At 53.6% G+C, this 230,686-nt stretch carries 197 protein-coding genes, 6 tRNA genes and 10 pseudogenes (2 of these 213 only partly in view); 81 read left to right on the forward strand and 132 right to left on the reverse strand.

Going from position 1 to position 230,686, the window contains the following annotated elements:
- The 6 genes from folC to pdxB all read right to left on the reverse strand — a co-directional run.
- Window positions 1-378: the 5' end (the start) of a bifunctional tetrahydrofolate synthase/dihydrofolate synthase gene (gene folC, locus ACLJQJ_RS16850; RefSeq protein ID WP_000792289.1), read on the reverse strand. The gene continues 891 nt to the left of window position 1, outside the view; the window shows 378 of its 1,269 coding nt (coding positions 1-378); it begins with the start codon at window positions 376-378; its stop codon lies off the left edge, out of view.
- 67 nt (window positions 379-445) lie between these two features.
- Window positions 446-1,360 carry an acetyl-CoA carboxylase, carboxyltransferase subunit beta gene (gene accD / locus ACLJQJ_RS16855; protein ID WP_000118383.1) on the reverse strand — a complete coding sequence of 305 codons (915 nt, stop codon included), beginning with the start codon at window positions 1,358-1,360 and terminating at the stop codon, window positions 446-448.
- Window positions 1,361-1,509: 149 nt separating this feature from the next.
- Window positions 1,510-2,169 (reverse strand): DedA family protein, encoded by a 660-nt coding sequence (locus ACLJQJ_RS16860; RefSeq protein WP_000364318.1) that lies wholly within the window; start codon window positions 2,167-2,169, stop codon window positions 1,510-1,512.
- 48 nt (window positions 2,170-2,217) lie between these two features.
- Complete coding sequence (truA, locus tag ACLJQJ_RS16865) at window positions 2,218-3,030, reverse strand: tRNA pseudouridine(38-40) synthase TruA (RefSeq protein ID WP_000016631.1); 813 nt, start codon at window positions 3,028-3,030, stop codon at window positions 2,218-2,220.
- Complete coding sequence (locus tag ACLJQJ_RS16870) at window positions 3,030-4,043, reverse strand: aspartate-semialdehyde dehydrogenase (protein ID WP_001289141.1); 1,014 nt, start codon at window positions 4,041-4,043, stop codon at window positions 3,030-3,032. The genes truA and ACLJQJ_RS16870 overlap by 1 nt, the downstream gene beginning before the upstream one ends.
- Before the next feature lie 67 nt (window positions 4,044-4,110).
- The gene (gene pdxB / locus ACLJQJ_RS16875) at window positions 4,111-5,247 is read right to left on the reverse strand and encodes a 4-phosphoerythronate dehydrogenase PdxB (protein WP_000699176.1); all 1,137 of its coding nucleotides are present in this window, start codon (window positions 5,245-5,247) and stop codon (window positions 4,111-4,113) included.
- 103 nt (window positions 5,248-5,350) lie between these two features.
- Here pdxB and flk point away from each other — a divergent pair, with 103 nt between their 5' ends.
- The gene (gene flk, locus ACLJQJ_RS16880; RefSeq protein ID WP_000553397.1) at window positions 5,351-6,352 is read left to right on the forward strand and encodes a flagella biosynthesis regulator Flk; all 1,002 of its coding nucleotides are present in this window, start codon (window positions 5,351-5,353) and stop codon (window positions 6,350-6,352) included.
- On the opposite strand, the gene ACLJQJ_RS16885 is transcribed toward flk, so the two are convergent.
- The gene (locus ACLJQJ_RS16885) at window positions 6,349-7,527 is read right to left on the reverse strand and encodes an MFS transporter (protein ID WP_000127731.1); all 1,179 of its coding nucleotides are present in this window, start codon (window positions 7,525-7,527) and stop codon (window positions 6,349-6,351) included. The two genes, flk and ACLJQJ_RS16885, sit on opposite strands and share 4 nt — an antisense overlap.
- A 179-nt stretch (window positions 7,528-7,706) precedes the next feature.
- Window positions 7,707-8,081, reverse strand: a complete 375-nt coding sequence (locus tag ACLJQJ_RS16890; protein WP_001051261.1) for a hypothetical protein — start codon at window positions 8,079-8,081, stop codon at window positions 7,707-7,709.
- 172 nt (window positions 8,082-8,253) lie between these two features.
- Here ACLJQJ_RS16890 and ACLJQJ_RS16895 point away from each other — a divergent pair.
- The 3 genes and pseudogenes from ACLJQJ_RS16895 to ACLJQJ_RS16905 all read left to right on the forward strand — a co-directional run.
- Window positions 8,254-8,385: pseudogene (locus tag ACLJQJ_RS16895) on the forward strand (helix-turn-helix domain-containing protein); the annotation flags it as partial.
- Window positions 8,331-8,648: pseudogene (locus tag ACLJQJ_RS16900) on the forward strand (hypothetical protein); the annotation flags it as partial. The pseudogenes ACLJQJ_RS16895 and ACLJQJ_RS16900, both read left to right, overlap by 55 nt.
- Complete coding sequence (locus tag ACLJQJ_RS16905) at window positions 8,648-9,166, forward strand: YbjP/YqhG family protein (RefSeq protein WP_023181631.1); 519 nt, start codon at window positions 8,648-8,650, stop codon at window positions 9,164-9,166. The pseudogene ACLJQJ_RS16900 and the gene ACLJQJ_RS16905, both read left to right, overlap by 1 nt.
- A gap of 66 nt (window positions 9,167-9,232) precedes the next feature.
- On the opposite strand, the gene ACLJQJ_RS16910 is transcribed toward ACLJQJ_RS16905, so the two are convergent.
- Window positions 9,233-9,889, reverse strand: a complete 657-nt coding sequence (locus tag ACLJQJ_RS16910) for a CPBP family intramembrane glutamic endopeptidase (protein ID WP_023233534.1) — start codon at window positions 9,887-9,889, stop codon at window positions 9,233-9,235.
- Between the two features lie 97 nt (window positions 9,890-9,986).
- Window positions 9,987-11,201, reverse strand: coding sequence for a beta-ketoacyl-ACP synthase I (gene fabB / locus ACLJQJ_RS16915; protein WP_000817159.1), 1,215 nt, complete (start codon window positions 11,199-11,201; stop codon window positions 9,987-9,989).
- Between the two features lie 159 nt (window positions 11,202-11,360).
- On the opposite strand from fabB, the gene mnmC reads away from it, so the two are divergent.
- Window positions 11,361-13,361 (forward strand): bifunctional tRNA (5-methylaminomethyl-2-thiouridine)(34)-methyltransferase MnmD/FAD-dependent 5-carboxymethylaminomethyl-2-thiouridine(34) oxidoreductase MnmC, encoded by a 2,001-nt coding sequence (gene mnmC / locus ACLJQJ_RS16920; RefSeq protein WP_023261648.1) that lies wholly within the window; start codon window positions 11,361-11,363, stop codon window positions 13,359-13,361.
- Between the two features lie 51 nt (window positions 13,362-13,412).
- Here mnmC and ACLJQJ_RS16925 read toward each other — a convergent pair whose 3' ends face one another.
- From ACLJQJ_RS16925 to prmB, 6 genes are read right to left on the reverse strand one after another with little or no spacing between them, the layout of a single operon-like run.
- Window positions 13,413-13,688: a YfcL family protein gene (locus ACLJQJ_RS16925; RefSeq protein WP_000559749.1), complete on the reverse strand. Its 276-nt coding sequence runs from the start codon at window positions 13,686-13,688 to the stop codon at window positions 13,413-13,415.
- Window positions 13,689-13,720: 32 nt separating this feature from the next.
- Complete coding sequence (locus tag ACLJQJ_RS16930) at window positions 13,721-14,269, reverse strand: elongation factor P hydroxylase (protein ID WP_001066345.1); 549 nt, start codon at window positions 14,267-14,269, stop codon at window positions 13,721-13,723.
- A complete protein-coding gene (locus ACLJQJ_RS16935; RefSeq protein ID WP_000368599.1) occupies window positions 14,269-15,078 on the reverse strand; it encodes a sulfite exporter TauE/SafE family protein in 810 nt (269 codons plus the stop codon). The genes ACLJQJ_RS16930 and ACLJQJ_RS16935 overlap by 1 nt, the downstream gene beginning before the upstream one ends.
- Window positions 15,078-15,902 (reverse strand): penicillin-insensitive murein endopeptidase, encoded by an 825-nt coding sequence (mepA, locus tag ACLJQJ_RS16940; protein WP_000750429.1) that lies wholly within the window; start codon window positions 15,900-15,902, stop codon window positions 15,078-15,080. The genes ACLJQJ_RS16935 and mepA overlap by 1 nt, the downstream gene beginning before the upstream one ends.
- Window positions 15,903-15,905: 3 nt before the next feature.
- A complete protein-coding gene (gene aroC / locus ACLJQJ_RS16945) occupies window positions 15,906-16,991 on the reverse strand; it encodes a chorismate synthase (protein WP_000918457.1) in 1,086 nt (361 codons plus the stop codon).
- Window positions 16,992-17,026: 35 nt separating this feature from the next.
- Window positions 17,027-17,959, reverse strand: coding sequence for a 50S ribosomal protein L3 N(5)-glutamine methyltransferase (gene prmB / locus ACLJQJ_RS16950; protein ID WP_001542329.1), 933 nt, complete (start codon window positions 17,957-17,959; stop codon window positions 17,027-17,029).
- Between the two features lie 165 nt (window positions 17,960-18,124).
- Here prmB and smrB point away from each other — a divergent pair, with 165 nt between their 5' ends.
- Window positions 18,125-18,676 (forward strand): endonuclease SmrB, encoded by a 552-nt coding sequence (gene smrB, locus ACLJQJ_RS16955; protein ID WP_000730794.1) that lies wholly within the window; start codon window positions 18,125-18,127, stop codon window positions 18,674-18,676.
- A gap of 99 nt (window positions 18,677-18,775) precedes the next feature.
- Here smrB and sixA read toward each other — a convergent pair whose 3' ends face one another.
- The 4 genes and pseudogenes from sixA to ACLJQJ_RS16975 all read right to left on the reverse strand — a co-directional run bounded on the left by sixA (window position 18,776) and on the right by ACLJQJ_RS16975 (window position 23,387).
- A complete protein-coding gene (gene sixA, locus ACLJQJ_RS16960; protein ID WP_001195801.1) occupies window positions 18,776-19,261 on the reverse strand; it encodes a phosphohistidine phosphatase SixA in 486 nt (161 codons plus the stop codon).
- Between the two features lie 208 nt (window positions 19,262-19,469).
- Window positions 19,470-21,616, reverse strand: a pseudogene (gene fadJ, locus ACLJQJ_RS16965) (fatty acid oxidation complex subunit alpha FadJ).
- Complete coding sequence (fadI, locus tag ACLJQJ_RS16970) at window positions 21,616-22,926, reverse strand: acetyl-CoA C-acyltransferase FadI (protein ID WP_001248128.1); 1,311 nt, start codon at window positions 22,924-22,926, stop codon at window positions 21,616-21,618. The pseudogene fadJ and the gene fadI overlap by 1 nt, the downstream one beginning before the upstream one ends.
- 176 nt (window positions 22,927-23,102) lie before the next feature.
- A complete protein-coding gene (locus ACLJQJ_RS16975) occupies window positions 23,103-23,387 on the reverse strand; it encodes a YfcZ/YiiS family protein (protein ID WP_000030904.1) in 285 nt (94 codons plus the stop codon).
- A 370-nt stretch (window positions 23,388-23,757) separates the two neighbouring features.
- Here ACLJQJ_RS16975 and fadL point away from each other — a divergent pair, with 370 nt between their 5' ends.
- On the forward strand, window positions 23,758-25,065 hold the full coding sequence (fadL, locus tag ACLJQJ_RS16980) for a long-chain fatty acid transporter FadL (RefSeq protein WP_001537977.1): 1,308 nt from the start codon (window positions 23,758-23,760) through the stop codon (window positions 25,063-25,065).
- A gap of 60 nt (window positions 25,066-25,125) precedes the next feature.
- Here the strand turns inward: fadL and mlaA are convergent, their stop codons facing one another.
- Window positions 25,126-25,881 (reverse strand): phospholipid-binding lipoprotein MlaA, encoded by a 756-nt coding sequence (gene mlaA, locus ACLJQJ_RS16985; protein ID WP_000776787.1) that lies wholly within the window; start codon window positions 25,879-25,881, stop codon window positions 25,126-25,128.
- Between the two features lie 288 nt (window positions 25,882-26,169).
- Here mlaA and ACLJQJ_RS16990 point away from each other — a divergent pair, with 288 nt between their 5' ends.
- The 5 genes from ACLJQJ_RS16990 to ACLJQJ_RS17010 all read left to right on the forward strand — a co-directional run bounded on the left by ACLJQJ_RS16990 (window position 26,170) and on the right by ACLJQJ_RS17010 (window position 30,001).
- Window positions 26,170-27,111 carry a formate/nitrite transporter family protein gene (locus ACLJQJ_RS16990; protein WP_063808716.1) on the forward strand — a complete coding sequence of 314 codons (942 nt, stop codon included), beginning with the start codon at window positions 26,170-26,172 and terminating at the stop codon, window positions 27,109-27,111.
- Window positions 27,112-27,186: 75 nt separating this feature from the next.
- A tRNA-Arg gene (locus tag ACLJQJ_RS16995) sits at window positions 27,187-27,258 on the forward strand.
- Between the two features lie 186 nt (window positions 27,259-27,444).
- The gene (locus ACLJQJ_RS17000; RefSeq protein ID WP_063808715.1) at window positions 27,445-28,737 is read left to right on the forward strand and encodes a tyrosine-type recombinase/integrase; all 1,293 of its coding nucleotides are present in this window, start codon (window positions 27,445-27,447) and stop codon (window positions 28,735-28,737) included.
- Window positions 28,734-29,606, forward strand: coding sequence for a hypothetical protein (locus ACLJQJ_RS17005; RefSeq protein WP_063808714.1), 873 nt, complete (start codon window positions 28,734-28,736; stop codon window positions 29,604-29,606). Before ACLJQJ_RS17000 ends, ACLJQJ_RS17005 begins: the two co-directional genes overlap by 4 nt.
- Before the next feature lie 104 nt (window positions 29,607-29,710).
- The gene (locus ACLJQJ_RS17010; protein ID WP_077950939.1) at window positions 29,711-30,001 is read left to right on the forward strand and encodes a helix-turn-helix transcriptional regulator; all 291 of its coding nucleotides are present in this window, start codon (window positions 29,711-29,713) and stop codon (window positions 29,999-30,001) included.
- Between the two features lie 109 nt (window positions 30,002-30,110).
- Here the strand turns inward: ACLJQJ_RS17010 and ACLJQJ_RS17015 are convergent, their stop codons facing one another.
- Window positions 30,111-30,296, reverse strand: coding sequence for a YlcI/YnfO family protein (locus ACLJQJ_RS17015; protein WP_063808713.1), 186 nt, complete (start codon window positions 30,294-30,296; stop codon window positions 30,111-30,113).
- Between the two features lie 187 nt (window positions 30,297-30,483).
- Here ACLJQJ_RS17015 and ACLJQJ_RS17020 point away from each other — a divergent pair, with 187 nt between their 5' ends.
- The 9 genes and pseudogenes from ACLJQJ_RS17020 to ACLJQJ_RS17060 all read left to right on the forward strand — a co-directional run bounded on the left by ACLJQJ_RS17020 (window position 30,484) and on the right by ACLJQJ_RS17060 (window position 38,870).
- Window positions 30,484-30,660, forward strand: a complete 177-nt coding sequence (locus tag ACLJQJ_RS17020; protein ID WP_001118612.1) for a host cell division inhibitor Icd-like protein — start codon at window positions 30,484-30,486, stop codon at window positions 30,658-30,660.
- Entirely contained in the window at window positions 30,653-31,012 is a 360-nt protein-coding gene (locus ACLJQJ_RS17025) for a hypothetical protein (RefSeq protein ID WP_063808712.1), read from the forward strand. The genes ACLJQJ_RS17020 and ACLJQJ_RS17025 overlap by 8 nt, the downstream gene beginning before the upstream one ends.
- A gap of 31 nt (window positions 31,013-31,043) precedes the next feature.
- Entirely contained in the window at window positions 31,044-31,328 is a 285-nt protein-coding gene (locus ACLJQJ_RS17030; RefSeq protein WP_063808711.1) for a hypothetical protein, read from the forward strand.
- Window positions 31,325-31,677: pseudogene (locus tag ACLJQJ_RS17035) on the forward strand (hypothetical protein). The gene ACLJQJ_RS17030 and the pseudogene ACLJQJ_RS17035 overlap by 4 nt, the downstream one beginning before the upstream one ends.
- A pseudogene (locus tag ACLJQJ_RS17040) lies at window positions 31,674-34,347 on the forward strand (DUF927 domain-containing protein). The pseudogenes ACLJQJ_RS17035 and ACLJQJ_RS17040 overlap by 4 nt, the downstream one beginning before the upstream one ends.
- A gap of 401 nt (window positions 34,348-34,748) precedes the next feature.
- Window positions 34,749-35,510, forward strand: coding sequence for a hypothetical protein (locus ACLJQJ_RS17045; protein ID WP_063808710.1), 762 nt, complete (start codon window positions 34,749-34,751; stop codon window positions 35,508-35,510).
- A complete protein-coding gene (locus tag ACLJQJ_RS17050; RefSeq protein WP_063808709.1) occupies window positions 35,510-35,782 on the forward strand; it encodes an ogr/Delta-like zinc finger family protein in 273 nt (90 codons plus the stop codon). The genes ACLJQJ_RS17045 and ACLJQJ_RS17050 overlap by 1 nt, the downstream gene beginning before the upstream one ends.
- A gap of 440 nt (window positions 35,783-36,222) precedes the next feature.
- The gene (locus ACLJQJ_RS17055; protein ID WP_063808708.1) at window positions 36,223-38,244 is read left to right on the forward strand and encodes a DEAD/DEAH box helicase; all 2,022 of its coding nucleotides are present in this window, start codon (window positions 36,223-36,225) and stop codon (window positions 38,242-38,244) included.
- On the forward strand, window positions 38,241-38,870 hold the full coding sequence (locus ACLJQJ_RS17060) for a hypothetical protein (protein ID WP_063808707.1): 630 nt from the start codon (window positions 38,241-38,243) through the stop codon (window positions 38,868-38,870). The genes ACLJQJ_RS17055 and ACLJQJ_RS17060 overlap by 4 nt, the downstream gene beginning before the upstream one ends.
- A gap of 738 nt (window positions 38,871-39,608) precedes the next feature.
- Here ACLJQJ_RS17060 and pgtE read toward each other — a convergent pair.
- The 4 genes from pgtE to pgtC form a co-directional block, all read right to left on the reverse strand.
- The gene (pgtE, locus tag ACLJQJ_RS17065) at window positions 39,609-40,547 is read right to left on the reverse strand and encodes an omptin family outer membrane protease PgtE (protein WP_063808706.1); all 939 of its coding nucleotides are present in this window, start codon (window positions 40,545-40,547) and stop codon (window positions 39,609-39,611) included.
- A 267-nt stretch (window positions 40,548-40,814) separates the two neighbouring features.
- Window positions 40,815-42,062 carry a two-component system response regulator PgtA gene (pgtA, locus tag ACLJQJ_RS17070; protein ID WP_000930836.1) on the reverse strand — a complete coding sequence of 416 codons (1,248 nt, stop codon included), beginning with the start codon at window positions 42,060-42,062 and terminating at the stop codon, window positions 40,815-40,817.
- A complete protein-coding gene (gene pgtB / locus ACLJQJ_RS17075) occupies window positions 42,052-44,058 on the reverse strand; it encodes a two-component system sensor histidine kinase PgtB (protein ID WP_000678493.1) in 2,007 nt (668 codons plus the stop codon). The genes pgtA and pgtB overlap by 11 nt, the downstream gene beginning before the upstream one ends.
- Window positions 44,055-45,248 (reverse strand): phosphoglycerate transport regulator PgtC, encoded by a 1,194-nt coding sequence (gene pgtC, locus ACLJQJ_RS17080; protein WP_000467985.1) that lies wholly within the window; start codon window positions 45,246-45,248, stop codon window positions 44,055-44,057. The genes pgtB and pgtC overlap by 4 nt, the downstream gene beginning before the upstream one ends.
- 436 nt (window positions 45,249-45,684) lie before the next feature.
- On the opposite strand from pgtC, the gene pgtP reads away from it, so the two are divergent.
- Window positions 45,685-47,076, forward strand: a complete 1,392-nt coding sequence (pgtP, locus tag ACLJQJ_RS17085; RefSeq protein ID WP_000955747.1) for a phosphoglycerate transporter PgtP — start codon at window positions 45,685-45,687, stop codon at window positions 47,074-47,076.
- A 238-nt stretch (window positions 47,077-47,314) separates the two neighbouring features.
- Here the strand turns inward: pgtP and ACLJQJ_RS17090 are convergent, their stop codons facing one another.
- Complete coding sequence (locus ACLJQJ_RS17090; protein ID WP_000639889.1) at window positions 47,315-47,557, reverse strand: YfdY family protein; 243 nt, start codon at window positions 47,555-47,557, stop codon at window positions 47,315-47,317.
- Between the two features lie 521 nt (window positions 47,558-48,078).
- Between ACLJQJ_RS17090 and lpxP the strand changes: the two genes are divergently transcribed.
- Both lpxP and ypdK read left to right on the forward strand, forming a co-directional pair.
- Window positions 48,079-48,999, forward strand: a complete 921-nt coding sequence (gene lpxP, locus ACLJQJ_RS17095; RefSeq protein WP_000484431.1) for a kdo(2)-lipid IV(A) palmitoleoyltransferase — start codon at window positions 48,079-48,081, stop codon at window positions 48,997-48,999.
- 402 nt (window positions 49,000-49,401) lie between these two features.
- Window positions 49,402-49,473, forward strand: a complete 72-nt coding sequence (ypdK, locus tag ACLJQJ_RS17100) for a membrane protein YpdK (protein WP_010723117.1) — start codon at window positions 49,402-49,404, stop codon at window positions 49,471-49,473.
- A 49-nt stretch (window positions 49,474-49,522) separates the two neighbouring features.
- Here the strand turns inward: ypdK and alaC are convergent, their stop codons facing one another.
- On the reverse strand, window positions 49,523-50,761 hold the full coding sequence (gene alaC / locus ACLJQJ_RS17105; protein WP_000763118.1) for an alanine transaminase: 1,239 nt from the start codon (window positions 50,759-50,761) through the stop codon (window positions 49,523-49,525).
- Between the two features lie 721 nt (window positions 50,762-51,482).
- Entirely contained in the window at window positions 51,483-52,448 is a 966-nt protein-coding gene (glk, locus tag ACLJQJ_RS17110; protein ID WP_000170380.1) for a glucokinase, read from the reverse strand.
- A 203-nt stretch (window positions 52,449-52,651) separates the two neighbouring features.
- On the opposite strand from glk, the gene ACLJQJ_RS17115 reads away from it, so the two are divergent.
- The gene (locus ACLJQJ_RS17115; RefSeq protein WP_000468932.1) at window positions 52,652-53,887 is read left to right on the forward strand and encodes an ion channel protein; all 1,236 of its coding nucleotides are present in this window, start codon (window positions 52,652-52,654) and stop codon (window positions 53,885-53,887) included.
- Between the two features lie 19 nt (window positions 53,888-53,906).
- On the opposite strand, the gene ACLJQJ_RS17120 is transcribed toward ACLJQJ_RS17115, so the two are convergent.
- Complete coding sequence (locus ACLJQJ_RS17120; RefSeq protein WP_063808705.1) at window positions 53,907-55,559, reverse strand: alpha-keto acid decarboxylase family protein; 1,653 nt, start codon at window positions 55,557-55,559, stop codon at window positions 53,907-53,909.
- A gap of 179 nt (window positions 55,560-55,738) precedes the next feature.
- Here ACLJQJ_RS17120 and mgrA point away from each other — a divergent pair, with 179 nt between their 5' ends.
- Both mgrA and ypeC read left to right on the forward strand, forming a co-directional pair.
- Window positions 55,739-56,737 (forward strand): L-glyceraldehyde 3-phosphate reductase, encoded by a 999-nt coding sequence (gene mgrA / locus ACLJQJ_RS17125; protein ID WP_020899059.1) that lies wholly within the window; start codon window positions 55,739-55,741, stop codon window positions 56,735-56,737.
- A 113-nt stretch (window positions 56,738-56,850) separates the two neighbouring features.
- Window positions 56,851-57,177: a DUF2502 domain-containing protein YpeC gene (ypeC, locus tag ACLJQJ_RS17130; protein ID WP_000490091.1), complete on the forward strand. Its 327-nt coding sequence runs from the start codon at window positions 56,851-56,853 to the stop codon at window positions 57,175-57,177.
- 60 nt (window positions 57,178-57,237) lie between these two features.
- On the opposite strand, the gene ACLJQJ_RS17135 is transcribed toward ypeC, so the two are convergent.
- On the reverse strand, window positions 57,238-58,479 hold the full coding sequence (locus tag ACLJQJ_RS17135) for an Nramp family divalent metal transporter (RefSeq protein WP_000131734.1): 1,242 nt from the start codon (window positions 58,477-58,479) through the stop codon (window positions 57,238-57,240).
- Window positions 58,480-58,821: 342 nt separating this feature from the next.
- Here ACLJQJ_RS17135 and nupC point away from each other — a divergent pair, with 342 nt between their 5' ends.
- Window positions 58,822-60,024, forward strand: a complete 1,203-nt coding sequence (gene nupC / locus ACLJQJ_RS17140; protein WP_000376347.1) for a nucleoside permease NupC — start codon at window positions 58,822-58,824, stop codon at window positions 60,022-60,024.
- Window positions 60,025-60,076: 52 nt separating this feature from the next.
- On the opposite strand, the gene ACLJQJ_RS17145 is transcribed toward nupC, so the two are convergent.
- The 3 genes from ACLJQJ_RS17145 to ACLJQJ_RS17155 form a co-directional block, all read right to left on the reverse strand.
- Window positions 60,077-62,266, reverse strand: a complete 2,190-nt coding sequence (locus tag ACLJQJ_RS17145; protein ID WP_063808704.1) for a sensor domain-containing phosphodiesterase — start codon at window positions 62,264-62,266, stop codon at window positions 60,077-60,079.
- A gap of 190 nt (window positions 62,267-62,456) precedes the next feature.
- Window positions 62,457-62,532 (reverse strand) — tRNA-Ala (locus ACLJQJ_RS17150).
- A gap of 42 nt (window positions 62,533-62,574) precedes the next feature.
- Window positions 62,575-62,650 (reverse strand) — tRNA-Ala (locus ACLJQJ_RS17155).
- Between the two features lie 221 nt (window positions 62,651-62,871).
- Between ACLJQJ_RS17155 and ACLJQJ_RS17160 the strand changes: the two genes are divergently transcribed.
- Window positions 62,872-63,234: a MerR family transcriptional regulator gene (locus tag ACLJQJ_RS17160; RefSeq protein ID WP_000472034.1), complete on the forward strand. Its 363-nt coding sequence runs from the start codon at window positions 62,872-62,874 to the stop codon at window positions 63,232-63,234.
- 1 nt (window position 63,235) lies between these two features.
- Window positions 63,236-63,628: a MerR family transcriptional regulator gene (locus tag ACLJQJ_RS17165; RefSeq protein WP_000826514.1), complete on the forward strand. Its 393-nt coding sequence runs from the start codon at window positions 63,236-63,238 to the stop codon at window positions 63,626-63,628.
- 53 nt (window positions 63,629-63,681) lie between these two features.
- Here ACLJQJ_RS17165 and gltX read toward each other — a convergent pair whose 3' ends face one another.
- Window positions 63,682-65,097, reverse strand: coding sequence for a glutamate--tRNA ligase (gene gltX, locus ACLJQJ_RS17170; protein ID WP_063808703.1), 1,416 nt, complete (start codon window positions 65,095-65,097; stop codon window positions 63,682-63,684).
- Between the two features lie 258 nt (window positions 65,098-65,355).
- Between gltX and ACLJQJ_RS17175 the strand changes: the two genes are divergently transcribed.
- The 3 genes from ACLJQJ_RS17175 (at window position 65,356) to ACLJQJ_RS17185 (ending at window position 65,632) form a co-directional block, all read left to right on the forward strand.
- Window positions 65,356-65,431, forward strand: a tRNA-Val gene (locus ACLJQJ_RS17175).
- A gap of 45 nt (window positions 65,432-65,476) precedes the next feature.
- Window positions 65,477-65,552: transfer RNA gene (locus ACLJQJ_RS17180), tRNA-Val, on the forward strand.
- A gap of 4 nt (window positions 65,553-65,556) precedes the next feature.
- Window positions 65,557-65,632: transfer RNA gene (locus ACLJQJ_RS17185), tRNA-Lys, on the forward strand.
- Between the two features lie 163 nt (window positions 65,633-65,795).
- On the opposite strand, the gene ACLJQJ_RS17190 is transcribed toward ACLJQJ_RS17185, so the two are convergent.
- The 4 genes from ACLJQJ_RS17190 to xapA are packed head-to-tail and all read right to left on the reverse strand — an operon-like array spanning window position 65,796 to window position 69,093.
- Entirely contained in the window at window positions 65,796-66,680 is an 885-nt protein-coding gene (locus tag ACLJQJ_RS17190; protein WP_000438886.1) for a LysR family transcriptional regulator, read from the reverse strand.
- A gap of 51 nt (window positions 66,681-66,731) precedes the next feature.
- On the reverse strand, window positions 66,732-66,890 hold the full coding sequence (locus ACLJQJ_RS17195; RefSeq protein WP_000658727.1) for a XapX domain-containing protein: 159 nt from the start codon (window positions 66,888-66,890) through the stop codon (window positions 66,732-66,734).
- 58 nt (window positions 66,891-66,948) lie between these two features.
- Window positions 66,949-68,205 carry a nucleoside permease gene (locus tag ACLJQJ_RS17200; RefSeq protein WP_000513243.1) on the reverse strand — a complete coding sequence of 419 codons (1,257 nt, stop codon included), beginning with the start codon at window positions 68,203-68,205 and terminating at the stop codon, window positions 66,949-66,951.
- 54 nt (window positions 68,206-68,259) lie between these two features.
- Window positions 68,260-69,093, reverse strand: coding sequence for a xanthosine phosphorylase (xapA, locus tag ACLJQJ_RS17205; RefSeq protein WP_001119748.1), 834 nt, complete (start codon window positions 69,091-69,093; stop codon window positions 68,260-68,262).
- 255 nt (window positions 69,094-69,348) lie between these two features.
- Between xapA and ACLJQJ_RS17210 the strand changes: the two genes are divergently transcribed.
- Window positions 69,349-70,110, forward strand: coding sequence for an outer membrane protein (locus ACLJQJ_RS17210; protein ID WP_000722926.1), 762 nt, complete (start codon window positions 69,349-69,351; stop codon window positions 70,108-70,110).
- 61 nt (window positions 70,111-70,171) lie between these two features.
- Here the strand turns inward: ACLJQJ_RS17210 and ACLJQJ_RS17215 are convergent, their stop codons facing one another.
- Complete coding sequence (locus ACLJQJ_RS17215) at window positions 70,172-71,098, reverse strand: LysR family transcriptional regulator (RefSeq protein WP_001109831.1); 927 nt, start codon at window positions 71,096-71,098, stop codon at window positions 70,172-70,174.
- Between the two features lie 89 nt (window positions 71,099-71,187).
- Here ACLJQJ_RS17215 and ACLJQJ_RS17220 point away from each other — a divergent pair, with 89 nt between their 5' ends.
- Window positions 71,188-72,186, forward strand: coding sequence for a bile acid:sodium symporter family protein (locus ACLJQJ_RS17220; RefSeq protein WP_000765569.1), 999 nt, complete (start codon window positions 71,188-71,190; stop codon window positions 72,184-72,186).
- Here ACLJQJ_RS17220 and ACLJQJ_RS17225 read toward each other — a convergent pair.
- The 3 genes from ACLJQJ_RS17225 to zipA form a co-directional block, all read right to left on the reverse strand.
- Complete coding sequence (locus ACLJQJ_RS17225; RefSeq protein ID WP_001519708.1) at window positions 72,183-72,401, reverse strand: DUF3820 family protein; 219 nt, start codon at window positions 72,399-72,401, stop codon at window positions 72,183-72,185. The two genes, ACLJQJ_RS17220 and ACLJQJ_RS17225, sit on opposite strands and share 4 nt — an antisense overlap.
- Window position 72,402: 1 nt before the next feature.
- The gene (gene ligA / locus ACLJQJ_RS17230) at window positions 72,403-74,418 is read right to left on the reverse strand and encodes an NAD-dependent DNA ligase LigA (protein WP_063808902.1); all 2,016 of its coding nucleotides are present in this window, start codon (window positions 74,416-74,418) and stop codon (window positions 72,403-72,405) included.
- A 71-nt stretch (window positions 74,419-74,489) separates the two neighbouring features.
- Window positions 74,490-75,476 (reverse strand): cell division protein ZipA, encoded by a 987-nt coding sequence (gene zipA, locus ACLJQJ_RS17235; RefSeq protein WP_063808901.1) that lies wholly within the window; start codon window positions 75,474-75,476, stop codon window positions 74,490-74,492.
- 231 nt (window positions 75,477-75,707) lie between these two features.
- Here zipA and cysZ point away from each other — a divergent pair, with 231 nt between their 5' ends.
- The 5 genes from cysZ to crr all read left to right on the forward strand — a co-directional run bounded on the left by cysZ (window position 75,708) and on the right by crr (window position 80,719).
- Window positions 75,708-76,469 (forward strand): sulfate transporter CysZ, encoded by a 762-nt coding sequence (gene cysZ, locus ACLJQJ_RS17240; protein ID WP_000255008.1) that lies wholly within the window; start codon window positions 75,708-75,710, stop codon window positions 76,467-76,469.
- 311 nt (window positions 76,470-76,780) lie between these two features.
- Complete coding sequence (cysK, locus tag ACLJQJ_RS17245; protein ID WP_000036904.1) at window positions 76,781-77,752, forward strand: cysteine synthase A; 972 nt, start codon at window positions 76,781-76,783, stop codon at window positions 77,750-77,752.
- A gap of 383 nt (window positions 77,753-78,135) precedes the next feature.
- On the forward strand, window positions 78,136-78,393 hold the full coding sequence (gene ptsH / locus ACLJQJ_RS17250) for a phosphocarrier protein Hpr (protein WP_000487600.1): 258 nt from the start codon (window positions 78,136-78,138) through the stop codon (window positions 78,391-78,393).
- Window positions 78,394-78,441: 48 nt separating this feature from the next.
- Window positions 78,442-80,169 (forward strand): phosphoenolpyruvate-protein phosphotransferase PtsI, encoded by a 1,728-nt coding sequence (ptsI, locus tag ACLJQJ_RS17255; protein WP_000623118.1) that lies wholly within the window; start codon window positions 78,442-78,444, stop codon window positions 80,167-80,169.
- 40 nt (window positions 80,170-80,209) lie between these two features.
- Complete coding sequence (gene crr / locus ACLJQJ_RS17260) at window positions 80,210-80,719, forward strand: PTS glucose transporter subunit IIA (protein ID WP_000522253.1); 510 nt, start codon at window positions 80,210-80,212, stop codon at window positions 80,717-80,719.
- Between the two features lie 149 nt (window positions 80,720-80,868).
- Here the strand turns inward: crr and ACLJQJ_RS17265 are convergent, their stop codons facing one another.
- Together ACLJQJ_RS17265 and pdxK are read right to left on the reverse strand one after the other, a co-directional pair.
- Window positions 80,869-81,108 carry a hypothetical protein gene (locus tag ACLJQJ_RS17265; RefSeq protein ID WP_000844541.1) on the reverse strand — a complete coding sequence of 80 codons (240 nt, stop codon included), beginning with the start codon at window positions 81,106-81,108 and terminating at the stop codon, window positions 80,869-80,871.
- Window positions 81,105-81,971 carry a pyridoxine/pyridoxal/pyridoxamine kinase gene (gene pdxK, locus ACLJQJ_RS17270; RefSeq protein ID WP_000529613.1) on the reverse strand — a complete coding sequence of 289 codons (867 nt, stop codon included), beginning with the start codon at window positions 81,969-81,971 and terminating at the stop codon, window positions 81,105-81,107. Before pdxK ends, ACLJQJ_RS17265 begins: the two co-directional genes overlap by 4 nt.
- 82 nt (window positions 81,972-82,053) lie before the next feature.
- Here pdxK and ptsJ point away from each other — a divergent pair, with 82 nt between their 5' ends.
- From ptsJ to ACLJQJ_RS17290, 4 genes are read left to right on the forward strand one after another with little or no spacing between them, the layout of a single operon-like run.
- Complete coding sequence (ptsJ, locus tag ACLJQJ_RS17275; protein ID WP_063808900.1) at window positions 82,054-83,346, forward strand: transcriptional regulator PtsJ; 1,293 nt, start codon at window positions 82,054-82,056, stop codon at window positions 83,344-83,346.
- Between the two features lie 14 nt (window positions 83,347-83,360).
- Window positions 83,361-84,080, forward strand: a complete 720-nt coding sequence (locus ACLJQJ_RS17280) for a GMP synthase (protein ID WP_001263750.1) — start codon at window positions 83,361-83,363, stop codon at window positions 84,078-84,080.
- A 58-nt stretch (window positions 84,081-84,138) separates the two neighbouring features.
- Entirely contained in the window at window positions 84,139-84,519 is a 381-nt protein-coding gene (locus ACLJQJ_RS17285; RefSeq protein WP_000710729.1) for a YfeK family protein, read from the forward strand.
- 12 nt (window positions 84,520-84,531) lie between these two features.
- On the forward strand, window positions 84,532-85,071 hold the full coding sequence (locus tag ACLJQJ_RS17290; protein ID WP_063808899.1) for a transglycosylase domain-containing protein: 540 nt from the start codon (window positions 84,532-84,534) through the stop codon (window positions 85,069-85,071).
- A gap of 130 nt (window positions 85,072-85,201) precedes the next feature.
- Here ACLJQJ_RS17290 and cysM read toward each other — a convergent pair whose 3' ends face one another.
- The 10 genes from cysM to ACLJQJ_RS17340 all read right to left on the reverse strand — a co-directional run bounded on the left by cysM (window position 85,202) and on the right by ACLJQJ_RS17340 (window position 93,681).
- Window positions 85,202-86,113, reverse strand: coding sequence for a cysteine synthase CysM (cysM, locus tag ACLJQJ_RS17295; RefSeq protein ID WP_023231426.1), 912 nt, complete (start codon window positions 86,111-86,113; stop codon window positions 85,202-85,204).
- 67 nt (window positions 86,114-86,180) lie between these two features.
- Complete coding sequence (gene cysA / locus ACLJQJ_RS17300; RefSeq protein WP_000021076.1) at window positions 86,181-87,278, reverse strand: sulfate/thiosulfate ABC transporter ATP-binding protein CysA; 1,098 nt, start codon at window positions 87,276-87,278, stop codon at window positions 86,181-86,183.
- A complete protein-coding gene (cysW, locus tag ACLJQJ_RS17305; protein WP_063808898.1) occupies window positions 87,268-88,143 on the reverse strand; it encodes a sulfate/thiosulfate ABC transporter permease CysW in 876 nt (291 codons plus the stop codon). Before cysW ends, cysA begins: the two co-directional genes overlap by 11 nt.
- Window positions 88,143-88,976 carry a sulfate/thiosulfate ABC transporter permease CysT gene (cysT, locus tag ACLJQJ_RS17310; RefSeq protein ID WP_000881745.1) on the reverse strand — a complete coding sequence of 278 codons (834 nt, stop codon included), beginning with the start codon at window positions 88,974-88,976 and terminating at the stop codon, window positions 88,143-88,145. Before cysT ends, cysW begins: the two co-directional genes overlap by 1 nt.
- Entirely contained in the window at window positions 88,976-89,992 is a 1,017-nt protein-coding gene (cysP, locus tag ACLJQJ_RS17315) for a thiosulfate/sulfate ABC transporter substrate-binding protein CysP (RefSeq protein ID WP_000290273.1), read from the reverse strand. The genes cysT and cysP overlap by 1 nt, the downstream gene beginning before the upstream one ends.
- Before the next feature lie 157 nt (window positions 89,993-90,149).
- A complete protein-coding gene (gene ucpA / locus ACLJQJ_RS17320; RefSeq protein ID WP_000517460.1) occupies window positions 90,150-90,941 on the reverse strand; it encodes an SDR family oxidoreductase UcpA in 792 nt (263 codons plus the stop codon).
- Between the two features lie 247 nt (window positions 90,942-91,188).
- Entirely contained in the window at window positions 91,189-92,088 is a 900-nt protein-coding gene (gene yfeX, locus ACLJQJ_RS17325) for a porphyrinogen peroxidase (RefSeq protein WP_000084583.1), read from the reverse strand.
- Window positions 92,089-92,182: 94 nt separating this feature from the next.
- Complete coding sequence (locus ACLJQJ_RS17330; RefSeq protein WP_000838968.1) at window positions 92,183-92,758, reverse strand: RpoE-regulated lipoprotein; 576 nt, start codon at window positions 92,756-92,758, stop codon at window positions 92,183-92,185.
- Between the two features lie 61 nt (window positions 92,759-92,819).
- Window positions 92,820-93,269: a DUF2919 domain-containing protein gene (locus ACLJQJ_RS17335; RefSeq protein WP_017441396.1), complete on the reverse strand. Its 450-nt coding sequence runs from the start codon at window positions 93,267-93,269 to the stop codon at window positions 92,820-92,822.
- Window positions 93,256-93,681, reverse strand: coding sequence for a GNAT family acetyltransferase (locus tag ACLJQJ_RS17340; RefSeq protein ID WP_000406008.1), 426 nt, complete (start codon window positions 93,679-93,681; stop codon window positions 93,256-93,258). Before ACLJQJ_RS17340 ends, ACLJQJ_RS17335 begins: the two co-directional genes overlap by 14 nt.
- 212 nt (window positions 93,682-93,893) lie before the next feature.
- Between ACLJQJ_RS17340 and amiA the strand changes: the two genes are divergently transcribed.
- From amiA to ACLJQJ_RS17360, 4 genes are all read left to right on the forward strand, one after another.
- On the forward strand, window positions 93,894-94,763 hold the full coding sequence (gene amiA, locus ACLJQJ_RS17345) for an N-acetylmuramoyl-L-alanine amidase AmiA (RefSeq protein ID WP_000102880.1): 870 nt from the start codon (window positions 93,894-93,896) through the stop codon (window positions 94,761-94,763).
- Between the two features lie 2 nt (window positions 94,764-94,765).
- On the forward strand, window positions 94,766-95,665 hold the full coding sequence (gene hemF / locus ACLJQJ_RS17350) for an oxygen-dependent coproporphyrinogen oxidase (RefSeq protein ID WP_063808897.1): 900 nt from the start codon (window positions 94,766-94,768) through the stop codon (window positions 95,663-95,665).
- A gap of 20 nt (window positions 95,666-95,685) precedes the next feature.
- Window positions 95,686-96,015: a hypothetical protein gene (locus tag ACLJQJ_RS17355; RefSeq protein ID WP_001194342.1), complete on the forward strand. Its 330-nt coding sequence runs from the start codon at window positions 95,686-95,688 to the stop codon at window positions 96,013-96,015.
- A 128-nt stretch (window positions 96,016-96,143) separates the two neighbouring features.
- Entirely contained in the window at window positions 96,144-97,421 is a 1,278-nt protein-coding gene (locus ACLJQJ_RS17360; protein ID WP_063808896.1) for a DUF1963 domain-containing protein, read from the forward strand.
- A gap of 199 nt (window positions 97,422-97,620) precedes the next feature.
- On the opposite strand, the gene eutR is transcribed toward ACLJQJ_RS17360, so the two are convergent.
- The 18 genes from eutR to maeB all read right to left on the reverse strand — a co-directional run bounded on the left by eutR (window position 97,621) and on the right by maeB (window position 115,107).
- On the reverse strand, window positions 97,621-98,673 hold the full coding sequence (gene eutR / locus ACLJQJ_RS17365) for an HTH-type transcriptional regulator EutR (protein WP_000753666.1): 1,053 nt from the start codon (window positions 98,671-98,673) through the stop codon (window positions 97,621-97,623).
- Between the two features lie 47 nt (window positions 98,674-98,720).
- Window positions 98,721-99,215 (reverse strand): ethanolamine utilization microcompartment protein EutK, encoded by a 495-nt coding sequence (gene eutK / locus ACLJQJ_RS17370; protein WP_000606266.1) that lies wholly within the window; start codon window positions 99,213-99,215, stop codon window positions 98,721-98,723.
- A gap of 12 nt (window positions 99,216-99,227) precedes the next feature.
- Window positions 99,228-99,887 carry an ethanolamine utilization microcompartment protein EutL gene (eutL, locus tag ACLJQJ_RS17375; RefSeq protein WP_001111056.1) on the reverse strand — a complete coding sequence of 220 codons (660 nt, stop codon included), beginning with the start codon at window positions 99,885-99,887 and terminating at the stop codon, window positions 99,228-99,230.
- 9 nt (window positions 99,888-99,896) lie between these two features.
- Window positions 99,897-100,793 (reverse strand): ethanolamine ammonia-lyase subunit EutC, encoded by an 897-nt coding sequence (eutC, locus tag ACLJQJ_RS17380; RefSeq protein ID WP_000372344.1) that lies wholly within the window; start codon window positions 100,791-100,793, stop codon window positions 99,897-99,899.
- 18 nt (window positions 100,794-100,811) lie between these two features.
- Window positions 100,812-102,173 (reverse strand): ethanolamine ammonia-lyase subunit alpha, encoded by a 1,362-nt coding sequence (gene eutB / locus ACLJQJ_RS17385; RefSeq protein ID WP_000769990.1) that lies wholly within the window; start codon window positions 102,171-102,173, stop codon window positions 100,812-100,814.
- Between the two features lie 11 nt (window positions 102,174-102,184).
- Window positions 102,185-103,588 carry an ethanolamine ammonia-lyase reactivating factor EutA gene (eutA, locus tag ACLJQJ_RS17390; protein ID WP_063808895.1) on the reverse strand — a complete coding sequence of 468 codons (1,404 nt, stop codon included), beginning with the start codon at window positions 103,586-103,588 and terminating at the stop codon, window positions 102,185-102,187.
- Entirely contained in the window at window positions 103,585-104,811 is a 1,227-nt protein-coding gene (gene eutH, locus ACLJQJ_RS17395) for an ethanolamine utilization protein EutH (protein WP_000512359.1), read from the reverse strand. Before eutH ends, eutA begins: the two co-directional genes overlap by 4 nt.
- 119 nt (window positions 104,812-104,930) lie before the next feature.
- Window positions 104,931-106,118 (reverse strand): ethanolamine utilization ethanol dehydrogenase EutG, encoded by a 1,188-nt coding sequence (gene eutG, locus ACLJQJ_RS17400; RefSeq protein WP_001147500.1) that lies wholly within the window; start codon window positions 106,116-106,118, stop codon window positions 104,931-104,933.
- On the reverse strand, window positions 106,108-106,947 hold the full coding sequence (gene eutJ / locus ACLJQJ_RS17405) for an ethanolamine utilization protein EutJ (RefSeq protein ID WP_000929680.1): 840 nt from the start codon (window positions 106,945-106,947) through the stop codon (window positions 106,108-106,110). Before eutJ ends, eutG begins: the two co-directional genes overlap by 11 nt.
- Before the next feature lie 10 nt (window positions 106,948-106,957).
- A complete protein-coding gene (locus tag ACLJQJ_RS17410) occupies window positions 106,958-108,361 on the reverse strand; it encodes an aldehyde dehydrogenase family protein (RefSeq protein ID WP_024797860.1) in 1,404 nt (467 codons plus the stop codon).
- Between the two features lie 11 nt (window positions 108,362-108,372).
- Window positions 108,373-108,660, reverse strand: a complete 288-nt coding sequence (gene eutN, locus ACLJQJ_RS17415; RefSeq protein ID WP_001522340.1) for an ethanolamine utilization microcompartment protein EutN — start codon at window positions 108,658-108,660, stop codon at window positions 108,373-108,375.
- Between the two features lie 112 nt (window positions 108,661-108,772).
- The gene (eutM, locus tag ACLJQJ_RS17420; RefSeq protein ID WP_000387716.1) at window positions 108,773-109,063 is read right to left on the reverse strand and encodes an ethanolamine utilization microcompartment protein EutM; all 291 of its coding nucleotides are present in this window, start codon (window positions 109,061-109,063) and stop codon (window positions 108,773-108,775) included.
- Window positions 109,064-109,103: 40 nt separating this feature from the next.
- Window positions 109,104-110,120, reverse strand: coding sequence for a phosphate acetyltransferase (gene pta, locus ACLJQJ_RS17425; protein WP_063809653.1), 1,017 nt, complete (start codon window positions 110,118-110,120; stop codon window positions 109,104-109,106).
- Entirely contained in the window at window positions 110,117-110,920 is an 804-nt protein-coding gene (eutT, locus tag ACLJQJ_RS17430; RefSeq protein ID WP_000997656.1) for an ethanolamine utilization cob(I)yrinic acid a,c-diamide adenosyltransferase EutT, read from the reverse strand. The genes pta and eutT overlap by 4 nt, the downstream gene beginning before the upstream one ends.
- A complete protein-coding gene (eutQ, locus tag ACLJQJ_RS17435; RefSeq protein WP_000733867.1) occupies window positions 110,917-111,606 on the reverse strand; it encodes an ethanolamine utilization acetate kinase EutQ in 690 nt (229 codons plus the stop codon). Before eutQ ends, eutT begins: the two co-directional genes overlap by 4 nt.
- Complete coding sequence (gene eutP / locus ACLJQJ_RS17440; RefSeq protein WP_000820751.1) at window positions 111,584-112,063, reverse strand: ethanolamine utilization acetate kinase EutP; 480 nt, start codon at window positions 112,061-112,063, stop codon at window positions 111,584-111,586. The genes eutQ and eutP overlap by 23 nt, the downstream gene beginning before the upstream one ends.
- 12 nt (window positions 112,064-112,075) lie before the next feature.
- Window positions 112,076-112,411, reverse strand: a complete 336-nt coding sequence (gene eutS, locus ACLJQJ_RS17445; RefSeq protein ID WP_001031445.1) for an ethanolamine utilization microcompartment protein EutS — start codon at window positions 112,409-112,411, stop codon at window positions 112,076-112,078.
- A gap of 416 nt (window positions 112,412-112,827) precedes the next feature.
- Window positions 112,828-115,107 (reverse strand): NADP-dependent oxaloacetate-decarboxylating malate dehydrogenase, encoded by a 2,280-nt coding sequence (gene maeB / locus ACLJQJ_RS17450; protein ID WP_000344299.1) that lies wholly within the window; start codon window positions 115,105-115,107, stop codon window positions 112,828-112,830.
- A 271-nt stretch (window positions 115,108-115,378) separates the two neighbouring features.
- Between maeB and tal the strand changes: the two genes are divergently transcribed.
- On the forward strand, window positions 115,379-116,329 hold the full coding sequence (gene tal, locus ACLJQJ_RS17455) for a transaldolase (protein ID WP_023195315.1): 951 nt from the start codon (window positions 115,379-115,381) through the stop codon (window positions 116,327-116,329).
- A gap of 19 nt (window positions 116,330-116,348) precedes the next feature.
- On the forward strand, window positions 116,349-118,349 hold the full coding sequence (gene tkt, locus ACLJQJ_RS17460) for a transketolase (RefSeq protein WP_063809654.1): 2,001 nt from the start codon (window positions 116,349-116,351) through the stop codon (window positions 118,347-118,349).
- Between the two features lie 62 nt (window positions 118,350-118,411).
- Here tkt and ACLJQJ_RS17465 read toward each other — a convergent pair whose 3' ends face one another.
- The 3 genes from ACLJQJ_RS17465 to nudK all read right to left on the reverse strand — a co-directional run bounded on the left by ACLJQJ_RS17465 (window position 118,412) and on the right by nudK (window position 120,513).
- Window positions 118,412-118,642, reverse strand: coding sequence for a hypothetical protein (locus ACLJQJ_RS17465; protein WP_000700635.1), 231 nt, complete (start codon window positions 118,640-118,642; stop codon window positions 118,412-118,414).
- Between the two features lie 127 nt (window positions 118,643-118,769).
- A complete protein-coding gene (locus tag ACLJQJ_RS17470; RefSeq protein ID WP_001270670.1) occupies window positions 118,770-119,813 on the reverse strand; it encodes a DUF1176 domain-containing protein in 1,044 nt (347 codons plus the stop codon).
- Between the two features lie 124 nt (window positions 119,814-119,937).
- On the reverse strand, window positions 119,938-120,513 hold the full coding sequence (gene nudK, locus ACLJQJ_RS17475) for a GDP-mannose pyrophosphatase NudK (RefSeq protein WP_000084037.1): 576 nt from the start codon (window positions 120,511-120,513) through the stop codon (window positions 119,938-119,940).
- 203 nt (window positions 120,514-120,716) lie between these two features.
- On the opposite strand from nudK, the gene pbp4b reads away from it, so the two are divergent.
- Window positions 120,717-122,015 (forward strand): penicillin binding protein PBP4B, encoded by a 1,299-nt coding sequence (gene pbp4b, locus ACLJQJ_RS17480; protein ID WP_000673293.1) that lies wholly within the window; start codon window positions 120,717-120,719, stop codon window positions 122,013-122,015.
- A 448-nt stretch (window positions 122,016-122,463) separates the two neighbouring features.
- Here pbp4b and aegA read toward each other — a convergent pair whose 3' ends face one another.
- The gene (gene aegA / locus ACLJQJ_RS17485; RefSeq protein WP_063809300.1) at window positions 122,464-124,425 is read right to left on the reverse strand and encodes a formate-dependent uric acid utilization protein AegA; all 1,962 of its coding nucleotides are present in this window, start codon (window positions 124,423-124,425) and stop codon (window positions 122,464-122,466) included.
- Between the two features lie 185 nt (window positions 124,426-124,610).
- On the opposite strand from aegA, the gene narQ reads away from it, so the two are divergent.
- Together narQ and acrD are read left to right on the forward strand one after the other, a co-directional pair.
- Entirely contained in the window at window positions 124,611-126,311 is a 1,701-nt protein-coding gene (gene narQ / locus ACLJQJ_RS17490; protein WP_000216814.1) for a nitrate/nitrite two-component system sensor histidine kinase NarQ, read from the forward strand.
- A gap of 184 nt (window positions 126,312-126,495) precedes the next feature.
- On the forward strand, window positions 126,496-129,609 hold the full coding sequence (gene acrD, locus ACLJQJ_RS17495) for a multidrug efflux RND transporter permease AcrD (protein ID WP_063809301.1): 3,114 nt from the start codon (window positions 126,496-126,498) through the stop codon (window positions 129,607-129,609).
- 101 nt (window positions 129,610-129,710) lie between these two features.
- On the opposite strand, the gene ypfM is transcribed toward acrD, so the two are convergent.
- Complete coding sequence (gene ypfM, locus ACLJQJ_RS17500; RefSeq protein WP_001386977.1) at window positions 129,711-129,770, reverse strand: protein YpfM; 60 nt, start codon at window positions 129,768-129,770, stop codon at window positions 129,711-129,713.
- 412 nt (window positions 129,771-130,182) lie between these two features.
- On the opposite strand from ypfM, the gene ACLJQJ_RS17505 reads away from it, so the two are divergent.
- From ACLJQJ_RS17505 to ACLJQJ_RS17515, 3 genes are read left to right on the forward strand one after another with little or no spacing between them, the layout of a single operon-like run.
- Complete coding sequence (locus ACLJQJ_RS17505) at window positions 130,183-130,539, forward strand: ArsC family reductase (RefSeq protein WP_000631923.1); 357 nt, start codon at window positions 130,183-130,185, stop codon at window positions 130,537-130,539.
- Between the two features lie 3 nt (window positions 130,540-130,542).
- Window positions 130,543-131,670, forward strand: a complete 1,128-nt coding sequence (gene dapE, locus ACLJQJ_RS17510; protein ID WP_001277825.1) for a succinyl-diaminopimelate desuccinylase — start codon at window positions 130,543-130,545, stop codon at window positions 131,668-131,670.
- Between the two features lie 27 nt (window positions 131,671-131,697).
- Window positions 131,698-131,898, forward strand: a complete 201-nt coding sequence (locus tag ACLJQJ_RS17515; RefSeq protein WP_000383842.1) for a YpfN family protein — start codon at window positions 131,698-131,700, stop codon at window positions 131,896-131,898.
- Between the two features lie 26 nt (window positions 131,899-131,924).
- On the opposite strand, the gene tmcA is transcribed toward ACLJQJ_RS17515, so the two are convergent.
- The 5 genes from tmcA to dapA form a co-directional block, all read right to left on the reverse strand.
- Entirely contained in the window at window positions 131,925-133,943 is a 2,019-nt protein-coding gene (tmcA, locus tag ACLJQJ_RS17520) for a tRNA cytosine(34) acetyltransferase TmcA (protein WP_063809302.1), read from the reverse strand.
- A 15-nt stretch (window positions 133,944-133,958) separates the two neighbouring features.
- Entirely contained in the window at window positions 133,959-134,822 is an 864-nt protein-coding gene (locus ACLJQJ_RS17525) for a neutral zinc metallopeptidase (RefSeq protein WP_001267523.1), read from the reverse strand.
- A 130-nt stretch (window positions 134,823-134,952) separates the two neighbouring features.
- Window positions 134,953-135,666, reverse strand: coding sequence for a phosphoribosylaminoimidazolesuccinocarboxamide synthase (purC, locus tag ACLJQJ_RS17530; protein ID WP_001171630.1), 714 nt, complete (start codon window positions 135,664-135,666; stop codon window positions 134,953-134,955).
- 174 nt (window positions 135,667-135,840) lie between these two features.
- Window positions 135,841-136,875: an outer membrane protein assembly factor BamC gene (gene bamC / locus ACLJQJ_RS17535; protein ID WP_000331877.1), complete on the reverse strand. Its 1,035-nt coding sequence runs from the start codon at window positions 136,873-136,875 to the stop codon at window positions 135,841-135,843.
- A 16-nt stretch (window positions 136,876-136,891) separates the two neighbouring features.
- A complete protein-coding gene (gene dapA, locus ACLJQJ_RS17540) occupies window positions 136,892-137,770 on the reverse strand; it encodes a 4-hydroxy-tetrahydrodipicolinate synthase (RefSeq protein ID WP_000494020.1) in 879 nt (292 codons plus the stop codon).
- Between the two features lie 145 nt (window positions 137,771-137,915).
- On the opposite strand from dapA, the gene ACLJQJ_RS17545 reads away from it, so the two are divergent.
- Window positions 137,916-138,488 carry a glycine cleavage system transcriptional repressor gene (locus tag ACLJQJ_RS17545; protein WP_000189061.1) on the forward strand — a complete coding sequence of 191 codons (573 nt, stop codon included), beginning with the start codon at window positions 137,916-137,918 and terminating at the stop codon, window positions 138,486-138,488.
- Complete coding sequence (gene bcp / locus ACLJQJ_RS17550) at window positions 138,488-138,958, forward strand: thioredoxin-dependent thiol peroxidase (protein ID WP_001068686.1); 471 nt, start codon at window positions 138,488-138,490, stop codon at window positions 138,956-138,958. Before ACLJQJ_RS17545 ends, bcp begins: the two co-directional genes overlap by 1 nt.
- A gap of 46 nt (window positions 138,959-139,004) precedes the next feature.
- Here the strand turns inward: bcp and ACLJQJ_RS17555 are convergent, their stop codons facing one another.
- From ACLJQJ_RS17555 to ACLJQJ_RS17570, 4 genes are all read right to left on the reverse strand, one after another.
- Entirely contained in the window at window positions 139,005-140,144 is a 1,140-nt protein-coding gene (locus ACLJQJ_RS17555; RefSeq protein ID WP_063809303.1) for a glycerate kinase, read from the reverse strand.
- Between the two features lie 5 nt (window positions 140,145-140,149).
- On the reverse strand, window positions 140,150-141,418 hold the full coding sequence (locus tag ACLJQJ_RS17560) for a GntP family permease (RefSeq protein WP_061424876.1): 1,269 nt from the start codon (window positions 141,416-141,418) through the stop codon (window positions 140,150-140,152).
- Window positions 141,419-141,485: 67 nt separating this feature from the next.
- Window positions 141,486-142,673: a sugar diacid recognition domain-containing protein gene (locus tag ACLJQJ_RS17565; RefSeq protein WP_001533732.1), complete on the reverse strand. Its 1,188-nt coding sequence runs from the start codon at window positions 142,671-142,673 to the stop codon at window positions 141,486-141,488.
- A 276-nt stretch (window positions 142,674-142,949) separates the two neighbouring features.
- On the reverse strand, window positions 142,950-144,017 hold the full coding sequence (locus ACLJQJ_RS17570; RefSeq protein WP_000892057.1) for an AI-2E family transporter: 1,068 nt from the start codon (window positions 144,015-144,017) through the stop codon (window positions 142,950-142,952).
- A 207-nt stretch (window positions 144,018-144,224) separates the two neighbouring features.
- Between ACLJQJ_RS17570 and bepA the strand changes: the two genes are divergently transcribed.
- Window positions 144,225-145,688 carry a beta-barrel assembly-enhancing protease gene (bepA, locus tag ACLJQJ_RS17575; protein WP_000489630.1) on the forward strand — a complete coding sequence of 488 codons (1,464 nt, stop codon included), beginning with the start codon at window positions 144,225-144,227 and terminating at the stop codon, window positions 145,686-145,688.
- Between the two features lie 39 nt (window positions 145,689-145,727).
- Entirely contained in the window at window positions 145,728-146,087 is a 360-nt protein-coding gene (gene arsC, locus ACLJQJ_RS17580; protein WP_000132650.1) for an arsenate reductase (glutaredoxin), read from the forward strand.
- 26 nt (window positions 146,088-146,113) lie between these two features.
- Here the strand turns inward: arsC and ACLJQJ_RS17585 are convergent, their stop codons facing one another.
- From ACLJQJ_RS17585 to upp, 3 genes are all read right to left on the reverse strand, one after another.
- On the reverse strand, window positions 146,114-146,815 hold the full coding sequence (locus tag ACLJQJ_RS17585; protein WP_061835882.1) for a DnaA inactivator Hda: 702 nt from the start codon (window positions 146,813-146,815) through the stop codon (window positions 146,114-146,116).
- Between the two features lie 94 nt (window positions 146,816-146,909).
- Complete coding sequence (uraA, locus tag ACLJQJ_RS17590) at window positions 146,910-148,199, reverse strand: uracil permease (RefSeq protein ID WP_000198345.1); 1,290 nt, start codon at window positions 148,197-148,199, stop codon at window positions 146,910-146,912.
- Window positions 148,200-148,286: 87 nt separating this feature from the next.
- Window positions 148,287-148,913, reverse strand: a complete 627-nt coding sequence (upp, locus tag ACLJQJ_RS17595) for a uracil phosphoribosyltransferase (RefSeq protein ID WP_000706208.1) — start codon at window positions 148,911-148,913, stop codon at window positions 148,287-148,289.
- Between the two features lie 412 nt (window positions 148,914-149,325).
- On the opposite strand from upp, the gene purM reads away from it, so the two are divergent.
- The 4 genes from purM to ppx all read left to right on the forward strand — a co-directional run bounded on the left by purM (window position 149,326) and on the right by ppx (window position 154,802).
- Entirely contained in the window at window positions 149,326-150,363 is a 1,038-nt protein-coding gene (purM, locus tag ACLJQJ_RS17600) for a phosphoribosylformylglycinamidine cyclo-ligase (protein ID WP_000130477.1), read from the forward strand.
- On the forward strand, window positions 150,363-151,001 hold the full coding sequence (purN, locus tag ACLJQJ_RS17605) for a phosphoribosylglycinamide formyltransferase (RefSeq protein ID WP_001028589.1): 639 nt from the start codon (window positions 150,363-150,365) through the stop codon (window positions 150,999-151,001). Before purM ends, purN begins: the two co-directional genes overlap by 1 nt.
- A 188-nt stretch (window positions 151,002-151,189) precedes the next feature.
- On the forward strand, window positions 151,190-153,256 hold the full coding sequence (gene ppk1, locus ACLJQJ_RS17610) for a polyphosphate kinase 1 (RefSeq protein ID WP_000529555.1): 2,067 nt from the start codon (window positions 151,190-151,192) through the stop codon (window positions 153,254-153,256).
- Between the two features lie 4 nt (window positions 153,257-153,260).
- The gene (ppx, locus tag ACLJQJ_RS17615) at window positions 153,261-154,802 is read left to right on the forward strand and encodes an exopolyphosphatase (RefSeq protein ID WP_001123330.1); all 1,542 of its coding nucleotides are present in this window, start codon (window positions 153,261-153,263) and stop codon (window positions 154,800-154,802) included.
- Between the two features lie 35 nt (window positions 154,803-154,837).
- Here the strand turns inward: ppx and ACLJQJ_RS17620 are convergent.
- A pseudogene (locus tag ACLJQJ_RS17620) lies at window positions 154,838-157,051 on the reverse strand (MASE1 domain-containing protein).
- A 96-nt stretch (window positions 157,052-157,147) separates the two neighbouring features.
- The gene (locus tag ACLJQJ_RS17625; RefSeq protein ID WP_001540598.1) at window positions 157,148-157,285 is read right to left on the reverse strand and encodes a hypothetical protein; all 138 of its coding nucleotides are present in this window, start codon (window positions 157,283-157,285) and stop codon (window positions 157,148-157,150) included.
- Window positions 157,286-157,463: 178 nt separating this feature from the next.
- On the opposite strand from ACLJQJ_RS17625, the gene ACLJQJ_RS17630 reads away from it, so the two are divergent.
- The gene (locus ACLJQJ_RS17630) at window positions 157,464-157,655 is read left to right on the forward strand and encodes a YfgG family protein (protein ID WP_000075924.1); all 192 of its coding nucleotides are present in this window, start codon (window positions 157,464-157,466) and stop codon (window positions 157,653-157,655) included.
- Window positions 157,656-157,733: 78 nt separating this feature from the next.
- Here the strand turns inward: ACLJQJ_RS17630 and ACLJQJ_RS17635 are convergent.
- Window positions 157,734-157,877, reverse strand: a pseudogene (locus tag ACLJQJ_RS17635) (hypothetical protein); the annotation flags it as partial.
- A gap of 258 nt (window positions 157,878-158,135) precedes the next feature.
- Here ACLJQJ_RS17635 and ACLJQJ_RS17640 point away from each other — a divergent pair.
- Window positions 158,136-158,342, forward strand: a pseudogene (locus ACLJQJ_RS17640) (hypothetical protein); the annotation flags it as partial.
- On the forward strand, window positions 158,342-158,671 hold the full coding sequence (locus tag ACLJQJ_RS17645) for a DUF1493 family protein (RefSeq protein ID WP_001738968.1): 330 nt from the start codon (window positions 158,342-158,344) through the stop codon (window positions 158,669-158,671). The pseudogene ACLJQJ_RS17640 and the gene ACLJQJ_RS17645, both read left to right, overlap by 1 nt.
- An 80-nt stretch (window positions 158,672-158,751) precedes the next feature.
- On the opposite strand, the pseudogene ACLJQJ_RS17650 reads toward ACLJQJ_RS17645, so the two are convergent.
- The 3 genes and pseudogenes from ACLJQJ_RS17650 to guaB all read right to left on the reverse strand — a co-directional run.
- A pseudogene (locus ACLJQJ_RS17650) lies at window positions 158,752-159,066 on the reverse strand (DDE-type integrase/transposase/recombinase); the annotation flags it as partial.
- Window positions 159,067-159,200: 134 nt separating this feature from the next.
- Window positions 159,201-160,778: a glutamine-hydrolyzing GMP synthase gene (gene guaA / locus ACLJQJ_RS17655; RefSeq protein ID WP_063809304.1), complete on the reverse strand. Its 1,578-nt coding sequence runs from the start codon at window positions 160,776-160,778 to the stop codon at window positions 159,201-159,203.
- Between the two features lie 69 nt (window positions 160,779-160,847).
- A complete protein-coding gene (guaB, locus tag ACLJQJ_RS17660; protein ID WP_000944174.1) occupies window positions 160,848-162,314 on the reverse strand; it encodes an IMP dehydrogenase in 1,467 nt (488 codons plus the stop codon).
- 160 nt (window positions 162,315-162,474) lie between these two features.
- Between guaB and xseA the strand changes: the two genes are divergently transcribed.
- Entirely contained in the window at window positions 162,475-163,824 is a 1,350-nt protein-coding gene (gene xseA, locus ACLJQJ_RS17665) for an exodeoxyribonuclease VII large subunit (protein ID WP_063809305.1), read from the forward strand.
- Between the two features lie 161 nt (window positions 163,825-163,985).
- Here xseA and shdA read toward each other — a convergent pair whose 3' ends face one another.
- From shdA to ACLJQJ_RS17765, 20 genes and pseudogenes are all read right to left on the reverse strand, one after another.
- Complete coding sequence (gene shdA, locus ACLJQJ_RS17670; RefSeq protein ID WP_240872408.1) at window positions 163,986-169,754, reverse strand: fibronectin-binding autotransporter adhesin ShdA; 5,769 nt, start codon at window positions 169,752-169,754, stop codon at window positions 163,986-163,988.
- A 658-nt stretch (window positions 169,755-170,412) separates the two neighbouring features.
- A pseudogene (locus ACLJQJ_RS17675) lies at window positions 170,413-170,631 on the reverse strand (hypothetical protein); the annotation flags it as partial.
- Between the two features lie 172 nt (window positions 170,632-170,803).
- Window positions 170,804-176,410, reverse strand: a complete 5,607-nt coding sequence (gene ratA, locus ACLJQJ_RS17680) for a DUF823/DUF824 repeat adhesin RatA (protein WP_074182137.1) — start codon at window positions 176,408-176,410, stop codon at window positions 170,804-170,806.
- A gap of 119 nt (window positions 176,411-176,529) precedes the next feature.
- Complete coding sequence (locus tag ACLJQJ_RS17685) at window positions 176,530-177,501, reverse strand: SinI family autotransporter-associated protein (RefSeq protein WP_063809309.1); 972 nt, start codon at window positions 177,499-177,501, stop codon at window positions 176,530-176,532.
- A gap of 57 nt (window positions 177,502-177,558) precedes the next feature.
- Entirely contained in the window at window positions 177,559-179,751 is a 2,193-nt protein-coding gene (gene sinH, locus ACLJQJ_RS17690; RefSeq protein WP_063809310.1) for an intimin-like inverse autotransporter SinH, read from the reverse strand.
- Window positions 179,752-180,096: 345 nt separating this feature from the next.
- Complete coding sequence (locus tag ACLJQJ_RS17695) at window positions 180,097-180,318, reverse strand: zinc ribbon domain-containing protein (RefSeq protein WP_000406466.1); 222 nt, start codon at window positions 180,316-180,318, stop codon at window positions 180,097-180,099.
- 88 nt (window positions 180,319-180,406) lie between these two features.
- Window positions 180,407-181,879 carry a ribosome biogenesis GTPase Der gene (der, locus tag ACLJQJ_RS17700; protein ID WP_000249411.1) on the reverse strand — a complete coding sequence of 491 codons (1,473 nt, stop codon included), beginning with the start codon at window positions 181,877-181,879 and terminating at the stop codon, window positions 180,407-180,409.
- Window positions 181,880-181,995: 116 nt separating this feature from the next.
- Window positions 181,996-183,174 (reverse strand): outer membrane protein assembly factor BamB, encoded by a 1,179-nt coding sequence (bamB, locus tag ACLJQJ_RS17705; RefSeq protein WP_001177072.1) that lies wholly within the window; start codon window positions 183,172-183,174, stop codon window positions 181,996-181,998.
- A gap of 10 nt (window positions 183,175-183,184) precedes the next feature.
- Window positions 183,185-183,805, reverse strand: a complete 621-nt coding sequence (locus ACLJQJ_RS17710; RefSeq protein WP_000409190.1) for a YfgM family protein — start codon at window positions 183,803-183,805, stop codon at window positions 183,185-183,187.
- A 13-nt stretch (window positions 183,806-183,818) separates the two neighbouring features.
- Window positions 183,819-185,093 carry a histidine--tRNA ligase gene (gene hisS / locus ACLJQJ_RS17715; RefSeq protein WP_001107139.1) on the reverse strand — a complete coding sequence of 425 codons (1,275 nt, stop codon included), beginning with the start codon at window positions 185,091-185,093 and terminating at the stop codon, window positions 183,819-183,821.
- A gap of 110 nt (window positions 185,094-185,203) precedes the next feature.
- On the reverse strand, window positions 185,204-186,322 hold the full coding sequence (gene ispG / locus ACLJQJ_RS17720; protein WP_000551815.1) for a flavodoxin-dependent (E)-4-hydroxy-3-methylbut-2-enyl-diphosphate synthase: 1,119 nt from the start codon (window positions 186,320-186,322) through the stop codon (window positions 185,204-185,206).
- A gap of 26 nt (window positions 186,323-186,348) precedes the next feature.
- On the reverse strand, window positions 186,349-187,353 hold the full coding sequence (rodZ, locus tag ACLJQJ_RS17725) for a cytoskeleton protein RodZ (protein ID WP_001090890.1): 1,005 nt from the start codon (window positions 187,351-187,353) through the stop codon (window positions 186,349-186,351).
- Between the two features lie 291 nt (window positions 187,354-187,644).
- Window positions 187,645-188,811, reverse strand: a complete 1,167-nt coding sequence (locus ACLJQJ_RS17730; protein WP_000003206.1) for a bifunctional tRNA (adenosine(37)-C2)-methyltransferase TrmG/ribosomal RNA large subunit methyltransferase RlmN — start codon at window positions 188,809-188,811, stop codon at window positions 187,645-187,647.
- Window positions 188,812-189,017: 206 nt separating this feature from the next.
- Window positions 189,018-189,449 (reverse strand): nucleoside-diphosphate kinase, encoded by a 432-nt coding sequence (ndk, locus tag ACLJQJ_RS17735; RefSeq protein ID WP_000963846.1) that lies wholly within the window; start codon window positions 189,447-189,449, stop codon window positions 189,018-189,020.
- 120 nt (window positions 189,450-189,569) lie between these two features.
- Window positions 189,570-190,433, reverse strand: coding sequence for a 4Fe-4S binding protein (locus ACLJQJ_RS17740; RefSeq protein ID WP_063809312.1), 864 nt, complete (start codon window positions 190,431-190,433; stop codon window positions 189,570-189,572).
- Entirely contained in the window at window positions 190,433-191,242 is an 810-nt protein-coding gene (locus tag ACLJQJ_RS17745) for a dimethyl sulfoxide reductase anchor subunit family protein (RefSeq protein WP_063809313.1), read from the reverse strand. Before ACLJQJ_RS17745 ends, ACLJQJ_RS17740 begins: the two co-directional genes overlap by 1 nt.
- Window positions 191,235-191,864 (reverse strand): DMSO/selenate family reductase complex B subunit, encoded by a 630-nt coding sequence (locus tag ACLJQJ_RS17750; protein WP_000077436.1) that lies wholly within the window; start codon window positions 191,862-191,864, stop codon window positions 191,235-191,237. The genes ACLJQJ_RS17745 and ACLJQJ_RS17750 overlap by 8 nt, the downstream gene beginning before the upstream one ends.
- Window positions 191,861-194,239, reverse strand: a complete 2,379-nt coding sequence (locus tag ACLJQJ_RS17755; protein ID WP_001536452.1) for a DMSO/selenate family reductase complex A subunit — start codon at window positions 194,237-194,239, stop codon at window positions 191,861-191,863. Before ACLJQJ_RS17755 ends, ACLJQJ_RS17750 begins: the two co-directional genes overlap by 4 nt.
- 155 nt (window positions 194,240-194,394) lie before the next feature.
- Window positions 194,395-196,710: a peptidoglycan glycosyltransferase PbpC gene (gene pbpC, locus ACLJQJ_RS17760; protein ID WP_001014772.1), complete on the reverse strand. Its 2,316-nt coding sequence runs from the start codon at window positions 196,708-196,710 to the stop codon at window positions 194,395-194,397.
- Entirely contained in the window at window positions 196,711-201,645 is a 4,935-nt protein-coding gene (locus ACLJQJ_RS17765) for an alpha-2-macroglobulin family protein (protein WP_063809314.1), read from the reverse strand.
- A gap of 208 nt (window positions 201,646-201,853) precedes the next feature.
- Between ACLJQJ_RS17765 and sseA the strand changes: the two genes are divergently transcribed.
- On the forward strand, window positions 201,854-202,696 hold the full coding sequence (gene sseA / locus ACLJQJ_RS17770) for a 3-mercaptopyruvate sulfurtransferase (RefSeq protein WP_023241637.1): 843 nt from the start codon (window positions 201,854-201,856) through the stop codon (window positions 202,694-202,696).
- Here sseA and ACLJQJ_RS17775 read toward each other — a convergent pair.
- Window positions 202,676-202,900 carry a hypothetical protein gene (locus ACLJQJ_RS17775; protein WP_001535525.1) on the reverse strand — a complete coding sequence of 75 codons (225 nt, stop codon included), beginning with the start codon at window positions 202,898-202,900 and terminating at the stop codon, window positions 202,676-202,678. The two genes, sseA and ACLJQJ_RS17775, sit on opposite strands and share 21 nt — an antisense overlap.
- Before the next feature lie 41 nt (window positions 202,901-202,941).
- On the opposite strand from ACLJQJ_RS17775, the gene ACLJQJ_RS17780 reads away from it, so the two are divergent.
- A complete protein-coding gene (locus tag ACLJQJ_RS17780; RefSeq protein WP_039590998.1) occupies window positions 202,942-203,610 on the forward strand; it encodes a DUF5066 family protein in 669 nt (222 codons plus the stop codon).
- A 415-nt stretch (window positions 203,611-204,025) separates the two neighbouring features.
- Window positions 204,026-204,142 carry a small toxic inner membrane protein TimP gene (timP, locus tag ACLJQJ_RS17785; RefSeq protein WP_242618368.1) on the forward strand — a complete coding sequence of 39 codons (117 nt, stop codon included), beginning with the start codon at window positions 204,026-204,028 and terminating at the stop codon, window positions 204,140-204,142.
- A gap of 36 nt (window positions 204,143-204,178) precedes the next feature.
- On the opposite strand, the gene sseB is transcribed toward timP, so the two are convergent.
- The 11 genes from sseB to trmJ form a co-directional block, all read right to left on the reverse strand.
- A complete protein-coding gene (gene sseB / locus ACLJQJ_RS17790; RefSeq protein ID WP_063809315.1) occupies window positions 204,179-204,955 on the reverse strand; it encodes an enhanced serine sensitivity protein SseB in 777 nt (258 codons plus the stop codon).
- Between the two features lie 109 nt (window positions 204,956-205,064).
- Complete coding sequence (gene pepB / locus ACLJQJ_RS17795; protein ID WP_000133541.1) at window positions 205,065-206,348, reverse strand: aminopeptidase PepB; 1,284 nt, start codon at window positions 206,346-206,348, stop codon at window positions 205,065-205,067.
- Window positions 206,349-206,401: 53 nt separating this feature from the next.
- Window positions 206,402-206,602, reverse strand: a complete 201-nt coding sequence (gene iscX / locus ACLJQJ_RS17800) for a Fe-S cluster assembly protein IscX (RefSeq protein WP_000523621.1) — start codon at window positions 206,600-206,602, stop codon at window positions 206,402-206,404.
- Between the two features lie 11 nt (window positions 206,603-206,613).
- The gene (fdx, locus tag ACLJQJ_RS17805) at window positions 206,614-206,949 is read right to left on the reverse strand and encodes an ISC system 2Fe-2S type ferredoxin (RefSeq protein WP_001124466.1); all 336 of its coding nucleotides are present in this window, start codon (window positions 206,947-206,949) and stop codon (window positions 206,614-206,616) included.
- A gap of 1 nt (window position 206,950) precedes the next feature.
- Complete coding sequence (gene hscA / locus ACLJQJ_RS17810) at window positions 206,951-208,801, reverse strand: Fe-S protein assembly chaperone HscA (protein WP_001196651.1); 1,851 nt, start codon at window positions 208,799-208,801, stop codon at window positions 206,951-206,953.
- Between the two features lie 12 nt (window positions 208,802-208,813).
- Window positions 208,814-209,329, reverse strand: a complete 516-nt coding sequence (hscB, locus tag ACLJQJ_RS17815; protein ID WP_000384396.1) for a co-chaperone HscB — start codon at window positions 209,327-209,329, stop codon at window positions 208,814-208,816.
- 195 nt (window positions 209,330-209,524) lie between these two features.
- Entirely contained in the window at window positions 209,525-209,848 is a 324-nt protein-coding gene (gene iscA, locus ACLJQJ_RS17820; protein WP_000028952.1) for an iron-sulfur cluster assembly protein IscA, read from the reverse strand.
- Between the two features lie 28 nt (window positions 209,849-209,876).
- On the reverse strand, window positions 209,877-210,263 hold the full coding sequence (gene iscU / locus ACLJQJ_RS17825) for a Fe-S cluster assembly scaffold IscU (RefSeq protein WP_000331704.1): 387 nt from the start codon (window positions 210,261-210,263) through the stop codon (window positions 209,877-209,879).
- 27 nt (window positions 210,264-210,290) lie between these two features.
- Window positions 210,291-211,505 carry a cysteine desulfurase gene (gene iscS / locus ACLJQJ_RS17830; RefSeq protein ID WP_000775263.1) on the reverse strand — a complete coding sequence of 405 codons (1,215 nt, stop codon included), beginning with the start codon at window positions 211,503-211,505 and terminating at the stop codon, window positions 210,291-210,293.
- A 180-nt stretch (window positions 211,506-211,685) separates the two neighbouring features.
- Window positions 211,686-212,180: a Fe-S cluster assembly transcriptional regulator IscR gene (gene iscR, locus ACLJQJ_RS17835; RefSeq protein ID WP_001241346.1), complete on the reverse strand. Its 495-nt coding sequence runs from the start codon at window positions 212,178-212,180 to the stop codon at window positions 211,686-211,688.
- Window positions 212,181-212,339: 159 nt separating this feature from the next.
- On the reverse strand, window positions 212,340-213,071 hold the full coding sequence (trmJ, locus tag ACLJQJ_RS17840; RefSeq protein ID WP_000940032.1) for a tRNA (cytosine(32)/uridine(32)-2'-O)-methyltransferase TrmJ: 732 nt from the start codon (window positions 213,069-213,071) through the stop codon (window positions 212,340-212,342).
- Between the two features lie 118 nt (window positions 213,072-213,189).
- Here trmJ and suhB point away from each other — a divergent pair, with 118 nt between their 5' ends.
- The 5 genes from suhB to asrC all read left to right on the forward strand — a co-directional run bounded on the left by suhB (window position 213,190) and on the right by asrC (window position 218,087).
- Entirely contained in the window at window positions 213,190-213,993 is an 804-nt protein-coding gene (gene suhB / locus ACLJQJ_RS17845; RefSeq protein ID WP_000553467.1) for an inositol-1-monophosphatase, read from the forward strand.
- Between the two features lie 144 nt (window positions 213,994-214,137).
- Entirely contained in the window at window positions 214,138-215,016 is an 879-nt protein-coding gene (locus ACLJQJ_RS17850) for an alpha/beta hydrolase (RefSeq protein ID WP_000174944.1), read from the forward strand.
- A gap of 181 nt (window positions 215,017-215,197) precedes the next feature.
- Window positions 215,198-216,241: an anaerobic sulfite reductase subunit AsrA gene (gene asrA / locus ACLJQJ_RS17855; protein ID WP_000985209.1), complete on the forward strand. Its 1,044-nt coding sequence runs from the start codon at window positions 215,198-215,200 to the stop codon at window positions 216,239-216,241.
- 3 nt (window positions 216,242-216,244) lie between these two features.
- Window positions 216,245-217,063 carry an anaerobic sulfite reductase subunit AsrB gene (asrB, locus tag ACLJQJ_RS17860; RefSeq protein ID WP_000017587.1) on the forward strand — a complete coding sequence of 273 codons (819 nt, stop codon included), beginning with the start codon at window positions 216,245-216,247 and terminating at the stop codon, window positions 217,061-217,063.
- Between the two features lie 10 nt (window positions 217,064-217,073).
- On the forward strand, window positions 217,074-218,087 hold the full coding sequence (gene asrC / locus ACLJQJ_RS17865) for a sulfite reductase subunit C (RefSeq protein ID WP_000020685.1): 1,014 nt from the start codon (window positions 217,074-217,076) through the stop codon (window positions 218,085-218,087).
- Here the strand turns inward: asrC and ACLJQJ_RS17870 are convergent, their stop codons facing one another.
- The gene (locus ACLJQJ_RS17870; protein ID WP_000111004.1) at window positions 218,088-219,074 is read right to left on the reverse strand and encodes a nickel/cobalt transporter; all 987 of its coding nucleotides are present in this window, start codon (window positions 219,072-219,074) and stop codon (window positions 218,088-218,090) included. It lies immediately after the preceding gene.
- Window positions 219,065-219,703: a DUF1007 family protein gene (locus ACLJQJ_RS17875; RefSeq protein WP_063809316.1), complete on the reverse strand. Its 639-nt coding sequence runs from the start codon at window positions 219,701-219,703 to the stop codon at window positions 219,065-219,067. The genes ACLJQJ_RS17870 and ACLJQJ_RS17875 overlap by 10 nt, the downstream gene beginning before the upstream one ends.
- Window positions 219,704-219,828: 125 nt before the next feature.
- On the opposite strand from ACLJQJ_RS17875, the gene csiE reads away from it, so the two are divergent.
- Window positions 219,829-221,106: a stationary phase inducible protein CsiE gene (csiE, locus tag ACLJQJ_RS17880; protein ID WP_063809317.1), complete on the forward strand. Its 1,278-nt coding sequence runs from the start codon at window positions 219,829-219,831 to the stop codon at window positions 221,104-221,106.
- On the opposite strand, the gene ACLJQJ_RS17885 is transcribed toward csiE, so the two are convergent.
- Window positions 221,101-222,240 (reverse strand): 3-phenylpropionate MFS transporter, encoded by a 1,140-nt coding sequence (locus tag ACLJQJ_RS17885; protein ID WP_001173729.1) that lies wholly within the window; start codon window positions 222,238-222,240, stop codon window positions 221,101-221,103. The genes csiE and ACLJQJ_RS17885 overlap by 6 nt on opposite strands.
- 195 nt (window positions 222,241-222,435) lie before the next feature.
- On the reverse strand, window positions 222,436-223,689 hold the full coding sequence (glyA, locus tag ACLJQJ_RS17890; RefSeq protein WP_000919178.1) for a serine hydroxymethyltransferase: 1,254 nt from the start codon (window positions 223,687-223,689) through the stop codon (window positions 222,436-222,438).
- Between the two features lie 324 nt (window positions 223,690-224,013).
- On the opposite strand from glyA, the gene hmpA reads away from it, so the two are divergent.
- From hmpA to cadA, 4 genes are all read left to right on the forward strand, one after another.
- Window positions 224,014-225,204 carry an NO-inducible flavohemoprotein gene (hmpA, locus tag ACLJQJ_RS17895; protein ID WP_000883151.1) on the forward strand — a complete coding sequence of 397 codons (1,191 nt, stop codon included), beginning with the start codon at window positions 224,014-224,016 and terminating at the stop codon, window positions 225,202-225,204.
- Between the two features lie 181 nt (window positions 225,205-225,385).
- Window positions 225,386-226,927 (forward strand): lysine decarboxylation/transport transcriptional activator CadC, encoded by a 1,542-nt coding sequence (cadC, locus tag ACLJQJ_RS17900; protein WP_063809318.1) that lies wholly within the window; start codon window positions 225,386-225,388, stop codon window positions 226,925-226,927.
- Between the two features lie 360 nt (window positions 226,928-227,287).
- On the forward strand, window positions 227,288-228,619 hold the full coding sequence (cadB, locus tag ACLJQJ_RS17905) for a cadaverine/lysine antiporter (RefSeq protein ID WP_000100008.1): 1,332 nt from the start codon (window positions 227,288-227,290) through the stop codon (window positions 228,617-228,619).
- Between the two features lie 82 nt (window positions 228,620-228,701).
- Window positions 228,702-230,686: the 5' portion of a lysine decarboxylase CadA gene (gene cadA, locus ACLJQJ_RS17910; protein WP_001100652.1), read on the forward strand. The gene runs 160 nt beyond the window's last position; the window shows 1,985 of its 2,145 coding nt (coding positions 1-1,985); it begins with the start codon at window positions 228,702-228,704; its stop codon lies off the right edge, out of view.

Here is a 230,686-nt window from a genome sequence, read left to right on the forward strand (position 1 = left end):
ATATTCAAAATAGGTCAATGAAATATCGCCGCGCGCCGTTTCTATTTCCGCAAAGGACGCGGTATGCGCGGATTCCGCTAATTCTTTCCCCTGCACGCGCACGCGCTCGGTGTAACGTACCAGATGAGGCGAACTATAGACGCCCACACGGTATCCCGCCGCGATTAACACCGACTCCAGCGTGCGACAGGTCGTACCTTTGCCGTTGGTTCCCGCAACGGTAAAAACGAACGGCGCAGGCTTGAGGATGTCCAGACGCGCTGCCACCTGGCTTACGCGCTCAAGGCCTAAATCGATACTCTTGCTGTGCAGGTTTTCCAGATAAGAAAGCCACGAGGCCAGGGGCGACGCAGCTTGAGGTATAGATTTGTTTTTCATTGATTCCGCTGCTTCTTTACGGTGAAAAGCAAAAGGGCAGAGCCTGCGGCCCTGCCCTTTTCAGTTATCAGGCCTCAGACTCCTGATCCGGCGCCGGAGGCACCACCACGCCTTCACGCGGGGCGTCCGGGTTCGGCGCGGGCAGATTCATCAGCTTCGCCAGAATGCTCGCCAGCTTCAGGCGCATTTCCGGGCGGCGGACTATCATATCAATAGCGCCTTTTTCGATCAGGAACTCACTGCGCTGGAATCCTGGCGGCAGTTTTTCGCGAACGGTCTGTTCGATAACGCGCGGGCCGGCGAAGCCAATCAGGGCTTTTGGCTCGGCGATGTTGAGATCGCCCAGCATCGCAAAACTGGCGGAAACGCCGCCCATTGTCGGATCGGTCAATACCGAGATGTAGGGCAGACCACGTTCCTGCATTTTAGCCAGCGCCGCCGAGGTTTTCGCCATCTGCATCAGCGACATCAGCGCTTCTTGCATACGCGCGCCGCCGGAAGCAGAGAAACACACTAACGGACAGTTGTCTTCCAGCGCCTGTTCAACGGCGCGAACGAAGCGTGCGCCAACGACAGACCCCATTGAGCCGCCCATGAACGCGAATTCAAACGCGGCGGCGACAACCGGCATACCGTGAAGCGTCCCTTTCATGACCACCAGCGCGTCTTTCTCGCCGGTTTCTTTCTGCGCGGACGCCAGTCTGTCTTTATATTTTTTGGAGTCGCGGAACTTGAGCACGTCTTTTGGCTCCAGCTCGCTACCCAACTCCACAAGGGAACCTTCATCTAACAGGCTATGCAGGCGATTGCGCGCCGACATGCGCATATGATGGTCACACTTAGGACAGACCTCAAGATTACGTTCCAGCTCAGCGCGGTATAAAACCTGACCGCAGCTATCACACTTGGTCCACACCCCTTCAGGAATGCTTGCCTTGCGGGTGGGAGTAATGTTGCTTTTAATTCGTTCAATCCAGCTCATTGGTGACCTTTCTGCCTGAACCTTAGTCAGCTTTATTATAAGGGGCGCATAATGCCATTTTTGCCCCCAACAGACCATGAATGTTGCACATTAAAACATAACAGCCCGAAACTTTGGATAAAAAAGTGGTCGAACCGCTGAGTTACTTTCTATTTTGCGGCACGCGACGCAGCGCGCTTATGCCGGACAATCTCAATGACGCCAGGTAATATCGAAACCACGATAATCCCCACAATCAGCAGCTTAAGGTTATCCTGAATCAACGGTATCGTACCGAAGAAATAACCGGCGTAGGTAAAGAGCAGTACCCACAGCAGCGCGCCGATGACGTTATAGGCTGCAAAATGCCGATAGGACATGTGCCCCATCCCTGCCACAAACGGCGCAAAGGTTCTGACGATCGGCACGAAGCGAGCGAGAATGATAGTTTTACCGCCGTGTTTTTCATAAAACTGGTGGGTTTTATCCAGGTAACTGCGGCGGAAAATTTTCGAATTCGGATTACTGAACAGTTTTTCGCCGAACAGTCGACCAATCGTGTAATTTACCGCATCGCCGACAATTGCGGCGATCAGCATTAACGCCACCATGACATGCACATTGAGATCGTTAGTTTCCAGCGAAGCCAGCGCCCCGGCGACAAACAGCAGCGAGTCGCCCGGCAGGAACGGCGTGACGACCAGGCCGGTTTCACAAAACAGAATCAAAAACAAAATAGCGTACACCCAGACGCCGTACTCCGCGACCAGCTCCGCCAGATGCACATCGATGTGCAGAATAAAATCAATAATAAAGTAGATCAGGTCCATATTTGTCTTTGCCTTTCTACCCGACACGTTTCGGGTGTGCGATTCGGATTAGTCCGCCAGAAATAGCGGGCCCATTGGTGGTTTTGGAAGGTCAAACCGGTCAGGGTAATCCACCGCAACCAAATATAGCCCCTCCGCCTTCGCCGTTGCCGCCGCCAGCGTTCTGTCCCTGGCCGCTAACAGCTCTGCGATCCAGCTCTCCGGCTGGTTGTGAGCGCCTACTTCCAGCAGGCTGCCGACAATATTCCTGACCATATGATGAACAAAGGCATTCGCTTTGATATCGACCACCACATAAGGGCCGTGGCGGGTAACGTTGATGTGCATCACATTACGCCACGGCGTGCGCGACTGGCACTGCACCGCGCGAAACGAGGTAAAATCATTTTCGCCAAGCAGACACTGCGCCGCGCGATGCATCCGCTCTGCATCCAGCGGCTCATAGTAATGCGTCACGCCTTTTGCTAATACCGCAGGACGCAGTCGATGATTGTAGATGATATAGCGATAACGGCGAGCCGTAGCGCTAAATCGCGCGTGAAAATCATCCGGTACAGTTTTCACCCAGCGCACGGCAATGTCACCAGGCAAATTCGCATTTACCCCCAGCGTCCATGCCGCATCTTTGCGCAATGCGGTCGTTTCGAAATGGACAACCTGCCCGGTGCCGTGAACGCCGGCATCGGTGCGCCCGGCGCAGAACACGTTAATAGGTTCATTTGCCACCTGCGAGAGCGCTTTTTCCAGCTTTTCCTGCACGCTGCGCACTTCATTCTGACGCTGCCAGCCATAATACTTGCTGCCGTCGTACTCAATACCCAGCGCAATTTTATAGACCGGCGATGATTGCTGTCCGGACATCAGTACAGATACTCCTGCACCAGCTTCTCCGCAATTTTAACGGCCATCAGCGCGCCGCCGAAACGCACGTTGTCCGCCACTGACCAGAACTGAATTTGTTCCGGCATACCGTAATCATTATGCACACAGCCAATAGAAAGCTGTGGATTGCCGGAAGCGTCGCCCACCTGCGTCGGGTAATCCGTCTCTTCTGATAGTACGATATCTTCACCGCGGGAAAACGCCTCGCGCGCCTCTTCCGCCGCCAGCGGACGGAGCGCTTCAAAGCTCACCATCTGCGCATGGCCATAGAACACCGGCGACTGCACGACACTGGCGGAGATCATCACGCCATCGTCCTGCAAAATTTTACGCACTTCATCGACGATACGACGTTCCTGGCGCACGCTGCCTTCACGATCCGGCAGCAGCGGCAGCATATTGAACGCCAACTGGCGGCCAAAGAAATCATCTTCATCAATCGGTATGCCGTTAAGCAGCTTCGCACTCTGTCCGGCCAGCGCATCGACCGCTTTTTTCCCCTGTGCGGACGCTGATAACATACTGGTGACGGCGATGCGCGACAGTCCCCCCTGATCGATTAACGGCTTGAGCGCCGCCAGCAGTTGACTGGTCAGACTATCGGCGACCGCAATCACGTTACGGTTGCGGTAATCCGCCAGTACATACGGGTTAACTTCCGGCACGACCAGCGGCACATCAGGCTCCAGCGCGAACAGACCGCTGGAATCTATCACCAGGCAACCTGCATTGGTCGCGTCGTCTATCCAGGCAGCCGATGCCTCTGCGCCGGCAACGAAAAACGCCAACTGCGCCTGCGTCCAGTCAAAGTCCGCCGCATCCTGGACAATGACCGACTTGCCACCAAAACGGAGGTGCTCGCCCGCGCTTTCATGACGCGCCAACGCATAAATTTCACCGACCGGGAACTGGCGTTCAGCCAGTGTTTCAAGCAGGGCTTCGCCTACGGCGCCCGTTGCGCCCAGAATGGCAATGTTCCAGCCTTCAGACATGGTGATTTACTCCAGAAATACATAAGCGTCCCTGTCGCATTATTCGACAGGGAGCATTAAGAAGACATTAATGTGCCGGGTGATGAACAGCGTTAAAACCTAGCTTACACAGCAAGGCGGCTGCCGTTTCGTCGTCACACATCACGTATAAAGACGACCATTCACGGCGCTCAAGATAATTTTTACGCAATTTATCAAATTCACCCGGAATTCCAGCGACTTTACGCAGCGGCGCATCGTCGCGGCGCACATCATACACCAAATGCGCCAGTCTTTTCAGCGTCGGTTGATCCAGCGGGCCATGAAGCGTAATACGACCAAACTCAGGCGCAGGCAGTAATGTCTCCAGCGCGACATGCTGCTCGCGGCCGATAAACGCGCTATACGCCTCAAAGACCTGGGTGGTGCCGCGCGCTTTGCCTTCCAGCGTATAGCCGGCAATATGCGACGTGCCGATATCCACGGCTTCCAGTAGCGCGACGTTAAGATCCGGTTCGCCCTCCCACACATCAAGCACCACGCTCAGCGGCTGCCCGGCATTAAGTCGCGCCAGCAACGCGGCGTTATCCACCACCGGACCGCGGCAGGCGTTAATGAGAATGGCGCCGGGTTTCAGTCGACGGATCAGCGTCTCATCGGCCAGATGCAGCGTTTTGTACGGTCCGTCTTTATAGAGCGGCGTATGGAAAGTCAGGACATCCGCTTCCTGCACCAGCTCATCCAGCGTACGAAAATCACCCTCGTCCCCGCGTGCGGCGCGTGGCGGATCGCACAGCAACGTGCGGATACCCAACGCTTCAAGCCTGGTCTGTAGCCGGCTTCCGACGTTACCCACGCCGACAATCCCTATAGTGCGATCGCGTAACGAAAAGCCGTCACGTTCGGCCAGCATCAACAGCGCGGAAAACACATACTCCACCACGGCGATAGCATTACAGCCGGGCGCGGCTGAAAAACCGATGCCCGCCTGCTTCAGCCATGCCTCATCCACATGATCGGTGCCTGCCGTAGCAGTACCAACGAAGTTAATCGGCGTGCCGCTCAGCAGCGATTCATTCACTTTCGTGACCGAACGCACCATTAACGCATCGGCATGGTTCAATTCTTCAACGGGGATCGGGCGACCCGGCACTGCCTTTACCTCACCCAGGCGGCTAAATAATTCGCGGGCGTAAGGCATATTTTCATCAACGAGAATTTTCACGACTGTCGTACCTGTTTGAGAACGAGAGTTAACCGGACAAGTGTGCCATAATCTGGCCGCCAGGCATATATTGCTCAGATTTATGGTTAAAGGATAATTAATTATGCATCCCATCTCCGGCGCCCCTGCACAGCCTCCAGGCGAAGGGCGTAATCCTCTTTCCGCTGCGAGCGAGCAGCCGCTTTCCATGCAACAGCGTACGGTACTGGAAAGGCTGATCACGCGCCTGATTTCACTGACCCAGCAGCAAAGCGCGGAAGTATGGGCCGGAATGAAACACGATCTGGGGATAAAAAATGACGCGCCGCTACTGTCGCGCCACTTCCCCGCCGCTGAACAGAATCTTACCCAGCGTCTGGGCGTAGCGCAGCAAAATCACGCCAATCGTCAGGTGCTTTCACAGCTAACAGAGCTGCTTGGCGTCGGGAATAATCGTCAGGCCGTCAGCGATTTTATCCGTCAGCAATACGGTCAAACCGCGCTTAGCCAGCTTACGCCCGATCAACTCAAAAACGTGCTGACGCTCCTGCAACAGGGGCAGCTTTCCATTCCGCAGCCGCAGCAACGTCCGGCAACGGATCGGCCATTATTGCCTGCTGAACATAATACGTTGAATCAGTTGGTGACGAAGCTGGCAGCCGCGACCGGCGAGTCAAACAAACTTATCTGGCAATCAATGCTGGAACTCTCCGGCGTGAAAAGCGGCGAGCTCATTCCGGCAAAACAGTTTACTCATCTGGCGACATGGCTACAGGCGCGGCAGACGCTGTCACTACAACACGCGCCTACGCTACATACGCTGCAGGCTGCGTTAAAACAACCGCTTGAGCCAGACGAGCTCACAGCGATCAAAGAGTATGCCCAACACACTTATCAAATTCAGCCGCAAACGGTGCTGACCACCGCACAGGTACAGGATTTACTTAACCATATTTTCCTGCGTCGCGTAGAGCGAGAGACTGATGAGCTGGAACCGCTCTCTATTCAACCCATCTACCGCCCGTTTGCGCCGATGATTGAAACCGTGAAAAATCTGTCTGCGCGACCAGGCCTGTTGTTTATCGCGCTAATAATTGTACTGGCGCTTTTCTGGCTGGTTTCTTAACCACGCCGGAACGATAATATCGTCACCAGGATGCCAACCACCGCGGAGATCGCTCCCGCAAGGAATACGGAAGGATAGCCGCATGACGTGGCCAGCATGCCCGCCAGCGGGCCGGTAACGCCGTAGGAGATATCCTGAAACGCGGCGTAGCCGCCGAGCGCCGTACCGCGTACCTGTGCAGGTACGCGTTTCACAACCTCCACGCCCAGCGCCGGGAAAATCAGTGAACACCCTGCCCCGGTGAGCGCCGCGCCTACCAGCGCTATCCAGGCCGTCGGCGCCAGCCACAAGAGCAGCAGCCCTGCCGTCTCAACCAGCAATGAGACAACGGCGACCTTCACGCCGCCAAAGCGGTCCGGCATCCAACCGAACAACATGCGCATCAGTACAAACGCACCGCCAAACGCGGTCAGGGTGAATCCCGCCATCGTCCAGCCATTGCTGACAAAATAAAGTGAAATAAACGTACCGATGACGGCAAAGCCCACGCCCTGCAATGCCAGGCCCAGGCCCGGTTTCCAGATAAGCCCGACCACGCTCCACAGTGAAGGTCGCTCCCCCGTATACGCAGGCACTTTACGCACGGTGCCGTTGAATGCCCAGGCCAGCAGCGGTAAAACCATCGTCGTCCCCGCCAGCGCCGCGAAGCCAAAGTGGCTATGGATCAGCAAGCCCAACGGCGCACCGGCCGCCAGCGCGCCGTAAATCGCCATTCCGTTCCACGACATCACCTTACCGGAACGCGTTGGGCCAACCAGCCCCAGTCCCCAGGTCAGGGTTCCGGTCAGCAGTTGGCTTTCGCCAAATCCGAGGATCAAACGCCCGACAATAAGCAGCGCGAATTTTACCGGCGCGGAAACCGGCAACAGCGCGGCCAGGAGCCAGGCGGCGCCCGCCAGCCCGCAGGCAAACATCCCCTGTAACGCCGATCGTTTAGCGCCATATTGATCCGCCAGCCGTCCGGCATAGCCGCGCGTCAGTACCGTCGCAAAAAACTGAATGCCCACGGCGATCCCAACCATCGTATTGCTATAGCCCAGTTCGTGATGGACAAAAAGCGGGATGACGGGTAACGGCAGGCCGACCGTCATATAGGTCAGGAAAACCGCAAAGGCGATGCGGAACAGCGAAAAATTCGCAGACGGGGTCGTTGTTTTTTGGCTAACTGCTGTCATGCATTACTCCAGAATGCAGAGTAAGGCGGGGGAATGCCACGCCCCCCTCTACCTGAACGTCAGGATTAAGGTGCGTTGGATAACGTTAAACGCTTACGCATTATCGGAAGGATAATGTAGAAAGTGAAGTCTGCCTGTGAGACGCGAAACTTGTCAACCTTGAAATTGCAGCCAGGGTATCAACGTGGCGGCGTGTCATCAAACAGAAAGGGAAAGACCGCTTTCATCCCTCTCACCTTAAACCGTCCGGTCACCTGCTTGCGCTGTTCTGGCGTCAGTAACCTGAACATCATCTCCCAGATATCTTCAGGCTCCGCTTCCTGTAAGGAAATGGGTTCTGGCGTCGGTTCCTCTCCGCTGTCGTCCAGATAACGATGAACATAGAGAGGGAAAACAGATATATGAAACTCCTCGGCCTTTGATTTAACACGCTTACGCCTGACCCCCGCTTTCCCTTCACTGTACTTATATAAACGTTCGCGAACCGCAGGCTCGCTTCCCGGAAACCCCGGTAAGCCAAGACATTCCTTAACCGTGAACCATTCCTTTGCCATCGGTTTCTTTCCTTTCCCCTGATGAAATAAAAATATTTCTTCTTTTTCGCGAAATTTTGCTTTCTTTCTGGCACTATTCTCAGAGTGAAAAAGAAAGTAACTTTCTTTTTCTCGCGCTAATTTTTACCTTAAAAATATCGGTGCCGATAACACATCTTCTTAGGATTACAGAATGGAACCAAAAAGCCAGGACTGGCATCGTGCAGATATTAAAAGTGCACTTGAAAAAAGAGGTATTACGCACAGAGATCTTTCTCGTCAGGCCGGTGTGCGGAATTTACCCGAAAGGCAATTCAGGCGGGCGGTATCACGCTGGGGCATACATATCATGCGAAAGATTATGGCCCAATGTTAAGAAGCGCCGGATTCACCGCTATTGGTACCTATGAAATGCCGCGCGAGGGTGACGTCATTATTATTCAACCTTACGCTGGCGGAAACCCGAGCGGTCACATGGCGATATACGATGGTGCAGAGTGGTATTCAGATTTTAAACAACGCGATATGTGGGCCGGCCCGGGCTACCGGGCAGCCAGGCCCTCATATACCATCTACAGGAAGAATTAATGAAAACGTTCTCCCTTGTCGCGCTTATCCTGTTGCTTTGTAGTTGCTCTGCGCCTCATCACGACAGTACGCAGGCCGTGAAGCAGTTCTATACCTCATGGATGACGACGTTCACGAACGATGTGAATACCCCTGACGACACCACCGCCTTAATGCAACGTTACGTTGCTAAAGAGGTTATTCATCGCCTGGCGCTAATACAGTCCCTTTATGAACAGGAGATTGTGGGGGCAGATTATTTTATGTATGCGCAGGACTATGCGCCAGAGTGGATTCCACAGTTACGGGTTGGGAAGGCACACCCTTTCCTCGGCGGAGAAAAAGTGGATGTTCTGTTGGCTACAGAGTCAACGCCCATCCACCTGGAGGTTTATACCCGTTGGGAAGAGGGACGCTGGAAAATTTACCGCGTTCGGGATGCTGATAAGGATTATGAACAGCCGATTTATGACGCAGGCGCCATCACCCAGGCTGAGGCCTGGTCAGCAAAAGTCGCGCCGGAATATAAGAAGCATTAAAAAAGGGAATCGCCATCGGTCTCTTGTTCGTACCGGAGAGGTTAAAGCGCCTATTTCATCAGGCTCTTATTCCGTCGCTGAAAACAGTAAGCCGAAAACAACCCAGGCATTATTTAAAATATGAAGTGTTATCGGTATCATTAGCCCACGGCTTCTCATTCGAACAACGCATAATATCGATGAAAAAACAAACAGATAAACAAAAGTCACCGCAAAGAGATATTGTGTATGCATAAATGCAAAAGCGAGTGAAGTAATAATAATACCGGAAGCTCTTGAGTACCGCCCCCAACCGATACTGCTGTTTAATAAAAACCCTCTGAATATAATTTCCTCCGCCACAGGAGCCAGAAAGCACATCGCCAGCGTGTTAAGAAATTTATGAAGAAAAAATTGCCTTGATAACTCGGCCATCCAGGGTTCCGGGCCACTAAAAGCATTGTAGAGAACGGTAAGGCACACCAGGGCCAGCGCCGGAAAAAAACATTCCACAAATGATAAGCGGCCCAATGATAAAAACGGATAATACTTTGAATAAATACTCCAGGCGGCAATCGCATAGACAAAAACAATACTATATATAAAAGGCGCAGCCAGACCTCCCAAATAAAGCCAGGCATAGGAAGGCGAAAATGAGGCAAAAACAAAAATGCCAAGCAAACCAAATAAAACAGCCACACAACTCAAACTATGCCTAATTTTATCTAATGTATTAGTTGGCATTTATAGAATATCCATATATTTTGTTGTTCCCTGAATGAAAAAACAGGTCGCATTAGCGACCTGTTTCATTATTGATACTACAACGTAATAGTCAGGCTTACAACTTACGCATCACCAGCGTGGCGTTGGTGCCGCCAAAACCGAAGCTGTTAGACATTACGGTAGTCAGTTCACGCTCGGTCGTTTCGGTCACGATGTCCAGACCCGCAGCCTGCTCATCCAGCTCTTCGATGTTGATACTCGGCGCGATAAAACCGTGCTCCAGCATCAGCAGAGAGTAGATAGCTTCCTGCACGCCTGCGGCACCCAGCGAGTGGCCGGTCATCGCTTTGGTTGCAGAAATTGCCGGGCTGTTATCGCCAAACACTTCACGGATTGCACCGAGTTCTTTCACGTCGCCTACCGGAGTAGAGGTACCGTGAGAGTTCAGGTAGTCGATCGGCGTGTCTACGCCGTGCATCGCCATCTGCATGCAACGTACTGCGCCTTCACCAGACGGAGCAACCATGTCTGCGCCATCGGATGTTGCGCCGTAACCGACGATTTCCGCATAGATATGCGCGCCGCGCGCCAGAGCGTGTTCCAGCTCTTCGACAACAACCATACCGCCACCGCCCGCGATGACAAACCCATCACGGTGCGCATCATAGGTACGGGACGCTTTTTCAGGCGTATCGTTATATTTGGTGGACAGTGCGCCCATCGCATCGAACTCACAGGCCATTTCCCAGCACAGCTCTTCGCCGCCGCCAGCAAAAACGATGTCCTGTTTGCCCAGTTGGATCTGTTCAACCGCATTGCCGATACAGTGTGCGGAGGTCGCGCAAGCGGAGCTAATGGAGTAGTTCACGCCATAAATTTTAAACGGCGTAGCGAGGCAGGCGGAAACGCCGGATGCCATTGCTTTCGTCACCACATACGGGCCCACGGCTTTCAGACCACGCGGGCTACGCATGGCGTCTGCGCCAAAGACCTGGAATTTCGGGGAGCCGCCGCCGGAACCTGCAATCAGGCCGACACGCGGGTTATTCTGATAGACTTCCGGCGCCAGACCGGCGTCGGCCACTGCCTGCTCCATAGACAGATAAGCATAGATGGAGGCGTCGCTCATAAAGCGCACGACTTTGCGGTCAATGAGGCCAGTGGTATCCAGTTTTACGTTGCCCCATACCTGGCTACGCATGCCGGCGTCCTTCAGCTCCTGAGAGAAAGTGATCCCTGAACGTCCTTCACGCAGAGATGCCAGGACTTCCTGCTGGTTATTACCGATGCTGGAAACGATGCCCAGGCCAGTAATCACTGCACGTTTCATTCAATACCTCTGTAATTCGCACTATTTTTAAGTTTCGATTGGCACAATAGCGTACACTTGTACGCCGAACAAGTCCGATCAGCCATTTAGTACGGAAATTTGCGCCGTCAGGCACACATCGTTAAGATCGCGATACCGCCCGTCAGACGAGTAACTTACGTGAAACAATACGCCATACAACCCGCCACACTCGAATTTAACGCTGAGGGTACACCTGTTTCCCGAGATTTTGATGATGTCTATTTTTCTAATGACAATGGACTCGAAGAGACACGCTACGTTTTTCTTGGCGGCAATCGTCTTGCGGAGCGATTTCCCGTACATTCACATCCATTATTTATAGTCGCGGAAAGCGGTTTTGGCACCGGACTTAACTTCCTGACGCTGTGGCAGGCGTTTGACAGCTTTCGTTCTGCGCACCCACAGGCGACGCTGCAAAGGTTACATTTCATCAGTTTTGAGAAATTCCCGTTAACGCGCGACGATCTGGCGCTGGCGCACCAACACTGGCCGGAGCTCGCGCCCTGGGCAGAGCAGCTGCAGGCGCAATGGCCGCTGCCGCTCCCGGGGTGCCACCGCCTATTGCTGGATCGGGGTCGGGTGACGCTGGATTTGTGGTTTGGCGATATTAATGAGCTGACCGACCAACTGGACGCCACGCTGAATCAAACAGTCGACGCCTGGTTCCTCGACGGTTTTGCCCCGGCGAAAAATCCGGATATGTGGACGCCAAACCTGTTTAACGCGATGGCGCGGCTGGCGCGGCCCGGCGCAACGCTGGCGACGTTTACCTCGGCGGGCTTCGTTCGTCGGGGATTACAGGAAGCCGGTTTTACCATGCAAAAACGCAAAGGCTTCGGACGTAAACGCGAGATGCTTTGCGGAGTGATGGAACAACACCTCATGCCGACCCTTTCCGCGCCCTGGTTTTACCGCAGCGGAAGCGAAAAACGTGAAACGGCGATCATTGGCGGCGGCATCGCCAGCGCGCTGTTATCACTGGCGTTACTGCGTCGCGGCTGGCAGGTGACCCTCTATTGCGCGGACGACCAGCCCGCCCAGGGCGCCTCCGGTAATCGACAGGGCGCGCTTTATCCGCTCCTTAGCAAACATGACGCCGCCATTAATCGCTTTTTCCCGACCGCATTCACCTTTGCCCGTCGCCTGTATGATGCCCTGCCCGTCTCTTTTGATCATGACTGGTGCGGCGTGACGCAGCTCGGATGGGATGAGAAAAGCCAGCAGAAAATTGCCCAGATGCTGTCCCTGGCGCTGCCCGCCGGACTGGCCTCGGCGCTCAATGCTGAAGAGGCGGAACAGGCGGTTGGCGTGACGACACGCTGCGGAGGAATTACCTATCCGGCAGGCGGCTGGCTGTGCCCGGAACAATTAACTCGCGCAGTCATCGCACTGGCGACCGAACAGGGTTTACAAACGCGCTTTCGCCATACGCTCACGTCGCTCGTTGCGCAGGAGTCGCGCTGGCAACTGCGCTTTACGTCAGGTGAAACCGCCAGCCATGAGACCGTCGTTCTGGCGAACGGCCATCAGATTAACCGTTTTGATCAGACCCGGCCGCTGCCGGTGTATGCCGTCGGGGGGCAGGTCAGTCATATTCCCACCACCTCCGCCCTCTCGGCGTTGCGTCAGGTGTTATGCTACGACGGCTATCTGACGCCGCAAAATCCGCATAATCAGCAGCACTGTATTGGCGCCAGCTATCACCGGGGCGATGAAAGCACCGTCTGGCGCGAAGAAGATCAGCGTCAGAACCGACAGCGTCTGCTTGACTGTTTTCCGGATGCGAAATGGGCCACAGAGGTTGACGTTAGCGGCAACAGCGCCCGTTGCGGCGTGCGTTGCGCCACCCGCGACCATCTGCCGATGGTGGGCAATGTCCCGGATTACCACGCCACGCTGACGCATTACGCCGATTTAGCCGATAACAAAACGTCGGCGGCGCCTGCGCCTGTGTATCCGGGTTTATTTATGCTCGGCGCGCTGGGATCGCGCGGTTTGTGCTCAGCGCCATTATGCGCAGAAATTCTGGCGGCGCAGATGAGTAACGAGCCGATTCCACTGGATGCCGGTACGCTGGCGGCGTTAAATCCAAATCGGTTATGGGTGAGAAAGTTATTGAAGGGAAAAGCGGTGAAGTAATGGGTCAGTCAATAGCGGAAGGCGGCAAGCGTCGCCTTCCGGCCCACGGCGTTATTGTTTTGCCTTGTCGAACAAATTGTCCCACATCGCTTTGACTAACGCCTGATCGCGCGGCGACAGTTCGCCGGCGCCGATCGCTTTTTCCAGACTTTGGCTAACGTTGGCATAGACCGCCTCGACGGAGTGGTCATCACCGCTCTCCAGCTCGGCAATGGCTAACGTCAGGTGGCCACGCAGGTATCCACTGGCAAAAAGCTCATCGTCGCTGGCGTGCTCTACCATATCGTCAATTAATGCCAGAATGCGTGATTCAAACTCCGCGATCATCTTCTTTCCTCATTGTAAACGTGGCGCTGGCTTTAATTAAGCGCTTCCGGCCACGGGAACTGTTCCGCCTTAAGTTCGGGCGTGTGATAGTAATTCTGTAGCGCTTTGATGAAGCGGGCCGGACGTTCAGGAATGCCCTGCTCCAGATACGCCATTACCTGCGCATGAACCCGGCGCTGAAACGCCACGCGATCCGGCTCAATATCGCCTTCCAGATTGTCGCAACTGACGTTAAAGGGATACCCCGCCGCCACGCAAAACAACCAGTCGAAAGCCTGTGGCTTCACCTCCACGTCTTCGAATTGACTTTGGGTCTGCGCGTCGCGTCCGTCCGGGCAGTACCAGTAACCAAAGTCAACCAGTTCGCGGCGCGCCTTACCGGCGATACACCAGTGAGAAATCTCATGCAGCGCGCTGGCGTAAAACCCATGCGCAAAGACGATGCGGTGGTACGGTACCTGCGCGTCAGCAGGAAGATAGATCGGTTCGTCGTCGCCTTTAATCAGACGGGTATTAAATTCTTCGGCAAAGCAGCCGTTAAAAATCTCAATTAACTGTTCGTAATGGTGCGTATTGTTCATTAATTCATCCCCAACCAGTGGAGGATCTCCTGTCCGTGGCTATCATAAAGTAACCTGGCGCTCATTACCGCCGAGACAATAACGATCATCGGTCTGATAAGTTTTTGGCCTTTGCTCAACACCAGACGCGACCCCATTCGCGCCCCTAAAAACTGACCAACCAGCATCACGAAGCCCGTCGCCCAGATCACTTTGCCGCCGATGATAAATAACAGCAGGCCGCCAACGTTGGAGGTAGCGTTAAGCACTTTGGCATGTGCCGTGGATTTCGCCAGGTTATAGCCACATAAGGTGACAAACGCCAGAGCGTAAAACGACCCGGCGGCAGGCCCGAAAAAGCCGTCGTAAAACCCGACGCATCCCCCGGCTATCAGCGCGAACGGTAATCCATACAGGCGGCGCTGGCGATCTTCCTCGCCCAGCTTCGGCATCAATAAAAAATAGAGGCCGATGAAAATCACCAGGATAGGCAAGATCTGGCGCAAAATATCCGCCTGCACGTGCTGCACCAGCAGCGCGCCGCTCATCGAGCCAATGAACGTCATCAGAATATTGAGCTTTTGCTCGGCCAGGTTTACCACTTTACGGCGAATAAAATAGAGCGAAGACGAGAGGGAGCCGCCGCACGCCTGTAATTTATTGGTCGCCAGCGCGTTTGCCGGCGACATCCCGGCGGCCATCAGCGCAGGGATAGTGAGCAGCCCTCCGCCCCCGGCGATAGAATCGATAAATCCTGCCAGTACGGCGACAAAAAACAGCACCACCAGCAGCAGCGGGGAGACCATAAACAGATCATAAAAATTGTCCATCAGAGTACATGCTCATCCAGTAGCGCCTGGCAGGAAGGCGGCAGCGGCGGCGGTGTCTTCTTCTCAGGCTTTGTGGTGCCAGGTTTTGGCGGTTCGAACCAGCTTTGCAGTTCAGCGCCGCATCCATCGCCCGGCGGGGGTAAAGGTTGATCTTCGCACTCCAGGCTGTCGGCAGGGCAGCGTAAACGCACGTGCATATGCGCGCGATGCTGGAACCAGGGGCGTACTTTACGTAGCCAGTCACGATCGCTTCCGGCATCGAGGCAAAGCTGTTGTTTAATAGCCGGATTGACGAAAATACGGGTGACGTCATTGTCTTGTGCCGCCAGTTTGATCAGACTGGCGATATCCGACGACCAGCGCGACGGCACGACATGTTTACCGTCGCGGGACACCAGATCTAACGCCTGCGGGCGCAATAGCTGCGCCTGGCTCCAGCGCGTTTTCGGCAACTGCAAGAAAATATCCACATCAAGCCCGGTCTGATGACTGGCGTGTCCGCCATTAAAGCGGCCTCCGGCAGGCATCCCCATGTCGCCTATCAGGACGGTTCCGAGCCCCCGTTGCTGCGCCTGATGACTCAACCGCTGGATAAACATAACCAGATCCGGGTGGCCGAAATAACGACGCTGATCGGTGCGCATCACCTGATAATTATCGGACTGTACCGGCAACGTGTCGGCGCCAATGATGCATCCGTTGGCAAAGCTACCGATAGACTGGGCGGCGCCGGGGACAGGATGGGTTATTTTCTGCCACGGCGTCGCCGCCAGGCTGGCGCTACTGACAAACCATGCCAGCAGCGCAATCGCGGTTTTTTTCATTTCTTACCAGCGTGGAATCTCTGTCTTTACATCCGCATTCTGTGCCCGATGGCGCAGCAGGTGATCCATCAGCACGATCGCCAGCATGGCTTCTGCGATCGGCACTGCGCGAATCCCCACACACGGATCGTGGCGCCCTTTGGTGATCATTTCGACTTCTTCACCCATCCGGTTGATCGTACGTCCCGGCACGGTAATGCTGGAGGTAGGTTTCAGCGCCATATGCGCCACAATGTGTTGCCCGCTACTGATACCACCGAGGATGCCGCCAGCGTGGTTGCTCTGAAAACCCTGCGCCGTGATTTCATCGCGATTCTGGCTGCCACGCAGCGCCACCACGTTAAATCCTTCGCCGATCTCCACGCCTTTCACCGCATTGATGCTCATCAGCGCATGGGCGATGTCCGCATCCAGTCGGTCAAATACCGGTTCGCCAAGCCCTGCCGGCACGCCGCTCGCCATCACCGTCACTTTCGCGCCGATGGAGTCACCCTCTTTTTTCAGCGCGCGCATCAGTTCGTCCAGCGCGTCAAGTTTGTCCGCATCGGGACAAAAAAACGGATTAAGCTCAACCTGACGCCAGTCTTTAATCTCCAGCGGAATATCGCCCATCTGGGTCAGGCAGCCGCGGATTTCGATGCCGAACTTTTCCGCCAGGTATTTCTTGGCAATCGCCCCTGCCGCTACGCGCATCGCGGTTTCACGCGCGGAAGAACGTCCACCGCCACGGTAATCGCGCAGGCCGTATTTCTGCTCATAGGTGTAATCCGCGTGTCCCGGACGAAAAACATCTTTAATCGCGCTGTAGTCCTGCGAGCGCTGATCGGTGTTTTCAATCAGCAGGCCAATGCTGGTGCCGGTCGTCACGCCATCAAACACGCCGGAGAGAATTTTTACCTGATCCGGTTCGCGGCGCTGAGTAGTATAGCGCGAGGTGCCTGGGCGGCGTCTGTCGAGATCGTGCTGCAGATCGGCCTCCGTCAACGGGATGCCGGGCGGCACGCCATCGACGATACACCCAAGCGCCAGCCCGTGTGATTCGCCGAAAGTGGTTACGCGAAAGAGTTGTCCAATTGTGTTTCCTGCCATCACGGCTCCGTTATCGTTGTTGTCGTTTGCGTGTTTTAATCTTTATAAATATTGAAATGTTCACGGGCCGCGAGCAACTGCGCTTTGGTCAACATAAAGACGCCATCGCCGCCGTTGTCAAACTCCAGCCAGGTGAACGGCACATCCGGATACTGCTCCATCAGATGTACCATGCTGTTTCCGACTTCACAAATCAGAACGCCGTCATCGGACAGATAATCCGGCGCATTTCCCAGGATACGACGGGTCAATTTGAGGCCGTCAGTGCCGGACGCCAGCCCCAGCTCAGGTTCGTGGCGATATTCGTTCGGCAGATCGGACATATCTTCCGCATCGACATAAGGCGGGTTAGTGACAATCAGATCGTACTGAACTTTCGGCAGATCGCGGAACAGATCGGAACGGATTGGCGTCACGTGATGGATAAGACCGTGTTCTTCAATGTTATGCTCGGCGACAGCCAGCGCATCCGGCGAAATATCGACCGCATCAACCTCTGCGTCCGGGAAAGCATAAGCACAGGCGATGGCGATGCAGCCACTACCGGTACACATATCCAGAATATATTTCGGCTGTTGGCTAATAAGGCCGGCGAAGTGGTTATTAATCAGCTCGCCAATGGGCGAACGTGGCACCAGCACGCGCTCATCGACATAAAATTCGTGGCCGCAGAACCAGGCTTTATTGGTCAGGTAGGCGACCGGGATACGTTCGTTAATGCGACGAATCACTCGCTCGACAATGCGGTGTTTTTCGCTGGACGTCAGCCGCGCGGTTCGCATATCTTCCGGAATATCCAGCGGCAGATAAAGAGACGGCAACACCAGTTGCACCGCTTCATCCCACGGGTTATCGGTACCGTGTCCATACCAGATATTCGCCGCGCTAAAGCGGCTTACCGCCCAGCGCAACATGTCCTGAATGGTATGCAGTTCACTTACTGCTTCATCGACGAAAATTTTATCCACGTATTCCTCCAGGGCATGCTCGCATTAAATTCGGCGGCTAGTTTGCCACGAAGACAGGGATAAATCAGCATTGACGCGGCGGGAGAATACGAAAAATCCGTTTTGACCGTTCGGATATCCTCCGGGTCGGGTAAACTAAGGCAAAAGATCAGACGAGACCCACGAATGAAAAAGAAAACATCGCTCAGCGAGGAGGACCAGGCGCTGTTCCGTCAGCTGATGGTCGGCACCCGAAAGATTAAACAGGATACTATCGTCCATCGGCCACTGCGCAAGAAAATCACGGAAGTCCCTACCCGAAGGTTAATTCAGGAACAGGCGGACGCCAGCCACTATTTTTCCGATGAGTTCCAGCCGCTGCTCAATACGGAAGGGCCGGTAAAGTATGTCCGTGAAGATGTCAGCCATTTCGAGCTAAAAAAAATGCGCCGCGGCGACTATTCGCCGGAACTGTTTCTGGATTTACACGGCTTAACGCAGCTTCAGGCCAAGCAGGAACTGGGGGCGCTGATTGCCGCCTGCCGTCGGGAACATATTTTTTGCGCCTGCGTCATGCATGGACACGGTAAACATATTCTGAAACAGCAAACGCCGTTATGGCTGGCGCAGCATCCGCATGTGATGGCCTTTCATCAGGCGCCGAAAGAGTACGGCGGCGACGCCGCGCTGCTGGTGTTGATTGAAGTGGAAGAGTGGCAACCGCCCGAATTACCCTGATGCGGAATTGCCGGATGGCGGCGCAAGCGCCTTATCCAGCCTACGAACAGCCAGCGCTGTCGTAGGCCTGATAAGCGAAGCGCCATCAGGCAGCAAAGATTAAATCGCTTTCGCCATTTTCAGATTGCAGGGACTCATTTGCCAGTTGAATGTCCCCTTGCCGCTTACATCAAGCGTAACGTTGGCAATTGCGGACGTCGTGAACATCGGCGGCGTTTCGCCCGGACAAAGCTCAGATACCAGGTATCCGACCAGAGGTAAGTGAGAAATCACCAGCACCGATCCGATCTCTTCATTGGCCAGCGCCTGGAGGTAGGCGCTGACCAGACCGACATCGCCACAGGGCGTTAGCTCCGGCAGGACATCCACCTGAGCCGGCAGATTCATACAATCGCCGACCACATCTAACGTCTGTTCGGCCCGAAGAAACGGACTCACCAGAACACGTTCGATATCCACTTTTTGACCTTTCAGCCAGTTCGCCATCAGGCGAGACTCGTCACACCCACAAGGGGTCAAGGGACGAACCGAATCACTGGCGGCATCGAGGGCTGCGTCGCCGTGACGCATGATAAAAACTTGCATATTGCACCGCTTTTGTTAACCAGTTTCACCAACACGCTTACCACATGCCCCTATTGGCTGCGGCAAAAATGCGGTGGCCGGCATTGTGCCTTATCCATTCACTGAATGAAACGCTGTTTTTTACCTCAATGGCGTAAGTATAGTCAATCCTTGATTATTATTTCGCCACCAAGGAGGCATTCAGTGCGGATTCATATTCTCTTTGACCTCAATTTCCCTGGTCAGTTTCCCATTCGTCCAGAAATGCTCCCTGCGCTCCGCCATGCGCACTAATTGTTCACAAGGCGCGTAACGAGGACCGTAAAGTGCGGCCAGGCGCTGTAATGTCGCCACCATTTCACCCGGTCCGAGAGCATCCATATAGCGGAACGGGCCACCGAGAAACGGCGGAAAACCGATACCAAACACGGCGCCGATATCGCCATCGCGCGCGCTGCGAATCACTTTTTCGTCGAAACAGCGCGCCGCTTCGTTAAGCATTAACATGACACAGCGCTCTGCCACCTGCTGCGCAGATAGTCGACTCTGCCCTTGCACGCCAATAAGCTTATAAATAGCAGGGTCAACCTGTTTTTTGCTTTTACGCCCTTTTTCGCCATAAAGATAGAAACCGCGACCATTTTTTCTACCTTTGCGATCGTCATTCAAAATTGAAGCGACAACATTTGCAGGCGCGCTAAAACGTTCTCCATACGCCGCCTCAAGCACAGGAATAATTTTAGTGCCCGTGTCGATTCCTACCTCATCCAAAAGTTGGATTGGCCCCACCGGAAAACCAAATTTTACCAGGGCGGCGTCAATATGTTCGACGCGTTCGCCTTCAGTCAGCATCCGAATCGCCTCATTGATATACGGCGCAAGAATTCGGTTAACATAAAACCCGGCTTTATCACTGACGACTATCGGGGTTTTACCCTGTTTTTTCGCCAGCTTAACGGTCGTGGCGATGGTCTGCGCGGAAGTAGACGCATGAGGAATAACCTCAACCAGCGGCATTTTTTCGACCGGGCTAAAAAAGTGCAATCCAATCACCTGTTCCGGTCTGGCCGCATTCGCCGCAATATCGCCAATCGGCAGGGAAGAAGTATTGGAGGCAAAAATAGTGTGAGCAGCGCAATTTTGCTCCACTTCCGCCACCATCTGTTGTTTTAACGGCAGATCTTCAAACACCGCTTCAATGACCAGATCACGATGACTGAAACCACGGTAATCGGTAGAACCTGATATCAACGCCAATTGTTTATCGCGTTCGCTGGCTTTGATATGGCGGCGGCGTACTTTTGTTTCAAGCAGATCCCAGCTGTACTTCAGAGCATGATTGATCCCCTGAGTATTTATATCCTTAATTCGTACTGGCAATCCGCCTTTACAGGCCGTAACCCAGGCGATACCGCCACCCATTAACCCGCCGCCTAAGATGCCCACGCTGTTCAGCGGGCCGGGCGGCGCATCGCTACCGGGATCTTTTTTCACCTCGGTACTGGCAAAGAAAATAGCGCGCAGCGCCTGCGATTGCGGCGTCATCGCCAGCTCGCCGAAAGCGCGCGCTTCCGCGTCATAGCCGCTACTGCTGCCCTGCGCCAGTCCCGTTTCAATCACATCAATGATCCGCTCCGTCGCCGGATAATTACCCTGCGTTTTTTGCGCCGTCTTTTTACGCACCAGGCGAAATAACAGCGCACGCCCCAGCGGCCCCGCCAGGATACGTTCCCGGACCGGTAATGTCCGTTGCGCCAGGCGTTCTTTTTTAGCCAGCTCGACAGCCGCTTCCAGTAAAATAGTTTGCGGCACCACATCATCAACCAGCCCGGCTTTAAGCGCCTGTCTGGCGCGAAGCTGTTTACCTGTCAGGATCATATCCAGCGCGGTACTGACCCCCACCAGCCGTGGAAGTCGCTGCGTTCCGCCCGATCCCGGTAAAAGCCCTAACTGTACCTCCGGCAGTCCGAGAACGGTTTTAACGTCGTCGGTACAGATACGTCGATGGCAGGCCAGCGCCATTTCAAGGCCGCCCCCCAGACAGGCGCCATGAATGGCGGCGATAACCGGAACAGGCAACGCCTGGATCTCCGCCATCAGTTGTTGCCCCTGACGCGCCAGCGTTTCCGCTTCCTGCGCGTTTTGGCAGTGGCCTATCATGTTGATATCAGCGCCAGCAATAAAGTTATCTGCTTTGGCTGAGATAAAAACAACGCCCTGCAACGCTTTATTTTCCCGGATCTGCTTCAGGATGGCGCGTACCTGCGCGGCAAACTCCGCTTTCAGGGTGTTCACCTTTTCTCCAGGGACATCAATAGCGACAACCGCGACATTATCCAGACGCACGTTAAGCATAAAAGCTGATGTGGTAGTCATTATTCCGCCTCCAGAACCATCGCCGCGCCAAGACCGCCAGCTGCGCAGGCCGTGACCAGGCCAAAACCTCCGCCCCGACGCCGTAACTCATGCAACGTTTGGGTTATCATCCGTGCGCCCGTTGCGGCAAAAGGATGCCCGTAGGCGATTGAGCCGCCGAGCACGTTGAATTTAGCGTCATCCACCTCCCCTGTCGCCTGCGCACGACCAAGCACCTCACGGGCAAATCGTTCGCTGCCCAGCAGTTGTAAATTCGCCAGAGTCTGAGCGGCAAACGCTTCATGCATGTCAAAAAGCGTCAGATCGGCCATCGTCAACCCGGCCCGCTCCAGCGCCAGCGGCGTTGACCAGGCCGGCCCCAATAGCATGTCCTGCCAGACATCAATAGCGGTAAAGGCGTAGCTGCGCAGATAACCAAGCGGGCGCAGCCCCAGCTCTTTAGCGCGGGATTCGGTCATCATAATAACGGCGGCAGCGCCGTCGGTCAGCGGTGTACTATTGGCGGCGGTCACAGAGCCATGTTTTCTGTCAAAAGCGGGACGCAGTTTGGCGTAGTCCGCCAGCGTGGAGGCGCCGCGAATGTTGTTGTCTTCTGCAAAGGGGTTTTTATACGGCGGCACATAGGTCGTCATCACTTCTTCCGCCAGTTTACCCTCCGCCCATGCCTGCGCGGCGCGCTGATGTGAACGATGCGCCAGCGCGTCCTGCTGTTCACGCGTAATACCATACGTTTTCGCCATCTGTTCGGCGGTATCGCCCATGCGCAGACCGGTGGAATACTCAGCAACGGCGGGAGGAACGGGCAGCAGGTCGCGTAAGCGCAGACGAGAAAAAAGCGTCAGCCGTTGGCGGGTCGTCCGGGCTTTATTGACATCAACCAGTACCCGCGCCAGGGCTTTACTCACGCCTATTGGCAGTACCGACGACGAATCTGCGCCGCCAGCGATACCCGCGCGTATCGTGCCGGCCATCAGGCTTTCCGCCACATTCGCTACCGCCTGAAAACTGGTGGCGCAGGCGCGGCTTACGCTATAGGCATCGGTATGAACATTCATTCCCGTACCCAGCACAATTTCGCGCGCAATATTGGGGGCTTCCGGCATTTGTACTACCTGACCAAAAACCAGTTGCTCAATGGCATCGGCTGGAATTTCACTGCGCGCCAGCAGCTCGCCTACCACCATCTTGCCGAGATCAACAGCGGGAATACCATGAAATGCAGTGGCCTGACGAGCGAAGGGGGTTCGTAACCCACTGACAATAGCAATGCGATCGCCCTGGCGGGTGACCAACGGTAAAGCCTGACGCATAGTACTCCCCTGTAAAAAATAAATTAGTGGTCTGACCTGATCACAGTCTTAACCAATTTTTTACATTTAGCCAAGCAGAGAGAAAAGAAAGTGGGAGCTAAGGCACAGTGAAGGGAAGCGACAAAAAAAGAAAACGCCTCCGCCAGATGATGACGGAGGCGTCGTGAATGAACGGATTAACGCAGGCCGAGCTGGAAGATCAGCGTTTCTGCTTCGCAGGCGAAAACAAAATCAATATCCAGACGAACGCCTTCGGATTCCTCGGTAAAGGTTGGCGTAATTTGGCAAGGTTCAGACTCCACGCTACGCGCTTTTTCGGTTAACGCCGCCAGCGTCTCTTCAGCCTCTGCGCGGGTAGCGAATACGCGGCTGTATGACGCGGTGCAATCGGAGTTGTCCATGATGGTTCCAACGTCCATACAGCAGCAAACCGGGGTTTCATCAGCACTGCATTTACTCATTGTAGATTTCCTCTGTATTTGCACCCAGGGTGCCAGATAAACGATGGGGATATTTTACGCTCCCGGCATTCGCCTCTCCAGTCGTTAATGGTGGGAAACGCGTTAAGTGACCGAAATCACACTTAAAAATGATCTAAAACAAAAATCGCGCGATCGGGTGACCGTTAAGCCCGCCGATTTTGCCAGCCAGATCTCGTTTCTAAGATCACAATTGAAAAAACTTATAAACATACTTGCAACATTCTAGCTGGTCAGACCTATACTCTCGCCACTGGTCTGATTTCTAAGTCGTACCGCAGACCCTACACTTCGCGCTCCTGTTACAGCATGTAACATAGTTTGTATAAAAATAATCAATGAGGTTATGGTCATGAGCCAGAAAACCCTGTTTACAAAGTCTGCTCTCGCAGTCGCAGTGGCAATCATCTCCACCCAGGCCTGGTCTGCAGGCTTTCAGTTAAACGAATTTTCTTCCTCTGGCCTTGGCCGGGCCTATTCGGGTGAAGGCGCAATCGCAGATGATGCGGGTAACGTTAGCCGCAACCCGGCGTTAATTACCATGTTTGACCGCCCGACGTTTTCAGCGGGCGCGGTTTATATTGATCCTGATGTTAATATTAGCGGGACATCGCCATCTCGTCGGACGTTAGATGCGGATAACATCGCGCCGACGGCCTGGGTGCCGAACGTCCATTTTGTCGCCCCGATTAACGATCAGTTTGGCTGGGGGGCTTCTATTACCTCTAACTATGGTCTGGCGACAGAGTTTAACGACACATACGCCGGCGGCTCGGTAGGCGGTACGACCGATCTTGAAACCATGAACCTGAATTTAAGCGGCGCTTATCGCTTAAATGAGGCCTGGAGCTTCGGCCTCGGCTTTGATGCGGTATACGCGCGCGCGAAAATCGAACGTTTTGCGGGCGATTTAGGCCAGTTGGTCGCGGCACAGAATCCGGCGCTGGCGCCGATCGCGGGTCAGATTCCCAGCGACACCAAGATTGCCCACCTGAACGGTAATCAGTGGGGCTTTGGCTGGAATGCCGGTATCCTTTATGAACTGGATAAGAATAACCGCTACGCGCTGACCTACCGCTCGGAAGTCAAAATTGACTTTAAAGGCAACTACAGTAGCGATCTTCCCATCGCTATAAACCGATTTAACCTGCCTATCCCAACGGCAACCGGCGGCGCGACGCAGTCAGGCTACCTGACGCTGAATCTGCCGGAAATGTGGGAAGTGTCCGGTTATAACCGTGTGGCGCCACAGTGGGCCATCCACTATAGCCTGGCCTATACCAGCTGGAGCCAGTTCCAGGAATTGAAGGCAAAATCGACCGCCGGCGATACGCTCTTTGAGAAGCATGAAGGCTTTAAAGACGCTTATCGCATTGCGTTGGGCACCACCTATTACTACGATGACAACTGGACGTTCCGTACCGGTATCGCCTTCGATGACAGCCCGGTACCAGCGCAAAACCGTTCTATCTCTATTCCGGACCAGGACCGTTTCTGGCTGAGCGCCGGTACGACTTACGCCTTTAACAAAGATGCGTCTGTCGACGTTGGCGTCTCTTATATGCATGGTCAGAGCGTGAAAATTAATGAAGGCCCTTATCAGTTTGAATCTGAAGGGAAAGCCTGGCTGTTCGGTACTAACTTTAACTACGCGTTCTAATCTCTTTCTGAAACGGATCAAAAAGGTGAGCATTGCGCTCACCTTTTTATTTACTGCCGTTTATTCCGAGTCGATCTCTTTGAGTTCGTCCTGAATCGCCTGCGCGTTCGGGTTTTCCTGCGGCTTGAGTTTTCCGCCATTGGCGATAAAGTCATGACGCTGGAAGTACGCCTCGCGCACCATAATATAAGGATCGGAAGACTGGCGCAGCAAACCATCGGAGTCCAGCAACTGCGCGCGGGTTTCTATCCCTTCGATAGTCCATTTTCCTATGGACATTGGCCAGGTCAACCACGAGAGCACCGGATACAAGGTATCCGCCATATCCCCGCCATCTTCACGCAGCGTGAAGCTGCCGTAGAACGGAAGTTGCATATAAGGCCCATACCCCACGCCATAATGGCCCAGCGTACTGCCAAAGCGATGCGGTTCAACGCGCTGCAGCTTAGGATTCGCCATTCCCGCGACGTCAATAAAGCCGCCCATCCCTAATAAGGTGTTCAGGAAGAAACGGGTGAAATGCACCATACCCTGATAAGGATCGCCCTGCAGGAAATAGTTCACCATGATCGCCGGTTCTTCGAGGTTGCCGGTGAAATTACTTAAACCGTTACGCGCAGGCTGTGGAACATAATCACGCCAGGCGACCGCGACCGGCCGAACAACATACGGGTCCAGCACATTAAAGTTGAAGTTGTACATGGTGCGGTTAAACCCTTCAAATGGGTCTGAACGCCCCTGCTGTTCTGTACCGGAACTCGCACACCCGACCAGCAGTGTGGTTCCCAGCGCCAGCGCCGACAGGCGAAGCTTCATAGATGTCTCCCTGTGAATTATGGCTATCGCTGATTGCCATCCATGACGGAACGCTACCGTATCCGCCTGTTTAGGTGTGAGCGATTTTAACAGCACGTCAAACGATGTCTATATGCGCGATCTCATTGCTCTGAGCATAGCCTGGTAACGCAACAACGTGACGGCCCTATTCTAACGAAACAGATAAAAACGAGCGTGATCATTTTTATTTTTTCGGAGAATGCCCCGGCCTGGGTAAATGAAAAACCGCTACGCTTTATTAATATGTGTTAATCAGCAGAGATCATCATGGATAGCCTTAACGACGATAAAATTAACCGGCACAGCAGTGACCTGGAAGTTGAAAGCGAAGAAAAACAAAGCGGTAAAGAGATTGAAGTGGATGAAGATCGTCTTCCTTCCCGCGCCATGGCGATTCATGAACATATTCGCCAGGATGGTGAAAAAGAGATGGAACGCGATGCGATGGCTTTGCTCTGGTCAGCTATTGCCGCAGGACTTTCTATGGGGGCATCACTCCTGGCGAAAGGGATTTTTCACGTGCAGCTTGAAGGCGTTCCCGGCGGCTTTTTACTGGAAAATCTCGGCTATACCTTTGGTTTTATCATTGTCATCATGGCCCGCCAGCAATTATTTACTGAAAATACCGTTACCGCCGTATTGCCGGTAATGCAAAATCCCACTCTGAGTAACGTTGGCCTGCTGATGCGCTTATGGGGCGTAGTCTTATTGGGCAACCTTATTGGCACCGGGGTTGCTGCGTGGGCATTTGAATATATGCCTATATTTGATGAAGAGACCCGCGACGCCTTTGTCAAAATTGGTATGGAGGTCATGAAAAATAGCCCAACGGAGATGTTTGCCAACGCGATTATCTCTGGCTGGATCATCGCCACAATGGTATGGATGTTTCCTGCAGCAGGCGGGGCAAAGATTGTGGTCATTATTTTGATGACCTGGCTTATCGCGCTGGGCGATACCACCCATATTGTCGTCGGTTCCGTTGAAATTTTGTATTTGGTTTTCAACGGCACGCTGTCCTGGAGCGACTTTCTCTGGCCCTTCGCCCTTCCCACACTTGCCGGAAATATCTGCGGCGGCACCTTTATTTTCGCATTGATGAGCCACGCGCAGATCCGCAACGATATGAGCAATAAGCGTAAGGAAGAAGCGAGGCTACGCGGCGAGCGCCTGGAACGGGAGCGGAAAAAAGCGGAAAAACAGCGCTGAGTGGCGACGGTTTAACCAGTCAGGCGGCGCTACACTTACTCCGGCGAATAAAAAACGCTATACTGGCGCCGCGTTGTCCCCTTAGTTAAATGGATATAACGAGCCCCTCCTAAGGGCTAGTTGCAGGTTCGATTCCTGCAGGGGACACTTTAAAGACCTTTCACTACATTTCATTTCATCACTCAATCCTCATAAAAACAGCAAGTTAATACCAAATCAGCCTAATTTTCATTTCAGTTAATTTCATGACATTACATCCTCGTGATGGTATAAGTGATGGTATTGTGCAGTTCGATATAGAGATACCATCAATTTACTTAAATGAGTGCAGGTATGGCCATAAATGTGCTTTCCCCCAAACAGATCGAAAATGCCAAGCCGAAGACCAATGATTACAAACTTACCGATGGAGGGAGTTTGTATTTACTGGTACGAAAGTCTGGTGGGAAATACTGGCGTATGAATTATCGTTTTGATGGAAAACAAGCCACCTTGGCATTAGGGGTTTACCCGGACGTCCCACTTGCAACAGCGCGAAAGCGACGTGATGAAGCCAGACAACTGCTAGCCGATGGACGTGATCCTCGCAAAGCAAAGAAACTAAAAAAGGAAGATCCAACTTCCCCCACGTTCGAGAGTGTAGCCAGAGAGTGGCATAGTGGAACGATGGGGCATCCTGAGTGGAAAGAGATCACCCGTACCAAAATTCTCCGAGAAATGGAAAACCACCTCTTTCCTGCCATCGGTTCAAAGCCTATCGATACGCTCAAAACCCGTGACTTGCTGCCGATGCTGGTCAAGATGACTGAGAAAGGAATTGGTGCCACAACGAGCCGGGTAAAAACCACGATGGCGAGCGTCTTCCGTTATGCCGTGCAACATGGAATTGTCGATTACAACCCTGCCCACGATCTGAAAGGCGCAATTACGAATCCCAAAGTACGACATCGCCCTGCTCTACCTCTTGAACGTTTACCTGAACTGTTAGCGAAGACGAGAAATTACACGGGAAGACCATTGACTCGCTTGGCTGTTCTCTTTTCCCTGCACACTTTTGTGCGATCCAGTGAACTACGACATGCCAGATGGGAAGAGATTGACATTGAAAATGGGCTATGGACGATACCGGGACAACGTGAAGAAATTGTGGGGGTTAAATTCTCAGACCGGGGCGCAAAAATGGGAGCTGCCCATTATGTCCCGCTATCTAGTCAAGCTATCGGGGTGCTGGAGGATATAAGGAAAATCAGTGGTAAATATCTGCTGGTTTTCCCCGGTGACAGCAACCCATATAAACCGATGAGCGAAAACACAGTTAATAAAGCACTGCGAACGATGGGTTACAACACTCAAACTGATGTCTGCTTGCATGGGTTCAGGGCAATGGCCTGCTCTGCATTGACCGAATCAGGACTCTGGTCACGTGATGCGGTGGAACGGCAGATGAGTCATCAAGAGAGAAACGAAGTGCGGGCAGCATATGTACATCTTGCACAGCACATGCAGGAACGCCGCAGAATGATGCAATGGTGGTCTAATTACCTGTCAATTAATTCAGAAAATTATGTTGCTCCATATGATATGGGGTCTGAAAATTTCACATTGGTGGGAAAGGAATTTTTATGAATAATAAAAGTCAAAAAAATATTTGGGCATTAAATAAAATGCCCCCTTTAGAATACTGCTCGTTATCAAGAGCAGCAAAATTACTCAATTGTGAAATTGAGGACTTCCTTCATTGGCATGATGTGGGGTCTATAACCTTATGTATAAACTTACAAGAAATCAAAGGTACTTTAAAAATAAAGATCGATAATAAAAATGCAGATGAAAGCCCACTCAAATTTTATTTCGATGGGACATTGACGTTTAATGAGCTGACTCGGATATATAAAACATGGTCTCGACACTCAAAAGTTTATAAGCTGCTAACTACCAAAGATGGCCTTGTCCCCCCCTCAATCCAGACAGGACCATTGACAACTACGTATGAACTCAAATGCTTTATCAGTGATCTATGGTCGATAGAATCCAGAAATATCTCTATTCTATTAAAAGATGAAAAAAATGCATATGAAGAGAGAATATTGAGTGCTGTATCTCCCTCTGATTCCATATTGTCAAATACGTTTCAACCAGAGTTAGACGAAAGACCAATCATAAATCTAGATAATATATACATAACAAAAGAAACAATTGATAAAATTTATACACACGCTATAAGTGGAAAGTCACTACCATATATGGAAGATTCATTAAATTCTGATGAAAATGATGATACTAAATCCATCTCACCTCAAAAAGAGAAATTATCTAATTTTATTAGATTTTTAATACAATCTAATCCGACGTTAAATAAAAATATACTATCAACCACAGCAAATAATCGGCATAAAATCTTGAGAGACTACCTCGATGAGTTGAAATCAAAGGGTACTGATATTGATTATGAAATTCCATCTTCACCGACACTTGAACGCTATCTGAATCTTTAAAATTTTCAATAGATCGTTCAAAATTTAGAATACTTTGATTCAGAAAAATATTTTAATCTGCTGTGTTAATCACATAGGTAACTTAACACAGCAGGTAAATATATATGACTATACATTCATATCCTCAAGATGGTCATGCGAGACCAAAAGCTACAGCAGATTTCCTTAAAGTCACTACTGTCACACTATGGCGCTGGGAAAAAACCAAACCCGACTTCCCGAAATCTACCCGTCTATCAGAACGAGTATCAGTTTATGATGCAGCAGAGATCCGTGCTTGGCTGGCAGCTAAAAAAATAGTTAATCAACGAATAAAGTTTACAGTACTTAGCTTAATTTCCGCAATTGGAACTGAATCTATTTATTTAATAAAGAATATATACATCGTGTGGTGAGTAGAATGAGCAACATGATAAAAGCCCAACAATTATTATTGAAGAGCTCGCAAAAATATATATTTAGTAAAATATGTCCGCAAGCTCTGGTTATACCTCATGACGTAGTTCAGGTTCCCGGCTCGAGCTTAGCTTTCTTACGCTGGCGGCGTTTAATCTCGCCTTTAACAGCGGTGACAATAAAATGCGCTTTCGTCTCGCCATCGTCGAGGCTACTTTCTAATTCTGCAACCACATCATGCGGGAAGCGAGCATTAAGCTGCTGCGACTTGTTGTTAGTTGAACCCGTTGCCATTACTGGATCTCCTTGTGTTAGGTGCGATTCAGTATACGCAAAAAAAATTATAATAAAAGACTTGAAGTGCGATTCACTAGAGGGTAGGTTTAAAAGCAAAGGTGCGATTCACCTTGTGTATGCAAAGCCCGATAGTGCTGGAACACTAAACGGGCTTCTAACCAATCCGCTGTATGAGGAAACGAAGATGGCTAAACAGAAGTGTACCTGGTTATTTGCTGCGATCAACCGCAGTCAACGCAATGCCCGTCCTGTGATGTTAAGGATCACCGCAGATAACGAGCGGTCAGCACGGCGCAGACTGGCCCCGGACTACGTGCTGAGCTTTGCCGGTCGCATTCCTTGCGGAGGTGAACATGCGTAATTATCCGCAACCCGGCGAACGCTGGCAGCATGAACGTGGCTGGACCGTAACAATCATCCGATTAACTGAAGCCCCGCCCTCCGTGGCGCTGGTTAATCCTGAATTCAGCCGTGAAGTGCTGATACGTCATGACAGCGACAACCAGCTTTCTTCCTGCCCTCTGGCATGGTTTAAACAACGGTATACGCGCCTGTTTGATGCGCCACTCTTTAAATCTTCACCAGCTCCGGCAGGCGGTAGTGGCTCCGGCCCGCTGACACTGCATCCGTCTGTGGTGTTTACCCGCTGGCGGGAGCGCAGCATACGGCGTTCTGCTGAACCTGACGACAAACACTATTCAAAGTTTCTCTGACAAAACACCGCTGAAAACGGAGTAATCCACGATGAATATTTCAAACGGGCACAACGGTGCTCAGGGCCGCGCTTTGCCTGAAAAACACAATGCCGGTGCTTTTGCCTATGGGTTGTCAGAGGAAAGTTTCGGGAAGCTGACCCGCGCCCGAAATGCCTGCGACATGCTCCAGCTTCTCTTTTCTGAATGCCCGTCGCAGGGCGGAATGATGAATGCGGACTGTACGCCGGGCGTCGCCGCGCTGATGGAGTACCTGCGGGCAGATTTAACGGATATTGCGCACAGCTGCGCACTGATTGAAGGAGGTGCTGAATGAACCAGCCGCAGGTTTCCATTTTCCCGGCAGAAATGACCACCGCACTGTACCGGCGGGCGATTGCATCGGCATGGCGGCAGAAAATGCTGACCGAAACCGGCAGCAATCGGTGTGGTCCGCACAGCCTGACGGTTGAGCGTATTGAAATGGCCATTGCCCTGCATATTGAGTGCGCACTGATGTCGCGCTGGCACTGCTGACTGACATGCTGGAGCCGTCACTTCTGACCGCGCCGCCGGTGCTGACCGTGCGCGGCTGTGAAGTGATGGCGGAGCTGTACCGCACGCTTCCGGCGGCCTTTGATGACTTCTGCAGCACGGATGCGGCGCTGTATCAGGGGGAAGTATGACAACACAGAAAGTTTCACAGGTTGCGGAGGCTGCACAGGGGAAATGGCCCGTTATTCTGCAGATGCTGCGTATTGATGTACCTGAAAACGGCAGGCACGGTCCCTGCCCGAAATGTGGGGGCAAGGACCGCTTCCGCCTCGATGACCTTGACGGGCGCGGGACGTGGTATTGCAGCCGGTGCGGCAATGGTGACGGTCTGGATCTGGTTAAGCTCATGACCGGTTACGGCGTCAGAAAGGCCGCGCAGGAGGTGGCACAGGTGCTTAATGTGCCGGATATGCAGAAACTGCCCGTTAAACCTGCCAGGCAAAAAGCCCCTAAACGCGATATGAGCCTTACCGTGGCGGCGCTGATGAAAGAGAGCCACACGGGAGAAAGCCCTTATCTGGCCGGGAAAGGGTTTGCCGGATACCCGGCCTCCCTGACCGGGAGCGTGCAGCATATCAGCGGTAAGGATTTCCCTGCCGGTTCCCTGCTGTTACCGCTCACGACCAACGCCGGAGCCGTGACCGGTGCGCAGCTTATCGCCCCGACGGGTGAAAAAAGCATACTGCCCGGCAGCACGATGAAAGGCGCGTTTGTGGCGCTCAGCCCGTTACCGTCTGAACCGCCGGTACAGGTGGTGATTACCGAAGGTTACGCCACGGCACTGACGGTGAGCCAGCTCACCGCCGGATGCGTAGTGGCTGCCATATCTGCAGGCAACCTGCCCAACGTGGCGCAGTCACTGCGGGCACGCTGGCCTGAGGTAAAAATTATCATCGCCGGTGATAACGATTTTCAGGACGGGGGCGAAAATCCCGGCAGATCCTTTGCTGAACGGGCGGCAAAAGCCGTCGGCGGCTGGATGACGCTGCCACCGGGAGAGATTAAGGCTGACTGGAATGATTTCAATCGGGAGCACGGTATTACCCGCGCCCGTGAAGCCTTTCGTAACGGTCTGGTGCTGTGCGGGGAGGGCCGCACGCAGCTGCCGCACGGATTCCGTCTTACCCAGGAATATCTCTGGTATGAAAAACAGGTACAGCGCAACGGTGAAACGGAGATCCAGAACGTCAAAATATGCAACCCGCTGCGCGTGACGGCAATCACCTGCGATGCCGATGGCGGTAACTTCGGGCGACTGCTGGAGTGGGAAGATACGTGGGGAGAGCGTCGCCGCTGGGCGATGCCGATGGAAATGCTGAGCGGCAGCGGTGAGGAGCTGCGACGGGTTCTGCTGGTTAACGGGCTGTCTTATATCAGCACCACCGGCGAGGCCCGCGCCCGCCTGATGGAATATATCTCGTTGTGTAAACCGGAACGCCGCGTGACCTGCGTCAGCCGCACTGGCTGGCATGGTCAGGTTTACGTCCTGCAGGATGAGGTCAGCGGTGAAGGTGCAGAGGGTGTCATTCTCCAGACCACTTCCGTGCAGGGGCGCGATTTCCGCGTGTCGGGCACAACTGAGGAGTGGCGGGAGCACGTATCCCGCTACTGCACCGGCAACTCCCGCGTGGCGTTTGCCGTCAGTCTGGCGTTTGCTGCCCCCCCTGTTACGGCTGGTTGGTATGGACGGCGGCGGCTATCACCTCAAGGGGGAATCGACGGACGGTAAGACCACCACAATGAAAGCGGCAACCTCCGTCTGCGGCGGGCCTGACTACTGGCAGACGTGGCGGGCAACCGGCAACGCGCTGGAGGGATGCGCCAGCCGCCGCAACGATGCCGCCATGATGCTCGATGAGATCCGGGAGGTGGACGGACGCGAGGCAGGCAATATCGCCTACATGCTGGCAAACGGTCAGGGCAAGGGCCGTGCCGGTACGGACGGTGAGCTGCGCACCCGTAAGCAATGGCGGCTGCTGTTCTTTTCAACCGGCGAGCTGTCACTGACCGAACATGCGGCAAAAGCTGGTGAGCGTACCTTTGCCGGGATGGAAGTCAGGATGATCCAGATCCCCAGCGATTCCGGGAAATTTGGCGTATTTGAGGAGCTGCACGGCTTCGACAGCGGCAAGGCACTGGCGGAACATTTGGAGTGGGCCACGTCCAGCTACTACGGTTCGCCGTTCCGGGAGTGGCTGAAAGCCCTGACTGCTGACCTTAACGGGCTGACGGCACAGGCAAAGTCACTGATGAAGGAATATACCGCCGCCCTGACCCCGAAAGATGCGGGTAATCAGGTGGGCCGGGCCGTCAACCGCTTTGCACTGGTGACGATGGCGGGCGAGCTGGCAACCCGGCTGGGTATCACCGGCTGGCCTGAGGGTGAAGCTCTGCGGGCAACCCGCGTCTGCCTGAACGCATGGCTGAAAGATCGCGGGTACACCGCCAACCAGGAAGATATTGCTGCACTGGAGCAGGTACGCAGCTTCTTTACCGCGAATCAGTACAGTCGCTTTGCAGACTGGCACGACGAGCGCAACCGCCCCGGCAATATGGTGGGCTGGCGCAGGGTGGAGAAAGGCAGTACCGCGCAGGGGACGGAAGCCATCACCACGTTCTATGTCATGCCATCTGGCTGGAAAGAAATCTGCCGGGGATTTGACCCGCGCAAGGTGGCGCGTCTGTGCGCGGATCGTGGATATCTGCTGCCTTCTGCCGACGGAAAGCTCCAGACAACCATTCGCCCGCCAGAGATGAATCCCCGCAGGCTCTATGTCTTCAACAGCGAGGTGCCGGGTTAAGGCTTTGCGTGAGTCTTATTTATTAAGGGTAACAGGTGAAACAGGTGGAACATCCGTGTTTTACAAGGGCTGAAACTGTTCCACCTTCTGAAATAGTGAGGTGGAACAGGTGGAACGCCAGCCGATCCGCTGTTCCACCTTGTTACTCGCGATGTTTCACCTGTGCTGTGCATATAAATGCTTTGCAAAACAATGCTGTAACACCTGTTCCACCTGTTCCACCGTATCAGGGACATTAAGCCGGCTGAAACAGAGGGCATTTTTATCTGGCTGGCTTTCATAGCCACGTCTGAATAACCGCAGACGCCCGTTGTGCCAGCCACCACACACCGAGCGCCGGTAGTGCGCTTGTGTCAGCCACGACACAATTGTCGTAACGAACCAACCCGACAGGAGAAGTCATGAACAACACCGCAGAGAATAACAACCTTTCCACTTTTCCGGCTGTAACGCAGCGGGCACTGGAAACCATGAACACAACCAGAAACGCATGGCTTGAAGCACGTCATCAGCAGAAAGCGGCAGCGGATAATATTGCGACAATCCGCCAGCGCCGCGCTGAAATGGAAGCCTCGACGAACGCGCTGAATGAGGAGTGGCGCACGCTGTTTCGTGAAAGTCAGGGCGTAGTCTCAAAGGAAATGAAAAAACTGCGCACGGAAATTGCGCTGGGACGAGAAACGCTTGAGGATTTTGATGAACTGCTGGCAGCTCAGGAAAGCGAAAATGCCTTATTACCGCAGGAGGCCGGGAAATTAGCCGGGCAGTATATCAGCGCACATAACACCTTTGTGGAAATTCGCGCAAAGCAAATCTGGGAAGACTTCATGCAGTCGCATGGTAAGGCGTTAATCCAGACACTGAGCCTGCTCAAAACCACAATGGGGCGGGAAGCCAGTGCCGTTGTGGGTGTGGTGAATTCAGTTAATGACCCGGACACAGTACTCAAAGACTTTATTCACAAACATATCACCAGACCGGCTCTTACTAACGCTGCGATGCCGGAACAGGACCCGGTATTTAAACTGGCTGGTGTTGCGCCGGATTATGCTGCCCTTGCTGATTTCCGCAAACTTCCCTCTCCGGCGGTCCTTCATAAAATGAAGATCCGGCAGGAACGTGAAGAACTGCAAAAACGTAACCGAGCCGCGGAGGGTATCTGATGGCACTTAAATGTCCCGAATGCGGCACTACGGCACACGCCAGAACCTCCGCCTATGAAGCACCATCGGTTAAACGCTCATGGTATCAGTGCCAGAATCTTGAATGTTCCTGCACATTTACCGCACTGGAAAGTGTGGATACGATAATTATGAAATCCCGTCGTAATGAACAGGAATCAGACAAAGCACAAGTGCCGGAAAAACAACAGCAAACGCTCAATCGCTATGGCTCTGCATCAAAGTTATCAAGCCGCCAGCAAATCCCTGTCTGATTAGCAAAAAACGGCTACCTAATCCCGGCCAGCACCGGGATTTTTTTACGCTTTTTCCTGGCTGGCCTGAGAGCGCATGAGTGCATGTCTATGGCGCATGAAATCGCATGAGACTTATGCATCATTTTTGACGCGAAAGCCCTTGTGTGGCGGCTCCTGAGACGATTCACGTGGTGCATGAAAACCATTCTGTTAAGCAAAGCGGGCAGGCGTGGGGGGCTGCGCGCGCTGAGGGTCCACGTGATAACCATCTAAGAGCATGAGTGGCACAATCCCTTCTTTACATTCCACTGTCACACGAAGCGGGGAGTACGCACTATCAGTAAATCTACCGGGATGAAGAATTGGATGCTGCATCGCAGGAACTGAAATTATTATTTGAAATATGAAATGTTTGGAGCGATGATTGTCAAAATTTTCTTAACATAGCGAAGGCTACTATGAGCAGTTTTTACTATATCCAGCCTGATTTAAAAAACGATACTAATGCTAGTTTTCTAAATGCGTTAGAAATCTTTTCTAATAAAAAACAAATGCAAGTCTATGCCATAAAAAATCCGTTAGGTGAAAACAAGTATAATTATGATAGAGATGATATTCTTGTTTTATTAAGCCCTGGATATAAAATCACCTTTGTAAGCTTTGACGTTGACGAAGAAGAGTTTAACGACTTCCAAGAGGATTTTGTTGAAGACCTTGGTTCTCTTTCTGATAAATATAATTATAAGGATACAATAGGAAGGCCACGTGAGTGGAAGCGAAAACTTGTTTCCAGTTATGCCCATACAGATATTGAAAATGATCTTGAAGTTTTTTTTAATGAGATCAAAATTAATGATGGCGCTTTTGCAAAAAAAAGTGAACTTGTGATATCTCTGTTGACTGGCAGTATCAATAACATTGATAAAGTCAAAGGCAATATCCCTGATAACATCCTCGACAAAGTTAAGCAAAAAATAATTCTTTTTGATGGTGATCAAACACGATTTGTATATCAAAAATTTGATAAGAAGAAAGTAATCATTCAGGGACTGTCAGGCACGGGAAAAACAGAGCTTTTGCTTCACAAGCTCAAAGAGATATATCTCGATAAAGATAATGCCGAAAGTAAAATCATGTTTACTTGCCATAATAAAATTTTAGCCGATAGCATGCGAAAACGAATACCAGAATTCTTTAACTTCATGAAGGTTGAGCAACAAATCAGTTGGAATGAAAGATTATGGTGTGTAAATGCCTGGGGATCGCAATACGATAGTAACTCTGGTGCATATAGATTTATCTGTAACTTCTACGGGTTATCCTTTTATCGTTTCAGTTATGTCATGACTTTCGATAAAGTGTGCAGATTAGCACTGGAAGAAATTAAAAAGCTACCACAAAAAGATTTCAAACATTGTTTTGATTTTATGCTTGTAGATGAGAGTCAAGACTTCCCTGCTAGCTTTGTAGAGCTATGCGAGTTAGTTACTCGCGACACTATTTATGTTGCTGGTGATATATTCCAAAGTATTTTTGATACCAATATTTCTAATGAAATTCAGCCGGATTTCCTTTTAAGTAAATGTTATCGTACTGACCCTCGTACTTTGATGTTCGCCCACGGTATCGGAATGGGGCTGTTCGAGAAGGAACCACTGACTTGGTTAATGAATGACGAGTGGGAAGCTTGTGGGTACATTGTTGACCATCCAGAAAGAAATAAATTACGACTTAAACGGGAACCATTGCGTCGGTTTGAGGACGTGACGGATGCTAAAATCCACAGTGTTGAGTTAGTTAATTCTACATATGAAACTGAAGAGGAAAACATTCTATCCCTTTTAAATAGAATTAAAGAAGAAAACCCAACAGTTTTAGCAGATGATATAGGGATTATCTTCATAGACCAAGCAAAAAGCATTTTTAAAATTGCTGATAAACTTGAAGTAAGTGTACCAAGACTTTTTAAATGGAAAGTTAATAAAGCATACGAAACAAAAGAGAAAGTAAAAGATACTTTATTCATAAGTAACAAAAATCATGTTAAAGGTCTGGAATTCCCTTTCGTGATCTGCGTTACACGAGATATAAGTAGAAGTCATTCTTATAGAAACTCTTTGTATATGATGTTAACTCGCTCATTCATTAGGTCTTATTTGCTATTTGGGGATGATGATAAAACTTTACAAGCAGAGATTGAGAATGGACTAAAAATAATTAATGAATGTGGTTACATGGATATATCAGTACCATCTAAAGAGGTAATTTCACGTATAAGAACCACGATTAAATACGATGAGAAAAATATTTCACATTATGATTTAGTCACCAAAGTTTTTGAAGAATTAAATATTGAAGCCATATTTAGACCTCAATTATATGAAATGGTTAAGGCTATTATCCCAGATAGCTTTGACACAGAAAGAATTACAAAAGTCATTTTGTTTAACTATGAAGAAATGCTTCAGGAGACAAAATGAACAAAGAATTTTACTTTAATCTTGATCAGGCCCAGTGTGACTGGGCTTTTAAGCCAATTAGAACTAAAACTGATGTTATAGAAATATTAATGCGTGCATTGAAGACCATTTCAGTATATTCGGAGCCTACTAGGGATAAAATCCGTGGGCAGCTGAAATTACATATATCTAAAATGAGTCGAATCTTTTTCTTTAGTGAGGAAAAATATTACTCCCTTGCATTTCCTTTTATTTTGGATGTAGTTAGTGATGAGTTCGTATTTCGCAGTACAGAAGTAGAAAATGTTGATAGTTTTATTACATCAAAGGTTTTATCTGTCATTAATGACCCCTCTTACATTAACTCATCTTTGTGGGCTTTCTTTGAACCACTTTTGGATCTGGAAGAGCAACAAACCATACCTGGTTTTTGGCCTTTTTTTAAAATGTTATTAACATATGAAGATGGTTATATCAGATATGACATCGATAATGTAAGAGAAAATGGTAAACTTCATCCTTTATATCATTTTGATGTTTTCTACTCTAATCATCCGACTTTTAAAATTGGGCTGAATCAACATTATACTAATGATGAAATGATAGATTTCTTGAACAGAGAAACTGATTGTTGGTATTTAAAGTAAATTAAAGCCAACGAATTAGCTGGCATTGTGCCAGCTAATGATAATCTTAAATCATATGAAGAAAATCGAATAATAGTTTAATCAAGTAAGTTGTTCAGTTCCTCTATGCTTGATGGTCTAATTATTGCCAGCGGAGATTGTATCAAACTCAATACAATAAGTTGTGTTAGGGAGCGTTTACATCATGTCACATAGGGTATTGGTATACACGATTCCCCCCTATTATAACGCTCACTGAAAAGTGATTTAAAGCCACTTTGGTATACAGAAAATATGCTTTGGAGGGTATACCCCAGACCTCAAGAGCTGCAGCTGCTTTATGGGCAGCATTGTATAATGCGTGAGGTGTGATAACTTTTTGGGCGTTTTTGATCTAATAACAGATTTGCCAGCTCCGTTGTAAGCATCCCCTTTCGCCCTTCATTCCTTTATTTATTTTGTAGGTGACGAAATGGGTCGATCTCTATGGTCTTAATGAGACGTTTTATCGGATGATGGTATCTGTGATGGTATCTAAAAAACAAATAAAAAATAATCATTTAAAACATAAATATAGATAGATTTTCGATTCCTGCAGGGCCATTGATACCCAGGAAATTCTCTTCTTGCTGCATAGTCTTTCGAGCGGTTCCCCTTTCATGTTGCTTTTATTGCCCCTATGCAATATCACCGGACATGCCATACGTTCAGCAAAAAGTCGTCATCGGCCGGTTATGACCGATGACATCCCGATGTGGTCTAGAAGCGGTACTGCAACCCCGCGGTAATCGTATAGTTATTATTAGCTATACCTGCGGCATCGCCACCAAAATACGCCGTATCACCGCTGGTTTTATCTATGATTTGCGTACCGCCCTTACCTTCTTCATATTTACTGTAAGCGAACTCAGCAAAGATTTTTGCATTACTGGTAATATAATATCCGGCGTCAATAGAAGCGCCATAATATCGTGAATTTTCCGTTTTTTCGCGGAAGGTAAGTTTGCGCATGTAGTGTTCGTCATTATCATGCGCATTTACCCAGTCGCTGTATTTAAACAGTACATTACACTCAAAGTCATTAATACGATAATCACCCGCCAGCCCGATATAGGGCATTTCGAAACGCTGGCTATAACCTATGCCGCGCACGCCATGAGGAAAGTTACCAATATACCGACCATTATCATAAATATAAGACCCGCCTCTTGCCGTCCAGCTAAAACGGGTTTCCTGATAGCCCGCTGTTACGCCCGCCTTGTAGTTATCGCCCTGCAATAACCAACCTTTCACGTTCAAATCGTATTCATTAGCATAGTTGGCGCTGGTGTCCGGATGAATTGAACGATCGGTCCAGCCAGGCTGCTCACTGCTCATCCAGTCATGGTCAACCATATGACCCGATCCCGACGCCAAAGACGTCCAGCCGCGGGCGTCCAGCGTCATGAACGAATAGGGTTCCCATGATAAATCCCCCTGCAACGTGGCGACATTTTTTATTTTCCAGTCCAGTTGACTCAGCTTCCGCCCGGTGTCGGTATCATAAACCAGCTCCCTGGATTTACCATTTAACACACCCACGGAAAGGGATGTCGTGACGCTATCAGGAGAGACGTCCGGAATAAATAAGGTAGACTCCGCATAAACCGACTCAGAAAATACGGCGATCATCATTACTGCAATAGCATGTTTTTTCATTTCTCTTGTCCTCATATTCAGATGTAATCTGGAGAGGTGATGAAGTTTTCATCTTGTCAAATCGACGGACAAGAGTACATTTATTACGCCAGAGAACTTGACGCATTTTTACCTTATATTGAAGTTAAGAAATAGAATTTGATGCTCAGGTGAATAATAAGCAATCTATAATCATGATGGAATGATTTACCATTACGGTGATGCGACGTTATCTGGCTAACGACATCGTTGCTGATGTTGTCAGCCAGATTGAAAGTAACTGTAATATCAGAATTTATAATGCTCTTTACTTAGACCATATTTTTTCATGCGCAGATAAAGTTTTTTACGGGGAATTTGCAGGTACTCCGCCACTTCATTAATTCGTCCCTGATGAATATTTAATGCTTCGGTAATAATTTGTCGCTCATACTCTTCAACGCGCCGGTCAAGCGGGGTCGGCTCCTGCAGAAGCAACTGCGGGTTGACCGTTTCCGCCAGCGGCAGCACGCCAACAGCAAAAAGCTCTGCCGCATTAGCCAATTCGCGCACATTGCTTGGCCAGGCGCGTCGCATTATTCCTTTCAGTAATTCCCCCGCGATTTCCGGCACTGGATGATTGAGTCGCAGGCAGGCTTTTCGAAGATAATGGCGAAATAACGGCTCGATATCATCCGGTCGCTGAGAAAGAGACTGGCAGGCGATTTGGGTCATGGCGAAACAGTAGTAAAGCTCGGCCGCAATCTGGTTAGCTGCCGCCTGCTCCACCAGCGAAGCGCTGCCAACGCCCACCAAACGAAAAGGCCGATGCTCCAGGCTTTGTAAACGCGCCAGATGGTGCTGCTGTTCGCGTGTCAGATATTCGGGATGACTCAACACCAGCGTGCCTCCTTGCGCCTGGTCGATGAATGTCTCCAACTGCCCGGCATTCTCCGGCGTAAGTTCATAGCGTACAAACGGCCCTTTCGCGTTACGCCCCAGTTGATGGAGATAACGGGCGCCAGTCATACGTCCAGTGCCATGCTCACCGTAAAACCATACGGCAATGTCCGTTTCCGCCAGTTGTTGTAACCGTTGTCGAAACTGATTCATCCACTCGCTGCGCCCAATCAGTTCAACCTGTAACGTCTGCTGGCAATATTGCCGCCGTGCAATGACCGACCGGCGCTGGCGTAGCGCGTCTTCAATTAATATCAACAGCTTGCCCGGATCGACGGGTTTTTGCAGAAAATCCCAGGCGCCCTTTTTCACCGCATCAACCGCCATCGGTACATCGCCATGTCCGGTAATCAATAAGATTGGCAGTTGATCGTCATCCTGATGAAACAGCGTCATAAGATCGATACCGGAACACCCCGGCATACACACATCGCTCAAAACGATCCCCTCCCAATCCGCTTCTACCCACTCTTTGGCCTCGAAAGGATGGGTAAAGCCACGCACGCGGTAGCCTGCCTGCTCAAGCATTTGGGTATAGGCGTCAAGTACATCAACGTCATCATCAATCAGCAAAATAGAACATTCATCATTCAACATCATCGACATCCGTTACCGAGAATTGCAGCACCACGCAAGCGTTACGCGTCAGCGTCGACGCCAGACGCAGGTCGCCCTTCATTTGCGCCATCAGCGACACGCTAATCGACAGCCCAATACCCAACCCGACAGCTTTACTGGTGGTAAACGGCTTGAGTAAAGAGGGCAACAGCGCCACAGGCCAGCCAGGGCCGTTATCTGCAATATAAACCTCCAGCGCCTCTCCCTGCGTCTGCCATGTCACCGCGATCGCCGCATCATGCGAACAGGCGTCAAGCGCATTCGCCAGCACATTCACCAGAACCTGCTGAATACGCACTTCATCGCCGCTAACCCATACGGTGTCGGTTGGCAGTGAAAGCGCTCCCTGCCGGGATTGGTGGCGCATGGCTAATAACTCCCATGCAGCCACGAAGGTTTGGCGCAGATCAACGGGATACAATGGCGTTTCCAGCTCCGCCCGGCGGGTAAACTGCCGCAGCGAACGGATAATGGCGTCAATCCGGTTAATGAGCCCTTCCGCTTTGGTGAGCGTATTTCTCGCCTGTCCGCTCTGACCTTGTTCAATCGCGCGTCCCGCCGTAAATAAATACATTGAAAGCGCATTCAGCGGCTGGTTAATTTCATGCGCCAGCGTGGTCATGGTCTGGCCGACTACCGCCAGTTTCGCCGTCTGAATCAACTCATCCTGCATGGCGCGCAGGTCGGCTTCTATCTCTTTGCGCTCGGCGACCTCTTGTTCAAGCTGCCTGCGTTGCATATTGAGCTGGCCCAGCGTATGACGTAGCAAACGGGCTATCCGTCCTAGCTCATCGCGCCCGTAAACCGGGATAGTCGAGTCGGTTCTCCCCAGCCCTATCTGTACCACAGCCTGATTAAGCGCGGTAAAACGCTTTACCAGCCGGGAACGGATAAAATAGTGGTTGAGTCCCCAGGCCAGCAGCAACGCCAGGAGCGTCGCCACTAAAATAAGCCCGCCGCTAACGCGAACAATCTGTTCCAGGCGTTGATTGAACGTCTGCATTTGCTGGTGACTACTACCTAACTGCGCCTCAAGCAGCGTGCGAAAGCGCCCTAGCGTAGCCTCTCTGGCGCGGCTGGCGTCCAGTAAGGCTTTTTGCGCCGCAACATAATCGCGCATGGTATCGGGCATCTTATTTTTTACCATCCCGATTTCCAATAGTTCGTCGATGGTTTGCCGCAGCGTGATTGTACTGGGCCAGTCATCGAGCGCACGAATATTCTCATCCGCCGTTTTTTTTAGGTTTTCCAGATAGCGAATATGGGTCTCCACCAGCATCCCGTCATTATTGCCGGACTTTAGCTCATTCAATCTGTCGCGCAGGTCGTCAACAATCTGATTTTCAATTCGCGCCAGGGTATATACCTGCTGCTGCTCGTTCTGCACTTCGCGCGAACGTTGCAAGTACTGCGCCGCGTCGCCCTGATTCGCCTCAATTTGATCGAGCAGCGTCCCCTGCTGCCAGGTAAAATCCTGTACCAGCGAATTTAGCTCCGTGGTGAAATCATCATGGAGCCAGTCAATGCGAGCGGAAAGCTCGCTGACTTTCTCCCGCACCAAAAACATGTTGTAGAGGGCGTTGTCCAGCTCCGCCAGCAAGGTCCGGCTATCCTGTAAAATGACGGCCAGTTGCCGGCGCTCAGCAAGCTGAAGCCCCTGACTGAGACGCTCAATCTTATCCAGATGCTGAATAATCTGCGTACGTAACTGCAAACGTACCGTCGTGTTCGGCGCCAGCAAAAATTCATTGAGCTGATCCACGGCCAGATTCAGGTTCCCCTCAATTAAAAAAGCGGAGTGGATGCGAGGAAAATATTCATCAAGCGAATAGCGAACCTGCGAACTTTGCTCATGCCAGGAATAAAGGCTGACCATACTGACAATCAGCGTCAGTAATGCGCCCGTTAAAAATGCACCCCGTAAACTGTTGCTGATACTGAGCTGACGAAGCCGTTGCAATAATCTCCCCTTCATTTCAGCTCTTCCAGTTTGTGAATCGCCAGCCGCTGATTGTTCAGAAACCAGATCTGCCACTCCATCATTTTTTGTTCGGCAAAGCTTTTATTATCAAACTGCGCCAGCCAGGTTTCATCTTCGCTGCTTGCCGCATCCACCGGGACGCTGGTCAATAAGGCTCTGATTTCAGGTAAGGGGCGTTTAAGCCGCGTTTCTGCGCTGTGCAACGCTCGCCATGCATCTTTAAGCTGCGCGAGACGAAAACTGATCGCGGTATCAAACATGCGTTGTACCAGTTGCTGACGCTTCAGGATCAGACGATAGTTCAACGGCGGCTGGGCCATCAAACGCTGTTGTTGCGCGGCGCGAGGATTATCGGCGCTAAGCGGTGCGACGGGATACTTACCGGTATTCGCGTCAGCCAGTATCCTTTGCCCTTTCGGACTTAATAAGTAATGAATAAAAGCACGCGCTTCGTCTGCATGACGGCTGTTTTTCAACACCGCGACGTAAGTGGGCGACACCGCAGAATACGGAAAATAGGTAAAAGTAAGATTAGGATCGTTAAGTAGCAAATTAGCATAGTTATCAATGACCGGCCCGGCAACGCCAAGCCCGCTTTTGATTTTATCCGCTACGCCGAAACTGCGAGAGGAAATCGTGACCAGATTACCCGAGATTGCCAGCAGCGTCGCCCACCCTGCCGTCCAGCCTTTTTGCTGCAACAGCGACTCCACCATCAAATGATTCGTGTCTGAACGTGACGGACTGCTCATTAATAGAGCGCCCTGGTAACTGGGCAGGCCCATATCCTGCCAGTCAGCAGGCGGCGGAAGATGGCGCGCAGCGAGCGCTGAACGGTTGATCAATAGCCCAAATCCGGATACCGCTACCGCCACTGAAGTTGAGCGGATAGAACGCGGCACCAGCTTCTGGCTGGCGGCAGGCGCGCTATCCAATAGCGCCAGCTTTTGGTGCTCCTGAAGGTGTTGCAACAGCATGGGGGATGACGTCAGGATCAGATCGACATTTTCCGCATTCGCCGTATCAAGTAATTGCTCTAAAGAACCGCTGGTACGGTTGAGCGTACGAATCATGACGGAACCCGGCTCCGTCTGCCAGCGCTGGATAATCCAGGCGGTCGCGCTGGGTGAAAAGGTCGTTGCCATCACCAGCTCGCGGCTGTACGCCTGGCAAGAACCGAACATTGCCGCCAGCCATAGCGTAAAAGCGCCCACTCTGGCGAAACGACTACAGCATGAGAAAAGTCGATTTGTGATCCCGTTCATAAATATCGATATCACATAAAGAAAATATTGAGACAAAACTTACCCTTTTATTTCTGTTGACATCCAGAACAACGTTATTTGAATAATAACGGGTCCGTCGCCCGAAAACATCAATAAAGCGTATCAGATCACTGGCAGCAAATTTGTTAATATCCGCACATGCTAACGATAAAACGGCCATGCCAATAATTAAAGTTTCACCACACCCTTCAGGATGGGTCAAAAATAACCTTTTAAATTCACCCAATTGAGTCAATTTTGACACATTTCTTCGACTTGAATTTTATTGTCACTCCTTTCACTCTACCGACAAAACCTCCTGATGTTCATCTCACTATAAAATACAGGTGACTCCATGTTAACAATATTAAAAACAGGGCAATCGGCGCATAAAGTCCCACCGGAAAAAGTCCAGGCTACGTATGGTCGATATCGTATACAGGCATTGTTAAGCGTATTTCTGGGATATCTCGCTTACTATATAGTCAGAAACAACTTCACATTATCGACGCCTTATTTAAAAGAGCAATTGGATCTCAGCGCTACGCAAATCGGCCTGCTGAGTAGCTGTATGCTTATTGCTTACGGAATCAGTAAAGGCGTAATGAGCAGTCTGGCGGATAAAGCCAGCCCAAAAGTCTTCATGGCGTGCGGTCTGGTACTCTGCGCGATTGTTAACGTTGGGCTGGGATTCAGTAGCGCATTCTGGATATTTGCCGCTCTGGTGGTCTTCAATGGCCTTTTTCAGGGCATGGGCGTCGGCCCCTCGTTTATTACCATTGCAAACTGGTTCCCTCGCCGGGAACGCGGACGCGTAGGCGCCTTCTGGAATATCTCGCATAACGTTGGCGGCGGGATCGTCGCGCCTATCGTCGGTGCGGCTTTTGCGATATTGGGCAGCGAACACTGGCAAAGCGCCAGTTATATCGTTCCGGCCTGCGTCGCCGTCATTTTTGCCTTAATTGTTCTGGTCTTGGGAAAAGGTTCGCCGCGCGAAGAAGGTCTTCCCTCCCTGGAACAGATGATGCCGGAAGAAAAAGTCGTACTGAAAACGAAGAATACGGCAAAAGCGCCGGAAAATATGAGCGCATGGCAAATCTTCTGTACTTATGTGCTGCGCAATAAAAATGCCTGGTATATTTCGCTGGTAGATGTCTTCGTCTATATGGTGCGGTTTGGCATGATTAGCTGGTTACCTATCTATCTGTTGACAGTAAAACACTTTTCAAAAGAACAGATGAGCGTCGCGTTTCTCTTTTTCGAGTGGGCGGCGATTCCCTCTACGCTACTGGCAGGCTGGCTGTCAGATAAACTGTTTAAGGGCCGCAGAATGCCGTTAGCCATGATTTGCATGGCGCTGATTTTTGTCTGTCTGATCGGATACTGGAAAAGTGAATCTTTGCTAATGGTAACGATTTTCGCCGCCATTGTAGGTTGTCTGATTTACGTCCCGCAATTCCTCGCGTCCGTACAGACAATGGAGATAGTCCCCAGCTTTGCCGTAGGTTCCGCCGTCGGTTTACGTGGGTTCATGAGCTATATTTTCGGCGCCTCGTTGGGCACCAGCCTGTTTGGTGTCATGGTGGATAAACTTGGCTGGTACGGCGGATTTTATCTTCTGATGGGCGGCATCGTGTGCTGCATTCTATTCTGTTACCTCTCCCATCGCGGCGCGCTGGAACTGGAACGCCAGCGCCAGAATGCGTTACATAATCAGGACTCACTGCAGCTTGCGGACGCGCAATAAACGATTAGCCTTCCCGGGGAACAGAAGCGCCGACATTGTCGGCGCTATCTATTCGCTGACATCGTGTATACCCAAAATAATTCGAGTTGCTTAAAGGCGGCAAGGGAGTGAGTCCCCAGGAGCATAGATAACGATGTGGCTGGGGTGAGCGACGTCCCGTCAGGGCGAGGCCCATCGATGGGCCGAGTAATCCGTAGCCAACACATCAGCAACTTGAAGTATGAAGGGTATGTACTGACTAACGCTTACCGTATCCCACCATAAAGCGAATAATTAACCCACATGCCGGTGCGAGAAAAAGCAATAATCCGCTAACGATGTCATCGCCATCCTGCAACCATACATTGAGTAAATAAATCAGCGCGGCAAGGATAACCATTCCCGTAAAAGAAGAAACCGCAGAAAAAGCCCCCATCACCTGACCGATATAGCCACTCACGGCAAGTATACTTATTGCAAGAAATGTCCATAAATAGATCATTTATAATACCTCCTGTCTATGGCAAGGCTTCCATATAGCCTTACGGTCCCTCTCACTTCTCCTTTAAGATAAACCTTATCAGCCCGTCATTTCCATAACATTTATCTCACATTTTATTTTTTTAATCATTTTTCAATGACCTTCGTCTGAAATAAAATTATCACTGTAAAAACAATGCATTAAAAATAATGATTAGCTTATTTTTGCTACGAGAGAAATATTTACGCTTCTTGATAAAGAATTTCTGGGCGCGAGTAAATAACTGGTGGTACATTAGCCTGCCTGGCGTTCATGCCCTCGTGGTTTAGTACTGACTTAGTTTTACACTCCTTACGGGAACCATTGTCGTACATGATGGCCTAACTATACGTAAATCATTCAAGTTACCCTGATGAGCTTACTCAAGTAAGTGCTTCGGATAAGCGAACGCAACTTGAAGGATGATGCGTATTTCAGAGTGTACCGCTGCGGATAATGACTCTTCTGCGATACATTATTTTCGTATCTACAGAAGGTATTTTATGTTTCCTCAAAGCAAATTTTCACGCGCGTTTTTGCACCCGCGCTACTGGCTGACGTGGTTTGGCGTTGGCGTCCTCTGGTTACTGGTGCAGCTTCCCTACCCGGTTTTGCGTTTTCTGGGCACCCGCACCGGTAAGCTGGCGCGCCCCTTCCTGAAGCGACGTGAGTCGATCGCCCAGAAAAATATTGAACTCTGTTTTCCGACCCTCTCCCGGGAAGAAAGGGAAAAACTGATCGCCGAGAATTTCCACTCTCTTGGCATGGCGCTGCTTGAAACGGGCATGGCCTGGTTCTGGCCTGATAGCCGGGTTCGCAAATGGTTTGATGTGGACGGGCTGGACAACCTTACCCGTGCGCAGGCGCAAAATCGCGGCGTAATGGTCGTTGGCGTGCATTTTATGTCGCTGGAATTGGGAGGCCGGGTAATGGGTCTCTGCCAGCCAATGATGGCGACCTATCGTCCGCATAACAATCCGCTCATGGAGTGGGTGCAGACGCGCGGTCGTATGCGCTCAAATAAAGCGATGATCGGCAGAAACAATCTGCGCGGCATTGTGGGCGCGCTAAAAAAAGGGGAAGCTGTTTGGTTTGCTCCCGACCAGGACTACGGCCCTAAAGGCAGCTCCTTTGCGCCATTTTTCGCGGTTGAAAACGTCGCCACCACCAACGGCACCTATGTACTGTCCAGGCTGTCTGGCGCCGCCATGTTGACCGTTACAATGGTCAGGAAATCCGATAACTCGGGTTATCGTCTGTATATTACCCCTGAAATGGAAGGTTACCCGGCAGATGAAAATCAAGCCGCTGCCTATATGAATAAAATTATTGAGAAAGAGATCATGCGCGCCCCGGAGCAATATCTCTGGATCCATCGCCGTTTCAAGACTCGCCCGTTGGGGGAAGCGTCACTCTACATCTGAAAAAGGCCGCAAGGCCTTTTATTTTGGCATTTCGCATTGCCATAATATTCATATCGTAAATTACTCATTCCTGCTTTTAGCGATAAGTCCCCTGTTTACAGGCGATTTTTTACTGTGTCGGCGGCGTCGCTCAATAGCGATTCATCACTGTCAGAAATTAAACTGTCGCCGATTCCCGACACTTGTAAGTTACTAAAAGTAAATAAGAAAATGCCTCTTGTTTCACCTCATTTTTAGGCGTACATTAGCGCCGTCTGGAGCGATGACGCGCAGAATTCTGAGGTGATGCAGGCGGTCGAAACACGAATAATTCTCAATTTCGTATTGTCCGGCATCAACTCTCTATAATCAGGTAAGTGTAAGTTCATTTAGGCGTACGACAGGTACGCGGAGAGATGAAACGTGAAATATTTCTTTATGGGCATTTCATTTATGGTCATCGTTTGGGCCGGTACTTTCGCCCTGATGATTTAAAAGTACAATGCAAAGAAAAACAGGAGCCATGGGGCTCCTGTTTGCTTTTCTACTCCGTGCTCGCCTCAACGGGTTTTGGATGTGACGGCAGCACGCCATCGGCGCGGAACATCGCTTTAATCCCTCTGACGGCCTGGCGAATGCGGTCGCGATTCTCTATTAATGCAAAGCGTACATGGGTGTCGCCATAATCACCAAAGCCTATCCCTGGAGAAACACAAACCTTCGCCTCATTCAGCAGCTTCTTGGCAAACTCAAGCGATCCCATCGCCGCATATTGCTCCGGGATTTTCGCCCAGACGTACATTGAGGCTTTCGGCATTTCAACCATCCAGCCCGCCTCATGCAGCCCCTTCACCAGCACATCGCGACGACGTTTATACTGCTCGGCGATATCGCGCACGCACTGCTGATCGCCTTCCAGAGCGGCGATAGCCGCCACCTGAAGCGGGGTAAAGGTGCCATAATCGTGATAACTTTTAATGCGCGCCAGCGCGCTGACCAGGGTTTTATTGCCCACCATAAACCCAATACGCCAGCCCGCCATATTATAGCTTTTCGACAGCGTGAAAAATTCGACCGCCACGTCGCGCGCGCCGGGCACCTGCATAATGGATGGCGCTTTCCAGCCGTCGTACACGATATCGGCATACGCCAGATCGTGCACCACCAGCACATCATAACGTTTAGCCAGAGCGACCACTTTTTCAAAAAATTCCAGTTCGACGCACTGGGCCGTAGGGTTAGATGGAAAACCCAAAATCATCATTTTCGGTTTCGGATAACTTTCGCGAATAGCGCGCTCCAGCTCGTTGAAGAAATCCACCCCCTCTACCAATGGAACCGAACGCACCTGCGCCCCGGCGATAACGGCGCCATAGATATGAATCGGGTAACTGGGGTTCGGCACCAGTACCGTATCACCATGATCCAGCGTCGCCAGCATTAAATGCGCCAGTCCCTCTTTGGAACCGATGGTCACAATCGCTTCGGTTTCCGGATCGATATCGACATCATAACGTTCCTGATACCAGTGAGAAATCGCGCGGCGTAAACGCGGTATGCCGCGGGACGTGGAATAACCGTGCGTATCCGGACGCTGCGCGACGGTGCAAAGTTTTTCGACAATGTGGGGAGGGGTTGCGCCATCAGGATTACCCATACTGAAATCAATAATATCTTCGCCGCGCCGACGCGCAGCCATTTTGAGTTCAGCGGTGATGTTAAAAACATAGGGCGGAAGGCGATCGATACGCGTAAAGCGACGTTCAGGGCGGAAGTCAGCCATAATATCCTCAGATTAACGTTAGCGCCCGGACCGTCCGAGCGACGCTGCCACGATGGTGGCTCCTTTAGAAAATAGCCTGAAAATTTTCTTCCTGTCGAGAGGCTAATGAAAATATTTTTTAGCGACGAAAAAGAGGAACAACCGTAAAAATTTACTTTTTAAGCGTGTCAGTTATAGCATCATACAAATCATATTATTAACAAATTGATATCTTTAAATTTACCTAACGTGGTAAAGCCGACGATAGTTTCCTGTCAATAAACCTTATCTCAAATAATCCCCTTTTGATTTTGTGGTTTTTCCTCTTTAATTAAAGCCATTACTAAAAATAATGGTATTCAATCATGTCATATTGCGGTGTTTTTCAGGGACATTTCCCCGAAAATGAGGATCCTTTCCGGCAAGCTGCCGCGATGAAAGCGTAAATAAGGCAGCGAACCGGATACGTATAGTAAAATAAATCCCTGTTTTCGCCTGACTAACCGCCATGACATGATGACTCAACGCGCTGGTGTTTGACCTTTCGCTCAGCAAGAGTAAAGTGAAATAATTCAGACAGTTGAAGCATTCATGCACAGGAAAGGCAATGAAAAAAACCGCGTGAGGCACGCGGTTTGAGACTGACAAGAGAATGTTTAATTGCCTGATGACGCTGCGCTCATCAGGCCTACAGATGACACACTTTTGTAGGCCGGATAAGGCGTTTATGCCACCATCTGGCTTATAGAATATGACCTAATGTCTGGCGCAGATGCGCGCCGGAGCCTAACAAGCCAGGATTATCATGGACAATCAGATAGACCGGAATACCGTGTACATAATCTTTAAAGCGGCCTTTATCTTCAAAGCCACCACGGAAGCCGGACGCTTTAAAAAATTCCAGGAAGCGCGGGACAATACCGCCAGCGATATAAACGCCGCCAAATGTCCCCATGGTTAACGCCAGATCGCCGCCAAATCGCCCCATGATGACGCAAAAGAGCGACAACGCGCGGCGACAATCGATACAGCTATCCGCCAGGGCGCGTTCGGTAATATCTTTCGGGCGCAGATTTTCCGGCAGACGGTTGTCGGACTTAACAATCGCCCGGTAAAGATTCACCAGCCCCGGGCCAGACAGCACGCGCTCGGCGGAAACGTGGCCAATTTCGGCGCGCAATATTTCCAGAATCATAGCTTCTTCTTCGCTATTAGGCGCAAAATCGACATGCCCGCCTTCGCCCGGAAGGCTAATCCAACGCTTATCCACATGCACCAGATGCGCCACGCCCAAGCCGGTTCCCGCGCCATACACCGCAATAGGTTTGCCGTCTACCGGTTCGCCGCCGCCGAACTGAATTAAATGCTCTTTTTTCAGCATCGGGATCGCCATCGACACGGCGGTGAAATCGTTGATGATTTCCAGATGGCTAAAGCCGAGATTTTTTTTCATTTCCGCAATAGAAAAAGCCCAGGTATGGTTAGTCATCGCTACCCAGTCACCGGTAATCGGGCAGGCTATGGCGATACAACCATCTTCCACGCTGACGCTATGCTCATCGAGATAAACGCGCACCACGGCCTCAAGACTGGGATAATCCAGGCCGGAATACGTTTTGGCCTGCGAGATTTCTCCACTGGCGATATCACACAGGGCAAGACGCGCATTCGTGCCGCCTACATCTCCTACTAAAGCATACTTTGTCATTCTTCTACTGCTCCGCTAAAGTCAAAATAAGTCTTTGTCACACTGTAAATTCATGGGGGCATAACAACAACGGCCATCAGGCTGACTGCCTATAAATATAGATCTTCATCACAGAATTACTTTCTTGTTTCAGCACCAATTGCAGCAATGCCGTCGGGCAGGCTGTGCAAAATAGGTATACGACCCCGTGTAAGGAAGAGATTATGTTCCACCCGCGTGCCCGAACGATGCTACTGCTGTCGCTCCCCGCACTGATTATTGGCGTAGCGTCAAGCCTGGTTTTAATCGCCTCGATGAAAGTCGCGTCGGTTTTTCAGCAATTTCTTTGGCAACGACTGCCTGCCAGCATCGGCATCGCTTATGATTCGCCGTTCTGGATAGTGGGTATGCTCACGCTAACCGGGATCGTGGTGGGTTTGATTATCCGTTACAGTCCCGGACACGCTGGCCCCGATCCGGCCATCGAACCGTTAATCAGTATGCCGGTCTCGCCATCTGCGCTGCCCGGGCTGCTTCTCGCCTTAATCATCGGCCTTGCTGGTGGGGTAAGTTTGGGGCCAGAGCATCCGATAATGACAATAAATATCGCGCTGGCGGCGGCTTTCGGCTCCCGCCTGTTTCCACGTATTACGGCGTTAGACTGGACGATTCTGGCCTCAGCGGGCACCATCGGCGCGCTGTTCGGCACGCCCGTCGCTGCGGCGCTGATTTTTTCGCAAACGCTTAGCGGCTCTAACGATATTCCCATGTGGGATCGCCTGTTTGCGCCGTTAATGGCGGCAGCGGCGGGGTCACTCACCACCAGCCTGTTCTTTCATCCGCATTTTTCGTTACCCATCGCCCATTACACGCAGATGCGGCTGGTGGACATTGCCAGCGGAGCGATCGTCGCGGCGATCGCTATTGCCGCCGGGATGGTCGCCGTCTGGTGCCTTCCGCGTCTGCACGAGTTGCTGCACCGACTAAAAAATCCAGTCCTGATTCTCGGCATTGGCGGTTTTATACTGGGTATTCTGGGCGTCATTGGCGGGCCGCTTACCCTGTTTAAAGGCCTGGACGAAATGCAACAAATGGCGTTTAGCCAGACGTTGGGCGCGGGAGATTATTTTACCTTAGCCGTCGTCAAACTCGCCGCGCTGGTCATCGCGGCGGCGAGCGGCTTTCGCGGCGGGCGCATTTTTCCGGCTGTGTTTATCGGCGCGGCGCTGGGGCTCATGCTCCATGCCCATGTTGAGGCCGTACCCGCGGCGATTACCGTCTCCTGCGCGATTCTTGGCTTAGTGCTGGTAGTGACGCGCGACGGCTGGCTCAGTCTGTTTATGGCGGCAGTCGTCGTACCGGATACCAATCTGCTGCCGCTGCTCTGCATTGTGATGCTCCCCGCCTGGCTATTGCTGGCGGGAAAACCGTTGCTGGCCGCCAACCGTCACGAACCCTAATCCGGCGCAGCGGGGGCCATTATCCCCCGTTGCGGGCTTCCAGCGCCCGGGTCACGGTACGCAGTAATTCCGGCAGATCGGCTTTTGGCAACATCACTTCAATAAATGACAGACGTTGTGGGCGCGCCAGCCGTTCGAGGATCTCTGCCAGTTGGATAGCCTGCGTCACCCGCCAGCACTCCGCCTGTTGCGCCGCGTTTAGCGCCGGTGGTATCTGCGTCCAGTTCCAGCTCGCGATGTCGTTATACCGCTGGGCCGCGCCGTGAATGGCGCGCTCTACGGTATAGCCGTCATTGTTGAGCAGCAGGATGACCGGCGCCTGCCCGTCGCGTAACATCGAGCCCATCTCCTGAATCGTGAGCTGCGCCGCGCCATCGCCGATAATCAGAATCACCCGCCGATCGGGACAGGCGGTTTGCGCGCCAAACGCGGCGGGCAAGGAATAGCCGATAGACCCCCACAGCGGCTGTACCACAACTTCCGCGCCGTCAGGAAGCGACAGCGCGGCAGCGCCAAAAGCTGCAGTCCCCTGGTCGACAAGGATAACATCGCCGGGTTTGAGATACTGCTGTAAGGTTTGCCAGAAGCTTTCCTGGGTCAGTTCTCCCTTATCAATCCGCACTGGCTGTCCGGCGGAACGCGTCGGCGGCGGCGCAAAAGCGCATTCCAGGCACAGTTCGCGCAGCGTAGACACCGCCTGCGCCATCGGGAGGTTGAACCAGGTTTCGCCGATGCGCGACGCGTAAGGCTGAATCTCCAGCGTGCGTTCCGCCGGCAATTGTTGGGTGAATCCGGCCGTAAGGGTATCGACAAAACGGGTGCCGACGCAGATAACCCTATCGGCGTCCTCTATGGCCTGACGCACTTCTTTGCTGCTGGCGCCAGCGCTATAGGTGCCAACGAAGTTCGGGTGCTGTTCATCAAAAAGCCCCTTCCCCATCAGTAGTGTCGCATGAGCGATTGGCGTTTCCGCCATCCAGCGCTGCAACAGTGGTCGTAAACCAAAACGCCCGGCAAGAAAGTCGGCCAAGAGCGCAATGCGCCGACTGTTCATCAGGCACTGACGGGCGTGGTAACGAAAAGCCGTCTCCACGCCGCTTTGCGCTTCATGCACGGGCAACGTCAGCGCCTGCGTAGGCGGGATGGCCGTTTTTTTCGCCACGTCGGCGGGCAACATGATGTATCCTGGCCTGCGTGCGGCAAACATTTCACCCAATACGCGGTCAATCTCGAAACAGGCGTTCTGTTCATCCAATATTGCGCTGGCAGCGGATATCGCCTGACTCATGCGATAAAAATGACGAAAATCGCCGTCGCCGAGGGTATGGTGCATCAATTCGCCACGCTGCTGCGCAGCGCTACAAGGCGCGCCGACGATATGCAAGACCGGGACATATTCCGCGTAACTGCCCGCGATACCGTTAATAGCGCTAAGTTCTCCCACGCCAAAGGTGGTGAGTAGCGCTCCAGCGCCCGACATGCGCGCATAACCGTCCGCGGCATAAGCGGCGTTCAGCTCATTGGCGCATCCCACCCAACGCAAGGTCGGGTGGTCAATCACATGGTCAAGAAACTGCAAGTTATAATCGCCCGGTACGCCAAAAAGATGGCCAATGCCGCATCCTGCCAGTCTGTCCAGCAAATAGTCGGCCACGGTATAGGGGTTTTGCATGACAGCTTTCCTTCTGACGTTGACATTATGTTGAGTATTAAGGAATGCCGATGGCTGTCCAGCACGGCGGGGATGAAAGCCTGGAAAACAATGTTTACAGCGGCAAACAGTAAAAGCCGGATACCGCCTGGCAAGTGTAACCGTATACACTATTTATTCACGCCACAGGGGGAAAGGTCATGATTTATCAGCCCGATGAGAATCGTTATCACACAATGGAGTATCGTCGCTGCGGGCGCAGCGGCGTCAAACTTCCCGCCATTTCGCTGGGGTTATGGCACAACTTCGGCGATGCGACACGGATAGAAAATAGCCGGGCGCTGCTGCAACGCGCGTTCGATCTGGGCATTACCCACTTTGATCTCGCCAATAATTATGGGCCGCCGCCGGGCTCCGCAGAATGCAATTTTGGCCGCATTCTGCAGGAAGATTTTTTACCGTGGCGCGATGAGTTAGTCATCTCCACCAAAGCGGGCTACACCATGTGGGATGGCCCTTATGGCGACTGGGGTTCACGGAAATACCTTATCGCCAGCCTCGATCAAAGCCTGAAACGTATGGGGCTGGAGTATGTCGATATCTTTTATCACCATCGTCCTGATCCCGAAACGCCGCTTAAAGAGACGATGAAAGCGTTAGATCACCTTGTGCGCCAGGGCAAAGCGTTGTACGTAGGGATCTCTAACTATCCTGCCGATCTGGCCAGACAAGCTATCGATATTCTGGAGGATCTCGGCACGCCTTGCCTGATTCATCAGCCTAAATATTCGCTTTTTGAGCGTTGGGTAGAGGACGGGCTGCTGGCGCTATTGCAGGAAAAAGGCGTCGGCAGTATTGCCTTCTCGCCGCTGGCGGGCGGGCAGCTCACTGACCGTTATCTGAATGGCATTCCGGAAGATTCCCGCGCGGCAAGCGGAAGCCGTTTCCTTAAACCAGAACAGATTACCGCCGACAAACTGGAAAAAGTTCGCCGGTTGAATGAACTGGCTGCGCGACGGGGCCAAAAATTGTCTCAGATGGCGCTCGCCTGGGTGCTGCGTAACGATAACGTTACCTCGGTACTGATTGGCGCCAGCAAACCGTCGCAAATCGAAGACGCCGTAGGAATGCTGGCCAATCGCCGTTTTTCGGCGGCGGAATGTGCAGAAATTGACGCTATTCTGGAGGGCCGGTTTTAGCAAAAAATGCTCTCCTTCATGATTTAAGAGTTAAGGCGATGAAACAAATCTTTACTGCTTTGTAATATTGCATTAACAGGCCGGCGACGGCTCGATCGTGAAGGAGAGAAAGTATGTTCAGGTCACTGATTCTGGCGGCAGCCTTGCTGGCTTTTACACCGCTTGCCGCGAATGCGGGCGAAATCACCCTGTTGCCCTCAATAAAATTACAGATTGGCGATCGCGATGATTACGGTAACTACTGGGACGGTGGTCGCTGGCGCGACCGTGATTACTGGCACAACCATTATGAATGGCGTAAAAATCGCTGGTGGCGCCATGACAACGGCTATCATCGCGGCTGGGATAAGCGTAAAGCGTATGAACGCGGTTATCGGGAAGGCTGGCGCGATCGCGACGATCATCGCGGGCGAGGCCGGGGTCACAAACATCATCACTAAGCCTCCTGCTGAATAACAGCCCGATGACGCCCACGCATCGGGCCTGCTATCTTTCTGTCTTTATGACAATCCCATTACCGTTCCAACCAGTAACCAGATATTCAGGGCGACGACCAGCACGACAATTATCCAGCCAATCTGTTTTACCCGCCGCGTGTTCACCAGCTCGCCCATTAGCGTAGCGTTACTGGTGAAAATCAGGAGCGGCACCAGCGCCAGCGCAATACCAAAACTCAGCAGCACCTGGCTCATCACCAGAATTCGGGTAGGGTCCAGCCCCATCAAAATCACAATAAATGAGGGCAGCATGGTAATGGTGCGCCGTACCCACAGCGGAATGTGAAAACGGACAAACCCTTGCATCACCACCTGCCCCGCCAGAGTCCCTACCACGGTGGAGGAAAGCCCTGCAGCAACCAGACTAAGACCAAACACTGTTGCCGCCGCATGGCTTAGTAACGGTTCCAGCGTCAGGTATGCCTGATCGAGGTCGGCGATGCCGGTGTGGCCGCTAAAATGAAACGCCGCCGCGGCGGTCGCCATCATTGCCAGATTGACAAAACCGGCAATCGTCATAGCAATAGCGACATCCCATTTCGTTGCTGAGTACCGTTGTTGCCGCGTTCCGCCGTGCAGATGCTGTGTTAATGACGAGTGCAGATAAATCACGTGCGGCATAATCGTCGCGCCAAGCACGCCGGCGGCTAAGAATACGGCTTCCGGGTTCGGTAGCGCCGGGATAACCATTCCTTTGCCAAGCTGCGCCATATCAGGCTGAGAGAAAAACAGCTCCACAATGTAAGCAGCGGCGACAAAAAGCAGTAAACCGCCGATGACTTTTTCAAGCGGTTTTTGACCGCGGCGTTGTAACATTAAAATCAGAAACGTCGCGATACCGGTCAATACCGCGCCCTGTAATAAAGAGACGCCCAGGATCAGCTTAAAACCTATTGCTGCGCCGATAAATTCAGCTAAATCGGTGGCCATCGCGATGATTTCCGCCTGTACCCAGTAAAACCAGACTACCGGGCGCGGATAATGGTCGCGAATTTGCTCCGCCAGGTTCTTGCCCGTGGCGATTCCGAGTTTTGCCGAGAGGATTTGAATCAGCATCGCCATCAGGTTCGCCCAGACCACCACCCAGAGTAGCTGGTAGCCAAAGCTGGCGCCGGCCTGAATATTGGTCGCGAAGTTACCGGGATCGATATAACCAATCGCGGCAATGAACGCAGGTCCCATTAATGCGAGCCTTAGCTTGCGCGCCGCCCGTCCGCTGCTATTCTCTACGCGATTGTCAGTCATCTTTTGCCTCAAAAACATAGCCTTTGCTATGTTTCATGCTATGTTTATTGATAATGATTATCAAGTGCATTTCAATGGGTACGGGTGATTACTTTGATAGTGTGAAACGATAGACCGATACGATGACGACCTGTATCAGAACAGTTTGGCTTAACATTACAAGATTAGCACACTGATATAACTTTTCATTTTCATATTCAGTACAGTAAAAGTGTATTACAGATCACTAATTTTGAATCTCGTCACAGGTCCTTATTATAGTGTGTGTTGGATCTCGTTTTCTTTACGGCTGTTGCATAGAATGTGCACGAAAATTAAACCTGCCTCATATTTGGAGCAAATATGGACCGCGTCCTTCATTTTGTCCTGGCGCTTGCCGTTGTTGCGGTACTCGCACTGCTGGTTAGCAGCGACCGTAAAAAAATTCGCATTCGTTACGTCATTCAGTTACTTGTTATCGAAGTATTACTGGCCTGGTTCTTCCTGAACTCGGATGTTGGCCTTGGCTTCGTAAAAGGTTTCTCCGAGATGTTTGAAAAACTGCTCGGATTTGCCAACGAAGGGACAAACTTCGTCTTTGGCAGTATGAACGATCAAGGTTTGGCGTTCTTCTTCCTGAAAGTATTGTGCCCGATCGTCTTTATTTCCGCGTTGATCGGTATTCTTCAGCATATCCGCGTTCTGCCAGTGGTCATCCGCGCTATTGGTTTTCTGTTGTCCAAAGTAAACGGTATGGGCAAACTGGAGTCTTTTAACGCCGTCAGCTCGCTGATCCTCGGCCAGTCTGAGAACTTTATCGCTTATAAAGATATCCTCGGCAAAATGTCCCGTAACCGCATGTACACCATGGCGGCGACCGCAATGTCTACCGTTTCCATGTCTATCGTGGGCGCGTATATGACCATGCTGGACCCTAAATATGTGGTCGCAGCGCTGGTTCTGAACATGTTCAGCACCTTTATCGTTCTGTCGCTGATCAACCCCTATGTCGTTGATGCCAGCGAAGAAAATATTCAGATGTCGAACCTGCATGAAGGCCAAAGTTTCTTCGAAATGCTGGGCGAGTACATTCTGGCAGGTTTTAAAGTGGCGATTATCGTCGCGGCGATGCTGATCGGCTTCATCGCGCTGATCGCGGCGCTGAACGCGCTGTTCGCAACGGTTACCGGTTGGTTCGGCTACAGCATCTCCTTCCAGGGCATTCTGGGTTACATCTTCTACCCGGTCGCATGGGTAATGGGCGTACCGTCCAGTGAAGCGCTGCAGGTAGGAAGTATCATGGCGACCAAACTGGTTTCCAACGAATTCGTGGCGATGATGGATCTGCAGAAAATCGCCTCTACCCTCTCTCCACGCGCTGAAGGCATTATCTCCGTCTTCCTGGTGTCCTTCGCGAACTTCTCTTCCATCGGTATTATTGCGGGCGCGATTAAAGGCCTGAACGAAGAGCAAGGCAACGTGGTTTCCCGTTTTGGTCTGAAACTGGTTTACGGTTCTACGCTGGTGAGCGTACTGTCCGCCTCTATCGCGGCGCTGGTACTGTAAGTCTGGGTTTAATGCAGAAACCGGGGAGCTATCCCCGGTTTTTTTATGCCGCTTATTTGCCTAACGGGCGCGGGCGGCCAATCAGATATCCCTGCAAACTGTGTACGCCAAGCTGCAATAGCAGATCGCGCTGCGCAGGCGTTTCAACAAACTCAGCCACGACGCTCAACGATTTCGCTTTCGCTAAATCAGTGATGGATTTCACGATCATCGCATCCAGGGAGTCCGTCAGAATATCTTTTACGAAACAACCGTCGATTTTAATGATGTCCGCCTTGAGGCGTTTTAGCCGTTCATAGTTTGCATAGCCGGTGCCGAAATCATCAATGGCGATTTTTAGGCCAAACTTACGCAACTGGTTGATATTGTGCATACTGATTTCGGAATGAGAGAAGGCCTGTTCTTCAGTAATTTCGATGATGACCGAAGCAGGCGGGACGCCATAGCGTTTAAAAAGCTGCATAATGCGCGACGCAGTCTCTTTTTGCAGCAGCGTCAACGGCATCAAATTAACCGAGAAACGCGCCCCCTGCTCCGCTGAAGGATGCGCGGACAGCCATTGCAGGAACGCTTCCATCACCTGCATATCAAACCGTACGCTCAGGTTAAACTGGGCGATAAGCGGAATGAACTGATTCGGCATCATGATACCGTCGTCGCACCGAAGCCGCGTCAGAATCTCGTCATACCCTTTTCCCTGCGCGTCGCGAATGGGTTGCGCATACAAAACCAGCGCGCCGCGCTCCAGCGCCTGACGGATTTTCTGCAACCGCAGCACCCGTTCCGTCGTCTGCCCGGAAGCGGCTTCAATACTCTGGGTCAGTGCAAGCACCCGACGATGCGAGCAGGATTGCTCCGCCAGCCAGCTTAATTGCCCCAACAGCGGTTGCAAGGTTTCCTGGCGACCATCGAATGTTCCCCACGATGCGCCGTATTCCATGTCCAGACCGGTATTGTTCCAGTAAATTTTGCGGTTATTAAGCACATTGAGCATATATTGCAGGCGGGCTTCCGTCTCCGGTCCCGTCAATACCAGCAATAATTCACTGCCCGGCAGATGGAAAATTTTCTCCTTTTCCAGCAGCAGCGGCTGCAACACGCGAAACACCTCGCGTTCGCAATGCACGCGCATCTGCATACCGTAATGACGGCTCAGAAATTCCAGGTTTTCCATGCGTAGATAACACACGCTTTGCCCGGCATCCTGTAAAAGAAACTGCTCCAGCGCACGCAGGTTAGGCAGTTGCGTCAACGGATCGGTTAATGCCTGCGAGTGCCACTGTCGATTCAACCATTCGCTACGCTGATTAATCCGCGCCATGTACAACAAACAAATACTAAAAGAAATGAGAACTGAAAGGATAAATGCTAGCGAATATTCTGAGCCCACGCCCTGCAGAAAATTGCGGTTATAGCTAAGCAGGAATAGCGCAGTGAGAGCCCAACTAAAATTCAACAGCGGATAGCTGATTTTCCCCACGCCGATGGTAAATCCAATGAACAGAACTGGCACCAGATAGCCAGCAATATACTTTGTCTCGAAAGGCGTACACAGCACCGCTAATAGCGTCGCCAGAGTGGCAAACCAGAGAAGCGTAAACAGGCGTTTTTCTTTGGCGAGATAAGGAGCGACATCCCTCCGCCAGAAAATACGCATATAGTGCGGGCTGACTATCATCCGCAGCGGATAATAGAAAAAGAGGGTAAAAATAAGCGCGGCAGAAATCAGACTCAATAAATCGACAATCGAGAAAATAGCGGTGCCGGTGCCAAAGAAGGTAGAGATGGTCACCGGGAAAGCCAGGTAGTGCCCCGCCAGATGCATACTGATTTTTATACCAAACGGCGTCATTAACCCTAACCAGAAAACGCGTAGCCAGATGCCTTGGTTGGGTATTCCGTAGCGCCAGCGCGCGCCCAGCTGCCAGCGTACGATAGCGCAAACCAGCAACACGGGAAACGTCTGGCAAAATAGCAGCACCATCGCCTGTGGCAGAGGTAAATGAAAATTCCATTCATTAGTCAACATCATTCCGCCTACCATCGGCGCGACGCCACGGCGGCCAAATAAAAACAGCACGGAAAACATGACGCAGAGCGGTAGCCAGGCCAGAAAGATATAGCTGGAATCAATTGTGGCGCGGGGAGAAATGAGACGAGATAACAGAATAGCCGGAACGGTCAGGCAGAAGGCCAGTAAGAATATTTTTATATTTTTTAATACGTTACACTTATCCGGCATTGCTTTAATGCTCACATCATTATATAAGGCGCATGAATAATAAGTATATTCGCATTATGAAGCAATCTAACAAAAGCTCATATTGACCGCAAAAGCAGCGGCAAACAAACGCACCTGAAGAGCAGATCAGAGGCCATAAATTTTGTGACAAAAAGCAAAAACCCCCGCTTTTCAGCGAGGGTTCGAATGTTGGTGGAGCTAAGCGGGATCGAACCGCTGACCTCTTGCATGCCATGCAAGCGCTCTCCCAGCTGAGCTATAGCCCCATAGTGCTTTTACGTATACGCCAAATTTATCGGGAGTAAATTTGGTGGAGCTAAGCGGGATCGAACCGCTGACCTCTTGCATGCCATGCAAGCGCTCTCCCAGCTGAGCTATAGCCCCACTACGTAAAGCTTGTCGAGTTGACGGGCGGCATCATATGAATTCCCTCGGCATGTGTCAACGGCAAAATGAACTTGCCGAATTCAATCGCTGAAAAAGCATTCAAATAAAGGACATTGCGGCACAACTCGCATTCAGTAGTTAAACACGTCACGGTTTCGACTAAAATGGTGCTATAAAATGAACCACTAATTAACCCCACGACTATTCAGGGAATCGTTATGTTCAAGGAACGGATGACGCCAGAAGAACTCGCTAATCTCACCGGTTACAGCCGACAAACCATCAATAAATGGGTACGGAAAGAAGGCTGGGCAACATCGCCCAAACCTGGCGTCCAGGGCGGTAAAGCCCGTCTGGTTCATGTAAACGAACAGGTTCGTGAATATATCCGCAGCGCTGAACGTTCAGTTGACCATCACGCAGACACATTCACGCCTGCCAGCAACGCATCGCTTGAAGCGCTGCTCATGACGCTTGCCAAAGAGATGACCTCATCCGAGCAGAAACAGTTTACCTCTCTCCTCGTGCGTGAAGGGATTACCGGTTTGTTACAACGCTTAGGGATACGCGATAGCAAATAATATGAAAAGATTACGCAGTAAAATGACCACTGAAGAGCTGGCTGAATGCCTCGGCGTGGCCAGACAAACCGTCAATCGCTGGATCAGAGAACAACACTGGAAAACCGAAAAATTTCCCGGCGTCAAAGGCGGACGCGCAAGACTCATCCATATTGATGCCAGCGTGCGGGAATTTATTCTCAATATTCCGGCTTTTCGCAAACTGCCTGCGTTTTATCAGGCGGAAGAGGCTTTCGCAGAATATGCGAACGCGGCGCACAGTCACGCTTATCGACAAATTATTGATGCCGTTGAAAATATGTCTGCTCAGGAACAGGAAAAACTGGCGCTGTTTTTATCGCGGGAAGGTATTCGCGGATTTCTGACGCGTTTAGGTATCAATGAGGCGGACTAACAAATAATAAACGGCAGGCGTCTGCCCTGCCGTTTATTCTATTTCAGCTGGCGTTACTGCTGACTTTCACGCTCGGCGATAAAGCCCAGCGCTTTGTTGATGCGCTCAATGCTGCGGGTTTTACCAATCGCATGTACGGTGACATCCAGCGCAGGCGACTGCCCGGCACCAGTCACAGCCACACGCAGCGGCATCCCTACTTTACCCATCCCCACTTCCAGCTCATCCGCCGTGGCCTGAATCGCGTGGTGGACGTTTTCTGCTGACCAGTCCGTAATCGCCGACAGCTTGTCGCGCACCACTTCCAGCGGCTGACGCGCCACCGGGCGGAGGTGTTTTTTCGCCGCATCGGCGTCAAACTCGCTGAAGTCTTCATAGAAGTAGCGGCAGCTCTGCGCCATCTCTTTCAGAGTTTTGCAGCGCTCGCCCAGCAACTTCACCAGTTCAGCAAGCTGCGGGCCGTTACGGATGTCGATATTTTCCTGCTCGATATGCCACTGCAAATGCGTCGCCACATATTCCGGCGCCAGCGTATTGATATAGTGGTGATTCAGCCACAGCAGTTTATCGGTGTTGAACGCGCTCGCAGACTTGCTCACCGCACCGAGGGAGAACAGCTTGATCATCTCTTCACGGGTGAAGATCTCCTGATCGCCGCTGGACCAGCCCAGACGCACCAGATAGTTCAGCAACGCTTCTGGCAGATAACCGTCATCGCGATACTGCATCACGCTCACCGCACCGTGACGTTTAGACAGCTTTTTACCGTCGTCGCCGTTAATCATCGACACATGCGCGTACATCGGCACCGGCGCGTTTAACGCTTTCAAAATGTTAATCTGGCGCGGAGTATTGTTGATATGGTCTTCGCCACGAATCACATGGGTAATTTCCATATCCCAGTCGTCAACCACCACACAGAAGTTGTAGGTCGGCGAACCGTCGGTACGACGAATGATCAGATCGTCCAGTTCCTGATTGCTGAATTCGATCGGGCCACGGATCTGATCATCAAAAATAACGGAACCGTCCTGCGGGTTAGCAAAGCGCACCACGCATGGCTCATCGTCGTCATGATGTTCGTGACTGTGCCGGCAACGCCCGTCATAACGCGGCTTCTCGCCTTTCGCCATCTGCTCTTCACGCAGTTGCTCCAGACGCTCTTTAGAGCAGTAGCATTTATAGGCTGTTCCCGCCTCCAGCATCTCGTCAATCACCGCGTTATAGCGTTCAAAACGTTTGGTCTGGAAATATGGGCCTTCGTCCCATTCCAGGTTCAGCCAGTTCATACCATCCATGATGGCTTCAATGGCTTCCGGCGTGGAACGCTCAAGATCGGTGTCTTCAATACGCAGCACGAACTCACCGCCGTGGTGACGTGCGAAAAGCCAGGAATAAAGAGCAGTACGCGCGCCACCGACGTGCAGATAACCTGTCGGGCTAGGCGCGAAGCGAGTTTTGATTTTCATGAAATGGCCTTACGTTTATAAAGATGCCGACAACCGGCAAATCCTGGAAAGATGAATAGCCTTGTATTCTATCACTGTGGCTTGATTCCTCAATGTTGATCCGGTCAGAACGCTGCGCTTTGCTATTTCCGTATAGAAATCATGCAGTGCGGGGTAATTCACGATCGTTTTGTTTAATTTTACGACGAACAAACAAAAACTTTAGAAAATGCGTTGACTCATTTTCAACTCTCCCTATAATGCGACTCCACACAGCGGGGGTGATTAGCTCAGCTGGGAGAGCACCTCCCTTACAAGGAGGGGGTCGGCGGTTCGATCCCGTCATCACCCACCAACTACTTTATGTAGTCTCCGCCGTGTAGATAAGAAATTGAGAAGTGGGTGATTAGCTCAGCTGGGAGAGCACCTCCCTTACAAGGAGGGGGTCGGCGGTTCGATCCCGTCATCACCCACCACTTCGGGTCGTTAGCTCAGTTGGTAGAGCAGTTGACTTTTAATCAATTGGTCGCAGGTTCGAATCCTGCACGACCCACCAATGTAAAAAAGCGCCCTAAAGGCGCTTTTTTGCTATCTGCGATTTATAAGATTCGAACCTGCCGCAGGTTCGGGTCTTGCCTGATGCGCTGCGCTTATCAGGCCTACAGACGACACCGCACACGTAGGCCGGATAAGACGTTAGTCGCCATCCGGCACAGACATCATACCGTCAACGCCGCCACCAGTTTCTCCAGTGCTGGCGTTGCCTGCTGCTGGTCATACACAATATACAAATCCGCCGGAATACGTTCCTCTAACGGACGGAACACCACACCCGGCCAGCTCATTTGCGCATAGCCATCAGCCATCAACGTAATCCCGATCCCCATACTGATCATCGCCAACACCGTTTGCGGCTCAACCACTTCCCGAATAATCATTGGCGAGAAACCCGCCTGTTGGCATACACGTTGTAAAAATCCCCAATCAGAATGTACGGAAGGCAACGTAACAAAATATTCATTGCGCAACGCCGACAGCGGCACAGAATCTCTGGATGCCAGATCGTGATCTTCCGGAACTGCAACCATGAATGCAGATTCATGCAAACGTATGCTGGTAAAACCGACTGCTGGTTCGATAGCCATACGCCAGATCCCTGCATCAAGTTCCCGACGCTCTAACAACGCCATTTGCATACCGGGAGACTTTTCGCGAAAAAGTACTTCAACATTGGGATTTGCTTTCAAAAAGTGACGCATCGCAGGACGCATTCTTCCCCACAGCGCCGTACCAACCACCCCCAGTTCAATGCGCCCCGCTTCACCGCGACCAATCTGCTCCACTCGCGCCAGCGCCTGATTTGCATTGGCTAACAAGCGACGTGACTCCTCCATTAAAACTTTCCCGGCATGGGTTAATGCAACGCTGCGGGAATGACGAATAAACAGCAATGTACCCAGTTGCTGTTCAAGTTCTTTGATATGGATACTCAAGGGAGGTTGTGACATATTTAACCGGGCAGCAGCCCGGCCAAAATGCAATTCTTCTGCAACAGCGAGGAAATAACGTAATAGCTTTAGATCAATACGATGGGCTCGTTCCATCACTATCGCACTCCAGGAATAAGGGATAACGTCTGGAATTTACCATATTACCTAGTAAAAAATAGATTTAACGACAAGATACCCAATATACATAAATACAATAGATAATACCCCGGGTAAAACATTTGGTGCAGGAATAGGTATTCGGCATAAAGTAAAAAATGCGCCAATACCAAATCCAATACCGGAGGAGAGAATAATTTCTTTCATGCTGTGTCCTTGTTCATAAAAATGGACTGGCGAACATCCTCTCGCCAGTCAAATAAAATTAATGTGCTAATGATTTGGTCGACAGTTTTTCTGGATGGTGCTGATATTTAAAGAACAATGCAAAAATAACGGCCAATGCCAGAGCGTAGGCGGCAAAAACCAGCCAGATGGTTTGCCAATCTTTTACGCCATCAATAGAAAAATAATCCACGGCCATACCGCTTAAAAGAGACCCAATCCAGGCCCCCACGCCGTTAACCATGGTCATAAATAGCCCCTGCGCGCTGGCGCGAATACTTGAGTCCACCTCCTGCTCTACAAATACTGACCCTGAGATGTTGAAGAAATCAAATGCGCAGCCATAAACAATCATCGACAGCAGCAGTAGCACAAAGCCAAACGGGGATGGATCGCCAAAGGCAAAGAAGCCGAAACGCAGCGTCCACGCCAGCATACTCATCAGCATTACCGTTTTAATACCAAAGCGTTTAAGGAAAAACGGAATGGTGAGGATAAAGCCCACTTCCGCCATCTGCGAAACTGAAAGCAAGATAGAGGGATACTTCACCACAAAGCTGTCGGCAAACTCAGGATTACGGGCAAAATCATGCAGGAACGGATTACCGAAGACATTGGTAATTTGCAGCACCGCCCCCAACATCATCGCAAACAAAAAGAAGATTGCCATGCGTGGATTTTTAAACAGAACAAAAGCATCCAGTCCGAGCTTACTGACAAGCGTGGTGTTCGCCTTCTTCTCGGCTACCGGAATTTTCGGTAACGTCAGCGCATACAGGGCCAGCAATAACGATGCGCCAGAAGCGATGTATAATTGCGCACTGCTCAGTTCCAGCCCCATCAGGCTCACCGTCCACATCGCAACAATAAAACCTATTGTGCCGAAAACGCGCACAGGCGGAAATGACGTTACCGGATCCTGACCTGCTTTCGCCAGACAGGAGTACGAAACGCTATTGGATAATGCAATCGTTGGCATATACGCCATCGCATTAACCAACATCACCCAGAACATCGTCTGGGGATCGGTAACGGTGGTGGCGTACAATAACGCCCCCGCGCAAACCAGATGGCAAAGCATATAGGCTCGCTCAGCGCGCAGCCATTTATCAGCAATGATCCCCATAATGCCCGGCATGATAATCGCTGCCAGTCCTTTTGAGCTGTAGACCATACCGACATTCGCGCCGGTAAAATCCAGAGTGTTGATCATGTAAGAGCCCAGGGTAACCAGCCAGCTCCCCCAGATAAAATATTGCAAGAACGACATGACTTTTAAGCGGGACGTAATACCCATTTTTTATTCCTTGCCGTGAGATAAAGCCCCAATACGGGGCCGTAGTCATTGTGTTTAGGCCAGCTTACGTAAAAAGCCGCAAATCAGATTTATAAAGTTCTGCCGGGAAAGTTCAGCCGCCGCCAGCGTTTGCGCATGGGAGAGTTTTACATCGCCTAACCCTTCCGCCAGATTGGTGATCGCTGAGACGGCAACAACTTTGAGGCCACAATGACGTGCGCTAATCACCTCAGGGACAACGGACATTCCGACCACATCGCCGCCAATAATCTGCATCATGCGGATTTCTGCCGCCGTTTCGAAGTTCGGACCCGGATAAGAAACAAATACGCCTTCAGTGAGGGGGAATCCCTCCTCTGCCGCAACGGACTGAAGCATGGCGCGATAATCTGCGTCATAAGCATTAGCCAGCGAGAAGAAGCGATCGCCATAACGATCATCGTTTGGCCCCACCATCGGCGTACCGGGCATCGTATTAATGTGATCGCTAAGCGCAACCAGGCTACCCGGCCCCACTTCCGGACGCAGAGATCCTGCCGCATTGGTGCAGAACAACACTTCACAGCCCAGTAATTTCAACGTGCGAATGGCATCGGTCATCACCGCCATTCCACGCCCTTCATAAAAATGTCCGCGGCCTTTCATACAGGCCACCGGAACACCCGCCAGATGGCCGAGCACCAGTTCACCAGCATGGCCGTGTACGGTGCTGACGGGAAATCCCGGCAATTTCTCGTAAGAAATGGCTACCGCATCTTCGATTTGATCCGCCAGAGCACCCAACCCGGAGCCTAAAATAAACGCGACTCGCGGGGTAAATGCCGGTTTATGTGCATGAATAATATCAATACAATACTCAGGATTATGAGAAAAAAGAGCGTGAGGCATAAGTTTCCTTGTTCTATCGGATTTAATTTGACTCCTTTTTATAACGACCATCGCCCCTTGCTGACCAATACACTTTTCACGTGTCATCAATAGCCATTTAATATCGATAGATTTAGATCGCTTCTGTATTAATACAGAGGGAAAACAGTATTGGTTTTTGCTTGCACTTCATATTAACAATATGCCGCTTTCATATTTATAAATTGCCTCTTTTTAATTAACCCATTAATAATTATCGGCATAGGGAAATATGCTATGAAAAAAATTCTTACTCTGACGCTTTCTTCTTTACTCATTATTCCCGCACTCACCCATGCGGAATTTAAAGGCGGGTTCGCCGATATCGGCCTCCATTACCTCGACTGGACATCAGACACCACGGAAAAAACCAGTAAAAAATCCCATAAAGATGATTTTGGGTACCTGGAACTGGAAGGCGGAGCGAATTTTAGCTGGGGAGAAATGTACGGGTTCTTCGACTGGGAAAATTTTTACAATGGCCGCCACGCTAAACCAGGCAGCGAACAGCGTTACACCTTTAAAAATACCAACCGTATTTATCTGGGCGATACAGGATTAAACCTCTATCTCCATGCCTACGGGACGTACGGTTCACCTCATCGCGCTAATTTCCATGATGACATGTTTCTCTATGGTTTAGGCTATAACTTCACAGGTAACGGTTACTGGTTTAAACCCTTCTTTGCCAAACGTTATACCGATCAGACCTACTACACAGGCGATAATGGTTATGTATTAGGTTGGGTGGCCGGCTATAGCTTCTCGTTGGGTAGTGAGAAATTCAGCGTAACGAACTGGAATGAGTATGAGTTTGACCGCGATGCGTCCTACGCTGCGGGCAATGGCGGGAAAGATGGCATTAATGGCGCAGTAGCGCTGTGGTGGAATGCGACTCCTCACCTGACCGCAGGAGTACAATATCGTTACGCTGATAATAAGTTAGGAGAATCCTTCCTGCAGGATGGCATTATTTATTCCATCAAATACCTGTTTTAACACACTGCCCTGTCAAAAATGGCAGGGCAAGACCGCACCTCACGCACGGACAGATAGATATTTATAGCTGATACAGCGGATCTTTCGCCCTCGCGGCGGTTAATTCGCTGGCCTGAGTACGCACCACGTCCCACAACGCCTGTGCCGCCGTGGAGAGCGATCGGTTTTTTCGCCGCGCCAGCATGAGCTGCCTTTCAACTACGGGCGTCAGCCGTTTAACCTGTAAGTGGCTGCCCTGCGGGAGCGGTAACGCCAGCGCGGGCAGCACGCTGATGCCGATTCCCGCTTCCACCATTGGAAACAGCGTGGCCGGGTGACCAATCTCCTGCACGATATCCGCCTCAATAGCAAAATGGGCCAGCGCCGCATCAATCAGCGGTCGACTGCCGGAAGCATAATCCTGTAAGACCAGCGAGGCCTGTTTAAGATCCTGCCAGCTCACCCATTCCTGATGCGCCAGCGGATGATCCTGGCGACACAACAGTAAAAAAGGCTCTGATAAGATGGCTTCACACTGTAAATCCACCGCTGCGCCGGGATCGATAACGATGCCAAAATCCACTTCACCCTGGCGGATGCTCTCCAGCACCCACTGCTGCGGACGATCGTGCAATACAAAATCAATAGCGGGATAAAGTGAATTACTTTGGGCAATGCATTGCGGAATAAGATGCGCAGAAATGGTTTGGCTCGCGGCAACGCGCACGGTGCCGGTTAATTGTGTCCCTACTCTGCCTGCATCGCGCAGTATGCTGTTCAGTTCATCAAGCACCCGCTCCAGACGCGTCGCCAGTTGTTGCCCCGCCTCGGTCAGCACCACCTCACGCGTAGTGCGATCCAACAGTCTGACGCCGGTTTGCCGCTCCAGCTCTTTTACGCTATGACTGACCGCAGACTGGCTCAGTCCAATCCTGTCCCCTGCCCGACTGAAACTTTTGGCCTGGGCGACGGTAATAAAAATACGCAGTTGACGCAGTGAATAGTTCATCGACTAGATTCATATATAGATGCAATAAATCAATTTTATTTCTCAAAGCGAAAAACGCAAAATAGCTGCACCGACTTTCAGGAGTTTTTATGAAACTTTTTCGTATCCTTGACCCTTTCACGCTGACACTTATCACCGTGGTACTACTGGCCTCTTTTTTCCCGGCGGAAGGCGGCTTTGTGCCTGTCGTTGAAGGCATTACGACAGCGGCTATCGCTCTGCTGTTTTTTATGCATGGCGCGAAGCTTTCGCGTGAAGCGATCATCGCTGGCGGCAGCCACTGGCGGTTGCATCTGTGGGTCATGTGCAGCACTTTTGTGCTCTTTCCTGTCCTCGGCGTACTGTTTGCCTGGTGGGCGCCTGTCAATGTCGACCCTATGCTCTACAGCGGCTTTCTGTATCTGTGTATTTTGCCCGCCACCGTGCAGTCGGCGATTGCGTTTACTTCACTCGCGGGCGGTAACGTCGCGGCCGCGGTGTGCTCAGCGTCTGCGTCCAGTCTGCTGGGCATTTTCCTGTCGCCGCTGCTGGTCGGACTGGTAATGAATATTCATGGCGCGCAGGGCAGTCTGGAAGAGGTGGGCAAAATTATGCTGCAACTGCTGCTGCCTTTTGTGCTGGGACACCTGTCTCGCCCGTGGATCGGCAACTGGGTCGCGCGCAACAAAAAGTGGATCGCGAAAACAGATCAGACCTCTATTTTGCTGGTGGTCTACTCGGCGTTCAGCGAAGCGGTGGTCAACGGCATCTGGCACAAAGTCGGCTGGGGATCGCTGCTGTTTATCGTCGTGGTCAGCCTCATACTGTTGGCGATCGTCATCGCCATTAACGTCTTTGTCGCCCGTAAATGCGGCTTCAATAAAGCCGACGAAATCACTATTGTTTTCTGCGGTTCGAAAAAAAGCCTGGCCAATGGGATCCCGATGGCCAATATTCTGTTTCCGACGTCAGTGCTGGGTATGATGGTATTACCGCTGATGATCTTCCACCAGATCCAACTGATGGTCTGCGCAGGGCTGGCGCGGCGCTACAAACGCCAGACCGAGAAGTTACAGGCGCAGCAGGAAAGCCGCGCCGCGAAAGCTTAAAGCGGGCGTTTCAGGGGCTGCACCAGTTGCGTCAGCCCCTCGGTTTTAATCAGCAGCGTGATTTGCATCAATTCCCCCAGTTTACCCGCCGGAAATTGATCTTTACGGGCAAACCACAGCAAATACTCTTCCGGAAGGTCGATCAATCGACGTCCCTGATATTTGCCAAAGGGCATCACGGTGTTGGCGATTTCAACCAGCTGCTCTTTCTCCATCTCAGGCATCCAGTAAGCGGATCATTTCCGCTTCATCAATGACATTGATGCCCAGTTCCTGCGCTTTGGCCAGTTTGGAACCCGCCGCTTCACCGGCAATCACCAGATCGGTTTTCTTCGATACGCTGCCTGCCACTTTCGCGCCCAGCGCCACTAAACGCGCTTTAGCGTCATCGCGGGACATCTGGCTCAGGCTACCGGTTAGTACCACGGTTTTACCGGCAAACGGGCTATCGATCTCTTGCACATTAATGACTACCGGCGCGGGCCAGTGAACCCCTTCCGCCAGTAGCTGCCCAATCACATCACGATTACTCTCTTCGGCAAAAAAGTTAAAGACGTGCGTAGCGACCACAATCCCCACGTCGGGTACTTTCTGCAACTCGTCAATGGTAGCGGTCTGCAGCGCCTCCAGCGTGCCGAAATAAGCCGCCAGCCCCGCCGCCGTCGCTTCACCCACTTCACGGATGCCCAGCGCATAGAGAAAACGCGCAAAAGTCGTCGCTTTGGCTTTTTCCAGCGCGTTTACAACATTTTGCGCGGACTTTGGCCCCATTCGGTCCAGGCCGGTCAGTTTACCCGCCGTCAGACGGAACAGATCCGCTGGCGTATGGACATACTCCCTTTCCACCAGTTGGTCGATGATCTTATCGCCCATCCCGTCTACATCCATCGCCCGGCGCGACACAAAATGTTTCAGCGACTCTTTACGCTGCGCGCCGCAAATCAGCCCGCCGGTACAACGGGTAACGGCTTCGCCTTCAACGCGCTCTACGTCCGATCCGCACACCGGACAGTGCGTTGGAAACACAATCGGACGCGTCTCTTCAGGGCGTTCGGACAGAACCACGTTGACCACCTGAGGGATCACATCGCCTGCCCGACGGATAACCACCTTATCGCCAATGCGCAAGCCAAGTCGCTCAATTTCATCGGCATTATGCAACGTGGCATTGCTGACCAGCACACCAGCCACCTGAACCGGTTCCAGACGCGCCACCGGCGTAATCGCCCCAGTGCGCCCGACCTGAAACTCAACATCGCGCACAAAAGTCATCTGCTCCTGAGCAGGAAATTTAAACGCCACCGCCCAGCGCGGCGCGCGGGCCACAAAGCCCAGCTGTTCCTGCAAAGCCAGCGAGTTGACCTTAATCACCACGCCGTCGATATCAAAACCGAGCGTGGGGCGATCTTTTTCGACGTTGCGATAAAAATCCAGTACCGCCTGGGGAGAATCGCACAGCGTCACGCGATCGCTGACCGGTAACCCCCACGCTTTAAATTGCAGCAAACGTCCCAGATGCGTATCCGGCAACTCGCCGCCTTCCAGAATACCGACGCCGTAGCAGAAAAATGTTAGCGGTCGCTTCGCCGTAATACGCGGATCGAGCTGACGCAGCGAGCCCGCCGCCGCGTTACGCGGATTAGCAAACACTTTGCCGCCAGTACGGCGCGCGTCTTCATTGATCTTTTCGAACCCGGCCTGCGGTAAAAATACCTCTCCGCGAACTTCAAGACGCGCCGGAATATTATCGCCGTGCAGCTTTAACGGAATGGCGCGAATCGTGCGCACGTTTGAAGTGATATCTTCACCGGTGGTGCCGTCGCCACGCGTCGCAGCGCTCACCAGCACGCCGTTTTCATACAGAATGCTGACCGCCAGGCCATCCAGTTTTAGCTCGCAGCACCAGATGACATTTTCCGTGCTTTTTAGACGATCCTGCACTCGCTTGTTAAACGCCAGGAAGCTTTCTTCATCAAATACGTTATCGAGCGACAGCATCGGTACTTCATGGCGAATCTGGTTGAATGCCGTCAGCGGCGCCGCGCCAACGCGCTGCGTGGGCGAATCCGGCGTGATAAGGTCCGGACGTTGCGCCTCCAGCTCTCGCAGTTCCCGCATCAGGCGGTCATATTCGGCGTCGGGAATCTCTGGCGCATCCATCACATGATACAGATATTCATGATGGCGAAGCGTGGTTCGCAGTTCTGTCAGTTGTTGTTCGATTGGTTCCATATCACACCATCAATGATAAAAAACCCCCGACAGGCGGGGGTTACGTTAAAAATGTCACACCTGCGTTAACCTCAGGCGTTAGCGTCCATCACCTCGCGGATGCGGTCCTGATATTCGCGCAGTTTCTGCGGCGTCATCATCCGACGCTGGTCATCCAGCACAACGCCGCCGACCTCATCAGCGATATGCTGCGCGGATTGCAGCATCAGCTTGAAGTTCTGCAGCGCATCGCCGTAAGACGGTACCTGCATAAAGATAGTGACGCCAGGCGTAGTGAAGTCCGTCATTTCAGGATCGAACGTTCCCGGATTGACCATATTCGCGAGACTGAACAAGGCCGGGCCGCTGCCGTCCGGGCTCAAATGACGATGGAAAATATTCATATCGCCAAATTTAAAGCCTGACTGCTGAATACTGTTCAGTAACACTTCACCATTAAGCTCGCTGCCATGATGGGCCGCGACGTTCATAATGATGACCGCCTCTTTACGCTGCGGTTTTTCCACAACCGGCGCTTCTTCCACTACCGGTTCCGCCTCAACCACAGGTTCCGCAGGCTGGAAGGTTTGCGCTGATGGCGGCGGCGCGGGCTGCGCAACAGGCTGCGGCGCTTGCGACAGCGGTGCAGGCTGCTGTTGCGGCGGCTGTACCGGCGGCGCAGATGGCTGAACCTGCTGAGGCTGCGGCGCAGGTTGGACCGGTTGCTGAACCGGCTGTTGCATCGGCGCTTGCGGCTGCGGCGGCGGCGCTGGACGCGGTTGCGCAGACGCATAAGGCGGCTGGTACTGGTGTTGCGGCGACTGACGAGGGGCATCATGCTCCTGCGACTGGCCGGGGGCATGATTTACGCGGTGAACACGAACTTCACCCACGCCTTCGTCTTCTTCGACATCGTCGTCATACGAGTCGTCGTCGCGTTTCGATTTCATGCGTTTTAGTGGACGATCGCGGAACATAGAAGATCGTTCTTTACGGCTGGTCCAGAAACCATGTACCAGTAAAGCGATTATGGCGATCGCGCCAACAATGATTAATATCAGACGCAAATCCTGCATCATTATATTCTCTGTTGTTCTAACACCTTGCCACCACGGCAAACATTTACTCACTAAGAGTATTTGCCGATTACGTCAAGTGCAAGTGTACTGTTGGCTTTCGCAGCATAAAGATGAAGGAAAATGTGCTTTTTGCTGTTTTTTCGAACATTTCCGAACTATCCACCGTCTGATAACCGGGTAAGATATCCCACGTTTACCCAGGGCTTTAAGAAAAAGGAGTATGTCCTGAATATGGTTTCATCATCCACAACCGTACCACGTAGCGGCGTCTATTATTTCTCGCAAGGATGGAAGTTAGTCACCCTACCGGGAATCCGCCGCTTTGTTATTTTACCTTTGCTGGTCAACATTGTGCTGATGGGCGGCGCATTTTGGTGGCTGTTTACCCAGCTTGACGCCTGGATACCTTCGTTGATGAGTCATGTGCCGGACTGGCTGCAATGGCTGAGCTATCTGCTGTGGCCGATTGCGGTTATCTCTGTTCTGCTGGTCTTTGGCTATTTTTTCTCTACCCTCGCCAACTGGATCGCCGCGCCGTTTAACGGCCTTTTAGCCGAACAGCTTGAGGCGCGGTTAACCGGCGCCACGCCGCCAGATACCGGCATACTCGGCATCATGAAAGATGTACCGCGCATTATGAAACGTGAATGGCAAAAGCTGGCGTGGTATCTGCCGCGCGCTATTGTGCTGCTGGTTCTCTATTTTATTCCTGGCATTGGCCAAACCATCGCGCCGGTGCTGTGGTTTTTGTTCAGCGCCTGGATGCTGGCGATCCAGTATTGCGACTACCCGTTTGATAACCACAAAGTGCCGTTTAAAACGATGCGCGCCGCGTTGCGCACGCAGAAGGTGGCGAATATGCAATTTGGCGCGCTCACCAGCCTCTTTACGATGATTCCGGTGCTTAACCTTTTCATTATGCCTGTCGCCGTCTGTGGCGCGACGGCAATGTGGGTTGATTGCTGGCGTGCTAAACACGCGTTATGGAAATAACGTAAAAATGTATAAATAAGAGATGGCTTAGAGCCTATCCCACCAGGCGTTATTGGCGCAGCCAGTTTGGACACGGACAGCGCGCAAAAACCGGAGCGTACACGTAGTACGTGAGGATTTTGAGCACTGCCCAGGTCCAAAATGGCAAGTAAAATAGCCCTAATGGGATAAGCTCTTATGCTGTCTCTTATTCCATACTGATAACCATTATTCCCCATCAGCATATAGATATGCGAAATCCTTACTTCCCCATATCTGGCTGGAAGGTATGCTGGGAAGGTATCCCAATTTCATACAGTTAAGGACAGGCCATGAGTAAGATTTATGAAGATAACTCGCTGACTATCGGTCATACGCCGCTGGTTCGACTGAACCGTATCGGTAATGGACGCATTCTGGCGAAGGTGGAGTCGCGCAACCCGAGCTTCAGCGTCAAGTGCCGTATCGGCGCCAATATGATTTGGGATGCCGAAAAGCGTGGCGTACTGAAACCTGGCGTGGAACTGGTGGAGCCGACCAGCGGCAACACCGGTATTGCGCTGGCGTATGTCGCCGCCGCGCGCGGTTACAAACTCACCCTGACCATGCCGGAAACCATGAGCATTGAACGCCGCAAGCTACTCAAAGCATTAGGCGCGAATCTGGTGCTGACCGAAGGGGCGAAAGGGATGAAAGGCGCTATTCAGAAAGCCGAAGAAATTGTCGCCAGCGATCCGCAAAAATATCTCCTGCTCCAGCAGTTCAGCAACCCTGCCAACCCGGAAATCCATGAAAAAACCACCGGCCCGGAAATCTGGGAAGACACCGATGGTCAGGTGGATGTGTTTATCTCCGGCGTCGGCACTGGCGGTACGTTAACCGGCGTCACGCGTTATATCAAAGGGACGAAGGGTAAAACCGATCTTATCACCGTTGCGGTAGAACCCACTGACTCCCCGGTTATTGCCCAGGCGCTGGCTGGTGAAGAGATCAAACCAGGCCCGCATAAAATTCAGGGCATCGGCGCAGGCTTCATCCCGGGCAACCTGGATCTGAAACTGATTGATAAAGTGGTTGGCATCACCAATGAAGAAGCCATTTCTACCGCGCGCCGTCTGATGGAAGAGGAAGGTATTCTGGCAGGAATTTCTTCCGGTGCCGCGGTTGCTGCAGCGCTTAAGCTGCAGGAAGATGAAAGCTTTACCAATAAGAATATTGTGGTTATCCTACCTTCATCAGGTGAGCGTTATCTGAGCACCGCGTTGTTCGCCGATCTCTTTACTGAGAAAGAACTGCAACAGTGATGCCAGCATGTTAAAAACGCGTAAAAAAGCACCTTTTTGGGTGCTTTTTTGTGGCCTGCTTCAAACTTTCACCTCACCTAGCATTGATTCACCCTGCCGGAACTGGTATTTAACCAGACTAATTATTTTGATGCGCGAAATTAATCGTTACAGGAAAAGCGTTAGCTGAATCGATTTTATGATTTGGTTCAAATCTTCCTTTCGCGGCATAATGTTTAATGACGAGCGAAACGTCAGCGGCCATAAGTTGCCAGCAACGGATTGCGTAGAACACCTTTTGTGTCGCGTCCCGTTTACGCCGGCGCTAACAATACAGGCTAAAGTTGAGCCGCCAGGCTAGACTTTAGTTCCACAACACTAAACCTATAAGTTGGGGAAATACAATGTTCCAGCAAGAAGTTACCATTACCGCTCCGAACGGTCTGCACACCCGCCCTGCTGCTCAGTTTGTTAAAGAAGCAAAAGGCTTCACTTCTGAGATTACTGTGACTTCCAACGGCAAAAGCGCCAGCGCGAAAAGCCTGTTTAAACTGCAGACTCTGGGCCTGACTCAAGGCACCGTCGTCACCATCTCCGCAGAAGGTGAAGATGAGCAGAAAGCGGTTGAACATCTGGTCAAACTGATGGCGGAACTCGAGTAAGTTTTTTTCCGGGTTCTTTTAAAAATCAGTCACAAGTAAGGTAGGGTTATGATTTCAGGCATTTTAGCATCCCCGGGTATCGCTTTCGGCAAAGCACTGCTGCTGAAAGAAGACGAAATCGTCATTGACCGGAAAAAAATTTCTGCCGACAAGGTTGATCAGGAAGTTGAACGTTTTCTGAGCGGTCGTGCCAAGGCATCTGCGCAACTGGAAGCGATCAAGACAAAAGCTGGTGAAACGTTCGGTGAAGAAAAAGAAGCCATCTTTGAAGGGCATATTATGCTGCTCGAAGATGAGGAGCTGGAGCAGGAAATCATAGCCCTGATTAAAGATAAGCACATGACGGCTGACGCAGCCGCGCATGAAGTTATCGAAGGTCAGGCCACTGCCCTGGAAGAACTGGATGACGAATACCTGAAAGAGCGCGCGGCTGACGTACGTGATATCGGTAAGCGCCTGTTGCGTAACATCCTGGGTCTGGCCATTATCGATCTGAGCGCGATTCAGGAAGAAGTTATCCTGGTTGCCGCTGACCTGACGCCGTCAGAAACCGCACAGCTGAACCTGCAGAAAGTGCTGGGCTTCATCACCGACGCGGGCGGACGCACGTCTCATACCTCCATCATGGCGCGTTCTCTGGAACTGCCAGCGATCGTAGGTACCGGTAGCGTCACCTCTCAGGTGAAAAACGGCGACTATCTGATTCTGGATGCCGTAAACAACCAGGTTTACGTCAACCCGACCAACGATGTTATTGAGCAACTGCGCGCCGTCCAGGAGCAGGTTGCGACCGAGAAAGCGGAACTCGCAAAACTGAAAGATCTGCCGGCAATCACGCTGGATGGACATCAGGTCGAAGTTTGCGCCAACATAGGTACCGTTCGTGACGTTGAAGGCGCTGAGCGCAACGGCGCGGAAGGCGTTGGTCTGTATCGTACTGAATTCCTGTTCATGGATCGCGACGCGCTGCCGACAGAAGAAGAGCAGTTTGCCGCCTATAAAGCGGTCGCTGAAGCGTGCGGCTCGCAGGCGGTTATCGTCCGTACCATGGACATTGGCGGCGACAAAGAGCTGCCGTACATGAACTTCCCGAAAGAAGAGAACCCGTTCCTGGGCTGGCGCGCCGTGCGTATCGCCATGGATCGCAAAGAGATCCTGCGTGACCAGGTTCGCGCGATTCTGCGTGCCTCCGCTTTCGGTAAATTGCGCATTATGTTCCCGATGATCATCTCTGTTGAAGAAGTTCGCGCGCTGCGCAAAGAGATTGAAATCTACAAACAGGAACTGCGTGACGAAGGTAAAGCATTTGACGAAAGCATTGAGATTGGCGTGATGGTGGAAACACCGGCTGCGGCGACAATTGCGCGTCATTTAGCCAAAGAAGTTGATTTCTTTAGTATCGGCACCAATGATTTAACGCAGTACACCCTGGCAGTTGACCGTGGTAATGATATGATTTCACACCTTTACCAGCCAATGTCACCGTCCGTACTGAACTTGATCAAGCAAGTTATTGATGCTTCTCATGCAGAAGGTAAATGGACTGGCATGTGTGGTGAGCTTGCAGGCGACGAACGTGCTACACTTCTGTTGCTGGGGATGGGTCTGGACGAATTCTCTATGAGCGCCATTTCTATCCCGCGCATTAAGAAGATTATCCGTAACACGAACTTCGAAGATGCGAAGGTGTTAGCAGAGCAGGCTCTTGCTCAACCGACAACGGACGAGTTAATGACGCTGGTTAACAAGTTCATTGAAGAAAAAACAATCTGCTAATCCACGAGATGCGGCCCAATTTACTGCTTAGGAGAAGATCATGGGTTTGTTCGATAAACTAAAATCTCTGGTTTCTGATGATAAGAAAGACACCGGAACTATTGAGATTGTTGCTCCGCTCTCTGGCGAGATCGTCAACATCGAAGACGTGCCGGATGTAGTTTTTGCTGAAAAAATCGTTGGTGATGGCATCGCTATCAAACCAACCGGTAACAAAATGGTCGCCCCTGTTGACGGTACCATCGGCAAAATCTTTGAAACCAACCATGCGTTCTCTATCGAATCCGATAGCGGCATTGAGCTGTTCGTTCACTTCGGTATCGACACCGTTGAGCTGAAAGGCGAAGGCTTCAAGCGTATTGCTGAAGAAGGTCAGCGCGTGAAAGTTGGCGATCCGGTCATCGAGTTCGATCTGCCGTTGCTGGAAGAAAAAGCCAAGTCTACCCTGACTCCGGTTGTTATCTCCAACATGGATGAAATCAAAGAACTGATCAAACTGTCCGGTAGCGTGACCGTGGGTGAAACTCCGGTTATCCGCATTAAGAAGTAATTCTTGCCGCAGTGAAGAATGGCGCCTTTGGGCGCCATTTTTTTTGCCTGTACTTGCGCCGCCATCCGGCGATGGTGCAGCGCACTGCCTGATGGCGCTACGCTTATCAGGCCTACAAGGTTGCGAACATTTCAGCGCCAATCCACGGGTTACAACTGCGAGGTCACCGGGCGAAAGCACTTCTCGCGCATCAGGATCTTCATCCCATCCGGGCCACTCTCCAGCATCCTGCGTTCGGAATCGGACACTTGCAACTCGCACTGATAGCCGCCAGTGATGCCAAACATCGCCCGCGCCACGCAGATATCTTCCAGCGCGTCCAGCCCGCTCGTTTCAAAATGCCCCACGATACGTCCCTGCTGGCGAACTACCAGCCGATAACTCTTCATCGCGCCTCCCCTGCCGGCGGCAGAATTAACTCATCACAGCCACACTGCTGTGTCCAGGTCATCACCTCCAGCACGCGCTGCGCCGCATCTTTTGCCGCGGTCGTCAGTTTTTTTCCCTGCACAATACCGCTGACCAGCTCGGCGCAGAAGAGATCTCCCGTCCCTTTTAACTCCGTCGCCACCCGCGGATGGGCAAAGACCTCCACGACCTGCGCGGTAACGACGGCAACCGTTATGGTCTCCAAAGATTCGCCCGGCGCGCTGGTGATAACCACCCATTTCAGCGTATCGGAAAGCAGAGATTGCGCCGCCGCCACCGCCTCTTCCAGCGTGCGACACGGTTTACCACTCAGCATCTCCAGCTCAAATACGTTCGGCGTTAGCCCCTGCGCCTGCGGCAGTAAATGCGTGCGATAAGCCTGCGGAATTTCCGCCTGCACATACATTCCACTGTCGGTATCGCCAATGACCGGATCAACAAGAATACACACCTCCGGATGCGAAGCCCGGATCGCCATTAGCCACTTCGAAAGCAAGACAATTTGGTCTGCGCTGCCCATGTAACCGGTGGTAATCGCTTTTAATTCACGTAACGCATCGCGCTCATTCAACGCCGTAAGGTAGCCTGCAAACCACTCGGCGGGAATAATGCCGCCATAAAAGGTTTTATAGTGCGGCGTATTGCTGAATAGCACCGTCGGGACCGCCGTCACGCGTAATCCCTGCGCTTTAATGGCCGGAACAGCGATGCTGTTGCCTACGCTGCCGTACACGACCTGTGACTGGACGGCGACGATATCGGTCTGTAACGCCCGATGGTTGTCGTCGAAGAGCACTGACTGAATATCACTCTCTTGTCCCATAAAATTTTCCTCTCGCTGGACAGCAGGCTACCGCCTCATTATCATTGTCATATGCTAAAATTCATTTTGTCATAGGTCAATAATGATCGACGGAAAAACCGCTAACGAAATTTTTGACAGTATCCGTCAACACATTATCGCCGGCACGTTACGGGCGGAGGATTCGCTCCCGCCGGTACGGGAGCTGGCAAGCGAATTAAAGGTGAACCGCAATACCGTCGCAGCGGCGTATAAACGGCTGATAATGGCGGGACTGGCGCAAAGTTTAGGCCGCAATGGGACGGTGATTAAAGGCAGTCCGTCTCCCGTAGCGCTGGAAGGCGGCGATCCACATACGCCTCTGCACGACCTTTCCGGCGGCAATCCCGATCCGCAGCGTCTGCCTGACCTTAGCCGTTATTTTGCCCGTCTCAGCCGCACGCCGCATCTCTACGGCGATGCGCCCGTTTCCCCTGAACTACACGCCTGGGCGGCGCGCTGGCTACGAGATGCCACCCCCGTCGCAGGCGAAATTGATATCACCAGCGGAGCTATCGACGCTATCGAAAGACTGCTTTGCGCGCATCTGCTGCCGGGCGACAGCGTCGCGGTGGAAGATCCCTGTTTTTTAAGCAGTATCAATATGCTGCGCTATGCCGGTTTTAGCGCCAGCCCGGTCAGCGTAGATAGCGAAGGAATGCAGCCTGAAAAGCTGGAACAGGCGCTAAATCAGGGCGCGCGGGCAGTGATCTTAACGCCGCGCGCGCACAACCCTACCGGCTGTAGCCTGAGCGCTCGCCGTGCCGCTGCGCTGCAAAATATACTGGCGCGTTACCCTCAGGTAGTGGTCATTATCGACGATCACTTCGCTCTACTTTCTTCGTCGCCCTGGCAGCCGGTTATTGCGCAGACAACGCAACACTGGGCGGTGATACGCTCCGTTTCCAAAACCCTCGGCCCCGATTTACGTCTTGCTATTGTCGCCAGCGACAGCGCGACCTCGGCAAAACTTCGGCTGCGGCTAAATGCCGGTAGTCAGTGGGTCAGCCATCTGTTACAGGATCTGGTCTACGCCTGCCTGACCGACCCTGAGTATCAGCACAGGCTGGCGCAAACGCGGCTGTTTTACGCCGCCCGGCAACAAAAACTGGCCCGCGCCCTACAGCAATATGGCATCGCCATTTCTCCCGGCGACGGCGTGAATGCCTGGCTCCCGCTGGACACCCATAGCCAGGCTACCGCGTTTACGCTGGCAAAATCCGGCTGGCTGGTACGTGAGGGAGAAGCCTTTGGCGTAAGCGCGCCGTCTCACGGTCTACGTATCACGCTGTCGACATTAAATGACAGCGAGATCAACACGCTGGCGGCTGATATCCATCAGGCGCTAAATCGCTAACAGGAGAAAATAACGTGCGAGTTCATTTTGTTGTCCATGAGTCGTTTGAATCCGCTGGCGCTTATCTGAAATGGGCTGAAGATCGCGGTTATACCATTTCATGGTCGCGCGTCTATGCCGGAGAAGCGCTACCGCCCAATGCCGATGAGTTCGATATGCTTGTGGTATTTGGCGGTCCGCAGTCGCCGCGCACCACCCGCGAAGAGTGCCCGTACTTTGACTCTCGCGCCGAACAGCACTTAATTAATCAGGCGATTACGGCCCGGCGAATGGTTATCGGCATTTGTCTTGGTTCGCAGCTCATTGGCGAGGCGCTGGGCGCCGCTGTGTGCCAAAGTCCGGAAAAAGAGATTGGTCACTACCCTATTACGCTCACTGAAGCCGGTCTGCGGCATCCGCTTATCGCCCACTTTGGCTCCCCGTTAACCGTCGGCCACTGGCACAACGATATGCCAGGACTCACCGATCAGGCGACCGTGCTGGCTGAAAGTGCCGGCTGTCCACGTCAGATAGTGCAGTACGGCAATTTTGTCTACGGCTTCCAGTGTCATATGGAATTTACCGTCGAGGCGGTTGAAGGATTAATCCAACATTCGCAGCAGGAGCTGGCCGACGCGCAAGGGAAGCGTTTTATCCGCTCGGTTGCCGAGATGCGCGCATGGGATTACCAGCAAATGAATGAAAAGCTGTGGCGTTTTCTGGATGAACTCACGCTGGCGCACTCACAGAAATAACCCCACCAGGAGTGCAACTTATTACCCGGCTAACGGTCTGAGGTGCAGTGATTATCGCATGAAAAAGGATTTTACCATGAAGAAAATTGTCTGCGCCGTCGTTGCGCTCCTGCTGACTCTACCCGCCTGGGCGAAGCTAAACGCCCATGAAGAAGCGCGCATTAACGCCATGCTTAATGCGCTGGCGCAGAAAAAGGATCTGACATTCGTTCGTAACGGTGATGCGCATAACTGCGAGGAAGCCGTATCGCACCTGCGCTTAAAACTGGGCAACACGCGCAATCGTATCGACACCGCCGAACAGTTTATCGATAAAGTCGCGTCGTCGTCGTCCATCACCGGAAAACCCTATATCGTTAAAATTCCCGGTAAAGCGGATGAAAACGCGCAGCCTTATTTACATGCGCTTATTGCGGAAACGGATAAGAATGTTGAGTAAGAAAAAATCATAATGCCAGGCGTGCTACTGTGGTTTTTTAAAGGCGTTATCGCGCTTCTGTTAGCGTTTGCTGTAGGGTTAACCGTTTACTATTATCTGGAAATTCGTCCCATAGCCCAGACCGCATTACAGAGCGCCTCTTTCTGGTTGTCCGAATTGCCGCAGACGCGTTTTTTGCGCCGCGCTGCGACCAAAATACATCCCAAATCTTATACTGCCAGATTGCTCTATACCCAAGCCGGCGTGGATGGGCATTTCAGGACCGCGATCTGGGTGTTCTGGTTGGACAGCCTGTACCGCGACGACGAGCTGTATGCCATGATGCTGGCGCAAGCGTATTATGGCCGGGATTCGCAGGGTAACGCGGTTTACGGTACGAAAAATGCGGCGTTAACGTTATTTCACGTACCAGTGACAGAGATGACCTGCCAGCAACAAGTACAACTGATTTATATGTTTAAAGCGCCGTCACTTTACCGGCCTGGTTCAGCCAGGCTGGTAGAAAGCAGCAAGCATTACATGACGCTTTGCCAGGAACAAATACAACAATAAGAACAACAGACGAGCTTTTATTATAAAAGGCGGCGGTAATGCGCTGGCGCACACGGGAAATCGGCAGGATATTCCCGCTTGTCAAAGGCTCCGTTGCCTGTGTTTATCCCAATCAGCTGAACCCATTAGTTTAAATCCCTGCCCCCTGGCTGAAATGCTCTTCACCAAACACGCCGGTAGACAAGTAACGGTCGCCGCGATCGCAGATGATCGCCACCACTATCGCGCCGGGCGTGGCACGTGCGACGCGTAACGCGCCCGCTACCGCGCCGCCGGAACTCACGCCGCAGAAAATGCCTTCACGAACGGCCAGTTTACGCATGGTGTTTTCGGCATCATTCTGGTGAATATCCAGCACCTCATCTACCAGCGAGGCGTTAAAAATGCCCGGCATATATTCCGCAGGCCAGCGGCGAATGCCCGGAATACTGCTGCCCTCTTCCGGCTGCAGGCCAACGATGGTGACCGGTTTTTCCTGCTCGCGCAGAAAACGCGACACGCCGGTAATGGTGCCGGTAGTGCCCATGCTGGAGACAAAATGGGTGATACGCCCTTCGGTTTGCTGCCAGATTTCCGGGCCGGTGGTGGTGTAGTGGGCATACGGGTTATCGGGGTTGTTAAACTGATCGAGCAGTTTGCCCTCGCCTCGTTCAGACATAGCGAGCGCTAAATCGCGCGCCCCTTCCATTCCCTGCTCTTTAGTGACCAGAATCAGTTCCGCGCCATAGGCCCGCATTGCCGCCCGACGCTCCTGACTCATGTTGTCTGGCATCAACAGCTTCATGCGATAACCTTTCAGCGCGGCGATCATCGCCAGCGCAATGCCAGTGTTGCCGCTGGTCGCTTCAATCAGGACATCGCCCGGTTTAATTTCCCCGCGCTTTTCCGCCTCGACAATCATCGATAGCGCCGCGCGATCTTTCACCGATCCTGCCGGATTATTGCCTTCCAGCTTGACCCAGATTTCACTGCCGTTATCCGGCCCCAGCCGTTGTAATTTGACCAGCGGCGTATTGCCGATGGTTTGTTCTAATGTATTCACGTTTTCAGCTCGTAAAAAAGCCCGGTATGCGTAGCGCCACCGGGCGATAACTATACAAATTAACCTATCAGGCCGATTGCGCCAGAGCAAGTTCCTCTTCACGCGTTTCAATACGCTGGTCGCCGTTATACAGACGCGCTTTTTGCAGTCCAACAAACAAACGCTCGCCGCGAACCGGAACATCCTCACCCGCCATCACCACCGTCAGCGGATCGTGATACCACCCCAGCGGCTGCACCACTAGCTGTGTATAGTGACCTTTCGGGCTGGCCTCAATGACCTGTACTGGTAGCGGAGAATCCAGGCTGGTGCGGCGGCTAATATCCACCTCCCACGGACGCAGGAACAGATCGACCGGCCCCTGGTACGCGGGCGTATAACCCAGCGGCCAGCGATGCGCGCCAACGTGAAACTGCCCGCCGCGGACGGTGCCTGTCAGGCGGTTCACCTCGCCCATAAACTCCAGTACGAAGCGGGTTGCCGGTTCACGCCACACCCGATCCGGCGCGTCAGCCTGTTCGATATTGCCCTGACTCATTACCACCACCCGATCCGCCACTTCCGTCGCTTCTTCCTGATCGTGGGTGACAAAGACGCTGGTGAATTTCAGTTCTTCATGTAGCTGGCGCAACCAGCGACGTAACTCTTTACGTACCTGGGCATCCAGCGCGCCAAACGGTTCATCCAGCAGTAGGATTTGCGGTTCCACGGCAAGCGCGCGCGCCAGCGCCACGCGCTGTTTTTGTCCGCCGGAAAGCTGGGCGGGGAAGCGATCCGCGAGGTGCGCCAGTTGCACCATCTCCAGCAATTGCGTCACTTTCGTTTTAATCGCCGCCGCAGTTGGGCGGTCGCGTCGCGGCAGCACCGTCAGGCCAAAAGCGATGTTGTCAAACACCGTCATATGGCGAAACAGCGCATAGTGCTGAAACACAAAACCGACTTTACGCTCACGCGCGTGCAGGCGGCTAACGTCCGTACCGTGGAAACGAATATGGCCGCTGGACTGATGTTCCAGCCCGGCAATAATGCGCAGCAGCGTCGTTTTGCCGGAACCTGACGGCCCCAACAAGGCAACCATCTGGCCGGAAGGAATATCCAGCGAGATATCATTCAGTACCTGAGTGCGACCAAAGGATTTCTTAATTCTGGCGATCTCAATGCTCATGATTTTCCTCCTGTTGCGCGCGTTTTTCCTGATTCTCCAGACGCCATTGCAACATGCTCTTCAAAAACAGGGTAATAATCGCCATTAGCGTCAACAATGCGGCGGCGGTAAAGGAGCCGACGGTGTTGTAGTCCTGCTCCAGTAATTCAATCTGTAACGGTAGCGATAACGTTTCGCCGCGAATCGAGCCGGACACCACCGACACCGCGCCGAATTCGCCTATCGCACGGGCATTGGTCAGCACCACGCCATACAGCAACGCCCAACGGATATTCGGCAGCGTGACGCGGCGGAACATCTGCCAGCCGGAGGCACCAAGCAAAATCGCCGCTTCGTCTTCATTGCTGCCCTGACTTAACATTACCGGCACCAGTTCGCGCACCACAAACGGACAGGTCACAAACACTGTCACCAGCACCATCCCCGGCCAGGAGAACATAATTTGCAGGTTGTGTTCATCCAGCCAATCACCCAGCGGGCCGTTAGAACCGTAAAACAACAGATAGATCAGACCTGCGACCACCGGCGAGACGGCAAACGGAATATCCAGCAGCGTCAGCAGCAGTTGGCGTCCGGGGAAGTTGAAGCGAGTCACCAGCCAGGCCAGCAATACGCCAAACACCAGATTCACCGGCACTGCGATCAAGGCAATCAACACCGTCAGCCAGATGGCGTGCAGCATGTCCGGATCGGCCAGATTTTGCAGTACCGGCATTAACCCTTTGCTGAACGCCTGCACGAAGATGTAAATCATCGGCACCAGCAGGATAAACGCCGAAACCAGCATCCCGACGCCAATCAGAAACCATTTTCCCCAGTTAATGCGGGGGACGTCGTATCGCTTCAATTGAGTCACTTCCGCCATTAATGACCTACCACACGTCGACCAAAGCGACTTTGCAAGGTATTGATAGAGAACAGCAGCAGCAAGGATGCCGCAAGGATCACCGAGGCAATGGCGCTAGCGGCCGGGTAATCAAACTCCTGCAAGCGCACAAAAATCATCAGCGAGGTCACTTCTGTTTTCCAGGCGATATTTCCGGCGATAAAAATCACCGCGCCAAACTCGCCCAGACTACGGGTAAAAGAGAGCGCCACGCCGGCAATCAGCGCAGGCGACAGCTCAGGCAGCACGACTTTGCGAAAACTTTGCAGGCGGGTGGCCCCCAGCGTTTGCGCCGCTTCTTCATATTCCGGCCCCAGCTCTTCCAGTACCGGCTGGACGGTGCGCACCACAAATGGAATACTGGTAAAGGCCATCGCCACCGCAATACCGAGCCAGGTATAGGTCACTTTGATATCAAACTGCGCGAGAAACTGACCGTAGAAACCGTTCACTGAGAACAGCGAGGCCAGCGTCAGACCCGCCACCGCTGTCGGCAGCGCAAACGGCAGATCCATCAGCGCATCCAGCAACGTGCGCCCTGGAAAACGGTAGCGGGTTAAAATCCACGCCATCAGCAGGCCAAACACGCCATTAAAAATCGACGCTACAAATGCCGCCAGTAGCGTCACTTTATAGGCAGCCACCACCTGAGGGTTGGTCACGACATCCCAGTATTGCGCCCAGCTCATCTGTGAGAGCTGCATCACCAGCGCGCTCAACGGCAACAGCAGGATCAGGCAGACAAACAGCAAACTGGTGCCGAGGCTTAACGTAAAGCCGGGCAGCACGCGTCGGGAAGAAACGGCAAGCATTACTTACGCCCCGCCGCCAACAGTTTGTCCAGCTCGCCGCCGCTGGCAAAGTGCGTTTTCATCACCTCAGGCCAGGAACCAAACTTGTCTTCCACGCGGAACAGTTCGGTCTGCGGGAATTTATCTGCTTGCTTGCCCATGATTTCCGGGTTATTCACGCGGTAGTAGTAATGGGTGATGATGGTCTGCGCCTGCGGGCTATACAGCCAGTTCAGGTAAGCTTTGGCGGCTTTTTCTGTGCCGTTGGCCTGCACGTTTTTATCTACCCAGGCAACCGGGAATTCAGCAAGAATGTTCGTTTTCGGGATCACCACTTCAAATCCCTGGGCTTCATATTGTTTGCGGATGTTGTTCACTTCCGATTCAAAACTAATCAGCACATCGCCCAGACCACGCTCGGCAAAGGTAGTCGTAGCGCCGCGACCGCCGGTATCAAACACTTCGACGTTTTTCAGGAACTGGGTCATAAACTGTTCGGTTTTGGCTTTATCGCCGCCGTCCGCGTTATCCGCCGCGCCCCATGCCGCCAGATACGTATAGCGGGCGTTGCCGGAGGTTTTCGGGTTAGGGAAAATCAGCTTCACGTCGGAACGTACAAGATCGCTCCAGTCATGAATATTTTTCGGGTTCCCCTTGCGCACCAGGAAGCCCATCGTGGAATAGAATGGCGAACTGTTGTTCGGCAGACGGCTTTGCCAGTCGGCAGGGATCAGTTTGCCTTTATCATGGAGAATCTGTACGTCGGTCACCTGATTGTAGGTCACGACGTCTGCCTTCAGACCCTGCAAAATCGCCAGCGCCTGTTTTGATGACCCGGCATGAGACTGCTTAATCGTCAGCTTATCGCCGCCGTTATCCTTCGCCCATTGTTGCTCAAACGGCGGGTTAAGGGCGGCAAACAGCTCGCGGGAGACATCGTATGAGCTGTTCAGCAGCTCCGTTGCCTGCGCCTGCCCTGCCAGTAACAGCATTGCTGCCAGCGTCAGGGGTCTCTTTTTCAGTAAGTTAACGGCCATTGCGCACCCTTATAAATTTAATGACTTTCTTATGGTCATCATATTTATAACCAGCGCTAAAGGAGTAACGGTTTTATATACCGTTTGATGATTTGAAAGTTGAAAAGGGAATAAGAGAATCCCTCCCCACGCGGCGCGGGGAGGAGACCGGCATCAATCAGACGCCTACGCTTACGCTTTCAGGCAGGGTACTGCCGCCATCAATGACGTTTTGCGTTCCGGTAAGATAGCTGGACTCATCGGAAGCCAGAAATGCCGCCAGTTCCCCTACTTCCAGCGGATCGGCAAGACGGCGTAGCGGAATGGCTTTTGCCATTTCCGTTAATACCGATTCCGGATCGTCAGGGTTAGACTGACGGGCAATGCTTTCCGCCATCGGCGTTCTTACATAACCGGGGCAAATGGCATTCACGCGAATACCAGACTGCGCATATTCTACCGCCAGCGATTTGGTTAAACCGACAATGGCGGCTTTTGACAGCGCATAGGCCGTTTCACCCGGGTCCGCCACCATATCTCCCGTAACGGAAGACATCATCACAATGCGGCCATCTTTACGTTTAATCATCTCCGGCAGGACGGCTTTGGTGACGTTCCAGACACCTTTAATATTAATATCAATGTGGAAATCGCGATCTTCTTCACTCATATCGAGGAAATTGCCCAGACGGCACACGCCAGCGTTATTCACCAAAATATCAATTCTACCTTCAGTCTCTTTGGCGCGCGCAACCGCCGCCTGCACCGAAGCAAAATCTCTGACGTCAGCCTTAACGGCAGTACAGCGATGTCCGCGCCCGCCCAGCTCATCCGCCAGCTTTTCAATCTCATCGGAGATATCCAGCAAGATTAAGTTCGCGCCGTGGCGTGCGAATACGCGAGCGATCCCTTCGCCAATGCCCTGCGATGCGCCCGTAATCAATGCTGTCTTGCCCGTGAGTTTACCCATTTTCAATGTCTCCTTTTGAATATGGAGTCTTACACTCCATTAACACTGAAAATACAGTAATAACAAATAAGTGCTGAGGAATAGCTCACTAATTCAGGTAAATATTAGGTAAAAAAATCCCCGCGGAGGCGGGGATGGGCATTTTCATGCTGTTTCATGCTGTTCTGCCTGATGGCGCGGCGCTTATCAGGCCTACCAATCGTAGGTCGAATAAAGCGTTTGCGCTGCCATCCGACAGGGTTTTACCTTATAGCGCTAACAGGCGATCCAGCGACGGCGCAAAATAGTAGCCGCCAGTCACCGGTTTGGTGAAGCGCAGCATTGCGTCGCGTTTACCGTCGGTATCGCCGAACATACTCAGAAGCTGCTGTTCGATATTGTGCAGGCGTGCGCAGTAAGCGCAGAAATAGAGACCATGAGTACCGCTGGCGGTGCCGTATGGCAGGCTCTGACGCACAATCTTCAGCCCTTTGCCATCTTCTTTGAGATCGACGCGGCTCAGGTGAGATGTTGCCGGACGCGCATCGCCGTCAATCTCTTCATTGGCTTCTTTGGTACGCCCGATCATCATCTCCTGATCGTGAATACTCATCCGGTTAAGTTGCTTGAGATTGTGTTCCCAACGCTGCACGAACACATAACTGCCGCCGGCATCCACGCCATCTTTGATCACCGCCACTTCACGACGCGTCTCTTCGCCCGCCGGGTTCTCTGTCCCGTCGACAAAGCCGCTCAGATCGCGTTCTTCCACCCAACGGAAGCCGTGAACTTCTTCTTTCACGTCGATACAGTCGCCGAAGGCTTCCATCGCCGCCTGGGCAACAGAAAAATTCACATCGTGGCGCAGGGAAAGGATATGGATCAGCACGTCATACTGCGTGGCCGGCGCCAGCCCTTTACCATAAGGAATAAAATCTTTCAGTTCTTCCGCCCCGACGCCGCCGCTCAGAGCGCGCCAGGTGTTGTTGCCAAACGCCACAACGGCCCCAAGATGGGCGTCCGGAAATTTGACTTCGAAGGTCGCCAGTTTATCGGCAAATGTTCTGCTGGCCGCGCGCAGGGCGTCCAGGTCGCCTTTCACATTGGCTTCAATCCAAATTGCCGCACGGCAATGTTCCGGCAAAATGCCACTTTGAACCTGAGACATGATTCCTCCTGAAAATGAGAATGCCACGCAGTCGTGGCATTAATGGAGGTTATTTTACCTTGTTTTTAAGCGAAGCGGTTTGTTCAGGCGCAAATTAACGACGCCAGATAATTTTGCGCACGTCCCAGTTTTTTAAGACGTCATCAGGAGGCATTAAGCCTTCCGGTCCGCTCCACTCGCCGGAGAAAACATAGCTAATATGCTGACTTCCCTCGGCTTTACATTCGACGCTGGTATGGCTATCGCTGGAAACCGGCTCGCAGTGACCAAAAGCTTTGCTGTAAAGGTCGCTAAACGGCGTACCGATTTTGCCCCCCGCGGCAGTTGGGATATCGCTGTCCAGCACATCAATACGGCTCACGGTTCCCTGCTCGCCGTTGATCACCATCGCGACATTGTCGCCCTTCATCGCTTCGAAAAAGCGCACCACGTTGCCGTTATCGGTTTTCATACCGCTACGCAGGCGATAATCGCCATCTAATGCCTCTGCAATAGCCGGCTCTTCCAGCGGCGTGGCGGCGGTCAGCGCTCCCACGCCTTGCTCAGTGACTTCTGTCGAGGAACCAAACCAGTTCCATGGATTTGCGGCAGACCAGTTGACCGAGGAGAGCGTCGAGCAGCCGGTCAGCGCCAGCGGCAGTGCGAGTAAAGTCAAACGCAGCGATTTCATCTCACTTCCTTTCTTTTATTAATTAACGTTGGTTGGAGTGCGGGTTCGCCAAAAAGTGCCGTTATTCTTTCTCAAAGGAAAAACAGGCACGCAAACGTTGATTGGTTAACAGCCAGATCAGCGCGACGATGTCCGCCAGCAGCAGCGCCAGCCCGACGCCGTTGACCGGGTCGCCACCCAGCCACATCACCGGCAGCCAGCACAACGACACCAGTTGAGCAAGGATCAGGAGTCCGCGCAGCCAGCGCCACACACCAGGAACCGCTTCACGCCGCCCGCTGAGTAAAAATGCCACTACCGCCGGAACGCCGGGCAACAGCCCCAGCCAAAAATTATCATGGTCGGGATAAAAAAAGTTTAACAAAGTATTACCCTGTCCACGGGATGAACCGGCAATGACAAAGAGTACCCAGGCGCGCGCCTGAAGTAGCAGTACGCACCAGAACAGAAACGGCAGGCGTAAACGTCCGTGTACATCATAATCGGCTGGATGAAACTCAGTACTCTTCATCTTCAATCAGGCGTTTACCCAAACTTAGGGCGTCAGAATGCTCATACCCCAGACGTTCATACATGCCCAGCACAACATCGTTATCATCGCGCACCATAATTTGGATTTTCGGACACCCGCGGGCGATGAGTTTTTTTTCCAGCCGGTTAAGCAACGCATTCGCAATGCCGCGCCCGCGGAACTCCGGGTGAACGCCCAGGTAATACGCCGAGCCGCGATGCCCGTCATAACCGCCCATTACCGTACCGACGACTTCGCCGCTAACTTCCGCAACGAGGAACAAGCTGACATCGTGATTCACCTTGCGTTCAATATCCATTTCAGGATCGTTCCATGGACGCAGCAGGTCGCAACGCTCCCAGAGGGTAATCACCTCTTCGAAATCTTCCTGGCGAAAAACGCGTATTTCCATGGTATTCGTTGCCTTTTCGGGTGGAAAAACCAAGATTATGGCGCAAACATCTGATTCAGCCAATATCTGACGCGATGTAGCGGAAAAAATGGCATAATGGCGATGTGTCACGTATTGAAATGAAAAGTAAAACAATTCTCATCACCAACCGTCGTAACGGATTACGCGATACGATATAACATCTTGAACTTAATTTTCACAACTCAGGCCGTATGAGCACTTTTAAACTCCTAAAAACTCTCACTTCGCGCCGCCAGGTACTCAAAACAGGTCTGGCGGCCCTGACGCTGTCAGGTATGTCGCACGCAATAGCCAAAGAAGAAACGCTAAAAACCAGTAATGGTCACAGCAAACCCAAAACCAAAAAAACCGGCAGTAAACGGCTGGTGATGCTCGACCCCGGACACGGCGGCATCGATACCGGCGCGATTGGCCGCAACGGTTCTCAGGAAAAACACGTCGTGCTGGCAATTGCCAAAAACGTACGCGCTATTTTGCGAAATCACGGAATCGATGCGCGTTTAACCCGGACAGGGGATACCTTTATTCCGCTGTACGATCGGGTGGAAATCGCCCATAAGCACGGCGCGGATCTGTTTATGTCCATTCATGCCGATGGTTTTACCAACCCGAAAGCGGCGGGCGCTTCCGTTTTTGCGCTTTCCAACCGCGGGGCCAGTAGCGCCATGGCGAAGTATCTCTCCGAGCGTGAAAACCGCGCGGACGAAGTGGCGGGTAAAAAAGCCACTGACCGGGATCATCTATTACAACAAGTTTTGTTTGATCTGGTGCAAACCGATACGATTAAAAACAGTCTGACGCTGGGTTCGCATATTCTCAAGAAAATCAAACCCATACATAAATTACACAGCCGCACTACCGAACAAGCGGCTTTCGTGGTGCTAAAATCACCGTCAATTCCGTCGGTACTGGTCGAAACCTCGTTTATTACCAATCCGGAAGAAGAACGCCTGCTGGGCACGACGGCGTTTCGCCAGAAAATCGCTACGGCGATCGCCAACGGCATCATCAGTTATTTTCACTGGTTTGATAATCAGAAAGCACACACGAAGAAACGGTAATCATGAAACCCGATGCACATCACGTAAAACAGTTTCTGCTACGCCTGCAGGATGATATTTGCCAAACGTTATCCGCTGTGGATGGCGCAAACTTTGTCGAAGATAGCTGGCGACGCGAAGCGGGCGGCGGCGGACGCAGCCGGGTATTACGCAACGGCGGGATTTTCGAACAGGCGGGCGTTAATTTCTCTCACGTTCACGGCGATGCAATGCCCGCGTCCGCCACCGCGCATCGGCCAGAACTCGCCGGGCGTAGCTTCGAAGCGATGGGCGTATCGCTGGTGGTGCATCCGCACAATCCGTATATTCCCACCAGCCATGCTAACGTGCGCTTTTTTATTGCCGAAAAACCGGGCGCCGATCCGGTGTGGTGGTTTGGCGGCGGGTTCGATTTAACGCCCTACTACGGCTTTGAAGAGGATGCCGTTCACTGGCACCGCACCGCCCGCGACCTGTGTCAGCCGTTTGGCGACGATGTGTATCCGCGCTATAAAAAGTGGTGCGACGACTACTTTTTCCTCAAGCATCGTAACGAGCAGCGCGGTATCGGCGGCCTGTTTTTTGACGATTTGAATACGCCGGATTTCGACCACTGCTTCGACTTTATGCAGGCGGTCGGCAACGGCTACACCCGGGCGTATTTACCGATTGTCGAACGACGCAAAGCGATGGTCTGGGGAGAGCGGGAGCGTAATTTTCAACTTTATCGCCGCGGTCGCTACGTGGAGTTCAATCTGGTGTGGGACAGAGGCACCCTGTTTGGTCTGCAAACCGGCGGGCGCACTGAATCTATCCTGATGTCGATGCCGCCGCTGGTGCGCTGGGAATACGACTGGCAGCCAGAAGCGGATAGCCCGGAAGCGGCGCTGAGCGAGTTTATTCAGGTACGCGACTGGATTTAACTTATTTATAAAGTAAAACAATGCAAACAAATACACGGAAAGTAGTAACCAGTGACGCCAAATGGCATCCCCATCTGGGTATAAGTTTTATTGGCTGCCTGCTTGCCATTACGCTAGAAATATATTTTGAAGAAAGAATATTCATCCCTCATAGCGGAGGGGTGAGCTTCGGTCTAATCGTGCTTCTGGTTATCAATATGGTGACCATCCCTGTGGTCATGGCCCTGATAGCATTACTCTGCTTTATTATTCATATTCCGCGTAAAAGCGTTAACTGTATCTTGCTATGCATACTGGCATGTATTCTGACGATAGCCGGTTTGTTTATCGCCTATCCGGTTGGCCGTTGAGTAAAAGCAGGCTCGTAGAAATAAACGAGTTCATTGTAGATAAAGAATTCGGATAACCGCCCGCTGCCGTTATCATTAGTAAAACAGTACAGTAAACACTCGTAGAATTTGCAGTGGAGCACTACCGCATGGACGAGCGTATTCCTTGTAAAAACCCGCAATGCTCACATTTCATCCTGCCAGCAACGGCTGCCCGCACGGAGGGCTATTGCATGCCCTGCGTCCAGGCGCGCTATCGGCAAGAGCAGGAAGAATATATCCGGAAAAACAGAAAAACGATCGACGCGTTCAGTGGCATTACTAACCCTGTTGAAATGCTTAAACTCGTTCATGAACCCCGGGAACACGATCCGTTAATCGAGTGGATTCCCTGCCCCATTCCGACCGATGAGCTTTACAAAAAGCTCTCCGATGATGAAAGCCGCGACATGGTCGATTATGCAGAAGAATTATTTGATTCCGGATGGCAGGAGGAAGCTCAGGAAATTGCGCTGTGCCTGGCGGCATTTACCCAGGCCAATCTGGATAATTTCCTGCGCCAGGTAATAAATGAAGAAGAACTGGAGCTCTCTTCACCCCTACCTTTTCACCGTGCGCCGCCTGACGTACGCGACGCGCTTTTGCAGAAGGTTGAAACCGATGACGAAAACCGTGACGGCATTCTTTGTGCCCTGGCCTGGATTGGCGATGAGGTTGTCGTTGAGCATTTTAACCGCTGGCGCCAGGAACCACCTGCGTGGAGTGCTTCACTTCATATCCTCCCTCATCGCTATGCTCACCAGGCGGGATGGGAGCTCACTGAAGATGGCCGTAGGCGCGATCTTTACTTTCCGCAATGTACCCATCTGGTAAAACAGGCACCTGAACAGCCGGCCGTTTTTCGCGCCGTCGCAGAATATGGTGAAAACTGCCCACACTGTTCCCTGCCGCTAATCAATCTATTTGAGGTTGCGCCGAGCGCCGTCGGCCTAAGCACGCAGGGTTGGCCCGGTCAAATTCGTATTCTGACCTGTCAGTGTTGTACGGCATATAACACCGTTTTCGCCACCGTCGATCCACAAGGCCAGCCGCGATGGTGCGAAAAAAATGCGCTCTCGACGCTGGCGGTGGAGAATTCCTCTGACTGGATAACGCTACCGCTTGATGTTCTGCACCCCGGGGAATCCCGTTTGCCGCTATTCGCTGCTGAAATATTTTTACCCACCACCTTCTCACAGCTCGGCGGCCATCCCGCATGGGTTCAGGATGCAGACTATCCCACGTGCCCAACGTGCACGCAAACGATGATGTTTCTTGCGCAGCTAAGCTATGAAGATATCGAGGAAGAGGAATATGCGGAAGGAATGCTTTATGGGTTTATCTGCCCCTCCTGCCAAACAACGGCAACGTCTTATCAGCAAACATAAACGCTCATCCTCATGACCTGATGACAAAACTGTTTTGCACGTTGTGCGCGCGGTTCCCCGGAGGCGGCGCTGGCGCGCCTTGCCCGGGCTACCAACCACAGACGGCAGCGAATCCGTAGGCCCGGTAAGGTGCCAACCGCCACCGGGCAATTCCCGACACACGCACGTTATCAGCAACCGGAGAGCCTACCCATCAATATCAAGCCCATTGCCGCATCCGTTGATGCAGCGTCAACGACGGTTTTTCGGCAAATAATTGCTGATAATCGGTGGCAAATTGCCCCAGATGCCAGAATCCCCACTGCATCGCGGCATCTTTGACCGTGGTGCTCTGCGACCACGGGCTAATCAACTCCCGGCGCACTGCATTGAGGCGAATACGTTTCAGCCACGCATTGGGGCCAATGCCCAAAATGGCGTGAAACGCATTTTGCAGCGTGCGACGGCTTACGTGTAGCTGGTTACATAAGTCGAGCACCGTCAGCGGCTCCGACATATTTTCCAGCACATATTCCCGCGCCCGCGACAGTAGCCTACGATATCCCTGATGGCTGATGCTTTCGGCGCTATGAATCGGCTTCGCCTCTTCCAGCATCGTGCCCATCGCCAGCAACAAATTATCACTCAAGACCTTACGCACCGCAGGTTGATGCAGGGTTTCAGGACTCTCGCTGAAGGTGGCCAGCGCCTGCTGCACAAAGCCCCACAGCGCCGCTTTATGCTGCTCTTTTACCTCCAGCGCTAACTGGTTACGCAGCATATGCAGCACCCTTTCCGGGTTATGCAAAAACGTGGCCTGACGGGAAATAACATCTTCCGAGATAACGACGCCCAGAATGGTGTAATCATCCGGCGTGCTCAGTTCAAACTCGGTGCCTCCCGGTCGGGTGGCAATCTCGGCGCTGCCGAGCCCCTGCGCGCCGATAAATCCCTGTTCGCCGCGCGTCGCCGGAATACCAAACCAGAAAGAGTTTGGCCAAACCAGACACGACTGACGCAGCGCCAGGCCGGTGTATTCACGGAACACCTGAATCTCATCAAGCAGGATTTCCGTGAACTCGCCATGAAATTTACCCGGGTGTAACTGATCGTAGATCTGCTGCCAGGCGGTGATAGTCAGAGCATGTTCATAGACATCCGTCGTCCGTCGCTGATGAACATTGTCCACCTCGACTCTGGGCGTAAGTTTAACGTCTTCGGGTAACGCTTCATGATAAAGATGGTGCAAATTCGCTGTACGGGTCTTTTTCATGATCTTCTATGCCGGACGCCCGCCAGGACGCCCGGCCCTCCGACAGATTAATTTTTGATGCGATAGCGACTACTGCGTTTACGCAACGCTCCGTCAGAAAAGAGTTGTTCCAGCACGTTTCTGGCCTGCTCCAGCGGCCAGCCAAAATGCGCGGCAACCTCTCCCGCCGTCATTCCCTGGCGTACTGATGCCAGCAGCGCCAGTAACGCTTCAGCGAACTCAGGCGTTGCGGGTACCTGGGGCGCTTTCTCAGTCGGCGTTGTCGCACGCGCAAACCCGCCAATCAGCCACTGGGTGTCCTCTTCCGGACGACCAATTTCTTTGCGGCTAATCACACGGCCTGTGCGCTGCGCGGCGGCGCTTCCGGCATCCAGCGCCGCACGACACGCCGCCAGATCGCCCTCCACCACCAGCGTGAGCCTGCCAGGGTCGAGCACTTGATGACTGAGCAAACGCACGTTGGCCGCTTTCAGCATGGCATCCGCCGCATCGACGGCGGCGACCATTCCGTCCACTTCCAGTAATCCCAGGGCATTGATCATTGGCAGCCTCCGTTACGCACGCTGGACAGGGTTACGGGCGATATCCAGCACGGCGTCGGTAAAGGCGTTGCAGGCGGCTTTACACGCGGCCTGGCTTCCCGTTAAGAACGCGGCCGAATAGTTGGTTTCCGACGGCGGCGGCACGTAAGTCACCAGCTGAACGTCAGCGGATTTCATCGCCGCGTCAATGCCGAATGTCGCTTCCAGCGGCGGCGCCACCAGGTAGGCCATTGGATCGCCCAGCGCAATACCTGCGGTAGACGAGAGGTACGAGCCGGTACGCGAAACCACATGCGCCAGGAATGCGGTATTTTCCGCATCGTTCGCCCACTGGAACGCCGCGCCGTTTTCAATGCTGGCGACCATTGCATCCAGACCGGCGCGCACTTCCGCCGGGTTCGGTCCGCCCAGCATAATCAACACCTCACCAGCGGTAGGCGACGGCCCGTGAGCCGCCCCGGCATAGAGGGAGCGGCCATAGACCACTTCCACCATCGCCTGTTTTGTCGCTTCGTCAGCGGCAATATAGGTCACATCATCAGAATCTGCCGTGATGAGTCCGAGACTACGTATATGTGGCGGTAATTTAAGTTCCCGCGCAAAGCCGTCATTCACGGAGGCAATCACGCGCATGGCAGTCACTGAAGGTCGAATTAAATCTAATGCAGGCATGATGTCTCCTTAACGGGTCATGTTGATGCCGGACGCTTTCTGCTCCAGCATCCGTTTGGCCAAATCCACAATCACGGCGGCGGCTTCTACTGGCGGCGTCCCCCCCTGATGAATGTTTGAAATACAGGTTCTGTCGGCCTCGACGGTGGTCGCCACGCGCGGGGAATAGACGGCGTAGCAGGAAAGACTTTCCGACTGCCCCAGCCCCGGACGTTCGCCCACCAGCAGGATGACGACCTTCGCGCCGAGAATTTCGCCAATCTGATCTTCAATCTTCACGCGGCCATAGCGCACAAAGAACGGCGTGCCGACGTTCAGCCCGGCCTGCTTCAGACCGGCAAGCAGCGGCGGCAGGATCTCTTCATAGTTGGCGGTGATCGCATCCGTAGAGAGGCCATCGGAGACCACTACCTGCACATCCGGGTTCATCACGCACTGCGACTTCAGCGCGTCAATAGCTTCCGGGCTCAGGCGACGCCCCATATCCGGGCGCGTCAGGTACAGGTTTTTGTCGCTGATCTCCGAACGCACTTCCAGCAGCCCTTGCGCTTTTACCCACTCTTCCGGCACTTCTTTGAGCACGGTATCTTTCGAACGGGAGTGATCCGCCAGGAAGCGCAACAGCGCCTGGGTACGTGGACGCGGCCCGGCACGCCCCGTACAGACGCGTGCCGCAGTACTGCGACGCAGTTCGGTCAGCACGTCCGCACGATGCGGGTTCTCGACGCCAATCCAGGCTTTTGCCTCTGCGGAACCTAAATCCAGCGCGCAGCTTTCGGTCACCGTCGGCGCGGCGCACTGCGGCTTTGCGCCTGCCTGCGTTGACGGCGCGACGGGCTGCGGTACGTCCTGTCCCATTGACGCCATCACGCTACGTACAATTTCTTCAATCTGTTTTTGATCCATGGTGTTATCCCCGCGTCATCAGAAGAACAGTGACGGATCGCCCGCCCGTTTGGTCAGACGACCGTTTGCCATAATGCCCATCGTTTCCAGCCAGCGTTCAAACTCCGGCGATGGCCGTAAATTCAGCAACTGACGGACGGTGGCGGTATCGTGGAAAGCGGTGGTCTGGTAGTTGAGCATGATGTCGTCGCCGAGCGGCATCCCCATGATGTAGTTACAGCCGGCAGTGGCGAGCAGAATCATCAGGTTTTCGTTAAGGTTCTGGTCGGCGTCGGCATGGTTGGTATAGCAGCAGTCGCAGCCCATCGAGATGCCGCTCAGCTTGCCCATAAAGTGATCTTCGAGACCGGCGCGGATAATCTGCCTGTCGTTGTAGAGATACTCCGGCCCGATAAAGCCCACCACGGTGTTCACCAGGAACGGATCGTAGTGGCGCGCCAGCCCGTAGTTACGCGCTTCCATCGTCACCTGGTCGGCACCAAAGTTCGCACCAGCCGACAGCGCAGACCCTTGCCCGGTTTCAAAGTACAGGCAGTTTTCCCCGGCGATGCGGTTGAACTCCGCCCCCACAGCCCGCGCTTCGTCGAGCATCGCCAGTTCCACGCCGAACTCTTTTAAGCCCTTCTCGCTGCCGCAAATGCTCTGGAAAATCAGTCCGCCCGGCGCGCCGCGACGAATCGCTTCGATCTGGGTGGTGACGTGCGCCAGCACGCAGCCCTGGGTCGGAATATTGAATTTATCGATAACGCCGTAAACGGTGTCGAGCACGCGGGTCAGGTTCTCCACGTCATCGGTCACCGGGTTAACGCCGATCACCGCATCGCCTGCGCCGAAAGAAAGCCCTTCGTAGATTTGCGCGGCGATACTCTGTACATCGTCACGGGTATCGTTCGGCTGCAAACGGCAGCTAAAAGTGCCCGGAATACCGATGGTGGTATTGGCTTTTTTGATCACCGGCATTTTCTTGCCGCCGTAGATCAGGTCGGCGTTGGAGCAGATTTTCGCTACTGCCGCCACCACTTCGGAGGTCAGGCCTTTGCGGGTAAACGCGATGTCGTCCACGGAGGTTTCATCGCTCAGCACGTATTCGCGCAGTTCGCTGATGCTCCAGTTTTTAATCCGGTTATAGGCCGTTTCGTTGACGTCGTCCTGAATCAGGCGCGTCACGCAGTCCTCTTCATAGGCAATCACCGGATTGTTGCGGATATCCGCCACCGTCATTTCCGACAGTACCTGTTTTGCCGCTACGCGCTCCTGCGAACTTGCCGCGGCAACCCCGGCCAGCACATCCCCCGAACGCAGTTCGTTGGCTTTGGCCAGTACCTCTTTTACATCCTTAAACTGATAAACATTGCCGAACAATGTGGTCTTTAGTTTCATAAGTCGTTCCCTCAGGAAGGAAATGCGAGTGATTTCACCGTCACCGGCACAACCGATCCGCCAAAAAGAGGCGTACCAATGTCGATATAGTCTCCCGCCCGCACGACCACCTCATCGATGACCGCCAGCGGAAGTTGCGGTAACTGTGGGCGCAATAACATGCCCAGCGCTTTACCAAAATCCTGCTCGGCCACCACCAGCAGGGGATGTGGATTGGGATAACGCGCGACAAAAGCCGTCAGCGCGTTGATGACCGTGAGTAATGCGGCGTAACGCACCGGGAGCGTGGCGGGAAGCGCCAGCACGTAAGCGTCGGTTTGCGGGTCGAGATCAAGCTGGAGAAGCGCCTGCCGCCAGGCGTTCACCAGATCGGCGTCATCCTGCGGGATCGCCACCGGCAGGTTGCGCAGCGGCAGTTGGACGTCTTCCAGCCAGATAGTACTGCCGGAAAGCGAGAGCGTATGGGCCCCTGCGCCAATCACCGTGGCGCGCACGGTTTGCGCCGGAAACTGCACGTTCATCTCGCGCAGACGCGGGTGCTCATGCAACGCCGTGGCGAGCAGCGGTCCAATGTCAGAAAAGCAGAACGGATCGGCAGGCTGATGGCGATAGCATTCACCTACCCCACCGGAAAGGGTGATCACCTCCGGCGTAATATCGGCGGGCAGTAGCCCGGTTTGCATCAGCGATTGCGCCAGCGGCGAGAGCGCGCCGGTGATAACCTCGACGATGAGATCCGCCATCCGCCGCGCCACCTGCCCCAACTGTGCGGCAGCTAAGGCGCGAGCATCAGTACCCGAACCGAATACCTCATCGATAATCATCTGCCCCGGTTGATGGGCATAAACCACGCGCCCCTGAGCGTCGGTTTCCAGCAGGCGACCACCGACGTTAAGGCAGGCGGTGCCGCTGACTTTTCCCGCGTCAAACAGCGCGTAGTTAGACGTGCCGCCGCCGATATCAATATTCAGCACCCGGCACATCCGCTGCTCAGACAAGCTTTGCGCTCCGGCGCCGTGACCGGCAATGACTGATTCCAGATGCGGCCCGGCGCTGGCGACCACAAAGTCGCCCAGCGACTGCGAGAGCGCCATGACCGCCGGACGGGCGTTGCGGGTTTTGGCGCTTTCGCCAGTGATAATGATAGCCCCTGAGTCCACCGATTCAGGCGCGATGCCTGCGGCCTGATACTGGGCAAGGATCAACGCTTTAAGTTCTACCTCTTTTAGACCGCCCTGCTTATCCACGGGCGTAAAGAAGACCGGGCTTTGCCAGCTAATGTCGCGTTTGATGAATTCGTAGCGCGGCACCTGCGACACCGCCGCACGGTTAACCAACTCCAGGCGCGAGAAGATCACCTGCGTGGTGGTGGTGCCGATATCGATACCGACGCTCAGTAGCTGGCGAGTGTTCACGATTGCGCCTCCGCTTCGGTTTTCACCTGGGCGGCGTCATCTTTCGGCACCAGCATCATCGCCACGCCAATCGCCGTCACGCCGCCGATCAGCTTGCCGACAATCATCGGGAAGATCATGGCGTTCATGTTGGCAGCGGCGAAGCCTAAATGGTCGCCCAGCGCGAACGCCGCAGAGACGGCAAATGCGCAGTTAATCACTTTGCCGCGGGTATCCATCTGCTTCATCATGCCGAACATGGGGATATTGTTCGCCAGGGTCGCTACCATGCCTGCCGCCGCAATATTATTTACGTTCAGCAGTTTACCGACATTCATCAACGGTTTTTCAAACCAGCGGGTCAGTAACAGCACCATCGGATACGCGCCGAGCAGCACGCAGGAGATAGAGCCGATCACTTCAATGGCGCGCATCACTTCGCCGGGTTTATCGCCTGGCGCCATAAAGATCGGGTCGAGTCCCGGAATCAACTCCCAACCCAACAGGAATTTAACCACCGCAGCCGCCAGACCGATGGTGATCAGCGCCACCAGAAATTTGGCGAAAATCTGGAAACCGTTGATCATTTTTTCCGGGATGAACTTCAGCCCCAGCGCTACCAGCACCGCGACGATCAATACCGGGATCATGTTCATCAGGATCAGCGCGAAGGTAAACTCCACTGGCTGACCATTGATCTGCACGCCTGAGTACATGGCGATCAATCCCCCCGCAATGCAGCCAATGGGAATGGTGACGATACCCGCCAGTACGCCAAGCGCCAGGTAGCGGCGGTCAGACGGTTCGATAATGCCGAGCGCCACCGGAATGGAGAACACAATGGTCGGCCCCATCATCGACCCAAGTATTAACCCTGAGTATAGCCACGCCGCGACATCACCGCCGGCCAGCTCTTTGGCGAGGAAGAATCCGCCCATATCACAGGCCAGTAGCGTACCCGCGAACATGGATGGGTTCGCGCCCAGCATTTCGTATACCGGGATAATAACCGGCCCCAGTACATGCGCCAGCACCGGCGCCAGCGCGGTCATACCGACCATCGCCAGCCCCAACGCGCCCATCGCCATAAAGCCCTCTTCAAACTGGCCGCCAGACCCCTCGATACTCTTGCCGAATTTACCGAGGAAGCGCGCCGACCCGCCGAACTGCGACAGGATTCTGTCCACGGCGGCAATCAGCATAAAGAACATCATGATGTACATGATGATTTCGTTAATTCCCATAGCCCTTACTCCCTGCCATTTATGATTTGTAGGCCGGATAAGACGTTTACGTCGCCTCCGGCATTAACGCCGTGTTATTGCCGGATGGCGGTGCGAGCACCTTATCCGGCCTACAGGCATTACCCGGCAGCCGCGTACAGGTCGATAATCTGTGCCTGTGTGGCGGTGCGTGGGTTACTGCGCAGACAAATATCCTCCAGCGCGGCTTGCGCCCACGCGCTGTAGTGTTCGGGTTTGGCGCCAGCGTCAGCCAGCCGTTTGCTCTGTCCCACTTCGGCAATCAGCTCGCACACCGCCGCAATCGCATCGCGATCGTCCGATTTCTTATTGGTTAACGCCCGACCGATTTGACTGAAGCGCTCGCGGCAAACCATCCGGTTAAAGCCCATGACTGTTGGCAGCAGCATGGCGTTGGCCTGGCCGTGCGGAATATGCAGCGCCGCTCCTGGCTGATGCGCCATCGCATGACACAGCCCCAAACCGGCGCTGGAAAAGGCCATTCCCGCCATACAGGAGGCCAGTAACATATTTTCACGCGCCGCCAGATCGTGGCCGTAACCCACGGCTTTCGGCAGCGATTTGCCAATCATCGCTATCGCGCCAATCGCCAGGCTGTCGGTAAACGGCGTGGCGTTGAGCGCGCTGTAGGCCTCAATCGCATGCGTCAACGCATCGATACCGGTCATCGCCGTCACGTTTGGCGGAACGCCTTCGGTCACGGCAGCATCAAGAATCGCCACGTCCGGCATTAGTGACGCGTGCGCCAGCACCTGCTTGCGCCCGCTGACCGCGTCGATAATCACCGTCACGTTGGTGGTTTCAGAACCGGTTCCGGCGGTGGTCGGCACCGCAATCAGCGGCAGACGCGGGCGTAATGTACTGTGCTCGGTCATGGCGCTCAGCGTCTGGTCAGGGTTAGTCACCAGCAGGGCGACCGCTTTCGCCGCGTCCAGCACCGAACCGCCGCCAAAGGCCACTACGCCGTCGCACGCCGCCTCACGCAGTTGCGCCACCGCCGCGCAAACGTCGGTAATGCACGGCTCGCCAGGCGGACACGGCCAGACCGTCATCGCCACGCCCTTCATCGCCAGGCTGCGTGCCAGCGGCGCGGTCATTCCCGCCTGATGCAGGAAGCTGTCGACCATCACAAACAGATGGCTTACGCCTCGCGCTTGCGCTTCCTGTCCACAGGCGCCGAGCGCCCCAAGTCCGCACAGCGTGACCGGCGGTACGCTGAACGTTTTCACCCGTTGCAGATTCAGGGTGTCGAATGCCTGAAACAGCGCCGTCTGTAGTTCAGCTTGCATAGAGTCCCTCCGCTTTCGCTCTCCCGCTGTTGGCTATCGCCAGCGGGGTCATAAACAGGCTGTGCTGCGGCAAATGCACCTGTAACTCCGGGAAACGCTGGCGAAATAACGCCTCCACGCCCGGCTGCATACAGGAACCGCCCGCCAGCCATAAATCAGCAATTCCTTGCCCTTCAATATGGCGAGCAACGATCTCCGCCATCTTTTCGTACACCGGCTTCACTACTGGCCAAATCTCCTGCGCATTGCTGCGCTTGTACTGTTCCGCCTCTTCCAAGGGAATACGGCGGTTGCCCGCCAGCGTCAGGGAGATATGGTGCCCGCCAGTGGCTTCATCGGCGGAGTAAGTCACCTTGCCCTGTTTGACGATGGCAATGCCGGTAGTGCCGCCGCCAATATCCACCACGCCTGCATTATCAAGCGCCAGCAGATCCGCCACCGCCGTCGGCTCATCCAGTACGTGGCTGACTTCTAACCCGGCAGACTCCAGCACGTTGTTCGAAATACGCGGGTCGGTGCCCGGCGGGAACGAGGTCGCCGCGTGGGTAAAGCGGCAGCCGAGCTGCTGTTCAAGGGTGTCGAGATGGCGGCGCACGAGGGTGACGGCGCCGAAGAAATCCCAGACGATGCCGTCACGCACAACGTCGGCCCAGTCAAGGCATACCGCCACCGGCTGGGCGTTGCCGTCGACCACCATCGACACCACGTCGCAGGTGCCCAAATCGACGCCCAGCCACAGTGGTGTGTCGCTGGCGGCGGGCGTCTGGTTACACAGGGCCGCCGCTTTTTGCAGTCTTGGAGTGAGCCAGAGTTGTTCGTCGTGCGCCATGAGTCATCCCTTATACAATGCGAAACGCATCCACCAGCACGCATCGACGCAGTCGCACAAAGGTACGCGCGCTGGTCACCCCTTCGCCAGTTGGCGTGGTGATAGTCATGGTGGTCCAGCCTTCACCGCCCAGTCCGAGACCAGCAATGCACGGACCGTTTTTGACGAAAATGCTGGTGTCGATGGCGTTCGCCATCTGGTTCATGTTGTCGATATTGCGCGAGTGCATCGCCGCCGTATGGTGGCAACCGCCTTCAAGTTGTACCGCCAGGGCGATGGCTTCTTCGACGTTGGCGACCCGTACCACCGGCAGTACCGGCATCATCATTTCAGTAACGGCAAACGGATGGTTGGCTGGCGTTACCACAAACAGCAGGCGCGTTTGATCCGGGACGTTCAGGCCGATGGCTGCGGCAATCTTGCCCGCGTCACGACCGACCCAGTCACGGCTGACGGTGCCTTTACCGCGTTCATCGATATTCTTCAGTAGCACTGGCTGGAGCTGTTCGGCCTGAGCGGCGGTCAGTTTCACCGCGTGCTGACCTTCCATCAGACGCATCAGCTCGTCGGCGACGCTATCCACCACAATCAGCACTTTTTCGTCGGCACAGATGATGTTGTTATCAAAAGACGCGCCTTTGACGATGGATTGTGCAGCGCGCGGCAGGTCGGCGGTCTCATCCACCACCACCGGGGGATTACCGGCACCGGCGGCGATCAGGCGTTTATTAGTATGTTTACGCGCCGCGTCCACCACCGCTTCGCCGCCGGTCACCACCAGCAGGCCAATACCGGGGTACTTGAACAGCCGCTGGGCGGTTTCGATATCCGGGTTCGCCACGGTGACCAGCAAATTTTCCGGGCCACCGGCGGCGACCACCGCCTGATTGAGGAGGGTGATTGCCCGCTGAGAGACCTTTTTCGCCGCCGGATGCGGGGCAAACACGACGCTGTTGCCTGCGGCAATCAGGCTGATGGCGTTATTAATCACCGTCGCCGCCGGATTGGTGGACGGCGTGACCGAGGCCACCACGCCCCACGGCGCATTTTCAATCAGCGTCAGGCCGTTATCGCCGGTCAGCACCTGCGGAGATAAACACTCGACGCCCGGCGTGCCGCGCGCCTGCGCCACGTTTTTGGCAAATTTATCGTCAACGCGTCCCATGCCGGTTTCGCTGACGGCAAGTTCCGCTAATTCTCGGGCGTGTTTTTCGCCCGCCTCGCGAATGGCATGAATGGCAAGCTGGCGCATCGCCACGCTCTTCAGCCCCTGCTGGGCCCGTTTTGCTGCCGCCACTGCGTCATCCAGGGAGGCAAAAACGCCCATCTCATGAACAGTACTGGCCGGCTGGCTGCTGTCTTTCATTTTCAGCAGTACCGCTTTCACCACCTGTTCAATATCCTGTTGATTCATGATGTTCAGTCCTATTTATGGAAAACCACTTTCCCGCCAGCCACCACTTCATCGACGATGCCAATGACGCACAGATCGACCGGTGATAATTCGCTGCGATGCGCCTGGCGTGCGGAACTGCCGCTGACCAGCAGTACCCACTCTCCGGTTCCCGCCCCGATACTGTCGATAGCGACGGCACACTGCCCGTCGGGGTTGCCCTGGGCATCGATCATTTCCACCATCAGCAATTTGTCATGCGCCAGTCCCTGATGGCGGACGGTACATACGATTTGTCCTGTGACGACTGCCAGTTTCATATCCGCCTCCATGGATTGCCCGTTGGGTCGTAGGCCTTGAATCTGCGCACCATCAGGCAATGGCGCGCATTCATGCCGGATGGCGACGCTGCGCGTCTTATCCGGCCTACCATCAAATGTTGCTGTCGCCTTTGAAGCTGATCGGGAACACTTCTTCCAGATCGCCGTGCGGGCGTGGAATCACGTGTACGGAGACCAGCTCGCCAATGCGCTGCGCCGCAGCGGCGCCAGCATCGGTTGCGGCTTTGCACGCCGCCACGTCGCCACGCACCATGGCCGTACACAGGCCACCGCCAATCTGCTTCACGCCGACCAGCTTCACGCGTGCGGCTTTTACCATCGCATCTGAGGCCTCAATCAGCGCAACCAGGCCCCGGGTTTCAATCATTCCTAATGCTTCCATCGTGTTTTCCTCTCATTAAAGGGGTCCAGAACGGGACCGTTCATTCAACCAGTGTGTGTAAGCTGCGTTCGCGGCTCACGTCAGCCTGGCGCGGCACGGCTGCCACCAACGCCAGTTCGATAATTTCCTGCACGCTACAGCCTCGGGAGAGGTCGTGAAGCGGCGCGGCAAGCCCCTGAATTAGCGGCCCAACCGCGCGATAGCCTCCCAGACGCTGAGCGATTTTGTAGCCAATATTGCCCGCCTCCAGCGACGGGAAAATCATCACGTTGGCGCGGCCTTGCAGCGGGCTGTCAGGCGCTTTTTGCGCGGCGACCTCCGGTACGAAAGCGGCGTCAAACTGCAATTCACCGTCCACAAGCAGTTGCGGCGCACGTTCGCGAACGAGCTCTGTCGCCTGCTGCACGTTGGCAACATTGGGGTGACGGGCGCTGCCTTTGCTTGAAAATGACAGCATCGCCACGCGCGGCTCTTCGCCGGTAATGGCCCGCCAGGTGTCGGCGCTGGCGATAGCGATATCCGCCAGCTGCGCCGCCGTCGGCTGCGGCACTACGCTGCAATCGGCGAACCCTAATGCCGTGCCGGCATACTGCGGCAGCATCAGGAAAATAGACGACAATGTTTTGCACCCGGGTTGCAGGCCAATCACCCGCAGCCCTGCGCGCAGCACATTCGCCGTTGACGACAGGTTGCCTGCGATACACACATCAGCCTCACCGGCGCTCACCATGGCGGCAGCGAACATTAGCGGGTCGCTAAGCTTTTCCACTGCGTCCGGCGGCGTTTTTTCTCCGGCACGGGCGAGCCAGCGTTGCGCAAAACGCTGGCGCATACTCAGGTTGCTGTGTGGGTCGATGACCTGAATGCCATCCATCGCCATACGATGACTCAGGGCAAACTGACGCAGCGCAAACGGACTGGCGACCAGAACGGGGCGAGCCAGACCGCACTGTTGCAGGTAATGCGCCGCTTTCAGCACGCGTTCGTCCAGCGCATCGGGAAAGACGACTCTGGCGGGGGCGCGTACCGCCAGTTCGCGGGCGCGTTCAATGATCATGGCTTCTCTCCCAACCGTTGTTGAATTTGGGCGACCGTCAGCGGATGTTTCGCCACGCTCAAAATCATCATCACGTAAACCGTGCTGGAGAGACGGTTCAGCGCCTGTAAAATGTCCGGGCGCAAGACCTCAAAACTACGGGTAATAAACACTTGTGCAGCGAGGGTTTCCGTTTCGCGGACTTTGGTTCGCAGGAGATTAAGCAGCGCCGCATCGCGACCGTGGCTGGCCTCCGGCACCAGGTGATCGTGGTCGAGATAGCGCAGCGGCTGGTGGGAAAGCCGATGCAGCTCATCCTCGTTCAGCCCGACGATAGACTGCGCCGCCAGCGGTTCATCTATAGCGTCGGCGCGCATAATGTTGCCCAGCCGCGAGCGGATATCGAAAAGCCACGGCTGCCAGGGTTCCGCCAGTTCGATTTGTAGCCACACGGTCAGCGCGATGGCGCTGTCGAGCGCGGCGCGAAAGCCGAGGCGCGGGTCGCTTTTGGCGACCATTTTGTCCGCCGTCAGATGGGTCAGCGTATCGGGCTTTTTCACCACCGGCTGGCGGCACAGTTCACAGCAGGCCTGTGGGTGCGTATCGCTACTGGTTAAGCCATGTACCGGCTGCGGCTGCTGTTCGTCATCATCGACAAACAGCCGACCTTGCGGATCCAGAAACTTAATGCGCAGGCGACGACTTTCCAGCAGTTCCCGGGCCGAGGGCGTCAGGCGGGCATCAGCGGGCAGATGGATTTCCGATCCTTCGCTGAGCGTATGATTCGCTCTGAGCCACGTTTCGGTGATGAAATCGTTCATACGGATTGCCAGTTCGCAGGCCAGGCGACGTACAGGAAGCGCACGGACGTTGGCGTGCCAAATTCAATGCTGGAGCCTTTCGGGATGAACATGACATCTCCGGCTTTGGCAATCATGGTTTCGCCTTCATGGCGTACATGCAGTTCGCCTTCCAGCACCATGTCGATTTCGTCGTAGTTCAGCGTCCACGGGAAAAAGGCGTTGTCCCACTGCATAAACCCGGCGGCCATGCTGCTACCATCCTGCTCTGTAACCAGATCGGTTAAGCCGACGCAGTGCGGTTCGGCGCCGTCGAAGCGGCCAAATTTCACGCTGCTGCCGTCAATGACTTTCACGCCGCCTTTACCCGTGACGGAGGTAAAGCTCGGCTGCATCGTCCCCAGTTCCAGCGACTGCTTTTCCTTCAGCACTTTTTCCATCAACTGCGCCACCAGGCTTTCAGTAAACTGCCCTTCCGGGAGCTGCGCGATGATGGCTTCCCGAATGCGCTGGCTTTCGCTTTTACACGCCTGCGCCGATGTGGATGCCGGAACGGACTCGTCGCATTCGGTAATCGTGAAGCCCAGTAGTTCCGCCACTTCGCGAGCCTCCGGGGTAATAATGCTGGCGCGCAGCACTACCGACATCGCCTGTTCGCCGCGGGCGTGGGCCGCACGAATATCGTTAGCTGTGATAAGTTTTTTCACCTGCCTCTTCCTCCTGTTCACTGAGAGCCGCCAGATAATCCACCAACTGCCGCACGCTTTGCGGGTCGTGGCCGTTGAGCTCGAAAATCGGCTCCCGGAATCCAATCTCGCAAAGCAACTGCCGCGTAGCGGCGACGTCGGCATCCGGCATGTCCGTTTTGCTGATAACGGCGATATGTCGTTTACGGGTTCCAACATCCAATAACCCGGCAGGTAAGCGACTTTCTTTATCGTTTGCCGCGTGGACATAAATCAGCGTGTCCACATCCTGCAACGTGGTAATTAAGGCGTGATACCAACGGGGATGGCTAAAATATTCACCCGGCGTATCGATATCGCCATGATCATTAAATTCCACGGCCTGCGTTTTTCTGGCGAGGGAGTAATTTCCCCGTAACGCGTTAAAAAGCGTTGTCTTTCCGGCACCGACCGCGCCGACAAAAGCAATACGTTTCATTACCGCCACCAATTAACTTTTTGTTAACTCACACAGGGTAAAGTTTAATAATCGCCCCAGTCCGCTGACCGTCTGTAATAGCGCTTCTTCTACTGCGCCGACGGTGCCATAAATCACCAGCGCGCCGCTAAATCTGTCGAGAAAACCGATGTGTACATCCGCAGCCTTCATCGCTAAATCGCCAGCGATCATAGCCGTTTCCCCCGGCGTTAAAGTCATAATGCCAATCGCGCCAGCATCGGGAACGCCGATCTTTTTCGCCAGTTCTTCACCAGGGTGCGCAATGAGATGCGCCAGCGTGACCTGTTTGCCCGGCACAAATTCCTGAATAATGCGTTCTTTATTCATTGCTCACCGTCTCCACTGAAACTGCCGTCATCGTGGCAATTTTTTGTCGGAGTAAATAACAAAATTCGGCAAGGTGATGTAAAAGGTGAGGTAGATCACTAAGAGAAAGAAAATAAAAGGGACTTCTGCCGAAGGTGTTAACGATAAATATCGTGGTGCATCACATTTTCAGGCGTCATTCTGAATTTAAGCCTGTTCCGAAATAAATACCCACCGGCTATTCTTTGTATTATTACCATCGATAAAAATAATGCGTATCACTCGATTTGTGCATCGTACAGATTCAGTGAAATAAGTAGGGGTAACGCAACAGGTTCCAGAATATCCCCACCTGAGCCTTTCATGCCATGGCGAAGCCCAGCGGCGCATAAAAAAAGCGCAGGAGAACCTGCGCCAGAAGAGAGAGTAATGCGTTATTAAAGCGGCGTGGTTTGCGCTTCAACTACCGCTAACGCCACCATATTCACGATACGGCGTACAGAGGCGATCGGCGTTAATACATGTACCGGTTTAGACACGCCCATCAGGACCGGGCCGACCGTGACGCCTTCGGAACTGGAGACGCGGAGTAAGTTGTAACTAATGCGAGCGGCTTCCATATTCGGCATCACCAGAATATTGGCGGCTCCCTTCAGCGGGCTATCCGGCATCCGGTCATTACGAATACTTTCCACCAACGCCGCATCACCGTGCATCTCACCGTCAATCATCAGATCGGGCGCTCGTTCGCGTACCCGCTCAAGGGTTTCGCGCATTTTGCTGGCGGACAGCGAATTTGAGGAACCAAAGTTAGAGTGCGACAACAGCGCGACTTTCGGCTCAATACCAAAGCGGCGAACGGTTTCCGCCGCCATTACGGCGATCTCCGCCAACTGTTCCGGCGTGGGATCTTCGTTAACATAAGTATCGGCGATAAAAGTGTTGCCGCTTGGCAGCAGTAAGGCGTTCATCGCCCCTGCCGTATGCACGCCGTCACGGTAGCCAAAGACGGCTTTCACGACGCTGAAATGCTCATGGTAGTCGCCGATGGTGCCGCAGATCATCGCATCCGCTTCCCCACGCTGCACCATGATCGCGCCAATGGCCGTATGGTTGCCGATCATCGCACGCTGCGCCTGTTCCTGAGTTACCCCGCGACGCTTCATGATCTGGTAATACTCGCTCCAGTACTCTTTGAAGCGCGGATCGGATTCATTATTCACGATCTCGAAATCAACGCCCGCTTTGATCTGTAGCCCCAGTTTCTGGATACGCATTTCGATCACGCTCGGACGTCCGATCAGGATGGGCTTCGCCAGCCCCAGGGTTATCAACTCCTGGGTTGCGTGCAGCACGCGCGCCTCTTCCCCTTCCGGCAGCACTACGCGCTTCGGATCTTTGCGTGCCTGCGAGAAGATCGGCTTCATGAACAGGTTGGTTTTGTAGACAAACTCGGTCAGTTTATCGATATAGGCATCAAAGTCAGCAATCGGGCGCGTCGCCACGCCGGAATCCATTGCCGCTTTCGCGACCGCCGGAGCGATTTTGACAATCAGACGCGGGTCAAACGGTTTCGGAATAATGTATTCCGGCCCAAAGCTCAGGTCCTGATCGCCATAGGCCGAGGCCACCACTTCGCTCTGTTCGGCGTGCGCCAGCTCGGCAATCGCACGGACCGCCGCCAGTTTCATCTCTTCGTTGATCGCCGTCGCGCCGACGTCCAGTGCGCCGCGGAAGATAAACGGGAAGCACAATACGTTGTTCACCTGGTTCGGATAGTCGGAACGACCGGTACAGATGATGGCGTCCGGACGCACTTCTTTCGCCAGCGGCGGCAGAATTTCCGGTTCCGGGTTGGCCAGCGCCAGAATCATTGGCGCGCGGGCCATTTTCTTCACCATCTCCTGAGTCAGCACTTTCGGGCCTGAACAGCCGAGGAAAATATCCGCGCCGTCAATGACCTCATCCAGCGTGCGCTTGCCGCTGTCGTCTACCGCATAGGCCGCTTTGGTCTCCGCCATATTCGGCTCACGGCCTTTGTAAATAACGCCCTTAGAGTCGCACACCACGATGTTGTGCTTTTGCATCCCCAACGCGACCAGCAGGTTCATACAAGCGATTGCCGCCGCCCCTGCGCCGGAGACGACCATTCGCACGTCGGAAATATTTTTCTCTACGACTCGCAGGCCATTAAGAATGGCGGCCGTACTGATGATCGCCGTTCCGTGCTGATCGTCATGGAAAACCGGGATGTTCATGCGCTCGCGCAGTTTCTGCTCAATATAGAAACATTCCGGCGCTTTAATGTCTTCGAGGTTAATGCCGCCAAAGGTCGGCTCCAGCGCTGCGACCACATTGATAAATTTGTCCGGGTCAAGCTCATCGACTTCAATGTCAAACACATCAATGCCGGCGAATTTTTTAAACAGAACGCCTTTACCTTCCATGACCGGCTTGCCGGCCAGCGCGCCAATGTTGCCTAACCCCAGCACCGCTGTACCGTTGGAAATGACCGCGACAAGGTTGCCGCGCGCGGTGTATTTGTAGGCTGCCAGCGGATCTTTTTCGATTTCCAGGCAGGGCGCCGCCACGCCTGGCGAGTAAGCCAACGCCAGATCGCGTTGGGTGGCAAGGGGCTTAGTCGGAGAAACCTGAATTTTACCGGGTACCGGAAATTCGTGGAAATCAAGGGCGCTTTGTTTTAACTGCTCATCCATTTTGTTGTTCCTTTCACGTATCGTTCAAAAAGTGACGCGGCCTGGTGCGCCGCACATTATCACCGTACTGCGCAACACAAACTTTGAAGGTCTGCAAACTATCACGACGCGGCGCAAGAGTTTGTTATCAACTTATAACAGTCATGTTACCTGCTTATACCAGCAATACCATGCCTGTCTGCTATGCTTTTTGGTTATGTAGTGTATCAATCTTTCAGAAGTGTGAATCAACACACTCATCTAACACTTTACTTTTCAAGGAGTATTTCCTATGAACCAGCTAGACGGCATCAAACAATTCACTACCGTCGTCGCCGATAGCGGCGACATCGAGTCCATCCGCCACTACCAGCCGCAGGATGCCACGACAAATCCCTCTTTACTGCTGAAAGCCGCCGGACTTGAGCAGTATGGTCATTTGATTGAGGATGCGATTGCCTGGGGGAAAAAACACGGCGGTACGCAGGAACAGCAGGTTGCGGCAGCCAGCGATAAACTGGCGGTCAATTTTGGCGCGGAAATACTGAAAAGTATTCCCGGTCGCGTCTCCACTGAAGTCGACGCGCGGTTATCATTCGATAAAGAAAAAAGTATCGAGAAAGCGCGCCATCTGGTGGATCTCTACCAGCAGCAGGATATTGATAAATCGCGCATTCTGATCAAGCTCGCCGCAACCTGGGAAGGTATCCGCGCCGCCGGGCAGCTCGAAAAAGAAGGCATTAATTGCAACCTGACGTTGTTGTTCTCTTTTGCCCAGGCGCGCGCCTGCGCCGAAGCGGGCGTCTATTTGATCTCTCCGTTCGTGGGCCGAATTTACGACTGGTATCAGGCGCGTAGTCCGCTGGAGCCGTATGTCGTGGAGGAAGATCCCGGCGTGAAATCGGTACGCAATATCTACGATTACTTTAAACAGCATCGCTATGAAACCATCGTGATGGGCGCAAGTTTCCGCCGTACTGAGCAAATCCTCGCGCTAACCGGCTGCGATCGACTGACTATCTCCCCTAACCTGCTTAAAGAGCTGAAAGAAAAAGAAGAACCGGTGATCCGTAAACTGGTGCCTTCCTCGCAGATGTTCCACCGTCCTACGCCAATGACGGAAGCGGAGTTCCGCTGGGAACATAATCAGGACGCGATGGCCGTAGAGAAGCTGTCGGAAGGTATCCGTCTTTTTGCCGTTGACCAGCGCAAACTGGAAGACCTGCTTGCCGCCAAACTATAAACCTTGCATGGAGTGATTTATGTCCCGTAAAGACCTTGCCAATGCGATTCGTGCGCTGAGCATGGATGCCGTTCAAAAAGCCAATTCCGGGCACCCCGGCGCGCCGATGGGGATGGCGGATATCGCTGAAGTGCTATGGAACGATTTTCTTAAACATAACCCCACCGATCCGACCTGGTATGACCGTGATCGTTTTATCCTTTCCAACGGTCACGCCTCCATGCTGCTCTATAGTCTGCTGCATTTAACCGGTTATGACCTGCCGCTGGAGGAGTTAAAAAACTTCCGTCAACTGCACTCTAAAACGCCAGGCCACCCGGAGATTGGCTATACGCCCGGCGTTGAAACCACCACCGGGCCGCTGGGCCAGGGGCTGGCGAATGCCGTCGGGCTGGCGATTGCCGAGCGTACGTTAGGCGCACAGTTCAACCGGCCGGACCATGAGATTGTCGACCACTACACCTATGTCTTTATGGGCGACGGCTGTCTGATGGAGGGGATCTCGCATGAGGTGTGTTCGCTGGCTGGTACGCTGGGACTGGGCAAACTGATCGGCTTTTACGATCATAACGGCATCTCCATTGATGGCGAAACCGAAGGCTGGTTTACCGACGATACCGCCAAACGTTTTGAAGCCTACCACTGGCATGTCGTGCATGACATTGACGGGCACGATCCGGAGGCGGTGAAAAAAGCCATTCTCGAAGCTCAGAGCGTAAAAGATAAACCTTCGCTAATTATCTGTCGGACGGTGATAGGTTTTGGCTCGCCGAATAAAGCCGGGAAAGAGGAGTCGCACGGCGCGGCGCTGGGCGAAGAAGAGGTGGCGCTGACCCGCCAGAAGCTGGGATGGCATCATCCGGCGTTTGAGATCCCAAAAGAGATTTACCGCGCGTGGGATGGCCGTGAAAAAGGCGAGAAAGCGCAGCAGCAGTGGCAGGAAAAGTTTGCTGCTTATGAGAAGGCTGATCCTGAGCTGGCCGCGGAGTTTACCCGCCGGATGAGCGGCGGACTGCCGGAGACATGGGAGTCCGCCACGCAAAAATTTATTAACGACTTGCAGGCTAATCCGGCCAAAATCGCCACCCGTAAAGCATCGCAAAATACGCTCAATGCCTATGGTCCCCTGTTGCCGGAACTGTTAGGCGGATCGGCGGATCTGGCGCCGAGCAACCTGACTATCTGGAAAGGTTCGACCTCGTTGAAAGAGGATCCGGCAGGTAATTACATCCACTATGGCGTGCGCGAATTCGGCATGACCGCCATTGCCAACGGCATCGCCCACCACGGCGGCTTTGTACCGTATACCGCCACGTTTCTGATGTTTGTCGAATATGCGCGTAACGCGGCGCGTATGGCGGCCTTAATGAAAGCCCGGCAGATTATGGTCTATACCCACGACTCCATCGGTTTGGGCGAAGATGGCCCGACGCACCAGGCCGTGGAACAACTGGCGAGCCTGCGCTTAACGCCTAACTTCAGCACCTGGCGTCCCTGCGATCAGGTTGAGGCGGCGGTCGGCTGGAAGCTGGCCATTGAACGTCAGCACGGGCCGACGGCGTTGATTCTCTCGCGGCAGAATCTGGCGCAGGTGGAACGCACGCCGGAACAGGTGAAAGCGATTGCCCGCGGCGGTTATATTCTGAAAGATAGCGGCGGCAAGCCGGATATCATTCTGATCGCTACCGGATCGGAAATGGAAATTACCCTCCATGCGGCGGAAAAATTGACTGGCGAGGGGCATAACGTTCGCGTGGTGTCGTTGCCTTCAACGGATATTTTCGATGCGCAGGACGAGGCATATCGCGAATCAGTGCTACCGGCGCACGTGGCCGCCCGCGTCGCGGTGGAAGCCGGTATAGCCGACTACTGGTATAAATATGTTGGCCTAAAAGGCGCAATTATCGGCATGACGGGATACGGTGAATCCGCCCCGGCTGACAAACTGTTCCCGTATTTTGGCTTTACCGTGGAAAATATTGTAGAAAAAGCCCGCCGGGTGCTGAACATCAAAGGCTAAGGCGAGCGTTAGCAACACAGACTTTGCACAGTCTGCAGACCTGTTCTGTAGGCTGTGCAAAATTACTTCGTAGACTCAGGCGCATCTGACTGCCCGATGACGACCTCATCAATGGATTTATGGCACATCAGGCAAAAGGCCTTTTTTTTATGCGCCTGTAATGTTGAATCCCACGCCGCTGATCCGCCTTCTTTATTCACTTTTTCTCTTATCGCCGCCAGCCGATCTATTTCATAATAAGCGCTCAGGCAGCCACAATGGGGGCATAATACGGGGCCATTATTTATTTTCATACTATTTCCTGCTGTGGTGAGGCTATCGGGTAAAGTAACAATCCTACCGTAACGTAGCAATCTCTATACCATAAATGAAACCTCAATAGGTGTATCCCTATTCTGAAAAGGGGATAACAACCAGGATTCAACGCGTGATCCACAGCGTAGGCCAGGCATCCGGCCCGTGCCAGTTATCGCAGCTCGGTTCTTCGGCATAACGTACCAGACGAAAACGATCGCCATCATAACGCCAGCGCGTCTGGATACCGCAGTCGGTTAACCCCCGCCCTTTCGCCAACGTCACCAGCTCGCGCGTTTTCTCGTCAAAGAAGGCGTTCATCAACTCCATGTCATTACTTTCGACGCCGCGATTAAACGGCAGCCGCAAACGTACGGCGCGCGAGACGAGCGTTTTTTTGCGTGAAACTACCCAGGCGAGATCAATAGTGTTATAGGCGCCGGCTTCGCAGTTAACAATCAATAACGCTTTATCATCCGTCAACGCGCTAACCTGCGTCTCGCGACGCAGCGGGTCAAGCGAACAACGAATGCCGTTTACCCGCCATGCTGCGTAGTCCAGCAGATCGTCGCGTTCTTCCTCACTCAGCGGTACGGGCGTTGGATTAATCACGGCGATCCCCTTCAATGCCGGTGCCGGGGGCACGCTGAGCGGCGGTTCGTTTCCTTTTTCAATCCAGGCGGTTTCGCTGCCCACACGTTTTTGTTGCGCGTCGATAAACAGTAATGCCGCTTTTAATCCCGCCAGCGAAAGCGTCTGAACGCCGTTTTTTAAGGTGATGGCCTGCGCATCCTGAATCGTCTGTAAAAATGCGGTGATGGTGGCAGGATCGCCGGTCATGAGATGCCAGGGCGACACGCGCCAGTGTGGACTGTTGAACGAAAGCGGTTTGCCATCCAGCAATAAGCGAGGCGCAATTGCGGCTTCTTTAGCGTCGGGCGGCGCCAAACCGCCGCGGTCGATACGCAGTACCGCATCGGTACGCGCCCCGGCGCTGCGGCTTAATGTCATCACCAGCCCATGATGTTCGCCAGTATTGCGCGCTACGCAAAAATTTTGGTTATTGCAGGTGACCTGCCAGTCGGAAAAAGTCCGTTGCGCTGGCGCAGCCCACAGTAGCTGGACCGGCAACAGGCCAAACAGACAAAAAAGAATAACGCGGTAGCGCATGAACGGAACAACCCCAGATTCAGAACAACACAGCTAAGGCGGTATCTTCCTTGCGCGCCTCAGGGTTCTCAATCAGATTTATCGGATTGGTCTTTTTTGTGTAAAGAAATATATTTCTTTTTTTTCAGTCCATTAGATGAGACGTCTGTAAATAGTTAAGCAATAACACGGTCTTACCGTCCCGAATCTCACCTGAGCGCACCATTTCCAGCGCCCGGGAAAACGGCAGTTCAAGCACCTCAATCTCTTCGTCCTCCACGCCGCCGCCGATGCTGGCGCGCTCGCTATCATGATATTCGGCAATGAAGAAATGAATCAGCTCCGTGACGCCGCCTGGCGACATATAAAGCTCAAATATCTTGCGTACCTCGCCAACGTCATACCCTGTCTCTTCAATGGCCTCTTTACGGATACAGACCTCCGGCTCGTCGTTATCAAGCAGGCCAGCGCAGGTTTCAATTAACATACCGTCTTGATTACCGTTGACCCATGTCGCCACGCGAAACTGGCGAACCAGAACCACGGTTTTTTTAGTTGAGTTGTAAAGCAGAATGGTTGCGCCATTCCCGCGATCGTAAACCTCACGCTTGTGACGGATAACCTCGCCATTACGACGGGTCAGGTCATAGGTAATGTTGCGCAGAGTAAAATAATTATCAGAAAGAATTTTATCCTTAATAAGCGTAATGGTTTGCGACATGCTGGCTCCAGGGTGTAAAAAGAGCATTAATATTACGCCGTGAGGTCGGTTTTGTCTGCTGAAGGGTTAATCCTTAATGCCGACTGAACGGATGTACAGCCATATTTTTCTGTCACTGCCATGACCATATTCTGCTTCTCCGGGCCGCAGAGTCCATGCTCGCGATATGATTTGACGGCCGGAGTGAGACTGAGGGAATCATCATGAAATTTACTCTCGTTGCGACGGTTCTACTGACGTTTTCCCTTTCAGCTTTTGCCGTTGAGTATCCGGTATTGACCACCGCGAGCCCTGATCAGGTGGGGTTTGATAGCCAAAAACTTCACCGACTTGATGGCTGGATTCAAAATCAAATTGATGCCGGATATCCCAGCATCAATCTTCTGGTGATAAAAGATAATCATATTGTTCTACAAAAAGCCTGGGGCTATGCCAAAAAATATGACGGTTCCACGCTGTTAGCCCATCCCATTCGGGCGACCACTAATACGATGTATGATCTGGCTTCAAACACAAAAATGTATGCCACTAACTTCGCATTGCAAAAACTAGTGTATGAAGGAAAAATAGATGTCAATGATTTGGTATCAAAATACATTCCCGGCTTTAAGGATATGCCTGGGGATAAAATAAAAGGCAAAGATAAACTCCGCATTATTGATATTCTTCATCACGTCGCGGGCTTTCCTGCCGACCCACAATATCCTAATAAAAACGTCGCCGGTAAATTATTTTCACAGAGTAAAAGCACTACTCTGGAGATGATTAAAAAGACACCGCTGGAATATCAACCTGGGTCGAAGCATATCTACAGCGACGTGGATTATATGATTCTTGGTTTTATCATTGAATCGATAACGGCAATGCCATTAGATCGCTACGTCGAAACCACCATTTATAAACCGCTCGGATTAAAACATACCGTCTTTAACCCGCTGATGAAAGGCTTCACGCCGCCGCAAATCGCCGCAACGGAACTACACGGCAACACGCGTGACGGCGTGATTCATTTCCCCAATATTCGCACCAATACACTATGGGGCCAGGTGCATGACGAAAAAGCCTGGTACTCAATGGGCGGCGTTTCAGGACACGCCGGACTGTTTTCTGATACCCATGATATGGCTGTGTTAATGCAAGTCATGCTCAATGGGGGCGGCTACGGTAACGTGAAGCTATTCGACGACAAAACGGTTGCGCAGTTTACTCGCCGCTCGCCAGAAGACGCTACCTTTGGTCTGGGGTGGCGCGTTAACGGCAACGCCTCAATGACCCCAACGTTCGGGGTATTAGCCAGTCCGCAAACGTATGGACATACCGGATGGACCGGAACGCTGACGTCTATCGATCCGGTTAATCATATGGCGATTGTGATTTTAGGTAACAGGCCGCACTCGCCGGTAGCAAATCCTAAAGTGAATCCGAATGTTTTTGTCAGTGGATTATTACCTGCGGCGACGTATGGCTGGATTGTTGACCAGATATATGGTTCCTTAAAATAAAAATTAAGAGCCTATCTCTGTAGGCGTTATTGGCGCAGCCAGTTTGGACACGGACAGCGCGCAAAAACCGGAGCGTACACGTAGTACGTGAGGTTTGACTCGCTACGCTCGCCCTTCGGGCCGCCGCAAGCGGCGTTCAAAACGCTAACGCGTTTTGGCGAGCACTGCCCAGGACCAAAATGGCAAGTAAAATAGCCCTAATGGGATAGGCTCTAAGAAGGGATTCTGATAGCGTCCCTTCCTTCAATTTACACTCTATTTTCAATACTAAGATTGGCCTCATCAGGCCTGTTAAACGTCGACCCGACGGGAAAATGTTTATCGCAGGGCGTCCAGCCCTGCGAGCGTCAACATTTCTGCAAACGGAGTAAGGTTAGCCAATAAGTTTAAGATTTTTTATCACTCAATCATTTAACCGTTCCAGGCCTTAACCGGCCTACAAATACGCTTATTTAGCTAACCAGTCGAGTATCCCCTGCGCAGCATGTCGGCCTTCTGCCATCGCCGTCACCACCAAATCGGCGCCGCGCACCGCATCGCCGCCAGCGAAAATTTTCGGGTTGGACGTCTGGTAACGAAACTCGCTCTCGACGCTGGCGGCAATACGGCCCCAGTTATCCACCTTCACTCCATGCGATTCCAGCCACGACATACCATGCGGATGAAAACCAAACGCCATAATGACCGCATCCGCCGGCATCACGAACTCGCTGTCCGGTACAGGTACCGGGCGGCGTCGCCCCTGACCATCCGGTTCGCCAAGCCGCGTACGCAAAAAGCGAATACCGCTGGCGCGCCCGTGCGTATCCAGCACCAACTCAACCGGCTGAACGTTAAATTCAAAGTTCGCGCCCTCTTCCCGCGCGTTTTTCACCTCTTTTTTCGACCCCGGCATATTGGCCTCATCGCGGCGATAAGCGCAGGTGACGTTGGCAGCGCCATGACGCAGCGCCGTACGTACGCAGTCCATTGCGGTGTCACCGCCGCCCAGCACAACCACGTTAAGACCCGCAGTATCAATAAACGGCTCGTCAGGCAACGCCGGAAGCCCCATCACCTGTTTGGTATTGGCGATGAGGAATGGCAACGCATCATATACCCCCGGCGCGTCTTCATTCGGTAAATCAGCCTTCATGGAACGGTAGGTTCCTACCCCGACAAAGACGGCGTCATAACTCTCCAGCAGCGTCTCCAGAGAAATATCTTTACCTACTTCGCAGTTAAGCTCGAAACGAATCCCCATCGCGCTGAAGATCTCCCGACGGCGCGCCAGCAGAGATTTATCCAGTTTGAAAGCCGGAATACCAAAGGTGAGCAAACCGCCGATTTCCGGATGGCGATCGTAGACGGTGGCGCTTACGCCATGGCGCGCCAGCACGTCAGCGCAGGCAAGACCTGCCGGCCCCGCGCCGATAATCGCCACGCGCTTGTCACTCTTCTGTACGTCCGACAGGTCGGGACGCCAGCCTTTGCTCAGAGCGCGATCGGAGATATAGCGCTCAATGTTGCCGATGGTAACCGCGCCATACTCATCGCGGAGTGTACACGCGCCTTCGCATAGCCGGTCCTGCGGACAGACGCGCCCGGTAATTTCCGGCAGGCAGTTGGTCTGGTGAGAAAGCTCTACCGCCGCATCAATATCGCCGGCTTTCACCAGTTCGATCCACTGGGGAATATGGTTATGCAGCGGACAGGTCCATTCGCAGATACTGTGTTCCCCGCATGTGAGGCAGCGGGACGCCTCACGCTCCGCCTGCGCGGCGCGAAACGGCAGATAAATTTCCTCAAAGGTGGTTTTACGCGCTTCAATCGCCAGTTTATCCGGTTCGCCGCGCGGCGGCGTCGCCTGCATACGCTCGACTTTGCTGCTTGCTGTCCCACGGTGTTGTGTATCAACGGTATGCCAGGGGCGAATCTCCTGCCGGGCGGTACGCAGCCGTCGCGTTTTAGCCAGACGGGTCAACGAGTCTTCGGTGACCAGTTGCAGCGCATCCGCCGGGCAATTTTCCACACAAGCCGGACCCTGTTCACGTCCCTGACACAGATCGCATTTATGCGCGCTGGCTTTGAACTGGTTTGGCGCGACGGGCGTCAATACCATCTGCATGGTGCCGAATGGGCAGGCGACGACGCAGGATTTACAGCCGATGCACTTCTGCGCATTGACCTGCACGCTGTCGTTAATATGCGCGATCGCGCCGTTCGGACAGCTACGGGCGCAGGGCGCATCTTCACAATGGTGACATGTGACCGCGCTGCGCTGGTGCTGATGTTTGATGACAGTAATTCGGGGCTGATAGCGCTGTGACGTCAGGACATGTCGCTCATCATTGTGAGCCATTACGCAGGCGACCTCGCAGGCATGGCAGCCCAGACACTGCTGGCTATTGGCCATAATAAAACGATTCATGGCATCCTTCTGTTTTGGTTGTAAAAACCTTATTCTTTATATGAGCATTGTTATTAACTGACGAAGGCGGGGTCGGCAATGTTCATCTGCCCAGGAAGCACAACTATCTGTCCAGAACCTGTGGCAGATCAATTTATTTCAAAGCAAATGCGATTGCGATTCAGCTAAATGCGGGGAGTGCCAGCGTGACGGTTAAACGCCCGGTCTCAGCCAGTCTGGCTAAGGCTTTTTTCTATATTGTGCTGTTGTCTATTCTGTCCACCGGCAGCGCATTACTGACGCTGACCAGCAGTTTACGGGATGCCGAAGCGATCAATATCGCCGGTTCGCTACGAATGCAGAGCTATCGGCTGGGTTACGATCTGCAAAGCCGTAGCCCGCAGATTAATGCGCATCGTCAACTTTTCCAGCACGCGCTCAACTCGCCGGTACTGCAAAATCTCAACGCCTGGTATGTGCCGCAGGCGGTGAAAACTCGCTATGCGCGCCTGCACGCCAACTGGCTGGAGATGAATAGCCGCCTACAGGACGGCGACATTGCCTGGTATCAGACCAATATCAACAATTATGTCGATCAAATTGATCTCTTCGTTCTGGCGTTACAGCATTACGCCGAGCGTAAAGTCATGCTGGTCGTCGCCATATCGCTGGCGGGCGGTATCGGCATATTTACGCTGGTCTTTTTTACCCTACGGCGTATTCGCCAGCAGGTCGTTCGCCCGCTGAATCAACTGGTCACCGCCAGTCAGCGTATTGAACATGGTCAGTTCGCCCCGCTGCCGCTGGATACCAGCTTACCCAATGAGCTGGGATTGTTGGCGAAAACGTTTAGTCAGATGTCGAGCGAGCTGCATAAACTTTATCGTTCGCTGGAAGCCTCGGTGGAAGAAAAAACGCACGATCTGCACGAAGCGCACCGCCGCCTGGAGGTGTTATACCAGTGCTCCCAGGCGCTGAATACCAGCCAAATCGACGTCCACTGTTTTCGCCATATTTTGCAAATTGTCCGTGAACATGACGCCGCCTGGTATCTGGAGTTAACCGTGGGCGATAACTGGCGGATTAGCGAAGGCACGCAAAGCCCCGACCTGCCGATGCAAATGCTGCCAGTGACGATGCAGGACACGGTCTATGGCGAACTCCACTGGCAAAGCCCCAACGTTAATGCCTCTACGCCGCTGCTGAACAGCGTCTCCACGATGCTGGGGCGTGGTTTGTACTTTAATCAGGCGCAAAAACACTTTCAGCAACTTTTGTTAATGGAAGAGCGCGCGACGATTGCCCGTGAGCTACACGATTCGCTGGCGCAGGTACTTTCTTATTTACGTATTCAGTTAACGCTTTTGAAGCGCGCCATTCCAGAAGATAACGCCGGCGCGCAAAGCATCATGGCGGATTTTTCCAGAGCGCTGAACGACGCCTACCGTCAGCTTCGCGAGCTACTCACCACGTTCCGTCTGACGTTACAGCAGGCCGATTTACCCTCCGCATTGCATGAGATGCTGGAAGATTTACAGAGTCAGACCCCGGCCAAACTCACGTTGGATTGCCGTTTACCCACGCTGGCGCTGGATGCGCAAATGCAGGTGCATTTATTGCAAATTGTGCGTGAAGCAGTCCTGAACGCCATTAAACACGCCAACGCGAGCGAAATCGCCGTGAGCTGCGTCACCGCGCCTGACGGCGATCATACTGTTTATATTCGCGATAATGGCATTGGTATCGGCGAACCGCATGAGCCTGCCGGACACTATGGTCTGAATATAATGCGTGAGCGCGCGGAGCGCCTTGGCGGCACGCTGAATTTTTCGCAACCCTCCGGCGGCGGCACACTGGTCAGTATCAGTTTTCGCTCCTCCAACAAGGAAGAGAGTCAGTTAACGTAAAGAACGGCAAATCGCCGGAAGGCCAGATGTCAGGCTTTCCGGCGTTGGCACAAAAAGTATGCTGTAAAAGCGCATGATAATTTACATTATCTCCTTTATTTCTCCACGTTTGGCTCGTAGCTTGCCGCTACAGTGAAGCAGTTCAAATCTATAACGATATGTAGAAACACGAGGTTTCCCTTTAATGGCGAATTTTTTTATCGATCGCCCCATTTTTGCCTGGGTGCTGGCTATCCTGTTGTGTCTGACAGGGGCGTTAGCCATTTTCTCTTTACCTGTTGAACAATATCCCGATCTGGCGCCGCCCAACGTACGTATTACCGCGAATTATCCGGGAGCGTCGGCGCAAACGCTGGAAAATACCGTAACCCAGGTTATTGAGCAGAATATGACGGGCCTCGATAATCTGATGTACATGTCATCACAAAGCAGCGGAACCGGACAGGCGACCATCACCCTGAGCTTTATTGCGGGAACCGATCCTGATGAGGCGGTTCAGCAGGTGCAAAACCAGTTACAGTCCGCGATGCGTAAACTGCCGCAGGCGGTACAGGATCAAGGCGTCACGGTACGCAAAACGGGCGATACCAATATTTTGACCATCGCTTTCGTCTCTACCGACGGTTCTATGGACAAGCAGGATATCGCCGACTACGTCGCCAGTAATATTCAGGACCCGCTCAGCCGCGTCAACGGCGTGGGCGATATTGACGCTTATGGTTCACAGTACTCTATGCGTATCTGGCTCGATCCGGCCAAATTGAATAGTTTTCAGATGACCACGAAAGACGTGACCGATGCAATTGAGTCGCAGAATGCGCAAATCGCCGTCGGGCAGCTTGGCGGTACGCCTTCGGTCGACAAGCAGGCGCTGAACGCCACCATTAATGCGCAGTCGCTGCTGCAAACGCCGCAACAATTTCGCGATATCACCCTGCGCGTTAATCAGGACGGTTCCGAGGTCAAACTGGGCGATGTCGCCACCGTGGAGCTGGGGGCGGAAAAATATGACTACCTCAGCCGTTTTAACGGCAATCCGGCTTCCGGTCTTGGCGTTAAGCTGGCCTCCGGCGCGAACGAAATGGCGACCGCGAAGCTGGTACTGGATCGCCTCAACGAGCTGGCGCAGTACTTCCCTCACGGCCTGGAATACAAGATCGCGTATGAAACCACCTCCTTTGTCAAAGCCTCGATTATCGATGTGGTCAAAACGTTGCTGGAAGCTATCGCGCTGGTTTTCCTGGTGATGTACCTGTTCCTGCAAAACTTTCGCGCCACGCTAATTCCGACGATCGCCGTGCCGGTAGTATTAATGGGCACCTTCTCCGTGCTTTACGCGTTCGGCTACAGTATTAACACATTAACCATGTTCGCGATGGTGCTGGCAATCGGGCTCCTGGTCGACGATGCCATCGTGGTGGTGGAAAACGTCGAACGTATCATGAGCGAAGAAGGGCTCACGCCGCGTGAAGCGACGCGCAAATCCATGGGACAAATCCAGGGGGCGCTGGTCGGTATCGCGATGGTGCTGTCTGCGGTATTCGTGCCGATGGCGTTCTTTGGCGGTACCACCGGGGCAATTTATCGTCAGTTTTCTATCACCATTGTCTCGGCAATGGTGCTGTCGGTGCTGGTCGCCATGATCCTGACGCCAGCGTTGTGCGCAACGTTATTAAAACCGCTGCACAAAGGCGAGCAGCACGGGCAACGCGGATTTTTCGGCTGGTTTAACCGTACCTTCAATCGTAATGCCGAACGTTATGAGAAAGGCGTAGCGAAAATTTTGCATCGCAGCCTGCGCTGGATTCTGATTTATGTTCTGTTGCTTGGCGGAATGGTGTTCCTGTTTTTGCGCCTCCCCACCTCCTTTCTACCGCAAGAAGATCGGGGCATGTTCACTACGTCTATCCAGCTACCGAGCGGCTCTACGCAACAGCAGACCCTGAAAGTTGTTGAAAAGGTTGAAAACTATTACTTCACCCATGAGAAAAACAACATTATGTCGGTCTTCTCGACGGTCGGTTCCGGCCCTGGCGGGAACGGGCAAAACGTCGCGCGCATGTTTGTTCGCTTGAAAGACTGGGACGCGCGCGATCCCACCACCGGCTCCTCGTTCGCCATTATTGAGCGGGCGACAAAAGCGTTTAACCAGATTAAAGAAGCTCGCGTCTTCGCCAGCAGCCCGCCGGCAATTAGCGGTCTGGGCAGCTCCGCCGGTTTTGATATGGAATTACAGGATCACGCCGGAGCAGGCCATGACGCGCTGATGGCCGCACGAGATCAACTCATTGAGCTGGCCGGGAAAAACAGTTCCTTGACCCGCGTGCGCCACAACGGCCTGGACGACAGCCCGCAACTGCAAATTGATATTGACCAACGAAAAGCGCAGGCGCTGGGCGTATCGATTGACGATATCAACGACACCCTGCAAACAGCCTGGGGATCGAGCTACGTCAACGACTTTATGGACCGGGGCCGCGTGAAGAAGGTCTATGTTCAGGCCGCAGCGAAATATCGTATGTTGCCGGACGATATTAATCTTTGGTATGTCCGTAACAAAGATGGCGGCATGGTCCCCTTCTCCGCCTTCGCCACCTCGCGCTGGGAAACCGGCTCGCCGCGTCTGGAACGCTATAATGGCTATTCGGCGGTAGAAATTGTCGGAGAGGCCGCGCCGGGAGTCAGTACCGGGACGGCGATGGATGTCATGGAGTCGTTGGTGCATCAGCTACCGGGCGGTTTTGGCCTGGAATGGACAGCCATGTCTTACCAGGAACGGCTCTCCGGCGCGCAGGGGCCCGCGCTGTACGCTATTTCGCTATTAGTCGTCTTCCTGTGTCTGGCGGCATTGTATGAAAGCTGGTCGGTGCCCTTCTCGGTGATGCTGGTTGTGCCGCTCGGCGTCATTGGCGCGCTACTCGCTACCTGGATGCGCGGGCTGGAAAACGATGTTTACTTCAAGGTGGGGCTGTTGACCGTTATCGGCCTCTCGGCGAAAAACGCGATTCTGATTGTGGAATTCGCCAACGAAATGAATCAGAAGGGACACGCGCTGTTAGACGCCACGCTGTACGCCAGCCGCCAGCGCCTGCGACCGATACTGATGACTTCGCTGGCGTTTATCTTTGGCGTATTGCCGATGGCCACCAGCACCGGGGCAGGCTCGGGTAGCCAACATGCTGTCGGAACCGGCGTGATGGGGGGAATGATCTCAGCAACCATTCTGGCTATCTTCTTTGTACCTCTGTTTTTCGTGCTGGTACGTCGCCGCTTCCCGCTGAAGCCGCGCCCGGAATAAGCTCCCGGCCAGCCTGATACGAGGTGTCGGGCACAAAAAAGGCGACTTTCGTTGAGTCGCCTTTTCTTATCCCCTATGGGAGCGCGGTGCCTTCCAGGCATTTATTTACGAAGCATGACTTCGATAAAATCTTTCCAGTTCCCCAGTTCACGTTCAATCATAATAGCCTCTCTTATTATTATGGGTATTCTACGTAGTTAGCGGTATAGAGAGAAGTTCATTTAACCGATTGTTGCGATATCCTCTGGTTATGCTGTCTATGATATTACTATGGCGCTGTAGCCGTAAATTTTATGTGACTTACTGCAATATTTAGCAACATTAATACCTTTTCTACTACTTTATCAAATCGGGTTAAAAAACAATCAATTGCATGTGCGCAAAATAGGATTTGTCCCGCGAATTATAAACAAGCCACATCTGGAACGTTTTGGAATCATTATTCACATTCACTCAACAATGTTATATTGATTGCCGATCAGCGCTGGATAAATAACCATTAACAGCCACACTTATTATCCCGCAGACGATACTATTGATTATTTATTCGAATTTCGCGTTAAAGGATTCAATATGATTACCCTCTATGGCATTAAGAATTGCGACACGATCAAAAAAGCGCGCCGTTGGCTGGAGGAGCATGGCATTGATTATCGTTTTCACGATTACCGTGTGGATGGCATAGACCTCCCCCTTCTTAATACCTTTATTGCCGAACTCGGCTGGCAGCCGTTACTGAATACGCGCGGCACAACATGGCGCAAACTGGATGAAGGCGACCGCAGCGGGATTACCGATGCCGACTCCGCCGCTGCTCTCATGGTTGAACAGCCGGCAATCATCAAACGCCCATTGCTCTGCGCGCCCGGGAAGCCTATGCTGCTTGGTTTCAGTGAATCCCGTTATCAGCAGTTTTTTGATGAGGTGTAGTCTATGTCGTGCCCGGTTATTGAGCTGACACAGCAACTTATTCGTCGCCCCTCCCTGAGTCCGGATGACGCAGGCTGTCAGGCATTAATGATTGAACGCCTGCGTAAAATCGGTTTTACCATTGAGCATATGGATTTTGGCGACACGCAAAATTTTTGGGCATGGCGTGGGCGTGGCGAAACGCTGGCGTTCGCCGGGCATACTGACGTCGTACCGGCTGGCGATGTCGATCGCTGGATCAATCCGCCGTTTGAACCTACGATTCGCGACGGAATGTTGTTCGGTCGCGGCGCGGCGGATATGAAAGGTTCACTGGCGGCCATGGTAGTGGCTGCTGAACGTTTTGTTGCGCAGCATCCTCATCACCGGGGCCGTCTCGCATTTTTGATTACCTCTGATGAGGAAGCCAGCGCAAAAAATGGCACCGTAAAGGTGGTTGAAGCGCTGATGGCCCGTAACGAGCGGCTGGATTACTGTCTGGTCGGCGAACCTTCCAGTACTGAAATTGTGGGTGATGTCGTCAAAAACGGGCGTCGCGGTTCCCTCACCTGTAACCTCACTATTCATGGCGTTCAGGGGCACGTCGCCTATCCGCATCTGGCGGATAACCCTGTTCATCGCGCCGCGCCTTTTCTTAATGAACTGGTCGCTATCGAGTGGGATCGGGGCAATGACTTTTTCCCGGCCACCAGTATGCAGGTAGCCAATATCCAGGCAGGCACCGGCAGCAATAATGTCATTCCCGGCGAACTGTTCGTGCAGTTTAACTTCCGTTTCAGCACGGAACTGACCGATGAGATGATCAAAGAGCGGGTACATGCGCTGCTTGAGAAGCATCAGCTACGTTATACCGTAGACTGGTGGCTTTCCGGCCAGCCGTTCCTGACCGCACGCGGCAAGCTGGTGGACGCGGTGGTAAACGCCATTGAGCACTATAATGAAATTAAACCGCAATTACTGACGACGGGCGGTACGTCCGACGGACGTTTTATCGCCCGTATGGGAGCGCAGGTGGTAGAACTGGGGCCGGTGAACGCCACCATTCATAAAATTAATGAATGTGTGAATGCCGCCGATCTCCAGCTACTGGCCCGTATGTATCAACGCATTATGGAACAGCTCGTCGCCTGATGAGCGTTCCGGTAAGAGGAAATAAGCATGGACTGGCTGGCAAAATATTGGTGGATTCTGGTATTGGTGTTTCTGGTAGGCGTACTGCTGAATGTGATCAAAGATCTCAAACGCATCGACCATAAGAAATTCCTTGCCAATAAACCTGAGCTGCCCCCGCATCGCGATTTTAACGATAAGTGGGACGATGAAGAAGACTGGCCGAAGAAAGATCAGCCGAAAAAGTAACCGGATATCATGCCGGACAGGTATCGCTATCCGGCATGGTCCCCACCGCCGGGCATTACGTCGCGCAAACGCTGCGTTCGTCCGGCATCCAGCGCAATCAGCGCCTGCGCCGCCTGCGCACGCTGCAACGCCAGCAGAGCTTTACGGCCTGAAATGCGTAGCCGGGCGCACAGTTCGGCATCGCTGGCTTTTTCCTCCAGCCGCCCTCTCAGCGCCGGTAATGGTAATGCGCTGTATTGCAGTAAACGATGCAGGCAACCTAACGATGTCAGTAGCGGGCGGTGCGCGAACGCAAAGCCGACCAGCTCACGCCAGTCTTCATCATTAAGCGCCTGTTCGTCTAACGCCGCCAGCGGTATCGCCTCGCCGTTCCACTGCATCAGGATGTCCGCATCGCGGCGCAAACGCCGGTGTTCCTGCTGCGCCAGCCGTTTTCCCGCGTCGCTCAGCGGCAATAACGCCATCGCCGTATAGCAACCGCTGCTCGCCTCCCGATGGTTGCCCATCCGTACCAGTACAAAGCCGCAGCGTTGCCAGAAACGCCACAGCTCCGGCGTATAGCCGAAGCTGACGGAAAGATAATCACACTGCGCCGCCTGCATGCACGCGCAGGCAATCAACTGCTGACCGATGCCTTCACGCTGGCGAGCGGGGTGCACTGCGATACGGCTTACGCGACGCCCAACCAGCGTCGCGGCTAAAGGGTCGCTACCGTGCGCCGCCAGCGACTGCGCCACCAGATTTCCACGCGGCCGCCGGAAACCGCCCCATACAGCGTGACTGAGTTCTGCGGATAACCCACCCTCTTCGACCAGCCAGAGGGCGCCCGCCACACGGTTATTCGCCGTAGCCTGCAAGAAATGCTGTCCTGGCGCATCCATCATTCGGCGCAGATCCAGCGGCGAAGTACGATAGTGCGCCCCCGACAGTAACTGATACACAGCCCTCGGCAACGCGGGCGTCTCCCTCCAGGCCTGCTGGTAAAACGCCGAGATTGCTATCCCGCCATGCGGCGCCTGCGCAAACGCTTCATCGTCGAATATCAGCGCCTCGCTGACGATATTTTCCAGCGGGCATTCTGGCGCCCAGCGGACAGGCTGACGAAGCGTGAAGCGGTGAAGCTGCGGAAAACGGGCGCAAAACTTAAGTAAAAAACCGCGTCCGGTGCCTTCGTAGCCCTGAACGGTGGTGGTGAGTAGTATGCGGGGAAAGCGCGAAACCAGTTGCAGCAGCAGCGGCGTGGGGATTGCCGCCGCCTCGTCAACCACCAGCCAGTCGGCTCTTGCCCCGCTCGCCAGCAACGCATCCGGCGCCATAAAGCAGAACCGCTCACCGGCAAACGCTGCCAGGATATCCGTTGCCGTTTTCGCCGGTGCGGTCACGATAGCCGTGCCCGCCATCCGGGAGATGAATTGCCCGGCCAGCGCCGATTTGCCGCGCCCACGGGGGGCAATCACCGTCGCCACGCCGGGCGGCATTTCACGTAAACGCGATAAGATAGCCGCCTGCTCCGGCTGCGGCTCGCCGGTGGCGGGTCGCCAGCGTCCACGGAAAGGATAAGATGGCCAGCAAAACGGCTGGCGCTGTCGCCAAAGCAGCGTTTGCGGATCGCGGGAAAGAGTCCGTTTAAGATGCTGTGCAAACTGCGGTGTAGGGATAGGCTGCGCGCAGTCGCTCCAGCGCAGTGAATCGGTATCAGGCCTGCTTTCCCACGTCTCGTACGGCGGCATCAGCAGAAGCAGCCAGCTTCCGGCCTGCAAGGTCCCGCTCAGGGCGGCAAACGCTGCGGCGTCAAAGCCCTGCCAGGCATCAAATATCGCATGACGGAATTCACGGCCCAGCAGCGTTTGTAACGCCTGTGGCGTACAGCGCGGCTGGGCGGGCGCGTCAGGCGCGACCCACAGCCAGTCACCGGGCAATACAGCGCGTATCGCCTCGGCCCGTTCCCGGCACCACGCCGCATCGCCGCTGATGACCAGTAAACGGCGAATACCTTCCTGTGTCATTTGCGACGTTAACGCCCGTAGCGCATCGATATCAGACATCCCTGCCCCGGTTTATCAAAAGTTTTTGCCAAACGTATTACATTGCGCCGGGTCACCGCTGTCAAATCCACGCTTAAACCAGCTGTAGCGCTGTTCTGAGGTGCCGTGGGTAAAACTATCCGGCACGACGCGCCCCTGCCCCTGTTGCTGTAAGCGATCGTCGCCGATAGCCTGTGCGGCATTGAGCGCCTCTTCCAGATCGCCCGCCTCCAGTACGCCTTGCTGCTGCATACTGTGTCCCCACACGCCGGCAAAGCAATCCGCCTGTAGTTCCATGCGCACCGAAAGGCGATTCACCTCCGTTTGCGACGCGTTTTGCTGCAACTGGCGTACTTTCGGCTCAATACCTAACAGTTTTTGTACGTGGTGGCCGACTTCGTGGGCGATGACATAACCCTGAGCAAAATCACCGTCCGCGCCCAGCTTATTTTTCATATCATCGTAAAATGAGAGATCGATATAGACGGTGCCGTCCGCCGGGCAGTAAAACGGCCCCATCACGGACTGACCCGCACCACAGCCGGTGCGCGTCATACCACGGTACATCACCAGTTTTGGCTGCTGATAGCCGCGCCCCATTTTTTGAAAGAGTTGCCCCCAGGTATCTTCGGTCGTCGCCAGAATCACCGAGGTAAATTTTGCCGCTTCATCATCATTGGGGCTTATCGAACGCGTCGACTGCTGCTGCGAAACCGGCTGACCGGTCAACAGACCGGTTAAATCCACCCCATAGTACCCTGCGACCAACACCACCACCAACAGAATGATGCCGCCTTTTCCGCGCGGAAGACGAAAGCCTGGGCCACCCAGCGAGGGGCCGCCTGGCCGATTACGTCTGTCCTCTACATTGTTACTTTCACGACGCCCTTGCCAGCGCATAATCACCTCATTCTCTCTTTGTTATACAGATGATCGTAGGCGGTCAGGCGCAGGATTACCACAGGTAAACGCTATCAGAATGAGGAAAGGATGATACCGGAGAGCGGTTGCCCTCCGGTCAGAAGCGGAATTAATCTAATTTCACGCCCAGTCGATGCGCGACGGCTTCATAGGCTTCAATCAGACCGCCCAGGCTCTGGCGGAAGCGGTCTTTGTCCATTTTGTCCAGCGTCTCTTTATCCCACAGGCGGCTACCGTCCGGCGAAAACTCATCGCCCAGCACCACTTCGCCTTTATACAGGCCAAACTCCAGTTTGAAATCCACCAGGATAAGACCCGCGTCATCAAACAGTTTTTTCAGTACGTCGTTGGCTTTGTAGGTTAGCTCTTTCATACGCGCCAGATTTTCCTGACTTACCCAACCGAACGTTTCACAGTAGGAACTATTCACCATCGGGTCGTGCAGCGCGTCGTTTTTCAGGAACAGATCGAATATCGGCGGGTTAAGCTCCATGCCTTCTTCCACGCCCAGACGCTTGACCAGCGACCCAGCCGCACGGTTGCGCACCACACATTCAACCGGCACCATCTCCAGCTTCTTCACCAGACACTCGGTATCAGACAGCAAACGTTCCATCTGGGTCGGGATGCCCGCCTCGGCCAGTTTGGTCATAATGAAATGGTTGAATTTGTTATTTACCATGCCCTTGCGATCAAACTGTTCAATGCGCGCGCCATCCCCTGCTGACGTATCATTGCGGAATTCGAGCACCAACAGGTCCGGGTTTTCCGTGCTGTATACGGTTTTCGCTTTACCACGATACAACTCAGCTTGCTTTTGCATCTTTAACACTCCTGGGTGTGAATTAACGATAAGTATTCATTTCCTGCTACGCCTGCCGGAGACGTCGGCCTGTAATTGTGGTGCGAAATAGCGGTTAAATCGCGTTTTTGTACCGACGCACACGTTTGCGTATCTTATCAGAAAAAAGGGCCGGATTACTCCAGCCCTGTTAAATTACTTGTTGAACGCTGCCTGGAAGACGGCAACCAGCGCGTCGTTCTGGCTTTGCGTCAGAGTATGCCCCTTAGGATCGATAAACTGCAAGCTGCTGCGGTTATCTAAATCGCCGACCTGCAATTTATAGTCTCCGGATGCCAGGCCCGGGTCGCTAGCGCCCAGATCCCGCCAGTCGCTGTCAGACAACGGTTTGTACGTTACCGCCATGCTGCCCTGAGAGCGAGTGCTGTCGGTGACTTTCATGCCCACTTTTTCCAGCGCGGCCGGGAGGCGTTGCCACACGAGGTTGAACGGACCGCGAACGACCAGCATAGGTAAACCGGTATCATCAGCGGCGCTCTGCACATCCATCGTTGCGGCGGAACGGTTCTGCGCGGCATTTGCCGCATCCGTAGCGGTCTTATCCAGACCGGCGGAAATGACGTTCATCATTTCCGTGCTATAGCGCTGCAGCGACGCCGCGTCAGCGACCGGCTTGCCAGCCTGTTCCAGATTAACCAGTTTTACCGTTACCGCCTGCTGATAGCCCTGCGGCTTCACCGAGATTTGATAACGTCCACGATACTGTTCGTCTTCATCCAGGCGGTTCCAGTTCACCCAATCGGTCGTCAGGGTCTGGCTGGCATCGTCACGTTTTTCAATCGGATAATTTTTCGCCTGAATCACGCTGACGACTTGCGGCCACAGCGTGCTGCTACGACCATTTTCCACCAATAGCGTAGCGGTATCGCCAGAGAACTGGGTACGCGCGCCGCTCACTAACGCTAACGGCTGCGCTGGCGGACGGATATCCAACGCCTTACCAACCGCGCCGCTCCCCTTCGTGACCGGAATAACGTAGTCGCCGGTCGTTATCGGCAGGATCATTCCTGCCGGGGCGTGAAGTTCAGCAAGCGGCGCGGCATCCAGATAGGATTCATCGCCGCTTACCTGGCGCTTGTAGCGCGAATCGGAACTACAGGCAGCGAGCAGCAAAACAAGCGAAACACCCGCAACCTTCGCCAGGCGCGACTTTTGTACTGAGTAAGCCATCAAATCTCCCTAAACTTTACAGCAGGCCAGCATGCTGAAGCGCTGCTTTGACGATGTCACGACCATGGTCCGTGATAGGCGTCATTGGCAGGCGCAGCGTGTCGGTCGCCACAAGACCCAATGCCTTACATGCCCATTTCACCGGGATAGGATTGGGTTCGACAAATAGTTTGTTGTGTAACGGCATCAGACGCTGGTTGATAGCGCGCGCCTCGGCAAATTGCCCTTCCGCCGCCAGTTTGCACATGTCAGCCATCTCGCGCGCCGCTACGTTAGCCGTAACGGAAATCACGCCATGACCACCCAGTTGCATAAAGTCCAGCGCAGACGCGTCATCGCCGCTAAGCAGAATAAAATCGTCTGAAACCAGCTCTTTGATCTGGTGAACGCGGGTTAAGTTCCCTGTCGCCTCTTTGATAGCGATAATATTTTTTATTTCCGCCAGACGACCCACGGTTTCCGGCAACATATCGCAACCGGTACGGGACGGCACATTATACAGAATTTGCGGCAAGTCAGTGTGTTCCGCGATGGCTTTGAAATGCTGGAACAAACCTTCCTGCGTCGGGCGATTGTAGTACGGCGTTACCGTCAGGCAGCCAACAATGCCGCTATCGTTAAAACGCTGCGTCAGGCTAATCGCTTCCGCGGTCGCGTTTGCGCCCGTGCCGGCGATAACCGGAATACGTCCGTCAGCCAGTTCCAGCGTCATCATCACGACATCGCCATGTTCATCATGGCTTAGCGTGGCAGACTCGCCGGTGGTGCCAACCGAAACAATCGCCGAGGTACCGTTGGCGACATGATAATCAATGAGTTTTTTCAGGCAAGACCTACTGACGTTACCTTTCTCATCCATCGGCGTAACAAGCGCGACAATACTTCCCGTGAACATGGGCCATCCTCTGTGCAAACAAGTCTCTCAATGGTACGTTTGGTATGGCAATAAAAGCAAGCGACCAAAGCCGTTCTGATTGTTGTATGCAGGTTTTTTTTATGGTTTCCTTAAGATTACCTCACCGCTCAAAGGAATAACTGGTTTGACACCGTCATCACAACACTATTTGGTTATCACTGCGCTGGGCGCCGACAGGCCCGGTATTGTGAATACCATTACTCGCCATGTCAGCAGTTGCGGCTGTAATATCGAAGACAGCCGACTGGCGATGCTGGGCGATGAATTCACGTTTATTATGCTGTTGTCCGGCACGTGGAACGCGATTACCTTGATTGAATCGACATTGCCGTTAAAAGGCGCGGAGCTGGATCTGCTGATTGTGATGAAACGGACGTCCGACCGCCCCCGCCCGGCAATGCCCGCGACGGTATGGGTTCAGGTTGAGGTCGCCGACTCCCCGCATTTAATTGAGCGATTCACCGCGCTGTTTAATAGTCATGAAATGAATATTGCGGAGCTGGTCTCCCGCACGCAGCCGGCTGAAGGTGATAAAGCTGCGCAATTATTTATTCAAATCACCGCACATAGCCCGGCGTCGCAAAATTCCGCAAATATTGAGCAAGCCTTTAAAGCACTATGTACAGAACTCAATGCGCAAGGCAGTATAAACGTCGTCAATTACTCACAACATGATGAACAGGATGGAGTTAAGTAATGAATCCACTGAAAGCCGGTGATATCGCACCGAAATTTAGCTTGCCGGATCAAGACGGGGAACAAGTAAATTTGACCGACTTCCAGGGACAGCGCGTTCTGGTTTATTTCTACCCAAAAGCCATGACACCCGGCTGTACCGTGCAGGCCTGCGGCTTACGCGATAACATGGACGAGCTCAAAAAAGCAGGCGTGGACGTGCTGGGCATCAGCACCGATAAACCTGAAAAACTCTCCCGTTTCGCTGAAAAAGAGCTGCTGAACTTTACCCTTTTGTCCGATGAAAACCATCAGGTGTGTGAACAGTTCGGCGTCTGGGGCGAAAAGTCGTTTATGGGCAAAACGTATGACGGCATTCACCGCATCAGCTTTTTGATTGACGCTGATGGTAAGATTGAACACGTCTTTAATGATTTTAAAACCAGCAATCACCATGATGTGGTGCTGAACTGGCTGAAAGAAAACGCGTAAAAGCCTCAGGCCGCGCTGATGTGCGGCCTGGAAAGGGAATGCGCCGTCAGGCTTGCCGCGCCAGACGCCATATCGCCGCCACATTGCGCGCCGACAGGCTCAGGTTATATTCCGCCTCGAGTAAGGCTTCCGGCAGCGTAACGATATGCGACAAAATCGACAGCGCTGCATCGATACCCTGCTGATACACAACGTGATGATCGTGTTGCAGCCCACCGGCGAGCGCGATAACCGGTTTATGATACCGCTTCGCCACTCTGGCGACGCCAATCGGCGTCTTGCCGCAAATACTTTGGCTGTCCAGCCGCCCTTCTCCGGTAATCACCAGATCGGCATCTTTAACCGCCTGCTCAAGCTGTAGCGTTTCCACAACAATCTCTACGCCGGCGCGTAATTCCGCATTGAGCAATCCTAAAAGCGCGGCGCCCATTCCACCTGCCGCGCCCGCGCCGGGAGCGTTAATCACCTCACGTCCCGTAGCCTGATAAATATGTCGGCCCCAGTTTTCCAGCGCCGCGTCCAGGGTGTTCACCATTTCCGCTGTCGCCCCTTTTTGTGGGCCAAAAATGGCCGATGCGCCCTGGGGACCACACAGCGGATTGTTGACATCGCACGCCACGGTTATCGATACCTTACGCAGCAATGGGTGACAACCGGACAGATCGATAGAGGCCAGCGCCGCCAGCGCCTCGCCGCCCGGAGAAAGCGAGCGCCCCTGTTTATCGCGCAATATAACGCCAAGCGCCTGCATCATCCCCGCGCCGCCGTCATTCGTCGCGCTGCCGCCAATTCCCAGAATAATACGCTTTACGCCACGCTCCAGCGCCGCGACGATTAACTCGCCGGTGCCGTAGCTGGTGGTATTAAGCGGGTTGCGCAATTCAGGCGAAACGTGATGCAGCCCGGATGCCGCCGCCATTTCAATCACGGCGGTATCGCTATCGCCCAGCATTCCCCAGCGCGCGGTCACCGGTTGCCCAAGCGGGCCTTGTACCCACTGGTCGACATAACGCCCGCCGCTGGCCTCCACCATTGATTGTACGGTTCCTTCCCCGCCATCCGCCATGGGCACTTTAACGTAGTCGGCGTCAGGATAAATTTCGCGGAACCCCTTTTCTATCGCCTCAGCGACCGCCATTGCGGACAAACTTTCTTTAAATGAATCAGGAGCAATAACAATTTTCATAGGGATTATCCTGCAAAACCAAAGAAACCGAACATCAGAGTAGAAATAAGGGTAATGGCTAGCCCCACCAGCGTTTCATATGGCATTAGCTTTAAACGTTCATGAATTTGCATATTGACGCTGCCGCCCGTCGCGTGGAAAAAGCTGCCGTGCGGCAGATGGTCCAGCACCGTGGCGCCCGCATGGATCATAGCGGCTCCCGCCAGGGCGGAAACGCCAAGTTCAAGTAACGTGGGAGAGAAAACGCCGGACGCCACCGCCGTTCCCGCCGTGGTTGAGGCCGTCGCCATTGACATCATGGCGCCAGACACGGGCGCCAGCAGCCAGGATGGCAATCCCGAAGCGGTGAGGCCATGAATCAGGACATCTTTAAGTTCGGAATTAGCGATAATGCCGGCCAGCGTACCGGTTCCCAGCAACATAATAGCGACAGGCGCCATACGCATCAGACCAGCGACCATGTACTGGTTACAGTGGCGCGCGCGTCCCATCAACAGCAGACCGACCAATCCCCCTACGGGCAGGGCAATTAACGGGTCAATGGAAATGCCGGCAAACGGACGGAGAGAAAGCAGAAAAATAGCGACCAGCGGCGCGCTAATCGCCACCAGAAAACCGGGTCTGGCGACGGAGTCATCATGGTGAGTCACTTCATGATCGGCGACGCCCGCGCCTTTATTATTCAGCCGTTTCGCTAACAGATAGGCGATAATAAGCCCAACGATGCCCGGAACCACGCCCGCCAGCATAATAGAGGTAAGAGGAACATGAAACGCATCGGAGGCGGCAATAGCGTTCGGGTTGGGTGACATCACGTTACCCGCTTTGCCGCCGCCAACCATCGCCAGCAGAATAGCGCTTTTTGACAGCCCTGCATTACGCGCAATCGACAGCGCAATCGGCGCGACGGTAATCACCGCCACATCAATAAATACGCCGACGGCGGTCAAACATAGTGTGGCAATGGCTAATGCCAATAATGCCCGGGTTTCCCCCACTTTGCGGACAATCGTCTCAGCAATCGTATTCGCCGCCCCGGACTCAATTAATACGCCCGCCAGTACGCCTGCGGCCAGAATACGCAATACGGCATTAACGATGCCCTGCGCGCCTGACACCATCAGCGACACGGTTTGCAGAAGATCGGCACCGCCAATCAAACCGCCGACCAGCGCGCCCGCCATCATGCCGTAGGCTGGCGACACTTTTCTTAAAATTAATACGATGGCCACAACCAATGCGGCAATGGCTCCCAGGGTGGATATCGACGTCATATACTGCGCCTCCTTTAACATGGAGCGCGCAGTATGGAAAAACCCGCCTAAAAATCCGCTGGAGCTTTCAACAAATTTCGATTCGACCAGGCAGCGGTAACTTGTCGGACGGTACAGATTCGGCCTGGAGCTCCATACCGATATAAAGCCAAAGCGTACTTTTTAACTCATTGATTTTTATGTGCGTAATATCCTCACAGCGCTGTAAGCGATAGCGCAATGTATTCACATGAATATGCAATGCTTTGGCCGTTTGCGTCAGGTCACAATTATGTTCAAACCAGGTCCGCAGCGTCTGTTGCAATACGCCTTTCGCGTCATGTTGCGCCAGTTGCAGCCACAGACGCGATAACTCCTGCACTTGCCAACTTTCAGACAGCCCGCTTAGCAGCGCGGGAAGCGCGTGGTCATGATAAAAAATGTACTGGCTGCGCAGCTTTTGTCTTTTCGCCATCGCCTGCGTGGCTCTCGCAGTGAGCAAAGATCGGTGCAATCCCGTCTCGCCGGCAAAATAACCCCCAACCAAAATACGGCTAAAGCCCGATGATGCAGCCCATGATTTAAAAATCTGCAATTCGCCCATTTCCTGGCGGGTATTCCACTTTCCCTCTTTTAACGTGATAGGCTTAATAATGATTAATTCATTAAATTCGGTAAACGTCACCAAATGGTTGCGCGCGTGATTCTCGAAATAATCCATTACATTGCGCAACGCTTCGCGATCCGGCTGGGAAAGTTCAATAATCAGCACCACTCTGGGAACCGCCAGATCAATGCCCAGATAGGCCGCCATAGAGCGCAACGACTCTGTTGAATTTTCTCGCAAAATCAATTGGTTGATCAGCTCTTCGCGATAGCGTTTATCCCACTGTCGCTGTTCGATCAGCACCATATGCTCGATCACCAGCTCCGCCGCCATTTTAACCAGCTCGGCATACGCGCGAACCTCCTCCGGTTCGCCGGTAATGCCGACCACGCCGATAAGCTGTTCATGAAAAGAGATGGGAAGATTAATGCCGGATCGCACGCCTTTTAGCTGATTGGCGGTAGCGGAATCAATTTCTACAATACGGTTTTCCTTCAGCGCCAGAATGGCCCCTTCATGACGCTGGCGAAGCCGCGAAGGTTCGCCAGACGCGATAATGACGCCATGTTCATCCATGACGTTTACCGAGTAAGGAATAATTTTCATGGCTCGCTGTACAATTTGCCGCGCGGTATACCCTTTCAAGTAATGTTTTCTCAACACACTCATTCCCTGTTTCGTTATCGCTTCACATTAAAAAAACAATCTCGCATCAATGATGTCACTTATTAACGAATTTCTCAGAAGAATGCTTAGGCTAAGTCACCAAATTTTGGCGGCTTTACAGCGAGAATTTTGTAGGTTCCGACAATAAAAATGCCGCAACACGGTGCGGCATTAAAAAAAAGAGCGGCTTTCTAAGCGCTTGTCCCTCATCAGGCGTGCGCAAAATGGCGGCAGGACACTATGATGTCGTTCACGCTTTACAACTTTTGTACAGACCGCTCAGGATGAGGTATCCGTCACCTGACCATCCGGCCAGGCATGGACAACGGCTTTAATCAGCGTCGCCAATGGAATGGCGAAAAACACTCCCCAGAAACCCCACAGACCGCCGAAAATCACCACTGACAGAATAATCACCAGCGGATGCAAATTCACCGCTTCGGAGAAAAGTACCGGTACCAGCAGATTGCCATCCAGCGCCTGAATAATCAGATAAACGGCAAAACAGCTCCAGAATTCCGTCCCCAGGCCAAACTGAAACAGCGCGACGCCCACCACCGGAATTGTTACCACAAAGGCGCCGATATAGGGGATCAGGACCGAAAAGCCCACCAGTACCGCCAACAGTAGCGAATAGTTGAGGCCAAACAGCAAAAAGCCCAGCCAGGTCGCCACGCCCACCACTACCATCTCCAGCACTTTTCCGCGGATATAGTTGGTGATCTGCTGATTCATCTCATTCCACACCTGCCCCGCCAGCCCGCGATTACGCGGCAGCACGCGGCGCACGGCATTCAGCATCTGCTCTTTATCTTTTACCAGGAAAAAGACCATCAGCGGCACCAGCACCAGATATACCGCCAGCGTCAGTAGCCCGACTAACGAAGCCAGCGAATACTTCACCACCGAATCGCCCATGTTAAGCATCCGGGTACGCATGTTTTCCGCCATCGCATCAATAATGCCCGCATCCATCAGCGCCGGATAGCGTCGCGGCAAGGTCGCGGCAAAATCGGACAGTTTATTCAGCATACCGGGCATATCACGAATCAGGTAAATACCCTGCTGCCAGGCAATCGGCATCACCACAAACGCCATTAATAACAGAATGCCGACAAAGAGGATAAGGACAATGGAGGCTGCCCAGCGCCGGGAACAGCCAATCGCCTGCAGGCGCGCCGTCGGCCACTCCAGCAGGTAGGCCAGTACGATAGCGACCAGCAGCGGCGCTAACAGGCCGCTAAAGAAAAAGAGGATGCTAAAACCAGCCACCAGAATGACCAGCAAGGCAATCGCCTCCGGGTCGCTGAAGCGACGGCGATACCATTGCATTAACATTTCGAGCATAAAACCCTTCCCAGAACTCAACTGCGGGATTGTGATGCCGAATTGTATCGAAATGTCACAAAAAAGACTTCGCTTTTTATCGTTGATTCAGGAAACTAAAATAGTGAGTCTGTGCTCATCACAGTTACACTTATGAAGTGTCGGAGCGTGGAACGATATTTCACGACGTTGGTCAAAGGGCTATCTCAAAACAACAGGATAGAGGTTATGTTCAGGCAGTTGAAAAAAAACCTGGTGGCAACCCTCATTGCAGCATTGGCTCTCGGTCAGGTCGCGCCCGCATTTGCCGACCCTGCCGACACGCTGCCCGATATGGGAACCTCGGCAGGAAGCACGCTTTCTATCGGACAAGAGATGCAAATGGGCGACTTTTATGTGCGCCAGCTACGCGGCAGCGCGCCGTTAATCAACGATCCGCTGCTGGTGCAATACATTAACGCGCTGGGTATGCGTCTGGTCTCGCACGCCGACTCCGTCAAAACGCCCTTCCATTTTTTCTTGATCAATAATGACGAAATCAACGCGTTCGCGTTTTTTGGCGGCAATGTGGTGTTGCACTCGGCGCTTTTTCGCTACGCGGATAACGAAAGCCAGCTAGCTTCAGTCATGGCGCATGAAATCTCCCACGTGACGCAGCGCCACCTGGCGCGCGCGATGGAAGATCAAAAGCGCAGCGCGCCGCTTACCTGGGTGGGCGCGCTGGGTTCCATTTTGCTGGCCATGGCCAGCCCACAGGCCGGTATGGCGGCACTAACCGGTACTCTGGCGGGAACGCGCCAGGGAATGATAAGTTTCACCCAGCAAAATGAGCAAGAAGCCGACCGTATTGGTATTCAGGTACTGCAACGCGCCGGATTTGACCCACAGGCGATGCCCTCTTTCCTCGAAAAACTGCTCGACCAGGCGCGTTACTCCACGCGACCGCCTGAAATTTTGCTCACTCACCCCTTACCGGAAAGCCGCCTTGCGGATGCCCGCAACCGTGCCAACCAGATGCGCCCGGTCGTGGTGCAATCTTCCGCCGACTTTTATTTCGCCAAAGCGCGCGCCCTGGGAATGTACAATTCCGGACGTAACCAGCTCACCAGCGACCTGCTGGATCAGTGGTCTAAAGGCAACGTGCGTCAGCAACATGCGGCGCAATATGGCCGGGCGTTGCAGGCGATGGAAGCGAGCAAGTACGATGAAGCGCGCAAAACGTTGCAGCCGCTGTTAAGCGCGGAACCGAACAATGCCTGGTATCTTGACCTCGCCACCGATATTGACCTCGGGCAGAAAAGAGCCAACGACGCGATTAATCGCCTGAAAAATGCCCGCGATCTGCGCGTTAATCCTGTGCTGCAGTTAAACCTCGCCAATGCGTACCTCCAGGGAGGCCAGCCGAAAGCGGCGGAAACCATTCTGAATCGCTACACCTTTAGCCATAAAGATGACGGTAACGGCTGGGATCTGCTTGCTCAGGCCGAAGCCGCGCTGAACAACCGCGATCAGGAGCTGGCGGCGCGCGCTGAAAGTTATGCGCTGGCGGGACGACTGGATCAGGCAATTTCACTGCTCAGTAGCGCCAGCGCCCAGGCAAAACTGGGTAGCCAGCAACAGGCGCGTTACGATGCGCGTATCGACCAGTTGCGCCAGTTACAGGAACGCTTCAAGCCATACACGAAAATGTAATCGCCGTTTATTAGCCGGATGGCGTCACAAGGAGAACTCATGACCGACACGATTAAAATCTACCATAACCCGCGCTGCTCGAAGAGCCGCGACACGCTGAACCTGCTGAAATCTAACGGCGTGGAACCGGAAGTGGTGCTTTATCTGGATACGCCCGCCGACGCCGCCACCGTGCGGGAACTGCTGCGTATGTTGGGCATGTCCAGCGCGCGCGAACTGATGCGCCAGAAAGAAGATCTCTATAAGACGCTTCACCTGGCGGATAGCCAGCTGAGTGAAGAGGCGTTAATCCAGGCGCTGGTTGAACACCCTAAACTGATGGAGCGCCCCATTGTGGTGGCAAATGGTCAGGCGCGCATTGGCCGACCGCCTGAGCAGGTGCTGGACATCCTCGGTTAACCGTTGAACGCCGCCGTCGCGGCGTATTACAGTTTCAGGATCTCTTTGACAAACGGGATCGTCAATTTTCGCTGGGCAGTGATCGACGCATGATCGAGCTGATCCAGCGTCATAAACAGCGTGCGCATTTCGCGATCAAGACGTTTGAGTAAAAACCGCCCGACATCTTCCGGCAGTTCAAACCCCCGTAACCGGGCGCGCAACTGTAGCGCCTGAAGTTTGTCTTCATCGGAAAGAGGCTGGAGTTTATAGATTTGCCCCCAGTCCAGACGGGAAGCGAGATCGGGCAAGCCCAGATTTAACTGTCTTGGCGGACGATCGCCGGTGATCAATAACCGCGTCTTACCGGACTCCAGAATGCGGTTATAGAGATCAAAGATCGCCATCTCCCACAGTTCATCGCCAGCGACACACTCAATGTTATCAATACACACCAGCGAGAGGTGTTCCATACCGTCGAGCACTTCCGGCACGAACCAGGTACGTTTATCGAGCGGGACGTAGCCTACCGCATCTCCACGCTGCGACAGTTCAGCACAGGCGGCGTGCAGTAAATGGCTGCGGCCCGCGCCTTCACGCGCCCAAAGGTAGATATATCCACTATGTTCCTGGCGCAACACGTTTTGTAACGCGGCCAGTAGAGAGGCGTTATCCCCCGGCCAGAAACTTGCGAAAGTTTCGTCGTCAGGAAGATAAAGTGGCAAAGAGAGCTGTGCCGGTGTGTTCAGAGATACCTCAACCCAGGATGACATAAAATCGCGCTGAGTTTACCACATAATTCCCTTGAGATAGAACCGGGCAGCATCGCTGCCCGGCAACCCGTTACTGATGCGGAGGCTCCGCATCATTTGCCTCCAGTACCACTTCTTCCGGACGCAACAGACTAATCAGTTTAAAAATCAGGCTCAGGCCAATCCCGACGATGGTCGCCAGCGCCATCCCTTTCAATTCTGCCGCGCCGATATGCACTTTCGCGCCGCTCACGCCGATGATCAAAATCACCGAGGTGAGGATCAGGTTTTGCGCTTTGTTGTAGTCGACTTTCGATTCGATCAATACGCGAATCCCCGACGCGCCGATAACGCCGTACAACAGTAGCGAGACGCCGCCCATCACGGGTAACGGGATAATCTGAATCGCCGCCGCCAGTTTGCCGACGCAGGAAAGCAGAATGGCGAAAATCGCCGCGCCGCCGATAACCCAGGTACTGTAAACGCGGGTGATCGCCATGACGCCAATATTTTCCCCATAGGTGGTATTCGGCGTGGAGCCGAAGAAACCGGAGACGATCGTCGACAGTCCGTTAGCGAACATCGAGCGGTGCAAACCGGGATCGCGCACTAAATCCTTTTTGACGATATTCGCCGTCACCACCAGATGACCGACATGCTCGGCGATCACGACCAACGCCGCGGGCAGAATCGTCAGGATCGCGAACCATTCAAAACGCGGCGTATAGAAGGTCGGCAGCGCAAACCAGTGCGCCTGGGCAATCGGCGTGGTATCGACCACTCCCAGCGCGAATGACAGCGCATAGCCCGCCAGCACGCCGATCAAAATCGGAATGATCGCCAGGAAACCGCGAAACAGTACGGAGCCGAACACCGTCACCGCCAGCGTGACCATGGAGATAATAATTGTTTTCGTGTCCGGCGACTGCCCTTGCGCAGGCAGTAATCCGGCCATCCCCGCCGCGACGCCAGCCAGCTCCAGACCGATGACGGCAACGATTGCGCCCATTGCCGCAGGCGGGAACATCACATCCAGCCAGCCGGTGCCCGCTTTTTTAACGATGAAAGAGACCAGACAGAACAACACGCCGCACATAATAAAACCGCCCAGCGCCACTTCATAACCCAGCGGCAACAACAGTAATACCGGGGAAATAAAGGCAAAGCTCGATCCAAGGTAGGCAGGAATTTTACCTTTGCAGATAAAGAGATACAGCAACGTTCCGATACCGTTAAACAGCAGCACCGTCGCGGGATTGATATGAAACAGAACTGGCACCAGCACGGTCGCGCCAAACATGGCGAAAAGGTGCTGTAAACTAAGCGGGATTGTCTGTAAAAGCGGCGGTCTTTCACTCACCCCGATAGCACGGCGCGTCATAGTGTTTTCCTCTAAGTGTGTTTGTTATGAGTTGTTTTATTCAAAAAAAAGCCGACTCTTAAAGTCGGCTTTTAATTATTTATTCACTTATTTGGTACCAAAAATCTTATCGCCGGCATCGCCAAGCCCCGGAATAATGTATCCGTGCTCGTTAAGCCCCTGATCGATAGAGGCGGTGTACAGTTCAACGTCCGGGTGCGCTTTTTCCAGCGCCGCAATGCCTTCCGGCGCGGCGACCAGCACCAGCACCTTAATGCTGCTACAGCCTGCTTTTTTCAGCAGGTCGATGGTCGCGATGACAGAACCGCCGGTCGCCAGCATCGGGTCGACGATCAGCGCCATGCGCTCATCAATGTTCGATACCAGTTTCTGGAAATAAGGTACTGGCTCAAGCGTCTCTTCGTTACGGTACATCCCGACTACGCTGATACGCGCGCTCGGTACATTTTCCAGAACGCCTTCCATCATGCCCAGACCCGCGCGCAGAATCGGCACAACGGTAATTTTTTTACCTTTGATCTGGTCGATTTCCACCGGGCCATTCCAGCCTTCGATGGTGACTTTTTCCGTTTCCAGGTCGGCTGTCGCTTCATACGTCAGCAGGCTGCCTACTTCTGAGGCGAGTTCACGAAAGCGTTTAGTGCTAATGTCGTTTTCACGCATCAGACCCAGCTTGTGTTTGACGAGTGGGTGTTTGACTTCCACGATCTTCATACTCTTCTCCTATCCTCAGATGACTGGCAACCACAAAAAAAATCGCCGGATTATACCGCTTTTCCTCTCTGACGCAACACAATGTATGCTTGACCTGGATCAACCAAAAGCGCAGATAGCGGAAAAGTGAGTATAAATCACTCACGTTGAAACAGGCGATAAAGGCTAACAACCGATTGAATATTAGCAATTTTAAGGGTGAATGACCTGTCCCGACCGCCTGTCGTAAACCAAGTGCTGGATATCCTTTTCTTTTTTACCAACAGGGAAATTTTCAAGCAGCGACCGAAACCATGCCAAAAAATCGCTTGGATATCCAGGGCGCAGACCACGCTCGCAAACGTTTGCTTTCCCTGTTAGAATTGCGCCGAATTTAACTTTTACCGCAAGAAAAAACGTGGGGAACCAGGCAGTGACCGATAAGACCTCTCTTAGCTATAAAGATGCCGGCGTCGATATTGATGCGGGTAACGCTCTGGTTGATCGAATCAAAGGCGTAGTGAAGAAAACTCGCCGCCCGGAGGTTATGGGCGGTCTGGGCGGTTTCGGTGCGCTGTGCGCGTTGCCGCAAAAATATCGTGAACCGGTACTGGTTTCCGGCACTGACGGCGTAGGCACCAAACTTCGCCTGGCGATGGACTTAAAGCGTCACGACGCTATCGGTATTGATCTGGTGGCGATGTGCGTAAACGATCTGGTCGTTCAGGGCGCGGAACCGCTGTTTTTCCTCGATTACTATGCCACGGGTAAACTGGATGTCGATACCGCCGCCAGCGTGATCAACGGTATTGCCGAAGGCTGCCTGCAATCCGGCTGCGCGCTGGTCGGCGGCGAGACGGCGGAAATGCCGGGCATGTATCACGGCGAAGATTACGATGTGGCAGGTTTCTGCGTCGGCGTAGTCGAAAAATCAGAAATCATCGACGGCTCCCGGGTTGCCGAAGGCGACGTGCTGATTGCGCTCGGCTCCAGCGGCCCGCACTCGAATGGATATTCGCTGGTGCGGAAAATTATTGACGTTAGCGGCTGCGACCCACAAACCACTCTGCTGGAAGGGAAGCCGCTGGCCGATCATCTGCTTGAACCAACCCGTATCTACGTAAAATCGGTTCTGGAACTGATTGAAAACGTCGATGTGCACGCTATCGCCCACCTCACCGGCGGCGGCTTTTGGGAAAATATTCCGCGCGTTCTACCGGAGAATACCCAGGCGGTAATTAATGAGTCGTCCTGGCAGTGGCCCGCCATCTTTACCTGGCTGCAAACCGCCGGTAATGTCAGTCGACATGAAATGTACCGTACCTTTAACTGCGGCGTCGGCATGGTGATAGCGCTCTCCGCTCCGGAAGCGGACAAAGCGCTTGCTCTGCTAAACGAGAAAGGTGAAAACGCATGGAAAATCGGTATCATCAAAGCCTCTGATTCCGAACAGCGTGTGGTTATTGAATAATGAATATTGTGGTGCTGATTTCCGGCAATGGAAGCAATTTACAGGCGATTATCGATGCCTGCGAAGCGAAGAAAATTAAAGGCACCCTCAGGGCAGTATTCAGCAATAAGGCCGACGCGTTCGGCCTTGAACGCGCCAGAGAAGCCGGCATTCCGGCGCAAGCGCTGACTGCCGATCGGTTTGACAGCCGCGACGCCTTCGATCGCGAGTTGATTCGCAAGATAGACGCGTATGCGCCCGATGTGGTCGTGCTGGCCGGTTTTATGCGTATTCTGAGTCCGATGTTTGTCGCGCATTACTACGGGCGTCTGCTGAACATTCACCCTTCCCTGCTGCCAAAATATCCGGGGTTGCATACCCATCGCCAGGCGCTGGAAAACGGCGATGAGGAGCACGGTACCTCGGTACATTTCGTGACAGACGAACTCGACGGCGGCCCGGTCATTCTCCAGGCGAAGGTGCCGGTTTTTGCCGACGACAGCGAAGATGATATCACCGCACGCGTACAGACTCAGGAACATGCGATTTATCCGCTGGTGATTAGCTGGTTTGCGCAGGGGCGTCTAAAGATGCGCGATAACGCCGCCTGGCTGGACGGGCGTCGTCTGCCGCCGCAAGGTTATGCGTCTGACGAATAATACGTCATCGGACAGGACTGCGTCTGCTTGCCGGATGGCGGCATAAATGCCTATCCGGCCTACTCTTTTCCCTTCCTTTATGCTATCAGTTTATTGTCATATTTTTCTGGCGCAGTTGGACATTAACGCGTAATGCTCGCCATAATCATCAGGCAGTGTCCCGTGAATAAAACGGAGTATAGGTAGTAATGGGTCAGGAAAAGCTATATATCGAGAAAGAACTGAGCTGGTTAGCATTTAACGAACGCGTGTTACAGGAAGCGGCGGACAAATCCAACCCGTTGATTGAGCGGATGCGGTTCCTGGGAATCTATTCTAATAACCTCGACGAGTTCTACAAAGTGCGTTTCGCTGAACTGAAACGACGCATTATTATCAGCGAAGAACAGGGTTCAAATTCTCATTCACGCCATTTGTTAGGCAAAATTCAGTCTCGCGTGTTGAAAGCAGACCAGGAGTTCGACGGCCTGTACAACGAATTACTGCTGGAAATGGCGCGTAATCAAATCTTTCTGATCAACGAGCGTCAGCTCTCGGTGAACCAACAAAGCTGGTTGCGCCACTATTTTAAGCACTATTTGCGCCAGCATATTACCCCGATTCTCATTAACCGGGAGACGGATCTTGTTCAGTTTTTAAAAGATGATTACACCTATCTGGCGGTGGAGATTATCCGCGGCGACACCATCAACTATGCGCTGCTGGAGATACCGTCCGACAAAGTCCCACGCTTCGTTAATCTGCCGCCGGAGACACCGCGCAGACGCAAGCCGATGATCCTGCTGGATAATATTCTGCGCTACTGCCTGGATGACATTTTTAAAGGGTTCTTCGACTATGACGCGCTTAATGCCTATTCGATGAAAATGACCCGCGATGCCGAATATGACCTGGTGCATGAGATGGAATCCAGTCTGATGGAGCTGATGTCTTCCAGCCTGAAGCAGCGCCTGACCGCTGAACCTGTGCGCTTTGTCTATCAACGCGATATGCCCGCCGCGCTGGTCGACGTACTGCGGGAAAAACTGACGATCTCCCGGTATGACTCAATCGTACCCGGCGGGCGCTACCACAATTTTAAAGACTTTATTAATTTTCCGAATGTCGGTAAAGCCAACCTGGTCAATAAACCGTTACCGCGGTTACGCCATCTTTGGTTTGATAAAGAGAAGTTTCGTAACGGTTTCGACGCGATTCGTGAACGTGATGTGCTGCTCTATTATCCTTATCACACCTTTGAACATGTGCTGGAACTGCTACGCCAGGCGTCGTTTGACCCAAGCGTGCTGGCGATCAAAATCAATATTTATCGCGTAGCGAAAGACTCGCGCATTATTGACTCGATGATCCATGCCGCCCATAACGGCAAAAAAGTCACCGTGGTGGTGGAGTTGCAGGCGCGCTTCGATGAAGAGGCAAATATTCACTGGGCCAAGCGGTTAACCGAAGCGGGCGTCCATGTTATTTTCTCTGCGCCCGGGCTGAAAATTCACGCCAAACTCTTCCTCATCTCACGAAAAGAGGGCGATGACGTGGTGCGTTATGCGCATATCGGCACCGGTAACTTCAACGAAAAAACGGCGCGGCTGTATACCGATTATTCGCTGCTGACCGCCGATGCGCGCATTACCAATGAAGTGCGCCGGGTCTTTAATTTTATTGAAAACCCCTATCGCCCGGTCACTTTCGATTATTTGATGGTTTCTCCACAAAACTCACGGCGTCTGCTGTATGAGATGATCGATCGTGAAATCGCCAATGCCCAGCAAGGCTTACCGTCAGGGATTACCTTAAAGCTTAACAACCTGGTTGATAAAGGGTTGGTCGACAGGCTATACGCCGCGTCGGGTTCGGGCGTCCAGGTCAATCTGCTGGTGCGCGGTATGTGTTCTCTTATTCCGCAACTGGAAGGCATTAGCGATAATATTCGCGCGATTAGCATCGTGGATCGCTATCTGGAACACGATCGGGTTTATATTTTCGAAAACGGCGGTGATAAGCAAGTTTGGCTCTCTTCAGCTGACTGGATGACGCGTAATATTGACTACCGTATCGAAGTCGCTACGCCTATCCTCGACCCGCGGCTTAAACAACGCGTCCTGGATATCATTGACATTCTGTTTAGCGACACGGTAAAAGCGCGTTTTATCGATAAAGAACTCAGCAACCGCTACGTACCGCGCGGCAATCGCCGTAAAGTCCAGGCGCAGCTGGCAATTTATGACTACATCAAATCACTCGAGCAACCAGACTAACGCTATGCCAATTTACGATAAATCCCCTCGCCCGCAGGAGTTCGCTGCGGTCGATCTCGGCTCAAACAGCTTTCATATGGTCATTGCCCGCGTGGTTGACGGCGCAATGCAGATTATCGGGCGCTTAAAACAGCGCGTCCATCTGGCGGACGGGCTGGGCGCAGATAACAAACTCAGCGAAGAAGCCATGGAACGGGGGCTTAGCTGTCTGTCGCTGTTTGCTGAACGCTTACAAGGTTTCTCCCCTTCCAGCGTCTGTATCGTAGGCACCCATACGTTACGTCAGGCGCAAAATGCCGCTGATTTTCTCAAACGCGCGGAAAAGGTTATTCCCTACCCGATAGAGATTATTTCCGGTAACGAAGAAGCGCGCCTGATTTTTATGGGCGTAGAACATACGCAGCCGGAAAAAGGCCGCAAGCTGGTGATCGATATCGGCGGCGGGTCAACAGAGCTGGTCATTGGCGAAAACTTCGAACCCAGGCTGGTTGAAAGCCGTCGTATGGGCTGCGTGAGCTTCGCGCAGCTCTACTTTCCCGGCGGCGTTATCAATAAAGAAAACTTCCAGCGCGCCCGAATGGCGGCGGCGCAAAAACTGGAAACCTTAACCTGGCAGTATCGTATTCAGGGTTGGAACGTAGCGATGGGCGCTTCCGGTACGATTAAGGCCGCTCATGAAGTTCTCCTGGCGCTGGGTGAGAAAGATGGCTTCATTACGCCGGAGCGCCTTGATAAACTGAAGTCAGAAGTGTTGAAGCACCGCTCCTTTAATGCGCTCAGCCTGCCGGGTCTGTCTGAAGAACGCAAAGCGGTCTTTGTGCCGGGCCTGGCAATTCTGTGCGGCGTTTTTGATGCTCTGGCTATCCGCGAGCTTCGCCTTTCCGACGGCGCGTTGCGTGAAGGCGTGCTGTATGAAATGGAAGGCCGCTTCCGTCATCAGGATGTTCGCAGCCGTACCGCAAAAAGTCTGGCCAATCAATACAACATTGACAGAGAACAGGCCAGACGCGTGCTGGAAACCACCATGCAGATGTACGAGCAGTGGCAGGCCCAGCAGCCAAAACTGGCGCATCCGCAGCTTGAAGCGTTGCTCCGCTGGGCGGCAATGCTGCATGAGGTTGGACTGAATATTAATCACAGCGGTTTACATCGCCATTCGGCTTATATTCTGCAACACAGCGATTTGCCCGGCTTTAATCAGGAGCAGCAAATGATGATGGCGACGCTGGTGCGTTACCATCGTAAAGCCATAAAACTGGATGATATGCCCCGCTTTACACTGTTTAAGAAAAAACAGTATCTGCCGTTAATTCAGCTACTTCGGCTGGGCGTATTACTGAACAACCAGCGGCAGGCGACCACCACGCCGCCGACGCTGCGGCTAACGACCGATGACAGCCACTGGACGTTATGTTTTCCGCATGACTGGTTCAGCCAGAATGCGCTGGTACTGCTTGATCTGGAAAAAGAACAGCAGTACTGGGAAGCGGTAACTGGCTGGCGTCTCAATATTGAGGAAGAAAGCTCGCCGGAGATCGCCGCGTAAATTGTGAGTCAGACGCCGCGCCGCGGCGTCTGCCTTTACTGAATCTCAGATAATAGCTGCGGCTCGCCAATTAAATATCCCTGAAGATAGTCGATTCCCAACGAGAGCACGACGCTTCGTATTTCTTCGCTCTCGACATACTCCGCGACGACCTGCATATTTTTCATTCGCGCTAAATGACAAATAGAAGCCACAATCTGATAATCGAGACTGTTTGACACTATATTGCGAATAAAACTGCCGTCAATTTTAAGAATATCGGCGTCAACGTTTTTCAGCCGCGCATAGCTGGCGTAGCCAGTACCGAAATCATCAATCGCTATCTGACAGCCAAACTGCTGGAGCTGTCCCAGCGTCAACTGCGCCTGCTCAGCATTGGTGAGAGAGTTGCTTTCCGTTACCTCAAAAACCAGTTGCCAGGGTTCAACTTGATATTGCGTAAGCAGCTGCTTAACTTCTGCAGGAAAACGAGCGCGGCATACCGATGTTGGCGACAGATTAATGGCAAAACGATGCGCGGGCATATATTCCCGGCTGGCCGCCATAAACCGCAGCGTGTTTTCAATCACCCAGAGATCGATAGCGGAAGACAATCCAAACTCATGCGCCACGGGTAAAAAATTGTCCGGGTTGATAACGTCGCCGTTGTCATCCCTGAGTCGCAGTAAAATTTCATGGTAAACGTCCCCACGAACACCGAAAATAGGCTGCGCCATCAGGAAAAAATGATCGTGCTCCAACGCCTGTTGCAGGCGATTCATCATCGCAATTCTGCCCTTCAAATCGCGCTGCAGGTGCATTGCGCCGCGCCGCTGTAAATCCTCCGGCGCGTTAGTCGTCAACGAAAGATCGGAACTGGTGCTTAATTCGCCCAGCAGAAGATAAAGGTGGCTAACCGGAGAACGCACGCAGCAGTAGCTCACGCCGACAGGGGGCTGTAGCGGCAGTCCATCCCAGATAAACCGAAACTGCTTAATATGTTTATCCAGCGCTTCAATACGCTGCTGATGCGCCTCTGTATTAAGACGCAGCACCAGGTCGTGCCCTGACATCTGGTAGACGCACTCATTTGAGGCCAGCATCGGCGTAATCCAGTGAGAGAGCTTTTGCTTATACTGGATGCGTAGCATGACGCCATAATTTTTACCCAATAGCTCCAGGCCCGGCACGTGTAAAAAACAGATCGTAGACCAGGGCGCATTTTGGAGCGCGCGGTTTAACGCACGTAAATTGGGAAGATGTACAACCGGGTCAAGATAGGCCAGCCGCCGTGCGCGACCACTCACTACGCGCTGACGCGTGGCCAGTACAGACATATAATTAACAATAAAAGAAAAAACCAGATAGCTCGAAGAGGTAATCGCTAATTGCGTATCATAACCTGAATACCAGGGCATATAACGCTGATAATAATGAATCGACGTAATTAGCACGACGGCCCAGATAATTGAAATAAACTTATAGCCATAGCGCATCGCACCCCACAGCATGACCGGCAATAATAACGAAAGCGTATAGTTGGTACTAAATATTGAACTATTATCAGTCAATGGCATACACAGTATAAACATTAGTGTAGTCAATACGGCCAGCCAAATAACGATCTCTTTTTTAGTGGCCTTGCTATCAATCTGTAGCTTTAATTGCTGATAATACCCCCGTAGGTGCAGCGGATTGCGAAGAGTACGAATAATAAAATAGCACAATGGCACGCCGACAAGGTTACCGACCAGTAACGCCTGGTAATTAATCAGCGTGTTGATATTAAAGGGCATTACACCCATCAGGCTGGCTTTGCTTTCGTACATGCCAACAAAAGCGGCAAACTGGTAGATGACCAGAAATAATGTTGCTGAACAAAATACCTGCCAGAATATTCGTTGAAACAACAGGTGGGCGTCGCCGTGGGAAACATTGTTTCGCCGTGGGGAAAAGACACGATAGCCGCCCCAGCTTAGCACGATAGTAATGATAAAGTGCATCGTCACAGAAAGGGTTTCATACAGCCCTGTCTGCGGGTATCTGCGCCAGAAGATAGCAAGCACAATGCCTGGCAGTGCTGCCCAGCCGAAAAAGAGCATCAGGCTAAGCATAAAAGCTAACGGCAGGTAAAAAAGAACCACATTTCCAGTGCTGGTAAGCGCATAAGTATTTGCGCTACTTAAAACAGGTAGTAAAATCGAAGGAAGGATGAGCGGTAGTCCCCACTATTTATCTCTGATATTTATATAAGTTTTATTTAGTTTCATAGATGCTCAGCAGAACCCCCCAATCCCAAAGGGGCGTTAACAGACAGGCATCCCACCTGACTTTAAATTGATGATGCGATATACATCACACGATAGTCATCGATTGTAATTATTAAACAAAAGTAACATTTGATTTAAGTCAATTATTACCTTTCTCCTGCAGCCTTTATTCGCCTTTTTATTCTTTGTTATCATTAATTTATTATTAATGTAAATACTAAAATTATCTTCCATAACAATATAAGATAAATCAACTGACGCAATTTTACATTAAGAGGAATTGACCATCGGTTCGCAGTATGCCTTAATGTAGAGTGAACGCAGGCTTGTTACGTTCTTCGCCTTGATAATACCCTTGAAGAACCCAGCCTGATCCCGCCCATACCGCTGGGCCAACGTTAAGGAACCCTTTGTGAGTCAGGCCAACAGTATGCGAAAACGACATCGATTTAACACTCGCATGACCCGTATCGTACTGCTTATCAGTTTTCTCTTCTTCTTTGGACGTTTCGTCTACTCTTCTATCGGCGCCTGGCAGCACCATCAGGATAAAAAAGAAGCGCAACAGTCATCGCTTTCTGTCACCACGCCGGGACAACGTTAAGCTGTTATCCGTTAAAAAGCCCGCGCAAGAAAAAGAAGCTTTAGCGTTAACGCAAAAAGACAATCCCACTCAATGGGTTCAGGCCATGATCAGACGCTTAAAGAGCAACCGCGGGATATCCAGCCTGGGTGATAAGATCACATGCGCGGTTACTAAGATTCCCTCGGCCGAATACAAAATCCGATAGCCTTCAGCGTGGTTAAACTCCCGGTAGCTGGCACAAGTTCAGGGCAAATCTGGCATCCCAGCGGGCACTGACGTACGGTACTCTCAAACTGTGTGAGTATCTCTGCGATAGCCGGATGCGGCTCAACCTCAACGCGCTTCAGGAACCCGCTATTGTGTCGATGCAGTGCTTTACCGTAAACGTATACTCAAAGGTCACCTGCGGTTCCGCCCTATCCGCCAGAATCAATGCGAAGATAACCACCGTGGAAGGAGAATAAGGTGACCAGTCCCATACGTCAGGATTTGTTTTGTAAAGAGCCACGAGGGATCAGATCACCAACGTTGACAGGCAAAACCATCAACTCATTACAGCTAAGCTCAACGAATAATTTAGGTCGTTTCGTTGGTCGTAATGTACCCTGGCTCGATTGAGTTATGACATTCACTACGATTTATGATATCCAGCGTGATATTAAAGATACATTTAATCGTGTGGCGGTTCCTAAAGATCGCATTTAGTGGACGTACTTCTAATGAGAGATATTGAGAAAGAAATTATCGATTTTATCGATCAGGAATATAACACTAAAAAGTACTTTCTCTGTGGGCCAAAGCGAATCATCACGCTTGATACCAGTATTAGGGATGATCTTAAACTCGTTTTTGAAGATAGTGAAGAACTTCTACAAAAGTACTTCAAGCGTTGGAATGTAGATTCAGAAGGATTTGACATACTCAACTATCTGAATCCAGAGTACTTTGGAAGTAAAGAGCCTGATCCGCGTAAGCCACTAACGGTTGGTATGCTCGTTGAAAGTGCTAAAGCTGGGCGTTGGTTATATAGTTGAAGAATAAAGTTATCATATTTTTAAATACCCCTTATTTGGGCTGAATCGCCACGGATAACCTGGACACTTCTGAGTCGTTGGTAGATCTTTTTCTTTATCCGCTCACGCTTCAGTAGCTGGAAAAAGCTTTCTGCAACCGCATTATGACAGTTGCCACGACGGCTCATACTGCCCTCCAGTCCGTGCGATTTCAGCCATTCATAGCGGGTGTACTGACTACCCTGATCAGACTGAACCAGCACCTGTTTTTGGGGATGACGTCGCCACACGGCCATCAGAAGCGCATTCAGAACAATGTCTTTTGTCATTCGTGGTTGCATTGACCAACCGATAACTTTGCACGAGAACAAATCAACGACCACGGCAAGATACAACCAACCTTCGTGGGTTCGTAATTACGTCAAATTTGCCGCCAGGAGCTGTGCGCTACACAGAAAACTCATCTATGCACATAAATAAAAACCCTCTGCAAAAACAGAGGGTTAAATTCACCTTTACCTGTTCATGAAAACACAGGAAGGATTATCGGTTATTCCCACTCAATGGTAGCCGGCGGTTTACCGCTGATGTCATACACCACACGGGAAATCCCGTTGACTTCATTGATGATGCGGTTGGAAACGCGACCGAGGAAGTCATACGGCAGGTGCGCCCAGTGTGCGGTCATAAAGTCGATGGTTTCGACGGCACGCAGAGAGACAACCCAGTCATACTTACGACCATCGCCCATAACGCCAACGGAACGAACCGGCAGGAAGACGGTAAACGCCTGACTGACTTTGTCGTACAGATCCGCTTTGCGCAGCTCTTCAATGAAGATAGCGTCAGCACGGCGCAGCAGGTCGCAGTACTCTTTCTTCACTTCACCCAGAACACGAACGCCGAGGCCCGGACCCGGGAACGGGTGACGGTACAGCATGTCGTACGGCAGGCCCAGCTCCAGACCAATCTTACGCACTTCGTCTTTGAACAGCTCTTTCAGCGGTTCAACCAGACCCATCTTCATCTCTTTCGGCAGGCCGCCGACATTGTGGTGAGATTTGATGACGTGCGCTTTACCGGTTGCAGACGCCGCAGATTCGATAACGTCAGGGTAAATGGTGCCCTGCGCCAGCCACTTCACGTCTTCCAGTTTCAGCGCTTCTTCGTCGAACACTTCCACAAAAACACGGCCAATGATCTTACGCTTGGCTTCCGGATCGCTTTCGCCAGCCAGCGCGGACAGGAAGCGATCTTCTGCCGGTACGTGAACAATGTTCAGACCAAAATGGTCGCCAAACATGTCCATCACCTGCTCGGCTTCGTTCAGGCGCAGCAGGCCGTTATCGACGAAAACACAGGTCAGATTTTTACCGATCGCGCGGTGCAGCAGCATCGCGGTGACGGAAGAATCCACGCCGCCGGAGAGACCGAGGATCACTTTATCGTCGCCTACCTGCTCGCGAATGCGCGCCACGGCGTCGTCGATGATCTTCGCCGGCGTCCACAGGGCTTCACACTGGCAGATATCACGTACAAAACGCTCCAGCATCCGCATCCCCTGGCGGGTGTGAGTCACTTCCGGGTGGAACTGTACGCCGTAGAAGCGTTTTTCTTCGTTGGCCATAATGGCGAACGGGCAGCTCTCGGTGCTGGCGACGGTCACGAAGTCGGACGGAATCGCCGTCACTTTATCGCCGTGGCTCATCCACACGTCCAGCAGCGGTTTGCCGTCTGCGGTCAGGGAATCTTCAATACCGCGAACCAGCGCGCTGTCGGTCAACACTTCGACCTGCGCGTAACCAAATTCACGCTCATTAGAACCTTCTACATGACCGCCAAGCTGCATCGCCATGGTCTGCATCCCGTAGCAGACGCCAAATACCGGCACGCCTGCTTCAAAGACATACTGCGGCGCGCGCGGGCTGTTTTCTTCGGTGGTGCTTTCCGGGCCGCCGGAAAGAATAATGCCGCTTGGGTTGAAGTCACGAATTTGTGCTTCTGTCACATCCCACGCCCACAGTTCGCAGTAAACACCCAGCTCACGCACGCGGCGTGCAACCAGTTGAGTGTACTGAGAACCGAAGTCCAGAATGAGGATGCGATGCTTATGAATGTTTTCCGTCATTGACGCTTATTCCGAGGCAAGTGAAACAGATTAAATAAATCGCCCGACGCGAAGGTCGGGCGAAGAAAATCAGGAGCCCAGACGGTAGTTCGGGGACTCTTTGGTAATGGTCACGTCGTGAACGTGGCTTTCCTGAATGCCCGCACCGCTGATACGCACAAACTCCGCTTTAGTACGCAGTTCGTCGATGGTAGCACAACCGGTCAGGCCCATACAGGAGCGCAGGCCGCCCATCTGCTGGTGAATGATCTCTTTCAGGCGACCTTTGTAGGCTACGCGGCCTTCGATACCTTCCGGCACCAGTTTGTCAGCAGCGTTGTCGCTCTGGAAGTAACGGTCGGAGGAACCTTTGGACATCGCGCCCAGCGAGCCCATCCCACGGTAAGATTTGTACGAACGGCCCTGGTAGAGTTCGATTTCGCCCGGGGATTCTTCGGTACCCGCCAGCATGGAACCCACCATTACCGCGCTCGCGCCTGCGGCGATGGCTTTGGCGATATCGCCGGAGAAACGGATACCGCCGTCAGCGATAACCGGAATCCCGGTGCCTTCCAGCGCTTCAACTGCGTCAGAAACAGCGGTGATTTGCGGAACGCCCACACCAGTCACGATACGGGTGGTACAGATAGAGCCAGGGCCGATACCCACTTTCACCGCGCTGCAACCGGCTTCCGCCAGTGCGCGAGCGCCTGCGCCAGTGGCGACGTTGCCGCCGATGATTTGCAGGTCAGGATATTTAGCACGGGTTTCACGGATACGTTGCAGAACACCTTCCGAATGACCGTGAGAAGAGTCGATCAGCAGTACGTCAACGCCTGCCGCCACCAGCGCGTCAACGCGCTCTTCGTTGCCCGCGCCTGCGCCGACCGCCGCGCCGACACGTAAACGGCCCTGCTCATCTTTACAGGAGTTTGGTTTACGTTCCGCTTTCTGGAAATCTTTTACGGTAATCATGCCAAGCAGATGGAAGTTATCATCAACGACCAGCGCTTTTTCTACGCGTTTTTCGTGCATTTTTGCCAGCACGACTTCACGGGCTTCGCCTTCACGAACAGTCACCAGACGCTCTTTCGGCGTCATGTAGACACTTACCGGCTGGTTCAGGTCAGTCACAAAACGCACGTCACGACCGGTGATGATACCCACCAGCTCGTTATCTTCAGTCACCACCGGATAGCCCGCAAAACCGTTACGCTCGGTCAGGGCTTTCACTTCATGCAACGTGGTGGTTGGTAGGACGGTCTGCGGGTCGGTCACTACGCCGGACTCGTGTTTCTTCACGCGGCGAACTTCTTCCGCCTGGCGCTCAATGGACATGTTTTTGTGGATAAAACCAATGCCGCCTTCCTGGGCCAGGGCAATTGCCAGGCGCGCTTCCGTCACGGTGTCCATCGCCGCAGAAAGCATAGGAATATTCAGACGAATAGTTTTCGTCAACTGCGTGCTGAGATCGGCAGTATTCGGCAAAACGGTGGAGTGAGCGGGAACAAGGAGGACGTCGTCAAACGTCAGGGCTTCTTTAGCGATACGTAGCATGGGCAATATCTCACCTGGGAGGTTAATAAATATTGCCGCGGCATTATACAGAACGTAATCGGTTGCATCTACATTTTTTTGCAAATAGTGCTTGCGATCCCCCGTGAGCAGGTTACTATCGATTGAATAACCTGCTGATTTAGAATTTGATCCCGCTCACATGTTATCCTCTCAAACTTCCTCAATTTTTACCGTAAGCCGCCTTAACCAGACGGTTCGTCTGCTGTTAGAACAGGAGATGGGACAGGTATGGATCAGCGGCGAGATTTCTAATTTCACGCAGCCTGCGTCGGGCCACTGGTACTTTACGCTCAAAGACGATACCGCTCAGGTGCGCTGTGCGATGTTCCGTAACAGCAACCGCCGGGTGACGTTCCGTCCGCAGCACGGGCAGCAGGTGCTGGTACGCGCCAACATTACGCTGTACGAGCCGCGCGGCGATTATCAAATCATCGCCGAAAGTATGCAGCCCGCGGGCGAAGGCTTGTTGCAGCAGAAATATGAGCAGCTAAAAGCCAAACTCCAGGCCGAAGGCTTGTTCGATCAGCAGCATAAACAGCCATTGCCCTCCCCGGCCCACTGTGTGGGGGTGATCACCTCGAAAACCGGTGCGGCACTGCACGACATTCTCCACGTGCTAAAGCGTCGTGACCCATCCCTGCCCGTTATTATCTATCCAACCGCAGTCCAGGGCGACGACGCGCCGGGGCAGATCGTTCGTGCTATCGAACTGGCGAACGCGCGCGGCGAATGTGATGTACTGATCGTCGGACGCGGCGGCGGTTCGCTGGAAGATTTGTGGAGTTTTAACGACGAACGCGTGGCGCGGGCGATTTTTGCCAGCCGCATTCCGGTGGTCAGCGCCGTCGGTCACGAAACGGACGTCACGATAGCTGATTTTGTCGCCGACCTGCGCGCGCCTACGCCATCAGCAGCGGCAGAAATTGTCAGCCGTAACCAGCAGGAGTTGTTGCGTCAGATCCAGTCCGCCCAACAGCGTCTGGGCATGGCGATGGACTACTACCTCGCTAACCGTAGCCGCCGTTTCACGCAGATTTTTCACCGTCTGCAACAGCAACATCCGCAACTGCGTCTGGCCCGTCAGCAAACCGCGCTGGAACGTCTACGCCAACGGATGGGATTTGCGCTTGAGGCCAGGATTAAACAGGCCAATCAGCGTCAGCAGCGCGTAAGTCAACGCCTGAGCCAGCAAAATCCGCAGCCGCGCATTCACCGCGCGCAGTCGCGCATCCAACAGCTGGAATATCGTCTGACGGAGAATATCCGCTCACGGTTAAGCGAACAGCGCGAGCGTTTCGGCAACGCGGTCACGCATCTGGAAGCGGTCAGCCCGTTAGCCACGCTGGCGCGCGGCTATACGGTTTCGACGACAACGAACGGCAAGGTGCTGAAAAAGATCAAACAGGTCAAAGCAGGCGATATTATGACCACGCGACTGGAGGACGGCTGGCTTGAAAGTGAAATCAAATCCGTCACGCCGGGCACGTAATCCAATATTCCCCCACCCTCGGCAGCGCAATGTCAGGTTTCGGTTTCTCCTCAGCCAACCTACGCGCCACGTCGGATAAGGTGTAGCCGCAATCCGACGATCAACCGGTTTGTCATTCGCCTCAAAACCGGGCAGGGAACACCCGCCCGGTTTTGTCTAACTTACCAGTTATAGCGCAGATTCAGGCTACCGTTCAGATCGCCAAAATCATTGCTGCCAGTCTGCCCGGCAACCTGAGCGCGAACGCTCCACTGCTTATCGATATCTGCCTGCAGACCCACTTTCAGCTCCGCACGGTTAGCCGGAAGATCCTGTTTTACCGTGGCATCATCAAACGATACCGACACATCATCGCTGGTGTGCAGCCAGTTAGCTTCAGCAAACGGCTGGATAACCGTACGGCTGCCTTTGTACAGCTTGCCGTCAACACGCAGACCCAGACGCGTTGTCCAACTGTCGCCATCCTGACCATCGATCCGGGTGCCGTAGTTATCCTTCACGCTATCCGCTGAGTAATTCTGCCAGACAACCTGCGCCTGCGGCGTCAGACTGACAGTATTGCCGTTGCTAAGCGCAATATCGTAGCGATAACCGGTTTCCAGCGAGACGGCGTTAGCGGTTGAATCATAAGATTCAGATCCCGCATCACCGCTCTCTACGCTGTTGTTGTAGAAACCATATTGGTACCAGCTGTCGACATACGCGCCGCTATGCGTTTGGGCATCGGCAAACCAGGTGGCATAGACGCCAAGGTTGTAGCCGTCTACGTTGCCGCTACTGGTGAACTGGCTACCGTCTGCGCCACGGTTACCGGTGCTGTCGGTATCGGCGTTGATGTAGCTCGCCATGACGCCAACGGTAAAGCTCTGCTGGCCGTTACCCCAGGCCAGAATGTCGCCGCCTAGCTGGAACTGAGAGTAGTTGCTGTCCATATCGATATTGCCGCTGACAGCCTCGGATTCCGCTTTACCCGCTTTGAAGCGCGCCCATACGCTGCCATCGGCATTACGATACTGGCTGCCCTCGCGGTCATAGAGGGTCTGCATTTGCAGGTTGCGCGCCATCCACTGGTTGCCCATGTACGCGCCGATATCCGCACGGTACTGCGGTGCGACATCGCCGCCATCGTCCGGAGGCGTGACATCGCCGCCGTCGTCCGGAGGCGTGACATTACCGCCATCGCCGCCATCGTCCGGAGGCGTGACATCACCGCCATCGTCACCGCCATCCGAAGGCGTGTCATCACCGCCGCTGTCGTCATCATCAGACTGTGCTTTTGACGCCAGATACCAGTCGTTGTCACTTTCATTCCAGTACAGACGGTAGGTATACAGACTGGCGTTAACTTCATTTTTTAACACAAACGCATCGCTGGTCGATACGCCGCCAACATCCACCACTTCGATACCGTTAGTGGTCTGTGCTCCATCGCCGATGCCGTTGATGTACAGATCGGTGGTGCCGGAGGCATCGCCGGTAATGACCAACTTATCGGTTGCCGAATCATCGTCGCCCAGGACGGTATTCAGGTAAAGCGAGCCGCCGTTGCCGGTGTAATTGCCATCAACATAAAGCGTATTGCCAGGCGTGCTGGCACTGCTACCGCTGGTTATTGTCCCCATGTTGATCAGATCGCCATTGAGGGTGAAGATGGCGCCTGTCTCCTCGCTGTCGCCAAAGACCAGCGTCCCTTCGTTGGTCACCTTACCGTTAACGGTCGTACCATTGCTGCCGCCGAAGGTCGCCCCGGAGGCGACGTTCACCGCCTGCTGGCTGCTCATCTCGCCAATCGAGCCGTCTCCGGACAGCCATAGCGTGCCTTCCTGTACGTTAGTATCGCCGGTGTAGGTGTTCACGCCGCTCAGCGTCAGTTTACCCGCGCCCAGTTTGGTCAGCGATTTACCGTCCCAGTCGCCGTTGCCGGTTTTATCGCCCAGTACGCTGGTGACTTCAAAACTGTCGCCTGCGCCCAGGGTAAACGTGCCGTGTGCTGGCGTCGCTGACGTGGCAGTCGCATTCCAGCTCAGCCCTTCGGTAAGCAGATATTCTGACGCATCTTCAGGATTGATTGTCCCGGTTACGGTCAGATAGTCCGGCTGGTCGGTGAGGTTCATCGTCAGGCTGGTAAAGTCGCCGCTGATATCGCTGTCCATATCCATCAGTTTAAAGGACTGGAACTCCGCATCGGAGGCGCGCGCTTGCAGGCTGGCGTCGCTGACGACCAAATCGCCGCCAAGCGTGGCGCTGCCGCCGGTGATCAGCGGTTGCACTGAGTCACTATTCAGCTCAACGTTCAGCGTACTGCCATCTTGCTGAATTAACGCGCTGTCGCCGAGATCCAACGAGGTGCCGAGCGCCAGTTGGGTCGTCGCGCCGCTATGAGTGGTGATGCCGCCCACCGCGCTGACTTCACCGTCTACGTCCAGCACCAGCGTGGCGTTATTGTCTACCAGACCGGTGCCCAGCGCCGTCGTACTGGCGGCGACCAGCGTACCTTCATTGATGGTGGTGCCGCCGCTGTAGTCGTTGTCGCCGGAGAGGATCAGCGTGCCTGCGCCTTCTTTGGTCAGCGATTTACCGTCCCATCTGCTACCCGGATCCAGCGTGTCATCAACGTCTGTCAGTGTAGCCGCAACGTTAAAGCTGCCGTCAGGGTCGCTCAGGGTAAAGGTGCCGTGGGCGTCGGTAGTGGCGTTGTCTCTGTCCGCATACCAGGAGAGGGAGGCCGTCAGATCATAGTGGGTGTTGTCTGCTTCATCGACTTTTCCGTCGATAGTCAGGAAGTCAACATCTTCGCGGTTCATCCCTGCAATGGTCAGATCGTCGAAATCGCTCGTAATGGCGCTGTCGCTGCCAATCAGCGTGTAGGTGTATGCCTCAGGCGTCCAGCTGTCTGTAACGCTGCCAATGCCGGTAACATTCAGCGTGCCGCCCAGCGCGACGCTGTCGGCGGTAATCACGGCGTCGTCGGTGGCCGCGCCGAGGTCAATACTTAGCGTACTGCCGTCTTCCTGGGTGAACTGGCCCGCGTCAAGGGTGCTGCCCGCTGCCAGCGCGGTAGTGGCGCCGCTATGGGTGGTGACGTTCGCAAGCTCAAATGCGCCGTTGGCATCCAGCATCAGCGTACCGCTGTTGTCGATATTGCCGCTGCCCAGCGCGTTGACGTTGGCGGCAATCAGCGTACCGCCGGCGATGGTGGTATCGCCGAAGTAAGTGTTGTTGTCCCCGCTTAACGTCAGCTCGCCGGTACCGGTTTTGACCAGCAAACCGCTGCCGGAAAGCGTATTTTCCAGCTCGCCTTCGCCGACCTGAAGCACGCCGCTGTTATCAATAGCGCCAGTGCCCAGCGAATCCGCATGGTCAGCAATCAGCACACCGTCGTCAATGGTGGTGCCGCCGGAGTAATCGTTATCGCCGTTTAACGTCAGCTCGCCCGTGCCGATTTTCACCAGCGAACCGGTGCCGGAAAGCGTATTTTTCAGCTCGCCCTCGCCGACCTGAAGCACGCCGCTGTTGTCGATATCGCCGCTGCCCAGCGAATCCGCATGGTCAGCCGTCAGCGTGCCGCCGGTAATGGTGGTGCCGCCGGAGTAAGTGTTATCGCCGCTTAGCGTCAGCTCGCCTGTGCCGGTTTTCACCAGCGAACCGGTGCCGGAAAGCGTATTTTCCAGCTCGCCCTCGCCGACCTGAAGCACGCCGCTGTTGGCAATAGTCCCGGTCCCCAGCGAATCCGCATGGTCAGCCGTCAGTGTACCGCCGGAAATAGTGGTGCCGCCGGAGTAAGTGTTATCGCCGGTCACGATCAGCTCATCGCTACCGCTTTTGACAATTTGGCCCCCGCCGGTCACGTTGTTATCCAGCGTGCCCTGGCTCAGCGCAAGCGTTGCGCTTTCTGCAATCGTCACATCGCCAGTGCCGAGCGAGGCGGCGTCTTTGGCGGCCAGAATACCGCCGTCAATTTCAGTGTCGCCGTAGTCGTTGCCGGTGTTGCTGAGGATCAGCGTGCCGTCGCCTTGTTTGGTTAGCTTGCTGCCGTTCCAGTTGGAGTTAGCCGTGGTTTCGTCCAGTTCGCTGGTGACGGTAAAGGTACTGTCTGCATCAACGGTAAAAGTGCCATGCGCAGCGCGCGCAGAATTTGCGCCCGCGTACCAACTCAAGCCCGTAGACAACTCGTAGTTGGTATTATCATTCGCATCAACGCCCGCGTTGATCGTAAGGTAATCCGGCATAGCGGAGGTGTCGGCATCCAGCGTTACGCTGTCAAAATCGGTAGTGATCGCGGTTTGCGAATCAATCAGCGTGACCGATCCAAAGTGTTCGTCGGTTTCGGGCGCGACAAAGGTGGCCGTTGAGCTAAGGTTCAGCGTCCCGCCCAGCGTGACGTTGGCGGCTTTGATAATTGGCGAGCTGTTGGCGGTATCCAGCGTCGCGTTTATCTGGCTGCCGTCCTGCAAGGTCAGGGTATTATCCACCGTCAGCAGCGTACCTGTCGAACTGCTCGCGTTGCCCAGCGTAATGCCGCCGTCGTTGGTCAGGTTGCCGACGGTTGACGGGTCGGTCATGTTCCACTGGCTGGTTTCGTCGAGCGACAGCGTGCTGGAGAGCGCATCTACACGACCGGTTAACGTGGACTTCTGGCTTAAAGAGAGCGATGACGACGACGTGTCAGTCTGGACAATGTTGCCGGTCAGCGTCATGTTTTCGGCCTGAATAGCCGCTTTGCTGCCCAATTTGATCGCTGTCGGCGCCGTAAAGGTGCTGTTGGTGAGCTTAATGGGGTCGTTAATGGTCGTGCTACCATCAACGTTCAGTGCGACAGTTTTTGAGGTGACGTTTGCGTCGGTGACCGTGAGCGCGTTGAGATCCTCATACGAGGTGTTTCTCTTTTTACTGGTGATAAAGATGCCGTCGCCGTCGGCGTTGATGGTGGCGCCGTCGATCCTGGCGTCCGACGCCAGAATATACACGCCCGTACCGGCAGAGGTAATGTTGCCGCCTGAAATATCCAGGGTAGTGGCGTTATTGGCCTGCACCGCCGCGCCGCTGGCGTTGGTATGCGTTATGGTCGCGTTGGTGAGATTAAGATCGGCCTTATTGCTGCCCTGGATAGTGCTCATCGTACCTGCAGAGATGACCGAGCTATCAGACAGGTTTAGGGTGGAACCCGCATCTGCCGCGGTGGTACCGGCAACAACGTTTATCTGGCCTTGCGCCAGGGTGATTTTGCTACCGTCCAGTACGTTCAGCGTACTACCTTGTTGCACCTGCGCGCTGCTGCTGTTAGCTGCCTCAACGATGGTGTTGCTCAGCGTCACTTCTGAACCCGTATACAACGTCATTACGCCGTAATTGCCGCCAATATTCAGCGTGCTGTCTGTTAACGTCAGTGTGCTGCCATCCGCTGCGGAAATACCCAGCGAATAAATACTATCAGTGGTTATCTCCGTGTCGGTAAGCTCAAGGATGGCATAATGATCTATCGAAATGGCTTTGGAAACATACTTACCGCCATCCGGAGCATTGGCCCCGCCTCCGGTCGTTTCAATGACGAGCCCCGTCCCTTTGACCGTGGTGGATTGCCAGCCGACGGTGGCGACACCCGAGACATAGAGTGCCGCGCCATCCTCAACTCCTGAATAGGTCATCGGCGGCGTTGACTCATCCAGAACGTGGGTCTGCGCATCAGCATATGACACTTGATTGTCGGCCATGGCCAGCGGGCTGAAAAATCCGAGCGCCGCAGCCACGGCGCAAGCCAGCACATTGCGCGTTGCTTTTATTATTTGTCCATATTCGGACTTTTTATTTGGGGAATGGGTTTCACTCGCGCATACTTGCGCTTTAACTTTGCTGTGGCCTCGCGCCAGTTCTGAAGCCACAACATACATATTTCGCACGGCGCTCCAGACAATACTGTAGGTCCTGTTCAATTTTTAAATTTCCTTTTAATAACGTTCACGAAGCAAACTGGATTTTGATTGGCTGTAAATAGCTTTTAAATGGTGTATATAAATGAGATAAATAATAAATGATAAAAATATGGTTTTATGAATGATTGCAATCACCTGTAACAATATATTATCAAAGCCAAATTATTAACCAATTTCAAGGCCTATTTCAATATCAGGTCAACTTTTGATTAATTTATAATTGATATAAATATATCCATCTCTTTTATATATATTTATATTGTGAATATCATTTAATGATTTCATATATTGAGATAAATAGATGCGCGAGGCAAAAAGGGGTAATTATCATGCGACACCTGGCGTTATTTTAAATATACTCGTCATACTTCAAGTTGCATGTGCTGCGGCTGCGTTCCCTCCCCCCAGTCACTTACTTTAGTAAGCTCCCGGAGATTCGCTCGCTTGCCGCCTTCCTGCAACTCGAATTATTTAGAGTATATAGGTAGCGCCAGACGCGTAATACGTTACTCCACACACGTCGCATAACCTGCTGTGCTTGCCGGCTTAATGGCGCAGTTTTGTTGCCTGGTATTCTCATCCACGCCGCAATACATGCCGCCGCTCGAGGTTGATTTAGATAAACAGGGATAGCCCTGCGTCGGCCAGCCTAACGAGCTACAGGATTCGCCGCATCAGAGCGCAACTGAACGCTGCCCTGATACACCGGGATCGTTACACTATCGGCCTGCGGCGGGGTGCCGTTAATAGCCGCAGTTTGCTCAGTGAGTTCCTGCCATGCGCCGCTGCTTCGCACGGCCTGGGCGAAGAAAGGCGTTAAACTGAGGGCGCATAGCAGCAGCCAGGATAAAAAACCGACACACTTTTTCGCTTTCACTGACGTACCTGAGAAAAATCCATTTCGTTGCAGTTCATTCCATGAATACAAAAACGTAAAAATGCATCGCTACCGGAACAACGCCAGCCGCAAGGGATACCCAGGTTGGGCGCCGCAAAGCGTCACCCAACATTCAAATGCGCTCCCGACCCCATTCCCCATTCCCCATTCACTACGGCACCCGGCACGAGCCAAAGCCCGCGGTAGCCGATTTTTCACGAGTACAGGTTGTCTGGCCGGTCGTTTCGTTAAATGAACAGTAGTACTTATCGCTTTGACCTTCATCTTGCGACACATAATCCCAGGACGATGTCGTCGGCCATTGCAACGTGCCGATAACGCTCTGCAACGCTTTCAGATCGTCCAGCGAGGCTATATTTTCCTGCGATCCGCAAAGATGCGTCAACGACGTTTCCACGTGCTGGGACTGATAATAATAGTTCGACCCCCAGATTTCATTATTAAACGGCCAGGTATCCCGGGGCATGGCAGAGAGCTCGGCTTTCAGATACGGGCGGCGCAGCGTAACGCCGTTCACCTGCACGGTATCCGGCATATGACCCCAGTATGACGCATACGGCGTGTCCGGGCTGGTTTGTATCGTAAAGATTGCATCCACGCTCGCCGCCTCATCAAATTGATTCGCAAGCGCCGCCGTGACAGACGTTTTTAACCCCAGCGATTTATCCTGAGTTAACGTAAACCGCAACTTACCGTCATCGCCGGTGAAGCCAGACCATTTTGTGCTGAGGCCATTCTGGTTATTAAACGCCACTGCCGTACCCGCCACAGGTGAAACCGGCGTCAGCATCATATTCGCCGGCGAAGTTGTAAACGGAACCGGCTCGCCAATCACGCCTGGTTCAATGTATTGCTTATCCACCTCACCGCGCGAATAAGCGTATTCACGCGTCAACAGTACGGCCACCCCGGCCTGCGGCTGCCCGGCGTCGTTAGTCACCGTTACCGTCATCGGTATCGTTTCGCCTTTTTTCGCCACAGCCGCTGATTTATCGGCGTTCCATGCGTCGGAAGAGAGCGCGATATTCAGCCCGCTGCGCGATGTTGTCAGGCAGAGTTGTAAGTAGTAGTTACCCGGGTTTTCCGACATGCTGTAGTCTCTCCCCGTCTTGAGATCTTTATACTGCCAGTAAAGGGTTGAGCCTTTCAGCAGGCTATCGCCAGCCCACCACCGCTTCCCGACGGGCAATCCAATATCGGTCGCCACCTTGCCGCCTGGGTGATCGTTGTACAGCGCCGTGAAATCATCTATCGCAGCCATCTGGTTCATCGGGCACCCACCGTAATTACCGGTATTAAAATTATTCACCATGATCCAGTATTCATTGGTTTCGAAATAGGTATCCGTGTGCGCCTCCGATGAGGGCTCGCCTACCACCAGCGGGCGCTTAAACTCCGCACCGTTGCTGGCGGTGAAGGTCTCCGGCATATGGCCGTACATGTTGGCCTTGTCGCTGTCCGGGCTGGTGAGGACGGTGAACACCACCGGCAGCGTTGAGGTCGCCGTCGGCGTATCGTACAGACTCGCGGTCAGCACGTTTTTCAACCCTATGCCGCCGGGTTCGGCAAGCGTCAGAGTCAGCGTACCGTCCGCGCCGGTGGCGCCGGTCAGAACCGATGTGGCATAGTAAAACTGTTGCTGCGCACCGGTGAGCGGCTTTACCGTCATATTGGTGCCGTTAGTGGCTACAAATTTTTTATAGTCGGCGTTGCGCGGCGTCCCGGCGTCGCGTTTAAGCGAAAAAGTCGCATAAGGTACCGGGTTGCCCATCGCATCGGTAGTGGTGATGAGCAGCGGGATCGACTCGCTGTTTTTCGCCTTCACCGCCTGAATAGCGTCATCCATCGCCTGCGGGGAGGTGAGGGTAATCTGCGTGGCCTGCGGCATCGGCGTCGTAGCGCAAATTTGGTACTGCCAGGCAGTGCTGGGCGAGCTGTTTTCTGACCGACGCGAACCATCAGCCAGATCGACAACGTAATAGAAGTCAACTTTTGCCCCGCTGGAAAATGACGTCGAGTTCGATCCGCTCCAGTAAGAATAGTAGACCGGCCAGCCCTGGGCGGTATTTATCGTTCGGCTCGGGTATTTGCTGTAGAGCGAATCCAGCGCCTCAACGGCAGGGTAATAGCCCGCCGCGCAGCGGGCCGGATTTGCCCCTTCACTGGCTGGCCCATGAAAAACCGCCCAGGTTTCGTTGGTTTCTTGCTTAGACGTAGTATTGTCCGTACTGGACAGCTCAGCGAACAGCAGCGGGCGCTGGTACACCGCGCCATCCGCCGCCGTCAGCGACGGCGCCATATGCCCCCACATGCGGGCGACGCTGACATCCGGGCTGGTGACGACGGTAAAGATGGTGTCGATGCTGGCGCTCACGGCGGCATTTTCATACAGCGTCGCGTTAATCGCGGTGCGGGTGCCGTGGGTGTCCGGGCGGGTAACGTTAATAATGCGGGTGCCGTCAGGGCCGGTCAGCGACCCCATTTTAGTGGTGGTCCAGGCCAGCGATTCGCCGTCGATCACCACGGGCGTCACGATGCCTTGCAGATCGTCGCCGTCCTGAGCGGTATACTTCTCGCCCCGGCGGTCGTAGCCGTCGCCGCGAGTGAGTACAAACGGCGCTTCCGGGATCGGGTTGCCGCTGGCGTCCTTCACCGTCACCTTGAGCTGCATCGTCTCGCCCTTTTTCACTTTGACTGCATGCACGTCGCTGCCGTCGTACCACTGCGACGGATCGACCGGTTCAATGGTGATGGCGGCTGGTACCGGGTTGTCGCTGGCCAGGCAACTGGTGTAAATCGAGACGTTGCTGTTGGCAAATTCACTGCCGTTCGCCAGCGCAATCAGTTTCCACGTGCTGGCGCTCTGGAAGGTGGACGACCAGTAGTTCAGATAGACTGGCCAGCCCTGAATGCCGTTAATTTTGCCGCCGCTGTTGGCGTTATACAGCGCCTCAAGCTGGTCGATGCGCGGCAGGCGGTTCGCCGCGCAGCCGCCCGCCTCCGGGTTGCCCGCCGCGTCGGTGTGGGCCACACGCGTCCAGGTCTCATTGCTCTCGTCCTGGGTACGCAGCGGGTTGCTCACTTCACCCGCCAGTTTGGGCCGCTCAAAGGTCCAGTCACCCACGGTAATTGTGTCGGCCATATGGCCCCACATTTTGGCTTTTGCCGTATCCGGGCTGGTGGCGACGGTAAACTTCACGCTGCGGGAAACCGGCGTATTGATGTATGAATCGACGGGCACGATGCTTAACTGCGTCAGCAGCCCCACGCCCTTATCCTGGGTGAGGATAATGGTCGCATCGCCGTTGGCGTCGGTGATCCCCTGATAAACCTGTCCGGCAACGTAGCCGACGCCGTCAAACTGCATCTCGCCGTTGCTGGTATCGGTAAAACCGGTCGTCAGCCCGTCGCGCCGCCTGCCGTTTGCCATGGTGACGGTGAAGTCGGTATTGGCGATCGCCATGCCGTTAAGAGCGTTGCGCGAATGGATGTTGAGCTTAATCTGTTCACCCACTTTGGCGGTCATATCGGCATTTTTGGTCGCCGGGTCGTCGTTGAAATAGACGTCCAGCACCGCCACCATTTCATTGGCCGAGCAGGTCAGGTAGTTCGGCGTATCGGTAAATTTGCCGCTATCGCCGTTTTCGAGGTTGACGTGTACCGTCCCGGAGGCGTCGCTGTCGGCGGCGATGTAATAATCTTCGGTCGGCCAGCCGTGTTCGCTTTCCATCTGCCCGCCCGCATGTTCGCTGTACAAATGCGCCAGCGACGACTGATCCGGCACCTGGCCGGTACCGCACTGCGCGGTGGCCGACGCCACGGAGTTAAATGTCGCCCACTGTTCGTTGTTTTCGTCGAACTGGCCGTCTTTATGGCTGGCCTCCACCGCCAGCAGCGGACGTTTGTACAGGTTGCCCGCATCCACCACGCCGCGCATATGGCCCCACATGTTGGCGCCGTCCACGTCCGGGCTGGTGACCACGGTGAAAATCACGCTAAAGGGCAGCTCGACGTTGCCGCCTTCATCGTCCGGCATCACGATGCGGATAGGCGTTTCGACCCCCATACCGCTGTTGTGTTTTAACGTCAGATGCGCCTGGCCGTTGACGTCAGTCACGCCGGTATAGTGCTCCGGCGAGGAGGCGCTCATGCCTTCGGAATCGACGGTGACCCGCTGGTTATCCCACGCGTCCTGATGCTCCCCTTTGCGGTTTGTCGCCGGATCGATAAACAGCTCCATATAACGGTAAGGCAGCGGTTTTTGCGTGTCCCGGTCGACTACGGTCATCGTCAGATTGATCTCGTCCCCCACCTGCGCTTTATACGGCCCCACCGGAGAAAGGGTAATCTGCGGGTGCGCCGCAGGCTGGGCTTTATCCACGCAGCTGACCAGCAGCGTGTCGCTGTTGGCGGCCCTGACGACCGATGCGCTGTTCATATGTACGGCAGCGTGGTAGTCGCTCATCTGATCTTTGGTCGACGACCAGTATTCGGCATCGTCCGTCGCCGGCCAGCCGGTGTACGTCGCCAGTGTGCTGTGCTCATGCCTGAACGCCACCAGTTGTTCGGCATCCGGCAGAATGTTGCAGTGGTTATCGGCGCCGCTCCAGGTAAACTGCGCCCAGGTTTCGTTGGTATCGTCGACGCGGCTATCCGCGCCGCTCGCTTCCGCCAGCAGTTTCGGGCGGGTGAAGGTGTAGGTTATACCGTTCAGCGTCGCGGTAGCGCTCTCTATCATGTGGCCGTACATATTGGCCTTATCGCTGTCCGGACTGGTGATGGTGGTGAAAATGACGGCGGTTTCAGCCGTAAGCGCCGGAAAGTTGACCGAGCTGACAACCAGCGGCGTTTTGACGCCGGGGCCTTCCTTCTGGGTGACCACCACCGTGGCGTTGCCGTTGGCGTCAGTGACGCCGCGATATTCCGTTTGGGTGGTCGTGAGCTCGGTATCGCCAACGCGAACCGGGTTGGCGTTATTGACCACACCCTGGCGGTTTTCCGCATCTTTACGGCGGATGACAAACGGCGCGTTGCCTTCGGGCGTGCCGTCGCACGCTTTGGTGGCGATGGTGAGGGTGATGCTTTCCCCCACCTTCACTTTTGATGCCTCAAAGGCCGAATCAACGTGATCGCCGCTGACTGTAACCGGCGTGTCGGTGGCCGGTTTAATGTTGAGCGCCACTTTCGGGCTTAACAGCGGAATGGTCGCATAATTCGGCACCCCGGTATTCGTAAAGAGCCACAGCGCGGGAACGTTGGTTTCATCTTCCACCTGCGCCCAGGCCACCAGCTGTCGCCCGGCGAGGTTTTGGGCGCAAAAGGTCAGGTTCGGAACCGGCTGCGGCGAGAGCGGCGTGTCGGGCGTGGCGGCATCGGCCCATACCAGCCCCATGGCGGGCGGCTGGCGGTTTTCCCAGGCGATGGTGGGCGGATCGCTAAAGAGATCACCTTCGGTATCGGTGGAATTGACCGCCTGCATCGAGGTTGAGGCAGCATCCGCGCTAAAATCGCGCGGCATGGCGCTGAATTCAATATCGTGGGTTTTGCTCGGGTCAAGCAACGTACTGCCCTGATACAGGGGGATAATGGCCCCGTCGGCCAGCGGCGCGGTGCCGTTAACCGCGCCGGTCGTCGAGTTCAGCTCTTGCCAGGTTCCGCCCTTCAATAGCGCCTGCGCAGGCGCGATCGACGCTGCAAACATGACCAGTAATGTCAGTAAGAAATGTACAACTTTATTCACTTGCCGATTCCTGTCCATGAGCGATAGCCACCCGTTTTCATTCTCTGTCGTAATTCAACCCACTTTGCTTAGCGCGCGGCTAAGCAAAGTGCGCGGAAAATACCACTCCCCGCAGGGAGTGGTATGTTGAGGACAACTTATTTGCGTTTGTAGTCGATGGACAAACCAAAGCCCTGGACACCGTCGCTACCCACGGTAACGCCGCCTTCCGCGCCCTCGAACGCCGTTTTCGCTTCGGCGTTGGTAAGCGGGATGACAAGGTCTTTATCGTTCCAGCTTTCGTTGACAATACCGCCGGCACCAGTACCTGCTTTTGCGCTGGTCCCCATGAATTTCCAGCGGTAGTCATACTGGTCGGTAACGTTTTCACCAGCATCATAGGTGCCGTTGCCGTTCTTATCGCTCCACAGCAATACCTGATAGGTGGTATTCGTTTTGAGTGTCGTCCCTGTATTCTTCAACAGGTTGGTATTCGAACCTTTCTCATGAATAACCACATGGACGTTGTCATCCACCACCGGACCTTCCGGAATATCGTCGTCATCCCCATCCGCACCACCGCCCGCATAGGTCGACAGGTCTTTCAACAACAGTTCGGTTGCTACGGCAGGGTCACCGGTGGTGGTGGTCGGCGTGATTTTGATACCGATATAATGGTCTGCGTCACTCGCCTGAATTTCATAGGTATCGCTACCTTTGGTGCCAATCTCTTCGGGATTGCTACCATTCTGGTCGCTGTATCTCATCCACTGCACCGTCTGTTTCGTGGCGGCGTTGTCGGTGTCGAGGTCGCCTTCCGTATCGCCAATCGCCCAGTTCACGGTGACCTTATCGCCAACGTGGAACTGCTTATCGCCTTCGGTCACAACGGTACGATCGCCGCGATCGACCGTTACCGTTACGTGATCTTTGTCGGTATCCGCAGTTTTATCCGCTGCACGGGTAATCCACGGCACCGTACCCTGAATGGTGCCCGTCTGTTCAGAGACAATCTGCCACTGCCCCGATTTCAGATTACCGTTCGCCGCCACCGCTGGCGCGGCGCAATATCCGGCAACTACTAATGCTAAAGCGACCTTCGTCAGCCGCCGTTTTACTGTTGCTTGCATTCAGACTCTCCTTTTTCTCCAAATTCAGCGGCTGGCTGGTCAGCCATAACGCTGACGCTATTTCTGGCTATACGTAACGCGTATGCCGTAACCCTGAACGCCATCTTCCTCATTGGCGGCAAACTTCTGCGCCGCCTCTTTATTGGTTACTGGCAGGACAAGGTCTTCATTCATGGTGTTGGCCAACGCGCCGGTATGTCCGTTTGTACTCTGCCCGGTAAACTCCCACTGGTAGTCGTACAGCGCCATCTCTTCTTCCGTGAGCTGCTCGGACATCTGAAAAACATTGTCTTTATTTTTGTCGCGCCACAGCAGGAAACGGTAAGCATTATTGACCGTAGGGTGCTTATCTTCTTTGCCGATAAGGTTGACAGGGTTGGCGGCTTTGACCTGATAAATCACCGCATTCAGCGCGCTCAGGTTGTCGCCGATAAAAGTGACATCAACGTAGTTACTGTCGCCATAGGCGTCTGCTTTCGCCTTCCAGCGGAAAGTGCCTGGCAGGGTGCTGGAAAGCGTCACCGTCCCCGCGTCTTTATCACGACTGGCAATAAACACGCAGGGGGTTTCCGTGGTGCAGGGCGTCTGGGCCAGGGTGACTTTTTTATCATTGCTGTCGTACAATACGGGCGTCATGGCATCGTCCACCAGTTCGTCGCCGTTACGGTCAGTGGAATCGCCAAAGGAATCGGTGATCAGCAGATCCATCACCACGCCGTCTTCGCCATCGGCCAGCGCGCTGGCTTCATGGCTGTGATCGCTGCGATCGGTATCGGCAATGTTGTCGACGATCAGCTCAATTTTGCGATCCTGCTGGACGGTGATTTCCACCACGCCGGAGTTCTGCTTATTGCCCTTTTCGTCTTCCAGCGTCATGCGTACTTTCCAGGTGTTCAGGGCGATGCGCTGCTCTTCGGTATCGGCATTAACCCAGGCAGGAAGCACCAGATTCCAGCTGTTATTGTTGCCTTCGGTTAACGCATTCGCTTTTACCACCGGCATCACCAGCGTACGGGCGGCGTTGTTTTTCGCCTGCCAGGAAGCAGAAATAATTTTGTAATGGTGGTTAATCAGCGCGTTGACCGTCCACTTACATTTCTCCAGCCCCACCGCGGCCTCAGGCGTATCTTCAATCACGCATTCCGGGTGTTCGTTGGTGGCGTCAGCCTTCAGCCACAACGTGACGTCCAGCGGATCTTTCTCGCGATATTCGAGAATGATGAAATTGTTGCGATCGACAAAATCGGTGCGGCTGCCCATTAAGGAGTGCTGAATTTTAACGTTTTCCGGATCGAGTTGCGCCGCCAGCGGCGTGCCTATCTGGTAGTTCACGGTCGCGTTAACGCTAAAATCGTTACTATCGCCAGTACCGGCTTTGTAATCCGTACCAACCGTGACCAGCGGTACCGGCGTATATTCCAGCCCCAAAGTGACGGCATGAGGATCTTTTTGCAGATTATCGGTGCCAAACAGCGCTACTTCATCGCCGTAGTACTGTTCGTAAACTAATTTAGCGCCAAGCTGCGGATAAAACGGCAGCCAGCTTTCCATGCGGATATCCCAGCCGCGCGCGGGTCGCTCTTCATAAAAGTCGAAATCTTCGGAGTCTTTCCAGTCAGAAAGAGGATGGTAATAGTTGCCGGAGAATTTCAGGTAATCTGTCCAGGCTTCGGTTCCCAGACCTAATCGACGGTGACCGCGCGTAAAATCGTAGTCATAGAATGCGTTGCCGCCAAGCAGCCAGTTGCCGACGTTCTGGCGAACGCCAAGCCCAAAGTTACCAATGGTGCGGTCTTCCTTACGCTGAGCCGAAATCTGGCTAAAGAAAAGCGTGCTCTGATTGTCATACCAGGGAATAAAATAATCCAGCGAACTGCCGTCCAGATCGCCACCTTCGCCCACGGTGAGGCTGGTACGGATCTTGCCATAAGGTGACATTACGCCTTCAAGATATGACTGTGCTGAGGAAGTGATTTGGTTTTGCAAATAGCTACGCGCCTGGGATTCCAGCGCTTCCGGGGTGAGATTATCAAAGCCCTGGGTGGCGGAATTAATAAAGTAGTCAGCGCCCTGTTCTTTAAAGGACTTTCCTTTATTTTCCTGTTCTTCTTTTTTCGCGGATTCGCTGGCTAAATCAGGCAGAGAGGAGTGGCTTTCATCATTTGCAGATACAGAGTTATCTGCGCCGGAAGCCGCAACTGAGACTCCAGACACTAATAGCAAAACCAGAATGCGAATCCTTCGCACCATATGATATCCCTGTCGTTAAATAAACACGCCTCGATGAAAAGATATTATATGGATGATTCAGATGGAATCATAACTAACAGGCCTAAATATATTCCTAAAAAGAAAATTTTAATATGAAACAGACTTATAATATTGATATAATAAATAAAAAGAAAGCTTTTATTTATTTCTAATATTAATTTTTGGGAATAATATTCTCTATAAATACTTGAATCAATAAAAAGAATAAAATAGCCGCCGGGCAGGATACTATACTGATATTACGGGAGTATCGAATAACGCTTTTGCCCTTAGCCGGATAAGACGTCGGCGCCTCTGCTCTGCGGCGCAACGTCGACAGCGGTTTTATTGATCGGAAATGACGAAGTTAACCCGTTTTTTTGAAATTAAACCATGACCGTTCTGGCAAAAATAGTCCACTGCGCCGCAGGCTTTCAACACCTGTAACGGCTGGCGGCAGTCAGGACAAAGTGCCTGTAACGAGAAATCTTTAGCGCATGTCTCGCAATGCGCTGTATCGCCATTGCGCTCCAGCGCGTGATGGCAAACGGGGCAGGTTATTTCCATAACATTCTCCTCAGGCGCGTGACTCACTTTTACTTGAAAGGCCTGATAGCGCAGCGCTTGTCAGGCCTGGAATATTACTGAAAAAGCATTACTTGCTTTTCTTGATATGTTTCATCAGACGCTTACGTTTGCGCATTTGCGTTGGCGTCAGTGTGTTACGCTTGTTCGCATACGGGTTCTCCCCTTCTTTAAACTGAATGCGAATCGGCGTCCCCATCACTTCCAACGACTTGCGGAAGTAGTTCATCAGATAGCGCTTATAGGAGTCTGGCAGATCTTTTACCTGGTTGCCGTGAATCACCACAATCGGCGGGTTATAGCCGCCAGCGTGGGCATATTTCAGTTTCACACGGCGACCGCGCACCAGCGGCGGCTGATGATCTTCCACCGCCATCGTCATGATACGGGTCAGCATCGCAGTGCTCACCCGGCGAGTGGAACTGTCGTAAGCCTCGCGTACGGACTCAAACAGGTTGCCGACACCGCTGCCGTGTAGCGCAGAGATAAAATGAACGCGGGCAAAATCAATAAAGCCCAGACGGAAATCCAGCGTCTCTTTCACCTGCTCTTTGACTTCCTGGCTCAGGCCATCCCATTTGTTGACTACGATAACGAGTGAGCGCCCACTATTGAGGATAAAGCCCAGCAGAGACAAATCCTGGTCGGAGATCCCCTCGCGCGCATCGATAACCAACAGTACGACGTTAGCGTCTTCAATCGCCTGCAATGTTTTAATCACCGAGAACTTTTCTACCGCATCGGTGATTTTTCCGCGCTTACGCACCCCCGCCGTGTCAATCAGCACATATTCCCGTTCGTCGCGTTCCATCGGGATATAAATGCTGTCGCGAGTGGTGCCCGGCATGTCGTATACCACCACGCGCTCTTCACCGAGAATACGGTTAGTGAGTGTGGACTTACCTACGTTCGGGCGACCGACAATCGCCAGCTTTATCGGCAGGCTTTGCGGGTCAAAATCATCTTCCGGCGCTTCTTCACCATTTTGTTCCGCCTCGAACTGCGCCCAGTATTCCGCGTCTTCATCCACCTCTTCCTGCGGCGCGACATCATCCATCCACGGCAGAAGCACATGTTCCAGCAGGCTCAATACGCCGCGACCATGTGAGGCGGCGATAGGGTAAATTTCGCCTAATCCCAGCGAGTAAAAATCGACAACCGCCTGATCGGGATCGAGACCATCCGTTTTATTCGCCACCAGGAAGGTCGGTTTTTCACGGGAGCGCAGATGTTTGGCAATCGCTTCATCCGCCGGCATCAGGCCAGCGCGCGCATCTACCATGAATAACACCACATCCGCTTCTTCAATCGCCAGCAGCGACTGTTCCGCCATCCGCGTTTCGACGCCGTCTTCGGTGCCGTCAATACCGCCGGTGTCGATACAGATAAACTCGCGGCCTTCAACCTCCGCACGACCGTACTTACGGTCACGAGTCAGACCCGGGAAATCCGCAACCAGCGCATCTCGGGTGCGGGTCAGACGGTTAAATAGCGTGGATTTTCCGACGTTAGGGCGCCCGACAAGCGCGACCACAGGTACCATGTTTAAAGCCTCATTAAAAAAATCATCAGACAACGCGCGCATTTTGCGCCATTGTTAAAAACAGGAAAACGGCCCCTACACCAGGAGCCGTTTTTTAAAACGCACAACCGTGACGATTAACGCGTAATCGCGTAGACCGTACCGTCTTTGGCCTGGATGAGCAGTTTACCATCCGCCACCGTCGGTTCGGTCAGAAAACCGGAACTGTCTACTTTTTGTTGGGCCACAAAACGCCCGTCATCAACATTAATCCAGTGCAGATAACCTTCGCTATCGCCGACGACTAAATCACCATTATACAGTACCGGGGAGGTCAGCAAACGGTGCAGCAGATCGCTTTGCGTCCACAGCGTTACGCCGCCGTCAGTGGTCAGCGCCAGCACACGATCGTTCTGATCGACCAGGTAGATACGGTCGCCGTCGACGATAAAGTCATTGACCGAACCCAGCTCGCGTTTCCACATAATCTGACCACTGCGCAGATCCAGCGCCGTTAAGTTACCATTATACGCCAACGCGTAAACGACGCCGTTTACCACAACCGGCGTGGTATCAACGTCGCTCAGACGGTCAATTTCCGTTGGGCCAGTGGCCTGGGAGATACGCTGTTGCCAAATCATCTGGCCTTGTTGCATCAACACGGCGCTGACGCGGCCATTGTCGCCACCAACGATAGCCGCGCCGAACGCGGTTGCCGGCGCAGATTCGCCGCGCAGCGACAGCGAAGGCATATCCAGGTTCACCGTCCATTTAATGGCGCCATCCGCCTGATTTAGCGCCTGCAACTGACCGTTGCTGGTATGGATCAGGACGATTCCATCACTGACAACCGGGCGAGACAACGCTTCGCCTGCGACCTTCGTCTGCCATGCTGTAGTGCCGTCGCTGGTATTCAGCGCATAAACCTCGGCCTTTTCACTGCCGATATAGACGTGACCGCCCGCGACCGTGACGCCGCCGGACAACAGCGCGGACGAACGAGAGAACCAGCCGTCTTTTTCGCCCAGATTCACAGACCAGATCTCTTTGCCATCATCCGCATTGAGCGCTTTTACCACGCCCGCGCGATCGGCTGCATAGACCACGTTATCTGCCATTACCGGATGAAGGTTAGAATAAAATTCGCCAATTCCGTTACCGACAGAGGTGCTCCAGACAGTGGTCGGGGTAAACTGGTTTTCAACCTGCGGTAATGGAGACATCTTGACGACATCTTCTTCACCGCTAAACAGTGAACAGCCGCTGAGCAGGGTAACGGAAAGCAACCCTGGCAGAAGTAATTTACGCAATTGCATCGGGTCCCTCTCAGATGGACAAATTATTGATTTTCATCTGCATCATTTCGCTCAACGCCGGAGAAGCATCGCTATTGACGCCCGCTTCCCATGCGCTGCGCGCGCCTTTTTTATCACCCTTACTCAGCAACGCTTCGCCGCGCAAATCAGCGACAATGGCCGTCCATCCTTCGCCTTTAACGGCATCCAGAGTTTTCAGCGCGGCATCAGCTTGCTTAAGCTGTAACTGAACGCGAGCGAGACGCAGATTAATCACCGCTTTGAGATTTTCATCGCTGGTGGCCGCCAACCCCTGCTGCAACTGGGCTTCGGCTTTTTTAAGTTCATTCTTATCCACAAACTGCTGCGCCAGTTCCATAGACGCCAGCGCACCATAGGTATTTTTATTCTCAGCCGCGAATTTTTCAGCGGCGGGAATGCTATCCGGCTTATCGGCGCTTACCGCCGTCACCGCATTTTGATACGCCAGAGAAGCAGCACGCGCGGACTCCGTCTGATGGCTGCTCCAGTAACGCCAGCCAACCAGCGCGCCAACCCCTAAAATCACTCCGACAGCCAGCGCTTTGCCGTTTTCGGCAAAGAAGCGTTTAATCGCATCCACCTGGTCGTGTTCGTTCTCGTAAATTTCCACGCTGTCCTTCTCCTTAGCCCAATAAAGTGCGCAAATGCGCGGCGACGCTGTCCTGCGCCACTGCCGTTTGCTCACCGGAGCGCAAATCCTTCACTACAACAGTCCCATCGGCGACTTCAGATTCGCCAAGAACCAGTGCAATACGGGCGCCCCACTTATCGGCGCGGGCAAACTGTTTCTTAAAGTTGCCGCCGCCGTGGTTTGTCATTAGCTTCACGCCTGGCATTTCATCGCGCAGCCGCTCCGCCAGCGTCATTGCCGCAGACTGCGTTTGTGCGCCGGCAGCTACCAGGTATATATCGACAACAGGAGAGGCAATAAATTCCGGATTAACTGCCTGAACTAACAAAACAAGTCGTTCCAGGCCCATCGCAAAGCCCACTGCCGGGGTAGCGCGACCGCCCAGTTGTTCCACCAGACCGTCATAACGACCACCCGCACAGACGGTGCCTTGTGACCCCAGACTGTTTGTTACCCATTCAAATACGGTGCGGTTGTAGTAATCCAGACCGCGTACCAGACGCTGGTTGACGGTGTAGGCAATTCCCGCCGCGTCCAGCAATTTACACAGACCGGCAAAGTGCTCGCGTGAATCGTCATCGAGATAGTCGCCGAGAGCGGGCGCGTCGTTGAGCAGCGCCTGCACGTCCGGATTTTTTGAATCCAGCACGCGCAGCGGATTGGTATACATGCGGCGTTTGCAGTCTTCGTCCAGCGTCTCTTGATGCTGTTCGAGGAACGCGACCAGCGCATCACGATAGTTCGCACGCGCCTCTAATGAACCAATAGAGTTCAGCTCCAGGCTAACGTGGTCAGCGATGCCCAGCGCGCGCCACCAGCGTGCGGTCAGCATAATCAGCTCCGCGTCAATATCCGGGCCTTGTAAGCCGAAGACTTCGGCGCCTAGCTGGTGGAACTGACGGTAGCGGCCTTTTTGCGGACGCTCATGACGGAACATCGGGCCGATATACCACAAACGCTGTTCCTGATTGTACAGGAGACCATGTTCGATGCCGGCGCGTACACAGCCCGCCGTACCTTCAGGGCGCAATGTCAGGCTATCGCCGTTGCGATCCTCAAAGGTGTACATCTCTTTTTCAACCACGTCAGTAACTTCACCGATCGCGCGTTTGAATAACGGGGTCTGCTCTACAATCGGCAAGCGGATTTCACTGTAACCGTAGCTGCCGAGCACGTTTTTGAGTGTGCCTTCAATGCGCTGCCAGATGGCGGTTTCGCCAGGCAGATAATCGTTCATGCCGCGAATGGCTTGAATGTTTTTTGCCACGTTTATTCTCTTTCTGAATATAAAAATGAACCCTCAGCGCTTCCCCGAACGAACCGGGAGCCATGCGGGTTCAATCATACACGGGAAGCGCGCCGCTTCCCATCACGTTCTTATTTTTCAACCTGCAGCACGTCAATCCGACGCGCTTCATCAAGTTGACTTGCTTTCGCGCGAATACGGGATTCAAGCTGCGCGATCATATCGTCGTTATCGAGTCTGTCCTTACGCACGCCGTCTTCATACAGGCCGCTTTTCTTATTGCCGCCCGTCACGCCCAGCGTCGATACCAGCGCTTCGCCCGGCCCGTTCACCACGCAACCGATGATCGAGACGTCCATCGGGGTGATGATATCTTCCAGACGTTGCTCCAGCGCGTTCACCGTGCCGATAACGTCGAACTCCTGGCGAGAACAGGTCGGGCAAGCGATGAAATTGATGCCGCGCGCGCGAATGCGCAGCGACTTCAGGATATCGAAACCGACTTTGATCTCTTCCACCGGATCGGCCGCCAACGATACGCGCAGCGTGTCGCCGATACCTTCCGATAACAGCAGACCTAAACCGATCGCCGACTTGACCGCCCCGCTACGCGCGCCGCCCGCTTCGGTGATCCCCAGATGCAGCGGCTGATCGATCTGTTTAGCCAACAAACGATAAGACTCAACGGCAAGGAATACATCGGACGCTTTTACGCTCACTTTGAACTGATCAAAGTTGAGACGATCGAGATGATCGACATGGCGCATGGCTGATTCCAGCAGCGCCTGCGGCGTCGGCTCACCGTATTTTTCCTGCAGATCTTTTTCCAGCGATCCGGCGTTTACGCCGATACGAATAGGGATGTTTTTGTCTCGCGCGCAGTCCACCACCATGCGAATGCGTTCTTCGTTACCGATATTGCCGGGGTTAATACGCAAGCAGTCAACGCCGTATTCCGCTACTTTCAGCGCAATGCGGTAGTCGAAGTGAATATCGGCAACCAGCGGAACTGAAACCTGCTGTTTGATAAGCTTGAACGCTTCGGCGGCGTCCATTGTCGGTACAGAAACACGAACAATATCTGCGCCAACGCGCTCCAGCGCTTTGATCTGATTAACCGTCGCTTCCACGTCAGTGGTACGCGTGTTAGTCATCGACTGGACGGCGATGGGGGCGCCATCGCCAATCGGCACATTCCCAACGTAAATACGTGTCGATTTTCTACGTTGAATCGGAGCCTGGTTATGCATGAAAAACCTCCCGCGTTACCCGTCTGTTACTGCGCCGGTGTCGGTTCGGCATTAAGGGTCAGACGCGCAACCTGATTAGTTCTGATAAAGCGGCTCAGATCGACAGGTTTTCCTTGATACTGGATCTGCACCGCGGCCGGCGCGCCAATTTTAAGTTTATAAGGCGCCTGACCGGTTAGGTTTAAATTACCATCTTTACGCTGCATACCGCTAAACAGCTTCTTACCCGTGGCGTCAGTGACTTCGAGCCAGCAGTCAGCGGTAAAATTCATCACCAGCGCGTTCGGATCGGCAGCAGGCGCCGCTACGCCAGCCTGACTGGTCGGCAGCGCGGACGGCGTCTCCGTTGCCGCTGGCGCGGCAGATGTCGCAGCCGTATCGACATTCGCCTGCGAAGGCGCGACTACCGTATTTTGCGTTGCCGCCGCCGTTGGCGCTGGCGTTTGCGTCGCCGCCGTCGAATCAACCGGCGTCGCAGGAGCCGGAGCCGTTTGCGCTGGCGTCGTATCCTGGCTTGTCGCGGCACCGGTGTCCAGCGGTACGCTTTGGCCGCTGTCTTTATCTGCGTTCAGTTCAGCCGTGCTTTGATCGGCCATTGTCGTGATCTCTTCCTGCTGCGCCTTATGGTTCTGCCACCACCAGGCGCCGGTCAGCCCTACGACCACAAACAGTACCAGCCAGGTAAAAGACATTAACCAGCCGTCGCGTTTTTTACGACGCTTTCCTAATGAGAAACTCTGCATCGGGGCGACTTTGGCGGCGCGCAGCGGGGCCTGCTTTTCCAGCCCCGGCAACAGTTCCTCTTCTGGAACATGCACCAGACGCGCATATGAGCGGATATATCCGCGCAGGAAGGTTGAAGCAAGATCGGACGGCGCCTTATCTTCTTCAATATCGCGTACCGTAGAAACCTTCAGGCAAAGTCGCTCAGCGACAGCCTGCTGGCTGAGTCCGAGTTGTTCACGGGCATTGCGCAGACGAACGCCGGTGGTTTGTGCTTCATTTTGGTCGTGCGTGGCTTCAGTATTCATTCGCTACAGCTACAGGTACGTGTAAATTAGGATTCAGGCGCCGACGAGCCGTAATGCCCGCCCACACCGCGAAACATCAGGTTAGTTAACCTTAGTCAGACAGTATAAGCCTGTCAGGCCGCAGATGACAAAACCGCTAAGACACAAGGCTAAACTCTTGTTGCACCATTACATACTGCCTTAAAGTCGACAAAAACGCACCGTTATTATTGACCAGACAAGTACAACGCCAGACATTATTCAACTGACATTGCGCCACGGTATAATGAATGCCCCGTGGCGCAACTGCTATCAAATAGCCTTGATGTCAATCACCTCTCCCTGCATACGCTTACGCAGGGTACGTTTGGTACGGTCAATCACATCGCCTGCCAACTGTCCGCATGCCGCATCAATGTCATCGCCACGCGTCTTGCGTACGATGGTCGTGAAACCATAACTCATCAAAACTTTAGAAAAGCGATCGATACGGCTGTTAGAGCTGCGGCCATACGGCGCGCCAGGGAACGGGTTCCACGGAATCAGATTAATCTTACAAGGCGTCTCTTTTAATAGCTCCGCCAGTTGATGCGCGTGTTCAGTGCCGTCGTTGACGTGGTCAAGCATCACGTATTCAATCGTCACGCGCCCCTGATTGGCGTTGGATTTCTCCAGATAGCGGCGAACCGCGCCCAGGAACGTTTCGATATTGTATTTTTTGTTGATCGGGACGATTTCGTCGCGAATAGTGTCATTCGGCGCATGTAAGGAGATAGCCAGCGCGACATCTATCATATCACCCAGTTTATCCAGCGCAGGCACCACGCCGGACGTTGAGAGCGTGACACGACGTTTGGACAGGCCGAAACCAAAGTCATCGAGCATAATTTCCATCGCCGGTACGACATTGGTCAGGTTAAGCAATGGCTCGCCCATCCCCATCATGACCACGTTGGTGATCGGACGCTGGCCGGTGACTTTGGCCGCGCCGACGATTTTCGCCGCACGCCAGACCTGACCGATAATTTCCGATACGCGCAGGTTGCGGTTAAAGCCCTGCTGCGCAGTTGAACAAAACTTGCACTCCAGCGCGCATCCTACCTGTGAAGAGACACACAGCGTAGCGCGGTCGTCCTCCGGGATGTAGACCGTTTCAACGCGCTGATCGCCGACAGCAATCGCCCACTTAATGGTGCCGTCTGAGGAACGCTGCTCTTCAACGACCTCCGGCGCGCGGATTTCCGCGACCTCTTTTAATTTGCCGCGCAACACTTTGTTGATGTCGGTCATCTCATCAAAATTATCGCAGCAATAGTGATACATCCATTTCATCACCTGATCGGCGCGGAAAGGCTTTTCACCTAAGTTTTTAAAAAACTCGCGCATCTGCTGACGGTTTAGATCCAGCAGGTTGATTTTTGTTTCGTTGTTAAGAACTACCGGGGTACTGCTTTCAGGTGTGACAATTTGTTCAGACATATGCTATTCCGGCCTCGTTATTACACGTTATGGCCCCTGGAGGGTTGAAAAAAGAAACGCCCCGGTAAGCTTACTGCTCGTCCGGGGGCGCTGCATTGTACAAATTCTGGCGTAAGGATGCCACGTCTGCACGCGGCATTAGCAAAAATAATATTTGAACCGATAATTTATCGCCAACGCATTTACAGCGTGAAAGACGAAGGAGATTAACGGGTGCGCGGGCACACTTCGCCTTCACCGAAGAAAAAGGCGATTTCGCGCTGCGCGGATTCCAGCGAATCCGAACCGTGGGTGCCGTTTTCAGTTAAGCTATCAGCGTAGTCGGCGCGCAGCGTACCCGCCAACGCGTTCGCCGGATTGGTGGCGCCAAGCAGATCGCGGTGACGCTGTACCGCATTTTCACTTTCCAGCACGGATACCACGATAGGGCCAGAGGTCATGAACTCCACCAGACCGTCAAAGAACGGCTTGCCGTCGTGCTCAGCATAGAAGCCGCGCGCCTGCTCAACGGTCAGGTGCAGCATTTTAGTGCCAACAATTTTGAACCCTGCAGCTTCAAAGCGCGCAAAGATGCTGCCAATAACGTTTTTTGCCACCGCGTTGGGTTTAATGATGGAAAAAGTCCGTTCAATAGCCATGTTTACCTCTGAAATATGTTCTGTTGTTATGTCAGGCGCGGATTATAAAGAGCATCCCATCAATTGCCTATGGATGCAGGTAACATTTTTTTAAAATAAAATGAGCATTAGCAACAAAAGTTAAAGGCGCACAGCAAACTCAGGGGACTGACACAGCACGCAGTGCGTGTGTTCAGGCGTGAGAGCATGGAAAGTACGTTTGCAGCTTTCGCAGATGAGCGTATGCACCGCACTATGCCGCGTTGAGGCGGGTTCCACGTCAAACCGCAGCAGCAGCGCCTGATGCGGACATACCGCCGCACAGCCGCCGCATCCCGTACAACGCGCCGCCGCTATCGTCAGGGTATTGTCGTCAAACTGGATAACGTTTTCCGGGCAGCTTCGCCAGCAGGCACCGCACATCCTGCACTCTTGCGGACTGATTTCGGGTACGCATTCGCTGAACGCGGAAAACGCCTGTCTGAGACGCCGTTTCCCCGGCTCGACGGCGCATGGGGTAATGGCGTCGCGCGGAACATGAAACAGAGTGCGCCGCGAGGCGTTAATCTCCACGCCGACAACGTGTTTGAAAGACCAGCCCGGCTCGCCGTAGCGGCGCAGCGCTAAATTTAGCCCCGCCAGCGCCATCAGCCACTGCGCCGATCGCTCCACCGCAATATCAATAAAGCGAATACCGTACTGGCTGTGCCAGAGAAGCAGTTCATCGACCGTTGGCGCCTGTAGCGAAAACGGCCCCACCAACGTATCCCCCTGCACAAAGCGTTTAACCGGTTTGATACCGGTAATGGCGTCAACAGGACAGACAAACAGACAGTCGCCACAGGCTATGCAGCGCGTCGTATCTATGCTGACCTGCCCTTGCGCCAGCGAAAACGCCTGCGCCGGACAAACATCGGCGCAAGCGCGGCAGGAAGAAAAACGAAAGCGACGACGGACGCAGGCCTGCGTCACGTCTACCGCCGGATCGATCGTCAGGTTAACCATCAGCCAATACTAAAGAAGACGTAGCGCAGCATAATCTCGCCGAGAAGCAGCAATACGCTGCCCGCCACCAGAGTTCCTCTGGCGTTTCGCAGACCGCCTGCGGCAAAGCAGAGCATTCCCGCCGCTGAGACACACCAGCCGAGAAGATAGACGTCACGCAACTGCGCCAGCGCCTGTAGCGGATGATGCGGGAAAGTGACGACCGTCGTATCCACCGCATTAACATCCGCCAGCCATAGCGGCTGCATGATCAGACGAATCAGCACCATCAGTGCGACCACCACCACAGCGCAGCGCATTGCGGCGCCAGCGTTGCGCAGATAAGCCAGCGCAATGACTACCGAACCGATAATGCCTGACGTGCCAAAGAACAGCGCCAGCGTGTTGCTATGCTGCCAGGTCGCCACCGAGGCATGGATATAAACCTGCGCCATGCAGAATACATCCACCAGCCCAAACGCCGCCGCCAGCGCCAGCAGCGGCTGCCAGCCTGGTTTTCGGAAAAACAGCAGCACAACCCCCAGTCCCAGCGCCGCCAGATAAAGGCTGGCAAAGACGATTTCGCGACTCAGCCACGAACTGGCGACATGACGTAACGCATTTAGCGCATTCAGGGGATAGCCCATGTGCAGCGCGGAAGCAAGCAGCCCCACGCAGGCCAGTACAAACGCCCCCGCCATCGCGGGAAGCGCGCCGCGTGCAGGCACGCGTCCCTCTACGGCGTACTGGCGGCCCAACGCCAGCCACAGAGTCACGCCCACAGACCCTTGCAAACAGAGCGTAAAAATCAGCAGCGGTAACTCATGCATGGCGTTTACCCTCTTTTTCTGCGCCCTGATGCGCTTTGACAACCAGATTAGGCTTGGTTATGGATGAATCTGGCAGCCCGTTAACGTCGCATACGCTACCGTACTTCGCGCGCAGTTCATCAATCGGGCCAAACTTGATGGCCTCCAGCGGACAGGTCGCAACACAGACGGGCGGTTCACCTTTCGCCAGTAAATCAACGCACATGTCGCACTTGGACATTTGGCCGGTCTGCTCGTTAAGCTGCGGCGCGCCGTAAGGGCAGGACCAGGCGCAATAGCCACAGCCGACGCATTTGTCGGTATCAACGCGCACGATGCCGTCGCCCGGGCGTTTATGCATAGCGGTAGTCGGGCAATTTTTGGTGCAGACAGGGTCCGCACAGTGATTGCAGGAAATAGAAAGCGTATAAGCAAATACGTTATTGCTGACCCCGCCCTGCCCGGTCGGGATGAAACTTCCGCCCTTGACTTCATAGACGCGGCGGAAACGACGGCCTACTTCCAGATTGTTTTTGTCTTTGCAGGCCACCTGGCAGGCTTTACAACCGGAGCAGCGTGAGGAGTCGATGAAAAATCCCAGTTGTTTATCGCTCACCGGCGGGTAATGTGTAAACTGACTCATGCTTTAGCCACCTCCACCAGCATGGTTTGATGTGAATTTCCTTTCGCCAGCGCGGTAATACGGGCCGAGCTGAGGACGTTCGCACAGCCGCCTTTATCAATACCGTTCTCATCCGGCTGCCACCAGGCGCCGGCCTGCATCGCGACAACGCCAGGAATAATGCGCGGCGTCACTTCCGCCGGGATTTCGCAAATCCCGCGTGAGTTATGAATACGCACCATGTCGCCATGCGCAATGCCGCGCGTTTGCGCATCCTGCGGGTTGATCCACAATGTCTGCTGCTGCACTTCAATCAGCCACGGGTTAGCGTATTGCGTTGAGTTGGCGCGGTTTTTTCCTTTCCACGTAATTAACTGGAGCGGAAAATCTTTCGCCAGCGCATCCTCCGGGCCTTCATGCGCGGGAACGTAGTGCGATAACGCCGGGATTTCCGGATGCTGCATGTCGTACAGGCGCTTCGAGAAGATCTCTATTTTCCCTGACGGCGTCGGGAACGGATGATTTTCCGGATCGCGAATATTGTCTTCAAAGGCGATAAATGGCGCGCTTTTGAACAGATGCTGACGGGTCTTTTGCAGCGTGGCGAAATCCGGCAGATTTTCGTCCGGCATCGCCAGGCGCGTCTGTTCCCAGATGTGTTCAATCCACGCTTTCTCATCGCGCCCCTGGCTAAATTCATTCTCAATGCCTAATTTCGCCGCCACCTCACGTAGCCAGTCGTAGTCGGAGCGCCGCTCAAATTCAGGCTCGATCAGTTTTTCAGAGAGTATCAGGTAGCTTGCCGTGCCCCAGGTTTCACCGATGTTCCAGCGTTCCATAAAGCTGGTTTCCGGCAGCAGTAGATCAGCGTATTTCGCGCTCGGCGTCATAAACAGATCGCTGGCGACAATAAACTGGATCTTTGATTCATCCTCCAGTACGCGTACCGCCTGGTGCAGATCGGGGTTCTGATTCGCCAGATAGTTCCCGGCCAGCGAGAACAGAATACGGATGTTACTGTCCAGTTTATCGGCATCTTTCAGCCCCATATCCGGCGTCACTTTGCTGGCGTCGTCTGCGGCCTGCACCCAGTTCATCACCGAAATTTTGGCTTTTACCGGGTTATCCGGCATCTCCGGACCCGCGGCGAATTTACGGTTAGCGCAGCCGCCGTAACCCGCAGCCCAACCGCCTTTGATGCCGACATTACCGGTAATGGTCGCCAGTAGAGTCGAGCCGCGCGCGGTGCGCTCGCCGCAGTTGTGGCGCTGTGGTCCCCACCCCTGAATCAACGCGGCGGGTTTGGTATTCGCGTAATCACGCGCTAACTGGCGAATGGTTTGCGCCGGCACATGGGTGATCTTTTCCGCCCACTCGGGAGACTTAACGACACCGTCTTTGGCGCCGGTCAGATATGCCACCAGCGATTCGTTAGCCGGTACGCCTTCCGGCATTGAGTCTTCATCAAAACCGATAGCGTAGCGCGCAATAAATGCGCGATCGTGCAGATTCTCGCTGATGATGACGTACATCATCGCGTCCATCAGCGCATTGTCGGTGGTGGGCAGCAGCGGGATCCACTGATCCGCCAGCGACGAAACGGTGTCGGAATAGCGCGGATCGACCACGATAAACCGCGTACCGTTCTGCTTCATCTTCTGCAAGAAATAGTTGGTATGACCAAAAATGGTCTCCGTCGGGTTATGGCCCCACAGAATCACCAGTTTGGTCTCCAAAAGCGTATCCAGCGAACTGCCGCTGGCGGCAATGCCGTAAGTATAAGGCGTCGCGGCCGCCGTGTTGCCCATACTCACAGAATGGTAGCTTTCGAGATAGCCGCCGGTCAGATTCAACAGGCGACGCGCCATTTTATCGCCGGAAAAGGTGCCGCCGGAAACGGCGGTACCAACATGAACATAACGCGAAGCCGGGCCATATTTTTCAGTAATCGATTTTAAATTATCGGCGATTAAGGTTGTCGCTTCATCCCAGGAAATGCGCTCGAACTTTCCTTCACCGCGTTTTCCTACACGCTTCATGGGATATTTAAGTCTGTCAGGATGATAAACAAATTTACGGTATGCGCGTCCACGAACACAGGCACGCATCACCGGCATTTGCGCATCCAGCGCATTATCCGGTCGCGTTGAAATTCGCGTCACGATACCGTCACTAACATGCGCCCGAATATCGCATTTGCCCCCGCAGTCAAAAGTGCTGCATGTCTGAACGACTTTTTCCGCAGGCCTGTTTTCAGTTGCTGTCACAGCGCGCGCCTGAGCGGTAGCTGGCGAGGAGACAAAGGGTAACGCAATAAGCGCGGAGCTGGCCTGGATAAAGTGGCGGCGAGAAATAGCGGGCTGTTCGCCATTTCCCTGGCTTTTTATATTTTTCATGATCCGACTCGTCAAATAAAAACCCATTCTCACGTTTTTAAGTGTTAGATCTTTTGATATTTATCAAGCTCCCTCATTAAGGGTAATTCCGGAAAAATTAATAATTCTCATTAACTTTAAATTAAATGAAATTCATAATTTATTCTGAAGAGTTGTTAACGTATTAATTCAAAATTAACCGCTGCAACCTGACCGGACTCATCCATTACGACAAGTTGATAACGTCCAGCGATATTGAGTAATAAAGAAAGGCGATTATTTTCACCATTAACAGGTTCGCCATTTAAAAACCACCAGCGACGCCCTTTACCGCCGGTAGTCGAGACGGGCAGCGTAACGTTTTCCTGGCCTGGCAATTGCCTGATCACCGCGCCATCCCTCACTCCTGACAGCATTAACGGCGCGGCATCACTGCCCTGTAGCGGCGGACAGTGGTCGGACGCCGCGGGCAAGCGGGCGCTACGTCTTTCCGCAGGCGGCAGCCACGGCTCCAGCGGCCGCGGCCAGACGATAAACGTATGCGCACGCGCCTGCGGACAGTCGGCAGCGACACGCCGCCCCGTATCATCCAGCCAGACCGGGAAACGAATACCGTTGATGTCTTCCTGCTCAGGTAACAGCAGCGTGGGCGGCTGGCTGTCGTCAAGCAGCCATGTCGCCAGTCGGCGGCGACAGTTGCTGTCTCCGGCAGGCAGAGTCTGTCCGCCCGGCCAGCAAATGACGCCGCGGCTTACCGTCTGCGGACGCGGATCTTCCGGCAGGCGTCCCGTATGCGCCAGTAACAGATTATTGACCTGGTTAAGTAATGGCACCGCGCTGGCAAAACCAAATTGCCCCACCACAGGCGTGCCGTCAGGTCTGCCTGTCCAGATGCCGATGATATAGCGCGCGTTAACGCCAATAGCCCACGCATCGCGATAGCCGTAACTGGTGCCGGTTTTCCACGCCAACGGCACAATGCGCGGCAGCGCGTTATCCGGCAAGGGTTGCGCTTCATCCGCCATAATCCGTCGAATGATCCACGCCGCTCCCGGCGACATTAATGGTCTTTCCGACAGCGGATCGTCCGGCTGTAACCGTAGTTTCGCCGCTTTCCCATGACGAGCGAACGCGCTGTATGCCGCCGCCATCTCGTCAAGCCGCGCGCCCGCGCCGCCCAGAATCAGCGAAAGATTGGGCGCCGCGCCAGCAGGCAAATATAGCGGCAGGCCGACGTTACGCAGTTTTGCCGCAAATCGTTTCGGCCCATAGGCTTCAAGTACCTGAACGGCAGGCAGATTCAGCGAGCGTACCAGCGCGTCGCTCATGCTGACCGGGCCGTGAAATCCGCTGTCGAAGTTTCCCGGGCGGTAATCTCCGGTGCGGCGCGGAACGTCCTGTAATAATGATGCGGGATGGATCAAGCCGTCATCCAGCGCCAGACCATACACAAAGGGTTTGAGTACCGATCCCGGCGATCGGATCGCCGTTACCATGTCGACATGACCAAAACGGCTGTCGTCATTAAGGTCTACCGATCCTACCCAGCCGCGCACGCTCATATCGGTATGATCGACGACGATCATCGCCAACGAACTGCGTGCAGGCAGCCGCCCTTTCCATGCCCGCGCCAGATCTTCCAGTTGCCGCTGCAATCCGGCGTCCAGCGTGGTCACAATTTTGTCGTTCTGGCTTTTACTCAACATCATTCGGGCAAAAAGCGGCGCCAGTTGCGGCATTTGACGCGGCGCCAGCCAGACCGGTTCTTCACGCGACTCGCGTACCGTTTCGGCAGGCCAGACGCCCTGCGCCGCCATCCGATCCAGCACTTTATTTCGTGCCGCTTCGGCTCTCGCAGGCCAGCGGTCGGGGCGTAACCGGCTCGGCGCCTGCGGCAATACGGCCAGCAGCGCCGCGTCAGCGTAGCTCAGGCGCGCGGGCGGCTTGCCGAAGTAGGCCCAGCTTGCAGCGCCAATACCCTGTAGCGTGCCGCCGAACGGCGCGCGGTTCAGGTACAGCGTCAGGATATCGCGCTTGGACAAATGCCATTCAAGCTGGAGGGCGCGCCAAAGCTGGCGGATTTTACCGCCGAACGTGCGCGAATGCGGGTCCAGCAGTCTCGCCACCTGCATAGTCAGCGTACTGCCGCCGGAAATAACGCGCCCGGCGGTAAGATCCTGCCATGCCGCGCGCGCGACGGAGAAAGGGTTAACGCCAGGGTGCCGCCAGAACCAGCGATCTTCGTAATTGATTAAGGCCTCCAGGTAGCGGGGAGAGACCTCTTCAATCGTCACCGGATAACGCCAGATCCCCCCGGCGTCGGCAAAGCGCCACAGCGGCGTACCGTCATGGGCTACCACGACCCGCGCAGGATGGACCTCATTGAGCGGCAGCGGCCAAAGTTTATCCGCCGCCCATAACGCCAGAAGAATAAAAAGCGGCGCGCCCGCCAGCCACAGCCAGCGGCCACGTTTACCACGCCAACCGTTCATTTAAGGCGTCACAATCAGCAGCCCCTCGCTCGCGCCGGTTGCCCGCCACTGAGGCGCGTACATCGATTCCACCTGCGGTTGCGCAAGCTGGTACGTTCCCGGCGTTACCGCGCGCGCCAGGTAGACCAGCGTCACGGGCTGGCCCTCATTGACAACGACGGCAGCCACAAACCGATCGTCGCGGAATTCCATATACTGAATATCCGCCTGCTGCATCTGATTAAGCAGATTTTGCACTTCGCTACCGCTCTCCGGCAGGCTGGCGCTGCTGTCAGCCAGATTCTGGTTTTCCAGCTCCAGTCCGGCCGGGAGCAGGTCCACCACCAGCGCATCCGGCACATTGCGATCGGCCACTACCGTTAACCAGACCAGCACCAGTTCGCCGCTACGCAACGAGGACAGCGATTTGCGCTGACCATCGGTCCCCAGTATTTGTCGTTCAATCTGCAAAACGTTGCTGGCAGGCTCAGGCGCAGATGAGGGATAGCCGCTGCTATCCAGACGCAGCCATAGCGGCTGGCTACCGGTGTTCGTCACCTCAAGGGCGGCCAGCTGGTCAGCATCCAGATTACGGGTCAGCGCCTTGTCGCCCGACAGCGGCTGCGCCTCTAACGAGGTCTGCGCCTGCCAGGCGCCCGCACTGGCCTGTCGCGAATGCGCGGCGAGGAACAAGGCATTGTTCTCCTGGGTAGAGAGCCAGCGCTGACCGAAGGCCTGCTCAGAAAGCGAGCTTAATAGCGCGTTTTGCGCGTCCGGTCTGAGGTTGTTCTCTTCCAGTAACGACAACATCAGAGCGTTATCGCGCAGAGAACTGCCGTAATCCGCTATCCATTGCCGTTCGTCCTGACGCGGCGTATTCAGAGCCAGCGTAATGGCCTCTTCGCCGCGTCTGGCATCACCCATCGTGTTTAACGCGATGCCCAATTGCATCAGCGGCAGTCCTGAAGCCGCCTGACTACGGCGCTCCCAGATTTCGCGCAGCGCGCCGAGCGGCGCTTTCTGCTGACGCGCCAGTACCAGCGCGGCGTAAGCCTGAGCGGCAAAAGTACTGGCCTGAGTATTATCGCTATAACGAATCAGCATCGTGCCGGGATCCTGCAGATAGCGCAGCAGTCGCTCATTGCCCCGGTTAATGGCCTCCGGCAGGACGCTATATCCCTGCTCGCCCGCGCGAATAAGGAAATCCATCGCGTAGGCCGTTAGCCAGGGCTCTTCCGCCCCATTTTCATCCCATAGCGCAAAACCGCCGTTATCACGCTGCATCTGTAGTACCCGTGAGATGCCGATATCCACCGCGGCGCGCCGTTTTTCATCGCTATCACCGGTAATACCGAGCGACTGCAATTGAGCGGCATTGGTATACAGCGCCGGGAATAACCCGCTGGTGGTTTGTTCCAGGCACCCGTACGGATATGCTTTCAGCTCGCGAATGTAGCGCGCCAGATTGAGCGGCGGTTTTCCGCTTAACAGCAGTTGTCCCTGTAACGTGGCTGGCGAGACGTTTGCCAGATGCTGCTCTGGTACATGCCAGCTCTCTCCCGGCGCCAGCGCAATGCCGCTATTTACCGTTTGGGCAGGCCAGGCCGGACGCACGCCGATTTGCCACTGCTTATGCTGCGCGCCGAGGGTTTCTCCCGGCAGATTCAGACCGCTAATGGTCGCCTGGATTTCGCCTTCGCCAAAACCTTCCAGCGCGCGTACCGGAACGAATAAGGTGGTGCGCACGCCCGGCGCCAGGTTGACCGGTTGCGGCTGCTGGCTAAGCAGTTCCAGTAACCCACTGGCGGCGAGCGCAATATTCAGCGTCTGCGGACGGTCGGTCAGATTGGTGACGTCCAGCACCAGTCGCGAAACATCCCCTCCCGCCAGAAAACGCGGCATATTCAGCTCGGCAATCACTGGCGCGGCGACAACGACTTTGCTTTCGCCGCGACCAAAATCGTCCGCTGTCCATGCCTGCGCCATAACCCGCAGTTCGCCGTTAAAGTCGCCAATCGGCAGCGTTACGATCCCTTCGCCCTGCTCATTGAGCGTGATCGGCTGCGCCTGCTGCGCGATGATATTGACATGGTTTACCGGCGGTTTTCCGCCGCGCTTAAGGTCGTCGCCATCGCCGCCAAAACGCAACGCCGCCAGCCGCCCCTGCCCTTCAATGACCTGGCCGTAAATATCGTAGATATCCGCACCGTAGCGTTTTTGACCGAAGAACGCCTGCCACGGGTCCGGCGTCGCGTAATCGGTGATATTCAATACGCCGCTATCGACCGCGGAGACCAGCACGTTGATCTGTTTTGGCATTTCGCCGTGTTTAACGCTGGCTTTCACCCTGACGGTGAGCGGCTGATTCGGGCGCATTTTAGCCGGGCTTTCCAGCGCCAGATCGAGGCGGCGGTTTTCATCCCCCAGCGGTAGGTGTAGTAACCCCACGGCGCGTTTTGGCGTCGCGGAACGAGATTTATCGCCGGGACGCACCACCAGCGTACTGAGATAGAGATCGTGGCGATTCCAGGTTTTATCCACCGGAATCGTGAGCTCCAGACCTTGTGCCGGCACATCGATCGCCTGCCACCACAGCGGACCGTCGCTGGACTCCACCATGGCATAACCTTTACCGGCGACCGGCGCGGCGATATGCAATTTCATGGTGTCGCCTGGACGATAATTCGCTTTATCCAGTTTGAGGGTGACGCGATCCGGACGCGCCGCGCCGCTACCGTCGCTGTTATCCTGCCAGCTATAGCCGGCCCAGAAACGAACGCTGCTGACCGTCTCATTCGGCGCTTTGACCTCCAGACGGTACGCGCCCCATTCCACCGGGAAGCTGACTTTTCCGGTTTCATCCGCGTTAAGATCCAGCGTCTGCTCGCCCTCCACCAGATCTTTTTGATCAAACTGCGACTGCCAGCCTTCGCTTTCCGACCAGTTCCAGTAATAGTCGCGACGCTCGCGGATGAGCCGCACCTGTAAACCAGACACCGCTTTTTTCTCGCCCTGCGCGTTGGCGTAAACAATATCGAATGCGGCGTTGCTGTCTTCGTCGACAATCGGTTGATTAACGGTGGTATCCGTACGGTAGTCGTATACCGCTTTGGCGGCGAACTGTGGACGAATTCCCGGTAACGTATCGGCAGGCCAAATCGCCTGCTCTACGCGACGAGTGACCGGACGACCGCCAGACTCCAGCAGGCTGGCCTGTAGAATTACCTGCAGCGGCGAATGCGCTTCTTGCCACTGGCTGGCAGCACTCACTTCACCACGTCCGCCTTTATCCAACGTCAGTTGAACTTCGTCCAGGCTGCGCGAAAGATTCTCTTCGGCAATATTGCCGAACTGGAAGCCAGGCAAGGCCGCGACAGCGTCGCGCAGCGGACGCAGGAAAAGTTGCCCTTGCAAGGTATTGCCGTTAGCAGGCGCGCCATACAAGTAATAGCCGACAACGGAGAATTTCACCTCATCCGCAGGCGCCAGAGGTGTTTTTTGCGCCGTCAGGTTGAGCGCCATCCGCTCCGGCATAAAGTCTTCCACGTGGAAATCCCAACTCCGCAGCAAATTATCGCCGGTGTTGGCGCGGACATGCCACAAGCCGGTCGGCGCGTTGATATCCAGCGGATAATTCAAACGGTATAGCCCGTTTTCCGGCTGGCTGACGACGGTACGCATCACCTGTCCGTCTGGTTTTACCACTTCCAGCTTAACGGGTTGATCGGGCAGCGTTTTACCGTCGCTATCGCGCAGTAATCCGTTGAGGATAACCGTTTCGCCCGGTCGGTAGAGATCGCGCGGGCCGAACATAAAGAACTGCTTGCTGTAGCCGGGCGCGCCAGCGACATTAAATTCCGACAGATCCAGAGCCGGAAGCGTGAGATCGAGCAGCGTGGTCTGCTCCTCTTTACGCGCCAGTAATAGCGCCGCCGCTTTATCAGCTTCCAGTTGCACATGTCCCTGCGCGTCGCTCGTCGCCTGCGCCAGCGTCTGACCTTTATCATTCAGAAGAACAATCTCAATTCCCGACTGCGCCGCGCCGTTTTCCAGGCTTTGCGTAAAGATATCCAGCCGATTATGGTAACGGTGCGCGGACACGCCGATATCGCTAAGGGTAAACAACGTAGCGGCATTACTATAGTTGTAGTGTCCAGCCTGATTCATTACCGCCACATATACGCCCGCCTGTTGCAGCGGCTTAATATCGCTTAATGGCAGCAGCAGTTTCTCACGCGTATTGCGCGCCGGATTAAGATCAAAACGACCGGTATAAACCAGATCCGCCATTTTCAGCAGATTGTCGGACTCCCAGTTAGAGAGAGAACTACGGTACTCCCACTGGCTGACAAATGACGCCAGCGATCCGGGCTTAACGCGGAAAAAGTTCACATCAACATGGTTGACGTTAAGCGCCATGACCGGCAGTCCTTCCGCTATTTTCCCCGGTAGCAGCGATCCCCGGCTGGCAAAGCCGACGCTGGGCTGGACATCACGCGTGGTAATCGTTTTTTCATAAGACTTGCCGAAGGTGGCGTTATTCAGCGCTTTAACGGCGGGATCAACCGTGACCACCAGCACGCGTTCAGGTTCCAGATGACGTAACCTTAGCTCTTTTAAATTTGGCGCCAGCTCCCATGCGCCGTCAACGCTGCCGCTTTTCTTATCAACCACGTGAACCACACGGGAGAAATCCTGTTCAGGATCTAAAGGAATTGAAAACGTCAGCACCAGCGTCGCCGCGCCGTCAAGCTGCGCTTCGGAGGCGTCTAATAGCGTGAGCGCTTTGCCCTGGCTTTGCTGCGCCAGCTTTTGTAGCTGTGCCGGGTCTTGCGCGGGCGAGGGCTGCGCTACGGCTGGCGCTTCGCTTTTAGTCGTCGGGGCGGTTTTATCGTTGTTATCGCATCCCGCCAGCGCCAGCATGATCATGCAGGCCCCCACGCGTAAATGTTTCATCTTTCATCCCTGGCCTTAACGGCCTGTCAGCAACGGTTGATGAGATATTATGCGTGAGAAATTTTATTGTGTAAGTCCGTATTACTGTGATGATGCGAAAATTTTACGCAGAAATGTGGTTTCGCCAGCCAAAACAGCCTCTTCTACTTGTCCCTTTTCGGGAAACGTCCGACAATTTGATCATAATCAGGTAACAATGGAGATGCCCATGACCACCGCCTTTTTTGTCGCCGCCGACTGGCTTGCCGAACATATTGATGATCCGGAAATACAGATTCTTGACGCCCGTATGGCGCCGCCAGGACAGGAACATCGTGATATGGCGGGCGAATATCGCGCCGGACATATTCCCGGCGCGCTGTTTTTTGATATTGAAGCGCTTTCCGATCGCGCATCGCCGTTGCCGCATATGATGCCGCGCCCGGAAGCGTTTGCGGTGGCCATGCGTGAACTGGGTGTTCGCCAGGATAAACACCTGGTCATATACGATGAAGGCAATCTGTTCTCCGCTCCGCGGGCATGGTGGATGCTGCGCACGTTCGGTGCCGAGAAAGTGTCCATTCTGGCGGGCGGACTGGCGGGCTGGCAGCGCGACGAATGGCTATTGCGCGAAGGCGAGGAAGCGCATGAAGGAGGCGAGTTTGAGGCGAAATTCACGCCGCAAGCCATGGTGCGTCTCACCGACGTATTGCTGGCAAGTCATGAAAAAACCGCGCAAATCGTTGACGCGCGTCCGGCGGCGCGTTTCAACGCTCAGGTTGATGAACCGCGTCCGGGACTAAGGCGCGGACACATTCCTGGCGCGCTAAACGTCCCGTGGACGGAACTGGTGTATGAGGGCGAATTAAAGACCACTGACGAACTGAATGAGGTTTTTTTCAGCCACGGCGTGAGTTTCGACAGACCGATTATCGCCAGTTGCGGTTCCGGCGTGACGGCCGCGGTCGTGGTGCTGGCGCTCGCCACGCTGGATGTGCCTGACGTCACGCTTTACGACGGCGCGTGGAGCGAATGGGGCGCGCGTACCGATTTACCGGTTGAACCCGCTTAATATCCGCCATGCCGGATGGCGCTCACGCTTATCCGGCCTACCGTTCAGGCTGATGTAAAACGATCTACAGACATTGTTTTTATTCAGCTGTTTTCCACTGTCCTGCAAACGGGCATTATTTTCTCTTAATAAAATCCTATTTTTTATCGGTAAATACTTTACGCCGGGTATAAGGAGTATCATCACCGCTGTTTTGGTTTTCACCGGAAAATAACTCCTGTAAAGATAATTTTTAAGGATGGAAAATGGATATTTTACTCGCTAATTTAATTGAGTTGGTTAAAAAGGTTAACCGTAATAAGGTGCCTAATTCTATGCCTGCCGAGGAAATAAGTCGTCTGCGAGTGCGTAAGTATCGCGATCCGCAAAATACGGAAACCACTGAGTTGCCTGAAAGCCTGAAGGCGCTACTGGCCTACGACCGCGATCTACTTAGCAATTATAATATGCCTGTGATTGAAACATTACAAAGATCTATTGATAAAGAGGGAGTAATTCATTCTTACTCCCCTGATGAAGAGGCGTATTACGGCGCTGGCATGGATAGCTCAGGTATTGATATTGAAGATCTGATGCCTGTCTGGAGTAACGATCCCCGTCTTCCGGCATTAATTCGTATCGATCATGTCGGCGATCAGGCCATTTTTATCTATATCACAGAACGGGATGCCAACGGCGAATACCCTATTGCCCGCATGGAACGTAATGAATTCTGGCTGGCGGAGTCTTCTCTGGTGGAATATCTCTATAATATTATTTCGGGCGCTAAAGACATTGGCTTTACCGAAGAGGATTTACATCTTCCGCAATGGAAGGCACAGCAAAAAATGAATGAACAACGCGATGCCGCTTTACTTGACCTGGAGGATTATCATGAGGCGTTTTGGGCAAAACTGGACGCGCTCGTCGATTAATCGACATGCTGTCGGGTGGCGCTCACGCTTATCCGGCCTACCGTTCAGGCTGATTTAAAACGAATCTACATAAATTCGGTTTAAGCAGGCCACAAAAAAACCGCTCAGTTGAGCGGTTTTTTTGTGCTGGTCCGGTTCGCGGCCTTTCCAGCAGGCTTTGTTGCCATAGCAACGCAGGCACACCGTAGGGGATTAATACTCCCTTTTAAGGGAGCAAATGTCAATATGATTTACCGGGAAACTATTCAACATTTGAGGTATTATCTTTCCCGGCCCTTTCCGCCGTCTCGCAAACGGGCGCTGGCTTCAGGAGAGGATAACCCATGGCCGTAAGCGCAGGCACACCGTAGTGCCTGCTATCACGGCATTATCGCCAGCGGTGCTGCCGTGATGCGGTCTTCGCAAGGACCGCAACATGAAGGTACGATGCTTTTGTGTCGTGCTTCTTGTTTCTGGCACGTTGTGTCTTCACGCAGACAGAAGCCACCCAGGTAGCTCTGTTCCCGTAACGCTCAACGTCCAGAGCAGGTAAGCCAGGAGGCCGCCCTGTTGGGCGGCTTTCTTTTCTTCAGATGATGCGGTTCTGTTTAAAATCGCGCAGGAACCCGCCCCAGCGGCGCTCGTAGAACGGCGCGATATGCTCGGTGATAAAGTGGCTGATACCCTGCTCGCCCTTCCTCACCTGACAAATATCGATCGGTTCGTCACCCGGTAACGTGTCGGTCGCCACATTGCCCGCTGCGTGAATGATCTCTTCAATCTCGCCGTCAGCCTCAATGCCAATCAGCAGATTGGGTTGGGCGTCCGCATGTTCTTTAATCGCGCAGAGAAACGCGCGTTTCACCGGTTTGATGGTTTTAAACAGCGTAGTGAGGGAATCAATCATCTGCGACGGCGGCTCGGCCACTTCGGATAAAATAAGCGACTCGCCGCCTTCCAGCACTTCCTGCGTACTTAACGGACTGCCTTCCTCAGCGAGAAGCAGGCTGATTTCACGCGGCATAAACTCTTTGCCCGTCGGCAATTTAGCGTTGAGGAATAGCGTTTCGCCAAGCGTCATTTCAAACAGCGTGCGCGCCGGCATCACCACAAATGCCTGTTCGTCTTCCACGGCCTGCTGCAGCGCCTCCAGAGAAGTAAAGAAGGGAATGACGGTCGTGCCGTCTTCTTTTTCCCAGTGCTGCAAATCCAGAGCACTGTCTTCCACAATCGCCTCGCCTTCGGCAGCGCTGCCCGGCGCCCAGACGGTGGACTCCAGTAAGGTACGGAAAAATGCCGGACGATGCGCGGGCTCAGTCGCCGCTTTCTCCAGCAAGATTTCTAATTCATTTTTAGTTTCGGACATAGGAATCACAAATTATGTATATGGGTTGTAGGCCTGATAAGACGCACGGCGTCGCCATCAGGCAAAATGCCGGGTGGCGCTTCGCTTACCCGGCCTACAAAAACACCGTTCAGGCGGTCAGCAAATTCGCGATGGTGCGCACACCCAGACCGGTTGCCCCGGCAGCCCACTGCTCAACCGGCGCTTTGCGATAAGTGGCGGAACAGTCAATGTGCAGCCAGCCTTCGCGGTAATTTTCAACAAAGTGCGACAGAAAACCTGCGGCGGTGCTTGCCCCGGCGGGATACGCCGCGCTGCCGGTGTTGTTCAGTTCCGCAAAGTTAGACGGCAGCTGGTTACGGTGGAACTCCGCCAGCGGCAGACGCCAGAACGGTTCATTCTCTTGCGCCGCGCTGGTCAGCAAGCGCCCCGCCAGCGTATCGTCAAAACTGAATAGCGCATGGTAGTCGTTACCCAGCGCCGTTTTCGCCGCGCCGGTTAACGTCGCCATATCAATGATTAGCTGCGGGTGTTGCGCGCTGGCGTCAATCAGACCATCTGCCAGCACCAGTCGCCCTTCCGCATCGGTATTCATGACTTCGACATTCTTACCATTACGGTAGCGAATAATATCGCCCAGTTTAAACGCATTGCCGCTGATCAGATTATCGGCGCAGCACAGGAACAGTTTTACGCGTTTATTCAGCCCACGGGTAATGGCGAACGCCAGCGCGCCCGTTACTGTCGCCGCGCCGCCCATATCGGATTTCATTGAGTCCATAAAAGCGCTTTGTTTGATACTGTAGCCGCCGGAGTCAAAGGTGATACCTTTACCGACCAGGCAGGCATAAACCGGCGCATCTTTGTCTCCCGTCGGGTTGTAATCCAGCGCCAGCAGCACCGGCGGACGCTCAGAACCACGGCCTACGGTATGCAGCCCCATATAGTTCTGCTCGCGCAGATCTTCGCCTTTGGTGATACGGTAAGTGACGCTATCGCACGCGACGCTGCACAGCAGATCCACCGCGCGCTGCGCCAGTTGCTCCGGCCCAAGCTCTTCCGCCGGAGCATTAATGGTGTCGCGCACCCAGTCAATAATGGTCAGGCGGTTATCCAGTTCCTGACGTTGGGCATCGTCTAAATCCGGCCACATTACGGTACGGACGCCTTTTGGTCCTTTGTAACCCGCCCAGAATGCCCAACAACGCTCGGTATCCCATCCTTCGCCTGTCAGCGCGACCTGTTTTATTCCCAGGCCGTCGATTTTACGCGCCGCACGCTGGATCAATCCCAGATCGTCTTTACCGTTAAGATGCAAGGTAATACCGTCGTTATTAATACTGTAAGTGGCTTTATCGCCCCAGCGCGCATCGGCAGGCTGCGTGGAAAGCGTAATTTTCATGGCTTCTGTCATTGTTATTTTCCTTATTAGCAAACGGGCCGCCGTAGGGCAGCCCGTTATTTGACTTACTCTGCTTCATCCAACCAGACTAGCAGAATCGCCTCCAGAATTTTTTCATTGGATGCGTTAGGGTCGTCGTCAAAATCGTCCAGTTCGCAGATCCACTGATGCAGATCGGTGAAACGAACGGTTTTAGGATCGACATCAGGATATGCGTCGTATAACGCTTCGCCGATCTCGCGGCTATCGGTCCACTTGAGTCCCATACTACCCTCTGTTAATGCTCACGCGCATGGTTGATTGTGTAACGTGGAATTTCGATAACCAGATCGTCGTCGGTAACGCGGGCCTGGCAGCTCAGTCGACTTTCCGGCTCCAGCCCCCACGCTTTATCCAGCATATCGTCTTCTTCTTCCGAACTTTCCGGCAAGGAGTCGAAGCCTTCACGTACAATACAGTGACAGGTGGTGCAGGCGCACGATTTCTCACAGGCGTGTTCAATCTCGATGCCGTTGCGCAGCGCAACGTCAAGAATGGTTTCACCGGTCTCAGCTTCCAGAACTGCGCCATCCGGACAAAGATCCTGATGAGGCAGAATAACAATCTTCGGCATGTTAAACCTCGTCTACGGAATGGCCTTTCAACGCGCGACGAACCGACTGGTCCATGCGGCGAGCGGCAAATTCCTGGGTTTGTTTATCTACGTTTTTAATGGCTTGTTCTATGGCGTCAACATCATCGCCTTGTGCGACCGCGCTTAAATGTGCGGCGGCATCATCAATGCATTGACGTTCTGCGGCGCTTAACAGCGCGGCGTCGGCAGTTAGCGCGCCGGTCAAACTTTCCAGCACGCGCGCGGCTTCGACTTTTTGCTCCGCCAGCATACGCGCTTTCACGTCCTGCTCGGCAAAACTCATGGAATCCTTGATCATCGAGGCGATTTCGCCATCGGTCAGGCCATAGGAAGGTTTGACCTGAATGGAGGCCTCGACGCCGGTGGATTTTTCCATTGCGGTGACGCTCAACAGGCCATCGGCGTCTACCTGGAAGGTCACGCGAATATGCGCCCCGCCCGCCGGCAGCGGCGGAATCCCGCGCAGAGCAAAGCGCGCCAGCGAGCGGCAGTCCTGCACCAGTTCGCGTTCGCCCTGCATCACATGGATAGACATCGCGGTCTGGCCGTCTTTGAAGGTGGTGAAATCCTGCGCGCGCGCCACCGGGATAGTGGTGTTGCGCGGAATGACTTTTTCCACCAGGCCGCCCATCGTCTCCAGCCCAAGAGAGAGTGGAATCACGTCCAGCAGCAGCATTTCGCTGTCCGGCTTGTTGCCGACCAGAATATCGGCCTGAATCGCTGCGCCGATAGCGACCACTTTATCCGGGTCGATAGCGGTTAACGGCGTGCGGCCAAAAAATTCGCCCACGCGCTCACGCACCAGCGGTACACGGGTCGAACCGCCGACCATGACCACTTCCAGAACGTCCTGGGGATCAACGCCGGCATCTTTCAATGCGCGACGGCAGGCCAATAGCGTGCGCTTAACCAGCGCGGAAATGAGATCGTTAAACTGCTCGCGAGTGATCTCCCCCTGCCAGCCCGCAACGTTAACGCGAACAGTATCGGCATCGCTTAAGGCGATTTTCGCGGCAATCGCGGCATCCAGCAGTTCGCGCTGAACGCGATTGTCGCTACGATCGGCAATTCCCGCCTGCTCGCGAATATAGTCCGCCAGCAGATGGTCAAAGTCGTCGCCGCCGAGCGCAGAATCACCGCCCGTCGCCAGCACTTCAAACACCCCGCGGCTCAGGCGTAAAATAGAGATATCGAAGGTACCGCCGCCGAGATCGTAAACAGCAATAACGCCTTCTTTGCCTGAGTCCAGACCGTAGGCAATCGCCGCCGCCGTCGGTTCGTTGAGCAGGCGCAACACATGCAGGCCTGCCAGCCGCGCGGCGTCTTTCGTCCCCTGACGTTGGGCATCATCGAAATAGGCGGGAACGGTAATCACCACGCCATCCAGCTCGCCGGAGAGCGATTCGCTAGCCCGCGCGGCCAGCGCTTTGAGAATATCAGCCGATACGCGTACCGGATTGAGCAATCCAGCCGCCGTGTCAATCATCGGCAGCCCATTAACGCTTGCCTTAAACCGGTAAGGCAGATGCGGATAGCGCGCCTGGATATCCGCCAGCGAGCGTCCCATCATGCGTTTCACAGAGCTGATAGTGTTGGCCGTATCCTGCGCGGCATTGTCACGCGCAGCGTAACCGACCGTATGGCCCTGCTGCTGATAGTGAACCACTGAAGGCAACAGGTGGCGCCCTTCGTGGTCAGGCAGAGTTTCCGCCTGGCCGCTGCGAACCGTCGCAACCAGAGAGTTGGTAGTGCCTAAGTCGATGCCCGCCGCCAGACGACGCTGATGCGGCGCGGCGCTCAGACCAGGCTCACTAATTTGTAATAAGGCCATGTTAGATTCCAGTTAAAAATCGAGCAGCTTTTCTTCGAGTTGTTCTGCGCTGCTTCGCAGTTTATCGAGAAACCGCAGTTTGCGCACCGTATCCGCCGCCGCGTCCCACGCGGCGTTGTCCAACTGTTCCACCATTTGCTGAAGACGAGCATCAAACATCTTTTGTACGCGTTTGATGAAGCTTTCCAGCCGCGCGTCGTCTTTTGATTGTTCGATATCGTCCAGCTCTTCGCGAAGCGTGAGTTGTTCCATCAGAAACGCGGTGTCGCGTACCGTATGTTGCTCGCTGGCCAGATCGAACCCGTGTAAGGAAAGCAGATACTCCGCGCGCGTCAAAGGGTGACGCAGCGTTTGCCAGGCCTGGTTGATCGTGGCGGATTGCTGGACGGCGGCAAGCTGCTGCGCCTGAGTGCCGTTGGCAAATTTGTCAGGGTGATACTGGCGTTGCAGATCCTGAAAACGAAGGCTCAGCGCCTGGGTGTCAATCTGATAACGGGCTGGTAAGCCAAAGAGGGTGAAGTAATCCATAACATTCTCAGGGATAGCCTGTCAGAACAAACCCCACACGCAGGCGACCACGGTGGGGTTATACCTTCTTACTTCGCGCCGCAGATGCGTTGTCTGCGCGGGTTCCCCCAGTCATTTACTCAAGTAAGCGCCTGGGGATTCACTCGCTTGCCGCTTTTCTACAGCACGAATGCTCGGTATAACAGCGGAACACGGTTACACGTGGAAGCTTTCGCCGCAACCACACTCATCTTTCACATTCGGGTTGGAGAATTTAAACCCTTCGTTCAGACCTTCTTTTACGAAGTCCAGCTGTGTACCGTCCAGAAATTGCAGGCTCTTGCCGTCAACCACTACCTTAACGCCTTTGTCTTCAAACACGGTGTCTTCCGCCGTTGGCTCGTCAACAAATTCCAGTACATAAGCCATACCTGAGCAGCCGGAGGTTCTCACGCCCAGACGCAGACCAAACCCTTTACCACGGTTGGCCAGGAAGGTATTAACTCGCGCTGCTGCACTGTCGCTAAGTGTAATCGACATAACAAAACCTCAATGTTAACGTTCTATTTTATTTCGCTTCGCGTTTGCTTTTGTAATCCGCAATAGCGGCTTTAATCGCGTCTTCCGCCAGAATAGAGCAGTGAATTTTCACCGGCGGCAGCTCCAGTTCGTCTGCAATGTCGGTGTTTTTAATCGCCTGCGCTTCGTCCAGGGATTTCCCTTTCACCCACTCCGTTACCAGAGAACTGGAGGCGATAGCGGAACCGCAGCCGTAAGTCTTGAAGCGCGCGTCTTCAATGATACCTTCATCGTTAACTTTAATCTGCAACTTCATGACGTCGCCGCAGGCCGGAGCGCCAACCATGCCGCTTCCCACGTTATCGTCGTTGTTGTCAAACGACCCTACGTTACGCGGGTTCTCATAGTGATCGATTACTTTTTCGCTGTAAGCCATTATAAATTCTCCTGATTCCGATACCGATTAATGATGTGCCCATTCGATGCTGTTCAGATCCACACCCTGCTTGTACATTTCCCACAGTGGAGAAAGGTCACGCAGGCGGCCAATGGATTTACGAACCAGATCAATGGTGTAGTCGATCTCTTCTTCAGTGGTAAAACGACCTAAAGAGAAACGGATAGAGCTATGCGCCAGCTCGTCATTCATGCCCAACGCGCGCAGCACGTAGGACGGTTCCAGACTGGCGGATGTACAGGCGGAACCGGAAGAGACCGCCAGGTCTTTCAGCGCCATGATCAGCGACTCGCCTTCAACGTAGTTAAAGCTCACGTTGAGAATGTTTGGCGCGCCCTGCTCAAGGTCGCCGTTCAGGTAAACTTCTTCAATATCTTTGATGCCGTTCCACAGACGGTTACGCAGACCGCGCAGACGGGCCATTTCGGTCTCCATCTCTTCTTTCGCGATACGGTAAGCTTCGCCCATGCCGACGATCTGGTGGACAGGCAAAGTACCAGAGCGCATACCGCGTTCGTGCCCGCCGCCATGCATCTGCGCTTCAATGCGAATACGCGGCTTACGACGCACATACAGCGCGCCAATGCCTTTCGGACCATAAATTTTATGACCGGAGAAGGACATCAGATCCACTTTCAGTTGGCTCAGGTCGATAGGCAGTTTGCCCACGCTCTGGGTGGCGTCAACGTGGTAGATGATACCGCGCGCGCGGCACATTTCGCCGATGGTCGCGATATCCTGCACCACGCCGATTTCGTTGTTCACGTGCATGATGGAAACCAGAATGGTGTCGTCACGCATCGCTGCTTCGAGCTCGTTGAGATCGATGATGCCGTTGCGCTGGGGCGCCAGGTAGGTCACTTCAAACCCTTCGCGCTCAAGCTGACGGCAGGTGTCCAGCACCGCTTTGTGCTCGGTCTTGCTGGTGATGATGTGCTTGCCTTTTTTCTGATAAAAGTTGGCAGCGCCTTTGATCGCCAGGTTATCGGACTCCGTCGCCCCTGAGGTAAAGACGATTTCACGCGGGTCGGCGCCGACCAGTTCAGCAATCTGGTTGCGGGCGATATCGACGGCTTCTTCAGCCTGCCAGCCGAAACGGTGTGAACGAGACGCCGGGTTCCCAAAGGTTCCGTCCAGGGTCAGAAACTGCATCATTTTCTCGGCAACACGCGGGTCCACCGGCGTGGTTGCGGAGTAGTCGAGATAAATCGGTAATTTCATTGCTCTTAAACTCCGTACATCACTCAATGCAAGGAATCAGGCAACCGGCTGGATGTACGACCGTGTTGACGGGACGTCCGCGTCCCGGCCTGATTCTGAATTCTTTTTTACGCTTCATCCTTCAGACGACCGCGGCATTCACCGCATGAGGCCGCCAGAAGAGATGGCGTAATATTTTAATTAAGCGCGTAATTTAACGTCGATAGCGTCCTGCGCACGACCACTGGCGCGCGGCGCGTCATGCGTGTGCTGGCGACCAGACACATCCAGAACTTCCTGGTTATTCACCAGCTCGCCTAAGGTAATATTGTTGAGAAAACCGGTCAGGCGATCGCTTAAATCACGCCACAGCGCATGGGTCAGGCATTTATCGCCGCCCTGGCAGCCGCCTTTGCCCTGGCAACGGGTCGCGTCAACGGATTCATCAACCGCGCTGATCACTTCGCCGACCGCGATACTGCCAGCATCTTTACCCAGCAGATAACCGCCGCCCGGCCCGCGTACGCTGGAAACCAGACCGTTTTTACGTAAACGGGAAAATAGCTGTTCCAGATAAGAAAGGGAAATCCCCTGACGTTCAGAAATATCAGCCAACGGTACCGGGCCCGCTTCGGAGTTGAGCGCAACGTCTAACATTGCGGTCACGGCATAACGCCCTTTAGATGTCAGTCTCATGTCTTACTTAACCTCAAACTCGCCCCTGCCCGGGGTTTTTTATTGTAAAATGGGGGTATTGCATAGCAGGGACAAGTCTGACATTCCCGAGTAATTTGGTCAACTATTTACTTGAGTAAATTAGTCAGGTATTTAGCGTTCCGTGCGGCATTAACGCGGTTACTTGCCTTTATTCTGCTGCTCAATAGACGCCAGAATCCCACGCAGAATATTCAACTCCTGGCTTTCCGGGCGGGCGCGGGTAAACAGACGGCGCAATTTATTCATCACCTGCCCCGGATGGTTTTCGCGAATAAAGCCAGTGGAGAGCAACGTCTGCTCCAGATGGCCGTAGAAACGTTCAAGATCGTCCACCAGCGGATACGGTGTCTCTTCATGATCTGCCGCGTCGCCGTTTTCCTGCGTCGCCAGCCAGGCCATGCGGACTTCATACGCGATGACCTGTACCGCCATCGCCAGATTCAACGAGCTGTACTCCGGGTTAGCGGCAATAGCGACGTGATAATGGCATTTTTGCAACTCATCGTTAGTCAGCCCGACACGCTCACGACCAAAAACCAGCGCAACCGGCGTATTTGCCGCTTCCGCCACGCTTTTTAAGCCGCACTCGCGCGGATCAAGCATCGGCCACGGCAGAGTGCGGGAGCGGGCGCTGGTGCCGACCACCAGGCTACAGCCAGCCAACGCTTCATCCAGCGTATCGACGATCTGCGCATTACCGATCACATCGCTGGCGCCTGCCGCCAGGGCGATGGCCTGGGAGTCCGGTTTCACCAACGGGTTTACCAGCCACAGGTTAGTTAAGCCCATGGTTTTCATAGCGCGAGCCACGGAGCCCATATTGCCGGTGTGGGAGGTTTCCACCAGCACAATTCGAATGTTTTGCAGCATTGTCTTTCTTCAGCTAAAGATTATTCTGACATCTTACCATAAAACCAAGACAGATTCCGATCTCGCTGCTATACTCTGCGCCGTTTTCCCGTTCTTTAACATCCAGTGAGAGAGACCGATGCATCCGATGCTGACCATCGCCGTGCGCGCAGCGCGCAAGGCGGGTAATGTAATTGCCAAAAACTATGAAACTCCGGACGCTGTAGAAGCGAGCCAAAAAGGCAGTAACGATTTTGTGACCAATGTAGATAAGGCCGCTGAAGCGGTGATTATCGACACCATTCGCAAATCTTACCCGCAACACACTATTATCACCGAAGAAAGCGGTGAGCACGTTGGCACAGATCAGGATGTTCAATGGGTTATCGATCCGCTGGATGGCACCACCAACTTCATCAAACGTCTGCCACACTTCGCTGTTTCCATTGCTGTACGCATTAAAGGCCGTACTGAAGTGGCTGTCGTGTACGATCCGATGCGTAACGAACTGTTCACCGCCACCCGCGGTCAGGGCGCGCAGCTGAACGGCTACCGTCTGCGCGGCAGTACCGCTCGCGATCTGGACGGCACTATCCTCGCTACTGGCTTCCCGTTCAAAGCCAAACAATACGCGACCACCTACATTAATATTATCGGCAAGCTGTTCACCGAATGCGCCGATTTCCGCCGCACCGGTTCCGCCGCGCTGGATCTGGCCTATGTGGCTGCAGGTCGTGTCGATGGTTTCTTTGAAATTGGCCTTCGTCCGTGGGATTTCGCCGCGGGCGAACTGCTGGTTCGTGAAGCGGGCGGTATCGTCAGCGATTTCACCGGCGGTCATAACTACATGATGACCGGTAATATCGTGGCGGGGAATCCGCGCGTCGTTAAAGCCATGCTGGCGAATATGCGCGACGAACTGAGCGATGCGCTGAAGCGCTAAGTCTCTTCGGCGGATGGGGCCACTCATCCGCCGTGCCTTTTCAGGCGTTTTTCCTAAACACAGCCTCATCGCTTTACTTGCCTGCATGTTTTTGTACGATCGCTCCCTGCTCCGCTATGGACATAAAGCGGCAAGGAAGCGAACATGACCCTTCAACATACCCGACGCATCGTCAAATCCCTTTTTATTCTGTTTATTATTGTGGTCTGTATTTACCTGCTACCCCGCGTAGCGATCAATGCCTTTTATTACCCGGACAATAAAGTCTATGGACCAACCCCTGCCGAAGCTGAATCCATTACCTTTACCGCCAAAGATGGCACGCATCTGCACGGCTGGTTTATTCCCACTGCTTTCGGCAGGCCGGAAAACGCCGTCGCGACGGTGATTCATGTCCATGGCAACGCCGGAAATATGTCGGCGCACTGGCCGTTAGTCAGCTGGCTGCCAGAACGCAACGTAAACCTGTTTATGTTTGATTACCGTGGTTTTGGCGAATCTGAGGGCACCCCATCACAAGAAGGGCTACTGGATGATACGAAAAGCGCGATAGATTATGTGCGGCATCGTGCCGACGTTAACCCCGAGCGCCTGGTACTGCTGGGGCAGAGCCTGGGCGGCAATAATGTACTGGCCGCCGTAGGCCACTGCGTAGGCTGCGCAAATATGCGCTACGCCGACCAGGCGGGCATACGTGCGATTATCCTCGACTCAACGTTTTTATCCTATTCCTCCATCGCCAACCAGATGATCCCGGGCAGCGGCTATTTGCTTGATGACCGCTATAGCGCGGATCGCAATATTGCCAGCGTCAGCCCCATTCCGGTATTGATTCTTCATGGCACGGCAGACCATGTTATTCCCTGGCAGGACAGTGAGAAATTGTATGCCCTCGCCCGGGAGCCCAAACAAAAAATCTTCATTCCTGACGGCGATCACATTGATGCTTTTTCCGGACGTTATGCAAACCTTTACCGTGATGCAATGATTAAATTTATTCAGACCGCGCTATCCGCTAAATAGCGCGACGCTGTATATATGCATATTTTATGATTAAGAATATATTTATTATACCGATAGTAAAAACCATTTTTTCCCGTTAGCGAAGGCAGTGGATTAGCGCTAGCGTAACAGTAATATTCAACTGATTTTTATAACAATTTATTTTCATTTGTTTTTCCTGAATATTACTGTGGAGTATGTGATGGCTATCAAAATTACGCCTGACGAGTTTAGTTTGCTTATCCAGCGATTAAACAAAAAATGGCGCGTGTTTGCCCCGTCCGCAGAGTTTCGCGGCGGACGTTTTTCCGACACTGACAACATTATTTATCAACGGATTAGCGGCTGGCGCGATCTCATCTGGCACGAGAAATCGCACATGTCGCCGAATACCATAATTGCCCCTATCACCGAAACGCTCTTTTATTTCGATAAAGACACCATCCAAATTGCCGAGACAGACACTTCCCCGATAATCATCTTTGCCCGCGCCTGCGACATTAACGCCATGTCGCGGCTGGATTATATGTATTTATCAAATGGGAATAATTCCGATTACAGTTACCAACTGCTACGGGAGCATATTCGTTTCGTCCTTATTGAGTGTGAAGAAAGCTTCGAAAATTGTTTCTGCGTCTCAATGGGTACTAATAAAACTGACTGTTATAGCGCCGCCATGCGTTTTAGCGATGAGGGCGCGCTTGTCAGCATCCGCGATCCCTTTATCGAGGCGGCGATACAAGGGCTGGGGCAGGAGGCTGACTATACCCCCTCTTTCGTCAGCGAAAACCGGGAAACCGTCGTCACGCCGGACAGCGTTTGCCGCGATCCGCAAAAAATTCGCGACATTCTCACCCGCCATCCGCTATGGGACGCTTACGACAGCCGCTGCATCAGTTGTGGCCGCTGCACTACCGGGTGCCCAACCTGTACCTGCTATAGCGTCTTTGACGTCGCCTATGATGAAAATCCGCAGCGCGGCGAACGCCGTCGCCAGTGGGCAAGCTGCATGGTGCCGGGCTTTAGCGACATGGCCGGCGGTCATGGTTTTCGCGAAAAACCCGGCGAGCGTCTGCGCTACCGCGCCCTGCATAAGGTCAATGACTACAAAGCGCGCAACGGCATTGAACATATGTGCGTCGGCTGCGGCCGCTGCGACGATCGCTGCCCGCAATACATCAAATTTTCTTTGATTATCAACAAAATGACCGCTGCTGTTCGGCAGGCGCTGGCAGAGGAGGCATAACGCATGTCACATTGTTCCTGTCATGATAAACCGCAGCACAGTTTGCTGCCTGCGGCGTACCGCATCCTCAGTATTACTCGCCACACGCCGCTGGAGTGGAATTTCCGCGTGGCCGTCGATTTTCCTGCGCACTGGGGGCAATTTGTTGAGGTGTCGCTGCCGCGCGTCGGCGAAGCGCCCATCTCCGTTTCCGACTACGGCGACGGCTGGATAGATCTGCTGATCCGTAATGTCGGAAAAGTGACCAGCGCCCTCTTTACGCTGAAAGAAGGCGACAACGTGTGGCTACGCGGCTGCTATGGCAATGGCTATCCGGTCGATACGCTGCGCCATAAACCCTTACTGGTTGTCGCAGGCGGCACGGGCGTCGCGCCGGTGAAAGGCTTAATGCGCTATTTCGTTGAGAATCCCCAGGAAATTGGTCAACTGGATATGATTCTCGGCTATAAAAATCGCGATTGCGTGCTGTACAAAGAAGAAATGGCGACGTGGCGCGGCAAACATAATCTGGTGCTCACGCTGGATGAAGGCGAGGCTGATGACCGTTACCAGATTGGTCGGGTGACCGATCGGCTTGCCGACATGACGCTTAGCGATATCGACACCATGCAGGCCATCGTCGTTGGGCCGCCAATAATGATTACCTTTACCGTAAAAATGCTGCTGCAAAAAGGGCTCAAGCCGGAGCAAATTTGGGTGGACTACGAACGCCGGATGGCCTGCTCCGTCGGGAAGTGCGGCCACTGCCGTATGGGCGAAGTGTATGTCTGCACCGACGGCCCGATATTTAACTACGCCGTCGCGCAACGTTTTGCCGATTAAGGAGAACATCATGAGCATTGATATTGATATCATTAAAGCCCGTGCGAAAAACGAATATCGCCTGTCAAAAGTGCGCGGCGAAGCCATGATCAGCGTCCGCATTCCCGGTGGTATTTTGCCTGCGCATTTGCTAACGGTGGCGCGTGACATCGCCGAAACCTGGGGCAACGGACAAATTCACCTCACTACCCGCCAGAAGCTGGCGATGCCGGGTATCCGTTACGAAGATATCGACAACGTGAACGCTGCGCTGGAGCCGTTTCTTCGCGAGATTGAAATAGAACTGTGCGACGTCCAGGTTGAGGATACCAAAGCGGGCTATCTCGCTATTGGCGGGCGAAATATTGTCGCCTGTCAGGGGAACCGCATTTGCCAGAAAGCCAACACTGACACGACCGGTCTGTCCCGTCGTCTTGAAAAACTGGTCTATCCCAGCCCTTATCATCTCAAAACGGTCATCGTTGGCTGCCCGAATGATTGCGCGAAGGCGTCAATGGCCGATCTGGGAATTATTGGCGTGGCGAAAATGCGCTTCACTGCCGATCGCTGTATCGGTTGCGGCGCCTGCGTGAAGGCCTGTAGTCACCACGCGGTAGGCTGCCTGGCGCTGAAGAACGGCAAAGCGGTCAAAGAAGAGTCCGCCTGTATCGGCTGCGGCGAGTGCGTGCTGGCCTGTCCGACGCTGGCCTGGCAACGTAAGCCGGATCAGCTCTGGCAAGTCCGTCTGGGCGGACGCACCAGTAAAAAGACGCCGCGCGTCGGCAAGCTCTTCCTCAACTGGGTGACTGAAGATGTGATAAAGCAGGTGATCGTTAACCTGTATGAATTTGAAAAAGAGATGCTCGGCGGAAAACCGATCTATCTCCATATGGGCCATCTGATCGACAAAGGCGGCTACCTGCGTTTTAAAGAACGGGTACTGCGCGGCGTTCAGCTCAATCCGGAAGCGATGGTCGCCGAACGCATTTACTGGGCCGAAGACGAATCCGTCGCGCGGATGCATCTCAAACCCGCCGGGCACTAATCAACCACGCCATGGCCGCAGCCCGCCCACAGGCTGCGGCACGCTAAACCACATGACCAGCGCCGCGACAAGCAGTATGACCCCTCCGGCCAGCGCCAGCGTTGACCAGCCTACCTGCCGCCATAACGCTGGCGCTTTGTTTCCACTGAGCTTCACCGCCAGAGCACGAAAAGTGTGTACCAGCAACGCCAGCGAGGTAATCGTTAGCGAGGTTCCCGCCGCCATCGCCAGTACCGACGCCATTCCCCAGCTAAAAACGCCAATCACTTTACTGAATAACAGCACCATTATCGCGCCGGAACAGGGCCGCATCCCCATAGACAGTACGATCATGAGTCGCGCGCGCCAGTCATCGCCGCTATGCAATTGTTCCTGCGTCGGTAGATGCTGATGTCCGCAGCCGCATTTTTCATGGTGAACATGGCGCGGCGTAAAAGCGATAAAGACAGGTTTACGTAGCAGCGCGCGTAACCTTTTTATGGCCCGCCAGCACAGCAAGATGCCCAGCCCGCCAACTAACGCATAGCTCCCCTTTTCCAGCCAGAAACCGCTCAGATGGAGCTGCCTGGCCGGAAGTTGCAATACGGTCAGCACGCCCACCACCAACCCGATAGCCACGAACCCCTGTAATAACGCGGCGGCGAGGGTTAACACGATACTTGATTTCAGCTTCGAAGGATGCGTCGCCAGCCATGTCGCGATCACCACTTTGCCGTGTCCCGGCCCCAGCGCATGAAGCACGCCATACATAAAACTCAGCAGAAGCAACGATCCGCCCGCCCGCTCAGGATGCGTCGCCACCGCGTTAAGCAGCGCGCTCAACTGCTGATTTACGTCCCGCTGCCAAAGAGCGCTTTTCAACATCACCTGCGGCCAGGCCTGCCATATCCACAGACCGCCAACCAGCATCAGCAGCAGGAATAACGCCAGTGGCCACAGCGAGAGCCAGCGTCGCCCCGGAGCGCGTTGAGAAAAAATTACTGACATTGCAAGGTCACCGTTTGGGCAAACTGTTTACCTAAATCCATATCCTCCGGCGGCGCGTCCTCTTTATCCAGCGACTGGGCGAAACGTAGCGTCTCTTCGCCGGGCGCAGGAGTATAAACCTGAATCCGACACTTTTCGCGCAGCGGTTCCGGCATCGTGATATCGCTGTCCTGGTCATAATGCATATCGACATAATAAGAGGGATCAAACGTTGAAAAGGTATAAGTCTGTCCGCTTAACGGCTGCGGTTCAGCCAGCGGTAGCGTAAAGGTCAATACCGCCTGATGCACGTCACGCGTCATACCGTATTCTGTCGGCCTGTTTTTAAACTTCACTTTCGCGCCATTGCGCCACACTTCTGTAAAGTAGTGCTGCCCAAGTACGTTAGCCATCACTTCCGCCGCCAACTTTTTCCATATTTCTGACTCCGGTGCCGCGTTTCCGGCGTCATACAGCAGATCTGCGGACGTCAGCGCGTCCATTGTCCAGCGCATTTTTAACGCCACAAATTGCTCATTTTCACTGACCACCTGCGTTTGCAGACGGATGAAGCTGTGCGGATGCGCCGCCGCCACGAAAGATAAAACGGCAAGAAATAGTGTTAAGGCGCTGCGTTTCACTGGCTTCATCTGTTCCTCGCGATAAAAATTCTGTGACGTTCCTCAGCATTCCTGGCCTAAAAGCACGCTTATCACATTTTTCACGCGCAAACTTTAGCTATCCTTACCAGACAAACTAACGGGAGACCTGACAGATGATGCCGACAATTGCCCCACCATCTGTACTTTCCGCTCCCCAGCGCCGCTGTCAGGTATTGCTGACGCTTTTCCAGCCGGAGCCAATTGCCACGGTGGAAATCTTCAGCGCGCTTAATGGCGTTGATGATGATACTGCCCGTGAGGATATCACTGAGACAAGCCTGGAGATCCAGCGCTATCATCGCCTTGCCATCACAACATGCCAGAACGGTTGCTATCGGATCGAAGGTACAGCACTCGATCAGCGCCTTTGCCTTTTACACTGGCTCAGGCGCGGCCTGCGTTTATGCCCGACCTTCGTCACGCAACAGTTTACCCCGGCCTTAAAAAACGCGCTAAAGCAGCGCGGTATCGCGCGTCCGCTGTATGACGATATTAATCTGCACGCGCTCATCAATCTGTGCGCCCGCCGGTTGCAAAAACCATTTGAACATCGCGACGTGCAGTTCCTGCGTCTCTTTTTACAGTATTGTCTGCTACAACACCATGCCGGCATCACCCCGGAATTCAACCCTGTGCAGCAGATTTGGGCGCAGTCGTGCGCGGAATATCCACTCGCCCAGGAAATTGGTCGTCACTGGCAGCGCCACGTGATGCAGGCCGCACCGCTCAATGAAGCGCTGTTTATGGCGTTACTGTTTTCAATGATTCGCCTCCCCGACCCGATTCGCGACACGCATCAACGGGCGCAGCAACTGCGACTGGAAGTGGCGCGGCTGGTGCTGCGCTTTCGAGAAAAAGGGAACGTACGCTTCAGCGACGAACAAGGGCTTAACGATCAGCTGTATGTCCATCTCGCCCAGGCGCTGAACCGAAGTTTATTCACGATTGGCATCGATAATACGCTTCCGGAAGAGTTCAACCGTCTTTATCCGCGTCTGGTTCGCACCACACGTGAGGCGCTCGCCGGGTTTGAAGCCGAATATGGTATCCACTTTTCCGAGGAAGAGACGGGGCTGGTGGCAGTAATTTTCGGCGCCTGGCTAATGCAGGATAACGCTTTGCATGAAAGACAGATCGTATTGTTAGCGGATAAAAATGATGCGCTGGAGACGCATATTGAGCAGCAACTGCGTGAACTGACCCTGTTGCCGCTGAATATCAGACGGATATCGCTCCAGGCGTTTCAAAAAGAGGGATGCCCGCGCGGCGTAGCGCTGATTGTTACCCCTTACGCCACGCCGCTACCGCTCTTCTCACCGCCATTAATTCATGCGGATCGCACCCTCACAGAGCACCAGCAGCAGCAGATCCGCAAGATCCTGGAATCATGACGCGGCAACCACTTTGGGCCGAAGGAAGATAGCGGGCAATGCCACCAGCGCCATAATCCAGAATACGCCGCCGCCCAGATGTTGATACAGAAAACCGGCAAATACCGTCATAATCGCGATACTGCCGCCCATCGCCACAGCGGAATAGACGGCCTGCAAACGAATCACCTCGCTTCCCTGACGCGCAGCGATATAGCGCATGGCGGCCAGATGGCAAACGGTAAACGTGCCACAGTGCAGGATTTGTATCACAATCAGCCACGGCAACGCCGTACTCCAGCCCATCAGTCCCCAGCGTACCACGCCGCACACAGCGGAAAGCAACAGCAAGTCGCGGGCGCTAAACCGGCGAAATAGCTTTTTACTCAGGGCGAAAATGATCACTTCCGCCACCACGCCCAACGACCATAAATAGCCGACCGCCGATGCTGAATAGCCAGCCCCCTGCCAGTAGATGGCGCTAAAACCGTAGTAGGCGGCGTGCGCCCCTTGCAGCAAACAGACGCAGGCGAGAAAACGCCAACTTTGTGCCACCAGCGTACGCCAGGCGGGCCAGCCTGCGCTCTCCTGCTGACGACTTTCCCCTTGCGGCGGCACGCTGGGACGTAACAACATACCCAGCAACATCGAGGCGACGCCGAGCGTCAGTAGCGCCAGAATCGCCTGGTAATCGTATAAACTCACCAGCTTACCGGTCAGCGCCGACCCTATCACGAAGGCGATGGACCCCCACAGCCGCACCCGACCATAGTCCAGGGTAATTTGCTTTTGCCAGGTATTAGCCAGCGCATCGGTCAGCGGCACCAGTGGTGAAAAGAAGAGGTTAAACCCAACCATCACCACCATTAGCCACGCGACATGCGTTCCTGCCCAAAATGCCAGCGCAAATACCAGCGTCAGCAATGCCAGTACACGCAGCGCGGAGATCAACCGCGAAGGATCGCTTACGCGAGGCGCAATGAGCAGACTACCGAGAAAACGCGCGACCAGCCCCACGCCCAGCAGAAGACCGATGGTTTCCGGCGTTAGCCCAAGACCTTTGAGCCAGACGCTCCAGAAGGGCAGAAAAATACCGTAACTAAAGAAGTAGGTGAAATAACTGAGCGCCAGCCAGCGCGTGGAATGCAATGCCATGATTCCCTCCCGTTTGGAGGCGATAGTCTGGCGGTAAACGGTTGCGCTGGCAAGGGTAACATAAGGTTAACAGGCGGAGGGAGAAGTTCAAACGGCAACGCCGCCGGATAATGACTTCCGGCGGCGTCACGTTATGGCGCATAAGTAATGCCCGACAGACGCAGCGCCATCGGGCCATTTTCACAACATAAGCGCTTACGCGTAAACCGGGAAGCGGGCGCAGATATCCAGCACTTTCGCTTTCACGCGCTCAATGGTGGCTTCATCATTGATGTTGTCCAGCACGTCACACATCCAGCCAGCCAGCTCTTTCACTTCCGCTTCTTTGAAGCCGCGACGAGTAACCGCCGGAGAACCAATACGGATACCGGAGGTCACGAACGGGCTCTTAGGATCGTTCGGCACGCTGTTTTTGTTCACGGTGATGTTAGCACGGCCCAGCGCGGCGTCAGCTTCTTTACCGGTCAGGTTTTTATCCACCAGGTCCAGCAGGAACAGGTGGTTCTCAGTGCCGCCAGACACCACTTTGTAGCCGCGGTTCAGGAACACTTCTACCATCGCTTTGGCGTTTTTCGCCACCTGCTGCTGGTAAACTTTGAACTCCGGCTCCATCGCTTCTTTCAGCGCTACCGCTTTACCCGCGATCACGTGCATCAGCGGGCCGCCCTGCGCGCTTGGGAAGACGGCGGAGTTCAGTTTTTTGTACAGCTCTTCATCGCCGCCCTTCGCCAGGATCAGGCCGCCGCGCGGACCCGCCAGGGTTTTGTGGGTGGTGGTGGTGACAACGTGAGCGTGCGGAACCGGGTTCGGGTAAACGCCTGCGGCAATCAGGCCCGCCACGTGCGCCATGTCGACAAACAGGTATGCGCCGATGCTGTCAGCGATTTCACGCATTTTTGCCCAGTCAACCACGCCGGAGTAGGCAGAGAAGCCGCCGATAATCATCTTCGGCTTGTGCTCTTTGGCCAGCTTCGCCATCTCGTCATAGTCAATTTTACCGGACTCATCGATACCGTAAGGTACGATGTTGTACAGTTTACCGGAGAAGTTAACCGGGGAGCCGTGAGTCAGGTGGCCGCCCTGCGCCAGGTTCATACCCAGAACGGTATCGCCCGGCTGCAGCAGCGCGGTGTAAACAGCGAAGTTAGCCTGAGAACCGGAGTGCGGCTGCACGTTAGCGTAGTCGGCGCCGAACAGTTCTTTCGCGCGGTCGATAGCCAGTTGCTCAACGACATCAACGTATTCGCAACCGCCGTAGTAGCGCTTGCCCGGATAACCTTCAGCGTATTTGTTGGTCAGCTGAGACCCCTGCGCCTGCATCACGCGCGGGCTGGTGTAGTTTTCGGAGGCGATCAGTTCGATGTGCTCTTCCTGACGTACTTTTTCCTGCTCCATAGCCTGCCACAATTCGGCATCATAATCGGCAATGTTCATTTCACGCTTTAACATCCGCATCTCCTGACTCAGCTAACAATAAAATTTGTGCCTGAAAAGGCAGTCCGTGGGACTTCGGCCAACAGTATAACCGAATCATTCTTCGATAACAGGTCTTGACAAAGGTTTTTACGCAAACGATTACCTATGCGTCAGATAAGGGTTTCCTGAACGAGAGACTGACGAATTTCAACGGATTTCTTTTCAGCTTTGTGATGCAGATTTTTCACGTTGTTACCTCCATAACGTAAAGCAGAGAAGATCCATTTACAATGCAAGGGTATTTTTATAAGATGCATTTGATATACATCATTAGATTTTCACATAAAGGAAGCACGTATGCTTGACGCACAAACCATCGCTACAGTAAAGGCCACCATTCCCCTGCTGGTTGAAACAGGACCGAAACTGACCGCCCACTTCTACGACCGTATGTTTACGCATAACCCGGAGCTCAAAGAAATCTTCAATATGAGCAACCAGCGTAACGGCGATCAGCGCGAAGCCCTGTTTAATGCTATCGCGGCCTACGCCAGCAATATCGAAAATTTACCGGCGTTGCTGCCGGCGGTAGAAAAAATCGCGCAGAAGCACACCAGCTTCCAGATTAAGCCGGAGCAGTACAACATCGTCGGGACGCATTTGCTGGCGACGCTGGACGAAATGTTCAACCCGGGCCAGGAAGTGCTGGACGCGTGGGGCAAAGCCTATGGCGTACTGGCTAACGTCTTTATCCATCGGGAAGCCGAGATTTATCACGAGAACGCCAGCAAAGACGGCGGCTGGGAAGGCACGCGCCCCTTCCGCATCGTTGCGAAAACCCCGCGTAGCGCACTGATCACCAGCTTTGAGTTTGAACCGGTCGACGGCGGTACGGTGGCGGAATACCGTCCCGGGCAGTATCTGGGCGTCTGGCTGAAGCCGGAAGGTTTTGCGCATCAGGAGATCCGCCAATATTCACTGACCCGTAAACCCGATGGCAAAGGGTACCGTATTGCCGTGAAGCGTGAAGACGGCGGCCAGGTATCAAACTGGTTACACCATCACGCCAGCGTAGGCGATGTGGTGCATCTGGCTGCGCCGGCAGGTGACTTCTTTATGAATGTCGCCGCTGATACCCCCGTTTCGCTGATTTCCGCTGGCGTCGGCCAGACGCCGATGTTAGCGATGCTCGATACGCTGGCGAAAGGACAGCATACCGCGCAGGTGAACTGGTTCCACGCGGCGGAAAACGGCGACGTTCATGCGTTTGCCGACGAAGTGAGCGAGCTGGGCCGTACACTGCCGCGTTTCACTGCCCATACCTGGTACCGCGAGCCGACTGAGGCCGATCGCGCCCAACGCCTCTTCGACAGCGAAGGGCTGATGGATTTAAGCAAACTGGAAGCCGCGATCAGCGATCCGGCAATGCAGTTCTATCTTTGCGGCCCGGTAGGCTTTATGCAGTTTGCCGCAAAACAACTGGTTTCACTTGGCGTGAATAACGAAAACATTCATTACGAATGCTTCGGCCCGCATAAAGTGCTGTAATTGCAAGAAATCCTCTGAAAAAACGGGCGTTATCGTTAAGGCGAACGCCCGTTTTCCTCCCCGTTCTCCTGCTTATTGCGCTGCTTTTTATGCCTTTCTTTTACAAAAAAGGGGAATAAAAAAAGTCTGTGCAAATCGTGTTATTATTAACGTTTGACTTAGCTCGTTAGGGCATCTTTTTATGCAGCAACCTGTTGTACGCATTGGAGAGTGGCTGGTTACACCTTCTGTTAATCAGATCAGTCGTCAGGGACGCCAGATTACTCTTGAACCACGGCTGATCGATCTTCTGATGTATTTTGCGCATCATCCGGATGAAGTGTTAAGCCGGGATAACATTATTGATCATGTCTGGATGCGCACCATCGTGACCAACCATGTTGTCACCCAAAGCATTTCTGAACTACGCAAATCATTAAGAGATGGCGGAGACAGCAATGCTGAATACATCGTTACCGTACCTAAACGCGGCTATAAGCTGACGGCGCCGGTTATCTGGTGCGAAGAAAATAGCGATGAGATCGATAATTCATCAACGTCGCCGCCGCCGATCGCAGCAACGAATGCAGAACCGACAGAGGGGGCTACTGCCGCTACGCCTGTGCCGCCCGCCTCTTTGCAAACGCCGACTAAAAAGGCGAAAAAGCCGCGTATCGCCGCTTTCTGGACGTGGGTGATGTTCCTGCTCTCGCTGGCGACGCTGGTGGTGTTTATCGTGATGTCGGTGGTAGATCATAATGCCGCGGTAACAAAAACGCGGTTATTACTTAACCCACGAGATATAGATGTTCGTTTTGAAGGCGGCAATTCCTGTAATAACTGGGTCTCGCAGGAGTCCTACGCCATCGGTCTGGGCGGCTTAATCACCGACCTGCTGAACACCTACTCGACCTTTATGGTGCACGATAAAACCAATTACCGGGTCAATGAGCCAAGCAGCTCCGGTAAGACGTTAACCATTCAGTTTGTCAATCAGCGCCACTATCGGGCGCAGCAGTGCTTTATGTCTGTGGTGCTCATTGATAACGCCGATGGTTCAACCATGCTGGATAAGCGTTATTTCGTCACCAATACTAACCAGTTGTCCATCCAGGATGATCTGTTTAATAGCCTGTCTTTCGTTTTAACACAGCCCTGGCCTAATCGAATGCGAGAACAACTGGCCCTGTTCAGAACGCCGCAAAATACCGCGCTGATGCGTTTTTATGAGGCGCGCCAGCTTATTCTGAGCGGCGATGCGCAGGCGCTAAGTAAAGCCAGCGATATTCTGAATGGCATTATTAAGGAAACGCCTGATTTCAACTATGCCTATGAATATAAAGTGCTGGTAGATGTATTACGGCAATCACAACAGCCGTTTGATAAAGAACAAGTGGCCGCACTGAACGAAGAGTTTAAAAAAATAGATCAAATTCCGGGCGTTGAGAAAACGTCTGTTTATTATAAAATCAAGACCGTTGATCTTTTGGGCAAAGGTGATATCGATGCAGCGTATGAGGAAATCAATAAAAGCATCGAGCTTGAAATGTCGTGGTTTAACTATGTCCTGTTGGGGAAAGTTTACGAAATGAAAGGTGAGAATCGTCTGGCCGCTGATGCCTATCTGACCGCCTTTAATTTACGTCCAGGTGAAAACACGCTGTACTGGATCGAAAATGGCGTATTTCAGACATCCGTTCAGAAAATTGTCCCTTATCTGAATAGTTTTCTGGCAGAAGATTAAATTTAATGCTGAACCATGACGAATAAAAGCGAAAAGATATTAAATTTTTCGCTTTTATTTTGTGAAAAACATGTTGCCAAAAATAGCTTATGTTAATTTTGGCAACATGTTCATCGCAAAGAAATGTAAATATAACTCTTTGTAATTAAACGATGTTTATCCTTTCATGATATTTTCCATGATGTTTATATGTTAATTCAAAAAAATCAATCTATCAGTTTTTTCATGTTTGTGTTTATTTCACTTTTTCTTTAGGACTTATCTCAACCCATTCGTTAATCTTGTCGACAGTTGAACGGGCACGCAGCATATATGAAGCATAAGCCCGGTTCTTAAAAATACAGCTCAGGAGAAATGAACATGAGTTCTGTCAAAAAGATCGGGCTATTTGCCTGTACTGGCGTCGTTGCCGGTAATATGATGGGGAGCGGGATTGCATTATTACCCGCCAACCTTGCCAGTATTGGTGGCATTGCCATCTGGGGCTGGGTAATTTCTATTATTGGGGCAATGTCGCTGGCTTATGTTTATGCGAGGCTGGCAACCAAAAACCCTCAACAGGGTGGCCCTATCGCTTATGCTGGGGAAATATCTCCGGCGTTTGGTTTCCAGACCGGCGTTCTTTATTATCACGCAAACTGGATTGGTAACTTAGCCATCGGTATTACCGCTGTTTCTTATCTTTCTACGTTCTTCCCGGCATTAAATAATCCAATACCGGCAGGTATTGCCTGTATTGCTATCGTCTGGCTGTTCACCTTTATTAATATGCTGGGTGGGGCCTGGGTCAGCCGCTTGACAACGATTGGCCTATTCCTGGTGCTGATCCCGGTAGTCTTGACCGCAGTCGCCGGCTGGCATTGGTTCGATATCGCGACCTATCACGCGAACTGGAACACGTCCACGACGACCGACTCTCACGCCATTGTTAAAAGTATTCTGCTCTGCCTGTGGGCGTTCGTTGGCGTTGAGTCTGCCGCCGTCAGCACCGGCATGGTGAAAAACCCGAAACGCACCGTACCGCTGGCAACCATGCTGGGTACCGCGCTGGCAGGCATCATCTATATCGCCGCGACTCAGGTTATCGCCGGGATGTTCCCAGCTTCCGTTATGGCCTCTTCCGGCGCGCCGTTCGCTATCAGTACCTCCACGATTCTGGGTGGCTGGGCTGCGCCGCTGGTTTCCGCCTTTACCGCTTTCGCCTGCCTGACATCTCTGGGCTCCTGGATGATGCTGGTCGGCCAGGCTGGGGTTCGCGCCGCCAACGACGGCAACTTCCCGAAAATTTACGGTGAAATGGATAAAAACGGTATTCCGAAAAAAGGTCTGCTGTTAGCTGCGGTGAAAATGACGGCGCTGATGATTCTGATCACCATCATGAACTCCAGCGGCGGTAAAGCGTCCGACCTGTTCGGCGAACTGACCGGGATTGCCGTACTGCTTACCATGCTGCCGTACTTCTACTCCTGTGTTGACCTGATTCGCTTCGAAGGGTTCAACATCCGTAACTCGGTAAGCCTGATTTGTTCTGTACTGGGCTGCGCATTTTGCTTCATCGCACTGATGGGCGCCAGCTCCTTCGAACTCTCCGGCACCTTTATCGTCAGTCTGATCATCCTGATGTTCTACGGTCGCAAAATGCACCAGCGCCAGAACAACGACAGCGACAACAATACGGCTGAAGCGCTTTAACCGCTAACTCCTTTTTCTCAAAGCCCCTTTCGTCACCTGCTATAGCGTAGCGGGAGGGGCCCACTTTACCAGGAACAAGACTATGAACGTTATTGCTATCATGAACCACATGGGCGTCTACTTTAAAGAAGAGCCTATTCGTGAACTGCATCGTGCACTGGAAGGTTTAAATTTCCGTATCGTCTATCCAAACGACCGAGAAGACCTGCTGAAGCTGATTGAAAATAACTCCCGCCTTTGCGGCGTCATTTTCGACTGGGATAAATATAACCTTGAGCTTTGCGAAGAGATTAGCAAGCTGAACGAGTATATGCCGCTGTACGCCTTCGCCAACAGCTACTCTACGCTGGACGTCAGCCTCAACGATCTGAGAATGCAGGTTCGCTTCTTTGAATATGCTTTAGGCGCCGCAGCCGATATCGCGGCGAAAATTCGCCAGAATACCGATGAATACATCGACAATATTCTGCCGCCGCTGACAAAAGCGTTGTTCAAATATGTGCGCGAAGGGAAATATACTTTCTGTACGCCTGGCCACATGGGCGGGACCGCTTTCCAGAAAAGCCCCGTCGGCAGCATCTTTTATGATTTCTTCGGCCCGAACACGATGAAATCCGATATTTCGATTTCCGTTTCCGAACTGGGTTCGCTGCTGGACCACTCCGGCCCGCATAAAGAAGCGGAAGAGTATATCGCCCGCGTCTTTAACGCCGAACGTAGCTACATGGTGACGAACGGCACCTCTACGGCGAACAAAATCGTCGGTATGTACTCCGCGCCGGCAGGCAGCACGGTACTGATTGACCGTAACTGCCATAAATCGCTGACCCATCTGATGATGATGAGCGACATTACGCCGATTTATTTCCGCCCAACCCGTAACGCCTACGGTATTCTTGGCGGTATTCCGCAAAGCGAGTTCCAGCACGCCACTATCGCTAAACGGGTAAAAGAGACGCCTAACGCAACCTGGCCGGTCCATGCTGTTATTACTAACTCAACCTATGACGGTCTGTTGTATAACACTGACTACATCAAGAAAACTCTGGATGTGAAGTCCATTCATTTTGACTCCGCCTGGGTGCCTTACACCAATTTCTCCCCTATTTATCAGGGTAAATGCGGTATGAGCGGCGACCGTGTAGAAGGCAAAATCATTTATGAAACCCAGTCCACGCATAAACTGCTGGCGGCGTTTTCACAGGCATCCATGATTCATGTTAAAGGCGACATTAACGAAGAAACCTTTAACGAAGCCTACATGATGCATACCACCACTTCTCCGCACTACGGTATCGTAGCGTCTACTGAAACCGCAGCGGCGATGATGAAAGGTAATGCGGGTAAACGCCTGATTAACGGCTCTATTGAACGTGCGATTAAATTCCGTAAAGAAATTAAACGCCTGAAAAGCGAATCTGACGGCTGGTTCTTTGACGTATGGCAGCCGGAACATATCGATGGAGCTGAGTGCTGGCCGCTGCGTTCAGATAGCGCATGGCATGGCTTCAAAAATATCGATAACGAACACATGTACCTCGACCCGATCAAAGTCACTATCCTGACGCCGGGGATGAAGAAAGACGGTACGATGGATGAGTTCGGTATTCCGGCAAGTCTGGTCGCCAAATATCTCGATGAACGCGGCATCATCGTAGAAAAAACCGGTCCATACAACCTGCTGTTCCTGTTCAGCATTGGTATCGACAAAACCAAAGCTCTGAGCCTGCTGCGCGCGCTCACTGAATTTAAACGCGCCTTTGACCTGAACCTGCGCGTCAAAAACATTCTGCCGGCACTGTACCGCGAAGCGCCTGAGTTTTATGAAAATATGCGCATCCAGGAACTGGCGCAGAATATTCATAAACTGGTCGAACATCATAATCTGCCGGACTTAATGTACCGTGCGTTTGAAGTGCTGCCGAAAATGGTGATGACGCCGTATACTGCGTTCCAGAAAGAGCTGCATGGCGAAACGGAAGAGGTGTATCTTGAAGAGATGGTTGGACGCGTCAACGCCAACATGATCCTTCCTTACCCTCCGGGAGTGCCGCTGGTGATGCCTGG

The organism is Salmonella sp. SAL04202 (assembly GCF_046550775.1).
Lineage (GTDB): Bacteria > Pseudomonadota > Gammaproteobacteria > Enterobacterales > Enterobacteriaceae > Salmonella > Salmonella enterica.

Coding starts and splice junctions, on each gene's coding strand:
- accD (WP_000118383.1), bottom strand. CDS start 1,360: ATGAGCTGGATTGAACGAATTAAAAGCAACATTACTCCCACCCGCAAG.
- ACLJQJ_RS16860 (WP_000364318.1), bottom strand. CDS start 2,169: ATGGACCTGATCTACTTTATTATTGATTTTATTCTGCACATCGATGTG.
- truA (WP_000016631.1), bottom strand. CDS start 3,030: ATGTCCGGACAGCAATCATCGCCGGTCTATAAAATTGCGCTGGGTATT.
- ACLJQJ_RS16870 (WP_001289141.1), bottom strand. CDS start 4,043: ATGTCTGAAGGCTGGAACATTGCCATTCTGGGCGCAACGGGCGCCGTA.
- flk (WP_000553397.1), top strand. CDS start 5,351: ATGCATCCCATCTCCGGCGCCCCTGCACAGCCTCCAGGCGAAGGGCGT.
- ACLJQJ_RS16885 (WP_000127731.1), bottom strand. CDS start 7,527: ATGACAGCAGTTAGCCAAAAAACAACGACCCCGTCTGCGAATTTTTCG.
- ACLJQJ_RS16890 (WP_001051261.1), bottom strand. CDS start 8,081: ATGGCAAAGGAATGGTTCACGGTTAAGGAATGTCTTGGCTTACCGGGG.
- ACLJQJ_RS16905 (WP_023181631.1), top strand. CDS start 8,648: ATGAAAACGTTCTCCCTTGTCGCGCTTATCCTGTTGCTTTGTAGTTGC.
- ACLJQJ_RS16910 (WP_023233534.1), bottom strand. CDS start 9,889: ATGCCAACTAATACATTAGATAAAATTAGGCATAGTTTGAGTTGTGTG.
- fabB (WP_000817159.1), bottom strand. CDS start 11,201: ATGAAACGTGCAGTGATTACTGGCCTGGGCATCGTTTCCAGCATCGGT.
- ACLJQJ_RS16925 (WP_000559749.1), bottom strand. CDS start 13,688: ATGATCGCGGAGTTTGAATCACGCATTCTGGCATTAATTGACGATATG.
- ACLJQJ_RS16930 (WP_001066345.1), bottom strand. CDS start 14,269: ATGAACAATACGCACCATTACGAACAGTTAATTGAGATTTTTAACGGC.
- ACLJQJ_RS16935 (WP_000368599.1), bottom strand. CDS start 15,078: ATGGACAATTTTTATGATCTGTTTATGGTCTCCCCGCTGCTGCTGGTG.
- mepA (WP_000750429.1), bottom strand. CDS start 15,902: ATGAAAAAAACCGCGATTGCGCTGCTGGCATGGTTTGTCAGTAGCGCC.
- aroC (WP_000918457.1), bottom strand. CDS start 16,991: ATGGCAGGAAACACAATTGGACAACTCTTTCGCGTAACCACTTTCGGC.
- smrB (WP_000730794.1), top strand. CDS start 18,125: ATGAAAAAGAAAACATCGCTCAGCGAGGAGGACCAGGCGCTGTTCCGT.
- sixA (WP_001195801.1), bottom strand. CDS start 19,261: ATGCAAGTTTTTATCATGCGTCACGGCGACGCAGCCCTCGATGCCGCC.
- fadI (WP_001248128.1), bottom strand. CDS start 22,926: ATGCGTCAGGCTTTACCGTTGGTCACCCGCCAGGGCGATCGCATTGCT.
- ACLJQJ_RS16975 (WP_000030904.1), bottom strand. CDS start 23,387: ATGAGTAAATGCAGTGCTGATGAAACCCCGGTTTGCTGCTGTATGGAC.
- fadL (WP_001537977.1), top strand. CDS start 23,758: ATGAGCCAGAAAACCCTGTTTACAAAGTCTGCTCTCGCAGTCGCAGTG.
- mlaA (WP_000776787.1), bottom strand. CDS start 25,881: ATGAAGCTTCGCCTGTCGGCGCTGGCGCTGGGAACCACACTGCTGGTC.
- ACLJQJ_RS16990 (WP_063808716.1), top strand. CDS start 26,170: ATGGATAGCCTTAACGACGATAAAATTAACCGGCACAGCAGTGACCTG.
- ACLJQJ_RS17000 (WP_063808715.1), top strand. CDS start 27,445: ATGGCCATAAATGTGCTTTCCCCCAAACAGATCGAAAATGCCAAGCCG.
- ACLJQJ_RS17005 (WP_063808714.1), top strand. CDS start 28,734: ATGAATAATAAAAGTCAAAAAAATATTTGGGCATTAAATAAAATGCCC.
- ACLJQJ_RS17010 (WP_077950939.1), top strand. CDS start 29,711: ATGACTATACATTCATATCCTCAAGATGGTCATGCGAGACCAAAAGCT.
- ACLJQJ_RS17015 (WP_063808713.1), bottom strand. CDS start 30,296: ATGGCAACGGGTTCAACTAACAACAAGTCGCAGCAGCTTAATGCTCGC.
- ACLJQJ_RS17020 (WP_001118612.1), top strand. CDS start 30,484: ATGGCTAAACAGAAGTGTACCTGGTTATTTGCTGCGATCAACCGCAGT.
- ACLJQJ_RS17025 (WP_063808712.1), top strand. CDS start 30,653: ATGCGTAATTATCCGCAACCCGGCGAACGCTGGCAGCATGAACGTGGC.
- ACLJQJ_RS17030 (WP_063808711.1), top strand. CDS start 31,044: ATGAATATTTCAAACGGGCACAACGGTGCTCAGGGCCGCGCTTTGCCT.
- ACLJQJ_RS17045 (WP_063808710.1), top strand. CDS start 34,749: ATGAACAACACCGCAGAGAATAACAACCTTTCCACTTTTCCGGCTGTA.
- ACLJQJ_RS17050 (WP_063808709.1), top strand. CDS start 35,510: ATGGCACTTAAATGTCCCGAATGCGGCACTACGGCACACGCCAGAACC.
- ACLJQJ_RS17055 (WP_063808708.1), top strand. CDS start 36,223: ATGAGCAGTTTTTACTATATCCAGCCTGATTTAAAAAACGATACTAAT.
- ACLJQJ_RS17060 (WP_063808707.1), top strand. CDS start 38,241: ATGAACAAAGAATTTTACTTTAATCTTGATCAGGCCCAGTGTGACTGG.
- pgtE (WP_063808706.1), bottom strand. CDS start 40,547: ATGAAAAAACATGCTATTGCAGTAATGATGATCGCCGTATTTTCTGAG.
- pgtA (WP_000930836.1), bottom strand. CDS start 42,062: ATGTTGAATGATGAATGTTCTATTTTGCTGATTGATGATGACGTTGAT.
- pgtB (WP_000678493.1), bottom strand. CDS start 44,058: ATGAAGGGGAGATTATTGCAACGGCTTCGTCAGCTCAGTATCAGCAAC.
- pgtC (WP_000467985.1), bottom strand. CDS start 45,248: ATGTTCGGTTCTTGCCAGGCGTACAGCCGCGAGCTGGTGATGGCAACG.
- pgtP (WP_000955747.1), top strand. CDS start 45,685: ATGTTAACAATATTAAAAACAGGGCAATCGGCGCATAAAGTCCCACCG.
- ACLJQJ_RS17090 (WP_000639889.1), bottom strand. CDS start 47,557: ATGATCTATTTATGGACATTTCTTGCAATAAGTATACTTGCCGTGAGT.
- lpxP (WP_000484431.1), top strand. CDS start 48,079: ATGTTTCCTCAAAGCAAATTTTCACGCGCGTTTTTGCACCCGCGCTAC.
- alaC (WP_000763118.1), bottom strand. CDS start 50,761: ATGGCTGACTTCCGCCCTGAACGTCGCTTTACGCGTATCGATCGCCTT.
- glk (WP_000170380.1), bottom strand. CDS start 52,448: ATGACAAAGTATGCTTTAGTAGGAGATGTAGGCGGCACGAATGCGCGT.
- ACLJQJ_RS17115 (WP_000468932.1), top strand. CDS start 52,652: ATGTTCCACCCGCGTGCCCGAACGATGCTACTGCTGTCGCTCCCCGCA.
- ACLJQJ_RS17120 (WP_063808705.1), bottom strand. CDS start 55,559: ATGCAAAACCCCTATACCGTGGCCGACTATTTGCTGGACAGACTGGCA.
- mgrA (WP_020899059.1), top strand. CDS start 55,739: ATGATTTATCAGCCCGATGAGAATCGTTATCACACAATGGAGTATCGT.
- ypeC (WP_000490091.1), top strand. CDS start 56,851: ATGTTCAGGTCACTGATTCTGGCGGCAGCCTTGCTGGCTTTTACACCG.
- ACLJQJ_RS17135 (WP_000131734.1), bottom strand. CDS start 58,479: ATGACTGACAATCGCGTAGAGAATAGCAGCGGACGGGCGGCGCGCAAG.
- nupC (WP_000376347.1), top strand. CDS start 58,822: ATGGACCGCGTCCTTCATTTTGTCCTGGCGCTTGCCGTTGTTGCGGTA.
- ACLJQJ_RS17145 (WP_063808704.1), bottom strand. CDS start 62,266: ATGCCGGATAAGTGTAACGTATTAAAAAATATAAAAATATTCTTACTG.
- ACLJQJ_RS17160 (WP_000472034.1), top strand. CDS start 62,872: ATGTTCAAGGAACGGATGACGCCAGAAGAACTCGCTAATCTCACCGGT.
- ACLJQJ_RS17165 (WP_000826514.1), top strand. CDS start 63,236: ATGAAAAGATTACGCAGTAAAATGACCACTGAAGAGCTGGCTGAATGC.
- gltX (WP_063808703.1), bottom strand. CDS start 65,097: ATGAAAATCAAAACTCGCTTCGCGCCTAGCCCGACAGGTTATCTGCAC.
- ACLJQJ_RS17190 (WP_000438886.1), bottom strand. CDS start 66,680: ATGGAACGAGCCCATCGTATTGATCTAAAGCTATTACGTTATTTCCTC.
- ACLJQJ_RS17195 (WP_000658727.1), bottom strand. CDS start 66,890: ATGAAAGAAATTATTCTCTCCTCCGGTATTGGATTTGGTATTGGCGCA.
- ACLJQJ_RS17200 (WP_000513243.1), bottom strand. CDS start 68,205: ATGGGTATTACGTCCCGCTTAAAAGTCATGTCGTTCTTGCAATATTTT.
- xapA (WP_001119748.1), bottom strand. CDS start 69,093: ATGCCTCACGCTCTTTTTTCTCATAATCCTGAGTATTGTATTGATATT.
- ACLJQJ_RS17210 (WP_000722926.1), top strand. CDS start 69,349: ATGAAAAAAATTCTTACTCTGACGCTTTCTTCTTTACTCATTATTCCC.
- ACLJQJ_RS17215 (WP_001109831.1), bottom strand. CDS start 71,098: ATGAACTATTCACTGCGTCAACTGCGTATTTTTATTACCGTCGCCCAG.
- ACLJQJ_RS17220 (WP_000765569.1), top strand. CDS start 71,188: ATGAAACTTTTTCGTATCCTTGACCCTTTCACGCTGACACTTATCACC.
- ACLJQJ_RS17225 (WP_001519708.1), bottom strand. CDS start 72,401: ATGGAGAAAGAGCAGCTGGTTGAAATCGCCAACACCGTGATGCCCTTT.
- ligA (WP_063808902.1), bottom strand. CDS start 74,418: ATGGAACCAATCGAACAACAACTGACAGAACTGCGAACCACGCTTCGC.
- zipA (WP_063808901.1), bottom strand. CDS start 75,476: ATGATGCAGGATTTGCGTCTGATATTAATCATTGTTGGCGCGATCGCC.
- cysZ (WP_000255008.1), top strand. CDS start 75,708: ATGGTTTCATCATCCACAACCGTACCACGTAGCGGCGTCTATTATTTC.
- cysK (WP_000036904.1), top strand. CDS start 76,781: ATGAGTAAGATTTATGAAGATAACTCGCTGACTATCGGTCATACGCCG.
- ptsH (WP_000487600.1), top strand. CDS start 78,136: ATGTTCCAGCAAGAAGTTACCATTACCGCTCCGAACGGTCTGCACACC.
- ptsI (WP_000623118.1), top strand. CDS start 78,442: ATGATTTCAGGCATTTTAGCATCCCCGGGTATCGCTTTCGGCAAAGCA.
- crr (WP_000522253.1), top strand. CDS start 80,210: ATGGGTTTGTTCGATAAACTAAAATCTCTGGTTTCTGATGATAAGAAA.
- ACLJQJ_RS17265 (WP_000844541.1), bottom strand. CDS start 81,108: ATGAAGAGTTATCGGCTGGTAGTTCGCCAGCAGGGACGTATCGTGGGG.
- pdxK (WP_000529613.1), bottom strand. CDS start 81,971: ATGGGACAAGAGAGTGATATTCAGTCAGTGCTCTTCGACGACAACCAT.
- ptsJ (WP_063808900.1), top strand. CDS start 82,054: ATGATCGACGGAAAAACCGCTAACGAAATTTTTGACAGTATCCGTCAA.
- ACLJQJ_RS17285 (WP_000710729.1), top strand. CDS start 84,139: ATGAAAAAGGATTTTACCATGAAGAAAATTGTCTGCGCCGTCGTTGCG.
- ACLJQJ_RS17290 (WP_063808899.1), top strand. CDS start 84,532: ATGCCAGGCGTGCTACTGTGGTTTTTTAAAGGCGTTATCGCGCTTCTG.
- cysA (WP_000021076.1), bottom strand. CDS start 87,278: ATGAGCATTGAGATCGCCAGAATTAAGAAATCCTTTGGTCGCACTCAG.
- cysW (WP_063808898.1), bottom strand. CDS start 88,143: ATGGCGGAAGTGACTCAATTGAAGCGATACGACGTCCCCCGCATTAAC.
- cysT (WP_000881745.1), bottom strand. CDS start 88,976: ATGCTTGCCGTTTCTTCCCGACGCGTGCTGCCCGGCTTTACGTTAAGC.
- cysP (WP_000290273.1), bottom strand. CDS start 89,992: ATGGCCGTTAACTTACTGAAAAAGAGACCCCTGACGCTGGCAGCAATG.
- ucpA (WP_000517460.1), bottom strand. CDS start 90,941: ATGGGTAAACTCACGGGCAAGACAGCATTGATTACGGGCGCATCGCAG.
- yfeX (WP_000084583.1), bottom strand. CDS start 92,088: ATGTCTCAGGTTCAAAGTGGCATTTTGCCGGAACATTGCCGTGCGGCA.
- ACLJQJ_RS17330 (WP_000838968.1), bottom strand. CDS start 92,758: ATGAAATCGCTGCGTTTGACTTTACTCGCACTGCCGCTGGCGCTGACC.
- ACLJQJ_RS17335 (WP_017441396.1), bottom strand. CDS start 93,269: ATGAAGAGTACTGAGTTTCATCCAGCCGATTATGATGTACACGGACGT.
- ACLJQJ_RS17340 (WP_000406008.1), bottom strand. CDS start 93,681: ATGGAAATACGCGTTTTTCGCCAGGAAGATTTCGAAGAGGTGATTACC.
- amiA (WP_000102880.1), top strand. CDS start 93,894: ATGAGCACTTTTAAACTCCTAAAAACTCTCACTTCGCGCCGCCAGGTA.
- hemF (WP_063808897.1), top strand. CDS start 94,766: ATGAAACCCGATGCACATCACGTAAAACAGTTTCTGCTACGCCTGCAG.
- ACLJQJ_RS17355 (WP_001194342.1), top strand. CDS start 95,686: ATGCAAACAAATACACGGAAAGTAGTAACCAGTGACGCCAAATGGCAT.
- ACLJQJ_RS17360 (WP_063808896.1), top strand. CDS start 96,144: ATGGACGAGCGTATTCCTTGTAAAAACCCGCAATGCTCACATTTCATC.
- eutR (WP_000753666.1), bottom strand. CDS start 98,673: ATGAAAAAGACCCGTACAGCGAATTTGCACCATCTTTATCATGAAGCG.
- eutK (WP_000606266.1), bottom strand. CDS start 99,215: ATGATCAATGCCCTGGGATTACTGGAAGTGGACGGAATGGTCGCCGCC.
- eutL (WP_001111056.1), bottom strand. CDS start 99,887: ATGCCTGCATTAGATTTAATTCGACCTTCAGTGACTGCCATGCGCGTG.
- eutC (WP_000372344.1), bottom strand. CDS start 100,793: ATGGATCAAAAACAGATTGAAGAAATTGTACGTAGCGTGATGGCGTCA.
- eutB (WP_000769990.1), bottom strand. CDS start 102,173: ATGAAACTAAAGACCACATTGTTCGGCAATGTTTATCAGTTTAAGGAT.
- eutH (WP_000512359.1), bottom strand. CDS start 104,811: ATGGGAATTAACGAAATCATCATGTACATCATGATGTTCTTTATGCTG.
- eutG (WP_001147500.1), bottom strand. CDS start 106,118: ATGCAAGCTGAACTACAGACGGCGCTGTTTCAGGCATTCGACACCCTG.
- eutJ (WP_000929680.1), bottom strand. CDS start 106,947: ATGGCGCACGACGAACAACTCTGGCTCACTCCAAGACTGCAAAAAGCG.
- ACLJQJ_RS17410 (WP_024797860.1), bottom strand. CDS start 108,361: ATGAATCAACAGGATATTGAACAGGTGGTGAAAGCGGTACTGCTGAAA.
- eutN (WP_001522340.1), bottom strand. CDS start 108,660: ATGAAACTGGCAGTCGTCACAGGACAAATCGTATGTACCGTCCGCCAT.
- eutM (WP_000387716.1), bottom strand. CDS start 109,063: ATGGAAGCATTAGGAATGATTGAAACCCGGGGCCTGGTTGCGCTGATT.
- pta (WP_063809653.1), bottom strand. CDS start 110,120: ATGATCATTGAACGCGCCCGCGAACTGGCGGTACGCGCCCCCGCCAGA.
- eutT (WP_000997656.1), bottom strand. CDS start 110,920: ATGAACGATTTCATCACCGAAACGTGGCTCAGAGCGAATCATACGCTC.
- eutP (WP_000820751.1), bottom strand. CDS start 112,063: ATGAAACGTATTGCTTTTGTCGGCGCGGTCGGTGCCGGAAAGACAACG.
- eutS (WP_001031445.1), bottom strand. CDS start 112,411: ATGAATAAAGAACGCATTATTCAGGAATTTGTGCCGGGCAAACAGGTC.
- maeB (WP_000344299.1), bottom strand. CDS start 115,107: ATGGATGAGCAGTTAAAACAAAGCGCCCTTGATTTCCACGAATTTCCG.
- tal (WP_023195315.1), top strand. CDS start 115,379: ATGAACCAGCTAGACGGCATCAAACAATTCACTACCGTCGTCGCCGAT.
- tkt (WP_063809654.1), top strand. CDS start 116,349: ATGTCCCGTAAAGACCTTGCCAATGCGATTCGTGCGCTGAGCATGGAT.
- ACLJQJ_RS17465 (WP_000700635.1), bottom strand. CDS start 118,642: ATGAAAATAAATAATGGCCCCGTATTATGCCCCCATTGTGGCTGCCTG.
- ACLJQJ_RS17470 (WP_001270670.1), bottom strand. CDS start 119,813: ATGCGCTACCGCGTTATTCTTTTTTGTCTGTTTGGCCTGTTGCCGGTC.
- nudK (WP_000084037.1), bottom strand. CDS start 120,513: ATGTCGCAAACCATTACGCTTATTAAGGATAAAATTCTTTCTGATAAT.
- pbp4b (WP_000673293.1), top strand. CDS start 120,717: ATGAAATTTACTCTCGTTGCGACGGTTCTACTGACGTTTTCCCTTTCA.
- aegA (WP_063809300.1), bottom strand. CDS start 124,425: ATGAATCGTTTTATTATGGCCAATAGCCAGCAGTGTCTGGGCTGCCAT.
- acrD (WP_063809301.1), top strand. CDS start 126,496: ATGGCGAATTTTTTTATCGATCGCCCCATTTTTGCCTGGGTGCTGGCT.
- ACLJQJ_RS17505 (WP_000631923.1), top strand. CDS start 130,183: ATGATTACCCTCTATGGCATTAAGAATTGCGACACGATCAAAAAAGCG.
- dapE (WP_001277825.1), top strand. CDS start 130,543: ATGTCGTGCCCGGTTATTGAGCTGACACAGCAACTTATTCGTCGCCCC.
- ACLJQJ_RS17515 (WP_000383842.1), top strand. CDS start 131,698: ATGGACTGGCTGGCAAAATATTGGTGGATTCTGGTATTGGTGTTTCTG.
- tmcA (WP_063809302.1), bottom strand. CDS start 133,943: ATGTCTGATATCGATGCGCTACGGGCGTTAACGTCGCAAATGACACAG.
- ACLJQJ_RS17525 (WP_001267523.1), bottom strand. CDS start 134,822: ATGCGCTGGCAAGGGCGTCGTGAAAGTAACAATGTAGAGGACAGACGT.
- purC (WP_001171630.1), bottom strand. CDS start 135,666: ATGCAAAAGCAAGCTGAGTTGTATCGTGGTAAAGCGAAAACCGTATAC.
- bamC (WP_000331877.1), bottom strand. CDS start 136,875: ATGGCTTACTCAGTACAAAAGTCGCGCCTGGCGAAGGTTGCGGGTGTT.
- dapA (WP_000494020.1), bottom strand. CDS start 137,770: ATGTTCACGGGAAGTATTGTCGCGCTTGTTACGCCGATGGATGAGAAA.
- bcp (WP_001068686.1), top strand. CDS start 138,488: ATGAATCCACTGAAAGCCGGTGATATCGCACCGAAATTTAGCTTGCCG.
- ACLJQJ_RS17555 (WP_063809303.1), bottom strand. CDS start 140,144: ATGAAAATTGTTATTGCTCCTGATTCATTTAAAGAAAGTTTGTCCGCA.
- ACLJQJ_RS17560 (WP_061424876.1), bottom strand. CDS start 141,418: ATGACGTCGATATCCACCCTGGGAGCCATTGCCGCATTGGTTGTGGCC.
- ACLJQJ_RS17565 (WP_001533732.1), bottom strand. CDS start 142,673: ATGAGTGTGTTGAGAAAACATTACTTGAAAGGGTATACCGCGCGGCAA.
- ACLJQJ_RS17570 (WP_000892057.1), bottom strand. CDS start 144,017: ATGCTCGAAATGTTAATGCAATGGTATCGCCGTCGCTTCAGCGACCCG.
- bepA (WP_000489630.1), top strand. CDS start 144,225: ATGTTCAGGCAGTTGAAAAAAAACCTGGTGGCAACCCTCATTGCAGCA.
- arsC (WP_000132650.1), top strand. CDS start 145,728: ATGACCGACACGATTAAAATCTACCATAACCCGCGCTGCTCGAAGAGC.
- uraA (WP_000198345.1), bottom strand. CDS start 148,199: ATGACGCGCCGTGCTATCGGGGTGAGTGAAAGACCGCCGCTTTTACAG.
- upp (WP_000706208.1), bottom strand. CDS start 148,913: ATGAAGATCGTGGAAGTCAAACACCCACTCGTCAAACACAAGCTGGGT.
- purN (WP_001028589.1), top strand. CDS start 150,363: ATGAATATTGTGGTGCTGATTTCCGGCAATGGAAGCAATTTACAGGCG.
- ppk1 (WP_000529555.1), top strand. CDS start 151,190: ATGGGTCAGGAAAAGCTATATATCGAGAAAGAACTGAGCTGGTTAGCA.
- ppx (WP_001123330.1), top strand. CDS start 153,261: ATGCCAATTTACGATAAATCCCCTCGCCCGCAGGAGTTCGCTGCGGTC.
- ACLJQJ_RS17625 (WP_001540598.1), bottom strand. CDS start 157,285: ATGGAAGATAATTTTAGTATTTACATTAATAATAAATTAATGATAACA.
- guaA (WP_063809304.1), bottom strand. CDS start 160,778: ATGACGGAAAACATTCATAAGCATCGCATCCTCATTCTGGACTTCGGT.
- guaB (WP_000944174.1), bottom strand. CDS start 162,314: ATGCTACGTATCGCTAAAGAAGCCCTGACGTTTGACGACGTCCTCCTT.
- xseA (WP_063809305.1), top strand. CDS start 162,475: ATGTTATCCTCTCAAACTTCCTCAATTTTTACCGTAAGCCGCCTTAAC.
- ratA (WP_074182137.1), bottom strand. CDS start 176,410: ATGGACAGGAATCGGCAAGTGAATAAAGTTGTACATTTCTTACTGACA.
- ACLJQJ_RS17685 (WP_063809309.1), bottom strand. CDS start 177,501: ATGCAAGCAACAGTAAAACGGCGGCTGACGAAGGTCGCTTTAGCATTA.
- sinH (WP_063809310.1), bottom strand. CDS start 179,751: ATGGTGCGAAGGATTCGCATTCTGGTTTTGCTATTAGTGTCTGGAGTC.
- ACLJQJ_RS17695 (WP_000406466.1), bottom strand. CDS start 180,318: ATGGAAATAACCTGCCCCGTTTGCCATCACGCGCTGGAGCGCAATGGC.
- der (WP_000249411.1), bottom strand. CDS start 181,879: ATGGTACCTGTGGTCGCGCTTGTCGGGCGCCCTAACGTCGGAAAATCC.
- bamB (WP_001177072.1), bottom strand. CDS start 183,174: ATGCAATTGCGTAAATTACTTCTGCCAGGGTTGCTTTCCGTTACCCTG.
- ispG (WP_000551815.1), bottom strand. CDS start 186,322: ATGCATAACCAGGCTCCGATTCAACGTAGAAAATCGACACGTATTTAC.
- rodZ (WP_001090890.1), bottom strand. CDS start 187,353: ATGAATACTGAAGCCACGCACGACCAAAATGAAGCACAAACCACCGGC.
- ACLJQJ_RS17730 (WP_000003206.1), bottom strand. CDS start 188,811: ATGTCTGAACAAATTGTCACACCTGAAAGCAGTACCCCGGTAGTTCTT.
- ndk (WP_000963846.1), bottom strand. CDS start 189,449: ATGGCTATTGAACGGACTTTTTCCATCATTAAACCCAACGCGGTGGCA.
- ACLJQJ_RS17740 (WP_063809312.1), bottom strand. CDS start 190,433: ATGGTTAACCTGACGATCGATCCGGCGGTAGACGTGACGCAGGCCTGC.
- ACLJQJ_RS17745 (WP_063809313.1), bottom strand. CDS start 191,242: ATGCATGAGTTACCGCTGCTGATTTTTACGCTCTGTTTGCAAGGGTCT.
- ACLJQJ_RS17750 (WP_000077436.1), bottom strand. CDS start 191,864: ATGAGTCAGTTTACACATTACCCGCCGGTGAGCGATAAACAACTGGGA.
- ACLJQJ_RS17755 (WP_001536452.1), bottom strand. CDS start 194,239: ATGAAAAATATAAAAAGCCAGGGAAATGGCGAACAGCCCGCTATTTCT.
- pbpC (WP_001014772.1), bottom strand. CDS start 196,710: ATGAACGGTTGGCGTGGTAAACGTGGCCGCTGGCTGTGGCTGGCGGGC.
- ACLJQJ_RS17765 (WP_063809314.1), bottom strand. CDS start 201,645: ATGAAACATTTACGCGTGGGGGCCTGCATGATCATGCTGGCGCTGGCG.
- sseA (WP_023241637.1), top strand. CDS start 201,854: ATGACCACCGCCTTTTTTGTCGCCGCCGACTGGCTTGCCGAACATATT.
- ACLJQJ_RS17780 (WP_039590998.1), top strand. CDS start 202,942: ATGGATATTTTACTCGCTAATTTAATTGAGTTGGTTAAAAAGGTTAAC.
- timP (WP_242618368.1), top strand. CDS start 204,026: ATGAAGGTACGATGCTTTTGTGTCGTGCTTCTTGTTTCTGGCACGTTG.
- sseB (WP_063809315.1), bottom strand. CDS start 204,955: ATGTCCGAAACTAAAAATGAATTAGAAATCTTGCTGGAGAAAGCGGCG.
- pepB (WP_000133541.1), bottom strand. CDS start 206,348: ATGACAGAAGCCATGAAAATTACGCTTTCCACGCAGCCTGCCGATGCG.
- iscX (WP_000523621.1), bottom strand. CDS start 206,602: ATGGGACTCAAGTGGACCGATAGCCGCGAGATCGGCGAAGCGTTATAC.
- fdx (WP_001124466.1), bottom strand. CDS start 206,949: ATGCCGAAGATTGTTATTCTGCCTCATCAGGATCTTTGTCCGGATGGC.
- hscA (WP_001196651.1), bottom strand. CDS start 208,801: ATGGCCTTATTACAAATTAGTGAGCCTGGTCTGAGCGCCGCGCCGCAT.
- hscB (WP_000384396.1), bottom strand. CDS start 209,329: ATGGATTACTTCACCCTCTTTGGCTTACCAGCCCGTTATCAGATTGAC.
- iscA (WP_000028952.1), bottom strand. CDS start 209,848: ATGTCGATTACACTTAGCGACAGTGCAGCAGCGCGAGTTAATACCTTC.
- iscU (WP_000331704.1), bottom strand. CDS start 210,263: ATGGCTTACAGCGAAAAAGTAATCGATCACTATGAGAACCCGCGTAAC.
- iscS (WP_000775263.1), bottom strand. CDS start 211,505: ATGAAATTACCGATTTATCTCGACTACTCCGCAACCACGCCGGTGGAC.
- iscR (WP_001241346.1), bottom strand. CDS start 212,180: ATGAGACTGACATCTAAAGGGCGTTATGCCGTGACCGCAATGTTAGAC.
- trmJ (WP_000940032.1), bottom strand. CDS start 213,071: ATGCTGCAAAACATTCGAATTGTGCTGGTGGAAACCTCCCACACCGGC.
- suhB (WP_000553467.1), top strand. CDS start 213,190: ATGCATCCGATGCTGACCATCGCCGTGCGCGCAGCGCGCAAGGCGGGT.
- ACLJQJ_RS17850 (WP_000174944.1), top strand. CDS start 214,138: ATGACCCTTCAACATACCCGACGCATCGTCAAATCCCTTTTTATTCTG.
- asrA (WP_000985209.1), top strand. CDS start 215,198: ATGGCTATCAAAATTACGCCTGACGAGTTTAGTTTGCTTATCCAGCGA.
- asrB (WP_000017587.1), top strand. CDS start 216,245: ATGTCACATTGTTCCTGTCATGATAAACCGCAGCACAGTTTGCTGCCT.
- asrC (WP_000020685.1), top strand. CDS start 217,074: ATGAGCATTGATATTGATATCATTAAAGCCCGTGCGAAAAACGAATAT.
- ACLJQJ_RS17870 (WP_000111004.1), bottom strand. CDS start 219,074: ATGTCAGTAATTTTTTCTCAACGCGCTCCGGGGCGACGCTGGCTCTCG.
- ACLJQJ_RS17875 (WP_063809316.1), bottom strand. CDS start 219,703: ATGAAGCCAGTGAAACGCAGCGCCTTAACACTATTTCTTGCCGTTTTA.
- csiE (WP_063809317.1), top strand. CDS start 219,829: ATGATGCCGACAATTGCCCCACCATCTGTACTTTCCGCTCCCCAGCGC.
- ACLJQJ_RS17885 (WP_001173729.1), bottom strand. CDS start 222,240: ATGGCATTGCATTCCACGCGCTGGCTGGCGCTCAGTTATTTCACCTAC.
- glyA (WP_000919178.1), bottom strand. CDS start 223,689: ATGTTAAAGCGTGAAATGAACATTGCCGATTATGATGCCGAATTGTGG.
- hmpA (WP_000883151.1), top strand. CDS start 224,014: ATGCTTGACGCACAAACCATCGCTACAGTAAAGGCCACCATTCCCCTG.
- cadC (WP_063809318.1), top strand. CDS start 225,386: ATGCAGCAACCTGTTGTACGCATTGGAGAGTGGCTGGTTACACCTTCT.
- cadB (WP_000100008.1), top strand. CDS start 227,288: ATGAGTTCTGTCAAAAAGATCGGGCTATTTGCCTGTACTGGCGTCGTT.